The sequence below is a fragment of the Pseudomonas sp. NFPP24 genome (genome assembly GCF_900112095.1).
GTDB classification, from domain to species: domain Bacteria; phylum Pseudomonadota; class Gammaproteobacteria; order Pseudomonadales; family Pseudomonadaceae; genus Aquipseudomonas; species Aquipseudomonas extremorientalis.
The window spans coordinates 1-227,244 of sequence record NZ_FOKD01000002.1; the positions used below are offsets into that span (position 1 = coordinate 1).

At 58.6% G+C, this 227,244-nt stretch carries 226 protein-coding genes and 2 pseudogenes (1 of these 228 only partly in view); 81 read left to right on the top strand and 147 right to left on the bottom strand.

Going from position 1 to position 227,244, the window contains the following annotated elements; genetic code table 11:
• Nucleotides 1-283: IS256 family transposase (locus BM026_RS03610; protein WP_031595967.1), on the bottom strand; the 283-nt coding region annotated here is incomplete at its 3' end.
• Nucleotides 284-516: 233 nt separating this feature from the next.
• Between BM026_RS03610 and eat the strand changes: the two genes are divergently transcribed.
• Both eat and BM026_RS03620 read left to right on the top strand, forming a co-directional pair.
• The gene (gene eat / locus BM026_RS03615; protein WP_058424481.1) at nt 517-1,881 is read left to right on the top strand and encodes an ethanolamine permease; all 1,365 of its coding nucleotides are present in this window, start codon (nt 517-519) and stop codon (nt 1,879-1,881) included.
• 112 nt (nt 1,882-1,993) lie between these two features.
• Nucleotides 1,994-2,161 (top strand): DUF2897 family protein, encoded by a 168-nt coding sequence (locus tag BM026_RS03620; RefSeq protein ID WP_003172675.1) that lies wholly within the window; start codon nt 1,994-1,996, stop codon nt 2,159-2,161.
• 8 nt (nt 2,162-2,169) lie between these two features.
• Here the strand turns inward: BM026_RS03620 and BM026_RS03625 are convergent, their stop codons facing one another.
• Both BM026_RS03625 and BM026_RS03630 read right to left on the bottom strand, forming a co-directional pair.
• On the bottom strand, nt 2,170-3,018 hold the full coding sequence (locus BM026_RS03625; RefSeq protein WP_093126549.1) for an urea carboxylase-associated family protein: 849 nt from the start codon (nt 3,016-3,018) through the stop codon (nt 2,170-2,172).
• 15 nt (nt 3,019-3,033) lie between these two features.
• Nucleotides 3,034-3,678, bottom strand: coding sequence for a GntR family transcriptional regulator (locus tag BM026_RS03630; protein WP_093527368.1), 645 nt, complete (start codon nt 3,676-3,678; stop codon nt 3,034-3,036).
• A 121-nt stretch (nt 3,679-3,799) separates the two neighbouring features.
• Here BM026_RS03630 and BM026_RS03635 point away from each other — a divergent pair, with 121 nt between their 5' ends.
• A complete protein-coding gene (locus BM026_RS03635; protein WP_093527370.1) occupies nt 3,800-4,378 on the top strand; it encodes a TetR/AcrR family transcriptional regulator in 579 nt (192 codons plus the stop codon).
• Nucleotides 4,379-4,397: 19 nt separating this feature from the next.
• Here the strand turns inward: BM026_RS03635 and BM026_RS03640 are convergent, their stop codons facing one another.
• Entirely contained in the window at nt 4,398-4,730 is a 333-nt protein-coding gene (locus BM026_RS03640) for a ComEA family DNA-binding protein (protein WP_092247604.1), read from the bottom strand.
• 725 nt (nt 4,731-5,455) lie between these two features.
• Between BM026_RS03640 and gmd the strand changes: the two genes are divergently transcribed.
• Genes gmd through BM026_RS03655 form a run of 3 tightly spaced genes read left to right on the top strand, consistent with a single transcriptional unit; the run spans nt 5,456 to nt 8,661 of the window.
• Nucleotides 5,456-6,541 (top strand): GDP-mannose 4,6-dehydratase, encoded by a 1,086-nt coding sequence (gene gmd / locus BM026_RS03645; RefSeq protein WP_092247601.1) that lies wholly within the window; start codon nt 5,456-5,458, stop codon nt 6,539-6,541.
• Between the two features lie 21 nt (nt 6,542-6,562).
• Nucleotides 6,563-7,492, top strand: coding sequence for a GDP-L-fucose synthase family protein (locus tag BM026_RS03650; protein ID WP_093527736.1), 930 nt, complete (start codon nt 6,563-6,565; stop codon nt 7,490-7,492).
• Nucleotides 7,489-8,661 carry a DegT/DnrJ/EryC1/StrS family aminotransferase gene (locus BM026_RS03655; RefSeq protein WP_092247598.1) on the top strand — a complete coding sequence of 391 codons (1,173 nt, stop codon included), beginning with the start codon at nt 7,489-7,491 and terminating at the stop codon, nt 8,659-8,661. The genes BM026_RS03650 and BM026_RS03655 overlap by 4 nt, the downstream gene beginning before the upstream one ends.
• 113 nt (nt 8,662-8,774) lie before the next feature.
• Here BM026_RS03655 and BM026_RS03660 read toward each other — a convergent pair whose 3' ends face one another.
• From BM026_RS03660 to mtnA, 26 genes are all read right to left on the bottom strand, one after another.
• Nucleotides 8,775-10,769: a polysaccharide biosynthesis protein gene (locus BM026_RS03660; protein WP_093527372.1), complete on the bottom strand. Its 1,995-nt coding sequence runs from the start codon at nt 10,767-10,769 to the stop codon at nt 8,775-8,777.
• A gap of 109 nt (nt 10,770-10,878) precedes the next feature.
• A complete protein-coding gene (locus tag BM026_RS03665; RefSeq protein WP_092247592.1) occupies nt 10,879-11,889 on the bottom strand; it encodes an MraY family glycosyltransferase in 1,011 nt (336 codons plus the stop codon).
• Nucleotides 11,890-11,930: 41 nt separating this feature from the next.
• Nucleotides 11,931-12,887 carry an NAD-dependent epimerase/dehydratase family protein gene (locus BM026_RS03670; RefSeq protein ID WP_092247589.1) on the bottom strand — a complete coding sequence of 319 codons (957 nt, stop codon included), beginning with the start codon at nt 12,885-12,887 and terminating at the stop codon, nt 11,931-11,933.
• Nucleotide 12,888: 1 nt separating this feature from the next.
• Nucleotides 12,889-13,974 (bottom strand): glycosyltransferase family 4 protein, encoded by a 1,086-nt coding sequence (locus BM026_RS03675; protein WP_256575323.1) that lies wholly within the window; start codon nt 13,972-13,974, stop codon nt 12,889-12,891.
• An 11-nt stretch (nt 13,975-13,985) separates the two neighbouring features.
• Complete coding sequence (gene galE, locus BM026_RS03680; protein WP_093527374.1) at nt 13,986-15,020, bottom strand: UDP-glucose 4-epimerase GalE; 1,035 nt, start codon at nt 15,018-15,020, stop codon at nt 13,986-13,988.
• An 18-nt stretch (nt 15,021-15,038) separates the two neighbouring features.
• Nucleotides 15,039-15,824 carry a glycosyltransferase gene (locus tag BM026_RS03685; protein ID WP_175507928.1) on the bottom strand — a complete coding sequence of 262 codons (786 nt, stop codon included), beginning with the start codon at nt 15,822-15,824 and terminating at the stop codon, nt 15,039-15,041.
• Nucleotides 15,811-17,220, bottom strand: a complete 1,410-nt coding sequence (locus tag BM026_RS03690; protein WP_092247578.1) for a mannose-1-phosphate guanylyltransferase/mannose-6-phosphate isomerase — start codon at nt 17,218-17,220, stop codon at nt 15,811-15,813. Before BM026_RS03690 ends, BM026_RS03685 begins: the two co-directional genes overlap by 14 nt.
• A gap of 244 nt (nt 17,221-17,464) precedes the next feature.
• Nucleotides 17,465-18,328, bottom strand: a complete 864-nt coding sequence (locus BM026_RS03695; RefSeq protein ID WP_093527378.1) for an alpha-1,2-fucosyltransferase — start codon at nt 18,326-18,328, stop codon at nt 17,465-17,467.
• Complete coding sequence (locus tag BM026_RS03700; RefSeq protein ID WP_093527380.1) at nt 18,325-19,662, bottom strand: hypothetical protein; 1,338 nt, start codon at nt 19,660-19,662, stop codon at nt 18,325-18,327. The genes BM026_RS03695 and BM026_RS03700 overlap by 4 nt, the downstream gene beginning before the upstream one ends.
• The gene (locus BM026_RS03705) at nt 19,662-20,852 is read right to left on the bottom strand and encodes a hypothetical protein (RefSeq protein ID WP_139217535.1); all 1,191 of its coding nucleotides are present in this window, start codon (nt 20,850-20,852) and stop codon (nt 19,662-19,664) included. The genes BM026_RS03700 and BM026_RS03705 overlap by 1 nt, the downstream gene beginning before the upstream one ends.
• Before the next feature lie 51 nt (nt 20,853-20,903).
• Nucleotides 20,904-22,178, bottom strand: coding sequence for an O-antigen translocase (locus BM026_RS03710; RefSeq protein WP_092247566.1), 1,275 nt, complete (start codon nt 22,176-22,178; stop codon nt 20,904-20,906).
• Complete coding sequence (locus BM026_RS03715) at nt 22,178-23,305, bottom strand: DegT/DnrJ/EryC1/StrS family aminotransferase (RefSeq protein ID WP_093527384.1); 1,128 nt, start codon at nt 23,303-23,305, stop codon at nt 22,178-22,180. The genes BM026_RS03710 and BM026_RS03715 overlap by 1 nt, the downstream gene beginning before the upstream one ends.
• Nucleotides 23,302-23,766 (bottom strand): acyltransferase, encoded by a 465-nt coding sequence (locus BM026_RS03720; protein WP_093527386.1) that lies wholly within the window; start codon nt 23,764-23,766, stop codon nt 23,302-23,304. Before BM026_RS03720 ends, BM026_RS03715 begins: the two co-directional genes overlap by 4 nt.
• Nucleotides 23,759-24,163 (bottom strand): sugar 3,4-ketoisomerase, encoded by a 405-nt coding sequence (locus BM026_RS03725; protein ID WP_093527388.1) that lies wholly within the window; start codon nt 24,161-24,163, stop codon nt 23,759-23,761. Before BM026_RS03725 ends, BM026_RS03720 begins: the two co-directional genes overlap by 8 nt.
• A 572-nt stretch (nt 24,164-24,735) precedes the next feature.
• The gene (locus BM026_RS03730; protein WP_093527390.1) at nt 24,736-26,085 is read right to left on the bottom strand and encodes a Wzz/FepE/Etk N-terminal domain-containing protein; all 1,350 of its coding nucleotides are present in this window, start codon (nt 26,083-26,085) and stop codon (nt 24,736-24,738) included.
• Nucleotides 26,086-26,514: 429 nt separating this feature from the next.
• The gene (locus BM026_RS03735) at nt 26,515-26,757 is read right to left on the bottom strand and encodes a lipopolysaccharide assembly protein LapA domain-containing protein (protein WP_092247552.1); all 243 of its coding nucleotides are present in this window, start codon (nt 26,755-26,757) and stop codon (nt 26,515-26,517) included.
• Between the two features lie 24 nt (nt 26,758-26,781).
• On the bottom strand, nt 26,782-27,078 hold the full coding sequence (gene ihfB, locus BM026_RS03740) for an integration host factor subunit beta (RefSeq protein WP_003189779.1): 297 nt from the start codon (nt 27,076-27,078) through the stop codon (nt 26,782-26,784).
• A 132-nt stretch (nt 27,079-27,210) separates the two neighbouring features.
• Nucleotides 27,211-27,495, bottom strand: coding sequence for a hypothetical protein (locus BM026_RS03745; protein WP_071489068.1), 285 nt, complete (start codon nt 27,493-27,495; stop codon nt 27,211-27,213).
• Between the two features lie 162 nt (nt 27,496-27,657).
• Nucleotides 27,658-29,349: a 30S ribosomal protein S1 gene (gene rpsA / locus BM026_RS03750; RefSeq protein WP_071489067.1), complete on the bottom strand. Its 1,692-nt coding sequence runs from the start codon at nt 29,347-29,349 to the stop codon at nt 27,658-27,660.
• 119 nt (nt 29,350-29,468) lie between these two features.
• Nucleotides 29,469-30,158, bottom strand: a complete 690-nt coding sequence (gene cmk, locus BM026_RS03755; protein ID WP_003172653.1) for a (d)CMP kinase — start codon at nt 30,156-30,158, stop codon at nt 29,469-29,471.
• On the bottom strand, nt 30,155-32,365 hold the full coding sequence (locus BM026_RS03760) for a bifunctional prephenate dehydrogenase/3-phosphoshikimate 1-carboxyvinyltransferase (protein WP_256575498.1): 2,211 nt from the start codon (nt 32,363-32,365) through the stop codon (nt 30,155-30,157). The genes cmk and BM026_RS03760 overlap by 4 nt, the downstream gene beginning before the upstream one ends.
• A 28-nt stretch (nt 32,366-32,393) precedes the next feature.
• Entirely contained in the window at nt 32,394-33,506 is a 1,113-nt protein-coding gene (gene hisC / locus BM026_RS03765; protein WP_093527394.1) for a histidinol-phosphate transaminase, read from the bottom strand.
• A 9-nt stretch (nt 33,507-33,515) separates the two neighbouring features.
• A complete protein-coding gene (gene pheA / locus BM026_RS03770) occupies nt 33,516-34,610 on the bottom strand; it encodes a prephenate dehydratase (RefSeq protein WP_003172650.1) in 1,095 nt (364 codons plus the stop codon).
• The gene (gene serC / locus BM026_RS03775; protein WP_093527396.1) at nt 34,610-35,695 is read right to left on the bottom strand and encodes a 3-phosphoserine/phosphohydroxythreonine transaminase; all 1,086 of its coding nucleotides are present in this window, start codon (nt 35,693-35,695) and stop codon (nt 34,610-34,612) included. The genes pheA and serC overlap by 1 nt, the downstream gene beginning before the upstream one ends.
• Nucleotides 35,696-35,911: 216 nt before the next feature.
• Nucleotides 35,912-38,566 (bottom strand): DNA gyrase subunit A, encoded by a 2,655-nt coding sequence (gyrA, locus tag BM026_RS03780; protein ID WP_010211963.1) that lies wholly within the window; start codon nt 38,564-38,566, stop codon nt 35,912-35,914.
• Nucleotides 38,567-38,869: 303 nt separating this feature from the next.
• The gene (gene mtnA, locus BM026_RS03785; RefSeq protein WP_093527398.1) at nt 38,870-39,946 is read right to left on the bottom strand and encodes an S-methyl-5-thioribose-1-phosphate isomerase; all 1,077 of its coding nucleotides are present in this window, start codon (nt 39,944-39,946) and stop codon (nt 38,870-38,872) included.
• 108 nt (nt 39,947-40,054) lie between these two features.
• On the opposite strand from mtnA, the gene BM026_RS03790 reads away from it, so the two are divergent.
• The 4 genes from BM026_RS03790 to BM026_RS03805 all read left to right on the top strand — a co-directional run bounded on the left by BM026_RS03790 (nt 40,055) and on the right by BM026_RS03805 (nt 43,751).
• On the top strand, nt 40,055-41,386 hold the full coding sequence (locus BM026_RS03790; protein ID WP_093126483.1) for a TRZ/ATZ family hydrolase: 1,332 nt from the start codon (nt 40,055-40,057) through the stop codon (nt 41,384-41,386).
• Between the two features lie 64 nt (nt 41,387-41,450).
• Nucleotides 41,451-42,149, top strand: a complete 699-nt coding sequence (gene ubiG, locus BM026_RS03795; RefSeq protein ID WP_071489061.1) for a bifunctional 2-polyprenyl-6-hydroxyphenol methylase/3-demethylubiquinol 3-O-methyltransferase UbiG — start codon at nt 41,451-41,453, stop codon at nt 42,147-42,149.
• A 4-nt stretch (nt 42,150-42,153) separates the two neighbouring features.
• Complete coding sequence (mupP, locus tag BM026_RS03800) at nt 42,154-42,825, top strand: N-acetylmuramic acid 6-phosphate phosphatase MupP (RefSeq protein ID WP_058424511.1); 672 nt, start codon at nt 42,154-42,156, stop codon at nt 42,823-42,825.
• Nucleotides 42,826-43,010: 185 nt separating this feature from the next.
• Nucleotides 43,011-43,751, top strand: coding sequence for a YciK family oxidoreductase (locus tag BM026_RS03805; protein WP_071496681.1), 741 nt, complete (start codon nt 43,011-43,013; stop codon nt 43,749-43,751).
• 128 nt (nt 43,752-43,879) lie between these two features.
• Here the strand turns inward: BM026_RS03805 and BM026_RS03810 are convergent, their stop codons facing one another.
• The 6 genes from BM026_RS03810 to BM026_RS03835 are packed head-to-tail and all read right to left on the bottom strand — an operon-like array spanning nt 43,880 to nt 50,043.
• Nucleotides 43,880-45,394, bottom strand: a complete 1,515-nt coding sequence (locus tag BM026_RS03810; RefSeq protein ID WP_092247541.1) for an ABC transporter substrate-binding protein — start codon at nt 45,392-45,394, stop codon at nt 43,880-43,882.
• A 35-nt stretch (nt 45,395-45,429) separates the two neighbouring features.
• Entirely contained in the window at nt 45,430-46,401 is a 972-nt protein-coding gene (locus tag BM026_RS03815; RefSeq protein WP_071489057.1) for an ABC transporter ATP-binding protein, read from the bottom strand.
• Nucleotides 46,398-47,354 carry an ABC transporter ATP-binding protein gene (locus BM026_RS03820; protein WP_093527400.1) on the bottom strand — a complete coding sequence of 319 codons (957 nt, stop codon included), beginning with the start codon at nt 47,352-47,354 and terminating at the stop codon, nt 46,398-46,400. The genes BM026_RS03815 and BM026_RS03820 overlap by 4 nt, the downstream gene beginning before the upstream one ends.
• Nucleotides 47,351-48,208 (bottom strand): ABC transporter permease, encoded by an 858-nt coding sequence (locus tag BM026_RS03825; RefSeq protein ID WP_092247535.1) that lies wholly within the window; start codon nt 48,206-48,208, stop codon nt 47,351-47,353. The genes BM026_RS03820 and BM026_RS03825 overlap by 4 nt, the downstream gene beginning before the upstream one ends.
• Nucleotides 48,205-49,152: an ABC transporter permease gene (locus BM026_RS03830; RefSeq protein ID WP_093126469.1), complete on the bottom strand. Its 948-nt coding sequence runs from the start codon at nt 49,150-49,152 to the stop codon at nt 48,205-48,207. The genes BM026_RS03825 and BM026_RS03830 overlap by 4 nt, the downstream gene beginning before the upstream one ends.
• A 3-nt stretch (nt 49,153-49,155) precedes the next feature.
• A complete protein-coding gene (locus BM026_RS03835; RefSeq protein ID WP_093527402.1) occupies nt 49,156-50,043 on the bottom strand; it encodes a proline iminopeptidase-family hydrolase in 888 nt (295 codons plus the stop codon).
• A gap of 182 nt (nt 50,044-50,225) precedes the next feature.
• Between BM026_RS03835 and BM026_RS03840 the strand changes: the two genes are divergently transcribed.
• Nucleotides 50,226-50,990: a LuxR family transcriptional regulator gene (locus BM026_RS03840; RefSeq protein WP_071489052.1), complete on the top strand. Its 765-nt coding sequence runs from the start codon at nt 50,226-50,228 to the stop codon at nt 50,988-50,990.
• A 92-nt stretch (nt 50,991-51,082) separates the two neighbouring features.
• Complete coding sequence (locus tag BM026_RS03845) at nt 51,083-52,015, top strand: proline iminopeptidase-family hydrolase (protein WP_092247523.1); 933 nt, start codon at nt 51,083-51,085, stop codon at nt 52,013-52,015.
• A gap of 115 nt (nt 52,016-52,130) precedes the next feature.
• Here BM026_RS03845 and BM026_RS03850 read toward each other — a convergent pair whose 3' ends face one another.
• Nucleotides 52,131-53,633 (bottom strand): nucleobase:cation symporter-2 family protein, encoded by a 1,503-nt coding sequence (locus tag BM026_RS03850; protein ID WP_092247648.1) that lies wholly within the window; start codon nt 53,631-53,633, stop codon nt 52,131-52,133.
• Nucleotides 53,634-53,791: 158 nt separating this feature from the next.
• Between BM026_RS03850 and BM026_RS03855 the strand changes: the two genes are divergently transcribed.
• Nucleotides 53,792-54,625 carry a nucleoside-binding protein gene (locus tag BM026_RS03855; protein ID WP_092247520.1) on the top strand — a complete coding sequence of 278 codons (834 nt, stop codon included), beginning with the start codon at nt 53,792-53,794 and terminating at the stop codon, nt 54,623-54,625.
• On the opposite strand, the gene punC is transcribed toward BM026_RS03855, so the two are convergent.
• Nucleotides 54,622-55,806, bottom strand: a complete 1,185-nt coding sequence (gene punC, locus BM026_RS03860; RefSeq protein ID WP_071489049.1) for a purine nucleoside transporter PunC — start codon at nt 55,804-55,806, stop codon at nt 54,622-54,624. The genes BM026_RS03855 and punC overlap by 4 nt on opposite strands.
• Nucleotides 55,807-55,928: 122 nt before the next feature.
• On the opposite strand from punC, the gene punR reads away from it, so the two are divergent.
• Nucleotides 55,929-56,852, top strand: a complete 924-nt coding sequence (gene punR, locus BM026_RS03865) for a DNA-binding transcriptional activator PunR (RefSeq protein WP_093511874.1) — start codon at nt 55,929-55,931, stop codon at nt 56,850-56,852.
• Here the strand turns inward: punR and BM026_RS03870 are convergent.
• Entirely contained in the window at nt 56,824-58,002 is a 1,179-nt protein-coding gene (locus tag BM026_RS03870) for an aspartate aminotransferase family protein (RefSeq protein ID WP_093527404.1), read from the bottom strand. The genes punR and BM026_RS03870 overlap by 29 nt on opposite strands.
• A gap of 101 nt (nt 58,003-58,103) precedes the next feature.
• On the opposite strand from BM026_RS03870, the gene BM026_RS03875 reads away from it, so the two are divergent.
• Nucleotides 58,104-59,009 (top strand): LysR family transcriptional regulator, encoded by a 906-nt coding sequence (locus tag BM026_RS03875; RefSeq protein ID WP_071489046.1) that lies wholly within the window; start codon nt 58,104-58,106, stop codon nt 59,007-59,009.
• On the opposite strand, the pseudogene BM026_RS29290 reads toward BM026_RS03875, so the two are convergent.
• A pseudogene (locus BM026_RS29290) lies at nt 59,006-59,376 on the bottom strand (hypothetical protein). The gene BM026_RS03875 and the pseudogene BM026_RS29290 overlap by 4 nt on opposite strands.
• Before the next feature lie 296 nt (nt 59,377-59,672).
• Between BM026_RS29290 and BM026_RS03885 the strand changes: the two are divergent.
• Nucleotides 59,673-60,896, top strand: a complete 1,224-nt coding sequence (locus BM026_RS03885) for an anthrax toxin-like adenylyl cyclase domain-containing protein (RefSeq protein ID WP_093527406.1) — start codon at nt 59,673-59,675, stop codon at nt 60,894-60,896.
• A 69-nt stretch (nt 60,897-60,965) separates the two neighbouring features.
• On the opposite strand, the gene fabV is transcribed toward BM026_RS03885, so the two are convergent.
• Nucleotides 60,966-62,159, bottom strand: coding sequence for an enoyl-ACP reductase FabV (gene fabV / locus BM026_RS03890; protein ID WP_092247508.1), 1,194 nt, complete (start codon nt 62,157-62,159; stop codon nt 60,966-60,968).
• A gap of 311 nt (nt 62,160-62,470) precedes the next feature.
• Between fabV and BM026_RS03895 the strand changes: the two genes are divergently transcribed.
• Complete coding sequence (locus BM026_RS03895; protein ID WP_093527408.1) at nt 62,471-63,295, top strand: aspartyl/asparaginyl beta-hydroxylase domain-containing protein; 825 nt, start codon at nt 62,471-62,473, stop codon at nt 63,293-63,295.
• A gap of 150 nt (nt 63,296-63,445) precedes the next feature.
• Nucleotides 63,446-64,819 (top strand): nucleotide 5'-monophosphate nucleosidase PpnN, encoded by a 1,374-nt coding sequence (ppnN, locus tag BM026_RS03900; protein ID WP_025856956.1) that lies wholly within the window; start codon nt 63,446-63,448, stop codon nt 64,817-64,819.
• A gap of 1 nt (nt 64,820) precedes the next feature.
• Here ppnN and BM026_RS03905 read toward each other — a convergent pair whose 3' ends face one another.
• Nucleotides 64,821-65,213 (bottom strand): RidA family protein, encoded by a 393-nt coding sequence (locus BM026_RS03905; protein ID WP_093126445.1) that lies wholly within the window; start codon nt 65,211-65,213, stop codon nt 64,821-64,823.
• Nucleotides 65,214-65,358: 145 nt separating this feature from the next.
• Here BM026_RS03905 and BM026_RS03910 point away from each other — a divergent pair, with 145 nt between their 5' ends.
• The 3 genes from BM026_RS03910 (at nt 65,359) to BM026_RS03920 (ending at nt 66,454) form a co-directional block, all read left to right on the top strand.
• Entirely contained in the window at nt 65,359-65,616 is a 258-nt protein-coding gene (locus BM026_RS03910) for an AbrB/MazE/SpoVT family DNA-binding domain-containing protein (RefSeq protein WP_093126441.1), read from the top strand.
• The gene (locus BM026_RS03915; RefSeq protein WP_092247496.1) at nt 65,613-66,008 is read left to right on the top strand and encodes a PIN domain-containing protein; all 396 of its coding nucleotides are present in this window, start codon (nt 65,613-65,615) and stop codon (nt 66,006-66,008) included. The genes BM026_RS03910 and BM026_RS03915 overlap by 4 nt, the downstream gene beginning before the upstream one ends.
• A gap of 101 nt (nt 66,009-66,109) precedes the next feature.
• Nucleotides 66,110-66,454, top strand: coding sequence for a hypothetical protein (locus BM026_RS03920; protein ID WP_071489039.1), 345 nt, complete (start codon nt 66,110-66,112; stop codon nt 66,452-66,454).
• A gap of 25 nt (nt 66,455-66,479) precedes the next feature.
• On the opposite strand, the gene BM026_RS03925 is transcribed toward BM026_RS03920, so the two are convergent.
• Both BM026_RS03925 and BM026_RS03930 read right to left on the bottom strand, forming a co-directional pair.
• On the bottom strand, nt 66,480-66,809 hold the full coding sequence (locus BM026_RS03925) for a YXWGXW repeat-containing protein (protein ID WP_071489038.1): 330 nt from the start codon (nt 66,807-66,809) through the stop codon (nt 66,480-66,482).
• 177 nt (nt 66,810-66,986) lie between these two features.
• Nucleotides 66,987-67,883: a LysR family transcriptional regulator gene (locus BM026_RS03930; RefSeq protein WP_093527410.1), complete on the bottom strand. Its 897-nt coding sequence runs from the start codon at nt 67,881-67,883 to the stop codon at nt 66,987-66,989.
• A 99-nt stretch (nt 67,884-67,982) separates the two neighbouring features.
• On the opposite strand from BM026_RS03930, the gene BM026_RS03935 reads away from it, so the two are divergent.
• Entirely contained in the window at nt 67,983-68,654 is a 672-nt protein-coding gene (locus tag BM026_RS03935) for an NADPH-dependent F420 reductase (RefSeq protein WP_028619443.1), read from the top strand.
• A gap of 65 nt (nt 68,655-68,719) precedes the next feature.
• Here the strand turns inward: BM026_RS03935 and mqo are convergent, their stop codons facing one another.
• Nucleotides 68,720-70,366, bottom strand: coding sequence for a malate dehydrogenase (quinone) (mqo, locus tag BM026_RS03940; protein ID WP_071496702.1), 1,647 nt, complete (start codon nt 70,364-70,366; stop codon nt 68,720-68,722).
• A gap of 483 nt (nt 70,367-70,849) precedes the next feature.
• Here mqo and BM026_RS03945 point away from each other — a divergent pair, with 483 nt between their 5' ends.
• Complete coding sequence (locus tag BM026_RS03945; RefSeq protein WP_071489035.1) at nt 70,850-72,037, top strand: MFS transporter; 1,188 nt, start codon at nt 70,850-70,852, stop codon at nt 72,035-72,037.
• Nucleotides 72,038-72,136: 99 nt separating this feature from the next.
• Here BM026_RS03945 and BM026_RS29295 read toward each other — a convergent pair whose 3' ends face one another.
• Nucleotides 72,137-72,358, bottom strand: coding sequence for a hypothetical protein (locus BM026_RS29295; protein WP_093511886.1), 222 nt, complete (start codon nt 72,356-72,358; stop codon nt 72,137-72,139).
• 370 nt (nt 72,359-72,728) lie between these two features.
• Between BM026_RS29295 and BM026_RS03955 the strand changes: the two genes are divergently transcribed.
• Both BM026_RS03955 and BM026_RS03960 read left to right on the top strand, forming a co-directional pair.
• The gene (locus BM026_RS03955; protein WP_093126416.1) at nt 72,729-72,971 is read left to right on the top strand and encodes a CopG family ribbon-helix-helix protein; all 243 of its coding nucleotides are present in this window, start codon (nt 72,729-72,731) and stop codon (nt 72,969-72,971) included.
• A complete protein-coding gene (locus BM026_RS03960; RefSeq protein ID WP_093511890.1) occupies nt 72,922-73,245 on the top strand; it encodes a type II toxin-antitoxin system RelE/ParE family toxin in 324 nt (107 codons plus the stop codon). The genes BM026_RS03955 and BM026_RS03960 overlap by 50 nt, the downstream gene beginning before the upstream one ends.
• Before the next feature lie 467 nt (nt 73,246-73,712).
• Here BM026_RS03960 and BM026_RS03965 read toward each other — a convergent pair whose 3' ends face one another.
• Together BM026_RS03965 and BM026_RS03970 are read right to left on the bottom strand one after the other, a co-directional pair.
• Entirely contained in the window at nt 73,713-73,988 is a 276-nt protein-coding gene (locus BM026_RS03965; protein WP_053255066.1) for a hypothetical protein, read from the bottom strand.
• Between the two features lies 1 nt (nt 73,989).
• Nucleotides 73,990-75,534 carry an S-type pyocin domain-containing protein gene (locus tag BM026_RS03970; RefSeq protein ID WP_093527738.1) on the bottom strand — a complete coding sequence of 515 codons (1,545 nt, stop codon included), beginning with the start codon at nt 75,532-75,534 and terminating at the stop codon, nt 73,990-73,992.
• A gap of 1,258 nt (nt 75,535-76,792) precedes the next feature.
• Here BM026_RS03970 and BM026_RS03975 point away from each other — a divergent pair.
• A complete protein-coding gene (locus BM026_RS03975) occupies nt 76,793-77,113 on the top strand; it encodes a hypothetical protein (protein WP_093527412.1) in 321 nt (106 codons plus the stop codon).
• A gap of 284 nt (nt 77,114-77,397) precedes the next feature.
• Here the strand turns inward: BM026_RS03975 and BM026_RS28830 are convergent, their stop codons facing one another.
• The 4 genes from BM026_RS28830 to BM026_RS03995 form a co-directional block, all read right to left on the bottom strand.
• A complete protein-coding gene (locus BM026_RS28830; RefSeq protein ID WP_139217537.1) occupies nt 77,398-78,750 on the bottom strand; it encodes a hypothetical protein in 1,353 nt (450 codons plus the stop codon).
• A gap of 97 nt (nt 78,751-78,847) precedes the next feature.
• Complete coding sequence (locus BM026_RS03985) at nt 78,848-79,909, bottom strand: hypothetical protein (protein WP_139217538.1); 1,062 nt, start codon at nt 79,907-79,909, stop codon at nt 78,848-78,850.
• 129 nt (nt 79,910-80,038) lie between these two features.
• Nucleotides 80,039-81,316 (bottom strand): translesion error-prone DNA polymerase V subunit UmuC, encoded by a 1,278-nt coding sequence (umuC, locus tag BM026_RS03990; RefSeq protein WP_093527418.1) that lies wholly within the window; start codon nt 81,314-81,316, stop codon nt 80,039-80,041.
• A complete protein-coding gene (locus BM026_RS03995; RefSeq protein WP_044286813.1) occupies nt 81,309-81,734 on the bottom strand; it encodes a LexA family protein in 426 nt (141 codons plus the stop codon). Before BM026_RS03995 ends, umuC begins: the two co-directional genes overlap by 8 nt.
• A 101-nt stretch (nt 81,735-81,835) precedes the next feature.
• On the opposite strand from BM026_RS03995, the gene BM026_RS04000 reads away from it, so the two are divergent.
• On the top strand, nt 81,836-82,585 hold the full coding sequence (locus tag BM026_RS04000; RefSeq protein ID WP_093527420.1) for an SOS response-associated peptidase family protein: 750 nt from the start codon (nt 81,836-81,838) through the stop codon (nt 82,583-82,585).
• Between the two features lie 124 nt (nt 82,586-82,709).
• Here the strand turns inward: BM026_RS04000 and BM026_RS04005 are convergent, their stop codons facing one another.
• The 26 genes from BM026_RS04005 to BM026_RS04130 form a co-directional block, all read right to left on the bottom strand.
• Nucleotides 82,710-83,504: a DNA adenine methylase gene (locus tag BM026_RS04005; RefSeq protein WP_093527422.1), complete on the bottom strand. Its 795-nt coding sequence runs from the start codon at nt 83,502-83,504 to the stop codon at nt 82,710-82,712.
• Between the two features lie 462 nt (nt 83,505-83,966).
• On the bottom strand, nt 83,967-84,512 hold the full coding sequence (locus tag BM026_RS04010; protein WP_093527424.1) for a lysis system spanin subunit: 546 nt from the start codon (nt 84,510-84,512) through the stop codon (nt 83,967-83,969).
• Nucleotides 84,494-85,057 (bottom strand): glycoside hydrolase family 19 protein, encoded by a 564-nt coding sequence (locus BM026_RS04015; RefSeq protein ID WP_093527426.1) that lies wholly within the window; start codon nt 85,055-85,057, stop codon nt 84,494-84,496. The genes BM026_RS04010 and BM026_RS04015 overlap by 19 nt, the downstream gene beginning before the upstream one ends.
• A 56-nt stretch (nt 85,058-85,113) precedes the next feature.
• The gene (locus BM026_RS04020) at nt 85,114-87,009 is read right to left on the bottom strand and encodes an acyltransferase family protein (RefSeq protein WP_093527428.1); all 1,896 of its coding nucleotides are present in this window, start codon (nt 87,007-87,009) and stop codon (nt 85,114-85,116) included.
• 127 nt (nt 87,010-87,136) lie between these two features.
• The gene (locus BM026_RS04025) at nt 87,137-88,180 is read right to left on the bottom strand and encodes a phage late control D family protein (protein WP_093527430.1); all 1,044 of its coding nucleotides are present in this window, start codon (nt 88,178-88,180) and stop codon (nt 87,137-87,139) included.
• A gap of 16 nt (nt 88,181-88,196) precedes the next feature.
• Nucleotides 88,197-88,403 carry a tail protein X gene (locus tag BM026_RS04030; RefSeq protein WP_093527432.1) on the bottom strand — a complete coding sequence of 69 codons (207 nt, stop codon included), beginning with the start codon at nt 88,401-88,403 and terminating at the stop codon, nt 88,197-88,199.
• Nucleotides 88,378-89,223, bottom strand: a complete 846-nt coding sequence (locus BM026_RS04035) for a phage tail protein (RefSeq protein ID WP_093527434.1) — start codon at nt 89,221-89,223, stop codon at nt 88,378-88,380. Before BM026_RS04035 ends, BM026_RS04030 begins: the two co-directional genes overlap by 26 nt.
• A gap of 9 nt (nt 89,224-89,232) precedes the next feature.
• The gene (locus BM026_RS04040) at nt 89,233-91,713 is read right to left on the bottom strand and encodes a phage tail tape measure protein (RefSeq protein ID WP_093527436.1); all 2,481 of its coding nucleotides are present in this window, start codon (nt 91,711-91,713) and stop codon (nt 89,233-89,235) included.
• A 140-nt stretch (nt 91,714-91,853) separates the two neighbouring features.
• On the bottom strand, nt 91,854-92,156 hold the full coding sequence (locus tag BM026_RS04045) for a phage tail assembly protein (protein ID WP_093126356.1): 303 nt from the start codon (nt 92,154-92,156) through the stop codon (nt 91,854-91,856).
• A gap of 14 nt (nt 92,157-92,170) precedes the next feature.
• Nucleotides 92,171-92,674 carry a phage major tail tube protein gene (locus BM026_RS04050; protein WP_093126353.1) on the bottom strand — a complete coding sequence of 168 codons (504 nt, stop codon included), beginning with the start codon at nt 92,672-92,674 and terminating at the stop codon, nt 92,171-92,173.
• Nucleotides 92,675-92,686: 12 nt separating this feature from the next.
• Nucleotides 92,687-93,862 (bottom strand): phage tail sheath subtilisin-like domain-containing protein, encoded by a 1,176-nt coding sequence (locus BM026_RS04055; RefSeq protein WP_093527438.1) that lies wholly within the window; start codon nt 93,860-93,862, stop codon nt 92,687-92,689.
• Nucleotides 93,863-93,985: 123 nt separating this feature from the next.
• Nucleotides 93,986-94,498 (bottom strand): DUF4376 domain-containing protein, encoded by a 513-nt coding sequence (locus BM026_RS04060; protein WP_093527440.1) that lies wholly within the window; start codon nt 94,496-94,498, stop codon nt 93,986-93,988.
• A 1-nt stretch (nt 94,499) separates the two neighbouring features.
• Nucleotides 94,500-96,044: a phage tail protein gene (locus BM026_RS04065; RefSeq protein ID WP_093527442.1), complete on the bottom strand. Its 1,545-nt coding sequence runs from the start codon at nt 96,042-96,044 to the stop codon at nt 94,500-94,502.
• Entirely contained in the window at nt 96,041-96,646 is a 606-nt protein-coding gene (locus BM026_RS04070; protein WP_093527444.1) for a phage tail protein I, read from the bottom strand. Before BM026_RS04070 ends, BM026_RS04065 begins: the two co-directional genes overlap by 4 nt.
• Nucleotides 96,643-97,530 (bottom strand): baseplate assembly protein, encoded by an 888-nt coding sequence (locus BM026_RS04075; protein ID WP_093527446.1) that lies wholly within the window; start codon nt 97,528-97,530, stop codon nt 96,643-96,645. The genes BM026_RS04070 and BM026_RS04075 overlap by 4 nt, the downstream gene beginning before the upstream one ends.
• Complete coding sequence (locus BM026_RS04080; protein ID WP_093527448.1) at nt 97,527-97,853, bottom strand: GPW/gp25 family protein; 327 nt, start codon at nt 97,851-97,853, stop codon at nt 97,527-97,529. Before BM026_RS04080 ends, BM026_RS04075 begins: the two co-directional genes overlap by 4 nt.
• Before the next feature lie 5 nt (nt 97,854-97,858).
• Nucleotides 97,859-98,050, bottom strand: a complete 192-nt coding sequence (locus tag BM026_RS04085) for a hypothetical protein (protein ID WP_093527450.1) — start codon at nt 98,048-98,050, stop codon at nt 97,859-97,861.
• A 46-nt stretch (nt 98,051-98,096) separates the two neighbouring features.
• The gene (locus BM026_RS04090; RefSeq protein ID WP_093527452.1) at nt 98,097-98,654 is read right to left on the bottom strand and encodes a phage baseplate assembly protein V; all 558 of its coding nucleotides are present in this window, start codon (nt 98,652-98,654) and stop codon (nt 98,097-98,099) included.
• Entirely contained in the window at nt 98,651-99,169 is a 519-nt protein-coding gene (locus BM026_RS04095) for a hypothetical protein (RefSeq protein WP_093527454.1), read from the bottom strand. The genes BM026_RS04090 and BM026_RS04095 overlap by 4 nt, the downstream gene beginning before the upstream one ends.
• The gene (locus BM026_RS04100; protein WP_093527456.1) at nt 99,162-99,818 is read right to left on the bottom strand and encodes a hypothetical protein; all 657 of its coding nucleotides are present in this window, start codon (nt 99,816-99,818) and stop codon (nt 99,162-99,164) included. The genes BM026_RS04095 and BM026_RS04100 overlap by 8 nt, the downstream gene beginning before the upstream one ends.
• On the bottom strand, nt 99,815-100,135 hold the full coding sequence (locus tag BM026_RS04105; protein ID WP_093527458.1) for a head-tail joining protein: 321 nt from the start codon (nt 100,133-100,135) through the stop codon (nt 99,815-99,817). Before BM026_RS04105 ends, BM026_RS04100 begins: the two co-directional genes overlap by 4 nt.
• Before the next feature lie 2 nt (nt 100,136-100,137).
• Nucleotides 100,138-101,133: a major capsid protein gene (locus BM026_RS04110; RefSeq protein ID WP_093527460.1), complete on the bottom strand. Its 996-nt coding sequence runs from the start codon at nt 101,131-101,133 to the stop codon at nt 100,138-100,140.
• A 62-nt stretch (nt 101,134-101,195) separates the two neighbouring features.
• The gene (locus tag BM026_RS04115) at nt 101,196-101,534 is read right to left on the bottom strand and encodes a head decoration protein (protein ID WP_093527462.1); all 339 of its coding nucleotides are present in this window, start codon (nt 101,532-101,534) and stop codon (nt 101,196-101,198) included.
• The gene (locus BM026_RS04120) at nt 101,531-102,673 is read right to left on the bottom strand and encodes a head maturation protease, ClpP-related (protein WP_093527464.1); all 1,143 of its coding nucleotides are present in this window, start codon (nt 102,671-102,673) and stop codon (nt 101,531-101,533) included. Before BM026_RS04120 ends, BM026_RS04115 begins: the two co-directional genes overlap by 4 nt.
• Nucleotides 102,670-104,151, bottom strand: a complete 1,482-nt coding sequence (locus BM026_RS04125) for a phage portal protein (protein ID WP_093527466.1) — start codon at nt 104,149-104,151, stop codon at nt 102,670-102,672. Before BM026_RS04125 ends, BM026_RS04120 begins: the two co-directional genes overlap by 4 nt.
• Complete coding sequence (locus BM026_RS04130) at nt 104,151-104,357, bottom strand: phage head-tail joining protein (protein ID WP_069023714.1); 207 nt, start codon at nt 104,355-104,357, stop codon at nt 104,151-104,153. The genes BM026_RS04125 and BM026_RS04130 overlap by 1 nt, the downstream gene beginning before the upstream one ends.
• A 97-nt stretch (nt 104,358-104,454) precedes the next feature.
• Between BM026_RS04130 and BM026_RS04135 the strand changes: the two genes are divergently transcribed.
• Nucleotides 104,455-104,895 carry a hypothetical protein gene (locus tag BM026_RS04135; RefSeq protein WP_093527468.1) on the top strand — a complete coding sequence of 147 codons (441 nt, stop codon included), beginning with the start codon at nt 104,455-104,457 and terminating at the stop codon, nt 104,893-104,895.
• Between the two features lies 1 nt (nt 104,896).
• On the opposite strand, the gene BM026_RS04140 is transcribed toward BM026_RS04135, so the two are convergent.
• The 3 genes from BM026_RS04140 to BM026_RS04150 form a co-directional block, all read right to left on the bottom strand.
• A complete protein-coding gene (locus BM026_RS04140) occupies nt 104,897-106,897 on the bottom strand; it encodes a phage terminase large subunit family protein (RefSeq protein WP_093527470.1) in 2,001 nt (666 codons plus the stop codon).
• A gap of 3 nt (nt 106,898-106,900) precedes the next feature.
• Nucleotides 106,901-107,506 carry a terminase small subunit gene (locus BM026_RS04145; protein ID WP_093527472.1) on the bottom strand — a complete coding sequence of 202 codons (606 nt, stop codon included), beginning with the start codon at nt 107,504-107,506 and terminating at the stop codon, nt 106,901-106,903.
• Between the two features lie 206 nt (nt 107,507-107,712).
• A complete protein-coding gene (locus BM026_RS04150; RefSeq protein ID WP_093527474.1) occupies nt 107,713-108,057 on the bottom strand; it encodes a phage holin family protein in 345 nt (114 codons plus the stop codon).
• A 92-nt stretch (nt 108,058-108,149) separates the two neighbouring features.
• Here BM026_RS04150 and BM026_RS04155 point away from each other — a divergent pair, with 92 nt between their 5' ends.
• A complete protein-coding gene (locus tag BM026_RS04155; RefSeq protein ID WP_093527476.1) occupies nt 108,150-108,512 on the top strand; it encodes a hypothetical protein in 363 nt (120 codons plus the stop codon).
• A gap of 538 nt (nt 108,513-109,050) precedes the next feature.
• On the opposite strand, the gene BM026_RS04160 is transcribed toward BM026_RS04155, so the two are convergent.
• The 5 genes from BM026_RS04160 to BM026_RS04180 form a co-directional block, all read right to left on the bottom strand.
• Nucleotides 109,051-109,416: a PA0613 family protein gene (locus BM026_RS04160; protein ID WP_093527478.1), complete on the bottom strand. Its 366-nt coding sequence runs from the start codon at nt 109,414-109,416 to the stop codon at nt 109,051-109,053.
• Nucleotides 109,409-111,625, bottom strand: a complete 2,217-nt coding sequence (locus BM026_RS04165) for a VapE domain-containing protein (RefSeq protein WP_093527480.1) — start codon at nt 111,623-111,625, stop codon at nt 109,409-109,411. The genes BM026_RS04160 and BM026_RS04165 overlap by 8 nt, the downstream gene beginning before the upstream one ends.
• Nucleotides 111,615-111,842 (bottom strand): TraR/DksA family transcriptional regulator, encoded by a 228-nt coding sequence (locus BM026_RS04170; protein ID WP_093126267.1) that lies wholly within the window; start codon nt 111,840-111,842, stop codon nt 111,615-111,617. Before BM026_RS04170 ends, BM026_RS04165 begins: the two co-directional genes overlap by 11 nt.
• Entirely contained in the window at nt 111,835-112,353 is a 519-nt protein-coding gene (locus BM026_RS04175; protein WP_164487864.1) for a phage regulatory CII family protein, read from the bottom strand. The genes BM026_RS04170 and BM026_RS04175 overlap by 8 nt, the downstream gene beginning before the upstream one ends.
• A 328-nt stretch (nt 112,354-112,681) precedes the next feature.
• Entirely contained in the window at nt 112,682-112,942 is a 261-nt protein-coding gene (locus BM026_RS04180) for a hypothetical protein (RefSeq protein ID WP_093527484.1), read from the bottom strand.
• 78 nt (nt 112,943-113,020) lie between these two features.
• Here BM026_RS04180 and BM026_RS04185 point away from each other — a divergent pair, with 78 nt between their 5' ends.
• Nucleotides 113,021-113,746 (top strand): LexA family protein, encoded by a 726-nt coding sequence (locus tag BM026_RS04185; protein ID WP_093527486.1) that lies wholly within the window; start codon nt 113,021-113,023, stop codon nt 113,744-113,746.
• Between the two features lie 11 nt (nt 113,747-113,757).
• Here the strand turns inward: BM026_RS04185 and BM026_RS04190 are convergent, their stop codons facing one another.
• Both BM026_RS04190 and BM026_RS04195 read right to left on the bottom strand, forming a co-directional pair.
• Nucleotides 113,758-114,123, bottom strand: coding sequence for a hypothetical protein (locus BM026_RS04190; RefSeq protein ID WP_093527488.1), 366 nt, complete (start codon nt 114,121-114,123; stop codon nt 113,758-113,760).
• Nucleotides 114,120-114,563 carry a hypothetical protein gene (locus BM026_RS04195; protein ID WP_227432292.1) on the bottom strand — a complete coding sequence of 148 codons (444 nt, stop codon included), beginning with the start codon at nt 114,561-114,563 and terminating at the stop codon, nt 114,120-114,122. Before BM026_RS04195 ends, BM026_RS04190 begins: the two co-directional genes overlap by 4 nt.
• Nucleotides 114,564-114,922: 359 nt before the next feature.
• On the opposite strand from BM026_RS04195, the gene BM026_RS04200 reads away from it, so the two are divergent.
• From BM026_RS04200 to BM026_RS04245, 9 genes are all read left to right on the top strand, one after another.
• The gene (locus BM026_RS04200; RefSeq protein ID WP_093527492.1) at nt 114,923-115,504 is read left to right on the top strand and encodes a hypothetical protein; all 582 of its coding nucleotides are present in this window, start codon (nt 114,923-114,925) and stop codon (nt 115,502-115,504) included.
• Between the two features lie 9 nt (nt 115,505-115,513).
• Nucleotides 115,514-115,798 carry a phage antirepressor KilAC domain-containing protein gene (locus BM026_RS04205; RefSeq protein WP_093527494.1) on the top strand — a complete coding sequence of 95 codons (285 nt, stop codon included), beginning with the start codon at nt 115,514-115,516 and terminating at the stop codon, nt 115,796-115,798.
• A gap of 155 nt (nt 115,799-115,953) precedes the next feature.
• Nucleotides 115,954-116,280: a pyocin activator PrtN family protein gene (locus BM026_RS04215; protein WP_093527498.1), complete on the top strand. Its 327-nt coding sequence runs from the start codon at nt 115,954-115,956 to the stop codon at nt 116,278-116,280.
• A 49-nt stretch (nt 116,281-116,329) separates the two neighbouring features.
• Nucleotides 116,330-116,731: a hypothetical protein gene (locus tag BM026_RS04220; RefSeq protein ID WP_093527500.1), complete on the top strand. Its 402-nt coding sequence runs from the start codon at nt 116,330-116,332 to the stop codon at nt 116,729-116,731.
• Entirely contained in the window at nt 116,728-116,949 is a 222-nt protein-coding gene (locus BM026_RS04225) for a hypothetical protein (protein ID WP_093527502.1), read from the top strand. The genes BM026_RS04220 and BM026_RS04225 overlap by 4 nt, the downstream gene beginning before the upstream one ends.
• A complete protein-coding gene (locus BM026_RS04230; RefSeq protein ID WP_093527504.1) occupies nt 116,946-117,488 on the top strand; it encodes a phosphohydrolase in 543 nt (180 codons plus the stop codon). The genes BM026_RS04225 and BM026_RS04230 overlap by 4 nt, the downstream gene beginning before the upstream one ends.
• The gene (locus BM026_RS29300; protein ID WP_256575490.1) at nt 117,485-118,162 is read left to right on the top strand and encodes a hypothetical protein; all 678 of its coding nucleotides are present in this window, start codon (nt 117,485-117,487) and stop codon (nt 118,160-118,162) included. Before BM026_RS04230 ends, BM026_RS29300 begins: the two co-directional genes overlap by 4 nt.
• Entirely contained in the window at nt 118,159-119,904 is a 1,746-nt protein-coding gene (locus BM026_RS04240) for a DNA cytosine methyltransferase (RefSeq protein ID WP_093527506.1), read from the top strand. The genes BM026_RS29300 and BM026_RS04240 overlap by 4 nt, the downstream gene beginning before the upstream one ends.
• Nucleotides 119,901-120,170: a pyocin activator PrtN family protein gene (locus BM026_RS04245; protein ID WP_093527508.1), complete on the top strand. Its 270-nt coding sequence runs from the start codon at nt 119,901-119,903 to the stop codon at nt 120,168-120,170. Before BM026_RS04240 ends, BM026_RS04245 begins: the two co-directional genes overlap by 4 nt.
• Nucleotides 120,171-120,215: 45 nt before the next feature.
• Here the strand turns inward: BM026_RS04245 and BM026_RS04250 are convergent, their stop codons facing one another.
• From BM026_RS04250 to BM026_RS04265, 3 genes are all read right to left on the bottom strand, one after another.
• Entirely contained in the window at nt 120,216-120,710 is a 495-nt protein-coding gene (locus BM026_RS04250) for a hypothetical protein (protein WP_093527510.1), read from the bottom strand.
• Nucleotide 120,711: 1 nt separating this feature from the next.
• A complete protein-coding gene (locus BM026_RS28835; protein WP_139217539.1) occupies nt 120,712-121,641 on the bottom strand; it encodes a hypothetical protein in 930 nt (309 codons plus the stop codon).
• An 80-nt stretch (nt 121,642-121,721) separates the two neighbouring features.
• On the bottom strand, nt 121,722-122,852 hold the full coding sequence (locus tag BM026_RS04265; RefSeq protein ID WP_093527516.1) for a site-specific integrase: 1,131 nt from the start codon (nt 122,850-122,852) through the stop codon (nt 121,722-121,724).
• Nucleotides 122,853-122,954: 102 nt separating this feature from the next.
• On the opposite strand from BM026_RS04265, the gene dusA reads away from it, so the two are divergent.
• Both dusA and tal read left to right on the top strand, forming a co-directional pair.
• Nucleotides 122,955-123,974, top strand: coding sequence for a tRNA dihydrouridine(20/20a) synthase DusA (gene dusA, locus BM026_RS04270; protein ID WP_093126230.1), 1,020 nt, complete (start codon nt 122,955-122,957; stop codon nt 123,972-123,974).
• Between the two features lie 252 nt (nt 123,975-124,226).
• On the top strand, nt 124,227-125,153 hold the full coding sequence (tal, locus tag BM026_RS04275; protein ID WP_058424539.1) for a transaldolase: 927 nt from the start codon (nt 124,227-124,229) through the stop codon (nt 125,151-125,153).
• Between the two features lie 137 nt (nt 125,154-125,290).
• On the opposite strand, the gene rssC is transcribed toward tal, so the two are convergent.
• Both rssC and rssB read right to left on the bottom strand, forming a co-directional pair.
• Nucleotides 125,291-125,773: an anti-sigma factor antagonist RssC gene (rssC, locus tag BM026_RS04280; protein WP_003218919.1), complete on the bottom strand. Its 483-nt coding sequence runs from the start codon at nt 125,771-125,773 to the stop codon at nt 125,291-125,293.
• Entirely contained in the window at nt 125,773-126,954 is a 1,182-nt protein-coding gene (gene rssB, locus BM026_RS04285; protein WP_027604216.1) for a two-component system response regulator RssB, read from the bottom strand. Before rssB ends, rssC begins: the two co-directional genes overlap by 1 nt.
• Before the next feature lie 276 nt (nt 126,955-127,230).
• Between rssB and BM026_RS04295 the strand changes: the two genes are divergently transcribed.
• Entirely contained in the window at nt 127,231-127,527 is a 297-nt protein-coding gene (locus tag BM026_RS04295) for a PilZ domain-containing protein (protein ID WP_092247417.1), read from the top strand.
• A 60-nt stretch (nt 127,528-127,587) separates the two neighbouring features.
• Here the strand turns inward: BM026_RS04295 and BM026_RS04300 are convergent, their stop codons facing one another.
• A complete protein-coding gene (locus tag BM026_RS04300; RefSeq protein WP_092247414.1) occupies nt 127,588-128,277 on the bottom strand; it encodes an MlaA family lipoprotein in 690 nt (229 codons plus the stop codon).
• Between the two features lie 195 nt (nt 128,278-128,472).
• Here BM026_RS04300 and BM026_RS04305 point away from each other — a divergent pair, with 195 nt between their 5' ends.
• Together BM026_RS04305 and BM026_RS04310 are read left to right on the top strand one after the other, a co-directional pair.
• Nucleotides 128,473-129,081, top strand: coding sequence for an HAD superfamily inactivated hydrolase PcrP (locus BM026_RS04305; RefSeq protein WP_093511985.1), 609 nt, complete (start codon nt 128,473-128,475; stop codon nt 129,079-129,081).
• Nucleotides 129,082-129,191: 110 nt separating this feature from the next.
• The gene (locus tag BM026_RS04310) at nt 129,192-129,458 is read left to right on the top strand and encodes a DUF4404 family protein (RefSeq protein WP_071489024.1); all 267 of its coding nucleotides are present in this window, start codon (nt 129,192-129,194) and stop codon (nt 129,456-129,458) included.
• A 117-nt stretch (nt 129,459-129,575) separates the two neighbouring features.
• Here BM026_RS04310 and queF read toward each other — a convergent pair whose 3' ends face one another.
• Together queF and BM026_RS04320 are read right to left on the bottom strand one after the other, a co-directional pair.
• Nucleotides 129,576-130,406: an NADPH-dependent 7-cyano-7-deazaguanine reductase QueF gene (gene queF / locus BM026_RS04315; protein ID WP_093511987.1), complete on the bottom strand. Its 831-nt coding sequence runs from the start codon at nt 130,404-130,406 to the stop codon at nt 129,576-129,578.
• A 69-nt stretch (nt 130,407-130,475) separates the two neighbouring features.
• Entirely contained in the window at nt 130,476-130,988 is a 513-nt protein-coding gene (locus BM026_RS04320; RefSeq protein ID WP_093511989.1) for a copper-resistant cuproprotein CopI, read from the bottom strand.
• A 154-nt stretch (nt 130,989-131,142) separates the two neighbouring features.
• Here BM026_RS04320 and BM026_RS04325 point away from each other — a divergent pair, with 154 nt between their 5' ends.
• Both BM026_RS04325 and BM026_RS04330 read left to right on the top strand, forming a co-directional pair.
• A complete protein-coding gene (locus BM026_RS04325) occupies nt 131,143-131,823 on the top strand; it encodes a heavy metal response regulator transcription factor (RefSeq protein WP_093126217.1) in 681 nt (226 codons plus the stop codon).
• Complete coding sequence (locus BM026_RS04330; RefSeq protein WP_093527518.1) at nt 131,820-133,166, top strand: heavy metal sensor histidine kinase; 1,347 nt, start codon at nt 131,820-131,822, stop codon at nt 133,164-133,166. Before BM026_RS04325 ends, BM026_RS04330 begins: the two co-directional genes overlap by 4 nt.
• 105 nt (nt 133,167-133,271) lie before the next feature.
• Here BM026_RS04330 and BM026_RS04335 read toward each other — a convergent pair whose 3' ends face one another.
• The 3 genes from BM026_RS04335 to BM026_RS04345 all read right to left on the bottom strand — a co-directional run bounded on the left by BM026_RS04335 (nt 133,272) and on the right by BM026_RS04345 (nt 136,520).
• A complete protein-coding gene (locus BM026_RS04335; protein WP_093527520.1) occupies nt 133,272-134,516 on the bottom strand; it encodes a lipoprotein-releasing ABC transporter permease subunit in 1,245 nt (414 codons plus the stop codon).
• Nucleotides 134,517-134,578: 62 nt separating this feature from the next.
• Complete coding sequence (lolD, locus tag BM026_RS04340) at nt 134,579-135,262, bottom strand: lipoprotein-releasing ABC transporter ATP-binding protein LolD (RefSeq protein WP_017477213.1); 684 nt, start codon at nt 135,260-135,262, stop codon at nt 134,579-134,581.
• A 7-nt stretch (nt 135,263-135,269) separates the two neighbouring features.
• Nucleotides 135,270-136,520 carry a lipoprotein-releasing ABC transporter permease subunit gene (locus BM026_RS04345; RefSeq protein WP_071489019.1) on the bottom strand — a complete coding sequence of 417 codons (1,251 nt, stop codon included), beginning with the start codon at nt 136,518-136,520 and terminating at the stop codon, nt 135,270-135,272.
• A gap of 94 nt (nt 136,521-136,614) precedes the next feature.
• Between BM026_RS04345 and BM026_RS04350 the strand changes: the two genes are divergently transcribed.
• Both BM026_RS04350 and BM026_RS04355 read left to right on the top strand, forming a co-directional pair.
• The gene (locus BM026_RS04350) at nt 136,615-137,199 is read left to right on the top strand and encodes a PilZ domain-containing protein (RefSeq protein WP_071489018.1); all 585 of its coding nucleotides are present in this window, start codon (nt 136,615-136,617) and stop codon (nt 137,197-137,199) included.
• A gap of 43 nt (nt 137,200-137,242) precedes the next feature.
• A complete protein-coding gene (locus BM026_RS04355) occupies nt 137,243-137,965 on the top strand; it encodes a glycerophosphodiester phosphodiesterase (RefSeq protein ID WP_016975274.1) in 723 nt (240 codons plus the stop codon).
• A 42-nt stretch (nt 137,966-138,007) separates the two neighbouring features.
• On the opposite strand, the gene sthA is transcribed toward BM026_RS04355, so the two are convergent.
• A complete protein-coding gene (gene sthA, locus BM026_RS04360) occupies nt 138,008-139,402 on the bottom strand; it encodes a Si-specific NAD(P)(+) transhydrogenase (RefSeq protein WP_016975273.1) in 1,395 nt (464 codons plus the stop codon).
• A gap of 260 nt (nt 139,403-139,662) precedes the next feature.
• On the opposite strand from sthA, the gene BM026_RS04365 reads away from it, so the two are divergent.
• On the top strand, nt 139,663-140,184 hold the full coding sequence (locus BM026_RS04365) for a chalcone isomerase family protein (protein WP_093126203.1): 522 nt from the start codon (nt 139,663-139,665) through the stop codon (nt 140,182-140,184).
• A gap of 171 nt (nt 140,185-140,355) precedes the next feature.
• Here the strand turns inward: BM026_RS04365 and BM026_RS04370 are convergent, their stop codons facing one another.
• Nucleotides 140,356-141,819: a glyceraldehyde-3-phosphate dehydrogenase gene (locus BM026_RS04370; protein ID WP_092247393.1), complete on the bottom strand. Its 1,464-nt coding sequence runs from the start codon at nt 141,817-141,819 to the stop codon at nt 140,356-140,358.
• Nucleotides 141,820-142,159: 340 nt separating this feature from the next.
• Between BM026_RS04370 and mfd the strand changes: the two genes are divergently transcribed.
• From mfd to BM026_RS04385, 3 genes are read left to right on the top strand one after another with little or no spacing between them, the layout of a single operon-like run.
• Entirely contained in the window at nt 142,160-145,609 is a 3,450-nt protein-coding gene (gene mfd / locus BM026_RS04375; RefSeq protein WP_071489015.1) for a transcription-repair coupling factor, read from the top strand.
• A gap of 11 nt (nt 145,610-145,620) precedes the next feature.
• Nucleotides 145,621-146,187 carry a CsiV family protein gene (locus BM026_RS04380; protein WP_093512002.1) on the top strand — a complete coding sequence of 189 codons (567 nt, stop codon included), beginning with the start codon at nt 145,621-145,623 and terminating at the stop codon, nt 146,185-146,187.
• A gap of 9 nt (nt 146,188-146,196) precedes the next feature.
• A complete protein-coding gene (locus BM026_RS04385; RefSeq protein ID WP_093527522.1) occupies nt 146,197-148,887 on the top strand; it encodes a DEAD/DEAH box helicase in 2,691 nt (896 codons plus the stop codon).
• A gap of 94 nt (nt 148,888-148,981) precedes the next feature.
• Here the strand turns inward: BM026_RS04385 and nagZ are convergent, their stop codons facing one another.
• Both nagZ and BM026_RS04395 read right to left on the bottom strand, forming a co-directional pair.
• The gene (gene nagZ, locus BM026_RS04390) at nt 148,982-149,992 is read right to left on the bottom strand and encodes a beta-N-acetylhexosaminidase (RefSeq protein ID WP_093527524.1); all 1,011 of its coding nucleotides are present in this window, start codon (nt 149,990-149,992) and stop codon (nt 148,982-148,984) included.
• Between the two features lie 136 nt (nt 149,993-150,128).
• A complete protein-coding gene (locus BM026_RS04395) occupies nt 150,129-150,836 on the bottom strand; it encodes a TetR/AcrR family transcriptional regulator (RefSeq protein ID WP_071489011.1) in 708 nt (235 codons plus the stop codon).
• A 263-nt stretch (nt 150,837-151,099) separates the two neighbouring features.
• On the opposite strand from BM026_RS04395, the gene lexA reads away from it, so the two are divergent.
• Nucleotides 151,100-151,708 carry a transcriptional repressor LexA gene (lexA, locus tag BM026_RS04400; RefSeq protein ID WP_003172575.1) on the top strand — a complete coding sequence of 203 codons (609 nt, stop codon included), beginning with the start codon at nt 151,100-151,102 and terminating at the stop codon, nt 151,706-151,708.
• Nucleotides 151,709-151,718: 10 nt separating this feature from the next.
• The gene (sulA, locus tag BM026_RS04405) at nt 151,719-152,192 is read left to right on the top strand and encodes an SOS-induced cell division inhibitor SulA (protein ID WP_071489010.1); all 474 of its coding nucleotides are present in this window, start codon (nt 151,719-151,721) and stop codon (nt 152,190-152,192) included.
• Nucleotides 152,193-152,469: 277 nt separating this feature from the next.
• Here sulA and BM026_RS04410 read toward each other — a convergent pair whose 3' ends face one another.
• From BM026_RS04410 to BM026_RS04440, 7 genes are all read right to left on the bottom strand, one after another.
• The gene (locus tag BM026_RS04410) at nt 152,470-152,703 is read right to left on the bottom strand and encodes a hypothetical protein (RefSeq protein ID WP_010212068.1); all 234 of its coding nucleotides are present in this window, start codon (nt 152,701-152,703) and stop codon (nt 152,470-152,472) included.
• A gap of 120 nt (nt 152,704-152,823) precedes the next feature.
• The gene (locus tag BM026_RS04415; RefSeq protein ID WP_093527525.1) at nt 152,824-153,345 is read right to left on the bottom strand and encodes a DUF6586 family protein; all 522 of its coding nucleotides are present in this window, start codon (nt 153,343-153,345) and stop codon (nt 152,824-152,826) included.
• Between the two features lie 187 nt (nt 153,346-153,532).
• The gene (gene topA / locus BM026_RS04420; RefSeq protein WP_092247375.1) at nt 153,533-156,154 is read right to left on the bottom strand and encodes a type I DNA topoisomerase; all 2,622 of its coding nucleotides are present in this window, start codon (nt 156,152-156,154) and stop codon (nt 153,533-153,535) included.
• A 114-nt stretch (nt 156,155-156,268) separates the two neighbouring features.
• Entirely contained in the window at nt 156,269-156,505 is a 237-nt protein-coding gene (locus BM026_RS04425; protein ID WP_092247372.1) for a DUF1653 domain-containing protein, read from the bottom strand.
• Between the two features lie 97 nt (nt 156,506-156,602).
• Nucleotides 156,603-157,778 (bottom strand): acetyl-CoA C-acyltransferase FadA, encoded by a 1,176-nt coding sequence (fadA, locus tag BM026_RS04430; protein ID WP_016975260.1) that lies wholly within the window; start codon nt 157,776-157,778, stop codon nt 156,603-156,605.
• 29 nt (nt 157,779-157,807) lie between these two features.
• Nucleotides 157,808-159,955, bottom strand: coding sequence for a fatty acid oxidation complex subunit alpha FadB (fadB, locus tag BM026_RS04435; RefSeq protein ID WP_034102543.1), 2,148 nt, complete (start codon nt 159,953-159,955; stop codon nt 157,808-157,810).
• 448 nt (nt 159,956-160,403) lie between these two features.
• Nucleotides 160,404-160,841 (bottom strand): hypothetical protein, encoded by a 438-nt coding sequence (locus BM026_RS04440; RefSeq protein WP_071489006.1) that lies wholly within the window; start codon nt 160,839-160,841, stop codon nt 160,404-160,406.
• A gap of 106 nt (nt 160,842-160,947) precedes the next feature.
• Between BM026_RS04440 and BM026_RS04445 the strand changes: the two genes are divergently transcribed.
• Entirely contained in the window at nt 160,948-161,388 is a 441-nt protein-coding gene (locus BM026_RS04445; RefSeq protein WP_092247369.1) for a universal stress protein, read from the top strand.
• A gap of 105 nt (nt 161,389-161,493) precedes the next feature.
• Here BM026_RS04445 and BM026_RS04450 read toward each other — a convergent pair whose 3' ends face one another.
• Nucleotides 161,494-163,416 (bottom strand): ATP-binding cassette domain-containing protein, encoded by a 1,923-nt coding sequence (locus tag BM026_RS04450; protein ID WP_093527527.1) that lies wholly within the window; start codon nt 163,414-163,416, stop codon nt 161,494-161,496.
• A 212-nt stretch (nt 163,417-163,628) separates the two neighbouring features.
• Here BM026_RS04450 and BM026_RS04455 point away from each other — a divergent pair, with 212 nt between their 5' ends.
• A complete protein-coding gene (locus BM026_RS04455; protein WP_093527529.1) occupies nt 163,629-165,557 on the top strand; it encodes a transglycosylase SLT domain-containing protein in 1,929 nt (642 codons plus the stop codon).
• A gap of 88 nt (nt 165,558-165,645) precedes the next feature.
• Here BM026_RS04455 and BM026_RS04460 read toward each other — a convergent pair.
• Nucleotides 165,646-166,410: pseudogene (locus tag BM026_RS04460) on the bottom strand (Fic family protein); the annotation flags it as partial.
• Between the two features lie 63 nt (nt 166,411-166,473).
• Complete coding sequence (locus BM026_RS04465; RefSeq protein ID WP_175486702.1) at nt 166,474-168,249, bottom strand: ABC transporter transmembrane domain-containing protein; 1,776 nt, start codon at nt 168,247-168,249, stop codon at nt 166,474-166,476.
• A gap of 236 nt (nt 168,250-168,485) precedes the next feature.
• On the opposite strand from BM026_RS04465, the gene BM026_RS29135 reads away from it, so the two are divergent.
• Nucleotides 168,486-168,659 carry a PA1571 family protein gene (locus BM026_RS29135; protein WP_170856100.1) on the top strand — a complete coding sequence of 58 codons (174 nt, stop codon included), beginning with the start codon at nt 168,486-168,488 and terminating at the stop codon, nt 168,657-168,659.
• 54 nt (nt 168,660-168,713) lie between these two features.
• Here the strand turns inward: BM026_RS29135 and pdxB are convergent, their stop codons facing one another.
• Entirely contained in the window at nt 168,714-169,856 is a 1,143-nt protein-coding gene (gene pdxB / locus BM026_RS04470) for a 4-phosphoerythronate dehydrogenase PdxB (RefSeq protein ID WP_093527531.1), read from the bottom strand.
• Nucleotides 169,857-169,995: 139 nt separating this feature from the next.
• Here pdxB and BM026_RS04475 point away from each other — a divergent pair, with 139 nt between their 5' ends.
• Complete coding sequence (locus tag BM026_RS04475; RefSeq protein WP_093126168.1) at nt 169,996-171,390, top strand: MATE family efflux transporter; 1,395 nt, start codon at nt 169,996-169,998, stop codon at nt 171,388-171,390.
• On the opposite strand, the gene tusA is transcribed toward BM026_RS04475, so the two are convergent.
• Nucleotides 171,387-171,632, bottom strand: coding sequence for a sulfurtransferase TusA (gene tusA / locus BM026_RS04480; RefSeq protein ID WP_058425075.1), 246 nt, complete (start codon nt 171,630-171,632; stop codon nt 171,387-171,389). The two genes, BM026_RS04475 and tusA, sit on opposite strands and share 4 nt — an antisense overlap.
• Nucleotides 171,633-171,778: 146 nt before the next feature.
• Nucleotides 171,779-172,855 carry a 23S rRNA (cytidine(2498)-2'-O)-methyltransferase RlmM gene (gene rlmM, locus BM026_RS04485; RefSeq protein WP_071488999.1) on the bottom strand — a complete coding sequence of 359 codons (1,077 nt, stop codon included), beginning with the start codon at nt 172,853-172,855 and terminating at the stop codon, nt 171,779-171,781.
• Between the two features lie 190 nt (nt 172,856-173,045).
• On the opposite strand from rlmM, the gene acnA reads away from it, so the two are divergent.
• Complete coding sequence (gene acnA, locus BM026_RS04490; RefSeq protein WP_093512012.1) at nt 173,046-175,787, top strand: aconitate hydratase AcnA; 2,742 nt, start codon at nt 173,046-173,048, stop codon at nt 175,785-175,787.
• A gap of 132 nt (nt 175,788-175,919) precedes the next feature.
• Here the strand turns inward: acnA and BM026_RS04495 are convergent, their stop codons facing one another.
• Complete coding sequence (locus tag BM026_RS04495) at nt 175,920-176,858, bottom strand: aspartyl/asparaginyl beta-hydroxylase domain-containing protein (RefSeq protein ID WP_071488997.1); 939 nt, start codon at nt 176,856-176,858, stop codon at nt 175,920-175,922.
• A 109-nt stretch (nt 176,859-176,967) separates the two neighbouring features.
• A complete protein-coding gene (gene cysK, locus BM026_RS04500) occupies nt 176,968-177,942 on the bottom strand; it encodes a cysteine synthase A (RefSeq protein WP_071488996.1) in 975 nt (324 codons plus the stop codon).
• A 126-nt stretch (nt 177,943-178,068) separates the two neighbouring features.
• Here cysK and BM026_RS04505 point away from each other — a divergent pair, with 126 nt between their 5' ends.
• The 3 genes from BM026_RS04505 (at nt 178,069) to BM026_RS04515 (ending at nt 181,268) form a co-directional block, all read left to right on the top strand.
• Nucleotides 178,069-179,145 (top strand): DUF748 domain-containing protein, encoded by a 1,077-nt coding sequence (locus tag BM026_RS04505; protein WP_093126164.1) that lies wholly within the window; start codon nt 178,069-178,071, stop codon nt 179,143-179,145.
• Between the two features lie 99 nt (nt 179,146-179,244).
• Nucleotides 179,245-180,090, top strand: coding sequence for an AAA family ATPase (locus tag BM026_RS04510; protein WP_003189627.1), 846 nt, complete (start codon nt 179,245-179,247; stop codon nt 180,088-180,090).
• The gene (locus BM026_RS04515; protein WP_071488994.1) at nt 180,090-181,268 is read left to right on the top strand and encodes a vWA domain-containing protein; all 1,179 of its coding nucleotides are present in this window, start codon (nt 180,090-180,092) and stop codon (nt 181,266-181,268) included. Before BM026_RS04510 ends, BM026_RS04515 begins: the two co-directional genes overlap by 1 nt.
• A gap of 137 nt (nt 181,269-181,405) precedes the next feature.
• Here BM026_RS04515 and BM026_RS04520 read toward each other — a convergent pair whose 3' ends face one another.
• From BM026_RS04520 to BM026_RS04530, 3 genes are read right to left on the bottom strand one after another with little or no spacing between them, the layout of a single operon-like run.
• The gene (locus BM026_RS04520) at nt 181,406-182,320 is read right to left on the bottom strand and encodes a 5-oxoprolinase subunit C family protein (RefSeq protein WP_093512015.1); all 915 of its coding nucleotides are present in this window, start codon (nt 182,318-182,320) and stop codon (nt 181,406-181,408) included.
• The gene (locus BM026_RS04525) at nt 182,317-183,021 is read right to left on the bottom strand and encodes a 5-oxoprolinase subunit B family protein (RefSeq protein ID WP_092247342.1); all 705 of its coding nucleotides are present in this window, start codon (nt 183,019-183,021) and stop codon (nt 182,317-182,319) included. The genes BM026_RS04520 and BM026_RS04525 overlap by 4 nt, the downstream gene beginning before the upstream one ends.
• Nucleotides 183,018-183,758, bottom strand: coding sequence for a 5-oxoprolinase subunit PxpA (locus BM026_RS04530; protein WP_093126152.1), 741 nt, complete (start codon nt 183,756-183,758; stop codon nt 183,018-183,020). The genes BM026_RS04525 and BM026_RS04530 overlap by 4 nt, the downstream gene beginning before the upstream one ends.
• Before the next feature lie 176 nt (nt 183,759-183,934).
• Here BM026_RS04530 and BM026_RS04535 point away from each other — a divergent pair, with 176 nt between their 5' ends.
• Nucleotides 183,935-184,858, top strand: coding sequence for a LysR family transcriptional regulator (locus BM026_RS04535; protein ID WP_092247336.1), 924 nt, complete (start codon nt 183,935-183,937; stop codon nt 184,856-184,858).
• Nucleotides 184,859-184,907: 49 nt separating this feature from the next.
• On the opposite strand, the gene BM026_RS04540 is transcribed toward BM026_RS04535, so the two are convergent.
• From BM026_RS04540 to BM026_RS04550, 3 genes are read right to left on the bottom strand one after another with little or no spacing between them, the layout of a single operon-like run.
• Complete coding sequence (locus BM026_RS04540) at nt 184,908-185,450, bottom strand: DUF2937 family protein (protein ID WP_071488989.1); 543 nt, start codon at nt 185,448-185,450, stop codon at nt 184,908-184,910.
• Nucleotides 185,451-185,461: 11 nt separating this feature from the next.
• Nucleotides 185,462-186,238 (bottom strand): class II glutamine amidotransferase, encoded by a 777-nt coding sequence (locus tag BM026_RS04545; protein WP_071488988.1) that lies wholly within the window; start codon nt 186,236-186,238, stop codon nt 185,462-185,464.
• 30 nt (nt 186,239-186,268) lie between these two features.
• The gene (locus tag BM026_RS04550; RefSeq protein WP_058425328.1) at nt 186,269-186,805 is read right to left on the bottom strand and encodes a hypothetical protein; all 537 of its coding nucleotides are present in this window, start codon (nt 186,803-186,805) and stop codon (nt 186,269-186,271) included.
• Between the two features lie 25 nt (nt 186,806-186,830).
• On the opposite strand from BM026_RS04550, the gene BM026_RS04555 reads away from it, so the two are divergent.
• Both BM026_RS04555 and BM026_RS04560 read left to right on the top strand, forming a co-directional pair.
• Nucleotides 186,831-188,873, top strand: coding sequence for a S9 family peptidase (locus tag BM026_RS04555; RefSeq protein WP_093512021.1), 2,043 nt, complete (start codon nt 186,831-186,833; stop codon nt 188,871-188,873).
• A 68-nt stretch (nt 188,874-188,941) separates the two neighbouring features.
• On the top strand, nt 188,942-189,415 hold the full coding sequence (locus tag BM026_RS04560; RefSeq protein WP_093527534.1) for a cyclic nucleotide-binding domain-containing protein: 474 nt from the start codon (nt 188,942-188,944) through the stop codon (nt 189,413-189,415).
• Here the strand turns inward: BM026_RS04560 and BM026_RS04565 are convergent.
• The gene (locus BM026_RS04565; protein ID WP_071488985.1) at nt 189,412-189,690 is read right to left on the bottom strand and encodes a hypothetical protein; all 279 of its coding nucleotides are present in this window, start codon (nt 189,688-189,690) and stop codon (nt 189,412-189,414) included. The two genes, BM026_RS04560 and BM026_RS04565, sit on opposite strands and share 4 nt — an antisense overlap.
• A gap of 78 nt (nt 189,691-189,768) precedes the next feature.
• Between BM026_RS04565 and BM026_RS04570 the strand changes: the two genes are divergently transcribed.
• Nucleotides 189,769-190,449, top strand: coding sequence for a spermidine synthase (locus BM026_RS04570; RefSeq protein WP_071488984.1), 681 nt, complete (start codon nt 189,769-189,771; stop codon nt 190,447-190,449).
• A 4-nt stretch (nt 190,450-190,453) separates the two neighbouring features.
• Here BM026_RS04570 and BM026_RS04575 read toward each other — a convergent pair whose 3' ends face one another.
• Nucleotides 190,454-191,374, bottom strand: a complete 921-nt coding sequence (locus BM026_RS04575; protein ID WP_093527536.1) for a ParB/Srx family N-terminal domain-containing protein — start codon at nt 191,372-191,374, stop codon at nt 190,454-190,456.
• A gap of 98 nt (nt 191,375-191,472) precedes the next feature.
• Between BM026_RS04575 and BM026_RS04580 the strand changes: the two genes are divergently transcribed.
• From BM026_RS04580 to BM026_RS04590, 3 genes are all read left to right on the top strand, one after another.
• A complete protein-coding gene (locus BM026_RS04580) occupies nt 191,473-191,847 on the top strand; it encodes a YajD family HNH nuclease (RefSeq protein WP_025858458.1) in 375 nt (124 codons plus the stop codon).
• A 172-nt stretch (nt 191,848-192,019) separates the two neighbouring features.
• Entirely contained in the window at nt 192,020-192,487 is a 468-nt protein-coding gene (locus BM026_RS04585) for an RNA methyltransferase (protein ID WP_003189607.1), read from the top strand.
• 68 nt (nt 192,488-192,555) lie between these two features.
• The gene (locus BM026_RS04590) at nt 192,556-192,906 is read left to right on the top strand and encodes a YgaP family membrane protein (RefSeq protein ID WP_092247328.1); all 351 of its coding nucleotides are present in this window, start codon (nt 192,556-192,558) and stop codon (nt 192,904-192,906) included.
• Here the strand turns inward: BM026_RS04590 and BM026_RS04595 are convergent.
• Together BM026_RS04595 and BM026_RS04600 are read right to left on the bottom strand one after the other, a co-directional pair.
• Nucleotides 192,903-194,123: a hypothetical protein gene (locus BM026_RS04595; RefSeq protein ID WP_093527538.1), complete on the bottom strand. Its 1,221-nt coding sequence runs from the start codon at nt 194,121-194,123 to the stop codon at nt 192,903-192,905. The genes BM026_RS04590 and BM026_RS04595 overlap by 4 nt on opposite strands.
• Nucleotides 194,124-194,136: 13 nt before the next feature.
• Nucleotides 194,137-194,586 (bottom strand): YcgN family cysteine cluster protein, encoded by a 450-nt coding sequence (locus BM026_RS04600; protein WP_003172524.1) that lies wholly within the window; start codon nt 194,584-194,586, stop codon nt 194,137-194,139.
• Nucleotides 194,587-194,740: 154 nt separating this feature from the next.
• On the opposite strand from BM026_RS04600, the gene BM026_RS04605 reads away from it, so the two are divergent.
• The gene (locus tag BM026_RS04605; protein WP_058425096.1) at nt 194,741-195,325 is read left to right on the top strand and encodes a nitroreductase family protein; all 585 of its coding nucleotides are present in this window, start codon (nt 194,741-194,743) and stop codon (nt 195,323-195,325) included.
• 40 nt (nt 195,326-195,365) lie between these two features.
• Here the strand turns inward: BM026_RS04605 and BM026_RS04610 are convergent, their stop codons facing one another.
• From BM026_RS04610 to BM026_RS04635, 6 genes are all read right to left on the bottom strand, one after another.
• Nucleotides 195,366-198,386: an OspG family effector kinase gene (locus BM026_RS04610; protein ID WP_139217540.1), complete on the bottom strand. Its 3,021-nt coding sequence runs from the start codon at nt 198,384-198,386 to the stop codon at nt 195,366-195,368.
• Between the two features lie 138 nt (nt 198,387-198,524).
• Nucleotides 198,525-199,457, bottom strand: coding sequence for a D-2-hydroxyacid dehydrogenase (locus tag BM026_RS04615; protein WP_093512035.1), 933 nt, complete (start codon nt 199,455-199,457; stop codon nt 198,525-198,527).
• Between the two features lie 107 nt (nt 199,458-199,564).
• On the bottom strand, nt 199,565-199,858 hold the full coding sequence (locus tag BM026_RS04620) for a YcgL domain-containing protein (RefSeq protein WP_071488977.1): 294 nt from the start codon (nt 199,856-199,858) through the stop codon (nt 199,565-199,567).
• Entirely contained in the window at nt 199,855-200,988 is a 1,134-nt protein-coding gene (rnd, locus tag BM026_RS04625) for a ribonuclease D (RefSeq protein ID WP_093527542.1), read from the bottom strand. The genes BM026_RS04620 and rnd overlap by 4 nt, the downstream gene beginning before the upstream one ends.
• 122 nt (nt 200,989-201,110) lie before the next feature.
• Complete coding sequence (locus BM026_RS04630) at nt 201,111-201,710, bottom strand: class I SAM-dependent methyltransferase (RefSeq protein ID WP_092247311.1); 600 nt, start codon at nt 201,708-201,710, stop codon at nt 201,111-201,113.
• A gap of 101 nt (nt 201,711-201,811) precedes the next feature.
• Entirely contained in the window at nt 201,812-203,182 is a 1,371-nt protein-coding gene (locus BM026_RS04635; protein ID WP_092247308.1) for a glutamine synthetase family protein, read from the bottom strand.
• Nucleotides 203,183-203,527: 345 nt separating this feature from the next.
• Here BM026_RS04635 and BM026_RS04640 point away from each other — a divergent pair, with 345 nt between their 5' ends.
• Nucleotides 203,528-204,298: a transporter substrate-binding domain-containing protein gene (locus BM026_RS04640; protein ID WP_093126116.1), complete on the top strand. Its 771-nt coding sequence runs from the start codon at nt 203,528-203,530 to the stop codon at nt 204,296-204,298.
• Here the strand turns inward: BM026_RS04640 and cynR are convergent.
• Entirely contained in the window at nt 204,273-205,139 is an 867-nt protein-coding gene (gene cynR / locus BM026_RS04645) for a transcriptional regulator CynR (RefSeq protein WP_093512039.1), read from the bottom strand. The two genes, BM026_RS04640 and cynR, sit on opposite strands and share 26 nt — an antisense overlap.
• A gap of 111 nt (nt 205,140-205,250) precedes the next feature.
• On the opposite strand from cynR, the gene BM026_RS04650 reads away from it, so the two are divergent.
• The 3 genes from BM026_RS04650 to BM026_RS04660 are packed head-to-tail and all read left to right on the top strand — an operon-like array spanning nt 205,251 to nt 207,272.
• A complete protein-coding gene (locus BM026_RS04650; protein WP_093512041.1) occupies nt 205,251-205,880 on the top strand; it encodes a carbonic anhydrase in 630 nt (209 codons plus the stop codon).
• Between the two features lie 27 nt (nt 205,881-205,907).
• Complete coding sequence (gene cynS / locus BM026_RS04655; RefSeq protein ID WP_093527544.1) at nt 205,908-206,378, top strand: cyanase; 471 nt, start codon at nt 205,908-205,910, stop codon at nt 206,376-206,378.
• 54 nt (nt 206,379-206,432) lie between these two features.
• Entirely contained in the window at nt 206,433-207,272 is an 840-nt protein-coding gene (locus BM026_RS04660) for a cache domain-containing protein (RefSeq protein ID WP_093527546.1), read from the top strand.
• A 15-nt stretch (nt 207,273-207,287) separates the two neighbouring features.
• Here the strand turns inward: BM026_RS04660 and BM026_RS04665 are convergent, their stop codons facing one another.
• Together BM026_RS04665 and pobA are read right to left on the bottom strand one after the other, a co-directional pair.
• Nucleotides 207,288-208,805: an MDR family MFS transporter gene (locus BM026_RS04665; RefSeq protein ID WP_092247642.1), complete on the bottom strand. Its 1,518-nt coding sequence runs from the start codon at nt 208,803-208,805 to the stop codon at nt 207,288-207,290.
• Between the two features lie 66 nt (nt 208,806-208,871).
• Entirely contained in the window at nt 208,872-210,056 is a 1,185-nt protein-coding gene (gene pobA, locus BM026_RS04670; RefSeq protein ID WP_175507934.1) for a 4-hydroxybenzoate 3-monooxygenase, read from the bottom strand.
• Nucleotides 210,057-210,245: 189 nt separating this feature from the next.
• Between pobA and BM026_RS04675 the strand changes: the two genes are divergently transcribed.
• Nucleotides 210,246-211,124: a helix-turn-helix domain-containing protein gene (locus BM026_RS04675; protein ID WP_093512050.1), complete on the top strand. Its 879-nt coding sequence runs from the start codon at nt 210,246-210,248 to the stop codon at nt 211,122-211,124.
• Here the strand turns inward: BM026_RS04675 and BM026_RS29140 are convergent.
• Together BM026_RS29140 and BM026_RS04680 are read right to left on the bottom strand one after the other, a co-directional pair.
• Entirely contained in the window at nt 211,117-211,293 is a 177-nt protein-coding gene (locus BM026_RS29140) for a hypothetical protein (protein WP_165447907.1), read from the bottom strand. The genes BM026_RS04675 and BM026_RS29140 overlap by 8 nt on opposite strands.
• A gap of 98 nt (nt 211,294-211,391) precedes the next feature.
• The gene (locus BM026_RS04680) at nt 211,392-212,297 is read right to left on the bottom strand and encodes a LysR family transcriptional regulator (protein WP_093126098.1); all 906 of its coding nucleotides are present in this window, start codon (nt 212,295-212,297) and stop codon (nt 211,392-211,394) included.
• A 104-nt stretch (nt 212,298-212,401) separates the two neighbouring features.
• On the opposite strand from BM026_RS04680, the gene BM026_RS04685 reads away from it, so the two are divergent.
• Both BM026_RS04685 and BM026_RS04690 read left to right on the top strand, forming a co-directional pair.
• Complete coding sequence (locus tag BM026_RS04685) at nt 212,402-213,268, top strand: MBL fold metallo-hydrolase (protein ID WP_093126095.1); 867 nt, start codon at nt 212,402-212,404, stop codon at nt 213,266-213,268.
• A gap of 34 nt (nt 213,269-213,302) precedes the next feature.
• A complete protein-coding gene (locus tag BM026_RS04690; RefSeq protein ID WP_093527550.1) occupies nt 213,303-213,917 on the top strand; it encodes an NAD(P)-dependent oxidoreductase in 615 nt (204 codons plus the stop codon).
• 106 nt (nt 213,918-214,023) lie between these two features.
• Here BM026_RS04690 and BM026_RS04695 read toward each other — a convergent pair whose 3' ends face one another.
• Nucleotides 214,024-214,896 carry a LysR substrate-binding domain-containing protein gene (locus BM026_RS04695; protein ID WP_092247273.1) on the bottom strand — a complete coding sequence of 291 codons (873 nt, stop codon included), beginning with the start codon at nt 214,894-214,896 and terminating at the stop codon, nt 214,024-214,026.
• 111 nt (nt 214,897-215,007) lie between these two features.
• Between BM026_RS04695 and BM026_RS04700 the strand changes: the two genes are divergently transcribed.
• From BM026_RS04700 to BM026_RS04715, 4 genes are all read left to right on the top strand, one after another.
• Entirely contained in the window at nt 215,008-216,633 is a 1,626-nt protein-coding gene (locus BM026_RS04700; protein WP_093126091.1) for a 5-guanidino-2-oxopentanoate decarboxylase, read from the top strand.
• Entirely contained in the window at nt 216,630-218,072 is a 1,443-nt protein-coding gene (locus BM026_RS04705) for an aldehyde dehydrogenase family protein (protein WP_093527552.1), read from the top strand. Before BM026_RS04700 ends, BM026_RS04705 begins: the two co-directional genes overlap by 4 nt.
• A 127-nt stretch (nt 218,073-218,199) precedes the next feature.
• Entirely contained in the window at nt 218,200-219,387 is a 1,188-nt protein-coding gene (locus BM026_RS04710; protein WP_093527554.1) for a cyanate transporter, read from the top strand.
• Nucleotides 219,388-219,524: 137 nt separating this feature from the next.
• Nucleotides 219,525-220,460, top strand: coding sequence for a LysR family transcriptional regulator (locus BM026_RS04715; RefSeq protein WP_093527556.1), 936 nt, complete (start codon nt 219,525-219,527; stop codon nt 220,458-220,460).
• Nucleotides 220,461-220,463: 3 nt separating this feature from the next.
• On the opposite strand, the gene BM026_RS04720 is transcribed toward BM026_RS04715, so the two are convergent.
• The 7 genes from BM026_RS04720 to BM026_RS04750 form a co-directional block, all read right to left on the bottom strand.
• Nucleotides 220,464-220,826 carry a 5-carboxymethyl-2-hydroxymuconate Delta-isomerase gene (locus BM026_RS04720; RefSeq protein ID WP_092247261.1) on the bottom strand — a complete coding sequence of 121 codons (363 nt, stop codon included), beginning with the start codon at nt 220,824-220,826 and terminating at the stop codon, nt 220,464-220,466.
• 55 nt (nt 220,827-220,881) lie between these two features.
• Nucleotides 220,882-221,805, bottom strand: coding sequence for a LysR substrate-binding domain-containing protein (locus tag BM026_RS04725; RefSeq protein WP_071488956.1), 924 nt, complete (start codon nt 221,803-221,805; stop codon nt 220,882-220,884).
• A gap of 57 nt (nt 221,806-221,862) precedes the next feature.
• Entirely contained in the window at nt 221,863-223,179 is a 1,317-nt protein-coding gene (locus BM026_RS04730) for an MFS transporter (RefSeq protein ID WP_092247639.1), read from the bottom strand.
• 55 nt (nt 223,180-223,234) lie between these two features.
• Entirely contained in the window at nt 223,235-224,557 is a 1,323-nt protein-coding gene (locus BM026_RS04735; RefSeq protein ID WP_093527558.1) for an MFS transporter, read from the bottom strand.
• 73 nt (nt 224,558-224,630) lie between these two features.
• The gene (locus BM026_RS04740) at nt 224,631-225,509 is read right to left on the bottom strand and encodes an SMP-30/gluconolactonase/LRE family protein (protein WP_092247255.1); all 879 of its coding nucleotides are present in this window, start codon (nt 225,507-225,509) and stop codon (nt 224,631-224,633) included.
• A gap of 65 nt (nt 225,510-225,574) precedes the next feature.
• Nucleotides 225,575-226,507, bottom strand: a complete 933-nt coding sequence (locus BM026_RS04745; protein ID WP_071488953.1) for a 3,5-dioxohexanoate:acetyl-CoA acetone transferase — start codon at nt 226,505-226,507, stop codon at nt 225,575-225,577.
• Nucleotides 226,508-226,574: 67 nt separating this feature from the next.
• Nucleotides 226,575-227,244 carry the 3' portion of an SDR family oxidoreductase gene (locus tag BM026_RS04750; RefSeq protein ID WP_071488952.1) on the bottom strand. 119 nt of this gene lie beyond the right edge of the window, so the window shows 670 of its 789 coding nt (coding positions 120-789); its start codon lies beyond the right edge, outside the window — the gene reads right to left on this strand; its stop codon occupies nt 226,575-226,577.

Genomic DNA, 227,244 nt, shown 5'->3' on the forward strand with positions numbered 1-227,244 from the left:
TATCCAGGCGAAGCGGCCCGTCGTCGGTCAGAACCGTCTTGCTGCTTTTGCCATTGCGCTGATTGGTCGACTCCTCAGGGCGCTCCGCGCCCTGAGGGTAACCAAGGTGGTGACCCAGCTCGGCGCCTAGCGCACGCTCGATCAGAGCCTTCTTGAACGCCATGGACGCGTCTTGAATGGCTTCGGCGCTCATCGGGCCTTTAACAAACTGCTCGATCAGCTCTTGGGGAATCGAGGGCAACTCCCTCGCTGTTGCATTGGCGGACTTCTTTTTGGTCGGCATACATGCACCTCTAGCTACATGTTATGCCCGAACACAAAATTTCTGACAGTCTCCTTGCCCCCGATGAGGCCCTGCCAGCCACCCCCGCACTTATCTGGTGCGACACCGGAAAATTTCAAACGCCAAACCATCCCCCAGACGACAGTTGCGCCGCTTTACGACACGGTTGTAAGGCATGGCATGTCCGCTGCAACACCTTGAATCATTCCAAACCGTTCAGGGAGCGCGTCACGATGAACACACAACTCAAACCCACCCTAGGCACTCTGCACTTATGGGGCATCGCCGTCGGGCTGGTGATATCCGGGGAGTACTTCGGCTGGAGCTATGGCTGGGGCGTCGCCGGGACCCTGGGCTTCCTGGTGACCTCATTGATGGTCGCCGCGATGTACACCTGTTTCATCTTCAGCTTCACCGAACTGACCACTGCGATTCCCCATGCGGGTGGTCCGTTTGCCTACAGCCGTCGCGCCTTTGGTGAGAAAGGCGGCTTGATCGCGGGGCTCGCGACCTTGATCGAATTCGTTTTCGCACCGCCCGCCATCGCCTTGGCCATCGGCGCCTACCTGAATGTGCAGTTCCCGGCGCTGGACCCCAAACACGCCGCCGTTGGTGCCTACATCGTGTTCATGGGCCTGAACATCCTCGGCGTCAAGCTCGCTGCCACCTTCGAACTGGTGGTGTGCGTGCTCGCCGTCGCTGAGTTGCTGGTGTTCATGGGCGTAGTGGCGCCCGCCTTCAGCTTCAGTAACTTTGCCCTCAATGGCTGGGCCGGTTCCGACACGTTCGGCGCACCGGCGATTGCCGGCATGTTTGCCGCAATTCCCTTCGCCATCTGGTTCTTCCTTGCCATCGAAGGCGCCGCCATGGCCGCCGAAGAAGCCAAAGATCCGAAGCGCACCATTCCAAAGGCCTACATCAGCGGCATCCTGACCCTGGTGATCCTGGCCATGGGCGTGATGTTCTTTGCCGGCGGCGTGGGTGACTGGCGCACCCTGTCCAACATCAACGACCCACTGCCACAAGCCATGAAAACCGTGGTCGGCGACAGCTCCGGCTGGTTGCACATGCTGGTGTGGATTGGCTTGTTCGGCCTGGTGGCCAGCTTCCACGGCATCATCCTCGGCTACTCGCGCCAGTTCTTCGCCCTGGCCCGCGCCGGTTACCTGCCGTCTTTCCTCGCCAAACTGTCGCGTTTTCAGACACCCCATCGCGCAATCATCGCTGGCGGCGTGGTCGGCATCGCGGCGATCTACAGCGACGGCCTGATCAACCTCGGCGGTATGACACTGACCGCAGCGATGATCACCATGGCGGTATTCGGCGCCATCGTGATGTACATCATGAGCATGCTCAGCCTGTTCAAACTGCGCAGGACCGAACCGCTGCTGGAACGCACCTTCCGCGCGCCGGGTTACCCCATCGTGCCGGGCATTGCCCTGGTGCTGGCGGTGGTGTGCCTGGTGGCCATGGCTTGGTTCAACGCGCTGATCGGGCTTATCTTCCTGGGCTTTATGGTGGTGGGGTTCGCCTACTTCCAGATGACTGCGCAAGACCGTGCCGATGCACCGGCGGATGCGATGTTGACCGGGCTCTGATCTACTGCGAGGCAGAACGGGCCTACACTGAACTAGTAAGAAAGCCCGTCACTCAAAGCAGTCATTACCGTGGGAAAACTCTCCCGCGGCAATCTGCCTCAAGGAGAGCCTTATGCCGTGGTATGCGTGGTTGATTATGGTAGTTGCGATCGGGTCGATCGTCGGTGGACTGATGATGCTGCGTGACAGCGCCAACAAAGTGGAACTCACCGACGAACAACGCAAGCGCGTGGCCGAGCGCAACGCCCAGGCGGATGCCAAGGATGCGCAGGATCGCTGAGCCTTGGGCTACTCCCAATCCGCCTTGGCAATATGCAACCCGTGCTGCCCCTTGTAGGCAGCACGCTCCGGCTGGCTCCAGCCATTGAGCAACGCATCCTCCAACGTGTAGATCTCAACCCCCAACGGACGGCATACCGTCAGCGGGTCCTGCGCCTGCGGCCCCCACATCGGCAGCGACAAATCCCCACCGGGGCACGTCGACAGCGCGCATAGCAAATCAATCTCGGCAAAGAACTCCAGGTAGTCGCCCTTCTGCGCAGGGCAGGCCTTCATGAAGTACATGTCGTCGTGATTTAGACCGGTGCACTGGAAAATATTCAGCACGTCATGCACGTCGAATTCCGTCAGACCGTGAGGCAAAACCGCGCGTGTCAGGTTGGAGTGGCAATGGTGATGGAAATCCTCACCGGTGAGCATCCGATTCACATAGGGATCACAACGTGTGCCAAGCAAATCATGCAGCCGCCCGCCGTGCTCATCAATGCCGTAGCTGGCCAGGCTGTCATCGGTGATCGTCACCAAAGGCCGCAGGAATGGCAGGTTCGACCACAAGCGGTCATGGGTGCTGACATGGGCGCCCTGCAACTGCCGGGTGCGAGCCGCCCACAGGCGCTCACGGGGGTCATTGGCATTCCATACGTTGAAATCACCCACCTGCGGGCCGACCGGCGTGGTCACACGGAACACATGTCCGGCTGGCACCTTCCACGCCCTGCCCGTACGAATCGGCACCTCAAACTGCTCGATCAGCGTGCGCTGGTCTTTTCGATCACGGATGCGCTCGTAAAACGCTGTGTCGACCTGCAACGCCGAACCTTTACTGACCTGATAAGCGGCCGGATAGTCTTTGTACATGGTGCGGATCCTCGATCAGGGGTGGTTAAACAAAGCCAGGGACAAGCGTTCCGAATCATCCAGGTAGAGGCTCATCGCCTCCCCCGCCGCCGATTTATCCTGCCGGACCAATAACGTGTAGATCTCACGATCACGCTCCAGCCACGGCGACTGGAAGCGCTGCTCATCGGGCGCGGCGCAGAACATCAGCCGCAGTTGGGCGATGACCTGGGCAAAAAACTCATCGAACAACGGGCTGCGCATCAACCCGACGATGTGCTGGTGAAACACCAGGCTATGGGTGGCGACCGCACGCCAGTCTTCGCGCTCGCGGGCGAGGGTGGTGGCGTCGATGGCGTTCTGCATGCGCCTGGATTGATCTTCTGTCAGAGGGCCGCTCTGGGCGATGGCCTGCAACTCCAGGGTGCGGCGCACGACAAACAAATCCCGCACTTCCTCGCGCGCAACCCGCCGGACCATCACGCCTTTATTGCGCACATAACGGGTCAACCCTTCTTGCCCAAGGCGGTGCAACGCTTCACGGATCGTATTGCGCGATGCGTTGTAGGCTTTGACCAGTTCCCCTTCGACTAATGGCATGCCTGGCAGCAATCGCCCGCCGATGATGTCGGCGCGGAGCTCCAGGGCGATCTGGTCGGCGAGAGACAAACTGAGTGTCATGGTTACCTTCACGATTGTTGAACAATCCTTAGTGGGCAGGTAATCACTTTTCATGCCAACGTGTCAGCGTGTAAAAAGATTCAAGTCGGTTAAAATGCCAGCCTGTCACTGAGGCCCACCTATGCGTTACTCATCCGACCACAAAGCCAAGACCCACCAACGCATCATCAAGGAAGCCTCGGTACGCTTTCGTCGCGACGGGATCGGCGCGACCGGTCTGCAGCCGTTGATGAAAGCCCTGGACTTGACCCATGGCGGTTTCTACGCGCACTTCAAATCCAAGGACGAACTGGTGGAAAAGGCACTGCAAGCCGCGGCTGCCGAGCTGGATGCGCATTGCGAGATACTGTTCAGCCAGGAACGGCCGCTGGAAGCATTCATTGATAGTTACCTGTCTGAATGGCACCTGATCTCGCCGGCTGAAGGCTGCCCATTGCCAACCATGTCTTCCGAGTTGGGGCTGAGAGGCCAACACAGCGCGACTACAGATGCTGTGCTCGGCGCAAGGCTTCAGCAGATTGAGACAGCGCTGGGGGATGGACAACGTGATGCACAAAGCCTGGTGATGATGTCGACACTGGTGGGTGCCCTTGTGCTGGCTCGAAGTGTCCAAGACTCGGCAATGGCGATGCGCATCATGGGTGTGGTGCGGGGAAGCTTGAAAATCCAGGTTTCACAAGATGAAAAAGCCGGCCAATGACCGGCCTCCCCTCATTGGATTAGTTGATGACAAGCCTATCGCGATTCTTTTCCAGCAGAGCCTTGCCGATCCCCTTAACTTCCAGCAACTCATCCACCGCAGTGAATGGACCATTGCTTTCACGATAGGCAACGATTGCTTTGGCTTTGGAGACGCCAATACCGAAGAGGTCGCGGCGCAGGGTTTCGGCGTCGGCAGCGTTGAGGTTGACCTTGGCGGCCTGATCTACCTTGTTCATCTGTGCAGAGATCGGCGTTTGCGCCTCGGGTCTACTGGCAGGTGCTGCTGCGCTGGCGACGGAGAGGCTTGTGAGAAAGGCAAATATAAGGGACGAGATGTAAGTGATTTGCATCGGTGACGCTCCATGACATAGTTGAGAGAGCAGCTTTTCCGAAGCTGCTTTTCTAGGGTAGGCGATGGAGGAAAGCTGTCAAAAATAACGCAGTTACAGAGTATGTGGAAGCTAAAAACAGATGACTAATGAGCAAGAAAAATGCATGCCCGTGCGCCAATGCTCATTGAGACCATGAGCACATCTACAACACTTGAAAAAATAACCTCCCAGTCCTCGCATCAGGTAAAATTGGTCAGAAGCGCGAAGTCAGGTGTAAAGTACTATGTTGACTTTGACTGCAGCGAAGCGGTGCGCCGCGAAAGCTCGCGAGACCACTATCAACAGCCTAATGCATAAGGTTTTGCTATGCGGTATGAAAATAGAGGGTCCCTTTTGCAAGGCCGTACATTTAATGACAATTCAGGTAAACATCTTGATTTGAACATACTCTCAGTCTTTTATTTTCCCGGAGGCTAATTAGGTCATGCGAATATCAGCTCTCCAAGCTTTTAGCCAAGCAGATCAATGATTATGACTGCGCACAATCTTAGATTAGAAATGGGATGAAACGCCGCGTAATGGAGGGACTATTACGAAGTAAATTTACATCGACCAAATATAGACTTACGTACCCCCTCTGTAAGATCTTCGAGTTTAAAAAACGGACCGTCTGAACTAGAAACCATCGAGTAAGTTCAGACAAATCCAGCCACTAAATCCAAAATACAATTATGGAAGAGAACATGACTAAAAAAGCACTTATTACTGGCATCACAGGACAAGATGGTGCTTACCTTGCTGAACTTTTGCTGAGCAAAGGTTATGAGGTACACGGGATAAAGCGACGCAGTTCGTTATTTAATACTGCCCGAATTGATCACCTGTTCCACGACGTACACGACAAAGGTCACCCTTTTTTCCTCCATCATGGAGACATGACTGACTCATCCAGCTTGACTCGTATCATTCAAAAAGTTCAACCAGATGAAATTTACAACCTTGCAGCACAAAGCCATGTTGCCGTTTCGTTTGAAGAACCAGAATACACCGCAAACTCTGACGCACTCGGCTCCCTGAGAATTCTGGAAGCCATTCGAATTCTTGGCCTCGAGAAAAAAACTCGCTTCTATCAAGCCTCCACCTCAGAACTTTATGGCCTGGTTCAAGAAACTCCCCAGAAAGAAACCACCCCGTTTTATCCGCGTAGCCCTTACGCGGTCGCCAAGCTCTATGCGTACTGGATTACCGTCAATTACCGTGAAGCCTATGGAATCTACGCTTGCAACGGTATTCTCTTTAACCACGAAAGCCCGATTCGCGGTGAGACTTTTGTTACTCGCAAAATCACCCGCGCACTCTCCCGCATCAAGCTTGGCCTGCAAGAGTGCCTCTATCTGGGCAATATGGACTCACTTCGAGACTGGGGACACGCCAAAGACTATGTCGAGATGCAGTGGCTGATGCTTCAACAGGAAAAACCTGAAGATTTCGTAATCGCAACCGGTGTGCAATACAGCGTACGAGACTTTGTAAACGCTGCAGCCAAAGAACTAGGTATCACCATCACTTGGAAAGGTGAAGGTGAGGATGAAAAAGGCTACAACGAAGTCGGTAAATGCATTGTAGCAGTGGATCCCCGCTACTTCCGCCCAACCGAAGTTGAAACTCTATTGGGGGATGCATCCAAAGCTAAAGAGAAACTTGGATGGACTCCGAAAATCACGTTTGAAGAGCTTGTCAAGGAAATGGTACGTGAGGATCTGAAAAGTGCTGAACGGGATGAGCTGATCAAAAAGCATGGATACACAACCTTCAGCTACAACGAATAACTCTATTTGGCAATCTACCAGATGAATAAGATGCGAATATTGTTGACGGGCGGCGGCGGGATGGTCGGGCGCAATCTCCTCGAGCACCCCTGCATTGAAGACTTTGAAGTTCTTGCTCCGCGTAGTAGCGAACTGGACTTACGTGATTTCAACGCAATTCAAAAGTATCTATCTGAGTCCAAGCCCGACTTGATCATTCATGCGGCCGGAAAAGTGGGTGGTATCCAAGTGAACATCAGAGAGCCTGTGGGGTTTCTGCTGGACAACCTTGATATGGGCAGAAACATTGTATGGGCTAGCCGTCAAGCAGGCGTAAAGCGCCTAATAAACCTAGGTAGTTCCTGCATGTACCCGCGCAATCATTCCGAGCCTCTCAGCGAAGAAATGATTTTAAAGGGCGAACTGGAACCGACTAATGAAGGCTATGCATTAGCAAAAGTTACTACAGCACGCCTTTGCGATTACATCACACGCGAAGACTCGACCTTTCAATACAAGACTCTGATTCCTTGCAATATTTATGGTCGTTTTGACAAGTTCGACCCTGCGCACTCACACCTGCTACCCGCGATTATACATAAGATTCACACAGCGAAGATAAACAATGATTCAAATGTCGAAATATGGGGTGACGGGACTGCCCGACGTGAGTTCATGTATAGTGGAGACTTGAGCGACGCCATTATGCAGGCATTACGGAAATTCGATTCCCTGCCCCTGAACATGAACGTGGGTCTTGGGCAGGATCAATCAATCAATGAGTACTATCACGCTGTAGCTGCAGTAATGGGATACAGCGGTCAATTCGTACATGATACTACCAAGCCGGTGGGGATGGCGCGCAAACTCGTGAATATCGAGCGTCAGACACTGTGGGGTTGGAAGCCGCACCATACCCTGCAAGAGGGTATTGAAAAGACCTACAGCTATTATATGGAGCATCAACAATGAGTATTAATTTTCCGCTAGCCGCTTCTTCTTGGGAAAAAGAAGAACTCGACGCAATGCAACGCGTTATAGCCACCGGCATGTTTACAATGGGCGAAAATGTAAAAGCATTTGAACAAGACTTTGCGCAGTTTGTAGGCAGTAAACATTGTGTAATGGTTAATTCTGGCTCGTCCGCAAACCTCTTGATTATTGCCGCTCTTTTTTACACTAAAAACGCCGACTTAAAACTGCAACGCGGCGATGAAATCATTGTACCGGCCGTTTCGTGGAGTACCACTTACTACCCGCTTTACCAGTACGGCTTGAAGATTAAGTTCGTTGACATTGATCTCCAAACCTTAAACTACGACCTTGAACAACTTAAACTCGCTGTCACCGATAAGACCCGCGCCATTATGGCCGTAAACCTTCTTGGCAATCCGAATGATTTCGCACGCATTCAAGAGATCATCGGTAAGCAGAAGATTGTCCTGATTGAAGATAACTGCGAGTCGATGGGAGCATCTTACAACGGAAAACAAGCTGGCACCTTCGGTATTATGGGTAGCTTCAGTTCCTTCTTCAGCCACCACATTTCGACGATGGAGGGAGGTCTGATCGTAACCGATGACGAAGAGCTGTATCAGATCCTGCTCTCCCTGCGAGCCCATGGCTGGACTCGAAACCTGCCTAAGCAAAACTTAGTATGCAGCGATAAGAGTGATGATTCGTTCGAAGAGTCATTTCGCTTCGTTTTACCCGGTTACAATGTTCGGCCGCTTGAACTCGAGGGCGCACTAGGTGTGGAGCAGGTAAAACGCCTGCCCACTCTAATTCAGGAGCGACGTAAGAATGGTGCTCTTCTACAAGCAGCAATGAAAGACCACCCGGAAATCATCATTCAACGAGAGATTGGCGAATCCAGTTGGTTTGGTTTCAGCTTGGTGATACGCCCGGGAAGCAAGTTGACACGCAAGTCACTTGTTGAAAAACTGAACGAACTCGGTTTTGAGTGTCGCCCTATCGTAGCTGGAAATTTCGCAAAAAATGAAGTTGTAAAGTATTTCGACTGCGAAGTTCATGGAGAACTGAAGAACGCCGAGCATATCGATAAATTTGGCCTATTCGTTGGCAATCATCATTATTCGATCTCGGAAGCTTTTCCACTGCTTAACAGTATTAAAGCCTGATTCAGCTGCAAAGCTTAAAAGCACAAAGTGCGGAAAACTTACAATGATGGCAATAACAGCAACTAATTGTAAGATTTTCCGCACCGGCTATCTGGAATCCAACTCTCCGAGCTTCAGGGCTCAAAGCGGCGTTGCTGATAGATCCAATCAACGATTTCCCCATCAGGACTATAACCACTGACTGTTTCACGTAGTAGTTGGCGGACACGAGCGTAATCGTCTTTATCTACTGCCACAAGCAGCTCGGCGAGTTTAATTTTGAGAGACTCCCAGGATAGATAATCTTCGTTGGCACTCATAATCATCGGGTGTGGCGTTGCGACGACATTGTCACCAATGAGCAGTTCTTCGTAGAGTTTTTCACCCGGCCGCAAACCCGAAAACTCAACTGAAATATCTCCATGAGGGTTTTTCTCTGAGCGAACACTCAAGCCAGAAAGGTGAATCATTTTCTCCGCCAGTTCGATAATTTTTACCGGTTCCCCCATATCCAAGACAAAAACGTCGCCCCCTTGCCCCATGGAGCCAGCCTGAATCACCAGCTGCGCTGCTTCAGGAATGGTCATAAAATAGCGCGTGATTTTAGGGTGAGTAACAGTGAGCGGGCCACCCGACTTAATTTGCTTATAAAATAATGGGATAACCGAACCTGAAGAACCGAGAACATTCCCAAAACGAACCATCGTAAAGCGAGTCTTGTTAACTCGCGAAACATTAGACTTTTCCCCGAACAAAACAGGAGCCACCTCCTGACTGAGAGCCTGCAGCGTCAACTCTGCTAATCGTTTCGTGCTGCCCATAATATTAGTTGGTCGAACAGCTTTGTCAGTAGAAATCAGGACGAAGTTCGCGACTCCCACCTGCAACGCTGCTTGAGCGGTGTTAAGCGTTCCCATTACATTATTTAATACGCCTTCTGCAATATTATGCTCAACCATGGGTACATGTTTGTACGCCGCAGCATGATAAACTGTATCAACGCGCCAAGCCCTCATGACGTCGATTAGCTTTTTCTCATTACGCACTGAACCCAAAATCGGAAGCAACCTGACGGGCAAAGAATCCCTAGCAATTCGCAACTCTAACTCTGATAAAATACTATAAAGATTGAATTCGCTATGCTCGAACAGCAATAACGTTGTTGGATTTGAATTTAGTATTTGCCGACAGAGTTCAGAGCCGATCGAACCGCCTGCACCAGTGACTAGAACAGATTTCCCTTTTATACAGTGCTCCAACAACTCGTTTTGAGCAGGCACTGCATCTCGTCCGAGTAAATCCGCAATATCAACCTCTTGAATGTCATCTACTTTTACGCGCCCACTCGCGAGATCCATAAATCCAGGAACACTGCGGACATGCAAAGGAAAGCCTTCAAGAAAGCCCAGAATCTCTCGACGGCGAGCGCGATTTGAAGACGGAATTGCAAGCAAGATTTCTTGAGCGCCAGTGACATCAATCATGCGCTGAATATGTTTTGGCTTATATACCTGCAGTCCAGAAATCACTCGATCGGAAATACTGGAGTCGTCGTCAATGAAAGCAACCGGACGCATGACACGTCCCATACGCAACGCTGCAACTAATTGGTTACCCGCAGCGCCCGCACCATATATAGCAACCCTGGGCAAACCATCCTCACGGCTGGTAAAGGGTACATGTTGTGCCGCAGCAAACCAATCACCAAGAAAGTATTGACGCATTGCCAGTCGCAGTCCACCAACCAGGATCAAACTGAGCCACCAATAGTTAAAAATGATTGAACGAGGAACTACATTTTGGTGATTACTATACCAGTAGACAACAACCCCCAGAATTAACGACGACAAACTGACAGCTTTAATAATCGCAATAAGTGCATCATTGCCAAAATAGCGCATTACTGCACGGTACATTCCAAAGCGTATAAAAAGCGGAATTGCCACGATAGGTGCGGTCAGAAACAACCAAAAATGCGTGGTAAACGGGTTAACCAGCTCGTCCAACCCCAAACGCACCAGAAAAGCCATCCATAGCGCGAACCAAACCAGCAAAATATCAGCAGCGACTTGGAGGATGCGCTTTTGCCTACGCGGTAAACTCAGCAAAAATGCTCTCATTTTGTCCATAATTTACAGCACCTTACGAAGCTCCTGTCGCTAATGCCACAGGTCATTAATTGCATTTTAACCGACCTAATGACGGTTATTTTAAAGTAATATATCTCGACCACAAAACTTAACCATCTTTACCTGCACGACATTTATAGACCAGGATGACCAAAGGCACATAAGCAATAATCACGCCCAGAAGACTATTTAGTTCAAAAACAGCAATGCAGATAGCTATCGGAAACAACCAAAGCGTGTTGATAGCAGCAACAGCCCCTGTCACCGAAAGATGGTTACCAAGTTTACGTGCCGCATGCTGATAAGCATGACTTCGATGAGCCTCATACACCCGGCGCCCTTGCAAAAATCGAGAACATAGAGTGAACGTCGCATCGACTATAAAAACACCTAAAAGAACCAACCATACCCAAAGAAAAGTCGGACTTTTCCAAGCAGCATAAAGCGAGAGAACCCCCATCATTAGACCGAGAAACCCACTACCCGCATCACCCATAAAAATGCGCGCCGGTGGGAAATTCCATATGAGGAATCCAGCGACAGCCATTGCCAAGAGCAAGGGTGGCCCAATTAAACCGGGAAAGCCTGTTAGCCAGTAGATAACGCAAACCCCAACACAAGTACAGATAGCCTCAACGCTCGCGAGTCCGTCTATACCATCCATAAAGTTATATAGATTCAACAACCATACAAGATAGAAGGCAGCCACAATTACGCCGAACCACTGAAGATCAATAACTCCTCCCCAGTACCCAATCGGTGGGAGGCCCCCCAGCCAACACAATGCCCAGGCGGCGCACAGAAAATGACCGAGCAAGCGCCACCGAGCAGCGATATGACCATGATCGTCAAGAAAACCGAGTACAGCGACGCCTGTACCAGCCCCGATTATCGACCAAATCAAGGACCATTCCGATTCCCCGGTAACACCAAAGAATGGTAAGAACAGCAAAAAAATCAGGACGATCGCAACACCGCCGCCTCTAGCCGTAGGAACCGAGTGAGAACTGCGCGCGTTAGGCACATCGATGAGGCTACGACTAATCGCGTATCGACGAATACCCCCCGTCAGCAAAGCGGACAAAATGACAATAGCAGGATATAAAAGCCACATACTCATAAAAAAGACACGTCCTTGAGGCTACGGATTAATAGTTGGCATCATGATCTTAATGTTAGGAACTCGCGACCACATTTTTGCAATGCAAGCTCGGGAGACAGCGGTGGTGTCCATTCAAGGAGCGATCTGGCTTTGCTCGAGTCAATCGTGAGAGACTCACATAACTGTGTATACATACCCTGTCTGCCTATCAAACTCGCCCCCCATCGCATCAGGGCTGGCGGACAGGGTAGCAAACGGGTTTTCACTCCCATCCCGAGGGCTAGGTGGACAATTATCTCCGGAGTAGACAGAAAAATACCGTCAGAAACCAGAAATAGCTGATTAGCGGCGGATGGATGAGTGATGCATTGACGCAAAAAATGCACCAAATTTTCTAACGCTATCATGCTTCTGGAGTTTTCCACCCAAGCAAAAGGCAAAGGAAAACCGGATGATACCAATTTGAGCAGCCGCCCAAAGTTCCCAGGAGCCTCAGCCCCGTAGACGAGTGGCGGACGAACGATGACCCACTCCATTGTCGAGCCTTCGGCAACCTGACGTAATGCCTCCTCGGCCTCGAGCTTGGAAACGGCATAGTCTGCATGCGGTAAGGGAATAGAACTTTCGACAAAAGGCGTATTCATCGTTCGCGCGCCATTGACCCCAATTGAACTAATAAGGATGAAGCGCTTCACCCCCGCTTCAAGTGCCTGTCTAGCAATCGCGCTGGTTCCTGCAACATTGACTGCTCTGAACTTATCCAGTGCGTTTGCGGGTAACTCGCCCATGACATGAGCACGGCCAGCCAGATGGACAACCACATCCACCCCCTCAAGCGCAGGTGCCCAATTAACCTGTCCGGAGATATCGCCAACAACTACTACGTCAACGTTTCGCTCAGTGGCCCCCTGAGGATGACGCACTGCCGCCAATACATCAATGTCATCAGAATCTGTACATGCATGAATCAAAGCACGGCCGACGAATCCGGTAGCTCCCGTTACAAGAACACGCATATCACACCTTTACCACTTCTGAATAAACGGTAATTGTTCGCTGCAACATTAGCTCAAAAGTGAAGTCACTAGAAAACCTTGATTTACCCAAAATTCCCATCTTTGAGCGCAACTCCCGCGAGCCAATTAACGCATCTAACGCGTATACCAATCCCTCATGATCGTGCTTAGCGACCAAAATCCCTGTCTCCTGCTGCTTTACTGCCTCTGGAACACCGCCAACCCCCGATGCGATGACCGGTAGTCCAGAACGCATAGCTTCCAGTACAGTCAACGGTAGTCCTTCCCAATTTGATATAAGGCAAAAGACGTCAGATCTGGACAGCCGTTCGGATACATCAGAACAAGCGCCCGGGAAGAAAATTTTATCTGCCAAGTCGAGTTCGGCAACGAGCTGCTTTACTTTTGACATAGTGGGCCCGTCCCCGACAAACTCCATAGCCCAATCATTACGAGTCAATGAGGCCAGGGCACGAACCAGAAAAGCATGATCTTTGGGCGCATCGAACCTTGCAACCATTATAAGCCGAGTTATTTCGGATGCGACTTTTGTAGCAGAACTGTCCTCTACGGAAGGCATTCCATTATGAATGGTGACAATGAGATCCGCACTTCCCACGCCCGACCTCAGCGCCAACAAGCGATCATAATCAGAGACAGTAATAATTTTATTCGCAAGATTGGCGACAGCGCGTTCAATCCAGCGGTATAAAAACCGCCGAGACGCTGATACGCCTTCGGTAAAAGCCCAACCATGCGCGGTGAATAAACATGGAACGGACAACTTTTTTGCAACCAATCGCCCTATTATTCCGGCTTTCGATGAGTGCGCGTGAATCAAATCCGGTTTCCAGGCCGACACGATGCGCTTTAGTTCCAAATAGCAGCGAAAATCGTTGATAACGCTCAAGGGACGGACCAAATGATTCGCGGAAACACATGCAAGCCCCCGATCTTTAGCGCGCTCGATAAAGACACCCTCGCCGCCTACAACTATAATCACTTCATGCCCTGCCTCTTGGACTCCGCTGGCGAGATCAAGAAGATGAACGCTCGCCCCTCCGATAACGTCGGAACGGGTAATCACATATAAGATTCTCACCCTTCTTCCTCCACATCATAACCATGAGGATTTCGGGATTGCCAACGCCAGGAATCTTCAACCATCGCCTTCAAATCCAGAGTTGCGGCCCAACCCAGGTCCCTCTTTGCTTTAGAGGGATCAGACCAACAAGCGGACAAATCACCAGGCCTACGTCCGAGGTACTCAAACGGTATGTTCACTTGGCTAACCGTGGAAAAAGCCTTGATTACTTCAAGAACCGAATAACCTCTCCCTGTACCCAAGTTCCATAAAAAGCAACCGTTGTGTGAATCAAGATAGCTCAATGCAGCCAAGTGCCCCTTGGCTAAGTCCACTACATGGATGTAGTCCCTAATACCAGTGCCATCAGAAGTAGGATAATCATTGCCAAACACACTCACAGAGGGCCTTAGCCCCACAGCCACCTGGCTAATGTAAGGAAACAAATTGTTAGGGGCCCCCTTGGGATGCTCCCCTATCAGGCCACTTGTATGAGCACCAACGGGATTAAAGTAACGCAAAACAGCAATAGACCATCGGGAATCAGAATGAGCTAAATCAAACAAAATTTGCTCAACCATCAATTTGGAATGCCCATACGGGTTGGTGGGGGACGCAGTACGTGAATCTTCGCGAAGCGGCATCTCAAGAGAATTACCATACACTGTAGCAGAAGAGCTGAACACCAACTTATAAACACTCATTCTGGCCATAATCTGAAATAGAACAATGGACCCGAGCACATTATTATTATAGTACTTTAAAGGCTTTTCAACACTTTCACCGACCGCTTTGACGCCTGCAAAATGAATTACAAAATCAATTAAATAGGTGTTAAATATTATTGTGAGCAATTGAGCATCACAAACACTTCCATTAAAAAATACAGGACTAACACCGGTGATATTTTTAATTCGAACCAGTACTTCGCTGGAGCTATTACTGAGGTCATCTAGGACCACCACTCTATAGCCCGCCTGAAGACATTCCACAAGTGCATGAGAACCGATATAACCTGCCCCTCCAGTAACCAAAACCGTTTTCAAAATTTCACCTCACACCAAAAACTATTTTTTTGACTTAAAAAAAACTTTAAACACGGAAAAAAACACACTCACGAGCTTTTTAAAACCAGGCTCAATCAGGAATTCTCTAAAAAAATATGAAGCAACCTCCGCATAGGCTTGACGGCTTCCTTTTGATTGGAAATCTGAAATTCTGTAATCAATCATTGGAAACGATGTAAATACACACTTTACATCTGCACGCTTGGCCAACCTGATCCAAAGATCATAGTCCTCGCTCTGAAAACCACCCAGATATCCTCTTGCAGATAGGATCAGATCTCTCCTAATTACCATTGCTGGATGGATAAAAGGGTTCGAGTACGTGATTTTAGAACGCCAATCCTCCTCCCTTAGAACTCGAACACCGACCACATTACCCAAAGCATCAATGACCCGACAAGATCCAGCAACGATGTCCGTATCCAAGTCTTTTTGAATAATCTTGTAAGATTCCGCAAGCCTATCAACATGACAAATGTCATCACTGTCAAATCTGACGATATAAGTTCCAATCGCACTGTTGACGCCAAAGTTAAGATTGAAGGATAACTGGCCTATTTCTGTTCGAAACAACACAATTCTCGGGTCTTTTATTGCGGCTACCGAATCATATAACTCATCAGTACAACGATTCAAAACGATTATAAACTCAAACGAACTGAAATTTTGTGCTAGAACACTTTCAATGGCCTGATTAAGATAACCATCATCACGATTACAACACATGAGTACACTGAAAAACGGCGTCTGAGCATCCTCTACCTCAACCATTTCAGCTACGCCCATAATTATCTGAAAATCGGATAATATCATCCTCCCCCAGGTAAGAGCCTGACTGCACTTCAATAAGCTCTAGCGGTATTACACCTGGATTTTCGAGCGCGTGGACCCCGCCTATTGGGATATAGGTAGATTGGTTTTCAGTGACAAGATAGGTTTTTTCCCCGTTAGTAACTTTTGCAGTGCCACTAACGACAATCCAATGTTCAGCGCGATGGTGGTGCATTTGTACAGACAGCTTATGTCCTGGCTTCACTGTAATTCTTTTAACTTGGTAGCGCTGCCCACTATCAATAGCATCGTACATACCCCAAGGCCTGTAAACCTCACGATGTGATATATGCTCTCTCCTTGCATCTGCCTTTAGCTTCTCAACTACTCTTTTTACGTCCTGAACATGATCCTTGTGAGCTACAAGTACAGCGTCCTTGGTTTCAACGACAATCAGATCATTGACGCCAACCGTAGAAACCAGACGACTCTCTGAATAGACGTAACTATTTGACGTATCTATCGAAATCACATCACCTTCTAGCAAGTTTCCATCTTCGGAACGGCTACCCGCCTCCCACAACGCGGTCCACGAACCAATATCACTCCAATTGGCATCAAGTGGCACCATGACAGCTTGAAGGGTTTTCTCCATCACAGCGTAGTCGATCGAGTTATCAGGGCACCGCAAAAATGCATCCCGGTCGACCCGAGTGAAATGCATGTCCTGTTGCCCTTTGGCCAACGCCTCGCGACAACAGGAGACAATTTCGGGCTCAAAGGTCTGTAGCTCCTCCAAGTAACGACTTGCCCTAAACATGAACATTCCGCTATTCCAGAAATAATCGCCGCCAGCAAGGTAAAGCTGCGCAGTCTCGGTATCTGGCTTCTCAACAAAGCGTGTAACTTCAAACCCTCCTTTTCCGACTGAAGCACCCTGCCGCAGATAACCGTAACCTGTTTCTGGCCTTGTGGGCGTGATACCAAAGGAAACGAGTTTACCCGCCCCTGCAAGTTCCGCCGCAATACGTATTGCGTCTTGGAAGGCTTCGGTATCCTGAATCAGATGATCCGCAGCCAACACCAACAACAGAGGGTCATCGCCTCCGGCGGTCGCTTGAAGAGCCGCCAAGGCAATGGCGGGAGCCGTATTACGGCCCATTGGTTCCAACAGAATATTGATATCTTCAAGACCAAGCTGGCGTAACTGCTCCGCAGCTAAAAACCGATGCTCCTCATTGCAAATCAACTGCGGTGAGGCATGAGTCAAACCTTCCAAGCGATGAATTGTGGCTTGCAGCATCGAAAATTGGGTGTCTACCAGCGGAAGAAACTGTTTTGGGTGAAGCTGACGAGACAATGGCCACAAGCGAGTCCCCGAACCACCTGCCATAATAATTGGAACAAACATTGATATCGTCCTTTGATTGCCTACCAGAAGGCGTAATGACACCACATACGAACCCGAACGGCATGGCGAGTTGGGAAGCAATAGGGCAAATGCCCATTGTCACTCATCAGCACATTTTTTTGAACGTACAAAATTGAGGCAGAGACTACGAGTTACCCATTATGCGAGTATACCGGCGATTTTCAAGCCAGAGTTCTGACTCTCATGACTTGGCAATCACTCAGTAAAGCATACCTTACGGGCGTTACTCACTCAAAATATAACTCCAGCCAATCAGCTGATTACTCATTTCGCTCTGGAATGGGAGATTCACGCGAGGCAAGTAAACAACCGGGTTGTTGCTGAGACTTAAAAATGCAGCCCACCAAGCGAACGTGCTAGTGCCTACTATATAATCTTTACAACAAATCAAGCTCAAAAAATCCGCGATCGCAGGCTTCACTTCATTTCCAAGAAGCCCACAGATTTCAAAATCTTGTCCCTTGAAGACCTCTTTACACCACTCCCTATCATCCGTGAATATCACGAAACGACGACCTTTGAAACTCTTGATTGCTTTTAAATAATAATCCTCGCCCATGACTTTATGACGAGGATCTGTTGATAGTAAAAAATCGCCTCGACGAACATGAACACCAACGCTGCCGGAGTAGAGCTCTCTGCCCTTTGCCAACAATACAGAATTTTTCTGAAGAATCAGCGACTTCAGCTCATCCCTGAAATAAAGAGCGCTTTGGACATACTGAAAGTAACCAAAATGAAATTTCGAATTTATCGCCTGGCAGGCTTGATCAAAGTTGGTATCCGCATCGTAATCATAAAAAAGATGATTACCTAATCGTCTAATATTCAACTTTCTAATTATGAGTCGAATAACCTTTGCAAAAATATTATCCTCAAAAAAAATACAACTTTCCGATGACTGATCATGATCATAATCAATCAGATCCGACAGACGGATACCTCCATGAATCCCCTTACTGAGCAGTCTCTTACTATTACACGCAACCTTAGAACTAGACACAGACTCGATGTACCTGGCCCACGCCAGCTGAAACAGTTGATTTCCCAATCCGCCTTGGAGCATAACGCTAACATGCATATTCATTTGAAAACCCTACGATATCTTTTTATATAAGTCATTACTATAGCCATGACCATCAGCACCATTGAAACTTGCAAGAACTTAAATAAAAACTCATACATGCTTGAGCGCGAAAAATACACGAGATTTGGTAAGACCGAGAGAATCAAAAAAATAACGCCGCCATGGTTCCCACAGGCAGATCTATTGTCTTTATAAAAAGCAACCGCTCCATCTAACGCACGCACCAAACATCCAAAAAGAAGACACCAAAATATATAAAAAACCCATCCCTGATAGTAGGCTTCAGCAAAGAAACTTGTAGAAAAACCACCACTGACAAAGTTTATATGACGAGCCTGATCAACACAGATACCAAAAGCTTCATTCGTCGAGTTCAAACATTCACGCACCGCGTTACCAAAATTAACAGCGCCATATAAAACCTCGAAAGAAGCACCTTGCCCATGCAATGTTTGAGATATCTTATCTACCACTCCAGTAGCGACCTCAAAACCCAATCTATACTCGAGCAATATATTTGCAAAAATCAATGAGCCCAGCCCTAACGCCACTAGAAATATGTAATTGATCCGCCGCTCCAACCCGTATACAAAAACAAACAAAAATAAATAGACAAAAAAATAGCCGCGAAGGCCGATCATTAAAAAGCCTACTGCAAAAAATACCCATATGAACGAAATAATTAAAAGTCGATTAGAGTTTTTTCCAAAAATACCCCACAACAACAAAATATTTTTCGCAATAAAAAATGTTAATATGTGCGCATGAAACTCAGGATTTTCCAATGCTGCGAAATAATCGCCGACCATATACTTGCTAGCTAAAACATAAGACTTGCCCAAAAAGTACATACCACTGCACGACGCAAGAAAAATTATAAAACCACTTGTGAGGCGAGACAAAGTAAACACCGGAAATTCTACCAATGCCCTGGATAGCCTTGAAGTAAGCCTTGAGCTAAAGAAGTGGCCTGAAAATATAAATATACATCCCATCGCCAGGATAACGACAGATTTTCGAACTGAGCTTTCGCCCAGCACTATTCCCGCTTCAACAATGTCTTTATCAAAAATTAATGTCAAAAACGGACGTGCCCACATGAAAAAAAATATCGAAATCGATACCAGCGATGTAATATTTAAAGGGTTCTTGTAAGCCCCCTGAAAACAGAAAAAAACCAAAAGAGCAGTAGTAGAAACCAAAAATATATTAAATAGGAAAGCCTCGACACCACCAGTCTCCTCACTTATCGACAGAGCCACCAAGACAGTCAGTACAAAATTGAACAGCAAAAGAAAACCAAATGCGAGTTCATTCCGCTTGACAATAATCATTAAGCCCGCCTCAAAATAATCTTGGTGGCCGCCTTGATTTTTTTAAGCATAAAAAGCTCAAAAGACTTTACATATAACATATACGAGGGCAGACTTTTTCTCGCCACGACATCTAGTTTTTCAAATACTAGTTCAGCATCAAAAAACTTCGAATATTCGTAGGCAGCATCTGAAAGCTCACTGGCGCTGTTAATAAATTTATCGAGTAAAATATTCATCTGACTTGATGGTTGTACCGGCCTGATGCCTGCGTAACTAAGTTCTCCCAGAGAGTAACCTTTAGACTCTGAAACCCACCTATATGCAGGCGTCTCTAAATCATCTCTGCGAGCTCTAGGAGGAACTACTATAGTGGGAATTTTATTTTTGGCCGATTCTAATGACGACGTTCCCATCGCAAACATCAAGTCGATATTTTCTCTAATAAATCCACTGAGCTTTGCTTTATCAATGAAGGGAATAAGGTGATATTCAATACTTAAATCAGTAGAAACGAGCTCCTTCAAAGCCTCAATAGCATCACCATTTCCGACGATATAAAAAACAATTTTTCCGTAGCGCTTTAATATCTCTTCTTGAAGCGCACGAATATCAAGTATGACTCGCTCCAAAGCATAGAATTTGAAATCCATATCAACGCGACCAACCCACCCTAGCCGAAGAATATTCGTTGGAGCGCTATATTCAAAATATTCAGAAGGACTTTTATCTATGACAATCGGGCAAATCAAATCTTCTAACTTCTGATCAAAACTCAAGCCACCAATATCAGCAAACGCCCCAACCTCGTCAGTAAAAGCTATAGATTTGCTATTAAGAAACGTAGCTAACCCGCGCTGGGATCTTGCCTTCAGCGCCCTTATGACTTTGGCTTTGAGGTTGTTGGAGGTAACGTGCTGGGAGTACTCCTCATCAGCAATGGACACGTATGCGCCGCGAAATGCTGCATACCCCATACACCATATGCAGACATGCTTAAACTTTACAGATGATACTGAAAAAAGCCAAAGCCGGCTGACCTCGGAGGTTGGAAGAAATACAATATCGTATTCCTTCAGACCCGGCCTTTCAGCCGGTGTGATGATATCAACGTAGCAATGGTTTAATTTCAACCAACTACTGAGGCGCGCAAGAAGAAAATCCGTCCCACCAAAACGCCCCTGAGTTAAAATCAATACTGTCGTCTTCACCACAACGCTTTACTCCGACGCTTTTTAAAATAGTTTGAACTAGACTAGTAGCTAATTTTTATTTTCCGTAAAACCCTGTCGATCAACTAATTTACGCCATATAAAAAAAGCCATAACCAGCCAATAAAGAAAGTAGTTCACAGCATGTGCTATTGCGACCCCTTGAAATCCATATATCTTGGTAAAGCCCCATGTAAATGCTACAAAACCAGCTGCAAAAATCACTTCCGAGCAAATAAATAGTTTCATCATGGCTTTACCCAACATAAGATAAGCCAAAACCCACCCCCCTATCTTCAAGGTATCGCCAAGCATTTGCCAGGCAAACAGTTCACGCATAGGTGAAAAATCCCCGGTGAACAATGTAACAATGATAAAGTCTCTCATCAGGTAAATAATCAATGCACTAACAATAGCAATTGGCAAAATGACTCGATACCCTTGTACTATTTCACTCCTGATTTCATTTGCGCCTTTAAGCTCAGACAACCGGGGCAGGTAATACACACTCAATGTGGTTGTCACGAGCATTAAGTACGCAGCACTTAAACGCCACATTGCCTCCCAATAACCAGCCGCCTGCAAACCAAACGTTTCGCCAAGGTAATCACGAACCAGTATATGGCTTACGGGAACACAGGCCGCCGACGTAAACGCCATCAACGCATATTTACTCAAGTTTAGGGCAACGGCAGCGTCAATACCGGAGAAGAAATATGAAACTCTAAACCAAGGAGCTCTATAGCACAGCGCCAGCGTAACAACGAAAGCAAAAGATTGATAAACTGCAAGGGCAATCAAAGCTCCATATAGGCCAAAGTTCATAGCCATGAATGCGGTGATTACAAGTGAAAAAATACTTCCAGCTATATTAGCGAGCACATAGGTTGCTATTTCTTTCCGCCCATTTAGGACAGCCAACAATAGTGCGTTAAACGAAAAAAACACAAGCGAGACCGCAAAGCATATGAATACTCCGCCATACCCCTCGCTGCTCAAAAACCAACTCGACAGTGTTTTGTTACAAAAAATGATGATAAACGCGCTCAGCAAAGACCCTATTAGCGCTATTGTCCCTGCGGTCCCCCATACTTTGCGCTGCGATATGTGATCCCCGACATACTCCGCAGTATATTTTGTGACGCCAGTATTAACTGCACCACTTGCAAATGTCGTGATCATTTGGATAGCGTTCTGAAATTGCCCAAGCGCTGCATATCCACCTGGGCCAACATAGATAGCAAGAACCTTGTTGACCCCCAAAAGTGTCAGCATTTTTATAGCAACGGCAATGCTATTCAACAAGCCTGTGCGTATTAATGTCATTAGATGCTGCCGACCCGAAAGCTGTTACAGGCCGACACAACTTTCCACGCCTCTTCCAAGGTTAAAGTAGGGCCAAGTGGGAGGCTCAAAACTTCATCATGGATCAACTCTGTAATGGGCAATGATAATCCTGACATATGGGTATATGCTTTTTGCTTATGAATCGGAACTGGGTAATGAATGAGTGTTTGAACTCCGTTATCTTGAAGATGTTTTTGTAGTTCATCGCGATGGGCGGTTCGAATGACGAATAAATGCCAGACGTGCTCTGCAAATTCCTGCACGCATTTATCTACTGGCAATGGTAAAATTAGGTTTGGGTTTTTGATACCTTGTAAATATACGTCTACAATCTCACGTCTCCGTGCTGTCTGCGCATCCAGATATTTTAGCTTCACAGACAGCACCGCTGCCTGTAGTTCATCTAAACGACTATTTACCCCTCGATATATATTCTGATATTTTTCATGAGATCCGTAATTACGAAGAGCACGCAACACTTGAACCAGTTCTTCATCGTTCGTTGTAATGGCCCCTGCATCTCCAAGGGCTCCTAAGTTTTTTCCTGGGTAAAAACTAAAACCTGAAGCATCCCCCCAAGCCCCCGCCTTCTTCCCCTGGTGAGTTGCCCCGTGAGATTGCGCGGAATCCTCAAGCACCAATAACCCATGTTTCTTTGCGACTGTAAGCAAAGCTGGCATATCTGTAAGTAACCCATAAAGATGTACAGGTAGCAAAACCTTTGTTCTCAGGGTAATCGCGCTCTCAATATTGCTTACATTTAAATTGTATGTCGCAGGGTCTGGTTCAACCAAAACTGGGACGAGACCGTTTTCAGTAATAGCGAGAACACTTGCTATGTAAGTGTTTGCCGGAACAATTACTTCATCACCATCCCTAAGGCGACCCAGTTCTTTCCAGGCCCGTAACGTCAGGCTTAATGCGTCTAAACCGTTAGCTACTCCAACACAAAATTTAACGCCGCAATATACCGCGAACTCTTGCTCAAAGCGTTGCAACTCAACCCCACCGATATACCAGCCAGAGTCAATTACGCGGGCGCATGCCTCCAGTAACTCACTCCGCATATCGTGATTAATTGTTTTCAGATCTAGAAACTTGATCATACCGTTAGATACCGAATTATTTTAGCTGGATTACCGACTACCACGGAGAAATCAGGCACGTCTTTCGTCACAACGGCGCCTGCACCGACCATAGCGGAACGCCCAATAGTAACGCCAGGCAAGATAGTTGCATTAGCACCGATGCTTGCACCAACCTTCACCGTAATACCTACAAATTTCCCCGGGTAAACTTTCGAACGAGGCATCGAATCATTAGTAAAAGTTGCGTTAGGTCCGATAAACACATTATCTTCAATGCGAGTGCCATCCCACAAAAAGACACCAGACTTCAGAGTCACGTTATCACCAATGACTACATCTCCTTCAACTAGCGTATGCGCGCAAAGGTTGCAACCTTTACCAATCTTCGCGCCCTCAAGCACAACACAAAACTGCCAAACACGTGTACCCACGCCTATATCACTACTTTTTACATCTGCAAGCTCATGTATTTTAGGCATAACTTACAAGACCTATAAACTCTGAATAATCTCGAATATAGTCCTGCTCATTATAATAATCACTGGCCAGGACTAAAAGAACGCAATCTGATGAGAAATCATGCATTTCATGCCATATCATTTTATCGATAAATATTGCCTTACTTGAGCTATTTAATAGAACTTGCTCGCTGGTTATGCCATTATTCATCAACATACGACACTGACCCGAAACACAGATTGCTGCTTGCTGTAACTCTCGATGAGCGTGAAAACCGCGAGATACCCCTGGGCGTGTTCCCATCAGAAAATAAACGCGTTTAATGTCAAACGGCACATTTTTTTGCGCTTCTAAAACTACCAGCTGCCCACGCTCATCGCCTAGAACTTGTAAGTCGACCAAGTCTACCAAACTCATTTAGATCCCTCTCAAAGCAGCTTTCATGTCAATTCGCCAGCACGATGCCAGATCGTAGGGAAATATTTATTATTAGACCACGAAAAACCCCACATGCCAAAAAACCAATGTTCTTTTGCAGCGATGAGTGGGTCGGCTCAAAACAAAATTCCTTGCCGCTGCCCTCTGTCGATTTACCAGTAGTCGCGTCGCTGAGGACACGTGGCGAGTACCGCAGCTCTTGGTGCTGGGGAGCCAGCCCTTCCAGTAGAGAGGTTCCGCTCAGTTTGTATCGACCTCTGTGAAGGGCATCATCGCTTAACTAGCTAAAGGTAGTCACCTAGTCCATACGATGACTTCGGCTATTCAAAGCCGTGGACAAAGCATTTGCTTGAGTCCCGATCATCAAACGACAGCTGCTGCAAGCTCTACTTAGGGCGGGGGAACGCCCCCCCCCCTTCGCCCAACCGGAGATGAATGTAAAACTGGCTGACTTTCGGAATCGCTGACACTGACCACTGGATCTGCTCTTGACCAAAACGATCAGGAGGCAATCTCAGCCACAATACCCTTGAAGTCCTGTACCAAGCTCATCATTGTACCTTTTCGTAGTTTTGGCTGAACGCCCGCGGAACGGCAACTGCTGCGCCAGGCAAAATTTGTAATTCTTTTTCGACAAGACGCCTCGAAATTAGAGTGTAAATAAAAGCAGCGATTACTCCAAGGATCACTCCGAGAAGAAGTCCTGAAGCAACGATGATGGTTTTATCTGGAGAAACTGGACCTAAAGGCTCCAACGCCTCTTTATCTAAAACCACCAATTTCAAAAAGTCCATATTGACATTCAGATTCCGCAGTCGCGCAGCTTCTGCTCTAAGTGGCTCAACACCATCGAGAAAAAGATCTTCATTCTGACGGCTGTTTAGCATTTCAATTTGACGATTGAACTGAAGCAATTGAAGCTCTCTGGCAATCTGAGCAACACGCCCTTCGCTAAAGTCATCGGACTTGCGTCGCAACAGCACTTGCCGTTCTGCCTCCAGAGCCTCAACCCCCATAAAGTATAGCGGGGTTTGCTGACTATTAATTTCTGTTCGCATGACACTCGATGCCGTATTACGCCGAGACTCCTCCATAGAGGAAGGTGTCGTAGGCCTTAGGATGTTCAAAGACTTGGCGATACCAATCGCCTCAGCAAGCTGTTCTATGCGATCATTCCGACGGGTCTTGAGTTCAGCCCTAAGCGCCTTCAGCTCATCTTGAAGCTGAGCTTTTTTCAGGAAGTCCGACTCCGATAACGAAGCAATTTCTGCCTCCTTTCTCCCTGCATAACTGGATCGTGCGGCAGCCAATCTTCCATCCAATTCGCCTAGACGGTTCCTTACAATCACACCCAGATCTGCGGCTACCTGACCACGCGCACTTGATATAGCATAATTAACAAAGCCATTGAGAATAGCCACTCCATCAACCCCCTCGGGGTAACTCATTTCAACTTTTATATAAGAACTTATAATATCTTTCTTACTTGAATCCGGAAAAACAATCACGAATGAATTTCGATTAAACTCTTCAAAACTTTGCTCCAACGTCCGCCCTGGTTTTTCGAATGATTGAAATATGTTTTGATTGGCACGAAAGAAGCTGAGCCGGGTGTCATAAGATTCCAGAGCAGCACCAACTTTAGTCAGAGCGTCCTTTGGCGAAAGCTCATAAATTTTTGATCGATTTAAAGCATCAAGTTCATTAATGGCAGCAGGGCGCAGGATACTAGATACCTTATATTCAGGAGTGATCGTGAAGGCATAGACACCCGAAAGCAATGTCACGATCAACGCTACTGTGCAGACTATAAACTTCTGCCGCCATACAGACAGGAAAATGGCGTATAGGTCAATTTCATCCGCAGGGGGAGTTGGGGGGGTACGAAAATTACTACTCACAACAAAAACCTGCCTTCAAAGAGAAACTGCGGGCTCGTTATGCAGACTATTTCATGTGTTTTTTATCTTAGTTATATGACCGCCAAAACCCAGCGTCTCTGCCAAATTTTGAGCGCACAAAATGCCCGTTATCGAGAACAGATTTCATTTTGCCATCTCTCTGACATATTACAAGTCTTGACAGAGCCGTCAGATTTTTCCCAAACAGGCACATCAACCCGCCAGAGGCCATGTCTGAAAAAGCTGAAAGCGCAAAGGAAATTCCGAATTGTCGAGTTAAACTCAATGAATCCGGGGATGGGAACTACTCGAGGATGACCGCATCATTACAGGAAAGAGGCGAAACCGATGAGCCATATCAAGGCAGTTTTCTGACGAACGGCTGCTAAACGTGCGCTCACGCGGTTTACTAAAGAGAGAGAGCCCCCCCTAGGCGCGCCCTGCTGGGACCGACCCATGACGCCTAGTGCGCACCAGCACACCTAACAACGGCCCTATCAGCATACCGAGAATCAACGCCACGATCACAAATACCGACACCGGCAGCGGCCCAGTCGCCATCCCTAGGAACGAGAGAGACACGCCCTGCTGATTCTCCAGCACAAACGCCAACACCACTAGCGAAACCACCAGCACCGCCAGCACCACAACAACGCGTTTAACTCCGCGCATAACCTTCTCCTACCCCAAAAACACTCAGACGCCTTCTTCCTCTTCTTCGTTCACCCGATCGCGCAATTCCTTGCCCGGCTTGAAGTGAGGTACGAACTTACCGTCGAGGCTGACGGACTGGCCGGTTTTTGGATTACGGCCCACACGCGGTGCGCGATAGTGAAGCGAAAAGCTCCCAAACCCACGGATCTCAATCCGATCCCCGGTCGCCAGGCACTGGGACATTTGCTCAAGCATGGTCTTGATAGCCAGCTCGACATCCTTGGATGAGAGCAGCCCTTGATGGGTGACAATTCGTTCGATCAACTCCGACTTCGTCATATTTTTCCCTTCTTTTTCAAGCAGCTAGGAAAAGCGCTTCGAAGGTTTTAGCATGACTTGATGAATTTGAACAGCCCACCGAACAACTTATCCGCAGGATAGGTGGCAACCGGCTATAGGCGTATTCCGACCTCAATTACAGATGACCAGCATAGTGCGGGTTACAGCGCCGGCAGGGTTCCAACCGAACAGATAGTCACCCTCTTCGTCCTTGGCGTCGCTGGACCTGGTGATCACCTTATAGCCCTGCATCTTACACTCACGGGCAGCGCGCCTCTCGCACTTCTCCCAGCGATTGCCAAGGCCCGAGCAATCGATCTCAATGCCGCTGACGCCGCGCTTGGCGTGGGTTTTAGCGCTGGTGGAGGAGCAACCGGCGAGCACTATCATTGCAAGTATTACGATAAGCCTGTTCATTCAAATCCTTACTGAAACAACAACACAAGAACCGCATTTTTCTTAAGACTATAGTGAGTTCTGACACTGAGCTGTATGCCTTGGTTCTAGGTTGTTGATTCAACGAATTTCAGGCACAAAAAAGGGCGACCGAAGTCGCCCTTTTTTATGGTCTGACAGAACTTAGTTCTGTTTTTCCATTTGTGCACGCAACAGGTCGCCCAGAGTGGTAGGACCAGCAGCGATGCTATCCGAAGGCTTGTCTTTCAAGCTCTGGATGGCTTCTTTCTCTTCAGCATCGTCTTTCGACTTGATGGAGAGCTGGATTACACGGCTCTTGCGGTCAACGCTGATGATCTTGGCTTCTACTTCCTGGCCTTCTTTCAGAACGTTACGCGCGTCTTCAACGCGGTCACGGCTGATTTCGGAGGCTTTCAGAGTCGCTTCGATATCGTCGGCCAGAGTGATGATGGCGCCTTTAGCGTCAACTTCCTTCACGATGCCTTTAACGATTGCGCCTTTGTCGTTGTCCTGAACGTACTCAGAGAACGGGTCGCTTTCCAGTTGCTTGATACCCAGGGAGATACGCTCGCGCTCTGGGTCAACCGACAGGATAACGGTGTCCAGCTCGTCGCCCTTCTTGAAACGACGAACAGCTTCTTCGCCCACTTCGTTCCAGGAGATGTCGGACAGGTGAACCAGGCCGTCGATGCCGCCGTCCAGACCAATGAAGATACCGAAATCGGTGATCGACTTGATGGTGCCGGAGATTTTATCGCCCTTGTTGAACTGGCCAGAGAAATCTTCCCATGGGTTAGATTTGCACTGCTTGATGCCCAGGGAGATACGACGACGCTCTTCGTCGATGTCCAGAACCATAACTTCCACTTCGTCGCCGACTTGTACGACTTTCGAAGGATGAATGTTCTTGTTGGTCCAGTCCATTTCGGAAACGTGTACCAGGCCTTCCACGCCTTCTTCCAGCTCAGCGAAGCAGCCGTAGTCGGTCAGGTTGGTAACACGCGCGGTTACGCGAGTGCCTTCTGGGTAACGGGCTTTGATAGCAACCCATGGATCTTCACCCAGTTGCTTCAGGCCCAGGGAAACACGGTTGCGCTCGCGATCGTATTTCAGAACCTTGACATCGATCTCGTCGCCAACATTGACGATTTCGGAAGGATGCTTGATACGCTTCCAAGCCATGTCGGTAATGTGCAGCAGGCCATCCACGCCACCCAGGTCGACGAATGCGCCGTAGTCGGTGAGGTTTTTGACGATACCTTTGACTTGTTGGCCTTCCTGCAGGGATTCCAGCAGAGCTTCACGCTCGGCGGAGTTCTCTGCTTCCAGGACGCTGCGACGGGAAACGACAACGTTGTTGCGCTTCTGGTCGAGCTTGATGACCTTGAATTCGAGTTCTTTGCCTTCCAGGTGCGTGGTGTCGCGCACTGGACGAACGTCGACCAAAGAACCTGGCAGGAACGCACGGATGCCGTTAACGTCGACAGTGAAGCCGCCTTTAACCTTACCGTTGATAACGCCCTTGACCACTTCTTCAGCTGCGAAGGCTGCTTCGAGAACAATCCAGCATTCAGCGCGCTTGGCTTTTTCACGGGACAGCTTGGTTTCACCGAAACCGTCTTCAACCGAGTCCAGAGCAACGTGAACTTCGTCACCGACATTGATTGTCAGATCACCAGCATCGTTGTAGAACTGTTCCAGCGGGATCAGAGCTTCAGACTTCAGACCAGCGTGAACGGTTACCCAGCGAGCTTGGTAATCGATATCAACGATAACACCGGTGATGATGGAGCCTGCCTGAAGGTTCAGGGTTTTTAGGCTTTCTTCAAAGAGTTCCGCAAAGCTTTCGCTCATTTTAATTCCTGTTGATAAGGGCGAAGAATACGCCCATCTCCACACCCCAGACGGTGTGGGTCAGTTTCAATTAAAAGAAGCACCACAGGACTATGACTGGTCCCCTGCGGCCTTCTTGGTCACCCTGCGATATCGCGAATGGCGATCTCGCTCAAGATGCGTTCCAGCACCTGCTCGATGGACAGCTCCGTGGAATCCAGCTGTATGGCATCAGCCGCCGGCTTGAGCGGGGCTACTGCGCGCTGGGTATCACGCTCATCGCGTGCACGGATCTCATCTAGCAGACTCGACAGACTAACACCATCGACTTTGCCCTTCAACTGCAAGTAGCGGCGGCGAGCCCGCTCCTCGGCGCTGGCGGTCAGGAAAATCTTCAATGGCGCCTCGGGAAACACCACGGTTCCCATATCGCGGCCATCGGCCACCAGGCCCGGCGGCTCCTGGAAAGCCCGCTGGCGCTGCAACAATGCGTCCCGCACCGCTGGCAGCGCGGCAACCTGGGAGGCCCAGGAGCCAACTTGCTCATTGCGCAGGTCATCGGTCACATCGTCCCCTTCAAGGATGATGCGCTGGGGATGCCCTTCCGTCGCGCCGACGAACTGTACATCGAGGTGCGCCGCCAGCAACTTCAGGGATTCCTCGTTGGTCAGGTCGACGCCATGGTTGCGTGCGGCGAATGCCAGCAGGCGGTACAGCGCGCCGGAATCCAGCAGGCACCAGCCCAGGCGCTTGGCCAGGATGCCGGCGATCGTGCCTTTGCCCGAGCCGCTTGGCCCGTCGATGGTAATCACCGGTGCTTTGATATTCACAATTGAGCCTCTTGGGCAACACGGATGCCGACTTGGGCACACAGTGTAAGAAAGTTCGGAAAAGACGTAGCAACATTGGCGCAGTCACGGATACGAATCGGCGCCGCCGCCCGTAGGGAAGCCACGCTGAATGCCATGGCAATCCGGTGATCGCCATGGGCATGTACGTCACCGCCACCCATCGGGCCACCGTCAATGATAATCCCATCAGGCGTCGGTTCACACGTCACGCCCAGTGCCAGCAGACCATCGGCCATGACCTGAATACGGTCGGACTCCTTCACGCGCAGCTCTTCAGCGCCGCGCAACACGGTCCGCCCTTCGGCACAGGCCGCCGCAACGAACAGCACCGGGAACTCGTCGATCGCCAAAGGCACCAGTGCCTCGGGAATTTCAATACCTTTCAACGCCGCGGCACGTACACGCAGGTCAGCCACCGGCTCGCCACCCACTTCACGCGGATTTTCCAAGGTAATGTCCGCCCCCATCAGCCGCAGAATGTCGATCACGCCGGTGCGGGTCGGGTTGACACCCACGTGCTCCAGCAACAACTCGGAGCCTTCGGCAATCGAAGCCGCCACCAGGAAAAACGCCGAAGAGGAAATATCCCCCGGCACTTCAATATGCGCCGCAGCCAGCGCATGGCCCGACTCAACCGACGCTTTAGCCCCCACCACATCAACCGGATAACCAAAACCGCGCAACATGCGCTCGGTATGATCACGGGTCGGCGCAGGCTCGGTCACCGAGGTCTTGCCCTCGGCGTAAAGCCCGGCCAGCAACAGGCAGGATTTAACCTGCGCACTGGCCATCGGCATCGAATAATCGAAACCTTTGAGCACCTGCCCCCCCCGGATAGTCAGGGGCGGACGCCCTTCCGGGCCGGTCTCGATCACCGCACCCATTTCCCGCAACGGCTTGGCCACGCGGTTCATCGGACGCTTGGACAGGGAAGCGTCGCCCGTCAGCACGCTGTCGAAGCTCTGCGCAGCCAGCAAACCGGACAGCAGGCGCATGGAGGTGCCCGAGTTTCCGAGATAGATCGGCCCCGGTGCGGGCTTCAAACCATGCAGCCCCACGCCGTGGATGGTCACGCGCCCATGGTGCGGCCCTTCAATCACCACGCCCATGTCGCGAAACGCCTGCAAAGTCGCCAGGGCGTCCTCGCCTTCAAGGAAACCTTCGACTTCCGTCACACCCTCAGCCAACGAACCGAGCATGATCGACCGATGGGAAATCGACTTGTCGCCCGGCACCCGAATGCTTCCGCTCAAGCGGCCGCCCGGGCTGGCGAGGAAGGTCAGGTCATCAGCGTTCACAGCGGTTTCCATATACGCCCGGCGCGCCAGGATCTTGCTGAAATGCTCACGCGCCACCCGCGCACGGGTGAACACGCCCAATAATTGATGGCCATCCCCGGCGTCGACCGCATCGCGCAAGGCGTCGAGGTCGCTGCGGAAGGTGTCCAGGGTGCGCAACACCGCTTCGCGATTGGCGAGGAAGATGTCGTGCCACATCACCGGGTCGCTGCCGGCAATCCGCGTGAAGTCGCGGAAGCCACCGGCGGCGTAACGGAAAATCTCGAGGTTCTCGTTGCGCTTGGCCAAAGAATCCACCAGGCCAAACGCCAGCAAATGCGGCAGATGGCTGGTCGCGGCCAGCACTTCGTCGTGACGCTCGACCTGCATGTGCTCGACATCCGCACCCAACTCGCGCCACAGGCGATCGACCACCGCCAGCGCCGCCGGATCGGTTTGCGCAAGCGGCGTCAGGATCACTTTGTGTCGACGGAACAGCTGCGCATTCGACGCCTCCACCCCGCTTTGCTCCGAACCGGCAATCGGATGACCCGGCACGAAGCGCGTCGGCATGCCACCAAACGCCTGCTGCGCCGCGCGCACCACATTACCCTTGGCACTGCCGACGTCCGTCAGAATCGCCTGGCCCAGGTCCATACCCGCCAACACGGCGAGCAATTTCTCCATGGCCAGGATCGGCACGGCCAGCTGGATCACATCCGCGCCCCGGCAGGCGAGCGCCAGGTCCGCTTCACAGCGATCCACCACGCCCAACTCGACCGCCAACTGGCGCGATTGCGGGTCCAGGTCCACACCGACCACTTCGCCACACAGCCCGCTTTCACGCAGGCCTTTGGCGAAGGAGCCGCCGATCAACCCCAGGCCGACCACCACCAGGCGACCGATCATAGGCACAGCAGGTTGCAATGCAGTGACATCAACCACGAGCCAGAACCTTGGCCAGCGCCTCCAGGAAGCGACTGTTTTCAGCCGGCAGACCGATGGTGATGCGCAGGTGATTCGGCATGCCGTAGTTGGCCACCGGACGCACGATCACACCTTCACGCAACAAGCCCTGGAATACCGGAGCGGCCACCTGACCGAGGTCGACGCAGATGAAATTACCCTTGGACGGAACCCAGCCCAGGCCCAGCTCGCGGAAGCCTTCCTGCAACTGCAGCATGCCGCTTTCGTTGATACGACGACCTTGCTCCAGGTACTCGGTATCCTTCACCGCCGCACAGGCCGCGGCCAGGGCCAGGCTGTTGACGTTGAACGGCTGGCGCACGCGGTTCAGCACATCGGCAACCACCGCAGTGGACAGGGCGTAGCCCACGCGCAGCGATGCCAGGCCGTAAGCCTTGGAGAAGGTGCGCGACACCAGCAGGTTCGGGTACGCGGCCAGGAAATCGAGGCCGTTCGGCAGGTCGCTGCCTTCGGCGTACTCGATGTAGGCCTCGTCCAGCACCACCAGCACGTGCTCGGGCACGTCTTGCAGGAAGTCGTTCAGCGCCTGGGCGTCGAACCAGGTGCCGGTCGGGTTGTTCGGGTTGGCGATGAACACCACGCGGGTCCGGGCATCGATGGCTGCCAGCATGGCCGGCAGGTCATGGCCCCAATCCTTCGCCGGAATGATGCGCGCATCGGCACCGACGGCCTGGGTCACGATCGGATAGACCGCGAAGGCGTGCTCACTGAACACAGCGTTCAAGCCCGGCGCCAGGTAGGCACGGCCGACCAGCTCGAGAATGTCGTTGGAACCGTTGCCCAGGGTCACCTGGTTCAGCTCGACGCGGCATTTTTCCGCCAGCAACGACTTGAGCGCGAAGCCGTTGCCGTCCGGATACCGGGTCAGCTCAGCCAGCTCTTCACGGATCGCCGCCAGGACTTTGGGGCTAGGGCCCAGCGGGTTCTCGTTGCTCGCCAGCTTGACGATTTTCGAAGGATCCAGGTTCAACTCACGCGCCAGCTCGTCCACAGGCTTGCCCGGAACGTAAGGCGACAGTTGTTGCACGCCCGGCTGCGCCAGGGCGAGGAAGTTGCCACTCATGTTAAAGCCTCACAAAACCGCTTTCGGGTAAGAGCCCAGCACCTTGAGTGCCACGGCTTCCTGACTGATTTTCTCGAGCACGCCCTTGACCAGTGGGTCGCGGTGATGGCCGATGAAGTCGATAAAGAACACATAAGTCCATTTACCGCTGCGCGAAGGACGAGTCTCGATGCGCGTCAGGTCAATCCCGTTGTCGTGGAACGGCACCAGCAGCTCATGCAGTGCGCCGGGCTTGTTGCTCATGGACACGATGATGGAGGTCTTGTCGTCACCGGTCGGCGGTACTTCCTGGCTGCCGATCATCAGGAAGCGCGTGGAGTTGTCCGGGCGGTCCTCGATTTTCTCGGCCAGGCGCGTCAGGCCGTACAGACCCGCCGCCATATCGCCAGCGATGGCTGCCGAATTCCACTCACCCTTGACCCGCTTGGCGGCTTCGGCGTTGCTGGAGACCGCCACGCGCTCGACATTCGGGTAATGCGCATCCAGCCACTTGCGGCACTGGGCCAGCGACTGGGCGTGGGAGTAGATGCGACTGATGCTGTCGGTCTTGGTGTTCTCACCCACCAGCAGGTGGTGGTGGATGCGCAGCTCGACTTCGCCACAGATCACCATGTCGTGCTCGAGGAAGCTGTCCAGCGTGTGGTTGACCGCGCCTTCGGTGGAGTTTTCCACCGGCACCACGCCAAAGTTCACCGCACCGGCCGCCACTTCACGGAACACTTCGTCGATCGCCGCCATTGGCTTGCTGATCACCGCGTGGCCGAAGTGCTTCATGGCCGCCGCCTGGGTAAAGGTGCCTTCCGGGCCGAGGTAGGCCACTTTCAGCGGCTGCTCCAGCGCCAGGCACGAGGACATGATTTCACGGAACAACCGCGCCATCTCTTCGTTGCCCAGCGGGCCCTTGTTGCGCTCCATCACACGCTTGAGCACCTGGGCTTCACGCTCGGGCCGATAGAACACCGGCACTTCGCCTTCGGCCAGGGACGCCATCTTCACCCTTGCCACTTCCTGGGCGCACCGCGCGCGCTCACTGATCAGCTCCAGAACTTTCTCGTCCAGGCTGTCGATGCGTACACGCAGGGCCTTGAGTTCTTGCTCAGACATTAGCCGTGTTCCTTTTCGAACTCTGCCATGTAGGCAACCAGCGCGTTGATCGCGTGGATGTCGACGGCGTTGTAGATGGAGGCGCGCATGCCACCCACCGAGCGGTGACCCTTGAGGTTCAGCAGGCCACGCGCGTCGGCACCGGCCAGGAACGGCTTGTCCAGGCGGTCGTCAGCCAGGCGGAACGGCACGTTCATCCACGAGCGGTCGGTCAGGTTGATCGGGTTGCTGTACAGGCCGCTGGCGTCGATGAAGTCGTACAAGACGCGCTTCTTCTCTTCGTTGAGCTTGCCCATCGCAGCGACACCGCCCTGCTCTTTCAGCCACTCGAAGACCAGGCCGGACAGGTACCAGGCGAACGCCGGCGGGGTGTTGTACATCGAGCCGTTATCCGCCGCGACCTTATAGTTGAGCATGGTCGGGCACAGCGAACGGGCACGGCCCAGCAGGTCTTCGCGGATGATGTTGACCAGGATGCCGCTCGGGCCGATGTTCTTCTGCGCGCCAGCGTAGATCATGCCGTACTTCGACACATCGATCGGGCGCGAGAGGATGTCCGAGGACATGTCGCACACCAGCGGCACGTCGCCCACTTCCGGCACCCAATCGAACTCCAGGCCGCCAATGGTTTCGTTGGCCACGTAGTGCACGTAGGCAGCGTCCTTCGACAACTTCCACTCGTTCTGACCCGGAATGGCGAAATAGTCGTAAGGCTTGGCGGTGCCCGCCACATTGACGTGACCGTAACGGGAAGCCTCTTCAATGGCCTTCTGGCCCCAGATACCAGTGTCGATATAGTCGGCAGTGCCGTCTTCCGGCAGCAGGTTCAGCGGGATCTGGGCGAATTGCTGGCTGGCGCCGCCCTGCAGGAATAGCACTTTGTAGTTGGAAGGGATGTCCAGCAAGTCGCGCAGATCCTGCTCGGCCTTGGTGGCGATGGACACGAACTCATCGCTGCGATGGCTCATTTCCATCACGGAGAGGCCTTTTCCATGCCAGTCGAGGAGTTCACCCTGCGCACGCTGCAGGACTGCTTCAGGAAGCGCCGCGGGACCGGCACAGAAGTTATAGGCTCTCTTGCTCACATCCAATCTCACTCTGATCTGGTGGGGCTGCAATCATGTTCGGCAACGCTCCGCTTCCGGAGCGGACCGTTGTGGAAGCTGGCTTGCCTGCGATACAGGCGCCTCGGTAAGTCAGTGATACCGTGGTGATGCCATCGCAGGCAAGCCAGCTCCCACATGTTTCAAAGGGGACAAACAACAAGGGGGCGAATCTTCATCCGCCCCCTGTGTGTCCGCTTATTCCTGCGGTTCTTCTTCGTCTGCGGCAGCGTCGAGGGTTGGCTCGTCGACGTTGTCATCGCCTGCTGCGATCACCTCGCCTTCAAACTCCTCGCCTTCCAGCTCTTCGCCTTCGACTTCCGATGGCTCCTGGACACGCTCCAGGCCGACCAGTTTTTCGTCCTTGGCCAGCTTGATCAGGGTCACGCCCTGGGTGTTACGGCCCAGGCTCGACACTTCAGCCACACGGGTACGTACCAGGGTGCCCTGGTCGGAGATCAGCATGATTTCCTCGCCGTCGAGCACCTGCACCGCACCGACCAGACGGCCGTTGCGGTCGTTGCTGACCATGGCGATCACGCCTTGGCCGCCACGCTTGTACTCCGGGAACTCGCTGATGGCGGTGCGCTTGCCATAACCACGCTCGGAAGCGGTGAGGATCTGGCTGCCTTCTTCCGGGATCAGCATCGAAATCAGCTTCTGCCCTTCCGGCAGGCGCATGCCGCGCACACCGCGGGCAGTACGGCCCATGGCACGAACGTCGGATTCCTTGAAGCGCGTTACTTTACCGCCGTCGGAGAACAGCATGACTTCACGCTCGCCGTCGGTGATGGCAGCGGAGATCAGCACGTCGCCTTCGTCCAGCTCCAGGGCGATCAGGCCCACGCTGCGCTGGCGGCTGAAGGATTCCAGCGGGGTCTTCTTCACGGTGCCTTTGGCGGTGGCCATGAAGATGAAGTGACCTTCGGTGTATTCCTCGACCGGCAGCATGGTGGTGATGTATTCATCACTGTCCAGCGGCAGCAGGTTGACCAGTGGGCGACCACGGGCGGCACGGGACGCTTCCGGGATTTCGTAGGTCTTGAGCCAGTACACCTTGCCCTTGCTGGAGAACAGCAGCAGCGTGGTGTGGCTGTTGGCAACCAGCAGGTGAGCGATGTAGTCCTCATCCTTCACGCCGGTAGCCGATTTACCTTTACCACCACGACGCTGGGCCTGGTACGCAGCCAGCGGCTGGGTCTTGGCGTAGCCACCGTGGGAGATGGTTACCACGCGCTCCTCTTCCGGGATCATGTCACCCAGGGTCAGGTCGAGGCGTGCATCGAGAATCTCGGTGCGACGCACATCGCCGTATTCGGCGCGGATCACTTCCAGTTCTTCGCGGATCACTTCCATCAGGCGCACGGCGCTGCTGAGGATGCGGATCAACTCGCCGATCTGATTGAGGATCTCCTGGTACTCGGCCAGCAGCTTCTCGTGCTCCAGGCCAGTCAGGCGGTGCAGGCGCAGTTCCAGGATGGCCTGGGCCTGTTCCGGCGACAGGAAGTACTTGCCTTCACGCAGACCGTATTGCGGGTCCAGGGTCTCCGGACGGCACGAGTCGGCGCCGGCACGTTCAACCATCGCCACCACGGCGCTGGATTCCCAAGGGGTGCTGATCAACGCTTCCTTGGCTTCCGACGGGGTTGGCGAGGCCTTGATCAGAGCGATCACCGGGTCGATGTTCGACAGCGCAACTGCCTGGCCTTCCAGGATGTGGCCGCGCTCGCGGGCCTTGCGCAGTTCGAACACGGTACGGCGGGTGACCACTTCGCGACGGTGACGCACGAAGGCTTCCAGCAGGTCCTTGAGGTTCAGGATGCGCGGGCGGCCATCGATCAGTGCAACCACGTTGATACCAAACACGCTTTGCAGCTGGGTCTGGGCGTAGAGGTTGTTGAGGATCACCTCAGGCACTTCGCCACGACGCAGCTCGATCACCACGCGCATACCGTCTTTGTCGGACTCGTCGCGCAGCTCGGTGATGCCTTCGAGCTTCTTCTCTTTGACCAGCTCGGCGATCTTCTCGATCAGACGTGCCTTGTTCAGTTGGTACGGCAGCTCGGTGATGACGATCTGCTGGCGGCCACCGACCTTGTCGATGTCTTCGATGATCGAGCGGGCACGCATGTAAATGCGGCCGCGACCGGTGCGATAGGCTTCGATGATGCCGGCGCGACCGTTGATGATCGCGGCGGTCGGGAAGTCCGGGCCGGGGATGTATTGCATCAGCTCATCGACGGTCAGCTCGGGGTTGTCGATGAGGGCCAGGCAACCGTCGATGACTTCACCGAGGTTGTGCGGCGGGATGTTGGTCGCCATGCCCACGGCGATACCGCTGGAACCGTTGACCAGCAGGTTGGGGATCTTGGTCGGCATGACGGCCGGGATCATTTCGGTGCCGTCGTAGTTCGGCACCCAGTCCACGGTTTCTTTATGCAGGTCGGCCAGCAGTTCGTGCGCCAGCTTGGTCATGCGCACTTCGGTGTATCGCATGGCCGCGGCGTTGTCGCCGTCGACCGAACCGAAGTTGCCCTGGCCGTCTACCAGCAGGTAGCGCAGGGAAAACGGCTGGGCCATCCGAACGATGGTGTCGTACACCGCAGTGTCGCCGTGAGGGTGATACTTACCGATCACGTCACCGACAACACGGGCAGATTTCTTGTACGGCTTGTTCCAGTCGTTACCCAGCTCGCTCATCGCGAACAGCACACGCCGGTGCACGGGCTTCAAGCCATCGCGCGCATCAGGCAGTGCCCGACCGACAATTACGCTCATCGCGTAGTCGAGGTAGGACTGTTTCAGCTCGTCTTCGATATTGACCGGGAGGATTTCTTTGGCCAGTTCGCCCATGAGAAGCCTGATTCCTTTTTCGGGTGAAACCTCGTCACATCCATATGGGACGAACGAAGCTCGCCGCTGCCGGCAGAGTGCCTGACAACGACTTACGACAAATCAACGAGTTATGACACGGATCTGCACGTTATAGGCCACCCCTCGGGGCAGCCCTGGAAACCGCCGGATGTTATCACAATCGCCGCCACGCACCTATCCCCCTGATGCGCATGGAGCATAGTAAGTTGACGGATGACAGGCTTGAGGGCGACGAGAGGGGCTCAGAGCTGGAACCAAGCCCGATTTCGGGGGGAAATTGGCTTAGTGCAAGCGCTTACGACACATCAACCTGGCCAGCTTGGCGGTGTCCGGCCGTTCGACCACGCCTTTTTCGGTCACGATCACATCGATCAGGTCGGCCGGGGTCACGTCGAACACCGGATTGAAGGCCGCCACATCGGCCGCGAAGCGCTGGCCGGCGACTTCCAGCAACTCACCGGCCTCGCGTTCTTCCAGCGCTACCTCATCGCCAGTGGCCATCATCAGGTCCAGGGTGGAACTCGGCGCCACCACCATGAAACGCACGCCGTGGTGCATCGCACACACGGCCAACTGGTAAGTGCCGATCTTGCTGATCACATCGCCGTTGGCGGCAATGCAGTCGGCGCCGACAATCACCCAGGTCACGCCTTTGGTCTTGAGGATATGCGCACCGGCCGAGTCGGCATTCACCGTCACCGGGATGCCCTCGCCCGCCAGCTCCCAGGCGGTCAGCCGCGAGCCTTGCAGCCAGGGCCGGGTTTCATTGGCGTAGACCTGCTCGACCATGCCTTCGAGGTAGGCCGCGCGAATCACCCCGAGCGCCGTACCGACACCGCCGGTCGCCAGGGCGCCAGCGTTGCCGTGGGTGAGGATGGCCTGGGCGTTGCCCTGGTGCTTGCGGATCAGCTCGACGCCCAGCTGGGCCATGGTCAGGTTGGCTTCGCGGTCACTCTCATGGATGGCGATGGCTTCCGCTTCCAGCACCGCCACAGGGTCGGCGTGCTTTTTGACGCGGTCGAGCCGGTCACGCATGCGCTTCAAGGCCCAGAACAGGTTCGACGCGGTGGGGCGGGCATCGGCTAACAATGCGTAGTCTTCTTCCCACGCTGCCTGCCAGTCACCGCCCTCGGCGATCCGCTCGCGGGCGGCCAGCACCAGGCCATATGCGGCGCTGATGCCGATGGCCGGCGCACCGCGCACTACCATCGAGCGAATGGCTGCAGCCACTGCATCGACCGTCACGCAGGCCACCCAGCTTTCCCGGGACGGCAAGGCACGCTGATCAAGCAGGTACAGTGCGCCATCACGCCAATCGATGGCCTTCACTTTCTCCGCTGCCAACAGTCGATCGCGCATCCCTTACTCCGCACTCATAAACAAAGCCGCCGATTATAGCGATCCGCCAGCCAGGACGCTCGGGTATACTTCGCCCTTCTTTTATAGCTGCCTGGGAAGAAGCCTGCGATGACTGCCACTGCCGCCCCGCTCGACTTACTGTTGCTGCCGACCTGGCTGGTACCTGTCGAACCCGCCGGCGTGGTGCTCAAGGAACACGGCCTGGGCATCCGCGATGGGCGCATTGCGTTTATCGGGCCTCGCCAGGCGGCGTTGAAGCTGACCGCCAAGGAGACCCGCGAACTGCCGGGCATGTTGCTCAGCCCCGGCCTGGTCAACGCCCACGGGCACGCGGCGATGAGCCTGTTTCGCGGCCTGGCCGATGACCTGCCGCTGATGACCTGGCTGGAAAAACACATCTGGCCCGCCGAAGCCAAGTGGGTCGATGAAGCGTTCGTGCGTGACGGCACCGACCTGGCCATCGCCGAACAGCTCAAGGGCGGCATCACCTGCTTCTCCGACATGTACTTCTACCCCAAGGTCGCCAGCGACTGCGTGCACAACAGCGGCATGCGCGCACAGATCGCGATTCCGATCCTCGACTTCCCGATCCCCGGCGCCGGCAGTGCCGACGAGGCGATTCGCCAGGGTGTCGAGCTGTTCGGCGACCTCAAGCACCACCCGCGCATCAAGATCACCTTTGGCCCCCACGCGCCCTACACCGTGTGCGATGACAACCTGGAAAAAATCCGGGTGATCGCCGAAGAGCTGGACGCCGCGATCCATATGCATGTTCACGAAACCGCCTTCGAAGTGCAGCAAGCGGTCGAGCAGACCGGCGAGCGCCCGCTGGCGCGCCTGGGGCGCCTGGGGCTGCTGGGCCCGCGCTTCCAGGCCGTTCATATGACCCAAATCAGCGAGGACGACCTGGCTTTGCTGGTAGAAAGCAACACCAGCGTCATCCATTGCCCGGAATCCAATCTGAAACTGGCCAGCGGCTTTTGCCCGGTGGAGCGTCTGTGGCAGGCTGGCGTGAATGTGGCCATCGGCACCGATGGCGCCGCCAGCAACAATGACCTTGACCTGTTGGGCGAAACGCGTACGGCGGCGATGCTGGCAAAGGCCGTCGCCGGTTCGGCCACCGCACTCGATGCCCATCGCGCCCTGCGCATGGCCACCCTCAATGGCGCGCGAGCCATGGGCCTGGAAAGCGAGATTGGCTCGCTGGAAGTCGGCAAGGCGGCGGATATCGTTGCTTTCGATCTGTCGGGGCTGGCGCAACAACCGATCTATGATCCGGTCTCACAGCTTATATATGCCACCGGACGCGATTGCGTGAAACACCTTTGGGTCGCTGGCAAGCAATTGCTCGACGACCGGCAATTGACCCGCATGGATGAACAACAGTTGACCGCCACGGCCATCGCCTGGGGCCAACGCATCAGCGGGCATAGCGAATAACGACGGCCTTGAGCCCTGGCGTTCAAGACCGACAAACCGATTTATCAGATTCAGAGGATTCACCATGAGCAACGTCGACCACGCCGAAATCGCCAAATTCGAAGCCCTGGCTCACCGCTGGTGGGACCGCGAAAGCGAGTTCAAGCCTTTGCACGACATCAACCCGCTGCGGGTCAACTGGATTGACGAACGCGTCAACCTGGCCGGCAAAAAGGTACTGGACGTCGGTTGCGGCGGCGGCATCCTCAGCGAAGCCATGGCCCAACGCGGCGCGACTGTGATGGGCATCGACATGGGCGAAGCGCCCTTGGCCGTGGCCCAATTGCATCAACTGGAGTCCGGGGTGAGCGTGGAATACCGCCAGATCACCGCCGAAGCCCTGGCCGAAGAGATGCCCGAGCAGTTCGACGTGGTCACCTGCCTGGAAATGCTGGAACACGTGCCCGACCCGTCCTCGGTGATCAGCGCCTGCTTCCGCATGGTCAAGCCCGGCGGCCAGGTGTTCTTCTCCACCATCAACCGCAACCCCAAGGCTTACCTGTTCGCGATCATCGGCGCCGAATACATCATGAAGCTGCTGCCGCGCGGCACCCATGACTTCAAGAAATTCATCCGTCCGTCCGAGCTGGGTGCGTGGAGCCGCCAGGCCGGGCTGACCGTCAAGGACATCATCGGCCTGACCTACAACCCGCTGACCAAGCACTACAAGCTGGCCAACGATGTAGACGTCAACTACATGATCCAGACCCTGCGCGAGGAGTGAGCCTGTGAAGTTGCGAGCGGTTCTCTTCGATATGGACGGTACCCTGCTGGATACCGCGCCGGACTTCATCGCGATCTGCCAGGCGATGCGCGCCGATCGCGACCTGCCGCCGATCAACCCCCAGCACATCCGCGATGAAATCTCCGGCGGTGCGCGGGCAATGGTTGCGGTGACCTTCTCGATGGACCCGGAATCCCCAGGCTTCGAAGAACTGCGCCAGGAATTCCTCGAGCGCTACCTCAAGGGCTGCGCGGTCCACAGCAAGTTGTTCGACGGCATGGCGCAGCTGCTCGAAGACATCGAGAAGGCCAAGCTGATCTGGGGCGTGGTCACCAACAAGCCCCTGCGTTTTGCCGAGCCGATCATGCAGCAACTCGGCCTGGCCGAACGCTCGGCACTGCTGATCTGCCCGGACCACGTGAAAAACAGCAAGCCGGACCCGGAGCCGATGATCCTGGCCTGCAAGATGCTCGGCCTGGACCCGGCCAGCGTGCTGTTCGTGGGCGATGACCTGCGCGACATCGAGTCCGGCCGCGACGCCGGCACCCGCACGGCGGCGGTCACTTACGGCTACATCCACCCGGACGACAACCCACGCCATTGGGGGGCCGATGTGGTGGTGGATCACCCGCTGGAACTGCGCAAGGTGCTGGATAACGCACTGTGCAGTTGCTGATTACTCAACGCCCCCACCCTCTATGAAGATCCAATGTGGGAGGGGGCCCGCCCCCGATAGCGGTGTGCCAGCCCGCACCTCTAGGACTGATAGGCCCTCATCGGGGGCAAGCCCCCTCCCACTGGGGATCTTCAGTGTTTTCGGAGTTGGGGTTCAAAAGCTGCTGAATTCTGTCGAGGCTATTTATGTTTGATTACTCTGCACGTCCAGAACTGCTCAAGGGCCGGGTGATCCTGGTCACCGGCGCCGGTCGCGGGATTGGCGCGGCGGCGGCGAAAACCTACGCCGCCCACGGCGCTACCGTGCTGTTGCTGGGCAAGACCGAAGCCAACCTTGCCCAGGTATATGACGAGATCGAAGCCGCAGGCCAACCACAGCCGGTGGTGATCCCCTTCAACCTGGAGACCGCCCTGCCCCATCAATACGATGAGCTGGCGGCAATGATCGAAAAAGAATTCGGCCACCTCGACGGCCTGCTGCACAACGCCTCGATCATCGGCCCGCGTACGCCGCTCGAACAGTTGTCCGGCGAGAACTTCATGCGGGTGATGCACGTGAACGTCAACGCGATGTTCATGCTGACCAGTACCTTGTTGCCGCTGCTCAAGCTGTCGAAGGATGCCTCGGTGGTGTTCACCTCCAGCAGCGTCGGCCGCAAGGGCCGGGCCTATTGGGGAGCTTATGGCGTGTCGAAGTTTGCGACTGAGGGCCTGATGCAAACCCTGGCGGACGAACTCGAAGATGTAGCGGCGGTTCGCTCGAACAGCATCAACCCCGGCGGCACCCGCACCAGCATGCGCGCCCAGGCGTATCCGGGGGAAAACCCGATGGAACGGCCGGCGCCGGAAGAGATCATGCCGGTTTACCTCTACCTGATGGGGCCGGACAGTGCCGGCATCAACGGCCAGGCGTTCGACGCGCAATAACCGGCACATTGTAAAACCAAATGTGGGAGGGGGCTTGCCCCCGATAGCGGTGGGACAGTCACTGTATCTGTTGACTGATCCACTGTAATCGGGGGCAAGCCCCCTCCCACATTTTTCAGCAGTGTGCTTTAGTTTTTCACCACTTCTTCAAGGGTGAAGCGGCCTAACGGGTTCTGCAGGAAGTTGCTCACATTCTTACGTGAGATGTTGATGTACGGGCTGTAGTACAAGTCGATCCAGTTCACATCCTGTTTCGCCAGTTTCTGCAATTCCACATACATCTGCTCACGCTTGACCGGGTCGGCCTCGATCCGTGCCTGGGCCACCAGGTCCTTGACCTTGTCGTTCCTGTAGCGGGTCATGTAGTTCTGGTTGGTGTCGTGGCCCAGCACGAAGGTGGTCTTCTGGTCCGGGTCGAGGATGTCGTTGGTCCAGTACATCACCGAAATATCGTACTCACCGTCCACCAGCATCTGCCAGCTCTGGGTCGGATCGACCTTTTGCAGGTTGGCGGTTACGCCGACCTTGGCTAGCTGGTCCTTGATGATCACCGCAATCTGCTCGTCGGCTTCGTTGCCGGCGTTGACCACGTAGTTGAGCTTCAAGTCCTTCGCACCGGCCTGCTCCAGCAGCTTCCTGGCGGCGGTGGGGTCATACGGGCGCTGCAGGTTGTTGGCGTAGTGGTACAGCGAGCCCTTTGGAATGTAGGAATAGGCCACAGTGCCCTGACCGTAGGTGGCGGTCTTCACCAGCGATTGTTTGTCGATGGCCATGTCCAGCGCCTGGCGCACTTCCGGCTTGGCCAGCAACCCGTGGGCGTGGTTGATCAGCAGGTGATCTTCACGTGTGGACGGGTCGGCGTGGATCACCACGTTCTTGTCTTTCTTCAGCTCTTCAACCCGCGAGAACGGTACGAAGATCGCCGTGTCCAGCTCATTGTTCTGCACCATGCGCATGCGCGTGTTGTCGTCGGTAACGGAGACCCACTCCACGCCATCCAGGCTCACGTTCCTGGCCTGCCAGAAGTTCGGGTTCTTCTTCAGGATCACCCGATCGCCCTTGCGCCACTCGTCTACGGTAAACGCGCCGGACGTCACCGGGTTTTCCGAGTAGGCGTCTTCGCCCATCTTGGTCATGGCTTTTTCCGACAGGATCGACACCGTCGGCGACGCCAGTTGCGAGAGGAAGGCGACAGCCGGGGTTTTCAGCGTGACCACCAGGGTTTTCGGGTCCGATGCCTTGGCCGTGTTGATCAAGTTGAACGGATCAGCCCACAGCGAAGCCTTGTTGTCGCGGATACGCAGCAGGCTGAACGCCGCATCGTCGGCGGTAATGGCCGAGCCATCGGAGAACTTCGCGTCACGCAGTTTGAAGGTGTAAGTCAGGCCGTCCTTGGAGATATCCCAGCTTTCAGCCAGGCCCGGCTCCATCTTGGTGCCCAGGTTGTCCACGCGTACCAGGGTGTCGTAGACGTTGGCGAAGACCCAGGTGTCGCGGTTTTGCGCGCTTTTGATCGGGTCGAACGTGGTGCTGTCTTCACGGCAGCCGATGGTCAGGACACCGGCGGCCTGGGCGAAACCGGCGGTCAGCGACCAGGCGGTCAGTGTGGCGGCGGCGAGCAACTTCAAGTGGCGCGATTGCATGTCATAACTCCTTGTTCATGAATGGCAGGGATGGGTCAAAGCAAAGGTTCTTCAAGCACGCAACTGTACCGATGCTCGTGCAGGAAATGGGTCGGCGGCAACACCACGGAACACAGGGTGCGGGCATGCCGGCAACGCGGGTGAAAGGCGCAGCCTGTGGGCAGATTCAGTGGGCTCGGTGGTTCACCCGGCAAGGGTTCTGTCGGCAATGGCCGATGCGGATCGATCTCGGGAATCGCCTGGATCAACGCCGCCGTGTACGGATGACGTGGCGCCGTGAAGACCGCCTCCACCGGTCCTTCCTCGACGATCTTGCCCAGGTACATCACCGCCACGCGGTCACACAGTCGGCGCACGATGGCCAGGTCATGGGCGATAAACAGGATCGCCAGGTTCATGCGCTGTTGCAGTTCCAGCAGCAGGTTGATGATCTGGCCCTGGATCGACACATCCAGCGCCGCCACGCACTCGTCGGCGATGATCAGGCGTGGCTCAACCGCCAGCGCCCGGGCAATGCCGACGCGCTGGCACTGGCCACCGCTGAGGGCGGCGGGTTTGCGACTGGCGAGTTCGGGGCGCAGGCCGACCAGGTCGAGCAGTTCATTCACACGAGCTGCAACCTGCTCTGGCGCGACTTTGCGCTGCACGCGCAGCACCTCGGCAATGGTTTCGCCGATGGTGTGGCGCGGGTTCAACGCAGCGTACGGGTCCTGGAAGATCATTGCGGTTTCATGCCGCAGACGAGTGATGTCGATGGCGCTGCCATGGGCCATGTCGATGCCGTCAAACAACACCTGGCCGGCGCTGATCGGGTTGAGGTGCAGGATGGCGCGGCCCAGGGTACTTTTGCCGCTGCCCGACTCACCCACCAGCCCCAGGGTTTCACCCGCCGCCAGGTTCAGCGACACGCCGTTCACCGCCCTCACCCACTGCTTGTTCAACCCGAACACGCCGGTGCCGGACGCGGCAAACTTCACCTCAAGGTCCTTGATCTGCAACAGGCTCATGGCTGCGCTCCCAACGGGTAATGACAGGCGACCCGAGCACCGTCCGGCAACACCTCGGTGCACAACGCGCCAACCTGCGGGCAACGCGGGTTGAACCGGCAACCGGCGGGTAATGCATCCAGCAACGGCGGTTGCCCGGGGATCGTGCGCAGCAAGGCGTGACCGCTGCTGTGGGCGGGCTGGCAATCGATCAGGCCGGCGGTGTAGGGATGCTGCGGTCGAGCCAGCAAGTCGTATTTGCTGCCGTGCTCGCACAGCCGCCCGGCGTACATCACGGCGATGGAATCACAGGTTTGCGCCACCACGCCGAGATCATGGGTAATCATGATGATCGACAGACCGCGCTGGTCGCGCAATTCCAGCAACAACCGCAGGATCTGCGCCTGTACCGTCACATCCAGCGCCGTGGTCGGCTCGTCGGCGATCAGCACTTTAGGGTTGCAGCCCAGCGCCACGGCGATCATCGCGCGCTGGCGCATGCCGCCGGAAAACTCGTGGGGGTAGTTGTCGACCCGCGCCTGGGGATCGGGGATGCCAACCTGGCGCAACACGTCGATGGCCTGCAATCGCGCGTCTTTTTTCGACGCGCCTTGATGCAGGCGGATGCCCTCGGCAATCTGCTCGCCGATACGCATCAGCGGATCAAGGTGGCTGCTGGGGTTCTGGAAAATCATGCCCAGTTGGCCGCCACGCACGGCGCGCATGCCAGCGTCATCCAATGCCAACAGGTCCTGGCCGGCCAGCCGCACCGAGCCGCCTTGCACGCGCAGGCTGGGCGATGGCAGCAGGCGCATCAGGCCACGGCAGGCCATGGTCTTGCCCGAGCCGCTTTCCCCTACCAGGCCGAGGATTTCGCCTTCGGCCAGATCGAACGACACTCGCTCGACCAGGGTTACATCGCGCCCCGCATTGTTGGCGATGACACTGAGGTCGCGCACTTGCAGCAGGCTCATGAGCGGTCCCCCAATACTTGCGCCACGCCATCGGCCAGCAGGCTGAAGCCCATGGCCAGGGTCACGATGGCCAGCCCCGGAAAGGTGCAGATCCACCAGGCCGTGGTGATAAAGGCCTGCCCCTCGGCCACCATGGTGCCCCACTCGGCGGTCGGCGGTTGCACGCCCAGGCCCAGGTAGCTCACGGCGGCGCCATTGAGCAGCACCAGCACCGCGTCAGACATGGAAAACACAATCGAGCCGAACATCGCATTGGGCAGCAGATGCCGGAACAGAATGCGCCCGTGGCCAAAGCCCAGGCTCTTGGCGGCCAGGGCAAACTCGCTTTCCTTGAGCACCAGGATCTGCGAGCGGATCAGCCGCGCATACGACACCCAGCCCACCAGCGCCATGGCGATGTAGAAACTCTTCAAGCCCGGCCCGAGGATGGCCATGATCGCGAGCATCAGCACCAGGAAGGGAAACGCCAGGATCACGTCGATCACGCGCATGCAAACGCTGTCGAAGCGCCCGCCGATATAGCCCGAGACCGCACCGATGAAGGTGCCGATCATGAAAGGGAAGATCACCCCGACAATGGCCAGTTGCAGGTCGATGCGCGCGCCCCAGATCACCCTCGAAAGGATGTCTCTTCCGTAGTTATCAGTGCCAAACGGATGCATAAGGCTTGGAGCGAGCAAACTGAAATCAGGGTTCTGCGCAATCGGGTCATACGGTGCAATCCACGGCGCAAACAGCGCAAGCGCCAGCCACACCAGCAGGATCAACAGGCCCCACGCTGCCGTCAGCCGACCATTGCGCAAACCGAAACGCAGGCGCAAGCGCCACGGGGCAATCAACGGGCGGCTGCTCATTGCATCTTCACCCGTGGATCGAGGGCCACCGTCACCACGTCAGCGATGAAGTTGACCACCACCGTCGCACAGGCCAGCACCATGGCCACGCCCTGCACCACCATGTAATCGCGGGTGAAAATGCCGCGCACCAGCAATTGGCCGATACCGGGAATGGCGAACAGGCTTTCGATCACCACCGTGCCGCTGATCAGCCAGCCGATGTTCACCGCCAGCAGGTTGACCGCCGGCACCAGGGAATTTGGCAACACATGCCGACGAAAAACGGCGGTTTCCGACAGCCCACGGGCGCGGGCCGCGGTCACGTGATCGGCCTGCAACTCCATCAGCATGCTCGCCCGCAGGTTGCGCACCAGCACCGCCGATAACGCCAGGGCAATCGTCAGGCACGGCAGCACCATGTGATGCGCCTTGTCCAGCCAGGTGCGGCCGTAGCCGGACACCGGAAACAAGCCCCACTGCACACTCAGCAACAGGATCAGCATCAAGCCCAGCCAGAACGCCGGCATGCCCAGGCCAACCGTGGTGAACACGCGGATCAGGTTGTCCGCCCAGCCGCCCTTGTTGCGTGCGGCCCAGGTCGCCAGCGGCACCGCGATCAGCAGCGCCAGCACCACGCTGCCTATTACCAGCACCAGGGTGGGCTCGATGCGCGTGACAATCAGCTTGAGGGCGTCGACCTTGTACAGCAGCGATTGGCCGAGGTCGCCCTTGAGCAGGTTTTTCAGGAAGTAGAAGTATTGCTGCCACAACGGCTGGTCGAGGCCGTACTGGGCGCGGATCTTCAGCAAGGCATCCGGCGTGCTGCGCGAGCCCAGCAAGGCGCGCGCCGGGTCGCCAGGGATCGAGCGCACCAGCACAAAGGTGATCAGGCTGATGCCAAACAGCACCGGCAGCAACTGCAGCGGCCGGGACAGCACAAAACGGTAGCGCGCCAGGTTCATCCGTCAGCCTCGGTGACGCGAGAGGAAGTCCAGCAGCACCGGGAAATATGCCTGGGGCTCTTCATAAAACGGCATATGGCTGCTGTTGGGGAACACATGCAATTCGGCGTGCCGGGCCGCCATTTTCATGCGCATGGCGCAGGCCGGGGTGAGTTCGTCGTGCTGGCCGGTGGTGATCAGGATCGGCATCTTGAACGCGCCCATCTCGGGGAGGCGGTTCCAGTCCTTGAGGTTGCCGATGTAGAGAAATTCGTTGGGACCCTGCATGGTTTCGTAAGGGCCCATGTTCCAGTCGTCGAGAGAGCGTCTGACCGGTGCAGGCCACTCGTCCAGCCGGCACACGTGGCGATAGTTGAGCAAGGTAATCGCGGCCTGGTACTGCGGGTGGTCGAGGGTACCCATGGCTTCGTGACGTTGCATCATCGCCACGGTTTCGCTGCCGAGGGCGCCGCGCAGGCGCTCCAGTTCCTGGGACAGGTGCGGAATGTCGCCCACGGTGTTTTCGAGAATCAGGCTTTTCAGCGCGTCGGGGTAATGGATCGCGTATTCGATGCCGAGCCAGCCGCCCCAGGAATGCCCGAGCAAATGCACGCGGCCCAGGCCCAAGGCCTGGCGCACGGTTTCGACTTCTTCGACATAACGGCGGATTTCCCACAGCGAAACATCGGTGGGTCTGGCTGATGCGCCCGTGCCAAGCTGGTCGAATGCAACCACTCGCAGGTTATGCTCCTTGAGCCAGCCATGGGCGTCGCGCAAGTAGTCACACGGCAGGCCCGGCCCGCCGTTGAGGCACAGCAGCACCTCATCGCCTTCGCCGAAGCTGTAGACCACGAGGTTATGGCCATCGACTTGCACGTTGTACTGCTGGTCGGGGGCAATTTCACGCCACATGCATACATTCCTTGTGTTGTATCGGCCTGGCAGGTAGCGGCCGTTGATCGGCCAACACTACCGAGGATGCCGCGCGTCCATAACCTAGTATTTCTTATAGGTTTGGCCTGGCAGTCCTTCGCCGGGGCGTGGCATTCTACTTGCCGCAAGTCGAGATTCAAATGAAATCGGGAGCAGAACGGATGCTGGCCAAGCTGACTGCCTTAAATCACCGTCTGATGCCGGGCAGGAGCCTGGACGAGCAGATGGACAACACCTTTATCCTTGCCCAACAGTTGGGCTTCGACGCCTTGGTGTACGACTACACCCCGGTGCCGATCGACCAGGATGGCGCATTGATCACCCCCTCGGTGCTGCAACTGCGCAACACCCCGGCCGACTGGCATGCCTTGTGGTGCAGCGAAGGGTTCTACCAGATCGATCCGGTGCAACACCTGGCTCTGAGCCGGGTGTCGCCGTTCGTGTGGTCCTACGACGTCAAGGCCGACACCCCCCTGCAAAAGATCATCGATCCCTGCCACGCGCCGGTTTCATCCTACCTGCATGACCAGCAATTGACCTGCGGCGTCAGCGTGCCGATCCACCTGCCCCGTGGCGGCTTCGCCTCGCTGACCGGCCTGCGCACCGGCAACGCCCGCAGCGTGTTGAAGGATGCGCAGCAGACCTTGTCGGACTTCAGCCTGATTTCCCATGCCTTGCAGGAAGCGGCCTACCCACTGTTCAGCAAAGAGCTGCGCACTTACCCGCATATCCACCTGACCAAACGCGAACGTGAGTGCCTCAAATGGGCCGCCGAAGGCCTGACTGCGGCCGAAATTGCCACGCAATTGAGCCGTTCGCTGGCGGTGGTCACCCTGCACCTGGCTTCGGCCATGCACAAGCTGGGGGCCAAGAACCGCGTGCAGGCGGTAGTGCGCGCCACCCATTACCGGTTGCTGGAAGACTGACTCCCCGGCAAAACCTAGCTGTTTTGCTAGTTACCTAAATTTCTGCCACGCATTATCGTGTCCCTGATCCTTTTTTCAGAGCAGGGTACGAAATGGAATTCATCGAAAAAATCCGCGAAGGGTATGCGGCGTTTGGCGCCTACCAAACCTGGTACCGCGTCACCGGTGACTTGTCGAGCGGTCGCACGCCCCTGGTGGTTATCCACGGCGGCCCCGGATGCACCCATGATTATGTTGACGCGTTCAAGGACGTCGCCGCCAGCGGTCACGCGGTGATCCACTACGACCAGTTGGGCAACGGCCGCTCCACCCATCTGCCCGACAAAGACCCGTCCTTCTGGACGGTGGGCCTGTTCCTCGAAGAACTCGACAACCTGCTGGACCACCTGCAGATCAGCGATAACTACGCGATCCTCGGCCAGTCCTGGGGCGGCATGCTCGGCAGTGAACACGCGATCCTGCAACCCAAGGGCCTGCGCGCGTTCATCCCGGCCAACTCGCCGACCTGCATGCGCACCTGGGTCAGCGAAGCCAACCGCCTGCGCAAATTGTTGCCTGAAGGCGTGCATGAAACCCTGCTCAAGCACGAAGCCGTCGGCAACTACCAGGATCCGGAATACCTCGCCGCGTCGCGGGTGTTCTATGACCATCACGTATGCCGGGTCATCCCTTGGCCCGAGGAAGTGGCGCGCACCTTCGCCGCGGTCGATGCAGACCCGACGGTGTACCACGCCATGAGCGGCCCGACCGAATTCCATGTGATCGGCAGCTTGAAAGACTGGAAGTCCACTGGCCGCCTGTCGGCGATCAACGTACCGACGCTGGTGATCTCAGGTCGCCACGACGAGGCCACGCCGCTGGTGGTCAAGCCGTTCCTGGACGAAATTGCGGATGTGCGCTGGGCGCTGTTTGAAGACTCCAGCCACATGCCCCATGTGGAAGAACGCCAGGCGTGCATGGGGACTGTGGTGAAGTTTCTGGATGAGGTGTGTTCAGCACAATACAAAGTGCTCAAGGCCGGCTGAATGCTCAAGCTGGATGCATTCCAATTGTGGGAGGGGGCTTGCCCCCGATAGCGGTGTGTCAGGCGCCAATCACTCAGTTGATACACCGTCATCGGGGGCAAGCCCCCTCCCACATTCAGGCCTCGCTAGCCTCGGGTTTGGTGACCTTCCTAGGCACTTCCGCCACCAACGGGATCTCCCTGCCCTCGGCATCAAACAACTTGCCGCCCTTGAAGTAATCCCCATCACGCAGTTCCGACACATCGCGAAAGCACAGGCTGCGTTCGGTCCCCGCCACGAAAACCGACTGCTGGTCCGAATTGCCGGCGGTGAAATGGTTGAACGCCAGGTTCAGCAGGATCGCCATGATTGCCGACGAGCTGATCCCCGAGTGGAAAATGGTCGCGAACCAGCTCGGGAAGTGGTCGTAGAAGCTCGGTGCCGCAATCGGGATCATGCCAAAACCGATGGACGTGGCCACGATGATCAGGTTCATGTTGTTGCGGTAATCCACCTTGGACAAGGTGCGGATACCACTGGCCGCCACGGTGCCGAACAGCACAATCCCGGCCCCGCCCAGCACTGAAGTGGGCACCGCCGCGATGACCCGGCCCATGAAGGGCAACAAGCCGAGGATCACCAGGAACAGCCCGCCCGTGGCCACCACGAAGCGGCTCTTGACCCCGGTCACCGCCACCAGCCCGACGTTCTGGGCGAAGGCGCTCTGGGTGAACGAACCGAAGATCGGCGCGAACATACTCGACAGCATATCGGCACGCAGGCCGTTGCCCAGACGCTTGGAATCGACTTTGGTGTCGATGATTTCACCCACCGCCAGAATATCCGCCGAGGTCTCGACCAGGGTCACCATCACCACGATGCACATGGAAATGATCGCGGCCACATGGAAGGTGGGCATGCCGAAATGGAAGGGTGTGGGGAAACCGAACATCGGCCCCTGGGTCACGCCGGAGAAGTCGGCCATGCCAAGGAACACCGCAATCACGGTGCCGATCACCATCGCCAGCAGGATCGACAAGCGCGAGATGGTCGCGCTGCCTATCTTGCTCAGCAGCAACACCAGCACCAGGGTCAACGCCGCCAGGCCGATATTGGACATGCTGCCGAAATCGGCGGCGCGGCTGTTGCCGCCCATGGCCCAGCGCGCGGCAACGGGCATCAGGGTCAGGCCGATGGTGGTGATCACAATGCCCGTTACCAACGGCGGGAAAAACTTGGTGATCCGCGAGAACACCGGGGTTATCAATAATCCGATAAACGACGCGGCCATTACCGCGCCAAGAATCGCCGGCACACCACCGGCGCCATCACTGCCGACAATCGCCACCATGGTTGCCACACCGGCGAACGACACGCCCTGCACCAGCGGCAACTGACAACCAAAAAACGGCAGGCCCAGGGTCTGCAACAGCGTGGCCAGGCCACCGGCGAACAACGACGCGGCGATCAGCAGGCCGATATCCGCCGGCGACAAACCCGCCGCCTGGCCGACGATCAACGGTACCGCGACGATGCCGCCGTACATGGTGAGCACATGTTGCAGGCCGTAAGCCATGTTGGCGGCGACGCCGAGATTCTCATCTTCTGGCCGCTGCGGTGACGCCTTCGGGATAGTCATGGTGAGGGGTTCTCTGTTTTTGTTGTGCGGCCACTGTATGCAATGTTTGGACTGGATGTCCATAGAGTTGTATACAATCAATCGAACAAGTTACCCTCCGTCGGCGTTACAAAAACAATCCGGCCGTGATGAGCCAGAACGCCAAAGGACCCATAACAATGAAAAAGGCACTACAGGGCGCAACCGTCGCACTCACCCTCCTCGGCGGCGGGGAGGCCGTCGCGGTGGAATGGATGAACAACAGCGTAGGGTTTCGCTACGGCCAGCAGTTCACCAACCCGAACAACCCCGACGAATTCAGCAAGCGCATCTACAGTTTTACCCACGCCAGCGGCTACCGGTACGGCAGCAATTTCCTCAACCTCGATGTGTTCCTGTCCGACAGCCGCGACCCGCGCAAGGGTACGGATCATGGCGGGAGCGAGGTGTATGCGGTGTACCGTCATCAGTTGTATGCATCGCGGGTGTTCGATGTGCCGCTGGGCACTGGCCTGGTCAAGGATTACGCGCTGACGTTGGGGTTCGATGCCAACCGCAACAACAACTTCGCCTCAGCCAGGAAGCGCGCCCTGGTGATCGGCCCGACCTTGAAGTTCAACACCGTCGGCGTGCTGGACCTGAGCCTGCTGTACTACAAGGAAAAGAACCACACCGGCATCCCCGGCGCGCAGGAGTCGAACCACACGTTCGACGATACCTACATGCTCAACCTGACGTGGATGCGCCCGTTCGAGATTGCCAATCATGCGGCGAAATTCCAGGGTTTCATGAATTATGTCGGAGAAAAAGGCGAGGACTATCACGGTCGCGACACCGCGCCGGAAGCCCTGGTGCGCACCGCGCTGATGGTGGCGGTGCGACCGGGCAAAAGCGTCAAGCCGAACCTGTACCTGGGGGTGGGTTACGAGTATTGGCATAACAAATTCGGCGTGGATGGCGGCCGGGGTAGCCGCACATCGACGCCGACAGTGAACCTGGAAGTGACGTTCTAGGCGGCTGCCAGCTCCGAATCCTTGGCCTTGGGCCGCGCCAGCCAGTACCCCAGCACGGCCAACGGCGCGGTCGCCAGCATCACAATCACGGTAATCAGCAGTGGCTGGTCAATCATTGACGACACCAGCAGGCTGCTGAGAAAGCACAGGCCCAATTGCAGCGTATTTTGCAGCGCCGCCGCCTTGCCGGAGTTTTGCGCAAACGGCATCAGCGCGTTCGCCACGACGATGGGGTAACTGGCACCGTTGCACAGCGCCATCAGGCAGAACGGAATCAGCAAGGTGGTAAGGCTCGGCACGGTCAAGGTCGCGACCAGGTACAACGCCACCATGCTGATGCAATACGCCAGCAGCAGCCACGGCAACAGCGTCTTGCCCTGGAAGTGTTGCAAGGCGCTGCGACAGCTGTAGCCACCGACCAGGAACGCCAAGGTCGGCAGCACGTAGCTCAGGCCGATGTCATTCGGACTGTAGCCCATGCCGCCCAGGATGAAGGGCGACGCCGTCAGCCAGGCGAAGAAACTGGCCGAGCACGCGGCAAAAATCATGACATTGCCGGTAAACACGCGAGACGTCAGTAACTGTCCATAACCCAGGCGCGAAGGTTCGCCCTTCGCGGCCTGACGTTTCTGCGCAGTACGCAGGAACAACGTCGGCAACAACAGCAACAACGACACACCCAACAATACGCCGAAGATCGCCTGCCAGCCGAAGTGACTCAGCACCATCGCGCCCAACAGCGGCGCTAAAGCCGGTGACAACGACATCAGCGGCATGATGCTGGCAAACACGCGATGGGCCTTGTCGGCCGGGTAGCGGTCGATCACCAGGGCTTGCCAACTGACGGCGGCGGCGCATACGCCAATGGCTTGGATAAAACGCAATGCCAGCAACTGAGGCGCCGTTTCGACCCAGAACATGCCCGCACAACCGAGCACAAACAGGCTCAGCCCGGCGAGCAGGATCGGCTTGCGCCCCAGGCGGTCCGACAACGGCCCCCATAACAACTGCCCGACCGCAAAGCCGGCGAGGAAGATGCTCAAGCTGGCGCCTACTGCACCGGCGCCAATCTGCAAGTGCTCGCCCATGGCGCCGAACGCCGGTAAATACATGTCCATGGCGAGGTAACCGAGCATGCTCAGCCCCGCCAGATACCCAGTGAAACCAAAAGAATTTTTCATTGAAGCCTTGTTGATCCTGCCATCAAACTATTTGCTGACTGCCGCCCATTATGAAGCTGACAGTTTTGCTGTGAAGCGATAATAATTGGATACTCTTATCAATAAATTTGAAGGCAACCGCCATGTGGTCCGAATATTCGCTGGACGTTGTCGATGCAGTCGCGCGTCATGGCAGCTTCAGCGCAGCTGCCCAGGAACTGCACCGGGTGCCGTCGGCCATCAGCTATACGGTGCGTCAGATCGAGGAATGGCTGGCAGTGCCGTTGTTTGTGCGGCGCCACCGGGACGTCGAGCTGACGCCGGCCGGCCGGCTGTTTATCGACGAAGCCCGTGGCGTGATGAAAAAAATGCTCGGCACCCGACGCCTTTGCCAGCAAGTGGCCAACGGCTGGAGTGGCCAGTTGAAGGTGGCGGTGGATTCCATCGTCAAACCCCAGCGCTGCCGACAGTTGGTCATTGATTTCTACCGGCAGTTTCCCGAGGTCGAGCTGTTGCTGGAATACGAGGTGTACAACGGCGTGTGGGATGCCCTGGCGGATGAGCGCACCGACATTGTGATCGGCGCCACCAGCGCGGTGCCGGTGGCCAGCCGCTTCACCTTTCGCGACATGGGGTTGTTGAATTGGCTGTGTGTGGTCAGTGCGCGCCACCCGTTGGCCCGCGTCGAAGGCTTGCTGAGTGACGATCAACTGAGGCCCTTCGCTTCGTTGTGCATGACCGATACATCGCGCAACCTGCCCAAACGCGACACCTGGACCCTGGATAACCAGCGTCGGCTGGTGGTGCCGAACTGGTCATCGGCCCTCGATTGCTTGCGTGACGGCCTGTGCGTCGGCATGGCGCCGGCGCATCAGGTGCTGCCGTGGATCGAGCGCGGGGAATTAGTGGCGCTGCAATTGAGCCGGCCGTTTCCTGCCAGCCCGTCGTGTGTGGCCTGGGCACAGGACAGGCTGTCCCCGGCCATGGCCTGGCTGCTGGAGTATCTGGGCGATACCGAAACCCTGAACCAGGAATGGCTCAACGGGCCTGATCCAGTAGCCGGGTAATGGCCCGCACGATCATCTCGACCTCCTTGGCAGCCAGGGTCAGCGGCGGCAGCAGCCGAATGACCTTGCCCCGCGTCACGTTGATCAGCAGGCCGTGTTCCTGGGCCGCGCGCTGGGCCAGGTCACGATAAGGGCTCGCCAGTTCGATCCCGATCATCAACCCCTGCCCACGAATCGCAAGAACGTGCGGGTGCTCACCCAGTTCCACCCGCAACCGCGCCAGCAAGCGCTCGCCCTGTAGCGCCGCGTTCTGCAGCAAACCCTGTTCTTCGATGATGTCCAGCACGGTGCACCCCACGCGACACGCCAACGGGTTGCCGCCGAAGGTGCTGCCATGGCTGCCCGGCGTAAACAACTGGGCCACACCGGCCCGCGCCAGGCAGGCGCCGATGGGTACGCCGTTGCCGAGGCCCTTGGCCAGGGTCATCACGTCCGGGACGATGCCTTCATGCTGGAAGGCAAACCAGGCGCCGGTGCGCCCAATGCCGGTCTGGATTTCATCGAGCATCATCAACCAGCCATGGCGGGTGCAGTGATCACGCAGGGCTTTCAGGTAGCCCGGTGGTGCCGGCAGTACGCCGCTTTCACCCTGGATCGGTTCCAGCAGGACCGCTGCGATCCGCGCGCCAAACGTCTGGGTGATTGCCTCAAGCGCAGCCAGATCGCCAAAGCCTACCTTGAGAAAGTCCCCCGGCAAGCGCTGGAAACCCAGGCGTACCGACGGCCCGTCACTGGCAGCCATGGTGCCGAGCGTACGGCCGTGAAAACCATTTTCCATCACCACCACCAACGGTTCTTCAATGCCTTTTTTCCAGCCATGCAGCCGCGCCAGTTTCAGCGCTGTTTCGTTGGCCTCGGCACCGGAGTTGTTGAAGAAGGCCCGGTCGAGGCCAGACAGTTGAGTCAGGCGCTGGGCCAGCCGTTGCTGCCAGTCGATGCTGTAGAGGTTGGAGGTATGCAACAACAAGCCAGCCTGCTCGCTGATGGCCGTCACCAACCTGGGGTGCGAATGGCCGACATTGGTCACCGCCACACCGGCCACCGCATCCAGGTATTCACGGCCCTGCTGGTCCCACAGGCGCGTGCCCAGGCCGCGGGTAAAACTCAGCGCCAGGGGTTGGTAAGTGGTCATCAAGCAGTCGGCGGTCATGGTGCGGCTCCAGTGCATCGTTGTGATGGCTTCAGTATCGTTAGCCACCTGAGCTGGATAAACTGCACATTCCTGCAATGACTTTAAACCAGGGCTTGATAATGGATCTGTTCCAGGCAATGTCGGTGTACGTGAAGGTGGTCGAGACTGGCAGCATGACCGCCGCAGCCCAAGCCTGCGGGATGTCGACCACCATGGTCGGCAACCACTTGCGCGCGCTGGAACAACGCCTTGGCGTCAGCCTGCTCAAGCGCACCACGCGCAAACAGAGCCTCACGGAATTCGGCGGGCAGTATTACCAGCGCTGCCTGGAAGTATTGGGGCTGGTGGCCGACTCCGAGCAACTGGCCGAACAAGCCCATAGCGATGTCCCCAAGGGCACCCTGCGCATCACCGCGCCCCCCGTATTCGGCACCGAACGCCTTACACCGGCCTTGAGCGAATTTTCCCGGCGCTACCCGCTGATCAACCTGTACGTGGTGTTGAGCAATGAGCGGATGGACTTGGTCGACAGCGGCTTCGACGTGGCGATACGTCTTGGCGAACTGGAAACATCGAGCCTGATCGCACGGCCCATGCAGGACTACACCCTCACCCTCTGCGCGTCACCTGCTTACCTGGCGCGACGCGGCACGCCTTCGACACCCGAGGACCTCAGGCAGCATGACTGCCTGGCGTTCGCCTACCCGGCAAATGACAATTGGCGCGACACCGAAAAACTCTGGCGCATGACCGACGATAGCGGCGAGGTGGAAGTGCCGGTGTCCGGCTCATTGACCATCAACAGCTCGCAAGGGTTGCGCCAGGCAGCCGTCAACGGCATGGGCATCATCATGCTGGCCGATGCCCTGGTACAACCGGACCTGGAGAGCGGCAAACTGGTGGCCTTGTTGACCACCTATCGACTGCCCAGCCGCCCCATGCATCTGCTCTACGGCCAGGACCGTTATCGCCTGCCCAAGCTGCGCGCCTTCGTGGATTTCGCCATGGAAAAGTGGGCGCGCTAGAAGCCCACGCCCAACTCACGCAACTGCGCCGCCGTGCGCGCGGCAGACACATGGTGAGTCCGCTGCCAGCCCAGAGCGATGGCCGCTTCGATATTGCCGGCAACGTCATCGATAAACACCACTTCAGAGGGCTGGATATCCGGCAACTGGGCCCGTACCTGGCTGAGGCGGGCGTGGTAGATCAGGCTGCGGGTGCCTTCGGCCAGGGAGCGACCGGCGTCCTGCTCGGTGTTCCAGGCCTGGGTGCAGATGTGGTCGAGAAACCATTGTCGCTCGTGATCATCGGCAATCCGCTTGCGGTACAGGTGCTGCGGGCTCCAATCAAACAGGACACCGCCGAATCAAAGACCACTGCACGAATTGTCATACGCACCTCCCAATTAATGTGCTGCATCTGTCTCACACCGGTGACCTGCGTCGGCAAGTAAGCAGGCGTAGGACCGCTCCGATAATTTTCCGGCTCACGCACAACAGATATCGCTGCAACTCCCATGCATTCAGGCCTGAACCTTCCGTTGCAGATCGGCTTCATACAGCCTGTAGTACTTCTCCCCCCCCCCCGCGCACAAAATGTCTCTAGTGTCGCTCTGTGTAATCGAGGGAATGCGCTGTTCCGAAAGGAATCATCCAACATGCCGATATAACATGACTTGGAGCAACTCAATGAGCGACATCATCTCCCCTGTCATTTCACCTTCCGCGCTAAGCCTGCACACACTGCTGGGCGCTCAAGCCACTCAGTCGAGCGGCACCGTCCACGCGGCGAACAGCTCGGTCATCGACGCATTTGAACGCGTCAAGGAGCAGACGGGAATAGTACCGAGCCACCTTGTTCCCCTGCAGAACATCGCAGCGGCCACCAATTCCATCATTGGCGTACGCCCTGTAGAAACCGTGGCTACCGGGTTGATAGCGGCCGGTCATCCCACCAAGGACTTTCATATCAAAGGAAAAAGTGCCAACTGGGGACCGCAAGCTGGCCTGATCTGTACAAACCAGGCGTTCAGCAAGCTTGAAAAATTCAAGGAGGACGCCCCAGCAAAAGTGACCAGCGCCAATGAGCAAATCCAGGCATGCATTCGCGACGGGCACGCCGTTGCGGTCCCCTTGGAAATCTCGGGCGAGCGTATCGGCGAACTGATAAAACTCGGGCACATTGCCCAGTTGGCAACAAGGCCCCACGAAGAAGCACTGCGTTTCAGTGCCCAAGGGCCCAGTCAACAGCAGTATGCATTTGAAGGTAGACGCACATCTGCGTCAGAAGACAGCTACCTCATCACCCATAAGGGAGTACCGGTTGAAGTTCTGGCGAAACACGTCGGTGGCAAGGCGCTGACCGCCGATTATGACCTGCACATGGTGGCGCCTCACATCAGCGATTTTGGCCCCCAGGATACAATCCCGGTGCCCGATGTAGCGCACAGTGTTTTCACACAACGGATCGACAGCTACAGGCATCGACACCCAGTCGATGGCTGTTTTCAGTTGCCCGAAGCGCTGCGTGCAGACTATGAAAGCGCCGCCCGTTTCTATCAAAAGGAAGACCCCGACTTGGGTAACGCCACGCCACGGATAAAGCAGATGATAGCGTTGATCAATCATCAATTGGTCGGTAACGGAGAGCGGGTGGTACACCACAATGCGGACTCCGGCAGCCCGGCGACGGACGTCGAGGCCAACTACCCGGCAACTTTCTTTCTGCCAGTCAGACTGGGACGGTTCGATGAAATCTGCATGATCAACGACAGCCGAGACATGGCGGAGCTGGTCAAAACAGCCAAGGACAGCGGCTATCACGCTCCGGTGAATCCGCTTTGGGAAAAAGAAATAGTGAGCATCAGGCGTTCTGACTTCGTCAAAGCCCAAAGGCGGTTCAACCAAGGCTGAACACGCCGGGGCGCCAACAAAACAGCAGCCTCATAATAGGGTTATGGAGACTGCTGTCGGCCCAGATCGTTACGCCGAGATCAGACCGTTAATCTTCACGGTAGGATTCACGTCAGCCTCGTAGTCCACGCCGTCGATTTCAAAGCCGAACAAACGCAGAAACTCAGCCTTATAGCCGGCGAAATCGCTGATCTCGTTGACGTTTTCGTCGGTGACCTGGTTCCACAGGGCCGCCACGGCGTCCTGGACTTTCGGTTCCAGTTCGGCCAGGTCGGCACGCAGGCGGCCGTCGGCGTCGAGCTTCGGCTCCTTGCCGTACAGGCTGTCCTTGAACAGGCCATAGACCTGCTCGATGCAACCTTCGTGGGTGCCCTGTTCTTTCATCACTTTGAACAGCAGCGACAGGTACAGCGGCATGATCGGGATAGCGGAGCTGGCCTGGGTGACCACGGCCTTGAGCACCGACACGCGGGCGTCGCCCTTGAGCGCGGCGAGGTTGTCGCGCAGGGTCAGGACTTTCTTGTCGAGGTCTTTCTTGGCTTCGCCGATGGAGCCGTTCCAGTAGATGTCCTGGGTCAGCTTCTCGCCAAGGTAGGTGAACGCAGTGGTCTTGGCGCCTTCGGCCAGGACGTCGGCGTCACGCAGGGCGTCGATCCACAGCTGCCAGTCTTCGCCACCCATGACTTTGACGGTGCCGTCGATTTCTTCCCGGGTCGCTGGCTCCAGGGTGGTGTCGACCACAACGCCTTTGTCGGTGTTGATGCCACGCAGGGTCACGGCCTTGCCGATCGGCTTAAGGGTGGAGTTGTGCACCACGCCTTGCGGGTCGGTACGGCGAGGCGCGGCCAGGCTGTAGACGACCAGGTCGATTTTGCCGAGGTCTTTCTTGATGGTTTCGATGGTCAGGCGCTTGATCTCGTCGGAAAACGCGTCGCCGTTGATGCTCTTGGCGTACAGGCCTTTTTCGACGGCAAACTTCTCGAACGCGGCGCTGTTGTACCAGCCGGCGGAGCTCAACTTGCCTTCTTCGCCTTCTTTCTCAAAAAACACGCCCAGGGTGTCGGCGCCACAACCAAACGCGGCACTGATGCGCGCGGCCAGGCCGTAGCCGGTGGAAGCACCGAGGACCAGCACCTTTTTCGGGCCGCCTTCGATGACGCCGTGTTGGGTCACGTAGTCGATCTGTTCCTTGACGTTCGCTTCACAGCCAACAGGGTGAGCGGTCACACAGATGAAGCCACGAACCCGCGGTTTGATGATCATAAAATTTCTGCCTCTTCCAAGGTGCCGAAGGCCAGTGGTGGCCATTCAACTTCAATCGTACCGGTCTATGACGTCCAAAAAACCGAAGCGTCACGATAGTCGCAAATCTTCTGTTTACAAAATCCACTCCACACAGCGCTGCCGGGGTTAAAAACTGTGTAAAGCCTTCACAATTTCGCAATATTTAAAACGCCTGGCGGCCGGAGAAAGCCCTATCATAAGGACATTGTTTCATAATGTTTCATACCTCCGCATCTCGCGATGTCCAGAGGACTGGAACTCGTGCACCTTCCCCGCTGGAGTTGAGCTTCATGAGTGCGAGTGTCAACCGCAAGAAAATAGTCTCGACCGCCTGGATCTTCGGCGTGCTGCTGGTTATTTATTGCTTCCCGGTCACCACCCTGGTGTTCCTGGGCCTGGTGCTGGTGTGTGGCGTCTACGACTTTTTGCGCAATGGGTTGTACGACCGCACGACGATCAAGAAATACTTTATCGGCAGTGGCCGCAACACCTGGCTGCTGGCCCCGTTCAACACCCTGTTCGACCTGTTGAGTTCGCCTAACCGCCACGTCTACAAGATGGCCGACCTGCCACCCGCCTGGCGTGAAGACCTGCAACAGGTGATCAACGATGCCATGGCCCACAAGGACGAAATCATCGGCTACCTGGATGAGCGCATGGCCGAAAAGAAACGCGGCATGTTGTTCTTCCAGTGGTATGGCCAGCCCATCGAGACCACCCTGGACATTCCGAAACTGCGCGAAAAACTGCCGTTCGTGAAGACCATCGGCGTGTCAGTGTTCAACGAAAACCGCTCGACCTCCTTCCACTTCGGCCCGCTGCGCATGATGTTCCGCGTGCTGTACAACATGGCCCCGGCACCGCATCACGAGGGCGTCTACATCCAGGTGGGCCAGCACAAACACTACTGGCATGACGACCCGCTGTTTATTTTCGATGACACGCTGATGCACGCGTCTTTCAACAAAAACGATGCCAAGCGTTACTGCCTGTTTATCGATATCGTGCGGCCGACCCCGGTGCCCCGGGTGCTCAACGCCGTGATCGCTGGGTTCGCCGGGATGGCCTTTACCCTGCGTCGGGTTTTCTACAAAAACTGGAAGCTGATTCAGTGAGTTCTGCGGCATGATGGTGCTGGACGGTATTTGCGCTGGGCCTTGCGCCTGAGGTAAATAACCGTCTCGTGCGACCGAATTCGGCGCCCATCATTCTCAAGCCATCGCGGCCCCTTGCGGGTGCGGTGGCTGCGCTTTCAAGGAATCAGAATGCCCCAACGTCAAGTCATCAATGCCTCCGTCAGCCCCAAGGGCAGCCTCGAAACCCTGTCTCAACGTGAAGTCCAGCAACTGAGCGAAGCCGGTACCGGCAGCATCTACACCCTGTTCCGCCAATGCGCCCTGGCGATCCTCAACACCGGCGCGCACATCGACAACGCCAAGACCATCCTCGACGCCTACAAAGATTTTGAAGTGCGCATCCACCAACAGGACCGCGGCGTGCGCCTTGAACTGCTGAACGCTCCGGCAGACGCCTTCGTCGATGGCGAAATGATCGCCAGCACCCGCGAGATGCTGTTCAGCGCCCTGCGCGATATCGTCTACACCGAGAACGAGTTGGACAGCCAGCGCATCGACCTGAGCAACTCCCAGGGCATCACCGACTACGTGTTCCACCTGCTGCGCAACGCCCGTACGCTGCGCCCGGGTGTCGAACCGAAGATCGTGGTGTGCTGGGGCGGGCACTCGATCAATACCGAAGAATACAAATACACCAAGAAAGTCGGCCATGAACTGGGGCTGCGCAGCCTTGACGTGTGCACCGGTTGCGGCCCTGGCGTGATGAAAGGTCCGATGAAAGGCGCGACCATTTCCCACGCCAAGCAGCGGATTACCGGCGGGCGCTACTTGGGCCTGACCGAACCGGGCATCATCGCTGCCGAAGCGCCGAACCCGATCGTCAATGAGCTGGTGATCCTGCCGGACATCGAAAAACGCCTGGAAGCCTTCGTGCGTGTAGGCCATGGCATCATCATCTTCCCTGGCGGCGCCGGCACGGCCGAAGAGTTCCTGTACCTGCTGGGCATCCTGATGCACCCGGACAACCGCGACCTGCCGTTCCCGGTCATCCTCACCGGGCCGAAACACGCCGCGCCGTACCTGCAGCAGTTGCACGCATTCGTCGGCGCCACCCTGGGCGAAGCGGCGCAGGCACACTACCAGATCATCATCGACGACCCCGCCGAAGTGGCGCGCCAGATGACCGCTGGCCTCAAGGCGGTGAAGCAGTTCCGTCGCGAGCGCAACGACGCCTTCCACTTCAACTGGCTGCTGAAGATCGACGAAGGCTTCCAGCGCCCGTTCGACCCCACCCACGAAAACATGGCCAGCCTGCAATTGAGCCACGCCCTGCCGCCCCACGAACTCGCCGCCAACCTGCGCCGCGCGTTCTCGGGGATCGTGGCGGGTAACGTGAAGGACAAGGGCATCCGCCTGATCGAGCAGAACGGCCCGTATGAGATCCACGGCGACCCGGCCATCATGAAACCGCTGGATGAGTTGCTACAGGCCTTCGTCGCCCAGCACCGCATGAAGTTGCCGGGCGGCGCGGCGTATGTGCCCTGCTACCGCGTGGTGCAATAAGCTAGCGCTGTACCGCCACACATTTGATTTCCACCAGCAGGCCGGGGTGCGCCAGTTCGGACACCCCGATTGTGGTCCAGGCGCAATGCCCACGTGGAAACAGGCGGTTTTTCACTTCACGGAAAACCGCCATGTGCTGGCTCATATCGACGTGATAAGTGGTCATGTCCACCACATCGTCGAAGGTGCAACCGGCCTCTTCCAGCACCTGCCGCAGATTCTCCCAGGCCGCGACGAATTGCGCCTCGGGGTCCTCGATCACCGCCAATGCAGCCGTACGCCCGACCTGACCGGCGCAGTACAACGTCTTGCCCACCTTGACCGCGGGCACGTAGCCGGCGCGCTCGACGATTGAGTGCATGGAGGGAGGGATGATGAGCTGGCGGTCGGTCATGGCTTGTATCTCTTTAAGCCCGGCAGGCGGGCACAGTTGGGACTAGTGTTTTACCTGTTCCGACTAACCCACACCAGATGAGCACCCTATGGACCAACGGATATTGTCCTCTGTCATTCCTTACCCTAAGGTAAGGAATATCACGATGGAGATCTTCAACATGGCTATCGCTACACTCACCTCAAAAGGTCAAATCACCATTCCTGTCCAGGTCAGGACTGCCCTCGGCCTGGAAACAGGGGATCGGGTTGAATTCGTAGAAATGGAAGATGGGCAGTTTTCCATCATTGCCGCGAGCAAAACGGTGCATGACCTCAAAGGGTTGATCCGCAGCTCCGCCAGGGCCGTCTCCATCGAAGAGATGAACCAGGCCATCGCAGCGCAGGGGGCAAAAGCCGGATGATCGGGCTGGATACCAATGTGCTGGTGCGCTACATCACCCAGGATGATCCCGTTCAATCCGCCAAGGCATCCGATCTGATCGAATCATTGACCACTGCCTCGCCGGGCTTTATCAGCCTGGTTTCCATTGTGGAGTTGGTGTGGGTACTGCAAAGCTGCTACCAGTCGGCCAAAAGTGATGTGGTGATGGTACTGGAGACCCTGCTGCGCACCCGCGAATTGACCGTAGAGCATGCCGAGATCATCTGGCAGGCGCTGCGCAAGTTTGTGGCGAACAAGGCTGACTTTGCAGACTGCCTGATCGAGCGCTGCGCCCATGCCGCTGGTTGCGAGTACACGGCAACCTTCGACCTCAATGCGATCAAGACCACAGGCATGAAGCGACTGGCCTGAACCGCAGCATTGCGGCAGCGGGCGGGCTTTGATACAAACCGTTTTTTACCTTGATCGAGAGAAAGACCGACGTGCGCACGTTTCTACTCGCAGCCCTGGCTATGGCTCCCACTCTCGCCCTGGCCGATGCCATCACCTGGCCCGATCTGCCAAAAACCTGCTTCGTCAGCGGCCGCTCCGCCACCAGTGCGGATGTCGACAGCGGTTGCGCCGCCTTCCTGATCAATGTGAAAGGCCAGGCGGCGGGGACGCCGATCAAGCTGGATATTCCCCAATACGCGATGCATATCGACGAAACCACCGGCAAGGAAACCCCGGTGATCCTCATCCAGGCGGAGGAAAACGGCGAGGTCAAGGCCGTGGGCTATCGGGAACTGGGCACCGACCAACTCGGTGCCGCATTGTTGCGAGAGGTTCGGCTGCTGGGTACCCACAAGCCGATCTAACGCTACTGGCCAATGAAACCTGGGCTCAGCGAACCCAGCCACCACCCTGCCAGTGATACCCGTCATTACGCTGCACCCAATGCGGATGCACGTAGCGATAGCCTTCGCGTACCGGCTCCCAGTGACCATGTACAGCCACATATCGCCCGCCGTCCCAGCGCCAATAACCACGCGACCATATATAGCCGTAGCGTACGGGTGGCTCGACTTCGATCACCTGCACCGGCGGCGGTTGCGGCGCGATGACTTCCACATACTCATGTTGCACCGGCCTGCGCTCATGCACGACGCGCTCTTGAACACACCCGGATGCCGCGACGACCATGGCCGCCAATGCCCCATAACGTAGCCACATAGAAAAACCCTCGGACGCTGACGCCCAGTACCTGCACCGCTAGAAAATGCCCCCTTGTTGCAGCCTCGCTCCTGCTTGGCTCTGGAGTATTTTTAACAGGTGGCGTCTGTCAGGTTGCTGAACCTGAGGGCGTTGCGTTCATGAGGTAGACGAAAGGCCCGTCGGGTACATGAATGCTCAAACCGGACCGAAACGCGCCAGCACTGCCTCGACAAATCGCCGCAACTTGGCGGTGCGCTGCCGATTTGCGGTGTAGACCAGATGCATTGGCCGGCTCGGGGCCTCGAAGTCCGGCAGCACCTGTACCAACTCACCGCGGGCCATTGCCGTATGCAAAAAATCCTGGGGGCCGAGAACCACGCCAAAACCGTCCAGCGCCGCCGACATCAATGCCCGGCTTTCGTTGATCTGCAGACGACTGGTCACCTGTACGCTGTACAGCGTCGAGCCTTGATGAAATATCCACTCGCGGTCCGCCGGGCGTGACCAGAAGGCATAGCCCAGGCATTCGTGACGTTCCAGGTCTGCCGGCACCTGCGGCGTACCCCGCGCAGCCAGGTACGCAGGCGAAGCACAGACCACCAGGCGATAAGGCGCCAGTGGCCGGGCTGTCAGGCCGGTGGTCGCCAATGGACCGATGCGGAAGGCTGCTTCATAGCCCTCTTCCACCAGGTCGACGAAGCGATCCGTCAGGTGCAGGTCGATTTCCACGTCCGGGTTATCGCGCAGGAATGCAGTAATCAGCGGCATCAGGCTGTAGGAACCGAAGGTCACAGGTGCGGTGATCTTCAGCTTGCCACGCGGCGTGTCATTCATGATTTGCGCCAGCGAGTCCACAGCTTCGGCCTCCGTAAGGATATGTTTGCAACGTTCGTAGTACGCGCTCCCCAACTCCGTGAGGCTCTGCCTGCGCGTGGTGCGATTGAGTAACCGCGCACCGAGGCGCTGCTCCAGCGCGGCAACGTGTTTGGCCACCATTTGCGCCGACATGTGCAAACGCTCGGCGGCGCGGGCGTAGGAGCCCAATTCGGCGGCGATCACAAAGGCATTCATGCTCGATAGACGGTCCATCATTCCCTACTCTCAGTAACAACACTCACGCCATAGTGCTTATTTATCGCCATTTGGTTGCCAATCATCATAGCGGCTTCCCCCTTTATCAGGAGCAAGACCATGAAGATTGGCGTGATTGGAGCCGGTTTTATCGGGCGCGCCGTGGCACAGCGGGCACTGGCGGCCGGGCATGAAGTGATGTTGAGCAACTCTCGCGGCCCGCAGACCATGAGCAGCGTGGTAAGCGGCATACGCGGCGTCAAAGTGGGCAGCGCAGAAGACGCCGCACAGTTTGGTGACGTGGTGCTGGTGGCGATTCCGTTTGAACACTACCGAAAAGTCCCGGCGCAGTGGCTGGCAGGCAAGACCTTGCTCGACGCCAACAACTACTACCCGGAGCGCGACGGTCATTTCCCCGCGCTGGATCGATTTGAAACCACCACCAGCCGACTGCTCGCCGAACACTTCACCCACTCAAAGGTGATCAAAGTGTTCAACGCGATTTTCGCCGCGGACATTACCGATCATGCTCGCCCCCACGGCGCACCTGACCGTCGCGCATTGCCGGTGGCCGGCGACGATGCTGTCGCCAAAGCGCAGGTGATCACCCTGCTCGACGAGCTGGGCTTTGACGCCGTCGATGCCGGCAGCCTGGATGAAAGCTGGCGGTTCGAGCGGGCCAAGCCCGCGTACTGCGTGCCGCTGGACCAGCCCGGGCTGAAGGCGGCCCTGGCCGCGGCCGAGCGTACGGTCGAACTGCCGCCGGTCGACCGCGAGCACACCCGCGCTTAAACACCGCCCCACAAAAAAGCCCGCTGACCGTTACCGGTTCAGCGGGCTTTGTGCATCAGCCTGGCTTACAGCGCCAGATCAGACGCCGGCTTGCTCGGCTCAGCCGCGGGCTTGGCAGCCTCGGTGGCCTTGGGTGCAGCCATTTGCGGAATCACAGGCGGCGTAGGCAGTTGCAGGACTTCGGCGGTGTAGGCCCATTCCTTGGCAACCGCTTCCGGACTGTCGTTCAGCTTGGTACCGTAGCTCGGTACGATCTGGTGCAGCTTGGCCTGCCACTCAGGGGTCGCGACCTTGTCCTTGAACACTTTCTGCAGCACGGTCAGCATGATCGGGGCCGCAGTGGACGCGCCTGGCGATGCACCCAACAGGCCCGCGATGGTGTTGTCGGCGGAGCTGACCACTTCAGTGCCGAGTTTCAGGACGCCGCCCTGCTCCTCGTCACGCTTGATGATCTGCACGCGCTGACCGGCTTGCCACAGGCGCCAGTCGGATTGCTTGGCGTTCGGGAAGTACTCTTGCAGCGCCTTGAAGCGGTCGTCGTCCGACAGCATCAGTTGGCCGGCGAGGTACTCGACCAGTGGGTATTCACGAATACCGACTTTGGTCATTGGCCAGATGTTGTGGGTGGTGGTGCTGGTCAGCAGGTCCAGGTACGAGCCTTCTTTCAGGAACTTGGTCGAGAAGGTCGCGAATGGGCCAAACAGGATCACGCGCTTGCCATCCAGCACGCGGGTGTCCAGGTGCGGAACCGACATCGGTGGCGCGCCAACCGAAGCCTTGCCGTAGGCCTTGGCCAGGTGTTGCTCGGCAACGGTTGGGTTATCGGTCACCAGGAACGAACCACCTACCGGGAAGCCAGCGTATTCCTTGGCTTCAGGAATGCCCGACTTCTGCAGCAGGTGCAGTGCACCGCCGCCGGCGCCGATGAACACGAACTTGGCGTCGGTTTCGGTCTTGGTGCCGTCTTTCAGGTTTTTGTAGCTCACACGCCACGAACCGTCGGCGTTCTTGGTGATGTCCTGCACTTCGCTCGACAGTTTCAGGTCGAACTTAGGCGTGGTCTGCAGGTGAGCGACGAACTGGCGGGTGATCTCGCCGAAGTTCATGTCGGTACCCAGCGGGCTCCAGGTGGCCGCGATTTTCTGGTTCGGGTCACGCCCTTCCATCATCAGCGGAACCCACTTGGCGATCTGCGCCGGGTCTTCGGAGTACTGCATGCCAGCGAACAGCGGGCTGGCCTTCAGGGCTTCGTAGCGTTTTTTCAGGAACTTGATGTTGTCATCGCCCCACACAAAGCTCATGTGCGGTGTGGTGTTGATGAACGAACGCGGGTCCTTCAGCACGCCTTGGCGGACCTGCCAGGACCAGAACTGACGGGAAATCTGGAACGCTTCGTTGATCTCGACCGCTTTCGGGATCTCAACGTTGCCGTTCTTGTCTTCCGGGGTGTAGTTCAGCTCGGCCAGGGCCGAGTGACCAGTACCGGCATTGTTCCAGCCGTTGGAGCTTTCTTCGGCCACGCCATCGAGGCGCTCGACCATCTCCATCGACCAGCCCGGCTCCAGCTCGTTGAGCCAGACGCCCAGGGTCGCACTCATGATGCCGCCGCCAATCAGCAGCACATCGACTTTCTTTGCCTCTTCCGCCTGAGCGGAGCTGATCCCCAGCGACAAAGCCAGCCCCAGCAGGGCAGTGTTTACTTTTTTAAACATCAGTAGCACCTATGATAAAACGCCATCCGCCCTACCGCCCCTGATCATGGGCAACCCTCCATCACGATGCGCCAGGCAACGCACCGCGGGGTTTGCACATTCACGAGAGGGCCGCAGGGTGGGCACACAAGGCCGACGTATCGACCTCACTGTTTATGTCCCTTCTGCGCTGACTTTTTATCATTATTGGCTTCAGCTACCTGGGCGACAGCCAACCGCCGGGACGTATACGGATGTACGTACCCAGGAGAGACTAGACCAGGACGGCGCGCAGAATATCACGGCAAACGGCGTTTATGCGCCGTTTGGCCAATTGACAGCTCTAAATCGCGGCTTTTAACCCGTCGATGTCAAGCGTGGCAGGCGCGACCAGGGGTCACAGGCCTGGAACTCTGACGCAAACGGCTGTTCTAGACACCTTTGCCGCCGCTTGCGTAGCATCAGCGGCTCTCCTTCGTGCGCTACATCCAACCAGAGTTACCCATGACTATCCAGCAAACACCCGGGCATGTGCTGCCCGCGCGCAGCGCCGCCAAAATGGAAGCGGCCATGGCCGTGGGCGCCTTCGCGATCGGCACCGGCGAATTCGCCATCATGGGCTTGATGCCCGACATCGCCCACAATCTGAATTTGAGTGAACCGCAAGTCGGCCACGCCATCAGCGCCTACGCCCTGGGCGTGATGGTCGGCGCCCCACTGCTGGCCATCCTCGGCGCCAAGTTGCTGCGCAAACATATGCTGCTGTTACTGATGGGCCTGTATGCGCTGGGCAACCTGGCCACCGCCTTCACCCCGACCTTCGGCTCGCTGGTGGCCTTCCGTTTTATCAGCGGCCTGCCCCACGGCGCCTACTTCGGCATCGCCGCCGTGGTCGCCTCGAGCATGGTGCCCAACGACAAACGCGCCGGCGCCGTGGCCCGCGTGATGATGGGCCTGACCCTGGCCATGCTGCTCGGCAACCCCATCGCCACCTTCCTCGGCCAACACCTGGGCTGGCGCTCGGCGTTTGCACTGGTCAGCGTGATTGCCCTGTGCACCCTCTTACTGGTCTGGCAATTCGTGCCCCATCGTCACGACGAACAACGCAGCGACCCGCGCAAGGAACTGCGCGCCTTCACCAAGCCGCAGGTGTGGATGGCGTTGTCGATTGGCGCGATCGGGTTTGCCGGGATGTTCTGCGTGTTCAGCTATTTGGCGCCGACCATGTTGGAAGTGACCAAAGTCTCGCCGCAGTGGATTCCCTTCGGCCTCGCCGCGTTTGGCGTCGGCGGCATCATCGGCAACATCGCCGGCGGCAAGCTGTTCGACCGCCTGCAATTTCGAGCCGTGGGTTGGATCATGGTGTGGTCGATGGCCGTGCTGATCTTCTTCACCTTCGCCGCCAGTTCGCTATGGAGCGTGCTGCTGGGCATTGGCCTGGTCGGCACCATGATCGCCATGGCAGCTCCCCTGCAAATCCGCTTGATGGACATCGCCCACGAAGCCCCGAGCCTGGCGGCGGCGTCGAACCACGCGGCGTTCAACCTGGCGAATGCGCTGGGACCGTGGTTGGGCGGGATGGCGATTACAGCCGGGTATGGCTGGACCAGCACCGGCTACATCGGCGCCGCTACAGCGTTGATCGGCCTGGGCATCTACCTCATCGCCCGCCGCATGAAGGGCGGCCACTGACGCCACACTTCCCGATCCAATGAAGATCCAACTGTGAGAGGGGGCTTGCCCCCGATGGCAGTGGGTCAGTCAACACACTCACGACTACCCACCACCCCATCAATCATCATGCAACAACCCCGCCCCATACTCCCCATAACTACTCCCCAACCCACCGCCGCTAAAATTCATCTTGGCGGCTTTGCTGGGGCTATGGTCCCCAAACGCCTGGCACCCGCCTGAAAAACAAGGGTCGCTGCTCACGCCGGAAGAACCCGACGAACAGGCACTCAACAGCAACGTACCCGCAACCATCACGACTTTGACGAGGTTCGAAATCATGGTTTCAGTTCCCTGTGGAATGGAGGCGCCGAGGTCCTCTCTTGAAGAGGATCGTAGCCCTCAAAAACGCCGGGAATGATGAAACTTTGCTGGGTGACAGGAGGGGTTCAGGTTGCCGGTTGGGTGTTCGGAGGGAGCACTGATTTGATCGATATAGGGATTGCGTGATTTGTTAGGCAATGGGTGGTCTGAGGGGCAAGCCGAAAGAAGAGTAGGAAGGTTTCCGCGAATGCCCTTAGACCAAATCGATAAAACCATGATGCTCTGAATTAAGGTTAGTAGCTTCTGGATACACCTCGCGACGACCTGCTGATTCAAGCCAACGATCCACAGTGTAGGATGCCCACAACCATCCACCTTCGAGGTCGCCATGACTGGAATCTCCCTAACCCTGCCGGAAGACCTGTCCAACTCTCTTGCCGACTTGGCCAAAAGCAACGGCCAGACTGCGACCTACCTGGCGATGGACGTTCTTCGCGACTACATCGAGCATGAAAAAACGCTGACCGCCCAGATCGAGTTGGCCGTGAAAGAAGCCGACCAAGGCAAATTCGCCACCGACGATCAAGTGGCGGCCATGCGCGCTAGGCGCTGGAGTCGGAAGGCGGGTTGAGTGGCTTGAAAAAACGCTCAAAAATCTAGAAGACGAAGCAAACTATATCGCCCTCGAAAATCCAACGGCTGCTGACGACTTCTCCGATGCCATTTTCGCCAGCATCGACAAACTGGCTCAATTTCCCTCTATGGGTCGTGAAGGCAGGGTCAAAAACACCCGTGAATGGGCAGTCCCCAATTGGTCATATCTGATTCCGTATCGGGTACGCGGTGATCGCCTGCAAATCCTCGGTGTATTCCATACACGGCAGCGTCCCCGTTCGAAATGGTAGTGGACGCAAATCTCGGCTCCCCGACACCCAACACCCATCCCTGATAAACTGCGCCCCATTCGCCTCGCTAACTCAGACGCCCCAATGCCCCTACAAATCGCCCCACTCTCCCGCCGCTTCTCCGTCGCCCCGATGATGGATTGGAACTGCTAATTCTACAGACATTGTAATACGTGCCCTGTAGCGCACGATAAAAACCCCGTACCACTTTCGTACCACTCCCCTCCTGAAATAGCCCTCGCCTGGCCGACAAAACCACATCCGTAAGGCACGGTGCTTATCGCCAATGCCTGTCGCTCGAATCCCAACATCCCCTTCAAACGTCAACATCTGACGCTGTGTGGGTATCCATGACCCATTCGGGTATACCTAAAAGCACAAGCATCAAGAGTATCCAGAATACGGAGAGGAATAACTTTTCAAAGTCCAAGCAAAAAAACCCAGCTTGAGCTGGGTTTTTTGCAGACCTAAATATCACTCAACGTATACTTATTCTCAACCATGAATGCTGGCGCATTCCAGTTTGGGCCTTTTCTTATTCCTCCATCAACATGTTCAACCACCCCTTCGAGCTCCATATTTTCAATAAGCTTCAAAAGCTCTAAGTTATTTGAAATATTGGCCCACCCATTCCTGCTGTAGAGTCGATCCAGCATTGGGTACGAAATTGGTTTGTTTCTTACAATAAAAAGAACTACATCCCTTGGTGCTTCAGCGACTACCACGTCATTAATGTTACTCATTTTACTCTCCATATACTTGTTTAATTTCTGCAGCAATGGCTTCAGGCGTATAGAATAAATCGTCAGCATCCCTCAGCTTATAGTCTTCTAAGGTTGCAGCATGAGCATTATTCCAAACATTTCCTTCTACCCCATCAGCTACCCCGAGCGCCCTGTAACGTTCTAACTCTCGCATTTCATGGGTGTAAAATCGTTTATCAACATCCGTAACAGGGATCTGACCACTTAGTATCTTTTCTAGCCGTTCAATCATAATCTTATTAGCATCAGAAGGTACGAATCGTGAAGTATGCAATTTAACCAGATCAATACCTTCCTGAGTCACCGTTGCCGTTGCCCAATCAAGATCTTGGGTTGGACCTCCGGCTTTATCAGGATTGTACATCCGTCCGCTGTGTACACCTTTAGTGGTAGCACCTTCGTACGGACTACTAAATACCGCATAAATCGGCGGCAAACCCGAATCCGCGGGGTAAACGTAAATAGCGTCTCGGATGCTCAATTGGCTGGCAATCGGAAACGGCTCAGCTTTGACGTCAATTGGGGTCAGAGTGATGCCTGTGTATACCTGAGTCTCCACGGGCTGTGCCGGAGTTGCCGTTGAGCTATTTCCTGGTACTGCAATAGGGAATGCCAGGGTAATCGGCGGTGTATCGGTTGTAGTAAACGTATAGGCGTTGGCCACAGGATCAAGCACCAATGCCCTTACCGGAACAGTGGGGGCTAGTCCACCAGTGACCTGGGTGGCCACTACCGAATACTTCGATTGATCACCATAAAGCCGATATAGCACATCAACCGTCCCACCAGCCGCCGCTACCTCGAGAAGATTATCAGGCAGGCTAGGCGCCAGTTCCTTAGCGGGCAGATCCAGCATTGTCGCGGGCAGCTCCCCGTTGCCAAGGGACTCTGAATACGTCAAAGCTCCAATACCGACTGCCGTGGCCGCACTCACAACTGTACTCAGCGCTACCTTAGCCGCTTGAATCGCCGCCTCCAACGTAACGCCTGAACCTGCCGTGACGGCAATAGAGCCTGCAGCCGTACTCAGCTGCATAGCACCGGCTGCGGGAAGCCTGAACGTGTGAGCTGCTTTAAGTGCTGCGGCTTCAGCAGCTACCCTAGCAGCCTCAGCTGCTGCCGCCTCATCGGCAATACGTTTGGCCTCAGCGTCTGCACGTGCTTGGTTAGCCTGTGCTTGAAGATTCTGCTTCAGGACATTTAAATAATCGATCTCCCGATTGATATATTTTGCAGCATACGCCGCCTCAAGTGAAGTGTACCATTCTTTATAATTTTTATCTGGAGGGTAGTTTGTCTTGCTCCCGCTGATTGCATCTTTAATAAATTGCATAGTCGGGAAACGAAAGAAGTCTCCATAATAGTACTTATCAGCAATCGCCTTTTGAGCAGCAGCAGCCTGTGATTTTTGAGTGATTAGCGTATCTACCGAACGAATATGCTGTTCGATTTTCTCGACTTCGCTCGCGGGACTGTCTTCATTTTGTTCTATTGCAGTAACGCTTTTTGCAATAGATTCAGGCATCGACTGAAGATTCGTTGCAAAGCTCGCCTCTTGATTCTTAACATTTTGGGAAATAATGGGGGGGTATGTGCTAAGTACATAAGTACGCGTTGCAACGTTAATTAGCTGTCCAGTGTGACTATGTGAGAAATCACTGTCACCACCTCCGCCTCCGAATGTCTGTGGCTCATATTTATTAATAGCGTTGATTTCAATTTCTGGAAGATAAAGCGTGTCGCCAATCATAGGCATAGTGAATTTCCTTTTCGCTATATTCAGTACGATAGCTCTCATATTTCAGTAAAGTGAACGGCTGATTACCCCATCACCTTACTACCCTCTGACGAACGGCTTCGGCTCTGAAGCTCTCTGTTTCTGAGAAGCTCAACGAACAAAAATCCCCGCCTGCTGCACTCTTCATCATGCCGCACATATACTGTATGCATACACAGCAAACACCGCAACAAAAAAATGCATTTATGCATATCCAGACTGGCAAACGGGGGATATCGGGGTCAGACCACGATATCTAACGTACTGGCCTCCCTCCGATCCCGACACATTCCACACGAAGCAATGTGCAACGCGAGGTGGTGAGAAGCGCACAAGCCCCTCCCACACCCTAGACACATCCCTGATAAACTGCGCCCCATTCGCCTCGCTGACTCAGACACCCCCATACCCCTACAAACCGCTCCCCTCTCCCGCAGCTTCTCCGTCGCGCCGATGAAAATATCGGGGTCAGACCACGATATACGGGGTATTGATCACTTCAAGATCTGCGACGTTATTCAAACGACAGGGAGTCGTGAATGACGCGGAAATTACCTCCCCGACACCCAACACCCATCCCTGATAAACTGCGCCCCATTCGCCTCGCTAACTCAGATCCCCCCAATGCCCCTACAAACCGCCCCCCTCTCCCACCGCTTCTCCGTCGCCCCGATGATGGATTGGACGTAGGGATTCTCCTCCATCCTGATTTGATTGGCCTATCGAAACCTCCTCATTGCTCTTGTAGCAATTTATAAGCAATCAGCCTTCTATAAGCTTGCTGTGAAAATGCCGGGGGCACAGTCGCAGGAGGTGCTTCTGACGTTGAGCAATTTGAAAGCTATGGCAGGCCCCACGTTAGGTATGCCCGGACGCACTTTATTTTCTGCGCGTCTCCTTAGGAGCCTCAACCTATAACCTGCCATAGCCATTTGACTATTACCTATAACCACGCTTTCTTTGCTACGCTAACTCCACTCGCATCCCAATAACCATGGAGTGAAAAATGCACGTCGAATACACAAGGGAAAATGGACCAATTTGGTCACCAGAAAATATCCTCGGGCCTGAAGACGGCGATATCGGACGAATCATAAAAAATCTGGGATACGTGGACGGCTTCCATATCGGCAATTCGGATGTGGCGAGCATCGAGTTTTTTAACCGATCTAAAAACAATACAAAATTCGCAGCTATCGCTGTGGTCATTCTCGCTGAGGCTGTAGATATCTACGCCTTTCCTACGAATGAGGATGCGTGGGACTACCTCCAGAAATTCGTACCTACAGTGAAAGCAATGAGTGAACTGTCTCAGATGACGTTCTGACTAACATCTACTTATTAGTAGGGCGATCATGATCGCTCAGTTGATGGAAACCACGAACTATCTGGCCTAATGCAGTTGTGGCGAGCGGAGCGCATCTCCGCTAGCCAGAACATTGGCACCGTCGCAGACTTTGAAGCCAGATGTTAAGCAAAGAGGACTTTCGGCATGCGGATGGCCCATACGACGCACCCAAACAACACTCACAAACCGCATACAACTGTTACAAAATTTATAAGGAAGCTCCGATAGTAGCCCGCTTTCGAAACCTTCGAACCATTAGATACCTAACGCCCAGATCCCCCCCCCTCTTCTTCCACTACTATTTCAGCAGGCTTTAGACTTTCAACACCCTCAACCAATGAAGCGTCATAACCAACACTCAAACCAATTAATCTATAGAACAAATCCAGGCAGTTTTCTATATCTAAAAAAAATTTACTAGTAGTTACCGGGTCCGACTCTGAGTTCCCAGCATGAGCGAGCGAGTGGCGTAAATCGTTCCAGCTTTTCACATGAACAGACTCTATAACACCTTCCGCCTCTAAAACTCTCAATATATTAGGAGCACTTAGTTTTTTCATCGCCCCTAACACATTTTTTATGCGAGAGTTAGTACTACTAGGAAGTCTCAAAGACCTTATTAGCTTTTTACTATAATTTACCTCCCCTAAAACACGTTCAGAAGGCGCCCTCCCCGCAGAAAAATAATTATTAACAAGCCCTTCAATATTCACAGTCAACACCAGTGCAGCCACATCTCCTATCCTACTAGAAACATGATATAACCGCCGCCAGTAATATACTAAATAGCGATGCTCCTCATCACGATTATTAACATAATGATTCACAAAGGAAATCAAACTAGCTGTTTTATATGGAAACACATCCACAAGAGGCTTAATCATACCAAGCCCCTTCACATCAGGGCGGCCATTAATGAACGATCTAGTTACACCATCATTATACAACCTATAATACGTAGGCCACGCATCCCGCCCAATTGCAATACTGATCGATTCAGATATTGTCATGAGCAGTTCGTGATCTATTTCCCTCACGTCGCTTTCGACATCAAGCTCCAGATGCTGAACCTTCTGAGATAGCTTTAATCTCGCACCATCGATCTCGAAATCAAGTGCGGAAACTGAACTGGAACCGTCAGGTTGGTCTTGCCACTTATTAAACGGCAGGCGAAATTTTCCAGCAATAACCGCATTAGCTATGCTAACCCCATTTAAATCTGAACGAGGATGAATACGCTCGGTACGAATATCGGGAATTTGGAATTCGACTATCGTTCCATGAGGGGTCATCCTTAGCCCGTCATATATATAAAGACGCGGAGCAACCCAAACATTTCCTGAAGAATCTATAGCACGCAGTGAAAAATAATCTGATTCCGGCACAATTCCAGTCTGATTATACAACCCATAACGCATCATCTGACTTATAGAACTTTTCTTTGCAGCATCGTACATCTTTAATGAAAGCTGCCCATCTGACTGAGTTTTAATACTTCCGGGACCACAGAATGTAAATGGAGACTCATCGACATTCTGCGTTAGTGTAATTTCAAAACACTCAATAACCAGAGCTCTACTTACAAGACTTTCAATATCAGCACTATTGAACATCATACAGCCACCCCCTATACATTTCACCTTCGAGGCTTATAGATTCAACAAGACGCTTCTGCCATCATTGATTACCAGCACGCATCTGCTAGACGCCAGCCTATTCACTTTTTGTAGAGATTTTTTTCACTTTGTCCAATATCTCAGACAACGAGTGGAACATTTGAACCATATGATTCATATCTCCTGATTTAGAATTCAAAGCTTCTGGCCACTTAACTTCCTCAGCAAGAACCTTTAAAATTTGAGCTTTAGATTCGACATTACCTTCTGGCTCATCAATAGAAAATTCTTTTATCGCATAATACGATAGAAGGTAACGATCAAAGACAGACCTTACCTTCATGAACTGAATCGAAGAGTCAATAAAACTTCTATACTGTTTCAAAAACCAGGCCGCTAAAAACTCAACCACAAGAAACGTTAAAGAACAAGAGATCACACCATAAATCAAAGGCTTATCAACCCCCCAAACATGAGCAATTATCTGCCATAAAAAAATTGATGCTACGTAGAAATATATACCACGCCTAAGATACAAGGTCCCTGTATCCAAAAGCTTAGAAGCCTTCTTTTCAGAAGTTTCAATATGTTTATCAAGCGACTTTATCAATCGATGAATGTAATACTCAATCGCGCTAAACTCATGAAGCTCAGCCTTACTCTCAACATCGTCTCGCTTACTGACAACACTATTATCTTGACCAGCTTTGATTTTCTGGACCTCATACCTTAACTCTGAAATTTGGGCTTCGACCCTATTAGAACTAGCCCGTTCATCTATATCAACAAAACTGGACGATAACGGACGATCGCTAAAATACTCTTGAAACTGTAGCACAACGAACAAAATAAATCCTACAGCAAGAATACTTGCAACCCCAAATACCTTATAATCAATATTCGACAGAAGCCTTATTAAAATATCAGATTCAATATCACTAGGAAAAAGCAGCAAAAATAGAGTCAAGCATCCCGCTACCATAGCAACAACTACGAGCTGCATCTTTCTAACAAACTCTGCCTTACTAACATTTATTCCTGTTGTTGCTTCAACATTTAGGTTATCTGGATCACTCAAAGAAAGACGATCAAGGTCTGCCCCTCCATCAGGAATATTACCGAAGCGTTGAGGTCCATCATTATTGTTCCTGCTACTCATCTGATCGATTCTCCTGACCCGCAAAAATACAAATAATTATTATCCCTTTTAAGATTTTTTAATACCGTCAAAATCGCTGGCCTCGAAATTTACTCAGGGTGAGGTGCAGCAAAGAACACAAAAAATTTTCTACTTGCAAGAAATCAACCAAAGCTGGTCAAGCTGAGTTGTAAAGCTTTGACTCATCAACTCACGTCGCATGCCCCATTCAGGATGCAGGGGGACACTAGCCGAGCGCAGCGTGCCCCTGCCCCATCGCTCATTGATCTGGTCCAACACCGTCATGACCCGTGTTGCTTCAGCCGGCTGCGACTTATGAAACAGATCATCTGTGTACTCACCTGACTGGTAGAGGTTAAGCAACATTACCTCAGCCTTGCTGTACTTAAAGCCCGGTCTAAATATCCGATCAACCGCCCCCACCGCCGTTTGAGTAAGCAGCCGCACGTCATCAGTGGGGTACGGCATATCCACCACCACCCCATTGGCATACTTCGCTTCCTCCGGATTGAACATGCCAGTGCGGATGCACACGCGCACCTTCTTGCACAGCGAGTTCTGAGCGCGGAGTTTCTCCGAGGCACGCATCATGTATGTGGCCACCGCCTCCTTGATGGGAGGCAGCTCCGTCAGTCTCTTACCAAACATGCGACTGCAGCAGATCTCCTGCCTTGGCGGGTCGGGTTCATCCAACTCCAGACACGGCGCGCCAGACAACTCCCTGGCCGTCTTCTCAATCACAACGCTGAACTTCTTACGGAGCGTCCACAGGTCGGCCTTAGCCAGGTCCATAGCCGACTTTATACCCATGGCATCAAGATGGAGTTTCATCTTGCGACCGACACCCCACACCTCCGCCACGTCCGTATTACGTAGCACCCAGTCACGCTTAACCGGATCGGTGATGTTGACCACCCCACCGGTTTGGGACTGCAGGCGCTTCGCGGTGTAGTTTGCCAGCTTCGCCAGAGTCTTTGTGTGAGCGATACCAACGCCAACTGGGATACCCGTACAGCGAAGTACCTGGGCGCGAATCTGCCGGCCTAAGGCATCCAGCTCACCGATACCAGTCAGATCGGCGAACGCCTCGTCGATGCTGTATACCTCAACCGCCGGCACCATCGACTCGATCAGGCTCATCACGCGCTCGCTCATGTCGCCGTACAGTGCATAGTTGGATGAGAACGGGACGATGCCGTACTGCTTGAGCTTGTGCTTGATCTGGAAATACGGCTCGCCCATTTTGACGAAGGGTTTGGCGTCGTAGCTCCGGGCGATGACACAGCCGTCGTTATTGCTCAGCACCACGATGGGCACCTTCGCCAGGTCGGGCCGGAATACACGCTCGCAACTGGCATAGAAGCTGTTGCAGTCGATCAGTGCAAAGGTTGGCTGCTGCTTAGACATGGCTGCGCACTGTGCTGGTGATCACGCCCCAGATCGACAGCTCGTCGCCTTCGAGAACGTAGCGCGCCGGAAACTTGGGGTTTTCGGAAAGCAGAACCACCTCCCGGCCACGCTTACATAAGCGCTTGCAGACGGGCTCATTATTCAGCAGTGCCACCACCACATGCCCGTGGATCGGCTCGATAGCACGGTCAACCACGGCTAGGTCACCATCGAAGATCCCGACGCCCTGCATACTCTCCCCGGTGATTGCTACCAGATACACGTGGGGCGCACGGATATTCAAGACCTCATCCAATGAGATGTGCTGCTCGATGTGGTCCGCTGCCGGCGACGGAAAACCGGCCGGAACCTGGAACGAGCACAACGGCAACTTCGCGCCGACCTCAGCGATGGGACCTAGAATGGTGAAGCTCATGATGCGGCCTTTTACATTTACTGTATGAATGTACAGTTAACTTTGTAGGACTCTTGCGGTCAATTTTTCTGTAGGGGATTTCGACAAGCGGAGAGGTGCGTATGTGTGGGCGATTCGTGCAATACGAAGGGATGGCGATCTTCATTGAAGAGCTGAACCCGCAGATAGAGCTGTTCAGCGGGTATGACGCTCAGCCTATTGATCGCTACAACGTGGCACCGTCAACGCGGGTGCAGGTTCTACACACAGCTGAGGATGGGCTGCATATCGATGCAGTAAAATGGGGATGGGCACCGTTCTGGGCGAAGGGAAAACGTCCGGATCCGATTAACGCTAGGGTCGAGACGGTCACCACCGGGAAGTTCTTCAAAGAGCTCTGGCCGAATGGCCGGGCCATTGTGCCCAGTGAAGGCTGGTATGAATGGGTAAAAGACCCAGACGACCCGAAGAAGAAGCAGCCCTACTTCATCCGTCTGAAGAGCCGGCGTCCGATGCTCTTTGGGGCGCTTGCCCAGGTCAATCCAGGGTTAGAGCCTCATGAGGGCGATGGTTTTCTCATTATCACCGCCGCAAGCGATCAGGGCATGGTCGATATCCACGACCGGCGCCCTTTGGTGCTGACGCCAGAGCACGCCAACGAGTGGCTTGATCCCGGCATAACTCCATCGCGAGCGGAGGAGATTGCAAAGGAACTGTGCCAACCCACGGAAGAGTTTGAGTGGTTTCCCGTAGGCAAGGCCGTAGGGAATGTTAGAAATCAGGGACCGGAACTGATCGAGCCAGACAGATCAGCTCAGGTACCAGATCACGAAGGCGACTGCAGAGATCCACACCAGGGTAAGCAGAAATGAAAGACCCGCGAGTTGCTTATCCATCTGCTACCCAGTGTGAAGTTAAAAGACTGCAATACGAGCTACAGGGGCAACTTTAGTTCAGTGAGGGCAACGCGCCACCGGTTCAAAACGGCGGCGCCTATCAGAACAGTCCACCCAACGCTGCCGGCTCCCAATTCATGATTACCAACTCACCGCTCATCTCGGCTTTACTTTGGCGCTGGTTAGCTGTGCTGTACCGGATATCCAACGTCTCGAAATGAAAGCCTTCAAACACCCGCCGGATATCGGGATGGTCATTGATGCTGACCATAACCTTGCCCTTGCAGCGCCGCATGAAGTCGGCCATTCGCTCGTAGTTTTCAAAAGGAAAGTCGACGCCATAGCCTGCGGTTTGCCAGTAAGGCGGGTCCATATAATGGAAAGTGTGCGGTCGGTCATAACGTTCGGCGCAATCAATCCAAGGGAGACTCTCAACATAAGTGCCGGACAGGCGCTGCCATGCGGCAGAGAGGTTCTCCTCGATCCGAAGCAGGTTGATAGCAGGGCCAGTGGTCGCGGTGCCAAAGGTCTGCCCCGTCACCTTGCCGGCAAAGGCGTGATGCTGCAGGTAAAAGAATCGGGCAGCGCGCTGGATGTCTGTGAGGGTTTCAGGGCGAGTCATCTTCTGCCACTCGAAAACCTGGCGGGAGCTGAGCGCCCATTTGAACTGGCGCACAAATTCTTCCAGGTGGTTCTGCACCACGCGGTACAGCGTCACCAGGTCGCCGTTGATGTCGTTGAGAACTTCAACCGGGGCGGCCTGGGGACGCATGAAGTAGAGCGCGGCGCCGCCGGCAAAGACTTCGACGTAGCATTCGTGGGGTGGGAAGAGCGGGATAAGGCGGTCGGCCAGGCGGCGCTTGCCGCCCATCCAAGGAACGATGGGTGTAGACATAAAAGCAAGACCTTTGCTGTATGGATAAACAGTGCTAGGCTCGCTCCGCTTTGTGCACGAAGCGGGAGCCTTGGCTGGACTTGCAGGGATCATCTGCGGGAACGGCGGTGAGATGGGTGTTGACGCATCCAGACTCACCGCTCTTTTTTGCTCATTGCATATGGAAAGGGATGGAACGTAATATCAATACGACATCTTTTTTATGCAAGGAATGCCGACAATGATCGTTTACTCACTCAAAAAGCGAAAAGGGACAGGCGAATTTCATCTCTTTGAAGCGCTACAGAACGCGACTAAGGATGCTTGCACACCGAACTCACAATCCGTGTGTAAAAAGATGAACAACTCAGATTCGGTAGAAACCGCGTTCGCCTGCCAATCAGAAGAATACGCTCGCTCAAGTGCCGCCACATATGGACGCAGCGCATGTGGTACATGCATAAGCCACCTCTACGCTGACTTTTAATCCTTTTCACCCGAAACCTGATTGGCATATGCCTGACAGGCCCGCAGGGCGATCAATCCTTGATCGCCTGCATCGGTGATTCCGATAATTCGTTGAGCATGCGCAGGGTCAAGTTGGGCTCTTGTGGGGCCATGAACCACGCGGCCGGTGGTGGTGGTGGCTGGCACTGACCATCCGCTGGTGGTTTCGTTGGCGGCGAGAATGACTGACAGCCGCAGATCAGCAGTAGCCAGGCGGTCACGAAGACGAGCTTGCTTGGTTTTCTCATCGGTCAATTCCTTGTAGTGGGTTTCATCGTTGTTCTGCAGGCGCTGTTCAAGGGCGAGACGTTTGTCCTGCTCTTTACGCTGCTGGGCAGCAGCAGCTCGGGATAGCTCGCCGAGGGTGTCGGCGTGTAGCCTGGCCTGGCGCTCCAACTGCTGGCCGTAGCGCCAATCTTGAGCGGTCCAGGCGAAGGCAGCAGATCCGGCCGCGAACGTCACCATCAACGCACCGACTGCGGCGAGCCGGTATGGCATGGGGATCAGGTCGAAGAGACGCATAACACCGCCCTCGCCCTGGCCCACAGCTGCAGCCGATCCTCCAGGCCATTGAGGCCCCCATTGATCCGCCGGGTGATGGTGGTGAACTGCTCCTGATCCGCGAGCACATTCAATCCATTCACCGACCAAAACCACGCGGCCGACTCAGCGGCCCATTGCGGCAATTCAAGCAGCTCCGGCGTGCGCAGCAATCGCTCATCACCAAACAACGCCAGGCTGCAGCGCAGGTAGTTGTCGTGCCCGGTGACCTGGATAAGCCCACGACCGCGATAGCGTTGGCCGTCACCGTCGGCGGTCGGAGTGTTGCCAAGCCTGGTTGCCAGCGAACCGGTGTCGTACTTGCTGAGGTATTGATCGCTCCCCAGTTCACGCACGTACTGCAGCTGGCCGGACTCGTGCCCAACCTGGGCAAGGAAGGCCGCCTGGCGCTTCGGTGTATCGATCTTGCGGTTGGTCATGGCCGCGTTTAGGGCGGATACAAAAACGCCCGCTTGGCGGCGGGCGTTGGGCATGATGCGTTGGAGCTGTGCTTCGGTTAGTCCCATGATTTTCTCCAGACGAAAAAAACCCGGCAAGTGCCGGGTTTGGTTACAGATGTTTGTCAGCCGTTAGAGGGGTGCAGTAATTGCTTCAGCCTCGGGGCAAGAATCGTTCGTCCTACGTACAAGGAAGCCGAAGGGGTCAGGTGACCGTAATCCACCGCCATTAGCGACTTTCCATCATCGACCTTGGCCAAACAGGCCAAGCCTTTACATACACCGCCGATAACAGAAATATAGTCGATCACACTCGAATCGAGTTTTTCCTTGAGCAATGCGTCAGTTTTGAGGATCCGTTGATCCAGCCCCTGATCGACGATCTGACTGTCAGCAGAATTCCAATGACGCTTGGTGATCACCAGTGGCAAGGACGGTTGCCATTGCGGTACAGGCCCGACTAGCACGACCTCTTTGACTCCCAGCGTCTTTAGATGCCGAGCAATTTCATTCCAATCCGTAAGCTCGTGAGAATTCTGTTGAGCCATCACGACCATCTCAGGTTGGATCCGAGCAATTTCCTGCAATGCAAAGGCATTGGATGCATTACAGGTAGCTTGGAACGCCACAGGAGACTTGTTCTGGCCTAGGGTTGCTCCACAAGCAGATGAGGTGACTTGATAGAAAGGAACACCGGCAGGCAAATTGCTCCGAATTCCGAATGAAAGCGCTTCAGCGTGCGAGTCTCCCCAAAGAAAAACACCCCCCACCCCCTTCTTTTCAGTGCAAGAAGCGTCAATATTTTTTGCACCGGTAGCGGCAAAAACCTCATAAGAATTACATTTAAGCCAGTATGCTTCACCAAGATTTTTATGCAGCGCTGCATAACTATCCACGAATCTTGTTTTCTCAGTGATGCTCTCACCTCTTATATCCGAGTTGAGGCCATTGGATTTAAAAACTAAAACACTGAGTAACACGAGACTTACGAAACCGCCACACCAAGCCAAAGAACGAGCGCCACTCTTAGGCTTACCCCTCTTACGCTCAATCAATGCATAGGATGCATAACCGAACACCAGTGAAATAACAATACCTATCAAGGCGCTGAAAAAGCCATCGAGCTGCCCCGAATAAGTCATGTAGACCATGACAGGCCAGTGCCAAATGTAAATCGAGTACGAGTACAAGCCTACACGCTGAAACACCCAATTGCCGGTCAACCGAGAATTCTGTCTATTGGCGAGGATTACCATCAGCGTTCCCATGACCGGCATGAGCGCGTAATAACCGGGCCACACCACAATTTTCGATATCACGATATAGCCAGACAGGATTAGCACTAACCCTGCCCATTCGAGGATACGGCTTTTCGCTTTGTTCAATGCGAGAGGGAAAAGGAAGGCAAGGCCACCGGCGCAAAGCTCCCAGGCGCGGGCTTTCAGCAGATAAAACGCTTGTTCTGGGTACTGTGGAGAAAGTATGAGCGAGTAAATAAAACCAATCAAAACCGCCGCCAGCACAAACCAACGGATAGCCCTAAGTCCAAATACTTTCCTCAGGACCAGTAGCACAATTGGATAGATAATATAGAACTGCCACTCAACAGAAAGCGACCAGGTGTGAAGCAGCCAATTCTCGTTAGTGCTTGCGGCAAAATACCCTACCTCCTTCAGATAAACAGTATTCGAGTAAAACCCAAGACTACTATAAACATGCTGCGCCATTTGCTTGTATTCGGTCGCTAACAAGTTAAACCAACCAAACACCATTAACGCAAAACACATAACAGCTAGGACAGGAATGATCCGCTTAGCCCGCGCAATATAGAAACGAATCAAACTGAAATCATCGCCACTCAACCCACGGCAAATAATCGCCGTCATCAAATAGCCGGAGATAACAAAGAACACATCTACCCCAGCAAACCCGCCCGGCAGCCATAACGCATTGAAGTGGTAAATAACAACAGCCAGTACAGCTAGCGCTCTTAAACCATTTATATCTTTTCTAAAATCCATTATTCGCTATCCGATGACTGTCTTTTCACGAGGCATATGACTTGATATTTTGGGGGTGACAGCTGACTCCCAAACTCGTCGCGGGCGAGATATTACAGGATTTCTCTCTAATTGAGCCTCGCACTCATCAAAGCTCCATCACTTTGACTTCTTTTGGCTTTTTCTTTTTCTTGCTCGCAGCCTTAGCCTTGCCCTTCTTACCTGCGTTGCACTCCACTGTGGTGCTCCAGCCAGACTGGGTGAACACTTGCTCTACCGAGTCCACTAGGAACTCCCCGTCCAGCCCTTTCTTGAAGCCCTGCGCATTGACCTGTCGTTCAGCATAGAGATCTGTACGCCCTAGCATCTCCAAACGTACCTCAGCGGTCGAGCGATTGAATGCGGCGAGCCGGGCTTTGGCTGCCTGCTCAGCGGCGGATTTGTTGGGATGGATATGTCGGTCGGTATGCACCGGGGGCAACCCTACAGGTGCGTCATCGTTGTCCAGAGTCAGGTTCACCAGCTCTCCGGTTTTCTTGTCCTGATACCTGGCTTTGACTGCCTTTTGAGTGGTGCGATCGGTAAAGCGGAATTGCCAGCGGCTGACGTCACTGCGTCGGATGGCGATCGCTGGCAAATTCTTGCCACTGGCGGTCTGCCCACTCTGACGTGGCAGTACCAGCAGCTTGCTGTCGGCCACCTTGGCGGTACAGTCGTGATCCTTGGCGAGCCGGGTGATGAAGTTATAGTCAGACTCGTTCATCTGATCGGCCCGAGGAACTACAGTTGCTACTGGGCATTCAGGCTTCCATCCATTACGTGCGGCAATATCACTGACGATCTTGGACAGCGGCACATTTTCCCAACTGCTGCTGCGGGTGGTCTTGCCACTGCCGCGCATGTCGCTGGCCTTACCGCGAATGACCAGGGTATCCGGCGGACCGGAGACCTCGATGTCATCCACGGTGTAACGCCCAAGACGTGCCAGCGCTTTGCTGTCGTAGCCAAGATAGATCTCGATCCCGGCGCCCTTCTTGGGGAGCGCGACGGCGCCGTCACGGTCATCAATACGTAATTCGAACTCGTCCGACTCCATACCAGGTTTGTCGAGCGTGCGCAGTAACAGCAGACGGTCGTTGATTAAGGCTGTGATGTCGTTGCCATCAGCGACAATTCGAAAGATTGGCTTCATGATTGGTCCTCGAAATTCAATCCCACAGCTGCACCTGTTCGACCGCCTTTTGTTCAATGTCAGGGAAGGTTATTAGCAGCCCGGTGCGCAACGGTTGTGGTTCATCCGCTAACAACCGATTGGCCGCCAGCACCGCCTCGACCGTGCCATTGAGGTGGCCGTAATGCTGGTAACACAAGGTATCGAGCAGGTCGCCGTCAGACGTTCTGCATATCATCGCCATAGCGCGTGAACTCCAAACTAAAGGTTTGCTTGCGCGGGATCCCGCCGGCCAGCAGCGCGCCCTGCTCTTCCTCTACGCTGCCCAGGCACCAAGTGCCGAGGACAACGCCGTACCCCGTAGTGAGGTTCAACGGCAACAGTTGCCCGCCGATGGAGCGCAGAGTGTCGAGCTGCTTGAGGCCTCCCTTGAAGGCGGGGAAAATTGCGCCCTTGAGGCTGAGCTTATCCTCGCCGATACCCACAGCCTGCTGTGCTGGCCGACGACTGAGGCGCTCTTGTGAGGCCCAGCGGAATTGTGTTTGCCGGCGTAGTTCGTCGAAGGCCGCCGTGTCCAAGTTGAAGTAGAAAGGCTGGGCATTGGCTTGCAGCGGCTGCAGGATCAGCAAGTGGGGAAACGGTTTGACCGCTTCCGCCATGGGCGTTGCACTCGGTGCCAAGGCGCTGGTGGGCAAGATATTCGCCAGGCGCGGGCTGACCTTGCCCGCGATCTGGTTGATTGCCGTGCTGGCCCGAGCGGCTTGTTCCTTCAAAGTGCCCACACGTTCATCAATCGCCGACATCGCGCGCGTTGCTTTGCTGTAGGTCGACAAAACAGTGCCAACCTTGTATTGCGCCGCATTGATACCACGCATCACCCGTTGCAGCTTTTCCCCTACAGCGGGTGGTACGCCTGGAATGCTCGACAGCTCATCAGCTGCCCCTGTGATTTCACCAATGGCACCGTTCACCGGGCCGATCATATCGTCGATGCTATGCCGCCCGGCCTCTCCTGCCTGGACCAGGGATGTGAAGCCGGATTGCAGCTGCTCCATGTAAGCCATGACAACTCCTTAAACGTGGGGGGCATCGAACAGGTTGCGCCTCGCCTGCTCCCGGCTGAACTCCTCAAACAGCTGACGCATGTACGGCATCATTTCCTGAGCCAATTGCCGTGGGTCCTTGACGTCACCCTGCACCGTCACCGGCATGGTTGGGGCGAACGTCCAGGCCTGCTCAACGCGAGCGGGTTCCGGCTTCGCGGCGGCGCTGGCGCTGAGCAGTGCAGGCACTGCTGCGGCTGATGGAGCAGTCGCCAACGAACGGGCAACGTCCCCCATCAATGGGCCTGTAGCCGGGGTCGGGGCCAACTGAGTAAACCGTGAAATACCTGGCCCGGCGGGCTTCGGCAGCAGCAACGGCGAGGGCTGGGCCAGGCGTTCTATCGGCTTGTCCGGCTCACCGAATGCAGCCTTGCCCACTGCACTGCCCAGCTCGCCGCCGCCCCAGCTACCGAGAAACCCGCCAATCAGCCCGCCGACGACGGTGCCGATCACCGGTACCACAGAACCAATCGCGGCACCCGCTGCAGCACCGGCCAGCGTGCCGGCCAAAGTACCGGCGGCGTTGCCATAGCCTTCGGCTTTTTCGTCGCGAGTCTCCGCGTTTTGATAGGTATCGGCCGCAATCAACCCTGCCTCAATCAGCGCCATGGGAGCGCCAACCTTGGCGAACCCGAGGCCCTTGCCCATCATGGCCTTAGGTGCAAATCGACTGGCAGCAGCTGCGGCCGGGGGTGCTGAAGCCAGACTAGGGATAGATCCTCGACCACCGCGACAACGTTTGCCCTTGCCACGGCGACGCTTTCCATCGCCGACATCCACCCCACCCGCACCGCTGGAAGGGTTGGTGACGAACACCCGCTGGATCACGTTCGGGTTGCCCATCAAAGAGCCACGCCCAACATTGAGCAAACCTTTGCCAATCTTGATCGCGTTGATCGCAGCACCCAGGCCGACAACACCGGCCGCCAATACCGTCGCCCCGCTGATGACAGTTGGAAACTTCCCAGCCAACTCCCCCAGCCCGTACGCCACCTTCGCCAATCCATCCGCAGCCAGGTCAGTCAGCGGCCGCACCGCATCGCCAATACGCGTCATCGACGATTCAATGCCAGCCGTCGCGCTTGCCCACTTCCGGTTGGACGTCTCACGCGCCTTCGCCGCATCCGCCTCAATCTTGGCCTTGCCATCCGTATCCTTGATCGTCGCCATATCAGCCTTGATCTTGTCGCCGTATTTGATCTGCGCGAGCAAACCCGCACTGGCGCTCTGATCGCTGACGATGTTCGCCAGCCCGGCAGCCTCAGTCAGGGCGATCATGGCCTGCTCTTCCTCGGCACTGCCATCCGCCGACGCCTTGATCTTGGCCTTGAGCGCCTCGATTTTCTTGGCTTTAGCGGGGTCCTGCTTTCTGATCAACTGCTCGCTGAGCATGATGAACGCATCGACCGGGTTCGCCGCCTTGCCGCTTTTGGTCGCGGCGAGGATTGAGCCGGCCAGGTCGTAGCCTTCCTTGGCAAACCGTTCCTGGCTGGTGCTGCTGATCACGGCGTTGAGCAAGTTGTTCATGTTGGTCGCCGCTGCCGCCGCGTCCTGGGTTTGCGAGAACTGCGACTGCAGGCTTGCTCCCAGGAAACGCACGGCCTCAGGCCCTTCCATGCCGAGGCGCTTGATGTTGCCGAGCATCGCCGGCAGGTACCGCGCCATTTCCTTCGGCCCAAATGCGCCGATATCTCCAGCCGCTGCAACCTGGCCCAGCATCGCTGCCATGTCGCCTTGCTTGACCCCGGCCTCTTTGAAGGAGTTGATCAGGGTCGCGATGGTTTCAGGCTCCATACCCTGGCCGTCGATCAGGTCGGCGATCTGCCCGGCATAGGCGGTGGCCACGTCCCAATCAACACCTTTTTCGATCAACGCACCGACCGACTTCGCCAGCAGTTGCTGGCTCATGCCCTTCTCTGCCGCGACTTTGCTGATGCTCGCCGCCAGCTCGGCCTCATCGCCGGTACCGGCAGTGTGGGCCCATAACGACATCTGGCGGACCTGCGCCTGGTAATCGCCGGAGACCTTGGTCGGAATCGCTAACGATGCGGTAAGCGCCGCCGCTTTGCCGAGGGAACTCTTCATCCCCTCTTTACCCTGCTGGATCTGCGCATGACCCAGCGCCTTGAGTTCGGCGCCCCGCGCTACCTGGCCGAGGGCTTGGTATTCCTTGCGCAGTTTGCCGACTTCAATGCCCTGCTCTCTCAAGGTTTTGAGGTTACCCTCCAGCTTTTTCAGCAGGTCACCAGCCGAGGCGGCACCGGTATCGTGGGCCTTTTTCCATTCGTCCCGCAGGCGGATGGTGTCGCCGATGGTGCTTTGCAGTACGCGGGCTTTGGTGCCAGTTTCGCCAAGCTTTTTGATGCGGCCTTCAACATCCTTGAAGGCCGCGCCTACCGTGGAGCTGACGACGCCGCCGATAACCAGGCCGAGCGACAGGTTATTTGCCATGGGATTACTCCGGGCCGGGATGCGGGGCTCAGTCCGTGAGCCACCAGATCATCGTGGAAAAGGGCATGGTCTCGACTTCGCTAGCTGAAAAAGAGAATTCCACAGCCAAGCGTTTCGCGACCTTCTTCTGCAGTTCGGCGCTAAATCCCGTCGTCCTGCACCAGGCGAAAATAGGCGGCCTGCAACCGCTGGTAATCCGTCAGTTTGAGCCCCTCCAGATCCTTGGTGCCGGCTTCGGAGAGCGAGGCGAACAGGTGCATCTCGCGCAGTTCGTCATCGCCGCCACTGGTGGCATTGGCGGCGCGCACTTCGCGCACGGTAGGAGAGCGCAGGGTCAGGCGGTCGACCATCACGCCGTTAATCTCGCTCGACCGAGACAGCGTAATGGCGGCGCTCTCGGCGGTGACGGTCAGCCAGGTAGGCAGTTTTTTCAGTGTGCTCATGATGAAAGGCTTCCTTACATACCCAGGTCGCGGCGGACGCTGGCGAGTTGATCGACACCGTTGATAACCCGGACGCAGTTGATTGGATCGATTTCGAACATTACCCGGCCCGCGACCTCCAGCTTGTAGTAGCTGCAGGCCACGGCGTACTTGAACTCGGCAGCTTCACCGGCCTTCCAATCGCCAGGATCTACCTCTTTGAGCATGCCTCTGACAGTGGCGACAACACCCGTGGTCGCGCCTTTCTGGCCCTTGAAGGAACCACGGAACACTGCGTTGAATGCAGTCTGATCGGCCAGGCCGTAAAACTTCATGGCCTCAGGGCGCACGCCTTTACCGGCGAAACTGGCCTCAAGTTTTTCCATGCCCTGATCCATCTCCACCGGGGCATCCATGCCCCCTGCGCGATGCTCCTCGGTTTTCAGGGTCATCTTGGGTAGCGTGAAGCTGGTGATATCCCCGGCAAAGCTGACGCCATCGATATGGGCGTTCATGTTGTAGAGAGTTTGCGGAACCATCGGGCGTTCTCCTTAAGTGTTGGTGTCGAGGACTTCGGTCAGCCACTGGTTGGTGACCTCGACCCGGAAGTTAGGGTTTTCTGCCGGTGGCACGTCGGTGAAGCGGATGTTCCAGTACACCTTGCCCTGCTCCAGCTGGCTGGCCGTGTTCAGCACCGGATCGGCGAACACCTCGAAGTTGATCACCGCGCCCTGGTTCTTCAGATCACGCATGAAGTTCGCGAGGCCCTCGGTCACGTCGCTGACATAGGTCTTGGTGATTGAGCGGTCCACCGCCCATTTGTGGCCGTAGAGGATCGCGTCCATGACGATGTCCATGGTCCGCACACGGGTGACAAACGCCCACTTCGGATCGCTGGAACAGGTGCGATTGCCCCACAGGCGGTAGCCGTCATCGCGGATGATCGTGGTGATCTGCGCGTTGTTGAGCAGGTTGGCGCGGCAGGTTTCGTCGCCATCCAAGAACTCTATGGGACGGCAGGTGCCGGTGACGCCGACAAACTCTTTGTTCGACGGCGAGGCCCAGAAGCCGTATTCCGAATCGGTCCAGGCGAAGAGCCCGGCGACCCAGGCGGAACTCGGTGCATCGACAGTGGCACTGAGTGCGGTGTCCCAATACTGCACACCAGGGTCGACCAGGAATACGCGCTTACTGCCGAAGTTTTCGCGGTATTCCATCGCGGCTTCGTCGGTGGTGTTGGGCCCGTCGATGATGGCGAGGGCACGTAGTTTTTCGCTCAAAGCCACCAGCGCCGTAGCGGCGGGCAAGGTCGCGGTGTGCTTGGGCGCGGCCAGCAAACGCGGCTGAGCGTTGAAGCGGCTCTTGCCATCCAGCAGCGCCTGCATGCCGGTACGGGTGCCGTTTGCCAACACGCCGCCGATGATGGCCGAGGTTTGCGCTGCAGCGTCTGCCAGCTTCTCCACACCACAGGCAACGATCACCGCCTTGGAGCGAACGTAGATAGCCTTGATCGCCTTGGTGATCGCAGCATCTGCGCCCCAGGCGGCGATGGCTTCGCTTTCGCGGGTGATCAGCAGCAGTTGATTGGGCAAGGCACTGGCAGCGGGGCCAGGGGTGAAGGTGTCGCAAAGCCCGATGATGGAAGACGACGGCACAGCGATAGGCCGCGTGCCGGTGTCGACGTTGGTCACCGTGACGCCGTGAAAAAATCCACCTGCATTACTCATAGTTGAACTCCAGAAACAACAAAACCCCGCCAGGGCGAGGTTTGTGTTGGGGGGGGGGGCGGAAAATGCTTTAAAGAGCCTTTTGGCCGAGGGTGAATGTCAGTGCAATCTGTGAAATCGCTTTCAGGTAGGCCAGCCCTGGGTCAGCATGTCTTCCGCATAGCTACCTTCGGCTAAAGCCTCCAATAGCTGATTCTCTCGGTCAAAACACGCTTGGACGTGGGTTCGAACCGCTGCTGCGATATCTATGAGTTGCTGAGCATTTAGCTCAACAGGACCATTCAACGCCTTCCAGGTGCAGCGATAGGTAGGGTCAACGACTGCAGATAGAGCGGCACCAGTAATCAGAATTTGACCGTCACGTCCGGTGTCGATGGCTATATCTCCAAATCGAATACCGGCCGTTTCGTAACGAAAACGTGCAGCTGAAATACGCTGAGAGTGATTCACCTCTCTATCCGATTTCTGAAGACCGTCCTTGGGCGTCCATGTCCAGATGGAGTCAACGAAAGCATTAACTTGCTGCCATTGTTCTTCATTGATCTCTATTGCACGTTTGGGGATGTCATGAACGCCATGAATCAACAGGCTTTTGAGGACACCAGCATCAGAGAAAACTGCGTATTTTTTAGCCATGTCAACGCCCCAGCGCAATCCAGAAAAAGTTGTACGGACCGTTCGTTGCCGTATAGCTAATGATCATCGACTCTCGCCCTAGCGACTGGACGTTAGCGGCGGCAGAGCTGACATTGCCGCCAACAATCGAGTTAGGCCAAGCTCCTGCGATATAAGCCTCAGTGGGAAAAGGTACGGTAAAAGCAGAGGCCGCTCCCGAGGAAAACAGCCTACTCCCCCACATCAAAACCCACCCACCTAACCAAGAAGGGAAGAAAACGTAACCGTTCGGTGCAATAAGAAGCTGGCACCCCGCTCGCATTTTTTTTGGAGTAACAAAGCTTTCGTCATCCAAACCCGCGTTCACCTGTAGCTGCGTTGCGACTCTGGCTAAACCCAGCGCTGCCTCAGTTGCTTGAACTAACAACTTCTTCAAGCGACGGGCAAGCTTCAACGGTGTAACTGTCCTTGCGTCAGTTGTTCCTTGCGCCACATCTTCGTCCGTTGCGTTAGCTTGGATGCCGGAGGTGGACTCTGTGGCTTCAACAATGTGTTTCTTAAAGAACTGAAAAATCCGAAGGATCGTCGCTGGCTTGGAATTATCAAAATCCGCATCTGCTTCCGCGTCCTTTTGACTGGCAGGCACAATTTCGTATTCAGCCAGCGTGGTTGGAGAAGTGCCCGCCAGCACGCGGCCAAATTTATCAACCGTAACACTTCGATAGGTACCAACCCCTTCTTTTGCTGTTGCGGAAAGCAACTCGAAATTCAGAGCGGTGACGCCCAGCACGATGGCTGTGTCGTTGGTCAGCGTCCACACCGTATCCGCATAAACGTTTCCACGCTCCACAGCGACGGTCAGTGCCGAGGTTACCTTCGCACTGCTATCCGCGTCAGGCGCACGCGACCAGGCACCGCTAGCCACAATGTAGATACCGTTAAGGTTCGCTTGTGCCTGCTTCCTGACCAACACACGCCAGCCCGGCTCAACAGGAACACCGTCAAGCACCTGCGTGCCGCTGAGAGCGATATCGGCAATGCTAGCCGCGACCACGGACTGTTTGTTATCCAACTTGCCAAGCTCGTCAATCACCTTGAGGTCAACGTACTCGCGAGTAGCGAGGACTACGGCAGGGTCTATCTTCAGCACGATATTGTTGGTGCTGGAAACAATGAAGTTCATCCGCACGATCTGCGTGCGGCCTGACCCCTGGTCCAGCGCCGGCTTAAAGCTGGGCGCGCAGTTCGATACCGCGACCAGGTCGCCGTCCGAATCGTATAAACCGATCTCGCGAATCCACCATCCCCCGACATCGGCCGGAATCACTTGCTCGGCAATGATCACCGCCGAATTCACCGGGTCAACGCGCAGCTGATTCAGCGGTGCCCGACGTTGTTCGTTGATCAGCTTGGTCTGGGTCGCGCTGGGGATCGGGTCAGTGCCATTCGCATCCCCAACCCCAAGCGCAGTGAGGTTCCAGGAAATGCCCAGTGCATTGGCATTCGCCAGCTTCGCGGCCCCCACGTTGGTGAGGATCGCCATAAATTGCGAGTTGCGATCAATCATGGGTAAACGTCCAGAGTGTCTATGCTGTGTTCGCGCCCAACCACGCCGATGTAGCTCGTGACTTCGATGTCACGCTGCACAGGTGGGTAGACGTCGATTACGTCGCCTTCGTAGAGGGCGACACCGATGTGTATGGCGCCTTGGGTTTCCAGGCTGATCGCCAGGCCGGTCAGCGGCCTGCTGACGGGCTTGGCGTCGTCAATCAGGCGCTCCAGCTCCAGGTACATCTCTTCGGTTATGCCGGTATCCAGCACGCCGACCTTCAACGCGAAGGTGCCGGGTATGCCCTTGGGCGTGGTCTGCCACCACTCCAGCACCTCGATCAGGTAACCGAGGGGCTCGACTACACGTCGCAGGGCGCCGATGGTGCCCTTGTGCGCATGCACGTAGAACGCGGAGCGGATGGCTGAACGCTTGACGGCTTCCGACCATTTGTTGTCCCAGCGGTCGACCGACCAGGTCCAGGCCAGCCATGGCAGCAAATGCGCCGGGCAGGTGTCAGGGTTGTAGAGGTCGCGCAATGGGATCTTGGTTTTCTCGGCTAGGGCGGCCTCAATGGCGCGCTCCAGTTGCGTGCTGTTCAGGGGAAGCAAGCTGGTCATTTCGACCCCCCAAGGACGACGCTAAAACCCGTGCAATACGCCGCTTGGGCTTTGGTGGGTTTCAGGTCGACCCAGTCACGCAGCTCGACCCGGCCGACGCCGCTGATGTGCAGTTGGGCATCGACACCGGACTGAGCTACCTCCAGCGCCAGGCGCTTGCGTGGATTGATCCAGGACGCGAGGCGCTTGGTGGCTTCGGCCAGGATCGCGTCGTTTTCCGGGCCGGCGCCTTGCATGTGCAACACGGCATCAATCCGGTAGTTGAGGATCTCGGCACTCTGCACGATGAGGCGGTCGCCCACCGGGCGGACGTCATCGTCGCTGAGTTTGGCGTGTACCGCGTCAAGCAAAGGCTGATCGGCCAGGCCGCTACCGGTAAGGCTCAGCACGGTTACTACCACAACGGCCGGCGACGGGCTTTCTGCCGAGGCGTCCGCTACCAGCGCCGAGGCGTTGCGCGCATGGAAGATGTAGCTGTTGCGCGGGCCAGCAGTGGTCAGCCCTTCGTAGACCATCTGGATACGTTCACGCAGGGCGTCGTCCGACTCCTTGACCTCCTCTACCGGCGGCACCGCCAGCAGGTTGGCCGGTTGAATCACCAGGCGCTGGAGTTTGACGTTGGCCGCGAGCTGATCAAGATCTTCCTTTTCGGCGTAGGCCAACATCAGCGCCTTGGCCGCATCGTTGACACGTGCCCGATTCTGCATCTTGCCGTACGCCGCCAGCTCTACCAGCTTGACCACCGGGTCGCTCTCCAGCGCTGCCGACCAGTTGTCTCCCATGTACCCGCGAAACGCCGCAAGCCCCTCTTCGTACAGCGCTTCGTAGTCCAGGGCCTCCAGCACCTGCGGCGCTGGCAGTGCCGATAAATCCACTGTGCTCATGCCGACACCTCCAGCAGCAGGCGTTCGCCCTGGTATTCACCGGTTAATTTGAAGTCGATGCGCCCGCTGACCATGGCAACGACCTGCACCTGTTCGAGCTTTAGCCGCGGCTCCCAGCGCCCCAGCGAACGAGCCACCTCGGCCTGTACCGCACTCTTCCAACCAGCGTTAACCGGCAGATCGACGAAGCGGCGGACCTGGCTGCCGTACTCTGGTCGCATCCGCCGACTGCCAATCGGCGTGGAGAGAATGTCCCCGATGGACTGCCGGAGATGGTCGAGCCCGGACAACGGTTGGCCGGTGCGGCGATCCATTCCGATCATCGGGACTACTCCTGCACCAGTTCCGGATGGGTCTTGAGGAAGGCGAATTGCTCCTCGGTAGTGGCTGTCACGCTTGCCTTGGTCACGGCCAGGGCGCTGCCATCGGGAAGGATCAGCGTGCGTGAGGTGTAGAGCGTGTCGCGAAACACGCGACGAGGCCCAATATCGTCCTGGCTGTCGGATTTGTTCTTGCTCATCAGTGGATGCTCCTAAAACGAAAAACCCGCACTAGGCGGGCCGGAATCAGTGTTTGTGGTTGGGCGTGTTGCCGCCGACATCGATGACCTTGCCGGCACTGTTGATGTCGCCAGTCGTACTCAGCGGGCCGTCAATGGTGACCGTGCCTACCAGGTCAATCGCGCCCGACACCAACCGAATGCTTTCCGACGTCATTTCCCAGACCGACGCACCGACCTTGATCGTGACGTTGCCCGCTGGCAGATCGATGGTGTAGCTGCTGGCTTCCCAGTCGTAGACCAGCGAACCGCCATCATCGAAACGCCAAACTTCGACGTGGTCGCGATTGTCCGGTTGCGCACCGGCATTGCCGTACAGACCGGGGATAAACGTGCCCATCGCCGGCTCGCCGCTGGGACTGATCAATGCGCCCTGCTCGCCCAGGCTCGGCACCCGCCAGTGGCGCGCCTTGCCAGCCGCCTGGCTATGCCAACGCACCCACGCGCTGGTCCAGTCACCCGACTGCACGCGCACCATGGCGGTGGTCAGATCCACCGCCACCACGACGCAGGGCATCACCGTCGAGGCGATCATCCGGTCATGCTGGGCAACGGCGTAACTCATTGCAGCTCTCCCGGATTAATCGGGCCAACGTCTGGCCCCAGATCGATGACCAGCGAACCTGGTGGTTCATCCGGCCACGGCCATTCTTCGGCGCCCAGGTAAACCGTCTGATCCCACTCCACCAGCCAGACGAAATAGCCGTCCAGTTCGGGCTTGGTCCAGTCCTGGGTGGAGCGCACGAATTCGGCGCAGTCGACCGCCAAGCCCCAGCTTTGCCCGCGCAGCAGTACCGCCAATTGAGACGCCAGCTGCACAGCCTGCCGTTGCGGGTCCGTGCTGATCGAGTCGACGATGATGCGCGCCTCGAACTTGCAGGTGAGCGAAGTTTCACCGGTGCCGATATCCGGTGCCGGTTCCATCTCTGCCATTTCCAGCAGCACCACGGGCGTGGGAATGCTGGTCGCTGTCGACAGATCCGGCCAGAATGACACACCCTGAATTCCCGGCAGATGCTCCTGCAGGTGTTTCTCGACGGCCGTATACAACTGATCGAGGCTGAAAGGTTGATCAGACACGGGCGCTCCCCTTGAGGTACTTCTGCAGTTCAAAGTTGAGTTCTTGCTTGAGGATCTCCAGCAAACGTTCATCGGCGCGTTTGACCCAGCTGTCGAAGTGCGGTCGCACCTGGTCCAGCGAGACCTTGGCTTTCGCCAGCGGGAAACGGTTGTCGCTTTCCGCGATGAAGCCAGAGCTGCGTCGGCCCTGAGTGCTACCGGGATAATCCGTGGCGTTGAAGTGCTTGCTCGACGTGCGGATCCAGATGTCTGGACCGCTGCCGTAAACCTGCTTGAAGAACGCACCCTGGTACCGCCGCCCCGCCACCGAAACACCGGCGCGGGTTTGCCGAGACTTCCCGATCCGACTGGCCTCAATGGCGTTGACCCCGAACCACAACTTGCCGCGCATCGCCCCGCCGCTGACCGGATAAGCCCGAAGGCGTTGCCGGACGGCGCCGATGGCGATGCGCTCCTGCTTGCCCACGGACCGGGCGATGTGAGTGCGCAGCCAGCCCAACGTCTTGTTGATCGCACGGCGTTGAGCTGCTGCGGCTGCCTTGGGGACCAACTGGCCGAACTCACGCAGGGCCTGGGAATGCACCGCCGATGGCTGGATGTTGATCATGCCGCTGTCGCGGGTTTGCTGTACGTGGCTGCCGACGCTCATGGACGCTTCCTCAAGATCAGGGCCACCAGGCCATTACCGTTGGGCTCCAACTGCAGCAGGTCGTACTCGCCACCACCATCCAAAACCGGTACGTCGACCGTGACCCGCAGTCCTTTGCTGAGGCCTTCCGAATCCTTCACGCGGATTTCAAAGCGAGGCTCGCGTATGGCGGAGTGGACCTTGCCGAACGCGGGTTGCTTCCAGGGTGCCGAGAACATGCCCAACACCGGTTCGGCGCGGCCTTCGATCTGGGCACTGTCGCCCAAGGTCTCGAAGACCACGTCGTCGATGTCATCGATCAGGTCGCGGAAGGCCACGGTCACATCTCCAGCAGGATCTGCGCCCGAGGCCGTGTGCACAGGTGCAGTGGGTTTGACTGCGCTTCGCCGGCCACCCCCTTGTTGAACGGCAGCGGTTCGATCTTGCTGTAGTACGGGATGCCCTGGGTATTGACCGTTTCCATGTAGTCAGCCGGTGCGAAGGACGAGATGTACAGATCCGGTACGCCCTCGGGGATCAGCAGCGCCTTGTCGTCGTGGACGAACGCAACGCCGGCCACCTTGCCGCGATAACGCTCCCAAACGATCCCGCCGAACTCGAAGCTTTCACGGGCATCGCCACGCAGAGACGCGGCCTGCATCGTGTTGAGGTAGGTCTCTTTCACCGACTTATGAACAATGAGCTTGTTCCAGAAGTTCTTGCCGCACAAACCGCGAGAACCGCTGCTGGTGACACTGCCGAGGGCTTCCTCCTGCATATCCAGCGCTTCACCGCATTTGACCCGCAGTTCGGTATCTGGGCTGTTCAAACCCATCTGCAGCTTCTGGCGATTCACGCCGAAGGACTTGTAGATATCCAGCAGGACAGTCTTGCCATCGGCGTCCAGCACCTGGCCGTTCAACGCGCCCATGCGCTGGAATTCGTGGGTGGCATCCAACTGTCGCCGCGCCTTCGCCAGGCGCTTGTTGACCACGTCCTGCACAGCCTGCAATTCGCTGCGGGTGCCGAAGGCGCGAATACCCTGGATTTCATCGGCCTTGATAGTGAAGCGCTCCGGCAGGTGTACGGTGTTGAATGGGATCAGCGTACGTTTGGTCCCACCAACCACCAGACCCGAAGTGCCGCGCTCACCAGATGGCACCAGGGCCAGAGTGTCGCCGTCCTTCTCGATCTGCACAGTCAGGGTACTGATGCCCTCTTCGCGAAACAGACCCAGGCTGCTGATGCGGCCCGGCAGGTATTCTTGTTCGTTGATCGCAGCGGTCAGCGAGGAGACGCTGAACGCATCGTCTTCAAAAATGGCGATATCGGCCATGGGGTACTCTCCAGAAACGAAAAATCCCGCACGCGGCGGGATGGATAAGTGGGGTGAACGTCTTAGCGGACGATCACGAAATGGGACGCCAGGGCCTTTTCGGCGGCCGGGTCGAGGCCGGTCAGATGGGCTTCGCTGACCTCCGCCAATCGCACGACAGCGCGACCGCGACGAGGAACATCGGACTCGCCCAGCGGGCCGTAGAGGATCGCGACGGCGTTTTCGGTACCGTCCTCAGCGGTTGGCTGATACGGCGCAAATTCGCTGGTGGCGGTGATCAGGCCCAGAATCTGGCCCGGCTCCAGCGCTGCACCAGCCGCGACGTTGATCGCTTCGCGAGAAATGTTGCCAGCGCCTTCGGACAGCAGGAACTCGCCCGCGTGCATCGATTCGGTTTTCATGCTCTTGCTCCTTTCGAGGTTCCGTTCTGAGCTGCCTGACGACTGCTCCAGATTGCTTGGGTGTCGACCTGCTTGGCCTTGACCGTGGGTTCGGGGTCATTGTCCAGCGGCAGGCTGTTGTTGATTTCAAAGCCGCCGCCACTGCTCACCAGCTTGTCGAACAGGCGCGCCCTGACCGCAGCTTCATCCAGGCCAGCTGCGATGAACTCGCCAGTCAGCTCGGGTAGCCGTGCAGCAACGCAAAGGCCGTGAAGCGTTTTAGCCCTGGTCAGCGCCGCCGTGACTACCGCTTCGCTCTCCAGCTTGGTGGTAGCAAGAAGCGGCTCTATCAGGTTGCTGATGCCTGCCGCCGCACAACTCTTGGTGACCAGCAGTGCCAATCCGGCGGCGTCCAGTACAGGAGCCGGATCAGGGTGAATATCTGGCTCTTTCGGTTCGACATCAGGCTCTTCATCCAGCTGGGCGAGCAACTCAGGCGGGGCATGTTGGAAACGCTGCAGCACGCTGCCTTGGCCGAGGCAGGCGCTAACCTTGAGGCCGTCACCCACTTCATCAGCCAGTCCCAACGCCACCGCTTCATTGGCGGTGAGCCAGGTTTCCGCGTTGACCATGCGCCGTAGCTCGGCTTCGTCGATGTCCGGCGCCTTGGCTTTGTAGGCTGCGATGATCGCTTCCAAGGTCTGGTCCAGCACATCCGCGACGCGGCGGAAATCCTCGGCGTCGCCGCCAGTGAAGGTGTAGGGGTTGTGGATCATCAACATGGCGTTGGCCGCGATCACCACCCGGTGAGCGCCGCACACCGCGACACTGGCCGCGCTGGCTGCCAGCGCATCAATGCGCCCGGTACAGCGCTCGCCCAAGCGCGACAGCGCGTTGTGGATCGCTAGGCCATCGAACAGGTCACCGCCGATACTGTTGAACGCGACGATCACTGGTGACGCACCATCATCCATGGCGCGCAGATCCTGCACGAACTGATTGGCGGTGACGCCCCAGGCGCCGATCTCGCCATAGACGAAGATCTCGATGCTGCGCTGTTCGGCTTCGCCGCTGGCCTGGAAGGTGTACCAGCTTTTATCGGCGACCTTTACCTGTTTGCCCGCCTTGTCATAAACGCGGGGCTTGGTTTTTTTGCTCATGGTTGTTCCTTGTCATCGATCACCTCGATGGCTTCAAGAGTCGTGTAGTTGAGGCCAAGGCCCGTAGCCCTGACGAGATCGGCAGCGTTTTCCGTATCGACCGTTTCCGCGTCGTAGCCGGTGCGCAGCACCATCTCGCTGCGCGAGGCAAAGCCCGCCTGCACTTCCATCCGCCGCGCCTGTACGTCCTGCACCGGCTGAATGTAGGCCCAGCCTTGCGGCACCCAACGCGTGCGCAGGTATTCGCGACGGCGTTGCGCGTAGTCCTCCAGCACCAGCGCGCCGGACAACACCGCCATGTCCATCCAGGCCGCCCGCACCGGGCGGCACAGCTGGTGCACATACACACTGAACTGCAGCTGCTCCAGGCGCCGCCGGAACTCGTTGAGCACGACCCGCAGCGCCCGGTCGTTGACCTCCCGCATGTCGCCAGTGAGGATCTCGTACGGCGTGCCCGAACCCGCCGCCGCAGCCATCAGCTGCTGACGCATAAAGTCGGGGTAGTTGTTGCCGGCGTCCGGTGGCTTGGAGAACTCCACCTCTTCACCTGGCCCCAGCTCCTGCATGGTGCCGGGCTCCAGGGCGACCATCGGCGTGAAGCCGTCGCGGTCGGTGGTCAGGAGTTGCCCCGTGACAGGGTCACGCGGTTGTTGCCCCATCTCCGGTGATGGCCGCTTGATGAAACCGGCAAACAAGTTCGCTACTTCCTGACGGAACAGCACCGCGTCATCGTAGTTATCCAGGCTGCGCAGACGCTTCAACACCGGTGCCAGACGCGGCACCCCGCGCAACTGCCCCGGCTCCATCGGTTCAAAGATATGCAGCACCTGCGCCGCCGGCACACGCACCAGTTGGTTGTAGCCTGCGTTCAACGACGACGAATCCCGTGGGTGTGACAGGTACATCCAATACGCCACACGCTTACCGGCCGGGTTGAATTCGATCCCGGCGCGGATCACGTTGCCGTTTTTGGCGGTCTCGAACTTGTCGTGGGGGACAAACTCAGGGGCCAGCGCCTGCAGCTGCAGCGGCACCGCCAAACCTTCATTCGGGCTGCGCGGCCTGAGCCGTACAAAGCACTCACCGGCCGTTTCAACAGTGCGCGCCACCAGGGCCTGCATGCCGTAGAAGTCAGTCAGCTCGTCGGCGTCGGCCTCGTCCACCCAGTCATCCCACAGCTGCTGTTTGAGTTTGCGCAGCGCCGCATCGTCCGTGGTCGGCCTGGGCGTGATGCCGGTACCGATCAGGTTGCTGACACGCTTGTCGATGACATTGAACGCGTAAGGGTCATTGCGTACCGCCGCCCGTGAACGCGCCCGCAGGTTGCGCAAGGCCGGGGTGTTGATGCTGTTGATGCCGTTGTCGGTGGCTTCCCAACTGGCCGAGCGACGGCCCTCCCCGGCGCCTTCGTAACTGGCCTTGATGTTCGACGGCAGCAAGAATCCATTACGGGTGAGCGTCGGATAATGTCGGGCCATTAGAGTCCCTTGCCTCCGTGGGTGAGCCGGATCACGCGAGAGCGTGGCCCGGCAGCGTTGGTCAGCGACGTGCGGATCTCGTCGCGGGCCTTGAGCAGTTCGTCGATAGAGCGGTATTCCACCGTGCGGTCGCTGTAGCGCACGGTCTTTTCACCGCGTGCGATGGCGCGCTCGATGGCTTCGAGGTGCTTTGGGGTAAACGACACTCACAGAACTCCAAGCCAAAATTCTTTACACACAAAGAACTGGGCCGTCGTAGGTTATGGTTAGCAATCGCCTTGCATTACTTCAGGAGAAATTAACTTGGCACTTTCGAACATTGAGCAGTTTGATGAGTACACAGGGCAGATCCTTGGCCGTTTGTATGAGAAGTTTCCGTTGCCTGTCAGGGTCATGGCCTCTGACTACTTTGAGTGCGGACCAATTTCTATTGCGAATAACGAATACAAATTCACCGGACATGACGCAGAGATCTTCCAAGCAACTGCAAATTGGCTGGTCCTAGCCGGATACATACATACCCCAGGTAAACAAAATAGCTTCCTGGACAGCGCGGTCCTCACAGCTAAAGGATTGGAACTTCTGAAGCTCACGCCCTCAAGCGTCGAAGGAGGCCTATCACTTGGTGAAAAACTGACCCAAGCAGCAAAAGATGAAAGCCGCGAAGCGTTCAGAACCGTTGCATCAGAAATTCTCGGCATGGGCGTGCGCTTTGTAAGTCCCCTGATTGGTCTACCTTCGTAAATCATCGGCGTTTGAGATAGCCACTCGTTGAGCTACGACGTTGAGTCGGTGCAGTCGGTCGCGATTGTGTGGCTGGGACGACGGCTTGCGGCGCCACTTGCGGTGTCGCGGGAGCCTGCTCGGCGACCGTGACTCGTTCGGCCGTGACCACCTTTTCATCGAACAAACCGGCCTGTGCCAGCGAGTTCCGTACCCGGTCCCAGTCGTGTTCCTGATACCGGTTGATGCCGAGGTAATGCGCCATCGCCAGGCAATACACCATCAGGTCGAGCGCTTCGTTGCGCTCGGCCTTGCCCTTGATCCACTCGATCCGCTTGTGGCCCCGCACGTACTTGGCGACCTTGCGCTCGGCCACGCACTGGGCGAAGAACTCGTCCGGCAGGTCGTTGGCAAAGTGCAGCGCGCCTGGCCCGGATTCGAACGGGTAGCGGTTGTAGATCCAGTCCTTCGCGGTGTCGGTGCCGACAAACCACAACTCGGCGCCGCCGCGTTCGGTCTGGCCCTTCCAGGTCACATCGACCATCGAGGGCCGCTGAGCAATCACCGGCTTACCGGGCTTGCTCGCGCCCTTGATCGCGAAGATGTTGCGCCAGCGCCGCACGCGGCAGAACTGGTAGACCTCGTCGGTGTGGTGACCACCGGAGTCAACGGCGACTGCGAGAATGCCAAGGCCGACGCCGCACGGATGTCGGTAGCGCTCCTTGAGCAGCTCATCCAGAACCGCCCAAGTGCGTTCGTCCGAGGGGTCGCCCGCGATCACCCGATGATCGATGACCCAGCGTTCCATGCCCACGCCCCAGCCCATTGCCATGAACTCCAGGCGGTCGGCTTGTACGTCGACTGAGCCGGTAATCATCATCACGGCGGCAGGCATCGCGCCGAGGGAGAACCCTTCCCGGCGTGCCCGTTCGATCAGCACCGAGGCCTTGGTTTGCTCCTGCGCGCTGTCCCATACCTTCGCCAGGCGGGTGTTGTAGAACACCTGCATGGGCTCAAGGTCGCCCTTGGCCTGGGCCTTTTTCGCCTTCTCGAATTGCTTCGCCAGCGACTTCCAACCCGTCCAACCCAACGGCGAATACAGCGCGTTGAGGTGGAAACCGACCGTCTCACCGTCGCCCTTGGCATGGGCGCGCCACTCGCCACGGGCAAGCATGTCGCCCTTGTGGTGTTCCTCGATCAGTACATCGCAGTCAGGCCCGGCGCACTCGTAGTGCACCACGCTGAAGTCCTGGGAGTAATGCAGTCGTTCCCACTCCAGGGTCTGCATGTGCCCGCAGGTCGGACACGGCACGTAGTAGTAACGCTGGTCGCTGCCCTCGAACAGATCGTCGATGCGCGAGGCGCCCTTGATCGTCGGCGAGCTGGAGAAATAGAACTTGGCGTTGCGACCGAAAGTACTGCCCCGCGTTTCCGCCAGCTCGATGGGGTCACCCTCCTCGCCTACGTCAACCTCCCAGCGGTCGATCTCATCGCCGTACACATAGCGTGCCGATAGCTCGGCCAAGTTGGCTGCAGAGCCAGCGGTGGTGACGTACAGCGAACCGCCTTCGAACTCCTTGGTGTCCATCGTGTTACGCGAGTCCCGCGAGCGGCTGGCAGCCACACGTTCACGCAGCACCGGGGTGGCCTTGATGGTCTTGCCGATCCGCGACGACACCCGCTTTGCCAGGCCCAGGCTTGGCAGCAGCGTGAGGATGTTCGACGGCACCATGTGGATCAGCGCGCCGATCCAGTTCAAGGCGATCTGGGTTTTCATCAGCTGCGAGGCAACCATAGTGACCACGCGCTTGCACGGGTGCGCTGGTGACAGGCACCGCATTGGCTCGCGAGCGTACGGCGTTCGCACAGTGCGATATTTCCCTGGCTCGGCGGCGCCGGTATCACGCGGGATGCGCATGTACTCGTCGGCCCACTCGTCCACCCACAGACTGGGGTCTGGACGCAGCCCACGGAAATACGCCTCACGGTACACCTCGGCGCCGTCAGGTTTTTCCGTTTGCATGGGTTAACTCGTAGTGGTCAGATCGCGTTCAAGGTCGGCCGAGGACATGCGCTCGGCCTCTTCCAGGGATAACCGCAACGCCTTCGTGAGATGCTGTTCGATCTCCCAAGGGTCGGTCATGGCCGCCAGTTCAGGGGCCAGTTGCGGGGGCATGCTGAGCAGTTGGTCGCGCAGCATGCGCCCGGCGTTGTAGGCCCCGGTGGTGACCGCCTTCATGTCCACCAGCGAGCCCTGCACCTTGTGGAACTCAGCCTCGGCCAACTGGGCCAGGTAGTACTCGCGGTGTGCGCGGGCCTTTTGGAAGTCAGGTTGCCCGCTCTTCGCGGCAGCAGGCTGCGGCGGCGCAGCCGTGTTAGTCGGCTCGACCATGGGGGACAGTTGACTGTAAACGTCACGCTGGATCCGGTCCTGCTGGTGTCGAGCCGCGACGGCGGCCTTGCTGGGGTCGGCGGTTTCGAGGATCAGTGCTTCGGTTGCCAGCACGTCGACCTTCTTGCCATCCGGCGAAAGCACCAGGCGGTTGTTGTCTTTCAGCCAGGTGATGTAGCTCGGCGTCCTGCCGATGCGAACCGCGAAAGCGCTTTTAGACAGGAACAGTGGATCCGTCATAAGCCCTCCTTTTCAACGGCTTTTCAATGGAAACCTTTCAATTTCAATAGATTGAATTTCAGTAAGCTGGCAGCCCTGCCGCTAACGCTTTCCCGCGGGTTTCATGCCCCGTGTCCCTCGAATGCCCCCAGGGTCCCCGGCGGCCTTTCTGCGCTTCATTTTGGTGCGATCCCCTACAGGCCACGTATTCCGTGGCCTCCAGCGCATCACGCCTGACCGCCGCCCGTGGGCGGCACATCGCACACACCCAACCGCTTGGCGGCCCAGCGTTCGTACAGGCCGATGGCGACATCGGCGCCGGCCATCGCGGTGAGGCATCCGATACTTCCCGCTGCCAGGACCGACATGCCTGACGCGTGCAGCAACATCATGGTGGAAAGCCCGCAGACCACGCAGGCCCCGGACCGAAGCAGCAAGCGGCGGACCAGGGACCAGCCGCTTACCCCCGCCTTGTCGGCCCGCCATGCCTCGCCGGAAATCCCGCCGACCAGGGACAGTAGGATCACCATCCAGACCGGCATCTCAATAAGCGCTTGCTGCTCGTTCGTCATACACAACTCCAGAAATGCAGAAGCCGGCTTTCAAACCGGGTTCTTTGATAAAGTTTACTCATTCGCCCCAACTGCGATTCAAGGAGAATCAGGTGGATACATCGCTTTTCGTTCAAACAGTCATCGCGTCTGTAATCTCAGGCGGTATCGTTGCTTGGCTGTTTGCCAGCCCAGCGAGCAGAGAGAGTGCGGCAATGCAAATACGGAAGATTCGGTCATTCGGCTTCAAAGTAGCCGTATTGGTCATGGCGGCATTCGTAATGGCTAGGAGTGCATATGGCTTTGCAACCTTTGCAACATCGAATGGGCCAGTGAGCAGAATTGAAGTGATCGAGCTCTTTGTGTATTTCATGAATTTCTTCGCGTTCCTTTGCGCCGGAACTCTATTCGCCGCTCTTTGGCGAGCAACCGTGCTCAAGGAAAGAGCTGAAAAAGCGAAGCCCTCTGAGAGTTGAGTAAATCACCTCTGTTACCCCCATAAACGCAAAAACCCGACGCAATGGCCGGGTTCAGTGTGGTGGTGTGTCCCGCTGCTCGCAGTCGCACCTATCGAAGATGGGTACTTTTTACAGGTGGATTCCGGTGGCAGCAAGAGAGTTTTAATGCCATGGCGCAATACGGGTGCAATACAGGTATGACGCAGGTGCAACGCAGGGACAACGCATTCAATCGGCTATCGCTTCTGGTGCCCCGTCTGACCTGTCTCACTACTCCTGATCGAAGTAGGACAGCTACAGGCGCCTAAATACGGGGCACTGCCCTACTGTCCTACCTTTATTCCTTTTCTCTTGTGTATAGAGAGAAAGCTAAAAGCACGCATGCGCGCCATTGGCGCGATTACGTACCCGCTATGCTCATGTGTGCGTGGGGCGGTTGAAGGTTGGACGGTAGGACAGGCCAACAATGGCGCGGCCTGCGCCTGTCCAACTGCGCTAAATGGCAGTCGGACAAGGGCAGACAGTAGGACAAAGGCACACGGAGTAACGCCGGGGGTCATGCAGCCTTCCCCATCAGCATGCCGGCAATGTGCAGGTGGGCTTCGTGCAGACGCTGGTAGTAGGTATCCCGACCGCATCCGCAATGGGTGTACTTCTGCGAGAGGAAGCTTTCGTGGTTGCAGTAATGCTCACGCACGACGACCGACAACTGCGGCGGCAAGTGCTTGTTGACGATCAGCTCAATGTCCGCCGATTCATCCAACAGCACCCGACTGCCGCGTGTGCCGCGTATCAGCTCGCCCTTGCACTCCATGAGCATGGCGATCATGTTGCCGCCACTCGAACCTCCCATGTTTTCCGGCATAGGCGAGTGCAGATCCTGCGCCCATAGTTTGAGCATCTCGTCGATTCGCTTAATCAAAGCAAGGCTCCTCGATCACGGCCTGCTGCAACGCAGACGCACGCCCCCAACCCGCAGGCTTTTCATAGGCCCATGGCCGCACGCCGCTTTTCGGCAGTGCCGGCATACGCCGCTTGCGCCATCCCAGCCGATGCATGATTGCCCCGACCCGCATCTGCTCAGGCTTGCCCCAATGGCCGAAGTCCAGCTTGAGCGCCTGGGTGAGGATCTCGTTGCCGGTGGCTGTTTCGCCGATTTGCGACTCTTCCATCCAGGCCAGAATTGGCCCTTCCCATTCGTCCACTACGAAGCGCTCGTCCTGGGCCTCGGCGAACATCTTCGATTCGTCCTTGTTCACCCACCAAATATCGCCGGCCTCGAAGCAAAACAACGCCTCAGCCCATAGCTGGTCGCGGATCTCGCGCAATTGTTCCAGATCCACCTTGTTGCAAAACACCGGCCAGTAGCGGCGGTTGCCCGTGGCGTCCTTGAGGTACTCCTCTTGGTTGGTGGTGCCCACGAAAACACACTGGCGTGGCACGTCATTCGTTCTGCGTCCGTAGCTCTCGCGGTAGGTGTCGGTGGACGCGGAGAAAAACTGTTTGGCCTTGGTGCTTTCGGCTTTGTTAAAGCTGTCCAGCTCGCCCAGCTCGACGATCCACTTCCCGCGAATCGCCTGGAAGCTGTCCTTGTCGCCGAGGGCAAAGGGCGTATCCATGAACCATTCGCCACCGAGGACACCCATGGCTGTGGACTTACCAGCACCCTGCCCGCCTTCGAGGATCATCACAGAGTCTGCCTTACAGCCTGGGCGCATCACCCGAGCGACCGCCGAGATCAGCCAGCGCTTGCCGACCTTGGCCGAGTACTCGCTGGCCTGGACGCCCAACACATCAGTGAGCCAGGTTTCGATGCGAGGCACGCGGTCCCACTCCAGCTTCTCCAAGTACTCGCGCACCGGGTGGAAGGCATGGTCGTGAGCAACAACGCTGACCGCCTCGATCACATGGGAGGCTTTGACCCGTAGGTTGTACTGCTGCGCGAGCCACTTCATCACTCGCATGTCGTCAATATCCGCCCAATCGCCGGCACCACCACCGAATGGCGCAGAACGCAGTTTGACGATCTTGGAGCTGAACACGCTGTAACCGATGACACCGGCCCAGCGTTCGTCGTTGCCCAGGATCAGCTCGACGTTTTGCATGTGCGCGATCAGGGAGCCGTTCTCGGTGCGGGCGAGCTGGTCTTTCCAACCACCCGCTGCAGGCGGCTTGACCACCGCCAGCACCTGGCGGCGGACGGCCTCCAAACCCTCGGCGACGTGCAGGTCGTTGAAGTCAGTCCACTTGATCTCGCGCTCACCGGAGAACACCGGGGCAACCACCTGGCCGCCGACAACCAGCGCGGCGTTGTTGGCCTTCTCTTCGCCAGGGTTCCAGGGGTCGCCGTTGGGGCGTTTGGTCTTCCAGTCATCATCGCGACAGATGATCAGCGGGCAGCCGGGGAAGCGCTCGCGCATCGCCTTGGAGACCGGCAGCAGGTTGCCCGCGTCGAAGGCGATCGCAACGGTGAGCGAAGTCGCCATATGCAGGCTTGCACCCGTGGCGTAGCCCTCACACACCAGCACCGGCTCGCCGGGTTCAGGGTGTGGGCCGATCAGGTGGAAAGCGCCTTCCTTCGACATGCCGTAGGGCCAATACGCTTTGTCCCGACCGGTGTCCTCTTGCTTCGCGGGGAAGATCACCTGCAGGCCGACGATCTGGTCGCGCACGTTGCACATGGGCACTAAAAAAGCGCCGGTCCGGGGTGCATAGCGAACCTTGAAGCCGACGATCTGCTTTCGATCCAAGTAGGCGCTCTTGCCCTTTTCCGGCATGCGCTTGAACAGTCCGGCAGCGCGGTTGGCCGCTCGACGTGACGCGTTGGCCGCGATCTCAGCGGCCTTGCGCTTGGCATCCTCCTGGCGAGCGCGCATGACGTCGCGCTCTTCTGGGCTCATACGACCCGCCTTGACCTTGATCTTCTGGGTGTCGCCGGAGCGCCAGTCACCGAAGCTGCCGAAGATCAGCGTCTCGTTCTTTTCGGTGCGGTGTTCGTGGATGACGTACCAGCCGTTCTTTTCCTTGCCCTTATCCTGGGCGGTTTTGCAGCGGGTGAGCTTTCCGAATACGAGGGGCTGCGCGGGTTCGAGACCGTAGTCCGCGAACTGATTGAGCACGTCATCGAGCATAACGGGCAGCCCTCTGGTCATCGACGGTCTTGCACTCAATGCAGAGCGTGCAACCGGGTTGTGCCAAACGACGGGCTTCGGGGATGGGGCCATCGCATTCGTCACAGAACATCAGCGAATGCTGAGCCGTGTTGGACATCAGCGCCAAGCGTGCAGCAACGGCCTGATCGATGCGCTCTTGCACCAGGTCATTTGCGAAATCAGCGATATCAGCCACGTTCCACCCCACAAGTCGTCTGGTTGACGTAGCGGGCGCGGTTGTACATGCCCAACAATCCCTGAATGCCGCGAAACACCAACTGGCGGATCTCAGCCAGTTCACCGTCGTCGACCTTGCCGTCGCCAATGTGCTTGGCCCAGGTTTCGGACAAATCAGCGACCTGCCGGAAAAACATGGCGATACCCGTGGTCAGGGTCTCAGGCATGTCGTTGGTGTACGCCTCAGCCAGTTCCTGCCAGATCGTGTCGCCGACAAGGGCGTGCACCGCATCGAGAATGCGGCGGTCCTTAGTCAGTTCGAGGATCTCGCCGAACTCCTGGATGTTGACGGTGTGCGAGGGATGGGTGGGAGACAACTTGTGCTGCAACGTGGTGGCATTGCGGCCGGTGGTGGCGGCGATTGCGGCGGCACCGCCGGGATAGTCCCGTGCGGCGTGGTACAAGGCTAATTCGAGCGTCAGTACTTCCTTTTGCGCTCGATCAACACAGCTTAAAGCTACTCGGCTCATGGCATTAATCCTACTAAGTTGCCAGTGCCCCGCGACGTGTAGGGGTGATACATTTGCCGCGTGGCTTGAAAGGGCCCAAACGCCGGCAAGATCTAGGGATCGAAACCGGCACCGTGCCGAGGCGAACAATCCGTTGCTCACCTATGGCGCAACAGCTGCCTAATCTGTGGTGGAAAAGGCAGCAACCCAAGACATCCGTGTCTTGGCAGCGCGATAAAGGGAGGTGGTTTGCATGTGGTGTGCCCTCCTACCTTCGTCGCGACCCGACAGCACTGTGGTGGTGTGTGCCGGGAGGAACTGGGCGGCCTTTGGGTCGCCTTTTTTCTATCTACGCTGCAGCTTTCTGAGGGGCCGATGCATTAAGCAACCAGGCAGCGTCAAACGCGTTGCCCTTCTTCTCTGCTGCGGTCGCTAAGAGTTTTGCGTAGTGGGTTTCACCTGTGTAATCGGTGCGGGGAAGGCTGGCAGCCAAGCGCCATTTATTGAGCGCCTGATAGCTCCTTTCACACACCTTGGCGGCGGCTCCAATGCCGCCTACTGCTTCAAATGCGAACGCGATGGCGTTCGGAAAATCTGCGGGGTCCAACATGGCAACCTCCATTTATCAACTCACGGTTGATATTAACATCAACTGACTATTGCGCAACCCCTGTGAGACTATCAACTCATGGTTGATAAGAACGAGTTACGGGCAGCTTTCACGGCGCGCCTTCACGAAGCACTCGACGATGCCGGTATACGCACCCGGGGACGTGGAGTGGATATTCATAAGCACTTGAAAAGTCTTGGGGTTAGCAAGAGCCCACAGGCGGTCAGCAAGTGGTTGAATGGTGACGCTATACCTGAGGCTGACAGCATGGCTGTGCTGTGCTCCTGGCTGAAGGTGCGGAGGGAGTGGCTGGAATACGGTGTACTACCCAAAGATCAAACGGGGAGCAGTAATGTTCACCAACTCGGTACACGTAGCGACAGCAATATTCGAGAAGTAACTCGACCTTTTGAAAAGGTCCCGCTGATTTCGTGGGTACAGGCTGGCGCGTGGTGCGAATCAAATTTTGAGCAGCATGACGGAGAGTCTTGGCTATCCTGCCCAGTACCAATCAGTAAGAGCGGTTATGCGCTTAAAGTGCTCGGCGACTCCATGACGAATCCTAGTCCAGGTCGTAGCTATCCAACTGGATGTATCATATTTGTGGACCCAGACGTAGAGAGTAAAACCGGAGATAGAGTAATAGCTCGGGTTCCCCGCACTAACGAGGCTACTTTTAAAGTATTAGTAGAAGACGCCGGGCGGCAATTTTTGAAACCTATCAACCCTCAGTATCCGATAATTGAAATCACTGAAGAAACTCATATATGCGGAAAAGTGGTGGGATCCTTCATACCTGAATAATCCCACAATAATTAGAAAGGTCCGGAAGCGATAATTTCGTCAAGGACGCTATCCATATTCCACTTCTTTTCTTTTAAAACCGCATATAGCTCAGCAAAGCTTTCTTTAGCTTCTTTAGTTCCAATATCTTTCACTCGATATGTAACCATATCTATATCCTCAGGCCACTCTTCCGGTGGTATAGAGGCCAACGTATTTAGATTGGATCGCCCGGGATAATAGAAGAGCACGTATCCCTGACCGCCATCCATCATCGACCATTTATGCTTTTCGTCATACAAAAAGAACATTTCACCATCACCCCCACCATCAACGACGTCGGAGATTTTTTCTTTTTCCATGATCATTACATTTACTGCAATTACAATTTTGCTCATTTTCGCCCCCCTACAATTTCATCAATAACTTGAATATTCAGATGTCTTATTTTCTCCCTAACCTCACTAACCAAAGATCTTTTAATTTGCTCTGTAATTTTTTTCCCCTTATCACTTTTAGTAATGACACCTTCAATCAGAACTATTTGCTCAGCCATGATCAATTTAAGTTTGTCATTACCTCTAACCTGCCCTAAAAACTCATGCAATATATTCATTATCACAACATTTTCATCATCATCAGCCGCTGAGTACTCATTAATACGATCTAACTTTTCCTTCAACTCTGTCAAAGACAACTGATATGAGTAATTTAGCAACAAAGAAAATACCGATGCGATAGCGTTGCGTTTAAATGCAAAAAGATATATTGCGATTCCGGAAGCGCCAATCGTGAAAATATCAGCGAACAAGCCAGTGATATCTATTAGTAGCTTCAAGCACTCCCCCTCCATAGCAGCGATATCCGCTTTTTAGATCCTCTAGGCGCAGTGGACGCATGACTTGATAGCAGATTGATCGCACATGAGCAAGTTCTCGGCTGTCACAAATCAACCACCAGTTGACAATGATCAACCGCTGGTTGATATTCGCCTTACTCTTCCACCACAGAGCGAGGCAACATCATGCACACCACAGCTACCCTGCACGTCCACCCGGCCGCTGCTAACCCCTCCCGCATCTTTGAAATCCGCCGACTGGCACAAGACTGCGGCTGCGCCTACATCGCGTCCAAACCCAAACTGAAACAGCGCTCCGCACCTGCCCCATTTGACCCAAACGGCGGAGGGCACGCGGCATGAAAAAGTACAAACTCGATAACCGCACCCTAACCCTGCTCAAGGCCCAGGTCTGCCTCACCGAAACCTTCAACCACCTTCTGCGCGCCGAAACGCAGCATGAGGCCCAGGCCTTCCGGCTGACGGTCGAGCGCCGCAAAGTCGACACGCACTTTACCGTTGAGCTGGGCAGCGAACGCCACACGCTGACCCTGGCCAATACCAAGAAGATGCACCTTAGGCTTGCGGACTTCATTGAGGAAATCGTCAACGGGCCAACCACCCCAAACGAACAATCGTCCCTGCCGCACGCAGACCGACGCTACGGCGTGTTCGAGACTGAACACAAGCAGCAGGTATTCGACCTGGTACAAACCGGCGGAGCACTCAGTCTCGATATGGGCTTCGAGCAACCGATCAACTTGGCAATCCACCGCAGCAAAACCCGCCCCGGCATCACTACCATCATGAGTATCGGCGTCAGAAAGCCGCGCACCAAGTGTTTTACGGTGTACGGCAGCGACGTGGAGATCTACTCCATGGTGGCCGAGTCCATCACCCATCTGGCTGCCGTGGCGACACCCGCCGCGCATGCAGCCTAGGAGGCCGAGATGGAACGTAGTCTGGCAGAAGCCGCCAAGTACTTCGGCCTCACCCGCCCAAAGCTGATCGCTCTGATGCGTGAAAAGGGCCTGATCAACGACCGCAACCTACCTGCCTTCCCTGTGCGGGACCGCGAGTACCTGCGAGTCAAGGACAGCAACTGGTACCACGAGACCGCTGGCATGCAGTACAGCCAGTCGACCAAAGTCCGCCAAGCCGGCATCCGCTGGCTCGCCGAGCAGTTGGGCCTCGAACTGCCAGCCATCCCGGCAGACAACCGTGACGTGGCCTAGGGAGTACGCCCGCCAGATCGTCGCCATGCGCACACGCGAGGAGCGCAACGCCGCGCTCCTCGAAGTGCCGGAACATCTGCGGGAGCTGACCAAACGCCATTGCCTGAATGCCTGGAACCACCCTTCACGACTCAGACGCAAGGAGGCCGCTGCTCATGAGCAACACCAGTCAAACACCGCTACGACTGCAACCCGCGCCGGATAGTGCGACCGTCGAGATGCTGCACCAACTCTTCGGTGACGTGCTTATCCCGCTGGAAAAGCTGCGCGTGCATTACTTCAAGAACCTCAACGAAAAGACCTTCACCGAGGCGATCAACAGCGGCCGGATTCAGCTGCCGGTGACCACGTTGGATCACAGTGTGAAGGCGTTGCGGTACGCGCACATCAAGCACGTCGCGGCACTGATCGACATCCGCGCCTACAAGGCAGACGAGGACATGCCACGACCGCAAAACGACTCAACCGAGCTAAACCAGTAACCCCAACGGCTGCCACCACCAGCCAACGCAACTACCAGGAGCACACCACATGACTGCAATTCAAATCTGCGCATTGATCAGCATCGTAACCGCCGCCGGGATCCTCTATTGGGTCGGCTATCGAGGCGGCCTCACAGACGGCAAAAATGATGGCTACGACGAAGGCTATTCCCATGGGTACGTCTCGGGCCGGGACGAATCTTCAGCCGCATACGCTGCCTCTCTCAAAGAGATCTCAGATCAGTGCATGCGCACCGAACTCCTATTAAGCCGGGAGCCGCAAGACCGTTACACCCTTTTGGCCATTGCCGAAAAGCTGAAGCTCGCCGCAGAAACCTTCCGCGCTGTCAGATCCGAAAGCCAAGCAACTCAGGCGCTCGCCCTACGTGACAAGGCACTGAATATGGCTGCGCTGATGGATCGCTTCGAGTTGAAGGGGGATGCAGCATGAGCCGAGCCACCCCTATGCTGCGCCTGACACCACAAGCCGCCGGCACACTGCAGCAGCAGCACGCCAAGGCCAATAAGGAACTGCGCGCTCTGACTCGCTACAGCAAAGAGTTCGACCGTCAGTTGAAAGCCCTGATCGGCTATGAAGCTCTGCGCCAGTTGCACAAGGCGACCGACAACGCCTTGCTGCTGGCCGACCTGGTGAGGGAAGCCGCATGAACTGGATCCTCACCTCCACCGGCAAGCGCTTCGACTTGTTCGAGCCTGACGCTGACATGATCGACCCACGGGACATCTCGCACGCGCTGGCCCACCTGTGCCGATTTAACGGCCACACCCGCGAGTTCTACAGCGTGGCCCAGCACAGTTGCATCGTCGCCGAGCTGGTGCCGGACGAGCACAAGCTTGCGGCATTGCTCCACGACGCGACCGAGGCGTACCTGGGTGACATGACCCGCCCGCTCAAGCAGTGGATCTCTGCCTACCGGCACTTCGAGGATGTTATCTGGGAGCGTGTTTGCGAACGCTTTGACCTGGCTCTTGATCTTCCCGCCTGCGTACACCAGGCCGATTTGATTGCGCTGGCAACCGAACGCCGCGACCTCATGCCAACCGATCCGGCTATCTGGGATTGCTTGGTCGGCATCGAACCCATGGTTGAAACCATCCGCCCATGGTCTGCCGCAGAAGCCCGGCTCACCTACCACCAGCGGCTGATGGACCAACTCGCAATTGAACATCGGAGGAAAGCGGCATGAAGAACCAACAGGATGACTTCCCTTCCCTGTCCGCTTTGCTCCGCGCTGCAGACAGCGTCGACACGCTAGAAACAAACAGCCTCTGCTGCGCAGCAGCAGGCATTATTGCTCCTTCCAGCGCCACCGCCGAGGCACTTATACCCCACGAAAAGCTGCGCGGGGCAGCGCTCGCTGATGCAACGCTTAACGCTCAGGAACGCCCGCTCGCGCAGCCTGCCGTGGGGTATAGAGCCGAACTCAAAGCGCTGATGAGCATCCACGGAGTGGGCCGTCAGACAGCTGGGCGAATCCATGCAGCTGGATTCCGTCTGACCGATTCAAATGGAGTCCACAACGAGACTCAGGTCGATGCACAACCAATATGCCATATCGGTCTGAAGGATCTTGAGTACATACAAGGCGGTACAGATCGACACGCCGTGGTCCGCTCTGGAGCAGTATCAAAATACAAAGTCCCGCTCTACACACGCACGCCTTGTGGCACAGCCAGTCATTCAGACAACGACGCATCGATAGCAGCAATCCAGTTCGCCCTCTCTGCAGAAGAGGGCATGACATTCCTTCGAATCTGGAACGAAGGCGAGTTCGACACTATCCGCGAGGAGTGGCCGGAGGCACCGGAAGAAGTGTTCATCGGCGCGGATCCGCTGTATGTCAGGGAGCAACGGGTATGACTGCCTTCAATCCAGCCCCAATCACATCAGCCGTCAAAACCCAATTCGGTCTCGACTTTGCCGGCGAGATCCGCGTTGACCTCTTCGCCGGTGGTGGCGGCGCAACCATGGGCCAGGAGATGGGCACCGGCATGCCGGTCGACATCGCCATCAACCACAACCCCGACGCGATCAGCATGCACAAGCGCAACCACCCAAGCGCCGAACACTACATCACCGATGTCTACGACGTGTGCCCGCGTGTGGCAACTCGAGGCCGCCCTGTTGCGCACCTGCACGCCAGCCCTGAATGCACCCACCACAGCCTCGCTGCCGGCGGTCAGGCGCGCAGCACCACCAGCCGCTCCCAATCGTGGGTCATCCTTAAATGGGGAGGCCAAGCAAGACCCCGCATGATCACCATGGAAAACGTCGTGCAGATCCTCCAATGGGGTCCACTGATCGCAAAGCGCTGCACCAAGACTGGCCGAGTGATCCGCCGGGATCTGACCGTTGCCGCTGCCGGCGAGCGTGTGCCGGTGCAGGATCAGTACCTGGTGCCAGATCCAAAGCGCAAGGGACAGACCTGGCGTCGTTTCGAAAGCATCCTGCGGTCCATGGGTTACGACCTGATGTACGGCAAGCTCAAGGCTTGCGACTTCGGCGCCGCTACTACCCGTGAGCGCTTGTTCCTGATCGCACGTCGTGACGGACAGCCACTGCGTTGGCCGGAACCGACGCACTTCAAGAACCCGGGTAAGGGGCAGTCTGCATATCGCACTGCCGCCAGTTGCATCGACTGGTCGATCCCGTGCCCGAGCATTTTCCTTACCAAGGAAGAAGGCCGTGCTGCAGGCGTCAAGCGACCACTGGTGACCAACACGATGGAGCGCCTGCGCAAAGGCGCCAAGCGCTACGTCATCGAGCACAAGAACCCGTTCATAATCAGCGTGAACCACACAGGCAACGACCTGGCACGATGCCAATCTGTGGACGACCCGGCAAAGACCATCACAGGCGCTCAGGGCTTTGCACTTGTCACTCCCCAGCTCGCGCCCTTCATCACCGAACACGCCAATGGCAGCAGCCAACGCAACATGCCAGGTGATGATCCCCTGCGCACAATTTGCAGCGGCGTGAAGGGGGGACACTTTGCGCTGGCCGTAGCCTATGTTGCACAACACAACGGCGGGTACAACGAAACGCCAGGGCATCACCCTGTAAAACCCCTGACAGCCATCACAACTACAGGCAGTCAGCAGCAAGTCGTCACCGCGCACCTATCAACACTTCGCAGGAACTGCGTTGGCCGGGCCATGGACGAGCTGGTGCCGACCATTACGGCCGGTGCCGAACATCACGCGCTGGTTGAGTATAAGCTCGCTCCAGGGGTCGAGGCCGGTGCTATGCGTGTCGCCGCCTTCCTTATGGGCTACTACGGCAGCGACAACACCTACGACCTGCGCAACCCGGCCGCGACCATCACCACGCGGGATCGCTTGGCGCTTGTGACGGTGACGATCAAGGGCACGCCGTATGTGATCGTGGACATCGGCATGCGCATGCTCATCCCGCGTGAGCTTTACCGTGCGCAGGGTTTCCCCGACAACTACGTGATTGATCGAGGGCACGACGGACGGAAATTCAGCAACAAGACTCAGGTGTTGATGGTAGGGAACTCTGTGTCGCCGTGGCCGATGATGGCACTTGTTAGGGTGAACAGCGGCCAAGATGAAAGCGAACTGTTCAAGGAGGTCGCATGAATACCCTTTTCTTATTAATGGCCCAGTATGAGGGGCAAGCAGTCATCTCATTGGATCGAGTCTGCGCCGACTACATGCACTTAACCGTAGAAAAATTTAAGCGCAAGCGTCTAGATGGGGAAATAGACATTCCCGTAGTGAGGCTGGGTGCAGACACCCAAAAGGCAGCACTAGGGATTCACCTCAAAGACTTAGCAGACTATATTGATCGACAACGAGAAAAAGCAGCAAAGGAACAAAATCAACTGATGGGCAGAGCGGCTTAACAATGAAAGCGAGGCTAATTTAGCCTTGCTTTTCCTACGCCCCCATTACTCAACATACATTGATACTTCTGCACGCAGCTTATTAGCAGTCACAAACCCTGCAGCCTGAACAAACATCACAACAAGAACAGTTAACAAGCAAGCACCACGAACAGATAACGCACCCCACGCCCAGAACTCAGCACAAACCAGCCGCTGCATAAATGCCATTTCAGTCAATGCACCTAAGACATAGGCCAAAACGAGCAACATCACAACCACAACAACATTAAGGATCACCTCGCGTTTTAATTCTGTCAAAGCGTCTACAACAACCAAGTAAACTTTCGAGCTTTTCAATTTCAATTTCTTCGGAACGTCTTTCATGACTCCTTCGACATAATTGAAAAATGCCAGCGACAGAGCCCCAAAAAGTGTACACAGTACAAACAATACAGCATTAATGTTACTAAACAGTGGGCTCACCTCTCCCGCCGTCCCCCACAACGACAGGAAAGAAAGACCGAACGACGTAACAAAAACTAAGAGCAGGCGGAGCATACTAACGCCTCAACAACTCACCTATAGCAGAATAAACATCAGCCACCATCCGAGCATCATTATCCAAACGACCCGGTGCAGGCTGTCCAGTTTCCAGTTCTAGCTGACCCTCATTTATTAACACATCATCCGAGGGAACATTCAAATCAATCTTAACTATAGCAGATATACTTTTATGGACTTTTTTTCCATGATGATCATCCTCTGTCGTTACACTCCACTTACCCTCTCCCTCTTCAATATAATCCACATAATCTTCGATTGGCGATGGTGGGACCTTCAGATCACCGTACTCATTGATCAGAGCAATTTTTACTTCATCCTGACCAAAAAGCTCTTTCATTGCCTTCAAAGCATCACGAGCCTTAATATTGGTTTCGAGAATATTTGGAGATATAAGTTCTAATTCAATCTCATAAACTTTTTTATGAGAATTGATTACATTCCAAAACTCACCCTTAATGGTTTTTGGCTCAATAAAAATTGAATAATTAAATTCGTCAAGCACAGGATCCTTGAGCCCTGTATGTATAGCGTTCGCAATCTGCTCCTCCGTACCAAATCGCCAGTCATGTTGCACAAAAATATATTGATCAACAATATCGACTACGGTAATTACGGGAACCCAATCATCTGCATCATGAGGAACTATGTCGCCGGGAATTTTATCTCCCACTTTCGTAATCTTATGCTTGGCAGTTTTCCCCACCAAAAACCTGCCTCGGGGAAACTCATCAGCCATAGGTTCGACATAAGAAAACCCAACAAAGCTATAACGAACTTTGTTTTTTACAAACTCTCGACCATCATCCTGAAGAGCTGACACAACAACCGCACCCTTGGGTACCGGTAAAGGCTGGGGCACAAGGGCGCCTTGTTTATTTTCGATCAATGAATATCGCAACACTAAAAACGGCTTGATTCCTTTCACAACCCAATCCTTCAACGTCTATTAGATGATCAGCATTGACCGGCAACCTACCCTTTTTAGGGCGTGATCTCAATATGCAATCACACCTCGTCATTGGGGCCGAGGTCGCCTAGCCTAGTCACCTGAATCAATTTGTCTTTCCACTCCCATTTCTCATAAGCATCTCCTCTTCCTCGCAGGTGGGTATACCGGCGCAACGAATTCCAATCTCGGTGGCCCGAAACACTCGACACTCTCGGAATGTCCCAATCCATTTCAAACAATCGACTGACCCCTTCATGGCGCAAATCATGAAAATGGAGATCACCGATCCCGAGCATCGGACACGCTCGAGTGAAAGACGCTGACACCGACTTGGCGTTATATGGAAAGATCTCCATTTCGACCTTCGGCATAGTGTGCAATATCGCCCAGGCTTCGTCCGGCAGGTGACACCACACGTCATTACCGATTTTCTGCCCCGGATTTTTCATATCGCGAACCAGAACAGACTGCCGAGCACAGTCGAGATCAGCCCAGCGAATTCGTGTGATCTCTTCCTGCCGCCGCGTTGAGAAGAGCGCGAAAGCGATCATTTTCGGCATGTGGATTGAGTCAGGACGGCGCTCCAGAATCTCGAAAAAATGACTCATGAGCTTATCCAGCTCATCGAGGGTGGGCCGGCGATTGCGCTCCTTGCTCTTGCTGACCATGCCCAACTTGCGTAACACCTTCCGAGCGTCAGGCATTGCATGAGGATCGACTTCATAACCCCATGCTGGCCGTGCCACAGACAACACTGCCCCCAGGTGTGACAGATCGTTCCCGACCGTCTGTGCCTGAACACCTCCGCCCTCTTTGCCCATACGCCACTGGGCGAACTCGACCAACTTCTGGCTGCTCAACGCTGAATCGTCCAACTCACCCAGCCAAGTCTCTTTGATCGCACTCAACGTCGCGCTCTTGGTCTTCCCCAGCGGCCGAATCTTCTCGTACTCATCCAGATACTGCTCGATCATCTTCTTGACCGTCACTCCTTTCCGATTCGCCCGCTCAATAGCACCTGGCTGGGCCAGCTCGGTCTCCCGTCGCTTGATCCAGGCCTGAGCAACCTGCTTACGGTCGAAGGTTTGGCTTTCCTGATAAACTGTCTTGCCATCCCGATTGATCCGTATCTGCGCCGTGTAGGCTGTCGAGTTGTCCTTGCGCTTACGTGCTGTGATCGTGCCCATTTCCAGTTGCTACATTGCCGAATTCGATCGCTACAATGTAGCAACCGACTCTAGAAAACAAGGGAAAACGGGTAAAAACCGCTGTATAAAAGATCAGTATTAATGAATTCCGAAAAAGCCGTATCTCCAGTAAACGCTAGCCCTTCCCGCTCAGAGCCGTCCCGCCGCTTCTCCGTCGCGCCGATGATGGACTGGACCGACCGCCACTGCCGGTTCTTCCTGCGCCTGCTCTCCAAGCACGCGCTGCTCTACACCGAGATGGTCACCACTGGTGCGATCCTCCACGGCGACCACGACCGTTTCCTGCGTCACAACGAAGCCGAGCACCCGCTGGCCCTTCAGTTGGGCGGTAGTGTTCCGGCTGATCTGGCGGCTTGCGCGCGTATGGCCGAGGCCGCTGGCTACGACGAGGTGAACCTGAACGTCGGTTGCCCCAGCGACCGGGTGCAAAACAACATGATCGGCGCGATTCTGATGGCTCATCCTGCCCTGGTTGCCGATTGTGTGAAGGCGATGCGTGACGCGGTGTCGATTCCGGTGACGGTGAAGCACCGCATCGGCATCAATGGCCGGGACAGCTACGCCGAGCTGTGTGATTTCGTCGGGACGGTGAAGGACGCGGGCTGCACCAGTTTTACCGTGCATGCGCGGATTGCGATTCTGGAAGGGCTGTCGCCGAAGGAGAACCGTGACATTCCGCCGTTGCGTTATGACGTGGCGGCGCAGTTGAAGCGGGATTTCCCTGAGTTGGAGTTTATTCTCAACGGCGGGATCAAGACGCTGGAGCAGTGCCATGAGCATTTGCAGACGTTTGATGGGGTGATGCTGGGGCGGGAGGCTTATCACAATCCGTATTTGCTGGCGCAGGTGGATCAGCAGTTGTTTGGCAGTGAGGCGCCGGTGATCAGTCGGGCTGAGGCGCTGGTTCAGTTGCGGCCGTATATTGCGCAGCATTTGGCGAGCGGTGGTTCGATGCACCATATCACTCGGCATATTCTGGGGTTGGGTACCGGTTTTCCGGGGGCGCGCAAGTTCAGGCAGTTGTTGTCGGTGGATATTCACAAGGCGAGTGATCCGTTGGCGTTGCTGGATCAGGCTGGGGCTTTGCTGGAAGGGCGGTAAGTCCATTCAAGTTCGGGGGCACTGGTCTGCCGCTATCGGGGGTAAGCCCCCTTCCACCTTTGAATTGTGGTGATCATGCGGGAATTGGGTTGAACCTGTCGGCAGTTTTGGCCTCCTATTTAGCACCAAGACAAGGCATTCAAACGGCCGTTTTCAGGTTGTTGCCCTCGCAAACGATCGAACGCATTTGCGCCCTTGAGCGCCTGCCGGTGCTCGGGTAATGTCATCAGACCCACAGGACAGAGCACGCCCATGACTTCCAAGCTGGAACAACTCAAGCAATTCACCACTGTCGTAGCCGATACCGGCGATTTCTCCACCCTCGCCAAGCTCAAGCCGCAAGACGCCACCACCAACCCTTCCCTGCTGCTCAAGGCCGCTTCGATCCCAGGCTACGCCAAGCTGCTGGATGAGTGCGTGCAGGACTGCAACGGCGATGTGGGCCTGGCCAGCGACCGGTTTGCGGTGGCGGTGGGTCAAGAAATTCTCAAAGTGGTGCCAGGCCGTATTTCCACTGAAGTGGACGCCCGACTGTCGTTCGACGAAGACGCGATTCTCAAGCGTGCGCATCGCCTGATCGACCTGTATGACAAAGCCGGCGTTGGCCGTGACCGCGTGCTGATCAAGATCGCCTCCACCTGGGAAGGCATCCGCGCGGCGGAGAAGCTGGAAAAAGAAGGCATCCAGACCAACCTGACGCTGCTGTTCTCCTTCGCCCAGGCCGTGGCCTGTGCCGAAGCCGGTGTGTTCCTGATCTCGCCGTTCGTGGGCCGTATCTATGATTGGTACAAGAAGGCCAACGGCAACGACTACACCGGTGCCGAAGACCCGGGCGTGCAGTCGGTGACGCGCATTTACAACTACTACAAGGCCAATGGCTACAAAACCGTGGTGATGGGCGCGAGCTTCCGTAATCTGAGCCAGATCGAGGAGTTGGCCGGTTGTGATCGCCTGACCATCAGCCCGGACCTGCTGGAGAAACTGGCGGCGGATGAGGGCAAGCTGGAGCGTAAGCTGTCGCCGGGGCATGCCGGTGAAGCGCGCGTGCATCTGACTGAAGCGCAGTTCCGTTGGGAGTCCAACGAGGATGCGATGGCGACTGAGAAGCTGGCGGAAGGGATTCGTCAGTTTGCTCGGGACCAGGAGAAGCTGGAGGCGTTGCTGACTGCCAAGTTGTAAGGCAGGCAGCGGCAAAAAGGGCGGTTCCCTCGCGGGTACCGCCCTTTTTTGTGCTCAGCCGATCTGAAGCCTGTCTTACTTCAATGTGGGAGGGGGCTTGCCGCCTCCCACATTTGGAATGCATTCAACCCAGGAGGTCAGTGGCGCTCAAGGGCGTTGACGAGGTCGTGGAAGGCTTCGCGGTTGGAATCATTCAAGCCCATCAGGATCTTGTGCGCTTCCAGCACCTTGACCCGCACCACTTCCTCGGACTGGTCCTGGGACGGCAGGTCGGTGAGGCATTCCGGGCATGGGATCGGGCGGTCAACGATGTTGAACACCTGGTCGAAGCCCATGGACTGCAACAGGCGGGTGATGTCTTCGTGGGTGGTGACGACGGTCGGCAACAGGCCGACCTTCTGCCGAGACAGAATGGACAACTTGGCCAACAGGCCCAAGGTGGTGCTATCGATGCTGCGGGTTTCGGTCAGATCGATCACGATCGCCGAGAAGTTCAGCGCTGTGAAGATCCGCTCAATCGTCGCATCCAGCGCCGAACACAAGGTCAGGCGCACTTCACCGACAAACTTCAGGACGAAGGTCCCGTCTTGCTCGGCGAATTGGATTCTTCCGGTACTCATCAAAGATTCCTGCTCAACACCAATAGGGCGATATCATCCGGCATCTCCCCCAGCGTGGCCAATCCAAAAACCTGCCGCAGGCCATCCAGGCTGCCGCCCGCCGACTTGACCTTTTGGGGCAAGGCGGCTTCTTTCTCTTTGAGTGTAGGCTCTGGAAGCAGGTCCAGGATGCCATCAGACATCAGCGTCAGGCTGAACGTCGGCGGCAGCTCCAGGATGTGGTCTTCGTAGGTCGCTTCATTGAACAAGCCTACGGGCAGGCCACGCCCTTCCAGGTAACGCACACTGTCAGGAGTGTATAAAACAGGCATCGGCAGGTGACCGCCGATGCTGTAGGTCAAAAGACCGGTTTCTTCATCGATCACGCCGCCGACCATCGTCACGTGCTTGCCCAGCTTGCAACTGATCAGGCCTCGGTTGATGTGACCCAGCACCTCGGAGGGGGTGAACTCCGGCAAGGTGCCGTTGCGCTTGGATTCGAACAGCAACCGTGTGGTCATGAACTTCAGCAACACGGTGACAAAAGCCGAGGAAGCACCGTGGCCGGACACATCGGCCAGGTAGAACGCGACACGCCGCTCGTCGACGCGAAAGTAGTCGACAAAATCACCCGACAGGTACAGCGACGGGATGATCTGGTGGGCGAACTGGAATTCGTCGATGGTCCACGGGCTGACCGGCAGCATGTTCATCTGCACCTGGCGCCCGGCATTCTGGTCTTCCTGGAGCAGGTTGAGGCTGGCTTCGAGTTCGCGGTTGGCGGTTTCGAGCTTTTCGCGGTAGCGCTGGTTTTCAACCAACAGGCGCGCCCGGTCCAGCGCACGGCGCACTGAGTGCTCCAGCACTGCCAGGTCTTCCAGGGGCTTGATCAGGTAATCGGCAGCGCCCAGGCGTAACGCTTCGACGGCATCGTTCATCACGCCGGCACCGGACACGACAATCACTGGCGTCTGCGGGGCGAGCTCGGTCACTTGGCGAATCAGCTCGAGGCCGCCCATCTGGGGCATACGCAAGTCGCAGATCACGAGGTCGGGCTGGTCGCGCTCGAACACCTGGAGACCCTGTTGGCCATTGCTGGCCTGCAGGACGCTGAAGCCACTGTCTTCCAAATAGGCCGCGAGGCTCGCGCGCACTACTTCGTCGTCATCGATTATCAGCAGCGTGGCACTGGTTTTTTGCATGTGGGCAAACGGCGCCAGAATTAGGTTGGCGTAGGTGGCGCGACAATGGCCGGGCTCACGTACTGGATTCGCTTTCTAGCCTCTCTGTCCTACAAAGCATTGGGATTTTTCCCATGCACAATGGTAAAGCAGAGGTGCCCTTCTAAGGCGCAGACGGTACTCCCATCCGTCAGGGGTTTCAAGCTCATGCCGATGGTCGCCGAGCGTCTTTACACCGCAAATCACCGGGAGTTATAAGAACAGGCACGACCACAACACAAAGAAAGGATGGAACCCATGAGCGAACACGAGCGCGACTACGCCGAAAAACGCGATTTCATCCGCATGCGTGTGGATGCCGATGTGTCTCTGATCCACGCAGGGCAAGAGATTGCCGGGGTTTGCGTGGACCTTTCCAGCTCCGGCATGCAGGTGCAGGCGCCGCGCCAGTTCAACACGGGCGACCTGTTGACCGTGCGCATCGACTCGGAGCACGCCGCGCTGAAGGGCCTGGAGGCGGACACCGAGGTGGTGTGGACCAAAACCACCGGCGAAGACCAGCACCTGGGCCTCAGGATCCTGAAAATGCGCTGAAAACCGCGCACAAAAAAGGCGACCGCCGGGGTCGCCTTTTTCATGTCAAAACATAACGGCTTAGAAGTCGTCGACGACCTTGCCGTCCTTGACCTTGAACTCGCGGTTCTGCAGGTACGCGTTACGGATAAAGGTGTATTTGTCACCGGTGATCAGCTTCTCGCTGTCAAGCAGGCTGGCACGGGTATCGACGATGTTCAGGCCGAAGGTGCTGTTGCGCCAGCCGATATCGTTCATGTAGCGATACGGCTGGGTGTAGCTGTCCACATACTTGGACGGCGCGTCACGCAAGGTGCTTGGGCCCAGCAGCGGCAGCATTACGTAAGGGCCGCTGCCGACACCCCAGTAGCCGAGGGTCTGGCCGAAGTCTTCATCACTGCGTTGCAGCCCCATTTTGGTGCCTACATCGATGAAGCCCAACACGCCGAAGGTGGTGTTTACCAGCAAACGGGCCGTATCTACACCAGCTTTATGGGGCTTGAGCTGCAGCACGTTATTGGCCAGGTTGCCGACATCGCCGATGTTGCGGAAAAAGTTGTGAACGCCATCCTGGACGAATTGCGGGGTCACGAACTGGTAACCCTGGGCCAATGGCTTCAGTGCGTAGGTATCAACGGTGTCGTTGAAGGTGAAGATCGGGCGGTTGACGCTTTCCCATGGATCGTCTTCCGAAGCTGCCTGTGCGGCGAACGGCGCCAGAAAGATAGTGGCACACACCGACAGCTGAGCGAAATAGTGGCTCCAGCGCATAGCTTTTGCTCCTTGAATGGTCTGTCATGGGCGCTATGCCCTGAATAAGGCGGTCAGTATATGCCGGAAGTCGCCAATTAGGCAGCTGCTAGGAAACGTCTGATTCAAAATGCACAAAATTCCTACAATCAACCCGACTGTCATCGGCCTGTCATGGTGCCTGGATAGCGTTAGCGCTATTTCAGGGATGTCGACATGCCCCACGCCGAGATAGCCATCGCCAGCGCCCCCGCCTTGACCGCCGTTCTGTTTGGCCTGAGTGGCTGTCTGGTGGACTTCGGTTCCCGGGCCCGTACCGACTCCCAGGCCCCCGACTCCCAAGCCACACCGGGTGCGCTGAAAATCTTGCGCAGCCTCAAGGAACAAGGCGTGCCCTGCGCCTGGCTGGATGAACTCCCCCCCGCCGTCACCATGCCGTTGGCCGCCACGCTACCCAACTGGGTCAAGGCGGCATCGCCCTCCTCCATTCGCTGGCCGGCACCCCATGCCTGCTGGCAAGCCTTGATGGAGCTGAACATCGAACGCCTGGAAGGCTGCGTACTGGTCAGCGGCGAACCGCGCCTGCTGCAATCGGGCCTTAACGCCGGGTTGTGGACCATCGGCCTGGCCTCCTGCGGCTCGCTGTGCGGCATGGCACCCGAGCAATGGCAGGCCCTGAGCGAGCCGGAACGCGAGCTCAAGCGCGGCAAGGCCACCCTCGCGCTGTACGGGCTGGGCGTACACTCGGTGATCGATCACCTGGGCGAGCTCGGCACCTGCCTGGCGGACATCAGCCTGCGCCAGCTCAAAGGCGAGAAGCCCTGACACGGATCATGCACAGTCGACGCCAGTGGATTAATCTACAGGCTAGCCCGTAGACCTTTCTCGGCGTGCCGCGGTCTATGCCAGTGCCTATCGATAAAAGGAAACACATCATGCCTGATCGCAAAAAACTGGAAGACCAGGTCGAAATCCTGCGCGGGCAGTTGGAACAGCAACCGCCGCTGTCGGAAGAAAAACGTGAAGCACTGGAGGCCTTGATTGCCAAGTTCGAGTTGCAACTTGAGCTGGAACCGGCCACCCAGACACCCAGTATTTCCGACGATGTGAATAAAGCGGCCATAGAGTTCGATGCTGAACACCCGGCCATTTCCGGGGCACTGCGCAATATCATGAACACGCTGGGCAGCATGGGAATCTAATCTGCCCGACATGTGGGAGGGGGCTTGCCCCCGATAGCAGAGGTTCAGACACAGGTTCTGTGACTGACACTCCGCCATCGGGGGCAAGCCCCCTCCCACATTTATCTTGCAATAAGCCTACTGACGGGCCAGGCGCACGTTGTGGAACGCCACATCCTCAGTACTGCGATACGGGTTGATATCCAACCCACCCCGCCGCACATAGCGCGCATACACCGTCAATCTTTCCGGCTTCAGCAAGCGCTGCAGGTCCAGGAAGATGCGCTCTACGCACTGTTCATGGAAGTCCGAGTGCTGGCGAAAGCTCACGATGTACTCCAGCAGGCTGGCGTGTTCCAACGCGTGACCACGGTACTCCACCACCACGCTGCCCCAGTCGGGTTGACTGGTGACCGGGCAGTTGGATTTGAGCAGGTGACTGTGCACGCTTTCTTCGACGATGCGCGAGTCATCGCAACGCAGCAGCTCCGGGCGCGGGTGCTCGTAGTTGCTGACGCTGATATCCAAATCATCGATGCAAACACCCGGCAGCGCCATCACGCCTTCGGCCTCGATCTCGGCCAGGCTGCGGATGCGCACGCTCACCGGTTTACCGGCTGCGGTGCTGAGGTCTGTGCGCAGAGTGGCTTCCAGGCTGGCCGTATCGGCAAACGCGGTCTGGTTCAGCGAGTTGAGGTACAGCTTGAACGACTTGGACTCGATGATGTTCGGCGAGTCGGCCGGGATGCTGAATTCGCCGATGGCCACCACCGGCTTGCCCGACGGCAGCAGCCAGGACAGTTCGAAGCAGTTCCAGAAATCCACGCCCTTGTACGGCAGGGTCTCGGCGCTCAGGCCCAGTTCGGCCCATTTGGCGGCGCGTGGAATCGGGAACAGCAACGACGGGGTGTAGGTGGAGATGTATTCACTGGACTTGCCCAGCGGCGAATGTTCGGCTGCGGGATGCATGGCGGAAACCTAGCTAAATAAACCGCGCCAGTCTACCAGCCTTTGCCCCCGCGCCTAAGCGCCAGCGGATCAATCGATGTTGAGTTTGCCGACCATGCCCGCCTGGTAATGCCCCGGCAGGTTGCAGGCAAACTCAAGGCCCGTGGCCTGGGTGAACGTCCAGGTCAGCTCGGCGGTTTTACCGGGCTCGACCAATACGCTATTGGGATCGTCATGCTTCATCGCACCATGGCCCATGGCGCCGTGGTCCATGTTGCCCATGCCGGTGGACGTGAGCATACCGCTAGCCTGCATCTGTAACATTTCCTTCTGGTGCTCGGCATGCATCGCCGCGTCACCCAGGTTGAATTCGTGGAGCAACTGCCCTTTGTTGACCAGTACAAAGCGCACCGTCTCACCGGCTTTGACATCCAGGGACTTGGGCGAAAAGGAAATGTCCTGCAGGGTCACTTCCACGGTACGCGTGGCCTTACTCGCCGGTGCAGCTTCACCGAACGCATAGGTATGGGCGCCATCGGCCATCGCCTCAACACTCAACGCCAACAGGCAACCCGCCAACAACAAGGGTGTACGCAACGCCATCTGTTTTCTCCAAAATGTGTGACCAGGCAGGGGAACACTCTAAGAATGCGCCGCTGCCAGCCAGCTGACTGCTAGATTACAACTTTGTCAGGTTGCCCTCCTGCCCTGGCCCCCAAGGTATAAAGCCGTCGTCCATCGTTGCCAAGAGCCGCCCATGAAACTGCTGATCGTCGAAGACCAACCCAAAACCGGCCACTACCTGCGCCAGGGCCTGGCCGAGGCAGGGTTTACCACCGAATTGGTGGCTGACGGCACCGGCGGCCAGCACCTGGCATTGACCGGTGACTACGACCTGTTGATCCTCGATGTGATGCTGCCGGGCCGGGATGGCTGGCAGATCCTCCAAGCCGTGCGCAGCGCCGGCCTGGATATCCCGGTGCTGTTCCTCACCGCCCGCGATGCCGTGGAAGACCGCGTGCACGGCCTGGAACTGGGCGCCGACGACTATCTGGTCAAGCCGTTCGCCTTTTCCGAGCTGCTGGCCCGCGTGCGCAGCCTGTTGCGCCGGGGCGGCAGCACACCGCAGGAAACTGCGCTGCAACTGGCCGACCTGCGCCTGGACCTGATCCGCCGCCGCGTCGAGCGGGACGGCCAGCGCATCGACTTGACCGCCAAGGAATTCTCACTGCTGGAACTGCTGCTGCGGCGCCAGGGCGAAGTGCTGCCTAAATCGCTGATCGCCTCCCAAGTGTGGGATATGAACTTCGACAGCGACACCAACATCATCGAAGTCGCCATCCGCCGCCTGCGCCTGAAAGTCGACGATAACTTCCCCAACAAACTGATCCACACCGTACGCGGCATGGGTTATGTGCTGGAGGAGCGGGTCAATTGATCAAGCGCCTGTCCCTGGCCAGCCGCCTGGCGTTGCTGTTTGCCGCCTGCACAGCGGTGGTGTCGTTGATTGCCGGCGTGCTGTTCAACCGTGCCAGCGAAGCGCACTTCATTGAGCTGGACCAGCAACAGCTCGACAGCAAGCTGGTCGCGCTGCGCAGTACGTTGCAGGGGGTCGACTCACGGGAAGCGCTGGCCCAGCGTGAAACGCAATTGCGCGCCGAACTCAATCGCCAGCCCGACCTGACCCTGCGTATCACCGCGGCCGGCCAACGCTGGCTGGACGATGCACCCAGCATCGACTTGCCCGCAGCGCCCGGCCTGCACAGCCTGCAAAACGCCGACACCGACTACCGTGTCTACAACGCGCCGCTGAGGGCCGACCAACCGGATTCGCCGCAGCTGACGCTGATGCTCGATATCACCCACCATCAACATTTCCTGCAACGCATGCAGCATCTGATCTGGCTCACCGTCGGCCTGTCAGCCCTGGCCACCGCCCTGCTCGGCGCATGGGCCGCTCGCAGTGGGTTGCGGCCATTGCGACGCATGGGCGAAGTGGCCGCCAGTGTGTCGGCCCATTCCCTGACCCAGCGCCTGCCCCAGCAACATATGCCGGTGGAACTGGCCGAGTTGGCACAGGCCTTCAATGCCATGCTCGGCCGCCTGGACGATGCGTTCCAGCGCCTCTCGGCGTTCTCCGCCGACATCGCCCACGAACTGCGCACGCCGCTGTCAAACCTGCTGACCCAGACCCAGGTCATCCTCACCCAGCCGCGGCCGCTGGAGGATTACCGCGAGGCGCTGCACAGCAACCTGGAAGAGCTGCAATGGATGGCGCAACTGGTCAACGACATGTTGTACCTGGCCAAGGCGGATCATGGCTTGCTGATGCCCAAGCGCGAGCCGTTGGCGCTGGCTGATGAAGTGGATGCGTTACTGGAGTTTTTCACGCTGCTGGCGGAGGACAGGCAAATCAGCCTGGTTCGCGAGGGCACGGCCCATACGACGGGCGACCGTGGGATGTTGCGGCGGGCACTGTCGAATCTGCTGGATAATGCGCTGCGGTTCACCCCGCAAAGTGGCCAAGTGCGTGTGCGTATGGAAGATGGGGTGAGGCTTTCAGTCGAAAACACCGGGGGCGGTATTCCAACCGAGTTGCTGCCAAGATTGTTTGACCGATTCTATCGGGCCGACCCGGCGCGGCATGAAGGCAGTAGCGAGCATGCGGGGCTGGGGTTGGCGATTACCCAATCGATTGTGCGGGCGCATGGGGGGAGGATTTATTGTGAATCCGGGGCGGGATGGACACGGTTTGTGATCGAGTTGCCTGCTGGAGATTGATGCAAGCTGTACCGGCCCTATCGGGGGCAAGCCCCCTCCCATATTTGAATGTATTCACAGATCAAAGTGTGGGAGGGGGCTTGCCCCCGATGGCGGTCTTGAATATTACGAATATCTCAGCGCATGCGCCGGCTCAATCTTCGCCGCCCGATACGCCGGGTACAGCGTCGCCAAAAAGCTCAGCACAAACCCCGCCGTGCAAATCAGCACCACATCCCCACCCTGCAGTTCCGAAGGCAGGTTGCTGACGAAATACACGTCCGAACTGAAGATATGCTGCCCGGTGACCCGCTCCATCCAGCCCACCAGTTCACTCACATTCAACGCCGCAATCACGCCCAATACGCCACCGATCAAGGTGCCCACGATGCCGATCACCGTGCCCTGCACCATGAAGATCGCCATGATCTGCCGTGGCGTGGCGCCAATGGTGCGCAGGATCGCAATGTCCGCGCCCTTGTCGTTCACCACCATGATCAAGGTGGCGATGATGTTGAATGCCGCCACGGCGACGATCATCAGCAACAGCAGACCGATCATGGTCTTTTCCATCTTCATCGCGCTGAACAGACTGCCCTGGGTGTGAGTCCAGTCATCGGGCTTGTAGCCGTTGCCCAGGCTGGCGGCGATATCCGCCGAGACCTTGGGTGCCGCGTACAGGTCTTTCACCGCCAGGCGCACGCTTTGCACCTGGTTTGGCTGCCAGTGCTGGATCTCGGCAGCGTCGGCCATGTGGATCATGGCCATGGAGCCATCCAGTTCGGCACCGACCTTGAAGATCCCCACCACGTTCAAGCGCTGCATGCGTGGGGTGATGCCACCCGGCGCAGTGCTGATTTCCGGCACGATCAGGGTCAGCTTGTCGCCCACATTCAGGCGGAAACGCCGGGCAGTGATTTCGCCGACCACGACGCCGAATTCGCCGGGTTTGAGGTCATCCAGTTTGCCCTGCACGATATGCTGGGCCACGATCGACACCTTGCCTTCCTGCGCCGGGTCGATGCCGCTGATCTCGATCGGCTGCATCGCGCCTTTGTAGGAGAACATGCCGTCCATCTGTGTGAATGGTACCGCTGCGGTGACTTCCGGGTTCTTCATCGCGGCGGCGGCCACGGGCTGCCAATTATCGATCGGGTTCACACCGACGATGGTGGCATGGGGCACCATGCCGAGGATGCGTGAGCTCATTTCGCGTTGGAAGCCGTTCATCACCGACAACACCACGATCATCGCCAACACGCCCAGGGCGAGGCCGATCATCGAGGTCATCGAGATAAACGAGACAAAACGGTTGCGGCGCTTGGCGCGGGTATAGCGCGTGCCGATGAAAATCGATAACGGTCTGAACATTCGCTTGCACCGCCTGAAAAAATGAAAAAGCCCGGCGCATGAAGCACCGGGCTTGAAACGGGTCAGATGGCGACCAGGTGACCTTCCTGCAGGTGCAGCACGCGGTCCATCTGGCGGGCCATGCTCATGTCATGGGTCACCACCAGGAACGCAGTGCGCATCTGGGTGCTCAGTTCCAGCATCAAGTCCTTGATGCCCTGGGCCGTGTGGGAGTCAAGGTTGCCGGTAGGCTCGTCGAGCATCACCAGGCCCGGGTTGTTCACCAGGGCACGGGCGATTGCCACACGCTGGCGCTCGCCGCCGGACAGTTCGGCCGGCTTGTGCTCCAGGCGATGACCGAGGCCGACGCGCTCCAGCAGAGCCTTGGCGCGCTGGCGGGCTTCCGGGATCGCGGTCTTGCCGATCAGCAGCGGCATGCACACGTTTTCCAGGGCGGTGAATTCCGGCAACAGGTGGTGGAACTGGTACACAAAACCGAGCGAACGGTTGCGCAGTTGGCCACGGGCCTTTTCGCCGAGGGCCGAGAGTTCTTCACCGGCCAGCCATACGCTGCCCTGGGACGGCGTATCCAGGCCGCCCAGCAGGTTCAGCAAGGTACTTTTGCCGGAACCGGAACTGCCGACGATCGCCACGCGCTCGCCCGGGTGCAGCTCAAGTTGCAGGTTGGACAACACCACCACCGACTCCGGACCTTCCTCATAGGATTTGCCCAGGTTGCGGCAGCTCAGGATTGCTTTTTCACTCATGCCCGATTCACTCATAACGTAAGGCCTGTGCTGGCTGGGTACGCGCCGCGCGCCAGGCTGGATACAGGGTGGCAAGGAAACTCAGGACCAACGCCGCGCCGCCTACCATCAACACGTCCTGGGCCTGCACCTGGGACGGCAAGTAGTCGATGAAGTAGACGTCGGCATTGAGAAACTTGTGGCCGATCAGGGTTTCGAGGCCGGCGATGGCGGCACTCACGTTCAGCGCGGCCAGAATGCCGACCGCCGTGCCGATCAAGGTCCCGACCACGCCGATCACGGTGCCCTGCACCATGAAGATCGCCATGATCTGTCCCGGCGTGGCACCGAGTGTGCGCAGGATGGCGATATCGCCCTTCTTGTCGTTCACCACCATCACCAGCGTGGAGATGATGTTGAAGGCGGCCACGGCGACGATCAGCAGCAACAGCAGGCCGATCATGGCTTTTTCCATGCGGATGGCCTGGTAGAGGTTGCCGTGGGTACGCGTCCAGTCGCGGGCGTAGTACTGGCTGTCGCCCAAATGCTGGGCGATTTCCCACGAGGTGCGCGGTGCGTCGAACAGGTCGTTGAACTTCAGGCGCAGGCCCTGCACCTGGTCCGGCTGCCAGCGGTGCAGGCGGGCCAGGTCGGTAAGGTTGGTCAGGCCGAGGTAGCCGTCGATCTCGCCGGCGCCGACGTGGAAGGTGCCCACCACGGTAAAGCGCTTCATGCGCGGGAACATGCCGGCCGGGGTCACGGTGACTTCCGGCGCGACGAAGGTCAATTTGTCGCCCAGGCCCACGCCCAGCTTGGCCGCCGCCTTGTCGCCGATCACGATGCCGAACTCGCCGGGCGCCAGGTCATCGAGTTTGCCCGACAACATGAACTTGTCGATGATCGACACATTACGTTCCTGGGCCGGGTCGATGCCATTGAGCAGGATCTTCTGCACCTTGCCGTCGTTGGTCAGCAACCCTTGCATCTGGGTAAACGGCGCAACGGCCAGTACCTTGGGGTTCTGCTTGACCTTGGCGGCCAGGCTTTGCCAGTCGCTGATGGGCGCATCGCCCTCGATGGTGGCGTGGGGCACCATGCCCAGCACGCGGGTGCGCATCTCATGATCGAAGCCATTCATCACCGACAGCACCACGATCATCACGACCACGCCCAAGGCGAGCCCGATCATCGAGGTCAAGGAAATGAACGACACAAAATGATTGCGACGCTTTGCACGGGTATAACGCGTGCCGATAAATACGAAGAGAGGTCTGAACATGTCGGGGCTTGTTCGGAGGAAAAGAAGACGTCCCGGTGGCGGGGTCTGGTAAGCAGCTTTACACTCAGACCATTAACGCTACTTGGGGTTCGCCATGTCGACATTAGATGAAGAAGAGCGCCGCGAATACTACCGTATCGCCGACATGATCGCACTCCAAATCAAAAGCCTGTCTGCCCCCGAGGCGGCGAGCAAGGAAGTGTTGCTGGATGATTCGCCGCTGTTCAATCTGCTCAGCGAACTGCACCTGAGCGAATTCGAGGCCCAGCACCTGTTGCGCCAGATCAATGAGAAAGATCGCAGCCTGGCCGCCTTCCTCAAAGTACAGAACAAACGCCTGGACCTGCTCAGCCAGATCATGGCGCGCGGCCTGCTGGATGAAGTCGGCGCGCCGCAGCCGGTGATCATTTCCGAAGGCGGTATCGACTTCCAACACCCCACGCCCCTGTCGCCCGGTGCGCACCTGGCGGTCAAGCTGGTGCTGATGCCCCAGGCACTTGGCCTGCTGCTGCGCGCCCGCGTCACCCATTGCGATCCCAAGGGCACAGGTTTTGACGTGGGCACGGAATTCGAAGCCATGACCGACGCCCAACGCCAATTGCTGGCGCGCTATATCCTGCAGAAACAGGCGCAGGAACGGCGCCTGGCGCGGGAACAGAGCGACGCCCAGGACACCTGAATTCGTATTACCCCGCCAGCAGACCTGGCGCATAGGAGCAACTGTGACCCTGATTTACGGCCACCGCGGTGCCAAAGGCGAAGCACCGGAAAACACCCTGACCAGCTTCCAGGAATGCCTCAAGCACGGCGTACGCCGCTGCGAACTGGACTTGCACCTGTCCATGGACGGCGAGTTGATGGTCATCCACGACCCGACCCTCAAGCGCACCGCCGACCGGCGCGGCAAAGTCGTCGAGTATTCGGCGGCCGACCTGGTGAAGATGGATGCGCGCAAAGGCGGCCCGGGCTGGGTCAAGCCCTGCCCGATCCCACGCCTGGAAGAACTGTTCGAGAAATGCGACTTCGATCACTGGCAACTGGAAGTCAAAAGCGCCTCGCGTACCCGCGCCGCCACCACCGTGCTGGCGATTCGGGAGATGGCCGTGCGCTTTGGCCTGATGGACAAAGTCACCGTCACCTCAAGTTCGCGGGAAGTGCTGAAAGCTGCGGTTGAGCTCACCCCGGACCTGTCACGCGGCCTGGTTGCCGAATACGCCTGGCTCGACCCGCTGAAGGTCGCGCAGAACTATGGCTGTGAGATCCTGGCGTTGAACTGGACGCTGTGCACCCCTGAGCGACTGGAAAAAGCCCAGCGCCAGGGCTTGCACGTGTCCGTGTGGACGGTCAACGAACCCGCGCTGATGCGCAGGCTCGCCGACTTCGGCGTAGATAGCCTGATTACAGACTTTCCCGGTTTGGCCACTGCCACCCTCGGGAATTACTGAAATCGGTCTCCCCGGCCGGCTCAGGCCACCGGCCGGAGCCGCTCAAAAAAGCCGGTTGAGGCCGTCGTAGGCCGCTACCCGATAGGCTTCGGCCATGGTCGGGTAGTTGAACGTGGTGTTGACGAAGTACTTGAGGGTATTGAGCTCGCCCGGCTGGTTCATGATCGCCTGGCCGATGTGCACGATCTCCGACGCCTGGTAGCCGAAGCAATGCACGCCGAGTACCTCAAGGGTTTCACGGTGAAACAGAATCTTCAGCATGCCTTGCGGCTCGCCGGCGATCTGCGCACGCGCCATGCTCTTGAAGAACGCCTTGCCCACTTCGTAAGGCACCTTGGCCTTGGTCAGTTCGTGTTCGTTCTTGCCGATCGAGCTGATCTCGGGAATGGTGTAGATCCCGGTCGGCACGTCGTTCACGTAGCGCCAACTGCCATTGTCGACAATGCTGCCTGCCGCCGAACGGCCCTGGTCATGGGCGGCACTGGCCAGGCTCGGCCAGCCGATCACGTCACCGGCACCGTAGATGTTCGCCACGCAGGTGCGGTAGTTCTCGTCCACTTCGATCTGGCCACGGCTGTTGACCTTGACCCCGATGTTTTCCATGCCCAGCTTGTCGGTGTTGCCGGTACGGCCGTTGCACCACAGCAAGGCATCGGCCTTGATCTTCTTGCCGGACTTGAGGTGCAGGATCACGCCGTTGTCCAGGCCTTCGACGCGCTCGTACTCTTCGTTGTGGCGTACAGTGATGTTGTTGTTGCTGAAGTGGTAGCTCAACGCCTGGGAGATTTCCGAGTCGAGGAAGCTCAGCAACTGGTCGCGGTTGTCCACCAACTCCACCAGTACGCCCAGGCCGCTGAAGATCGACGCGTATTCACAGCCGATCACGCCGGCGCCGTAGATGATCAGTTTGCGCGGGGTGTGGCCCAGGCTCAGGATGGTGTCGCTATCGTAGATACGCGGGTGGTGGAAATCGATGTCCGCCGGGCGATACGGGCGCGAACCGGTGGCGATGATGATGTGCTTGGCCACCAGCTTTTCGACCACGCCGTTGGGGCAGACCACTTCGATGGTTTGCTCGTCGGCAAAGCTGCCGGTGCCGAAGAACAGGTCGACGCGGTTACGGGCGTAGTAGCCGGTACGCGACGCGACTTGCTTGGAGATGACTTTCTCGGCGCTTTTCAGCACGTCCGGGAACGAGAACCAGCGTGGTTCACCAATGGCCCGGAACATCGGGTTGGTGTTGAATTGCATGATCTGGCGCACGGAGTGACGCAACGCCTTGGACGGGATGGTACCCAGGTGGGTGCAGTTACCGCCGACCTGGCGACGGCTATCGACCATCGCCACCTTGCGCCCAGCTTTGGCAGCGTTCATCGCCGCACCTTCTCCAGCCGGGCCGGAACCCAGTACCACCACGTCGTAGTTGTAGACAGCCATGCGTACTCCTCAGAACAGGCCAGGCGTACGGTTGGACGCCTGGCTAAATCATGCCGCGGCCAGCGGTCATGAAGGACAATTTGGCTCAAGTGTGTGAACCGGGGCACAGTCTATATAAGGCTCAACGCCGCGAACATTAACCCTTGGTCGCGTCGTAGGCCAGCAATGCCTTTACTACACAGCGCAGATTATCCCTGAACCCTGTCGCTGCCGGAAAATGAATTAACCTGTAGCCACGGATCTTTTCGGGACGCGCCATTATGCGGCATCTGGTTTTCGGTTTAATGCTGATGTTGTCGATCGCCGCACAGGCCAATGAGCCGAATCGACTCAGGCAAGCCGACTTTCCGACACACTCCCAGGCATTGGTGCTGAAAAACCAGACGGTGCTCACGTACCTCTGGGCGGATGTGTATGCGGCCGCGCTGTACGCCCCGCCGGATTTGAACGCCAAGCAGGCCTGGGACCAACAGGCAGCGCTGCGCCTGACGCTGTATTACTTTCGCGACATCGACCGCAACGACGTGATCAAGGCCGCCAACACCACACTGGCGCGCCAGCACATCAGCGACCGCTTGAAATCCGAAGTGGACAAACTGCATGCCGTCTTTCGCAACATCCATAGCGGTGATCGCTACGCACTGGATTTTCGACCCGGACGCGGCTTGGACCTGGAAATCAATGGCGAAGTGTTGTTCAGCAGCAGCGACAATGAGCTGGCGAAGGCTTACCTGGGGATCTGGTTAGCGCCCAAGGGCTTGTCGGAGAGGTTGCTGGAATGAAGGCGTGTATTGTCTGGACTGACGTCATCGGGGCAAGCCCCCTCCCACACTGGACCGCATTCACCCTGCAGGAATGCGGTTTAAATGTGGGAGGGGGCTTGCCCCCGATGAGGCCCTTCCAGCCACAAAAAAGCCCCGAACCAGTCGGGGCTTTTCATTCAACGCAAATGCTTAACGCGGGAACGCCGGCGGGTTGACCCCAGCCATGTCTTCCATCACGCGAACCACCTGGCAGCTGTAGCCGAACTCGTTGTCGTACCACACGTACAGGACAACGCGGTTGTCCTGGGTAATGGTCGCTTCGGCGTCCACCACACCGGCGTGGCGCGAGCCTACGAAGTCGGTGGAGACCACTTCCTGCGAGTTGACGAAGTCGATCTGCTTGTGCAGGTCCGAGTGCAGCGCCATGTAGCGCAGGTACTCGTTCATCTCTTCACGGGTGGCGGCTTTCTCAAGGTTCAGGTTGAGGATGGCCATGGACACGTTCGGCGTCGGCACGCGGATCGCGTTACCGGTCAGCTTGCCGGCCAGCTCAGGCAGGGCCTTGGCTGCAGCGGTGGCAGCACCTGTCTCGGTGATCACCATGTTCAACGCGGCGCTACGGCCACGGCGATCGCCCTTGTGGAAGTTGTCGATCAGGTTCTGGTCGTTGGTGTACGAGTGAACCGTCTCGACGTGGCCGTTGACGATGCCGAACTTGTCATTCACCGCCTTCAGCACCGGCACGATGGCGTTGGTGGTGCAGGACGCGGCGGACACGATCTTGTCGTCAGCGGTGATTTCAGCGTGGTTGATGCCGTGAACGATGTTCTTCAGCTTGCCCTTGCCAGGCGCGGTCAGCACAACGCGGTCGATACCCGGGCAGGCCAGGTGCTGGCCCAGGCCCTCGGCGTCACGCCATACACCGGTGTTGTCCACCAGCAGGGCGTCCTTGATGCCGTACTGGGTGTAATCCACCTCGGACGGGTTCTTCGCGTAGATCACCTGGATCAGGTTACCGTTGGCGGTGATGGTGTTGTTTTCTTCATCGATGACGATGGTGCCGTTGAACGGACCGTGTACCGAATCGCGACGCAGCAGGCTTGCACGCTTGGTCAGGTCGTTCTCGGCGCCCTTGCGCACCACGATGGCACGCAGGCGCAGGCCGTCGCCGCCACCGGTTTTTTCGATCAGGATGCGTGCCAGCAGGCGGCCGATACGACCGAAGCCGTACAGCACCACGTCGGTGCCTTTGCGGGCCGCGGCATTTTGCTGGCCAACCACATCGGCCATTTCTTCACGCACGAACTGCTCGGCGGTACGGCCGGCGCCTTCCTTGCGGAATTTGTAGGCCAGCTTGCCCAGGTCTACCGAGGCCGCGCCGAGCTTGAGCTCGCTCATGGCTTTAAGCAGTGGGAATGTTTCGTGGACGGAGAGTTCGCTGTCGTCCGCAGAGCGATGGCGTGCAAAGCGGTGCGCTTTGAGAATCGCGATGACGGACTGGTTGATCAGGCTGCGGCCATAGATCGAGCTCACCACATTGTTATTGCGGTACAGCTGACCGATAAGCGGGATCATCGCTTCTGCGAGTGCTTCACGGTCGATCCATTCACCAAGACACTGGTCGGGCTTCTGAGTCACGGGAACCTTCCACATGTAGGGGCTGAAAAAAGGGGCTACATTATGCCGCCCGACCGCCCTCGGAGCAATGCGCGCGCCACAACAAAAACCCCTTGCCAAAAAATACCGCCCCGCTACAGCCCAGTAAATACGCGGGTTCCAGAAGGCCACCAGTTGGGAGAGCAGGCCAACTTGTCCGTAACCCTCCTAAACAATCGCGTATTTCGGCACTACATATTGAGTCAAAACGCGCCATTGTTTGTCTTAGCCACTACATTTCCCGCAAACCGTAATAGGCTCAGTCAGAAACTGACAGGCGGCACCTTGGGCCGTTACAATTACCGACTTTGTCGCAACGCTTGGAGCTCAACCTTCCGTGCCCGTTCTGCGTCTACCGCTACTCCCTGCCGAGGCAGGTAAACAGCATTGGGGCAACCTGCCCGGTGCCGCCCTGAGCCTGGCCATCGCCGAGGCTGCCAGCGCAGCCAAGCGCTTTACCCTGCTGCTCACCGCCGACAGCCAAAGCGCCGAAAGGTTGGAGCAGGAGCTGAGCTTCTTCGCCCCCGATTTGCCGGTGCTGCATTTCCCCGACTGGGAAACCTTGCCCTACGACCTGTTCTCGCCGCACCAGGACATCATCTCCCAGCGCATCGCCAGCCTGTACCGCCTGCCGGAACTGGCCCACGGCGTGCTGGTGGTGCCGATCACCACGGCACTGCATCGCCTGGCGCCGACCAAGTTCCTGCTGGGCAGCAGCCTGGTGCTGGATGTCGGCCAGAAGCTCGATGTGGAGCAGATGCGCACGCGCCTGGAAGCCAGCGGCTATCGTTGCGTCGATACGGTATACGAGCACGGTGAGTTCGCGGTGCGCGGTGCGTTGATCGACCTGTTCCCGATGGGCAGCAAACTGCCCTATCGCATCGACCTGTTCGATGACGAAATCGAAACCCTGCGCACCTTCGACCCGGAGAACCAGCGCTCCATCGACAAAGTAGACTCGATCAAGCTGCTGCCGGCACGGGAATTCCCGCTGCAAAAAGACGCGGTCACCCGCTTCAAGGCGCGCTTTCGTGAACGCTTCGACGTGGACTTCCGCCGCTGCCCGATCTTCCAGGACCTGAGCAGCGGGATTACCCCGGCCGGTATCGAGTACTACCTGCCGCTGTTCTTCGACGAAACCTCCACCCTGTTCGACTACCTGCCACAAGACACCCAGGTGTTCTCGCTGCCCGGTATCGAACAAGCGGCGGAAAACTTCTGGAACGATGTGCGCAACCGCTATGAAGAGCGCCGCGTCGATCCATCGCGTCCTTTATTGCCGCCCGCCGAGCTGTTCCTGCCGGTAGAAGACTGCTTCGCCCGCCTGAAAAACTGGCCACGCGTGGTCGCCAGCCAGCAGGATGTGGAAAAAGGCGCCGGCCGCGAGCGCTTCCCGGCAGGAATGCTGCCGGACCTGGCGATCCAGGCCAAAGCCACGCAACCGTTGGAAGCGCTGTCCAACTTCCTCGGTGACTTCCCGGGCCGTGTGCTGTTCACCGCCGAATCCGCGGGTCGCCGAGAGGTGCTGCTGGAGCTGCTGGAACGCCTGAAGCTGCGCCCGAAAACCGTCGACAGCTGGCCGGATTTTGTGGCGAGCAAAGACCGCCTGGCGATTACCATCGCGCCACTGGACGAAGGCCTGCTGCTGGACGATCCAGCCTTGGCATTGATTGCCGAAAGCCCGCTGTTCGGCCAACGCGTGATGCAGCGCCGCCGCCGTGAAAAACGCGCCGACGCCAACAACGACGCGGTGATCAAGAACCTGACCGAGCTGCGCGAAGGCGCGCCGGTGGTGCATATCGACCATGGCGTCGGCCGTTACCTGGGCCTGCAGACCCTGGAGATCGACAACCAGGCCGCCGAATTCCTCACCATGGAGTATGCCGAGGGCGCCAAGCTCTACGTGCCGGTGGCCAACCTGCACCTGATCGCCCGCTACACCGGCAGCGACGACGCCCTGGCGCCGTTGCACCGCCTGGGCTCCGAGACCTGGCAGAAAGCCAAGCGCAAGGCCGCCGAACAGGTGCGCGACGTCGCCGCCGAGTTGCTCGACATCTACGCCCGCCGCGCTGCCCGCGAGGGTTATGCGTTCGCCGACCCGAAAGCTGACTACGCCACCTTCAGCGCCGGCTTCGCCTTTGAAGAAACCCCAGACCAGCAAACCACCATCGAAGCGGTGCGCGCCGACATGCTCGCGCCCAAGCCGATGGACCGCCTGGTCTGCGGCGACGTGGGCTTCGGCAAGACCGAAGTGGCGATGCGCGCCGCCTTCATCGCAGTGCATGGCGGCAAACAGGTGGCGATCCTGGTGCCCACCACCCTGCTCGCCCAACAGCACTACAACAGCTTCCGCGACCGCTTTGCCGATTGGCCGGTGACGGTCGAAGTGATGAGCCGCTTCAAATCAGCCAAGGAAGTGAATGCTGCCGTCGCCGACCTGGCCGAAGGCAAGATCGACATCGTTATCGGCACGCACAAGCTGCTGTCGGATGACGTGAAGATCAAGAACCTGGGGCTGGTGATCATCGACGAAGAACACCGCTTTGGTGTGCGCCAGAAAGAACAGCTCAAGGCCCTGCGCAGCGAAGTCGACATCCTCACCCTCACCGCCACGCCGATTCCGCGTACGCTGAACATGGCGGTGTCTGGCATGCGCGACCTGTCGATCATCGCCACGCCGCCGGCACGTCGCCTGTCGGTGCGCACCTTCGTGATGGAGCAGAACAAAAGCACGGTCAAGGAAGCGCTGCTGCGCGAACTGCTGCGCGGCGGGCAGGTTTATTACCTGCACAACGATGTGAAAACCATCGAGAAATGCGCCGCCGACCTGGCCGAGCTGGTGCCGGAGGCGCGTATCGCCATCGGCCATGGGCAGATGCGCGAGCGCGAACTCGAGCAAGTGATGAGCGACTTCTACCACAAGCGCTTCAACGTGCTGATCGCCTCGACCATCATCGAGACCGGGATCGACGTGCCGAGCGCCAACACCATCATCATCGAGCGCGCCGACAAGTTCGGCCTGGCACAGCTTCACCAGTTACGCGGCCGCGTCGGACGCAGCCACCACCAGGCCTATGCCTATCTGCTGACGCCACCGCGCCAGCAAATCACCGGCGATGCGGAAAAACGCCTGGAAGCGATCGCCAACACCCAGGACCTGGGCGCCGGTTTTGTGCTGGCCACCAACGACCTGGAAATCCGTGGCGCCGGCGAACTGCTGGGCGATGGCCAGAGCGGGCAGATCCAGGCGGTGGGTTTCACCCTGTATATGGAAATGCTTGAGCGTGCGGTGAAAGCCATCCGCAAGGGTGAGCAACCGAATCTCGATCAACCTTTGGGCGGCGGCCCGGAGATCAACCTGCGCTTGCCTGCGTTGATTCCCGAGGACTACCTGCCGGATGTGCACGCACGGCTGATCCTGTACAAACGCATCGCTTCGGCCACCGACGAAGAAGGCCTCAAGGACCTGCAGGTGGAGATGATCGACCGCTTCGGCCTGTTGCCCGAGCCGACCAAGAACCTGGTGCGCCTGACCCTGCTCAAATTGCAGGCCGAGCAACTGGGGATCAAGAAGGTCGACGCCGGACCGCAGGGCGGGCGCATCGAATTCGAGGCGCAGACCCCCGTGGACCCATTGGTGCTGATCAAGCTGATCCAGGGCCAGCCCAACCGCTACAAGTTCGAAGGGGCTACGCTGTTCAAGTTCATGGTGCCGATGGAACGCGCCGAAGAACGCTTTAACACCTTGGAGGCGCTGTTCGAGCGCCTCATCCCGAAACCTGCTTGAAGGACGCCCGAATGCGCCTGTTCCGCATGTTGAGCCTGTTGTTGGTGGTCGCGGCACCTGCGGCGTTCGCCGACAGCCCGTACCAGGTGGAAATGATCCTGGTGCGCCAGAACGCCGAACCGGTGATCAACAGCCGCGCCGCCCCGGAAAACTGGGATGCTGGCGCCGCGCGCCTGGGCGACCGGCTGAGCCCGCCGCGCCTGTCCAACATTGTCGATAAGCTGCGCGCCGACTCCACCTACACGGTGCTGCTGCATAAGGCCTGGGAACAGAACCTGGGCGAGCAGCCGGTCAAGGTCGCCATCACGGACGGCCAGGAGCAGTTCGGCCAGTTCCCCATCGAGGGCGTGCTGAGCCTGCAACTGGGGCGTTTTACCGATATCGATGCGAACTTCTGGATCAACCAGTTCGACGCCAACGGCAGCGTGATCGCCAGCGAACACCTGAGCCAGACCGACGTGCGCACCAAGAACAACCAGCTCAACTACCTGGACGGCGGCCACCTGGCGTTGCTGATCAAGATCACCTCGCTGACCGCCAAGCCCCCCAGCGCACCACCGCCCGACCTGCAGGACTGATCCATCGCCATGCCCCTGACGTCGTCGCTGACCAAACCCCTGGCCCCTTCGTGGGCCAATCGCTTTAAAGAGCAGAGCCTTGAGCGCGGGCGGCGTTATGCCCTGGAGAACCGGGTGCGCATCGTCGAATCCGGCGACAGCACCATCATCGCCAGTTGCGAAGGCTCAGGCGGCAACGTCTACCGGCAGACCATTTCGCTGCGCGAATCGGCCAAAGGCACGTTGATCCTGGTGGACAGCCGCTGCACTTGCCCGGTGCGCACCAACTGCAAACACATCGCGGCGGTATTGCTCAAGATCCAGGAAACCCTGGCCTTCCCCGCTGCCGCCCAGGACGCAGAACTGCTGGAAAAACTCCAGGCAGTCCTGGAAAACCGCGCGGTGTTGCCGCAGGTGGTCATGGAGGATGTGGTGCCGGTGCCGCGCCTGTGGATGGCCAGCGTGGAGTTCAGCGCGTTCGAACCACGCAACGGCAAGATGCAGCGCTATATCCAGCACAGGGCGGCGCTGTCGTTCAACTATTTGGGCAACTATGTCAGCGGGCAGAAAAACACTGACATCATCGTGCGCCAGGACACCCAGAGCCTGCGCATCAAGCGCCATCCCGAGCTGGAACAGCCGTACCGCGAGCAAATGCGCCTGCTGGGCTTCAAGATCGCTACGCGCCAGAGCAAGGCCCTGCCTGAGAGCGCCGGGGAACTGTTCGAGATGGTCAATGACAGTGCCTGGCTGACCTTCACCCTCAATGCCACGCCGACCTTGCGGGCCGAAGGCTGGGAGCTGCTGATCGATGATGATTTCGGCTTCGACCTGAGCGCCGTCGATGACTGGTACGCCACGGTAGATGAAGGTCCGGAGCGTGATTGGTTCGATCTGGAGCTGGGGATCATCGTCAACGGCGAGCGACTGAGCCTGTTGCCGATCCTGCTGAACCTGATGCGCTCCCACACCGAGATACTCAACCCGGAGAAGCTGGCGCGGCGTCGCGATGATGAGCTGATCCTGGTGAATATCCCTGGCCTGCCCAATGGCCACGGCCCCATACAAGTGGCGTTGCCCTATGGCCGACTGAAACCGGTGCTGGCCACCCTCGGTGAGTTTTATCTACAGGAAGCCGGCACCACCACGCTGCGCCTGGCCAAGGCTGATGCAATCCGCCTTAACCCGCTGGAAGACCTGCCGCTGCAGTGGGAAGGCGGCGAAAAGATCCGCAACTTCGCCCAACGCCTGCGGGACATCAAGGATTTCACCTGCGTGGCGCCCGAAGGGCTGAACGCGACCCTGCGTCCATATCAACTGGAAGGCTTGAGCTGGATGCAGTCGCTGCGCCAGCTTGATGTGGGCGGGATACTTGCGGATGACATGGGCCTGGGCAAGACCCTGCAGACCCTGGCGCATATTCTCACTGAAAAGAACGCCGGGCGCCTGGATCGCCCCTGCATGGTGGTGATGCCCACCAGCCTGATTCCCAACTGGCTGGACGAAGCGGCGCACTTCACGCCGCAACTCAAAGTGGTGGCGTTGTATGGCGCAGCCCGCAAGAAACATTTCGCGAACCTGCAGGACTATGACCTGCTGCTGACCACCTATGCACTGCTACCCAAGGACATCGACCAGCTCAAGGTCCTGCCCCTGCATGTACTGATCCTCGATGAAGCCCAGTACATCAAGAACCCGTCCAGCAAGGCGGCCCAGGCGGCACGCGAACTGAATGCGCGGCAGCGCCTGTGCCTGAGCGGTACGCCACTGGAAAACCACCTGGGTGAGCTGTGGTCGTTGTTCCACTTCCTGCTGCCGGGCTGGCTGGGTGATGTAAAAAGCTTCAACCGCGATTACCGCGTGCCCATCGAAAAGCGCGCCAGCGACGTACGACTGCAGCACCTCAACGGTCGGATCAAACCCTTCCTGTTGCGCCGCACCAAGGAACAGGTGGCCACTGAGCTGCCGCCCAAGACCGAGATCATCCATTGGGTCGACCTCAACGAGGCCCAGCGTGACGTGTACGAAACCATGCGCCTGGCCATGGACAAGAAGGTCCGCGACGAGATCACCCGCAAGGGCGTGGCACGCAGCCAGATCATCATTCTTGAGGCGCTGCTCAAGCTGCGCCAGGTGTGCTGCGACCTGCGCCTGGTCAACGACGCCACCCTGCCCGCCCGTGGCAGCAGCTCGGGCAAGCTCGATAGCTTGATGGAAATGCTTGAGGAGTTGTTTGAGGAAGGTCGGCGGATCCTGCTGTTTTCCCAGTTCACCTCAATGTTGAGCCTGATCGAAGTCGAGCTGAAAAAGCGCGGTGTTGCCTACGCCTTGTTGACCGGCCAGACGCGGGACCGGCGCACGCCGGTGAAGGATTTCCAGAGCGGCAAACTGCAGATTTTCCTGATCAGCCTGAAGGCCGGCGGTGTGGGCTTGAACCTGACCGAAGCCGACACGGTGATCCACTACGACCCCTGGTGGAACCCGGCGACGGAGAACCAGGCGACTGACCGTGCGTATCGCATCGGCCAGGAAAAGCCGGTGTTCGTCTACAAGATGATTGCCCGGGGCACGGTGGAGGAAAAAATCCAGCACCTGCAAAAGGAAAAGTCCGACCTGGCGGCAGGTGTGCTGGATGGCCGTACGACCGGGGATTGGCAGTTGGGCAACGAGGATATAGAAGCGCTGTTTGCGCCGTTGCCCAACAAACAGGAAAAGCGCTGACAGCTCGATCGCCATCGGGGGCAAGCCCCCTCCCACATTCGATCGCAGTCGTCATGTGGGAGGGGGCTTGCCCCCGATGGGCTCGACGCAATGTTCAGCCGATCAGCTGAGCATCCCGCAACGCAGTCAGCGCCGCCAACCAACGCGGATCCTGCTTGTACTCGGTCGAAGCAACCGCCTGCCCACGCATGCGCGCAATGCGCACCGATGGCGTGACCTTCATGCGCTGCGCCGCACTCAGTGCCAACTCAGCCGCCGCGCGATCGTTGCACACCAATCCCATGTCGCAACCGGCCGTCAACGCGGCCTCGATGCGGCTGGCAGCATCACCGACAACATGCGCCCCCGCCATGGACAGGTCATCGCTGAAAATCACCCCATCGAACTGCAACTCGCCGCGCAGGATGTCCTGCAACCAGCGGCGCGAGAAGCCGGCTGGCTGGGTGTCGACTTGCGGGTAGATGACGTGCGCAGGCATAACAGCCGCCAGTTGCTTACTCAGGCGTGCGAAAGGCACCAGGTCATTGGCGCGAATCTGTTCCAGGCTACGCTCATCATTGGGAATGGCGACGTGGGAATCGGCCTCGGCCCAGCCGTGACCGGGGAAGTGCTTACCGGTGGCGGCCATGCCGGCGCTGTTCATCCCACGGATGAATGCACCCGCCAGCACGGCGGCCCGCTCGGGGTCGCCCTCGAAGGAACGGGTGCCGACCACGGCGCTGCGCTGATAATCCAGGTCCAGCACCGGGGCGAAGCTCAGGTCCAGGCCCACGGCCAGCACTTCGGTGGCCATGATCCAGCCGCACTGCTCGGCCAGGTACTCTGCATTCGGGTTATCCGCCAAGGCACGCATGGCCGGCAGGCGCACAAAGCCCTGACGCAGGCGCTGTACGCGACCGCCTTCCTGGTCGACCGCCAGTAGCAGGTCTGGGCGCACGGCACGAATCGCCGCACTCAACTCGCGTACCTGGCGTGGGTGCTCGATATTGCGCGCAAAAATGATCAGGCCACCCACCTCAGGCTGGCGCAGCAGGTGGCGATCCTCGGCCGTGAGCCAAGTGCCGGCAACGTCGACCATCAAAGAACCTTGCAGGGCAGCAGTCATAAACCTTCCTTATAAAACGCACACAACCCGTTGCCCCCACCAGGCACAGTGAGCACAACAGGTTGCGAGTAAATAGCTGAATTCGGCATGGGCCGCTAGCTTAGCGGATGCAGGCGGCTGCGCACACCCGGGTGGCTCAAACCTTGGCGGGGCTTGGCGCGGATTTGCTGCGCGGACGTAATTGGGCGGCAGCCATCGTCGGGTCGGTCACACCGGTTTCAGCACGCATACCGGCGGCCAGGAACGGCACCATCAGGCGCATGACCTGTTCAATAGAGGTGTTGACGCCGAAATCAGTCTCGGCAATCGCCCGCAGCGCCTTGATCCCCGACATGCTGAACGCCGCAGCTCCGAGCATGAAATGCACGCGCCAGAACAGTTCAATCGGTGGAATACGCGGAGCGGCCTCGTTGACCAGCAACATATAGCGACGAAATACCTTGCCGTACATGTCCTCCAGATAGCGCCGCAAGTGACCCTGGCTCTGGCTGAACGCCAGGCCGAGCAGGCGCATGAAGATCGACAGGTCGTTGCCGCTGCGCGGTTGAACCACCAATGCTTGTTCAACGAGGATTTCCAACAGCTCTTCGAGTGTCGGCTTGTGGTCGGTCTTGCCCTGGCGACGCTCGAGTTCACGGTCGAGACTGGCGCAGAACGGCCCCAGGAAGCGCGAGAACACCGCCTGGATCAGGGCTTTTTTTGAGCCGAAATGATAGTTCACTGCTGCGAGGTTGACGCCAGCCTTGCTGGTGATCAGCCGCAATGAAGTTTCAGCAAATCCTTTTTCCGCGAACAATTGCTCGGCAGCATCGAGAATGCGTTCAACGGTTTCCGACTGGGCCATGGCTACTCCGCCTGACAAACACTTGTTTGAAACATACGTTTCAGGGTGTGTCTTGTCAAGCCTGCGAGTTCGCTTTCCGGCCGGGCAGTCATGTATTTCATCGCTATTTAATCACATCTCTATTGATCTGTAGGCAGCGCTATCTCGGGCCTGTGGGAAGCATCAGGGATGACCGTCCAGCGGAGGGCTGGAAAAGGATGATTGCCAAGCGCAGTTCACTGTATATAATCCCAGTCACTGTATAAAAAGACAGAGCGATCAACATGCTAAAACTGACGCCACGCCAAGCTGAGATTCTGGCTTTTATCAAGCGCTGCCTCGATGACAACGGCTACCCGCCGACACGAGCAGAGATTGCGCTGGAACTGGGTTTCAAGTCCCCCAACGCCGCCGAGGAACACCTCAAGGCCCTCGCTCGCAAAGGCGCGATCGAGATGACCCCCGGTGCCTCACGCGGTATTCGCATCCCTGGCTTCGAGGCCAAGGCCGACGAATCGACCCTGCCGATCATCGGCCGCGTCGCCGCCGGTGCGCCTATCCTGGCGCAGCAGCACGTCGAGGAGTCCTGCAACATCAACCCTACCTTCTTCCATCCGCGCGCCGACTACCTGTTGCGGGTCCATGGCATGAGCATGAAGGACGTGGGCATCTTCGACGGCGACCTGTTGGCCGTCCACACCACCCGCGAAGCCCGTAATGGCCAGATCGTCGTTGCCCGTATCGGCGACGAAGTCACCGTCAAACGCTTCAAGCGCGAAGGCAGCAAGGTCTGGCTCCTGGCCGAGAACCCTGAGTTCGCCCCGATTGAAGTGAACCTGAAAGATCAGGACCTGGTGATCGAAGGCTTGAGCGTCGGCGTCATTCGCCGCTAAAGGAGGCATCATGCAGCTCGTCCACACCCCACAACACACACAACTGTCGCTGTTCGAGGCCTTCATGGCCCAACCCCTTGCGCCCATCCTCAAGGAAACGATCGAAGCGCCCTGGAGCGCGGAGCCTGAGGCGTTCAGTGAATTGTCGTTGCGCGGTGCAGCGGGGAGCTGCCTGAGCCTGCTGGCGCCGATCCTTCGCGAATTGAGCGAAGAGCAGGACGCCCGCTGGCTGACGCTGATCGCCCCGCCCGCCAGCCTGACCCAGGCCTGGCTACGGGACGCTGGCCTCAACCGCGAGCGCATCCTGCTGCTTCAACCACGCGGTACGCAAAGTGCCCAGCAGTTGACCTGCGAAGCCTTGCGCCTGGGTCGTAGCCATACGGTAGTGAGCTGGTTGAACCCGCTGAATGCCAGCGCCAAGCAGCAACTGATCAGCGCTGCACGTACGGGCGATGCCCAGAGTTTGAATATTCGATTGGGCTGAAATCACAGGCCTTGCCTGTGATATGCGAGCGTCTGCTGTGAGCGGGCTTCTGTGGCGAGCGGGCTTGCCCCGCGCTGGGCTGCGAAGCGGCCCCAAAACCAGGCACCGTGGAATACCTGATATACCGCATTAAATCCATCTAGGACTGCTTCGCAGTCCAACGCGGGGCAAGCCCGCTCACCACAGCAAGCCCGCCCGCCACAGAAGCCCGTTCAACGCAGAAGCCAACTCACCACAACAAACCCGGTCATTGTAAAAACCGACCTGTCATCTGGGCTCAATGAAGAACCCGCGGCCCGTCTTCTTTCTCCGGTTCGCCTTCTGCCAGGCGACCTGCCATCTGCACACCCACGCTCAACATGGCTTTAGCCACTTCCACATGCTGGCCCTGCAAGAACACCTTGGCATCCTCGGAAAAATCCAGAATGACCAGAGAACCTTCGTCCTCTGCCCGGCGCAGCTCGATTCGGCCGTCAGGCAACTCAACAATTTCCAGAAAGGACGTCGGCATAAAAGTCTGTTCTCCACGAAAGGCCGGGATTATATCAGTCATCCACCCAGCCTCGCAGAGGATCTGAACAGGTTTCTTGACAGCTTGATGAATGGTCGCCGCCCAATTCCTACAGGATGATCAACATTCATTAAGGCCTTCACGAAAGCGCAGCGCCATCTTTTTCAATTCCTGGCGCCAGCCTCCCAGCTCTTCCCGGCTCAACGGCTTGGGCTCTTCCTCTTCCACTGCAACCGCCACGATCAGCGGCTGGGTCACATCCCCCTTGGGCACATGGGGAATGCGCGGCGGCTGGAACATATCGGCATGCGCCTTGAGCAAGCGTGCGATCCAACTGTCGGGGCTTTGCGCCATTTCCACCAGCTCAGCCAGCTCAGGAATCGCCATGGTGTCCAGCACTTCGCGATTCATGATTATTTCCGCACGGGGCGAACCGGCCTGGGGCAGGCGGTAAAACCCGGCGATTTCATGACACAGGCCCAGCAAGGCGCCATACAGGTGGAACAACGCCGCTTCACGCCCCGCCTGGACCAGCGCAATGGCATTCATCTCTTTCCCTTCCTCGGCACGGCCAAGGGCTTCCAGGGACAAACCCGCGAAGTAAATTTTCTGATTGGTACGGGTATAGAGTTCGTAGGCCATGACGGCAATCTCCACAACGAATAAACGTGATGCTGGCTGAACAGTGTCACGGATCAGCCGAGCCTACTGCAAGTGCAATAAACCGCCGCTTATGCGGGTCAAAAGTCGACTTTCAGAACCAAACAGACCCAAATGAGGAAGGGGGCAAGCCCCCACCCTCATTTGGGTCTTCAGCGCATCCGCCGGATCAAGCGCCCTGGCGTTTATCCTCGACCTTCCACTTGCCGCCGTCATAGAACGCTTTCCAGCCAGTCGGCTTGCCGTCCACTTCGGACTGCACGTACTGCTCCTTGGTCTTGCGGCTGTAGCGGATCACGGCTGGGCGACCATCCGGGTCCTTCTTCGGCGCTTCGCACAGGAAGTGGTACTTCGGATCGATCTCGTCCTTGTGCGGCACGATTTCCAGCACCAGCGGCGCACGGGTCTCGCGGTTCTTAGGGAACTGACTGGCGGCCAGGAACAACCCCGAAGCACCGTCACGCAGGATGTAGGTGTCGTTGACCTTCTCGCACTTGAGCTCCGGCATCTTCACCGGGTCCATCTTCGGCGGCGCCGCATCACCGCTTTTCAGCAGCTTGCGGGTGTTCTTGCAGGTCGGATTGGTACAGCCGAAGAACTTGCCGAAACGGCCGGTCTTGAGCTGCATCTCGCTGCCGCACTTGTCACATTCCAGGCTCGGACCTTCATAGCCCTTGATGCGATAGGTGCCCTCTTCGATCTCGTAGCCGTTGCAATCCGGGTTGTTACCGCAGATGTGCAGCTTGTGTTTCTCGTCAAGCAGGTAGGCGTCCATCGCCGTACTGCAGATCGGGCAGCGGTGCTTGCCACGCAGTACCAACGACTCGGACTCGCCCTCGTCATCGGCCGCGATTTCGTCGCCCGGCACCAGGTTGACGGTGGCCTTGCAGCGCTCTTTCGGCGGCAGGCTGTAGCCCGAGCAACCGAGGAAAACGCCAGTGGACGCAGTACGAATCTGCATCGGCCGACCACAGGTCTGGCACGGAATGTCGGTCATCACCGGCTGGTTGGCACGCATACCACTCTCAGGGCTTTCGGCCACTTCGAGTTTCTTCTTGAAGTCGCCGTAGAACTCGTCCAGCACGTTTTTCCAGTCACGCTCGCCCTGGGCCACGTCATCGAGGTTCTCTTCCATCCCGGCGGTGAAGCCGTAGTCCATCAGGTTGGAGAAGCTCTCGGACAGACGCTCGGTGACGATGTCGCCCATCTTTTCCGAATAGAAACGACGGTTGTGCAGCGCCACGTAGCCGCGGTCCTGGATGGTGGAGATGATCGCCGCGTAGGTCGAAGGACGACCGATGCCGCGTTTTTCCATCTCTTTGACCAGGCTGGCCTCGGAGTAGCGCGCCGGCGGCTTGGTAAAGTGCTGGGACGGGTCGAGCTTGATCAGCTTCAGCGTATCGCCCTGGGCCATGTCCGGCAGCACGTCATCATCGCCCGGCTTGGCGATCTGCGGCATCACACGGGTATAGCCGTCGAACTTGAGGATACGGCCCTTGGCACGCAGCTCGAAGTCGCCAGCGCCCACACTCACGGTGGTGGACAGGTATTGCGCCGGCAGCATCTGGCAGGCCAGGAACTGGCGCCAGATCAGCTCGTAGAGGCGCTCGGCGTCGCGCTCCATGCCGCTCAGCTTGGCGGGCGTGGTGTTGGCGTCGGAAGGACGAATCGCTTCGTGAGCCTCCTGTGCGCCTTCCTTGCTGCTGTAGACGTTCGGCTTCTCCGGCAGGTACTTCTTGCCGAATTCGCTTTCAATATAGGTACGCGCCATGGCGACCGCGTCCACCGACAGGTTGGTGGAGTCGGTACGCATATACGTGATGTAGCCGGCTTCGTACAAGCGCTGGGCCATCATCATGGTCTTCTTCACACCGAAGCCCAGGCGGTTGCTCGCAGCCTGTTGCAGGGTGGAGGTGATAAACGGCGCCGACGGCTTGCTGCTGGTCGGTTTGTCTTCACGCTTGACGATGCTGTAGCTGGACGCCTTGAGCTTTTCCAGCGCGGCCATGGCCTGGGCTTCGTTCAGCGGCTTGAAAGCCTCGCCTTTCTCACGGGCCACTTCAAAGCGCACGTTGGCGCCCTTGGCGGTGCCGAGGTCTGCGTGGACTTCCCAATATTCTTCGGGGATGAACGCACGGATCTCGCGCTCACGCTCCACCACCAGCTTCACCGCAACCGATTGCACTCGGCCGGCAGACAGGCCACGAGCAATCTTCGCCCACAGCAGCGGCGAGACCATGTAACCCACCACGCGATCGAGGAAGCGACGCGCCTGCTGGGCGTTGACCCGGTCGATGTCCAGCTCGCCCGGCTTGGAGAAGGCTTCCTGGATAGCTTTCTTGGTGATTTCGTTGAACACCACGCGCTTGTAGCGGCTGTCATCACCTCCGATGGCTTCCCGCAGGTGCCAGGCAATGGCTTCCCCTTCGCGGTCCAAGTCCGTCGCGAGATAGATGGTGTCAGCATCCTTGGCGAGCCGGCGCAGCTCTTCGATGACCTTTTCCTTGCCGGGAAGGATTTCGTACTTGGCCTTCCAGCCATGTTCCGGGTCCACCCCCATACGCGAGACCAGCTGCTTGCGCGCTTTCTCTTTAGGGGTGAGCACCGGACCTTCGCCCGCAGCCGCCTTGCCGCGCTTGGCGGCTGGCTCCTTGCTGGCGCTAGCCGAACCGCTGGTGGGCAGGTCTCGGATATGGCCGATACTCGACTTCACCACGTACTCGTTGCCCAAGTACTTGTTGATGGTCTTGGCCTTAGCCGGGGATTCCACAATGACCAGCGATTTGCCCATGGATCGGAAAATTCCTGAATTCGAGAAGTGAAAGGCAGTTGGCGCCTGTCGCGGCAACGCTATATATAGTGGCAACAAGGTGAGGTCAAGCGCAGCAGTCTGCGCGACCTGCCGTTATTGCCCTGAAAAAAGACTGGGTTCGGCCTGGACCAAAGCAAAGCGCGGGACCTGCTCGCCGTCAACTTCGACGGTCTCCAGGAACATGCTCAACGGGCGTACCCAAAAGCCGTAATCGCCATACAGAGCTTGATAGAACACCACTTCTTCTGCGGTCTCGGAGTGGCGCGCCACACTGAAAACACGGTACTGCGGACCTTTATAATGTTGATAGAGCCCTGGTTCGACTTTCATGCTCTGGCCCTCTTACAAAATTTGTTGAAAAAAAATATTAAAAATTCCAAAAAACAAAAACCGGGGCACTGGGCCCCGGCTTCCGTCACGCCAACGCTTAGACGCGTTCGAAGACGGTGGAAATGCCTTGGCCGAGACCAATGCACATGGTTGCAACCCCGAGGTTGCCGCCATTTTGCTTCATCACGTTAAGCAAAGTGCCAGAAATCCGCGCACCGGAGCAACCGAATGGGTGGCCCAGGGCAATCGCGCCGCCGTGCAGGTTAACCTTCTCATTCATCTTGTCGAGTACTTTCAAATCTTTCAGCACTGGCAGGGCCTGTGCGGCGAAAGCTTCGTTGAGCTCGAAGAAGTCGATGTCGTTGATGGTCAGGCCCGCGCGCTTCAAGGCTTTTTGTGTGGCCGGTACTGGACCATAGCCCATGATTGCCGGGTCCACACCCGCCACCGCCATCGAACGGATCACGGCCAGCGGCTGGATACCCAGGTCCTGGGCACGCTGCGCCGACATCACGATCATGCATGAGGCACCGTCCGTGATTTGCGACGAGGTACCGGCTGTCACGGTGCCGCCCTTTGGATTGAAGGCCGGCTTGAGCGCCGCCAGGCTTTCCAGGGTGGTGTCCGGACGAATGGTTTCGTCGTAGTCGAACAGTTTGAGGAAACCGTTCTCGTCGTAGCCGTTCATCGGGATGATTTCATCCTTGAACTTGCCTTCCACGGTCGCCTTGTGGGCCAACTGGTGGGAGCGCAGGCCGAACGCGTCCTGGGCTTCGCGGGTAATGCCGTGCATTTTGCCGAGCATTTCCGCGGTCAGGCCCATCATGCCCGAGGCTTTTGCCGCGTACAGCGACATGTGCGGGTTAGGGTCGACGCCGTGCATCATGCTGACGTGGCCCATGTGCTCCACGCCACCGACTACGAACACATCACCGTTGCCGGTCATGATCGCCTGGGCGGCGGTGTGCAGCGCGCTCATCGACGAACCGCACAGGCGGCTGACGGTCTGGCCGGCAGCAGTATGCGGGATCTGGGTCATCAACGACGCCATGCGCGCGATGTTCCAGCCCTGCTCCAGGGTCTGGTTGACGCAGCCCCAGATCACGTCCTCGACTTCGTTCGGGTCGACCTTGACGTTGCGTTCCAGCAATTTGCTGATCAGGTGCGCCGACATGTCTTCGGCACGGGTGTTGCGGTGCATGCCGCCCTTGGAGCGGCCCATCGGTGTGCGACCGAAGTCGACAATCACCACGTCTCTTGGATTCAAGCTCATAAATATTCTCGCTCTAGTCGTCTGGGCGCTTAACCGAAGAAGCTCTGGCCGTTCTTGGCCATTTCACGCAGCTTCGCGGTCGGGTGGTACAGCGGGCCCAGATCAGCGTATTTGTCAGCCAGGGCAACGAACTCGGCCACACCGATGGAATCGATGTAGCGCAGTGCACCACCACGGAATGGAGGGAAACCAATACCGTACACCAGGCCCATATCGGCTTCGGCGGCGGTTTCTACGATACCGTCTTCCAGGCAACGCACGGTTTCCAGGCACAGGGCGATCATCATCCAGTTGATGATGTCTTCGTCGGACACCTCACGCTGCTCGTAGATGACCGGTGCCAGCACTTCGTGCACGGACGGGTCGGCCACTTTCTTCTGCTTGCCCTTCTTGTCCGCCTCGTAGGCGTAGAAGCCCTTGCCGTTCTTCTGGCCCAGGCGCTTGGCCTCGTATAGCGCGTCGATCGCCGAGCGGCGGTCGTCTTTCATGCGGTCCGGGAAGCCTTCAGCCATCACGTCGCGGCCGTGGTGGCCAGTGTCGATGCCGACCACGTCCATCAGGTACGCCGGGCCCATCGGCCAGCCGAATTTTTCCATGACCTTGTCGATGCGCACGAAGTCCACGCCAGCGCTGACCAACTTGGCGAAACCACCGAAGTACGGGAACAGCACGCGGTTGACCAGGAAGCCCGGGCAGTCATTGACTACGATCGGGTTCTTGCCCATTTTCTTGGCGTAGGCAACGGTAGTGGCCACGGCCAGCTCGCTGGACTTCTCGCCACGGATCACTTCCACCAACGGCATCATGTGCACCGGGTTGAAGAAGTGCATGCCGACGAAGTTTTCCGGACGCTTGAGGGCCTTGGCCAGCAGCGAGATGGAAATGGTCGAAGTGTTGGACGCCAGGATAGTGTCGTCTTTGACCTGGGCTTCCACTTCAGCCAGTACGGCTTGCTTGACCTTCGGGTTCTCGACAACCGCTTCGACCACCAGGTCGACATGGCCGAAATCACCGTAGGACAGCGTAGGACGAATGCCGTTGAGCACTTCAGCCATCTTCGCTGCGGTCATACGACCTTTGTCCACACGACCGACCAGCAGCTTGGCGGCTTCCGCCAGACCTTGTTCGATGCCGTGCTCGTTGATGTCTTTCATCAGGATCGGCGTGCCTTTGGACGCCGACTGATAGGCGATACCGCCGCCCATGATACCGGCGCCGAGTACGGCAGCCTGTTTCACGTCGCGGGCGATTTCGTCGTAGGCCTTGGCCTTCTTCTTCAGTTCCTGATCGTTCAGGAACAGGCCGATCAGGCTCTGGGCCGCCGAGGTCTTCGCCAGTTTGACGAAGCCCGCCGCTTCCACTTCCAGGGCCTTGTCGCGCCCGAAGTTCGCGGCTTTCTGGATGGTCTTGATCGCTTCAACCGGCGCTGGGTAGTTCGGGCCGGCCTGGCCAGCCACGAAACCCTTGGCGGTTTCGAACGACATCATCTGTTCGATGGCGTTGAGCTTGAGTTTTTCCAGTTTCGGCTGACGTTTGGCCTTGTAGTCAAACTCGCCGCTGATGGCGCCCTTGATCAGGTTCAGTGCGGCTTCGGCCAGCTTGTCCGGAGCGACAACTGCGTCGACGGCACCGACTTTCAGGGCGTCTTCAGCCTTGTTTTCCTTACCGGCGGCGATCCACTCGATGGCATTGTCGGCACCGATCAGGCGCGGCAAACGTACGGTGCCGCCAAAACCTGGGTAGATGCCCAGCTTGACTTCGGGCAGGCCGATCTTGGCAGTGGCGGACATGACGCGGAAGTCTGCCGCCAGGCACATTTCCAGGCCGCCGCCCAACGCGATGCCGTTGATGGCAGCGACGGTCGGTACGTTGAGGTCTTCGAAATCGCTGAAAATCTTGTTGGCTTCGAGGTTGCCAGCCACCAGCTCGGCATCGGGCAGCTTGAAGTTGTCGACGAATTCGGTGATGTCAGCGCCGACGATGAACACGTCCTTGCCGCTGGAAACGATCACGCCCTTGACCGAAGCATCTGCTTTGATGGTGTCTACGGCCTGACGCAATTCATTCAGGGTTAGACGGTTGAACTTGTTGACGGACTCACCCTTGAGGTCGAATTTCAGTTCGACGATGCCACTTTCAAGAGCCTTAACCGTGATGGCTTTACCTTCGTAAATCATCAACTGATCTCCACGATATGGAAGCTGAACAGTACACATTGGACGCTGGCCTATGGGTTGGACATTGATGAAATCGTCAATGTTCACGCCAATCCGCCAGGCACACCCGCCAATGCGATAGTCGGGATTCTGTATGAGTCGTCTGACAGACAAACGCTCAATTCATACGCCCGTTTGATTTGGGTACGCCACCTTCATCCAATTCCGGGCAATTGTCAATCGCTCCAAAGGCTAGGAAAAACGCGACTTTCCAGTCAGTTCAGAACCTCACGCCCACGCCCGCGCATTATCAATATTTGAATATTCACGAAATCAATAATAGAAAAGATGTGGGAAAAGGCTGTACAGAATGAGATATGCGGCTAGGCTAGCCGCAACCAACGATTTACCGGCCTGCCTGGCCAACTCCAGCCCGATGATGACTGTCGGGCTTTTTATTGCCTGCGATTCAGGCCAACGCCTTGAGCAGCGCATCGATATCCTTCAACACGCTCGCCTCGCCCTTCTCGCCCCAGTACAAGGCGATCATCTGCTTGTCTGCCTCGACCTTGTAGACGTTGGCCGGCAGCGTCGCAAAATGCGGCAACAACTTTTCATCGACGCACACTTCGCGCCATTGATTGACCCACACACCTGGATCCAACTGCCAATAACACCATATCGCCGGCGTGCTGCCGCGTCGTGGCCGACAGTACTGCGCGCAAGGGCTCGGCGGCTCCTGCTTGAGCCAGTGCGGCCACTCCTGGGGCGCCAGTTGCATGGCCAGGCCGATACGGCGCGCCTCCATGCGCAGGGCCATGCGCCCGCTCTGGTGGCGCGACGGGCGCAACCATGCCAGGGGGCTCAGCAGCACCACAAGGATTGACACCACTATCCAGACCGTCATATGTGTACTCCCGAATTTACAGATGAGCGGATTTGATCTGACGCAACCCCATCCGCTTGAAAGCAGCCATACTGAATCTATTGCAGTCCCCCTGGAGGAACGCCTCATGCCCTACCAACATATTCTGGTCGCTGTCGATCTGACCGAAGAGTGCGATCCAGTGATCAAGCGCGCGCAGGAATCTGCATTGGCCAATGGTGCGGTGCTGTCGCTGGTGCATATCGTCGAGCCCATGGCCATGGCCTTTGGCGGTGACGTTCCGATGGACCTTTCCCAGTTGCAGCAACAACAATTCGACCAGGCCAAGGAGCGTCTGGACCGCTTGATTCTCAAGTACCCGCACCTGAAAAAGGAAGACTGCCACCTGACATACGGCCAACCGCGCCAGGAAATCCACCACCTGGCCAAGGAAAAAGGTTGTGATCTGATCGTGGTCGGCAGCCATGGCCGTCATGGGCTCGCATTGCTGCTAGGCTCCACGGCCAACGATGTACTGCATGGTGCGCCATGCGATGTGCTGGCGGTGAAGCTGCTCAAAAGCTCGTAAGACCAGGAGGGGGCTTGCCCCCTCCCACATTTTGAATCGCATTTCATATGAAAAACCCGGTGTTCATCCAAATGAACACCGGGTTTTTCAATGCATTTGGATCAATCAGGCATCCAACTCAGCCCAACGCTCGACCAACACTTCCAGCTCCTGGTTCAGTTTCTCCAGGGAAGCGATGACCTCGGCGGTTTCCGCCGCCGGACGCAGGTAGAACCCCGCGTCAGCCATTTGCGCTTCTACCGCGGCAATCTGCTGTTCCTTGGCGTCGATATCACCCGGCAAGGCTTCCAGCTCACGCTGCAGCTTGTAGCTGAGTTTCTTCCTGGTCGCCGGCGCAGCGTCCTGGGCCGGTGCAGCAGCAGCGACCACCGGGGTCACGACGGCGGAGGTCAAGTCGGCTTTGCCGGACTTGCTCTCGGTCACGCCCAGCAATCGCGGGGAACCGCCCTGGCGCAGCCAGTCCTGGTAACCACCGACGTATTCACGCACCTTGCCCTCACCTTCGAAGACCAGGGTGCTGGTGACCACGTTGTCGAGGAATGCCCGGTCGTGGCTCACCATCAGCACGGTGCCGTTGAAGGTCAGCAGCACTTCTTCCAACAGCTCGAGGGTTTCCACGTCGAGGTCGTTGGTCGGTTCGTCGAGGACCAGCAGGTTGGCCGGCTTGCTGAACAGCTTGGCCAGCAGCAGGCGCGCACGCTCACCACCGGACAAGGCTTTCACCGGGGTACGCGCACGCTGCGGGCTGAACAGGAAGTCGCCCAGGTAGCTGAGCACGTGACGGCTTTGGCCGTCGATATCGATAAAGTCGCGGCCTTCGGCGACGTTGTCGATCACGGTTTTTTCCAGGTCCAACTGATGGCGCAACTGGTCGAAGTAGGCCACGTCGATCCGCGTGCCCTCCTCCACTTTACCGCTGGTCGGCTGCAGGCCGTTGAGCATCAGCTTGAGCAAGGTGGTCTTGCCGGTGCCGTTGGCACCCAGCAGGCCGATACGGTCACCGCGCTGCAGGACCATGGAGAAGTCCTTGATCAGGAACGGGCCGTCCGGGTGATGGAAGCTGACGTTCTCCAGCACCATCACCTGCTTGCCCGACTTGTCGGCGGTGTCCAGCTGGATATTGGCCTTGCCGGTACGCTCGCGACGCTCGCTGCGCTCGACACGCAGGGCTTTAAGGGCGCGTACGCGGCCTTCGTTACGGGTGCGGCGGGCCTTGATGCCCTGGCGGATCCAGACTTCTTCCTGGGCCAGTTTCTTGTCGAACAGCGCGTTGGCGGTTTCTTCGGCGGCCAGCGCGGCTTCCTTGTGCACCAGGAAGCTGGCGTAGTCGCCGTTCCAGTCGATCAGGCCGCCACGGTCCAGTTCCAGGATGCGCGTTGCCAGGTTCTGCAGGAAGGAACGGTCGTGCGTGATGAACAGCACGGCGCCCTGGAATTCCTTGAGGGCTTCTTCCAGCCAGGCAATCGCGCCGATGTCCAAGTGGTTGGTCGGTTCGTCGAGCAGCAGCAGGTCCGGCTCGGACACCAACGCCTGGGCCAGCAATACGCGACGACGCCAGCCGCCGGACAACTCGGCGAGGGTCTTGTCCGCCGGCAGTTGCAGGCGACTCAGGGTACTGTCGACCAACTGCTGCAAGCGCCAGCCATCACGAGCTTCCAGGTCTTGCTGGACGTGCATCAGCTTGTTCAGGTCATCTTCGGTGACACAGTTCTGTGCCAGGTGATGGTATTCGGCGAGCAGTGCGCCAACGCCGTCGAGGCCTTCGGCAACCACGTCGAACACTGTCCGTCCGTCGGCCACCGGCAATTCTTGCGGCAATTCGCCGATCTTGAGGCCCGGCGCGCGCCATACGGAGCCGTCATCGGGCTTCTGATCGCCCTTGACCAGCTTCATCATGCTGGATTTGCCGGTGCCGTTGCGGCCGATGATGCACACCCGCTCACCACGGGCGATCTGCCAGGACACCTTGTCCAACAACGGCATGGCGCCGAAAGCAAGGGACACATCGCTGAATTTGAGCAGGGTCATACGCTTCTCCAAAAACTGGGCGCGCATTCTACCTGAGTTAGGGGCTGAGGCGGCCGGGATTTTCTCAGTCGACATACTCTGAGAGACATTTCCGAGTAACTTGAACGAAGCGGCGGTCAAAGCTTTCATCGGCGTCAGGCAAAAGGCTAAGCTAGGGGCAATCAGTGTCGGCAGCGCCGGCACTTGTCCAGATTCCTCTGCACGGACGTCTCATGCGCAGTCGCCTTTTCAACTTTTTATCTTGTCTGCTTCTTTCCGCCACCGCCGTCCAATCCGCCCAGGCCATGGACCTCACCACCCAACGTCAATATTACGATGAAGCCAAACGCGCCCTGGCCAAGGGCGATACCGGCCCGTACATGCAATACAGCCAGGCCTTGGCCGACTACCCGCTGACGCCCTACCTGGCCTACGACGAACTGACCGCTCGCCTGAAAACCGCGAGCAACCAGGAAATCGAGCAATTCCTCGCCAAAAACGGCGACCTGCCCCAGGCCAACTGGATGAAACTGCGCTGGTTGCGCTGGTTGGCCGAGCGCGGCGACTGGCAGACCTTTGAAAAGTACTACGACTCCAAGCTCAATTTCGTCGAACTGGACTGCCTGCACGGCCAGTACCAGCTCACCCATAATCTGAAGGCCGAAGGCTACAAGACCGCCGAAAAACTCTGGATGACCGGCAAGTCCCAACCGGCTGCCTGCGATGTCACCTTTGGCCAATGGGCGGCTGACGGCCAACTCACCGAACAGAAGATCTGGGACCGCGCCAAGCTCGCCGCCGAAGCACGCAACTACGCGCTGGCCAACAGCCTGGTAAAAACCCTGCGCACGCTGGGCCCTCAAGGCCGCCTGATGGTGGACGTGGCGCAAAAGCCCGACATGCTCAGTGACCCATCGCGCTTCCTGCCGGCCACCGAGGCCATGTCTGACGCCGTGGGCCTGGGCCTGCGTCGCCTGGCACGCCAGGATCCGGACAAGGCCATGGCCCTGCTCGATGGCTACGCCAGCAGCATGCACTTCTCCCGTGACGAAAAAGTGTCGATCGCCCGGGAAATCGGTCTCACCCTGGCCAAGCGCTATGACCCGCGCGCCCTGGAGGTGATGACCAAGTACGATCCCGAGTTGCGCGACAACACTGTGTCCGAGTGGCGCCTGCGCCTGCTGCTGCGCCTGGCCCGCTGGGAAGACGCCTACCAGTTGACCCGCAAACTGCCACAAGACCTGGCCACCACCAATCGCTGGCGCTACTGGCAGGCCCGCAGCCTGGAACTGGCCGAGCCGAAGAACCCGCAAGCGCTGGTCCTGTACAAGCACCTGGCGCAGGAGCGTGACTTCTATGGGTTCCTGGCCGCTGATCGCTCCAAGGCGCCGTACCAGTTGAAGAACAAACCGTTGCTGATGAGCCAGGCGCTGGTCAACAAGGTACGCAATACCCCGGGCGTGCGTCGTGCACTGGAGTTCTACGCACGTGGCCAGGTGGTGGATGGCCGCCGTGAGTGGTACCACGTCAGCCGTCACTTCAACCGTGACGAAATGGTCGCCCAGGCCAAGCTGGCCTACGACATGAAGTGGTACTTCCCGGCCATCCGCACCATCAGCCAGGCGCAGTACTGGGACGACCTGGACATCCGCTTCCCGATGGCCCACCGCGATACCCTGGTGCGTGAAGCCAAGGTGCGCGGCCTGCATTCCAGCTGGGTGTTCGCAATCACTCGCCAGGAAAGCGCCTTCATGGACGACGCCCGCTCCGGCGTCGGCGCCAGCGGCCTGATGCAACTGATGCCCGGCACCGCCAAGGAAACCGCACGCAAGTTCAGCATCCCCCTGGCCTCCCCGGCCCAGGTGCTGGACCCGGATAAAAACATCCAGCTCGGCGCCGCCTACCTGAGCCAGGTGCACAGCCAGTTCAACGGCAACCGCGTGCTCGCCTCCGCCGCCTACAACGCCGGACCGGGTCGCGTACGCCAGTGGCTGCGCGGCGCCGATCACCTGAGTTTCGATGTGTGGGTGGAGAGCATCCCGTTCGACGAAACCCGTCAGTATGTGCAGAACGTGCTGTCTTATTCGGTGATCTACGGGCAGAAGCTCAACTCACCGCAACCGCTGGTGGATTGGCATGAGCGGTACTTTGATGATCAGTAACAGGAGAAGCTTCAAGCGGTAAGATTGAAGTTTCGATAGAAATGCCCGCATTGAGAGATGCGGGCATTTTTTATGGGGCGCCAGGACGTTCACTTTGCACAGCTTCGGCTAAAGCCAGGTTCAACGCCTGCAGCATGAACTCAACGAACGGGGTCGCTTCCGCTTGCTGGTCGGCTGCCGACAGCGCGGCGTAGTAAGCATCCTGTTGTTCCCGAATCACAGCTTCCACCGGCAGGTAAGCCAATACAGGACGCCACTGGCTAAGAATCAACGTTTGCCAGAGTCGTCCCATCCGCCCATTTCCGTCGGCAAATGGATGGATAAACTCGAATTCATAATGAAATACGCAACTGGCGATCAACGGGTGCCAATTGGAAACAGCCAGCCATTGCAGCAAATCGTCCACAAGATGTGTGACACGGCTGGCGGGCGGTGCCATATGAACCAATTGCTCACCACGATAGATGCCGACTCCTGACTGCCGGAATCGACCCGCATCATCGATCAATCCAAACATCAGCAATTCATGCGCCTTGAGCAAGTCAACTCGATCGCTCGGACTCCACTGCGTCATAGCCTCGTAAGTGGCAAATGCATTACGCACTTCCTGGATTTCCCGAGGCAGGCCCAACACTCGTTTACCTTCCAGAACGGCAGTCACTTGCTCGACGCTGAGAGTATTGTTCTCGATAGCCAATGAGGCCTGGATGGTGCGAATGCGATTGCCACGCCTGAGCTGAGGCGTTTGGCGATTATCATCACCGACTGAAAGTTGACCTATCTGCTCACTGATATCGGCTACCAGGGTGAGCATCTTTGTAGTCAGGGTCAACGGAGGTTGATAACGGCTCATGTCCTCATCCAGCTCAATCACGAAAAAACACATGATGCCTCAAGGGCGCCGCATTGCGCAGCTTCAATCAATTTCCACCCCATCATTGAACTGCAACGCCGCCAACCTTGCATACAACGCATTGCTCGCAATCAACTGCTGATGCGTCCCCACTGCCACCAGCTTGCCCTGGTCCATCACGGCAATGCGGTCGGCGTTCTTCACCGTGGCCAGTCGATGGGCGATCACGAGGGTGGTGCGCCCTTGCATCAGTTGCGGCAGCGCTTGCTGGATCAGGTGTTCACTCTGGGCATCGAGGGCGCTGGTGGCTTCGTCCAGCAGCAGGATCGGTGCGTCCACCAGCAAGGCGCGGGCGATGGCCAGGCGCTGGCGTTGACCGCCGGAGAGGCCCATGCCGCCGTCGCCCAGGTGGGTCTGGTAGCCGTCGGGCATTTGCAGGATGAAATCGTGGGCGTGGGCAATGCGCGCCGCCGCTTCGACCTGTTCCTGGGTGGCCGTCGGGTGGCCGTAGCGGATGTTCTCTTCGACGCTGCCAAAGAACAGCGCCGGGCTCTGGGACACCAGGGCGAAGTGGCGGCGCAGGTCCATGGGGTCGAGTTCGGTCAGCGGGTGGCCTTCAATCAGGATGCGGCCTTGCTGGGGGTCGTAGAAGCGCAACAGCAGGTCGAAGATCGTCGATTTGCCCGCACCGGATGGGCCGACCAATGCCAGGGTTTCACCAGGATTGATGGTCAGGTTCAGGCCGTCGATGGCGTAGCTGTCCGGCCGTGAAGGGTAGGAAAAGCGCAGGTCCTGCAGTTCCATGCGCCCGCTGACCCGGGCCGGCAGTCGGACAGTACCGGCGACCGGCGCCTGGATGTCGTTGCTCGACTGCAGCAACTCGCCAATGCGCTCGGCGGCACCGGCGGCACGTTGCAGCTCGCCGAGCACCTCGCTGAGGGTGCCGACCGCGCTGCCGACGATCAGGCTGTAGAACACAAACGCCGCCAGTTCACCGCCGGAAATGCGCCCGCTGATCACGTCCATGCCGCCGACCCACAACATCACGCCCACGGCACCGAGTACCAGCATGATCACCAGGGTAATCAGCCAGGCCCGCTGGGTGATGCGCTTGCGCGCGGTGGTGAAGGCGTCTTCCACGGTCACGGCGAAGCGCTGTTCGTCCTGCACCTGGTGGTTGTACGCCTGCACGGTCTTGATCTGGCCGAGGGTCTCGGACACATAGCTGCCCACATCGGCGATGCGGTCCTGGCTCTGACGCGACAGACTGCGCACCCGGCGGCCGAAGATCAGGATCGGCGCCAGCACCAGCGGCAGCGCCACCACCACGATGCTGGTGAGCTTGGGATTGGTGACAAACAGCAGCACGATACCGCCGATGACCATCAAGGCATTGCGCAGGAACAACGACAGCGAGGAACCGATCACCGATTGCAGCAGCGTGGTATCAGTGGTCAGCCGCGACTGGATTTCCGAACTGCGGTTGTTCTCATAGAAGCCCGGATGCAGGTAGATCAGGTGGTTGAACACCTGCCGGCGAATATCCGCGACCACCCGTTCGCCGATCCACGACACCAGGTAGAACCGCGCAAAGGTGCCGACCGCCAGGCCCAGCACCAGGATCATGAACAGCCCGATGGACTGATTGAGCAGGTGCGGTGACTGCGTCATGAACCCCTGGTCCACCAGCAGGCGGATGCCCTGCCCCATGGACAAGGTGATGCCAGCCGTGACGATCAGCGCCAACAGGGCGCCAAGCGCCTGCCAGCGGTAGGGCGCGATGAAGCGACTGGCCAGGCGAATGGCACGGCGTTGGCGGACTGAGAACATGGAGGGCATCACCGATAAGGAGTCTGTATACCTACATGGGGGGAACTTGGGCGAATAGCAATGAGTCAGGTTAATTATGCCCGCCGATGCTGATCCCTAGAGGCTATCGGTCTAACCCCCGGCTGGAAATATGTATCGGTTTCTGGTGGACTGGGTGTTCGAACCGCTGACCTGGCAGGGAGTTGTAACAGCCTGGTCACGCGCGGGTTTTAGAATAGGTACACAACCTGATGAGGAGACAGGCCATGACCTTGCAGAACAGCAGCGATGCCAAGATTGAAGTGATCCGCCAGCAGCAGCAGTTGCCTTGCTCGTACATCGATGCCCAGGGCCGCGAAGTGCAGATCACCGAAAAGATGATCCAGCAAGCGTGCAGCGAACTGGAACAGCGACTGGTCAAGCCTGCACAGCAAGGCTGAAGCGCCCACGCTCGTTCAAACCCGGCCCTGGTGGCCGGGTTTTTTATCGGGTATCTAAACCGCTACTGCGCCCAACGCGGACACGATGCTGGACAACACCGCCGACTCACCCTGGATGCGCACCTTCAAACCATCGATCTCGCGGCGCTCGGGGTAGTGCTTGCGCAGCAGGTCAAACGCCTTGCGCTGCTCGTCCACCGTTCCTACGAGGCTGCGGCGGAAATCCGCATCATCCCGGCGTGGGTCGTACACGCTGCGGCACAGGGTCGCCAGTGCCCACGCGGGGTCGGTGGAAGCATTCAACTGCACCTCGGCCAACCACGGTGGCGGCAGCAGGTCACTCAAGTGAATGCTCGGTTCCTGGCCCAGGTGCGCGCAGAACGCCTGATAGATCTGCGCCGTGCCGCGCTGCTTGCCGTCCAGGCTGTAGCCGGCGATATGCGGCGTGGCCAATACACACAGGTCAGCCAGGTCGACGTCCACCTGCGGCTCGCCCTCCCACACATCCAGCACCGCTTGCAGGTCTTCGCGGTCCAGCAGCACTTCGCGCAGGGCGGCATTGTCGACCACCGGGCCACGGCTGGCGTTGATCAGCCAGGTGCCAGGCTTGAGCTGCTCAAGACGCTGGCGGTCGAACAGGTGCCAGGTGGAGCCGTTGCCGGACTTGGTCAGCGGGGTGTGCAGGCTGATCACGTCGCATTGCTCGATGATCTGCGCCAGGCTGACGTAATCGCCGTCTTCGGCGATTTGCCGGGGCGGGTCGCAGACCAGCACGTTCCAGCCCAGGGCCTTGAGTACCTTGACCAGTCGCCCGCCGACTTCACCGGCACCCACTACGCCATAGGTGCGCTGGTTGAGGTCAGCGCCCTCGATCTCGGCCAGGGTCTGCAGGCTGCCCAGCACATAGTCCACCACACCGCGGGCGTTACAGCCGGGGGCGCTGGACCATTGGATGCCGGCCTGCTGGAAGTAGTCGAGGTCCAGATGATCGGTGCCGATGGTGCAAGTGCCGACAAAGCGCACGTTGGTGCCATCGAGCAAGGCACGGTTGACGTTGGTCACCGAGCGCACCAACAACACGTCGGCCTGCTCTACCGTCGCACGGTCGATGGAACGGCCAGGCACACGGCGAATCTCGCCGAAACCCTGGAAGAAGGCATCGAGCAGCGGAATATTTTCGTCGGCAACAATCAGCATGGCAGGCTCCTTAGGCGGACCCGCAGTGTACAGGGATCGCAGCCCTCGCTTACAAATCGCTAACACAGGTTTTTTCCTGACCGATGCGTCAGCGCGTAGAATCCGCCGTCCTGCGCTTGCTTCGACTGGACACCTGCACGTGAACACTGCCGCCGCCCCCCTTACCCGCCCCGCCCGCATCCGCCGGGAAGTGCGCGGCCTGCTGACGCTCGCCCTGCCGATCATGATCGGCCAACTGGCCACCACGGCGATGAGCTTTGTCGATGCGGTGATGGCCGGACGCGTCAGCCCCCAAGACCTGGCGGCGGTGGGCCTGGGCAACTCGATCTGGATTCCGGTGTACCTCTTGATGACCGGCACGCTGCTGGCCACCACGCCCAAAGTCGCCCAGCGCTACGGTGCCGGGCAGTTCAGCGAGATCGGCCCGCTGGTGCGCCAATCACTGTGGCTGGCGCTGGTGGTGGGTATCACGGCAGCGCTGTTGCTGCTCTGCGCCGAGCCCATCCTGCATGCCATGAAAGTCGAACCCGACCTGATCAAACCGTCCATGGGCTACCTGCACGGCATCGCCGCGGGCATGCCGGCCATCGCGTTCTACTACGTATTGCGCTGCTTCAGTGATGGCCTGGGCCGCACCCGGCCCAGCATGGTCATGGGCCTGTGTGGTTTGGCGCTGAACATTCCACTGAACTACATCTTCATCTACGGCCACCTGGGCATACCGGCCATGGGCGGCGTGGGCTGCGGCTGGGCCACGGCCATTGCGATGTGGGTGATGATGCTCGGCCTGGCCGGATGGACCCGCTGGGGACCGGCCTACCAGAGCAGCGAACTGTTCAAGCGTTTCGACTGGCCGCAGTGGGCGGTGATCAAGCGCGTGCTTGGGATTGGCTTGCCGATTGGCATCGCGATCTTTGCCGAATCGAGCATTTTTGCGGTCATCGCCCTGCTGATCGGCAGCCTCGGCGCCACGGTGGTCTCGGGCCATCAGATCGCGCTGAACGTCAGCTCGCTGGTGTTCATGATTCCCTACTCCCTGAGCATGGCCGTGACAGTGCGTGTCGGCCAGGCCCTGGGCCGTGGGGAACCGCGTGAAGCGCGTTTTGCCGCAGGGGTCGGCATGGGCACGGCGCTGGCCTACGCCTGCCTGTCCTGCAGCCTGATGTTGCTGCTTCGCGAACAGATTGCCGCGATCTACACCCCGGACCCGATCGTCATCCACCTGGCCTCCACGCTGATCGTGTTTTCAGCGCTGTTCCAATTCAGTGATTCGATCCAGGTCACTGCTGCCGGTGCCTTGCGTGGCTACCAGGACACCCGTGTCACCATGGTGCTGACCTTGTTCGCCTACTGGGGGGTGGGCCTGCCGGTGGGTTACGCCCTGGGCCTGACCGACTGGCTCGGCGAACCGAGTGGCCCGAGCGGCTTGTGGCAGGGGCTGATCGTGGGCCTGAGCTGCGCGGCGGGGATGCTGCTGGTGCGCCTGGCGCGCAGTGCACGCCGGCGCATCCGCGCAGAAAAAGCGCAGGGTTAAGCAGACTTCTTGCGGATCCAGTACAGGTACGTACCCGCCTGTTCCTGCTGATCCACCAGTTCGTGGTCCAGGAACACGCAGAACTTGGGGATATCGCGACGCGTGGACGGGTCGGTCGCGATCACCTTGAGCAGGCCGCCGGGCGGCAGGTCGCGGATATGCTGGTGCAGCATCATCACCGGCTCCGGGCAGTTGAGGCCGGTGGCGTCGAGGGTGGCATCGACGGGCAAATCGAGGTTCATACATCACTCCTGAAACGGATGCCGCTCCAAAGGTGGGAGCGGGCTTGCCCGCGAAGACACGGGCACATTCAACATTAGTTTCGACTGTTATACCGCTTTCGCGGGCAAGCCCGCTCCCACAGGGGTCCTGTGGTGATTTCAACTGTTCAGCGAGCCTTGGGTTTCTTCGCTGTTTCCAATCGACGCAAATGGCAGGTCACTTCCTCACGGTCGTGGTACAGCTGCTTGCAGCCGATCTCCACACGAATGCCACGCGCCTTGAAGCCGTCCTCGATGCGCTCCAGCAAACGCTTCACTTCGGCGTAGCGCTGCTTCATCGGCAACTTCAAGTTGACCACCGCCTCGCGGCAATGCCCTTCGCCGATCCAGGTTTCCAGCAGCGCGGCGTTACGCGCCGGCTTCTCGACGATGTCGCAGACCATCCAGTCCACCGGCTGTTTGGGCACGAAGGTGAAGCCGTCGGCCATCAGGTGCTGGACCAGGCCGGTGTCCATCAGGCTTTCGGCCATGGGTCCGTTGTCGATGGCGGTCACCAGCATGCCGCGGTTGACCAGTTGCCAGGTCCAGCCGCCTGGCGCCGCGCCGAGGTCGACACCGGTCATGTCGCCGTGCAGGCGCTCGTCCCACTGGTCGCGGGGGATGAAATGGTGCCAGGCTTCTTCCAGCTTCAGGGTCGAGCGGCTGGGCGCCTCGCGGGGGAACTTGAGGCGCGGGATGCCCATCGGCCACATCGCCGAGTTATTCGACTCGGCCAGGCCCATGAACACTTCGCGGCCGCTCTTGAAGGTCAGTAGCAGGCGCGGTTTGCTCGGGTCGTCCACCAGCTTGCCAGCGTTGAGCAACGCCTTGCGCAAGTGCACTTCGAATTTCTTGCAGAAGTTCGACAGCTCCTTGCCGTCGTTGGTATCGACCATCTCCAGCCACAGGCTGCCGCACACCGGGAAGTCGCGCAGGTGGGCGAGGATCACGCTGATGCGGTCGGTTTCCGGCAGGTCGATGAATACCCCGCGCGCCCACTGCCTGGGGAAGATCAGCTCGGCAAAGCGCTGGCCGTGCATCAAGCGCTGGGCGCCGTCTTCTTCGGTGCAGACGAATTCGGCGCAGGCGCTGCCGGTCTTGGCCTTGGCGTAGCCGGAAACGTTCAGGCGCGCGGCGTGTTCCGCGATCTCGGAACAGACTTCGCCTTCAAAACCCGGGCGGCAGTGCATAAAAAGGGTGTTCATTGAATCTCCTGGCAACTGGCTTGCGCTATCGCAATACCTGTCATGAAAACCCGCGCATGATAACGGAGTTCGGAACCTTGGACTTAACGATAGAGTCCAGTTATTAGCCTGCTAATGAAAACAGGGCTAAGTTGATAGCTCTGTTCGTCCCGTCGGGTCCGTAGCCGTGCGGACCATAAGGAGTTGTGTCATGTCATCGCTTGATAGCCTGAGAACCCTTAAAACACTGCAAATCGACAACAAGACCTATCACTACTTCAGTTTGCCTGAGGCCGCCAAGAGCCTGGGTGACCTCGACAAGCTGCCGATGTCGCTCAAGGTGCTGCTGGAAAACCTACTGCGCTGGGAAGACGACAAGACCGTCACCGGCGCCGACCTCAAGGCCATTGCCGCGTGGCTCAAGGAACGCCAGTCCGACCGCGAGATCCAGTACCGCCCGGCCCGGGTATTGATGCAAGACTTCACCGGCGTACCCGCCGTGGTCGACCTGGCCGCCATGCGCGCCGCCGTGGCCAAGGCCGGGGGCGACCCGCAGCGCATCAACCCGCTGTCCCCGGTGGACCTGGTGATCGACCACTCGGTGATGGTCGACAAGTTCGGCAGCACCAGTGCCTTTGAGCAGAACGTCGACATCGAGATGCAGCGCAACGGCGAACGCTACGCCTTCCTGCGCTGGGGCCAGAGCGCCTTCGACAACTTCAGCGTGGTGCCGCCCGGTACCGGCATCTGCCACCAGGTCAACCTCGAATACCTGGGCCGCACGGTGTGGACCAAAGACGAAGACGGCCGCACCTATGCCTTCCCGGACACCCTGGTCGGCACCGACTCCCACACCACCATGATCAACGGCCTTGGCGTACTCGGCTGGGGCGTGGGCGGGATCGAGGCGGAAGCGGCGATGCTCGGCCAACCGGTGTCGATGCTGATCCCGGAAGTGATCGGCTTCAAGCTCACCGGCAAATTGAAGGAAGGCATCACCGCCACCGACCTGGTGCTGACCGTGACCCAGATGCTGCGCAAAAAGGGCGTGGTGGGCAAGTTCGTCGAGTTCTACGGCGACGGCCTGGCCGACCTGCCGTTGGCCGACCGCGCCACCATCGCCAACATGGCCCCGGAATACGGCGCCACCTGCGGCTTTTTCCCGGTGGATGAGGTGACACTGGACTACCTGCGCCTGTCCGGGCGCCCGACAGAAACCGTGAAGTTGGTCGAGGCGTACACCAAAGCCCAGGGCCTGTGGCGCAACGCCGGCCAGGAACCGGTATTCACCGACAGCCTGGCCCTCGACATGGGCAGCGTCGAAGCCAGCCTGGCCGGGCCGAAGCGCCCACAGGACCGGGTAGCCCTGCCGAATGTGGGCCAGGCCTTCAGCGACTTCCTCGACCTGCAATTCAAACCCACTACCAAGGAAGAAGGTCGCCTGGAAAGCGAAGGCGGCGGCGGCGTGGCCGTGGGTAATGCCGACCTGGTGGGCGAAGCCGACTACGAATACGAGGGCCAGACCTATCGCCTGAAAAACGGCGCGGTGGTGATCGCCGCGATCACCTCCTGCACCAACACCTCCAACCCCAGCGTGATGATGGCCGCCGGGCTGGTGGCGAAAAAGGCCGTGGAAAAGGGCCTGACCCGCAAGCCGTGGGTGAAAACCTCGCTGGCCCCCGGCTCCAAGGTGGTCACCGACTACTACAAGGCCGCCGGCCTGACCCAGTACCTGGACAAGCTCGGCTTCGACCTGGTCGGCTATGGCTGCACCACCTGCATCGGCAACTCCGGACCATTACCGGAGCCAATTGAAAAAGCCATCCAGAAGGCGGACCTCGCGGTGGCATCGGTGCTGTCCGGCAACCGCAACTTCGAGGGCCGGGTGCACCCACTGGTGAAAACCAACTGGTTGGCGTCGCCACCACTGGTCGTCGCTTATGCCCTGGCCGGCACCGTGCGCATCGATATCAGCAGCGAACCGCTGGGTAACGACCAACAAGGCAACCCGGTGTACCTCAAGGACATCTGGCCAAGCAGCAAAGAAATCGCCGACGCCGTGGCCCAGGTCAGCACCGGCATGTTCCACAAGGAATACGCCGAGGTGTTTGCCGGTGACGCGCAATGGCAAGCGATTGAAGTGCCACAGGCCGCCACCTACGTGTGGCAGAAGGACTCCACCTACATCCAGCATCCGCCGTTCTTCGATGATATTGCCGGCCCCCTGCCGGTGATCAAAGACGTCAAGGGCGCCAACGTGCTGGCCCTGTTGGGCGATTCGGTGACCACCGACCACATCTCCCCCGCCGGCAATATCAAGACCGACAGCCCCGCCGGCCGTTACCTGCGCGAACAAGGCGTTGAGCCTCGCGACTTCAACTCCTACGGCTCACGCCGTGGCAACCATGAAGTGATGATGCGCGGCACCTTTGCCAACATCCGTATCCGCAATGAAATGCTCGGCGGTGAGGAAGGCGGCAATACGCTGTACATCCCAACCGGCGAGAAAATGCCGATCTACGACGCCTCGATGAAATACCAGGCGTCGGGCACGCCGCTGGTGGTGATCGCCGGCCAGGAATACGGCACCGGCTCCAGCCGCGACTGGGCGGCCAAGGGCACCAACCTGCTGGGGGTGAAGGCGGTGATCGCCGAGAGTTTCGAGCGTATCCACCGCTCCAACCTGGTGGGCATGGGCGTGCTGCCATTGCAGTTCAAGCTGGACCAGAACCGCAAGTCGCTCAAGCTGACCGGCAAGGAGAAAATCGACATTCTCGGGCTGAGCGATGTGGAGATCGTTCCGCGCATGAACCTGACGCTGGTGATTACGCGGGAGGATGGCAGTACGGAGAAGGTTGAAGTGTTGTGCCGGATCGATACGTTGAATGAAGTGGAGTACTTCAAGTCGGGTGGCATCCTGCACTATGTGCTGCGCCAGTTGATCGCCAGCTAAAGATCAAAGGTGATCAAATGTGGGAGGGGGCTTGCCCCCGATGGCAGTGTGTCAGGCTAAGCATTTTTGCCTGATCCACCGCTATCGGGGGCAAGCCCCCTCCCACATTTCGACCACGTTTAACGTTTCAAATCAGCCGAACAACCACTTCCACAGCAGCACCAGCACGACTACAGCCAACACCGGCCGCGCAATGCGGTAAGCCTTCGGATGCTTGCGCTTCCACTGCTTGACCACGCCACTGAACTTGTCGCTGAAGGTCTTGCTCCAGGCATACGCCTGGTTGATCCCGCCCACGCGCTCGTCATCCAGGTTCTGCGGCGCAGTCGCGCGGCCCAACTGCTTGCTGACCCAGCGATTGACCCGGGTCATCAGGCGGTTACTCAGCGGTCGCTCGATGTCGCAGAACAGGATCACGCGGGTCTGTTCGGTTTCGTTCTTGACCCAGTGCACGTAGGTCTCGTCGAACATCACGTCTTCACCGTCGCGCCAGGCATAGACCTGGCCGTCGACGAAGATGCGGCAGTCGTCGGAGTTCGGCGTGGACAGGCCCAGGTGGTAACGCAGGGAACCGGCAAACGGGTCGCGGTGCGGGTTGAGGTGGCTGCCGCCCGGCAACAGCGCGAACATCGCGCCTTTCACATTGGGAATGCTGCTCACCAAGGCCACGGTTCTGGGGCACAGCGCCTCGGCCGATGGCAGGGGTTTGTCGTACCACTTGAGGTAGAAACGCTTCCAGCCCTTCTTGAAAAACGAGCCAAAACCGGCGTCGTTGTTCTTTTCGGCGGCGCGGATGTAGCCCTCGTCGAACAGGTGCATGGCCTCTTCGCGAATCACTTCCCAGTTGTCCTTGAGCACATCCAGTTCCGGGAACTTGCTGCGGTCCAGGTACGGCTTGGACGGCACGGCCGAGAACAGGTACATCAAGGCGTTATACGGGGCGAACAGCGCCGAATGGTTGACGAACTGGCGCAACATCGGCAAACGCGCCTTGCCGCGCAGGTGCACATACAGCGTGCTGCCGATAAACAACGCCAGCACCGACAGCTTGGCGGCCAAAGAAAAGGTCATGCAGCAACTCCTGGAAATAAGCGCCTGGCCAACAGCAGACGTAGCAGCCGGCCATGATAAACAGTTGGGCCAGTATGCAGAAGGCCTAAGGTATTGGCGCTGACATACATCAAGCCTGGTTTTCCTGCTCGGTAAACAAATCGCTGAACAGCATGCTCGACAGGTAACGCTCACCGGAGTCCGGCAGGATCACCACGATGGTCTTGCCCTGCATTTCCGGCTTCTCGGCCAGGCGCACGGCCACGGCCATCGCCGCGCCGCAGGAGATACCGCACAGAATCCCCTCCTCCTGCATCAGGCGCAGGGCCATGGCCTTGGATTCGTCGTCGGTCACCAGCTCCACACGGTCAACCATCGACAGGTCGAGGTTCTTCGGCACAAACCCGGCGCCGATGCCCTGGATCTTGTGCGGGCTGGGCTTGATCTCTTCACCGGCCAGGGCCTGGGTGATCACCGGGGAGACCATCGGCTCGACCGCTACCGACAGGATCGGCTTGCCCGCGATGTTCTTGATATAGCGCGACACCCCGGTGATGGTGCCACCGGTGCCCACGCCCGCCACCAGCACGTCCACGGCGCCATCGGTGTCATTCCAGATTTCCGGACCGGTGGTTTTCTCGTGGATCGCCGGATTCGCCGGGTTTTCGAACTGAGCCGGCATAAAGTAGGTGGCCGGATCGCTGGCGACGATTTCGCCGGCCTTTTCGATTGCACCCTTCATGCCCTTGGCCGGCTCGGTCAGCACCAATTCAGCGCCGAGGGCCTTGAGTACCTTGCGACGCTCGATGCTCATGGATGCCGGCATGGTCAGCAGCAACTTGTAGCCACGGGCAGCGGCGACAAATGCCAGGCCGATGCCGGTGTTGCCGGAGGTGGGTTCGACGATGGTCATGCCCGGCTTGAGTTTGCCGGTGCTTTCGGCGTCCCAGATCATGTTGGCGCCAATGCGGCACTTCACCGAGTAGCCCGGGTTACGTCCTTCGATCTTGGCCAGGATGGTCACGCCACGCGGTGCGATCCGGTTGATCTGCACCAGGGGCGTATTACCGATGGAGTGCGCGTTGTCTGCAAAGATGCGGCTCATGACGGGTCCTATTGGCGGTATTCAGGAAGGCAACAAGGGTATGCCTCGTGCTGCAAAGCGTCCAGTCGGAGGAACGTTGCGCCCATCGCAAGAGTCCATCCCCTATACGGACAGAGGACCCCTCTCATGAAACGTCGCTACAGCTGGCCACTATGGACCGTTGCCGGAGTACTGGTGGTACTGGTCGCCTTGAGCATTGCCCTGCCCTATCTGGTGCGCAACTACCTGAATGACAAGCTCGCTGACATGGGCGACTATCGCGGCCACGTCACCGACGTCGACCTGGCCCTGTGGCGTGGCGCCTACAAGATCAACGGTTTGGAGATCATCAAGGTCGACGGCAAGGTGCCAGTACCGTTCGTCAAGGCGCCGCTGATCGACCTGGCAGTGAGCTGGCACTCGTTGTGGTACGACCATGCGGTAGTGGCCAAGGTGCTGTTCATCAACCCTGAGGTGAACTTCGTCGACGGCGGCGCCAACCAGCAGGCCTCCCAGACCGGTAAAGGCACTGACTGGCGCGAGCAGTTGAGCAAGCTGGCGCCCATCACCCTCGATGAAGTGCGCATCGAAGAGGGCAAGATTGCCTTCCACAACTTCAGCTCCAAACCACCGGTCAATCTCAATGCAACGTCGGTCAACGCCAGCTTCTATAACCTGACCAATGTGGTCGACGTCAAGGGCAAGCGCGATGCCCGCTTCGACGGCAAGGCCCTGCTCCAGGGCCAGGCGCCGCTGGAAGCCAGCGCCACCTTCGACCCGCTGAGCAACTTTGAAAACTTCGAATTCCGCTTCCGCGCCAAGGACCTGCAGCTCAAGCGCATGAATGACTTCGCCTCGGCCTATGGCAAGTTCGACTTCAAGGCCGGCACCGGTGATGTGGTGATCGAAGCCCAGGCGGATAACGGCCAGTTGACCGGCTATATCAAGCCGCTGCTGCGCGATGTCGAAGTGTTCGACTGGCAGCAGGACGTGGAAAACAAAGACAAGAACATCTTCCGCTCGATCTGGGAAGCCGTGGTCGGCGCCAGCGAAACCGTGCTGAAAAACCAGCACAAAAACCAGTTTGCTACCCGTGTCGAACTCAGTGGCAGCGTGCACCAGCAGAATGTCAGCGCGTTCTCGGCGTTTTTGGCGATTTTGCGCAATGGGTTTATCCAGGCGTTCAATGCGCGGTATGAACAGCCCAAACCTTCGGCGGATTGAATGTGACCGGTCATTCAAAGACTGAATATTCCACCTGCGTTCACAGTCGCTGGGGCTGCGCGGTATAGTCCCGGCATTGATGAATGCGAGGAAGCACCGATGAAGTTCGAAGGCACCCAGGCCTATGTGGCTACCGATGACCTGAAACTGGCCGTCAACGCCGCCATCACCCTGGAACGGCCGCTGCTGGTCAAGGGCGAACCGGGCACCGGCAAGACCATGCTCGCCGAGCAACTGGCCGAGTCCTTCGGTGCCAGGCTGATTACCTGGCACATCAAGTCCACCACCAAGGCCCACCAGGGCCTGTACGAGTACGACGCGGTGAGCCGCCTGCGCGACTCGCAACTGGGCGTGGACAAGGTGCACGACGTGCGCAACTACCTGAAGAAGGGCAAGCTCTGGGAGGCCTTCGAGTCCGAAGAACGAGTGATCCTGCTGATCGACGAAATCGACAAGGCCGACATCGAGTTCCCCAACGACCTGCTGCAAGAACTCGACAAGATGGAGTTCTACGTCTACGAAATCGACGAGACCATCAAGGCCAAGAAACGCCCGATCATCATCATTACCTCCAACAACGAAAAAGAACTGCCGGACGCGTTCCTGCGCCGCTGCTTCTTCCACTACATCGCCTTCCCCGACCGCACTACCCTGCAGAAGATCGTGGATGTGCACTACCCGGACATCAAGAAAGACCTGGTCAGCGAAGCGCTCGACGTGTTCTTCGACGTGCGCAAAGTGCCCGGCCTGAAGAAAAAGCCCTCCACCTCCGAACTGGTCGACTGGCTCAAGCTGCTGATGGCCGACAACATCGGCGAAGCGGTGCTGCGCGAGCGCGACCCGACCAAGGCCATCCCGCCGCTGGCCGGTGCGTTGGTGAAGAACGAGCAAGACGTGCAGTTGCTGGAACGTCTGGCGTTCATGAGCCGTCGCGGTAATCGCTGATGTTGCTCAACCTGTTCAACGAGATGCGCGCCGCCAAGGTGCCGGTGTCGGTGCGCGAGCTGCTTGACCTTATCAATGCGCTGAAGCAGCGCGTGACCTTTGCCGACATGGACGAGTTCTACTACCTGGCCCGGGCGATCCTGGTCAAGGATGAACGGCATTTCGACAAGTTCGACCGGGCCTTCGGTGCCTATTTCAACGGCCTGGAAAAGCTCGACGACCACCTGCAGGCGCTGATCCCCGAAGAGTGGCTGCGCAAGGAGTTCGAACGCTCGCTGACCGATGAGGAACGGGCGCAGATCCAGTCCCTCGGCGGCCTCGACAAGCTGATCGAGGAATTCAAGAAGCGGCTGGAAGAACAGAAAGAACGCCATGCCGGCGGCAACAAGTGGATCGGCACCGGTGGCACCAGCCCGTTTGGCTCCGGCGGCTACAACCCGGAAGGCATTCGCGTCGGCGATGCCGGCAAGCGCCAGGGCAAGGCCGTCAAGGTGTGGGACCAGCGCGAGTACAAGAACCTCGATGACCAAGTGGAACTGGGCACGCGCAACATCAAGGTCGCCCTGCGCCGCCTGCGCAAGTTTGCGCGCCAGGGCGCGGCGGAAGAGCTGGATATCGACGGCACCATCGACCACACCGCCCGCGACGCCGGCTTGCTGAATATCCAGATGCGCCCGGAGCGGCGCAACACCATCAAGCTGCTGTTGCTGTTCGATATCGGCGGTTCGATGGACGCCCATGTGAAGATCTGCGAAGAGCTGTTCTCTGCGTGCAAGACCGAGTTCAAGCACCTGGAGTACTTCTACTTCCACAACTTCGTGTACGAATCAGTGTGGAAGAACAACCAACGCCGCACCTCGGAACGCACCTCGACCCAGGACCTGCTGCACAAATACGGCGCGGATTACAAAGTGATCTTTATCGGCGATGCCTCGATGGCACCGTATGAGATCACCCAGGCCGGCGGCAGCGTCGAGCATTGGAACGAGGAGCCTGGGTATGTGTGGATGCAGCGCTTCATGGCCAAGTACAAGAAGCTGATCTGGATCAACCCGTATCCCAAGGACACTTGGGGGTATACGGCGTCAACGGGGATTGTGCGGGAGTTGGTGGAGGATCAGATGTATCCGCTGACCTTGCGCGGGCTTGAAGAAGGGATGCGTTTCCTCTCCAAATAAACGCCCCCCCTAATACTGTAGGAGATCCAATGTGGGAGGGGGCTTGCCCCCGATAGCAGAGGCCCAGTCACTGATGTGTTGACTGAGACACTGCCATCGGGGGTAAGCCCCCTCCCACATTTTGACCTCAGTGTTTTTCAGGTCGTGGTGAACCGCTTCAGAAAGTCGATGTGCTGCTGGTGCGCCGTCTCCTGCACCACCGGCGCCAACCGCACCGTCTCCCCCGGCAAGCATTGCGCCAGCCGCGCCAGCGACAACGGCGTCAATGCACCCAGGCGCGGATAGCCACCGATGGTCTGTCGATCATTGAGCAACACGATCGGCTGCCCATCCGGCGGAACCTGGATCGCGCCCAGCGGAATGCCTTCGGAAATCAGCGACGGTCCCTGGTATTGCAACGGCGCGCCCAGCAGGCGCATCCCCATGCGGTCGGCGCGGCTGTCGAGGGCCCACGCGGTGTTGAAGGCGTCGAATAGGCTCTGGCCGCTGAATTGGCCAATCTGTGCGCCAACGATCACATCCAACGGTTTACCGGATTGCAAATCCGGTGCACTCAGCACCTTCATTGCACCACCTGTACCGGAGTAGACCAAGCGCCCTCCCTCGGCCAACGCCTTGCCGAAACCGTCCACCCCGCCCAACTCTTCACGCACAACCGTGGCGCAACTGCCAAGCACAGCCGGCGCATCAAAGCCGCCCGGTGCCGCAAGATAGGCCCGCGCACCGCTGAACGGCTGGGTGAAGCGCAAACGCTGGCCCTTTTGCAGGATAAAACTGCGGCCCGGGCTGATGGCGCGTTCATCGATGTACGCGCCCAGGTCTGCACCGGCCAGGGCCAGCAGGCAATAATCCTCGGCCTGCACGGTGAAACCGCCCAGGGTGATTTCCACCACCGGCGCGTCCAGTGCATTGCCCAGCAGCCAGTTGGCCCAGGACATCGACACCCAGTCCAGCGCCCCGCCCTGGGTCACGCCCAGGTGGCGTACGCCAAAGCGACCGGCGTCCTGCAACAGGCACAACGGCGTGCTGGCCTCGATCAGTAAGCGACTCATGCCTGCGCCTCCAACGGCGTGTCATCGCCACCCAACTTGATGAATTCAGCACGCTCGACCGCTTCGAAGCGCACCGTGTCGCCGGGCTGCATCAGGCTGTAGCCGTCGCGCCCGCGGTCGAAGAGCCTGGCCGGCGTGCGGCCGATCAGGTTCCAGCCGCCCGGCGACACCACCGGGTAGGCGGCGGTTTGTCGTTCGGCGATGCCGACGCTACCGGCCGCTACGCGTTTGCGTGGGGTATTCAGACGCGGCGTGGCAAGAACTTCATCCACCAGCCCCATAAAGGCGAAGCCGGGCGCGAAACCGAGGGCAAACACCTGGTATTCGTGGGCACTGTGGCGGCGGATCACTTCGTCTATAGCCAAACCGCTGCGCTGGCTGAGCAAGGTCAATTCCGGGCCGACGCTCAAGTCGTACCACACCGGCAGCACATGGCACTGGCCGCCGCCCTGGGCTTGCGGCTGCAGGTCGGCAAGGGCCCGCTCGATCAGTGCCCGCGCCTGGGCCGGGTTCACGGCGCCGAGGTCGTAGTGCACCATCAAAGTGGTATAGGACGGCACCAGGTCCACCAACGCCGCGCCGAAGCCACTGCGCAGGCGCTGGGTAGCGGCGAGCATCCACGGCATGTTGGTTTCGGCGATAGCATCAAACAGGCGCACCATCAGGCAGTCGATGGCGACCACTTCAATCCGTGGCTTCATGCTGGCTTCAATGCCTCGCGGATACGCTGTACCGCCGCGACCGAGCTTGCATTGTCGCCGTGCACGCACAGGGTATTGGCTTGCAGGAGCAGCGGGCTGCCGTCGCTGGCAATCAGCGCCTCACCACGGGCAAGGGTCAGGGCTTGCTGCACGATGGTGTCGGAATCATGGTGCACGGCGCCCGGCAACTGCCGCGACACCAGGTGCCCTTTGTTGTCATAGGCGCGGTCGGCGAAGGCTTCGAACCACAGGGTGACACCGTATTCGGCGCCCAAGGCCTGGGCCGCGCTGTTGTCACGGGTGGCGAGCAGCATCAGCGGCAGTTCGCCGTACGCCGCCACGGCCTGGATCACTGCGCGCAATTGCACGGGGTTGACCATCATGTCGTTGTACATCGCGCCATGGGGCTTGACGTAGCTGACCCGCCCGCCCTGGGCACGGCAGAGACCATCGAGCGCACCGATCTGGTAGTGCAACAGGTCCTGGATTTCCTGCGGGGTATAAGCCATGGAGCGACGGCCAAAGCCTTGCAGGTCCTGGTACGCCGGGTGTGCACCGATTTGCACGCCATGCTTGAGCGCCAGGCTGACGGTCTTGCGCATGATGCTCGGGTCACCGGCATGGAAACCGCAGGCCACGTTGGCGCAATCGATGAACGGCATGACCTCGGCGTCCAGACCCATGGTCCAGTTGCCAAAGCTTTCGCCGATGTCGCAATTGAGTAAAAGACGGCTCACGGACTGTCGCTCCTGTAGGCTTTGTTTGCTTGTAGTGTGGGATTTTTTACGCAGAACTCGCAACTTGTCCTGACACCCCAACGGCGCTTATCGTGCAATGGCTCGATTTTTGGCGCTGGCCCGGTACGGCGTCCAACTAATAAAAACCGATCCATGCATAAGAAAAAGTTGATCCCATGAATTTGAAGTTCCTCGAAACCTTCGTCTGGGTGGCCAAGCTCAAGAGTTTCCGCCTGACCGCCGAGAAGCTGTTCACCACCCAGGCCTCGATCTCCAGCCGCATCGCGGTGCTGGAAAGCGAGTTGGGGGTGAAGTTGTTTCTGCGTGACTCACGGGGCGTGAGCCTGACCCCGGAAGGCTTGAAGGTGCTGGATTACGCCGAGCAGATGATGGTGACCATGCAGGGCCTGAAGCAGTCCCTGGAGACCACCAGCAGCAAGGTCGGGCGCATCCGCATCGGTGCGATGGACACGGTGATCCATACCTGGCTCAGCCCCTTGGTGGCGGAATTGATGGACCACTTCCCCCTCGTGGAAATCGAATTGGTCGCCGATACTGCACTGAACCTCAGCGATCAGCTGCAAAAAGGCTTCCTCGACCTGATCCTGCAAACCGACCTGCTGCGCCTGGAAACCGTGCGCAGCCTGGAACTGGCCAGCCACCCCATGGCCTGGATCGTCGCCAGCCAGTCGATCTACAACCGCGACTACGCTTCCCTCGCCGAACTGGCCCAGGAGCGCATCATCACCTACTCGAAAAACTCCCACCCGCACCAGGACGTGATCAGCCTGATGCAAGCCAACGGCGTGGCCGCGCCACGCATGAACTGTGTGAACTCGGTGTCGGCCATCACCCGCCTGCTGCGCGATGGCTTCGGCATCGGCGCACTGCCGCCGGTGCTGGTCAGCGAGGAACTGGCGCGTGGGGAGTTGGTGATGTTGCCGATGGCGCAGAAGCTGCCGAACTTGCAGGTGGTGGTGTCGTGGCGCGTGGGGGTGGAGTTGGTGGAAGAGATTGTGGGGCTGTGCCAGAAGGTGGTTGCACGGTATGCCGAAGAGGTTGGCCTAGAGCGGATGCTACTGAGCACACAACCTCACTGAAGACACAGGATTAAAACTGTGGGAGGGGGCAAGCCCCCCACATTTTGTCTCAGAGGCCCTTGAGGTCGCGCTCTTCGATCGGCCGGCTCTGGCGCAGGCGCTTGCCGCCCAGCACCACCCAGTCGATCAGGCGGAACAGGCATTCCAGACCAAACGACAGCAGCATCGCCCCGCCCAGCCCCCAACCCATGGCCTCGGGCGTCAGCAGGATCTGGTAGCTGTAGCCGTTCCAGGTTTCCAGGCGGATATCCGGGTCAGCCGCCACCGCCACCTGCAGGGCGCGGATGTACCACGGGCCTTGCATGGCCTGAAATTGCTTGTCCAACGCCACCTGGCGGTCAAGCATGGCGCCCAGGCTGTTGGCATCGCTCTGGAACACCGGGTCATCACTGGCGCGGTAATGCGCCACCAACGCTTTCAAATCGCCGTTGAAGAACTGGCGTGCGGTGTTCTCAAACCCGCTGAGGCCGGTCTGGGCCTCGATCAGGTGCGCTTCGACGCGCTTGGCATAGTCGTTGATAAACCCCGGGACTTGCACGCCGATCAGCAGGCCAATCGCAAACAGCACCAACCGCAGATAACTGAGCAACATGGGCGATATCCTTACTCGGTAATGCCCTGGCTGACGCATTCACCGCGTCGCCACAGGCTCCATTGGCCCGGTTCGTAGCGGGTCCAGTTTTCGTTGTCGGTCAAAGGTTCAGTGGCAATCACCGTCACCACATCGTTAGGTGTGGTTTCGGCCTGAAAGTCGACGATCACGTCGACATCTTTCAGGCGCGCCGGGCCGAACGGCGCACGCCGGGTAATCTGTGCCAATTTGGTCGAACAGTAGCAGAACAGCCAGTCACCATCGCTGAGCAGGCAGTTGAACACGCCCTTGCTGCGGTATTCGGCACAGGCGGCGATCAGGTCCGGCAGCACTTTTTCGATGTCCACCGGCTCGGGGAAGGCTTCACGCACGCGGTTGAGCAGGTCGCAGAAGGCCGCTTCACTGTCGGTGTCGCCCACCGGGCGGTAGAACGTGGCGCGGGGATTGAAGTCCGCCAACTGGCCGTTATGGGCGAAGCACCAGTTGCGGCCCCACAGTTCGCGCACGAACGGGTGGGTATTGGCCAGGCTGACCTTGCCGACATTGGCCTGGCGGATATGGCCGATGACCACTTCGCTTTTGATGGGATAACGCTGCACCAGCAGCGCGACTTCCGACTCACTGCTGGCGGCCGGGTCCTGGAACAGACGCAGGCCACGGCCTTCGTAGAACGCGATGCCCCAACCGTCACGGTGGGGGCCGGTGCGCCCACCGCGCTGCATCAGCCCGGTGAAGCTGAACACGATGTCGGTGGGGACGTTGGCACTCATGCCCAATAATTCACACATGCCAGGGCTCTCGCTGCAGGGCGGACGACGTTAAAGGCGCGGTTCGACGCGCATACCGCTCACGGGTGCAGGACGGCGGAAGGGCACGTCGTCTTCATCTTGATCCGGCTCGGCGGCCAGGGCCGCATCGGCGGCGGCCTTGCGCTCGCGACGGGCCTTGGCGGCACGCTCGATGGGCCAGCGGATCAACACGAACACGAGGTACACGCCAAAGGCGATCATGGTGTACATGAACAGATCGGAGATGGCCCGCCAGGCGTTATTGCCGACCTTGAGCACCAGATCGAGGGCGGTGATGGCCACCGCCGGCGCGAACTGGGTCTTGACCGGGTCGACGATGGTCGGGCTCAACAGCAGCACCGCCATCAGCAATTGCAGCGGCTCGCGCAACCAGCGCCAGATCCAGCGGGTCATGCGCCACCACACCAACAGGCAGCCCAAAGCGGCGAAGGCGTAAAGGCCCCAAGCGGTCAGATAGTCGTTCTCGGTCATGGTGTCCATGGCAAGGTTGGCAAACAGGCGGCTATGATAACGGCTTTTGCGTGTCGCGGCTGCAATGCCTGCCACCGTCTGCCAGATAGAGATCAATCCTATGCCTGTATCGACTGCTCCGATTGCCCGCAAGGCCCAAGGCCCCGATCCGTACGCCTGGCTGCAAGAGCGCGACAGCGCCGAAGTGCTCGATTACCTCAAGGCCGAGAATGCCTGGCAGGAAGCGCAACTCGCCGACCAGAAGGCGCTGCGCGACAGCCTGTTCGAAGAGATCAAGGGCCGCATCCTCGAAACCGACCTGTCCCTGCCCTCGCCGTGGGGGCCGTACTTGTATTACACCCGCACCACCGCCGGTGACGAGTACGCCCGCCACTACCGCTGCCGCCGCCCGGCGGATGACAGCAACCAGGTGGATGACAGCAGCGAAGAGCTGTTGCTGGACCCGAACGTACTGGCCAATGGCGGTTTCTTCTCCCTCGGCGCGTTCAGCATCAGCCCCGACCACCAGCGCCTGGCCTACAGCCTCGATACCAGTGGCGAAGAGATCTACACCCTGTACGTGAAGGAACTGGCCACCGGCAAGGTCAGCGAGCTGGAGTTTGAAGACTGCGACGGCAGCATGACCTGGGCCAATGACAGCCTGACGCTGTTCTTCGGCGAACTGGACGACACGCACCGCCCGCACAAACTCTATCGCTATCGCCTGGATGGCACGGCGGCGCAGGAAGTGTTCCACGAGCCCGACGGGCGTTTCTTCCTGCATTGCTACCGTTCCAGCTCCGAACGCCAGTTGCTGCTGTCGCTGGGCAGCAAGACCACCAGCGAAGTCTGGGCGCTGGATGCCGACCAACCGCAGCTGGCGTTCACCTGCCTGGCACCACGGGTCGAGGACCATGAGTACGATGTCGATCACGGTCAGCTGAATGGCGCGTGGACCTGGTTTATCCGCAGCAACCGGGATGGCATCAACTACGCGCTGTTCGTGGCCACTGACATTGGCGACGTGCCGACCGAAGGCGAATGGCAGAACCTGATCCCTCATCGTGAGGACGTGATGCTCGACGGCGTCAGTCTCAACACCAGCGCCATGACCCTGAGCCTGCGCATCGGCGGCCTGCCGGTGATCGAGGTGCACCCGGAAGGTTTGCCGGTGTATCGCGTGGAATTGCCCGACGCAGCCTATAGCCTCTACGTACAGAACAGCCTGGAGTTTGTCAGCGACAAAATCCGCCTGCGCTACGAAGCCCTGAACCGCCCGGCCCAGGTCCGCCAGTTGGAACTGGCCAACGGTGCACAACAGGTGCTCAAGGAGACCCCGGTACTGGGCGTGTTCAACGCCGACGACTACGTGAGCCAGCGCCTGTGGGCCACCTCCGCGGACGGCACCCGGGTGCCGATCAGCCTGGTGGTCAAGCGCGACCAGCTCGGCAAGCCCACACCGCTGTACCTGTACGGCTACGGCGCCTACGGTTCGAGCCTCGACCCTTGGTTCTCCCACGCCCGCCTGAGCCTGCTGGACCGGGGCGTAGCGTTTGCCATCGCCCACGTGCGCGGTGGTGGCGAGCTGGGCGAGGCCTGGTATCGCAACGGCAAGCAGGAACACAAGCAAAACACCTTCAGCGACTTTATCGCCTGTGCCGAACACTTGATCGCCGAGGGCCTGACAACATCCAGGCAACTGGTGATCAGCGGCGGCAGCGCCGGCGGCCTGTTGATCGGCGCCGTGCTCAACCAGCGCCCGGCGCTGTTCCAAGCGGCGATTGCCGAAGTGCCGTTCGTCGACGTGCTCAACACCATGCTCGACCCCGAGCTGCCGCTGACCATCACCGAGTACGACGAGTGGGGCAATCCGCAAGAGCCCGAAGTATATGAGCGCATCAAGGCCTACGCGCCTTACGAAAACGTCAGCGCCCAGGCCTACCCGCACCTGCTGGTGATCGCCGGCTACAACGACAGCCGCGTGCAATACTGGGAGGCCGCCAAATGGGTCGCCAAGTTGCGCGACACCAAGACCGACGACAACCTGCTGCTGCTCAAGACCGAACTGGGCGCCGGCCACGGTGGCATGAGCGGTCGTTACCAGGGATTACGTGACGTAGCGCTCGAATATGGATTTGTGTTCAAGGCGCTGGGGCTGGTTTAAGGAACTTAGCCGGGCGGTCCTGTCTGACCACAGGACCGCCTACTGATTGATGGATCAAGATTGCAGCCATGGCACTACCGACATTAATGAATACCGAAATCCGCGACATGCTCATGGATTGCGGCCTGTTCGACCCGCTGTTGCCGGAAGACTTTCACGTCGCCGCCGGCTACTTCAACATCAGCAGCATCGCCCGTGACGAAGCGATCTTCCTCGAAGGGGACGCCGGCACCTTCATGTGCATCATCCACAGTGGCCAGGTGGCGGTGCAGAAAACCAATCATGACGGCCAGCGCCTGACCATCGCTACCCTGTGCAGCGGTCGGGCCTTTGGTGAAATGGCGGTACTTGACGGCGAGCGGCGTTCCGCCAGTTGCGTGGCGGCCAGTGACTGCGTGCTGCTGAACCTGGGCCGGGATTCCCTGGAAAAGATGCTCAACGAAGCGCCCAGGATCGCCGCCAAGATCATCCGCGCGATAGCCATCGCCTTGTCCAAGCGCCTGCGCATGGCCGACGGGCAGTTACTGTCGCAACAGTTTTAACCGCCCGGCGACTTCGGCTTGCTGTCGTTTTGCAGCAGGCCGGGCACCGTCTGGTCCTTCGGCGGCGTGGGCAGCACGATAGGCACCAGTGGTGGCGAACCGTTGGTCTTGGGCACGGCAGGCGGGGTGACCTGCGGGTACAACGTCGGCGTCGGGGTGCCCGGCGCGCCTGGCGTCGGGGCGGGCGCGACCGGTACGGTTTGCAACTCCTGAGCCTGCGTCGCACCACAGGCGAGCGCGCTCAACACAATGACCGTTAGAATGCTGCACTTCATCGATGGCTCCATGGCCTGACCGGAATGTCACAAGGCTACTCCCAACCGCGCAAGAATGCCCTTCCCAATGAGATTTCCATGAAACGTTTCGTTCTGCTCGACACCACCCCGATCCCCGACAACGGCGGTGCCTTGTGCCTGTTCGAATACGGTGAAGATTTTGTCATCAAGATCCAGGGCGGTGACGGCGGCCAATTGATGAACACGCGCATGCATGGCTCCGAAGATGCGCTGGCGGAAATTCCCTGCCGCAAAGTTGCCGGGCGTCCGGATTCGCGGGTGCTGATCGGTGGCCTGGGCATGGGGTTCACCCTGGCTTCGGCGCTCAAACACCTGGGCAAGACCGCCGAGGTGGTCGTGGCAGAACTGGTGCCGGGGGTCGTGGAATGGAACCGTGGGCCGCTGGGAGAAAAATCCGGCCGGCCGCTGCTGGACCCACGCACGGTGATCCGCCTGGAGGATGTCGCCAAGGTGCTGCAGGCCGAACCCCAGGGTTTTGACGCGATCATGCTGGACGTGGACAACGGCCCCGAAGGCCTTACGCAAAAGGCCAACAGCTGGCTTTACTCCGCCGGTGGCCTGGCCGCCTGCGCCAAGGCCCTGCGCCCCAAGGGCGTGCTGGCCGTGTGGTCGGCCAGCGCCGACAAGCTGTTCAGCGACAAACTGCGCAAGGCCGGTTTCAAGGCCGAGGAAGTCCAGGTGTTTGCCCATGGCAACAAGGGCACGCGGCACACCATCTGGATTGCACAGAAGGTGTGATCGGTTAGCGCAGGGAATTGCGGTAATCGATCACGTACGGCACTTTTTTGTCGAAGGTCTTTTCCAGTTCGTTACGGTCGAGCCTGGTCATGCCGCCCAGTTGATGGGCGGTAAAGCCGCTGTCGCCGACCTGTGAGCCGGGCGCCAGGCTGACCATGCGCTTGGCGACGGCTTCGATGGCGTCCTTGTAACCACCCTTCTTGTTCAGGTTGTACTTGCCCAAGTCAATTTGAGTGCGCAGCCAATTGCCCCAGTAGAACTCCAGGAACTCCGGTGCGACCTCGCCAGCCTCAGGTTTGCCATAGGCGGCCTTGCGGGTGAAATACACCAGGCTGCGGAACGTGTCGTCCTGCAGGTTCTTGAAACCCAGGTGTGCCGGCAACTGCTCGGGCGGCAGGGTCTGGCCCTGGCTGTCCTTGAGCCAGACCTTGCGCGCCGCTTGCATGCGCAGCCAGAAGCTCTTCATATCCGGGCTGCTGCTGAAGTCATCCGTGACCTTGACCCACATGTTCAAGCGAGGGCCGCCACCAGGGACTTCCCACAAGGTGGTGAAGCTATGGTGACCATCGGTCAGGTACAACTGGCCGCCGGGGCCGACTACCACGGTTTTCATGTCGTCGGGATGGGTGCCGACCGGGTCCTGGCAGGTAAAACTCGACGGCTGGTGCAAGTCCGCGCCCTTGGGCACCTTGTCGGCTTCGCCCTGGCCGTTGGTCTCGCAGTATTCATCGAAGACCTTGGCGGGTTTGTCCGCGAACAGCCCCAGGCTGTAGTAAATCTGGTCGAAGCCCACCACGGCCTGGGTCGGGTGCAGTTGTTCGAGGGCCACCTCGATCACTTGTCCGGGTTTTGGCGTGGAGAACGCTTCGGCGTGGGCAACTACCCCACACAACAACAGTGCAACAGTCCATGGATGCAGACGCATGAGTTTCAGATCCTTATGAGTAAAGTGAAGCGGTTATTTACGTCGCGAGCGGCTAGAATCAACCCTATCCGTGAACCACAAAATAGCCAGGAGCCATGATGAGCTCGACCAACCCGCCCTCCCACACCGCCAAGCTGGATCGCATCCTTGCCGATGCCCAGCGCGACCGGGAAATGGGCTACCGCGACAAAGCCTTGAAGATGTACCCCCACGTGTGCGGCCGCTGCGCCCGTGAATTCTCGGGCAAACGCCTGAGCGAACTGACGGTACACCACCGCAACCACAATCATGATGACAATCCCCAGGACGGTTCCAACTGGGAATTGCTGTGCCTGTACTGCCACGACAACGAACACTCGCGCTACACCGACCAGCAGTACTTTGGCGAAGGCTCCACCAGCAGCCCGACGATTGCCAAAGCCACGCATAACCCGTTTGCGGCGTTGGCGGGGTTGATGAAGAAAGACGACTGATAGTCCATTGTTGTTAGCACCGGCCTCATCGGGGGCAGGCCCCCCTCCCACATTCTGACCGGCGTACGCAGGCCTAGTGTGGGAGGGGGCTTGCCCCCCGATGGCGATCGTCCAAGCAACACATCCCCCCAAGGCCGTATAATCGCCGTTTTTCTCCAAGGCACCCTTCCCCGTGGGCAATAAACGCTACAGCTGCATCGGTCTGTACAACCCCAAATCCCCCGAAAACGTCGGCTCGGTCATGCGCGCCGCCGGTTGCTACGGCGTGGCCTCGGTGTTCTACACCGGCGTGCGCTACGAGCGCGCCCGGGATTTCATCACCGACACCAAGAAGGTCCATCACGACATTCCGCTGATCGGCATCGATGACCTGAAAAAGATTCTGCCCCTGGGTTGCATCCCCGTCGCCGTGGAGCTGGTGGAAGGCGCCCGCCCGCTGCCTGAGTACACCCACCCCGACCGTGCGCTGTACATTTTCGGCCCCGAAGACGGCTCGCTGGATAAAGAGATCCGCGACTGGTGCGAAGACGTGGTCTACATCCCGACCACCGGTTGCATGAACCTCGCCGCCACGGTCAACGTGGTCCTTTACGACCGCCTGGCCAAGGGCAACAACACCCGTTCAGGCCCCAAGTACTGATATTTCGGGAACATCCAGCGTCTGCGGGCAGTCAGCTAATTATCAATAGCCCTTGTTGGAGACAGATCATGAGCGACAGCAAAACCTTGCGACCTATCATCGAACACACCCCCTTCGAGACTCAGCCAAGGCAGAACGTGCACGGTTGGGAACGCATCGGCTCGGTGGCCGGTGGTGTGATGATGGTGGGCAAAGGCCTGCGCCGGGGTGGGATTTTCGGCCTGATCCAGGTGGCGATCGGCGGCGTGGCGCTGGCCCGTGGCTTTACCGGGCACAGTTCGCTCAAGGACAAGCTGGAGCAGGGCCGCCAGGAAATGAACAGCGTGCGTACGAAGATCGAGCGTGCCGGCGCAGAGTTGAAGAACTTGAAGACCAAGGCCGAAGTGGCGGCCGAGAAGGCCACCAAAACCAGCGTCTAACGCAGCAGCTTGCTGTCCAGCACCACCGACGACTCGCCGATGATGCTTTCAGCCAACTGCACAAACTCCGCCGTGGTGATGCGGCTGGCCCGCATCACCGCTTGCGTCAGGTCATCCAGCGACCGCTTGTTATGAGTCTTCACGCGGATCTCGCGATCCAGCTCCTGCAGCAGCACCACCGCCCGTGACACTGTCGCGCCGCTGACGTGCTCGCCACGCAGGCTGGTCACGTCCTTGCCTTCCTTCGCCAAGCGCGCCTGTATCGCCTGGTAACGCTCATCGGTGATGCCGCCGGCGCGGCGCAGCAACTCGATTGCGTAATATTCGCCCAAGCCCTCGCTGATCCAATCACTGGTGTCGTGATCGTTGAAACGCCCTACCGCCTGTACCACTTCACGAATCAGCGGGCTGCCGCCGTTTTCGCTGACCAGCGGCGTGCGGCTGTTGAGGTAGATCGAGTCATGCGCCGAAAACGCACCACGGCGCATCGGGTCGCTGGCACCCACCACCAGCAGCTTGGCCGGGTGACGCGGGAACGCCGTTTCCACCTGCGGCCAGACGAAGGTCAGCAACGTCAGCACATCCATACGGCGCATGGCCTGGCCCTTGGGCGAAGCCACGGTGACGTCGGTTTCGCCCAGGCGTACGCGACGACTGCCAAGGTTGCCGGCAAGCATCCAGCCGGTGGGCCGGTCGAACAGGCGCGACACGTTGTCGATGCGGAACTTGTTCTTGCCGATTCGGGGCCAGGCAGTTTCGACGCTTTTCCAGCCGTCCGGCAGTTCAAACACCAGGCGCGAGACCAACTCGACGCCGTCCTGCTGGTCGAGCCGCGCCGTCGGCACCAGGTCATCGCCGCGAAACAGCGCCCAGCTTGGTGTCATCCGCGCTTCATAGATACCCGGCTTGCGCGCGTGGGTGAGGCGCACGCGGTAGGTCAGGCTGGCCTTGTCGGCGCTGGGTTGCCACAGGCCACGGTGTTCCTTGACGCTCCACTGGCCGTCGGCCTTGAAGTCGCTGTAGTCGCCGTCGCGACCCAGGTCGAAGTTCAGGCTGCGCACCGCCGAGCCCTGGGACAGGCTCAGGCGTACCTCGGCCTGATCGCTCTGGGGCAGCAGTTTGACGTGATAATCCAGGTCGACTTTCTTCGCGCACCATCCAGGCTGACTCAGTAGCAACAACACCAGGCTCGCCGCCAGCTTGGTTCCCACCCTCATACATACTCCCCTCTCAGCCCGCGCGGAAAATCAGGTAATCCTCCCAGTCGTCCTCGGGCACGCTGCCTTCGCTGAGCATGCGCCCGGACTGGGAAATGCGTTCATGGTGCACGGCATCACGGTCGCCGCACACCAGGTGGTGCCACAACGGTAAGTCCTTGCGCTCGCTGACCAGGCGGTAACCGCAGGTGGGTGGCAGCCATTTGAACTGGTCGGCCTGGCCCGGGGTGAGCTGGATGCAATCGGGCACCGATGCACGACGGTTGGGGTAGTCGGTGCACTGGCAGGTCTTGAGATCGAGCAGTTTGCAGGCGATACGCGTGTAATAGACGCTGTTGTCGTCTTCATCTTCAAGCTTTTGCAGGCAGCACAGGCCACAGCCGTCGCACAACGACTCCCACTCCTCCTGGTCGAGGTGTTCGAGGGTTTTGCGTATCCAGAAAGGTTCGACTTTGGCGGCCATGGCTCTACATCAGTATCGGTAGGTGAAAAGGCCGCCAGTCTAGTGCCCACGGCTGCGGGATCCAAGCGCTTACGACTGGCGGCGTTACAACACTTGTCAGTCTAGTGGCTGCGCAGTAGCTTTGAGGGCCGAATTGACGATCAGGAACTGCTCCATGACACGTGTTGCCGACTATCCGATCCACACCCAGTTCACCGACCGCTGGTCGCCTCGCGCCTTCACCGGCGAGAGCATCTCCAAGGAAACCCTGCTGAGCTTCTTCGAAGCCGCACGCTGGGCCCCTTCCGCCTACAACTCGCAACCCTGGCGTTTTCTCTATGCGCGCCGCGACACGCCGGACTGGGAGCGCTTCCTGGGTTTGCTGAATGAATTCAACCGTGGCTGGGCGCAACATGCGTCGGCCCTGGTGATCATCGCCTCGAAAACCGACTTCACCGCCCCCGGCGCCACGGAGGAAACCCCGGCGCTGTGGCACACCTTCGACACCGGTTCCGCCTGGGGCCACCTGGCGCTGCAGGCCAGCCTCAGCGGTTGGCACACCCACGGCATGGCCGGCTTCGATCAGGAACTGACCCGCAAAGAGCTGAAGATCCCGGAGGGCTATGCGCTGCATGCTGCCGTGGCGGTTGGCAAGCTGGGGGACAAATCGAGCCTGCCGGAGTACCTGCAAGGCCGTGAAGCACCGAGCCCACGCAAGCCACTGAGCGAGTTGGTGTCCGAAGGTGACTTCAGCCTGTAGCGCCCGGTGAACACTGCCCCCGAGGGGGCAGTTGTGCGATCTACGCGATCAGCTGACGGAACTGCGCCCTGAGCTTGTCGGCGTCACGCAGGAAGTCATCCCGGTGTATCGCAAACGTCGACTCATCAAAGTGCAGGACATCCTTGGGCGGAAAGTCGAAATCCACGGGGTAGACTTTGTTTTCCTTCGCCGAATACATGAAGTTGGACAACTGCACATCGTTGGGAAACATCTCTTTCTTCTGCAGGTCCGCCAACATCTCATCGAGTGCCTGCTGTGCTTTTTTCGGCAAACTGCGCGGCGCAATGGCATCCAGCGCGACTCCGTCGATCTTTTTCATTTTTATATAGCCGCGGCCGTTTTCGAACAGCGTCATGGCAAACCCTTCGCCGTGATACTCATTCAGGCAAGCCGCTTGCCGCTTGAAGTAATCAGGCACTTTTACATGACCCGGCTCCCGGTTTTCCTTATAGACATGAATGCCGTCGAGACTTTCATAAAGACGGCTCTCGGAGCCCCCGCCCATCATCCGCCCCAGGTCCGATGCAACGCTGGGCGGGTTCCCACCCCTTGCCCCCAAGCGCATCCACTGGTCGCCCTGCACATGCTGCACCAGCAGCGGGGTCTGCCGATTGGCACTGTAGATCCGCGCCTGGACCACGCCTTCAGGCGTGCGGGTGACTTCACGCACTTCATAGACCGCCGCCTGGCCACTGCTGTCGATATGCCGGATATGCGCGGTGTGCCCATCCGCCGCCCTATACACGCCCTGGCTGTTGCGCGTGCGCCCGGCAAGGTTGGATTCAGACACCCTGTACTCGCGAAACAGCGTGTTGCTCAGCTCACGGCCAGGCGCAACTTCAACGGTGACAATAGCACCGTCCACAGCGCGCGCTTTGGCGGCGAAGTCTTCCAGCGGGCTGCCATAGGCCTGCATCCGGTCCGCATCAAAGCTATACCACTTGCCGTCCTTGAGCACCGCGCCGCCTTCCACTGTCTGGCCGGCCACCTTGAATGTCCCGGTGGCGGCCACGCCATGCTGTTGGCTCGCGGCCTTCAGCACGTCATAGCTTGCGCTGCGCCCCGTAAGCTTATTGAGGCCCCGTAATCCCACGCGGCCGCCTTTGTACAACAGCCAGCCGCTTCCCACCACCAGATCCCCTAGCCCCGCCACCGGGTTGAAGGCTTCAATGGCTGTCAGGCCAACAAAACGCAGCGCTTTCGATAGTCCGCGAATGCTGGTCACCCCCTTGGAAAAAGCTTTGCCGGCCTGGGCGGCCTTGCCGGCCCCCAAGGTCAACAGACCGACCACATCCAGCGCCAGGTCAACGGCTCCCTCACCATAGTTACCCTTGATGAAGTTGGCGATGGCCGACCTGAACGGGATCAGGTTCAAGAAGAACTCCCCGACAGCCTGGTTGGTGACGCGGTTTTCATCGTAGGAGGTGACACCTCTGGCATACGCCAACACGTCTTCGTTTTTCAAGTCCAGGGACCTGGCGAACACTTCGCCGATGGCATCGAATCGGTTGCCACTGGTCCCTTGTCCCGGACTCAAGGTGTCAAAGAGCACGGTTTTACTGACGACGTTCGCGGTCCTGGACTCCATGTTCCTGGCGGTGTAGGGCTCCGTATAGCGCCCCCTCAAGTGGTTCTGTTTTTGTATCGTGCCGCTGCGCGTATCAATCTCATAGACGTTGACCTCCCCACCCCGCGTTGTCTTGACATGCAGGGTATGCCCGCGCGTCTTGAGGGCCAGCGGGGTAAGGAAATCCGTGGCCATGGTGTATTCGTTGGTATGGAAGAACTCGAGCTTGCCGTGCTTGAAGTTGTTCCTGTCTTCCTGCGCCAAGGTGGAAACGAGGTAACTGGCCAGGCCCTTGTGCCCGTCTTCATGGGCTTGGATAGCCAGGTCATACTGGCGCTTGAAATCCTCGGCCACCTTGAAGGTACCGCCTTCATACAGGTGGCAGAACCGTTTGACCGGGATGCGGGCATCCTTGGAAATCCAATGCTCTTCGTGACCCAGCGGCGCACCCTCCATCACGATATCGAGCATGGAATGCATGCCCGGAAAGAGCCCAGGACGTCCCGGCCTCAGCCAGGCTTTCTGGATATCACGGATCTCGAACACACTCGGGTCCACACCGGGGAAGCATTCCTGGAGTCGAGCCAGGGCCATCGCCCGGCGACTGGGAATCTCGATCTGCACGGCGGCGCTGGCTTTCATCAGCGTGCTCAATTGGCTGTTGTAGGCGTTGCGCGCGCGTTCCAGGTCACTGTCGGTCAACGTCGATGAGGCATCGAGCACGCCGTTGGCCAGTGCCCAGTCGGTCAACGCCTTACGCTGCACATGCTGGCTATCCAAGCGGTCAGAACCGGTCTGGCCGGCCTTCGCCAGGACTTCGGTATAACTCATAGCGGGCGTGGCCCCAGGCGAATCGGCTTCGACCCTGTCGACCGCCATCGCCAGTTGCGCCCAGATGAGGCTGCCGTAAGTCACATTGGCGGGGATGTCCTTGACCAGAAACTCGGGAGCCCTCAAGGCAAGGAGCAAGCGCGCCGCAAATGTCGCGGTTTGAGGCGTGGCCCGCCCTTGTTCGACCAGATGGGCACCCACGCCTTCGATCACCACTGAAGCTGGCTGCCCCCGGTAGCCGCTTTGCCCCCGGATAAATCCGTGGATCGAGTTCAGTGGATCCAGCCCTAGCTGGAGTGCGGCGATCACGTAATCCTGGTTGCTCGCGTCTGTCGGCAAACCACCGAGTTCACTCTGGATGACCTGCTTCAGTGCCTGAGCTTTGGGTGAAGCCAGCAGTTTTTGCAGGGCAAGTGCCAGGGTTTTCAAGTCGGCGTCGGTCACCGCGCTACCGCTGAGCAAATCCCCCAGCACGCCTTTGCGACTGTCCGGCATCAGGTCGAGGATGGCTTGCCGCTGCGATTCAGTCAGCGGAACCGGCCAGGACAGCGCCCCGCCGAAATTACCCAGTACGGGAGCAGGTGCCGGTGCGGCCGTGGCTGTTTCACTTGGACCGGTGACGGCCGGGAGGGGAGTATTCACATTGCCCGCTTGAACAAGCGGGGCGGAAACGCGGTGAGCAGCGTCGATAGCGGTCATGGTGTTCAGCGTCCGTGGCCAAGGAGTCACTCTTGGTGCTGGAACCTGGCAAAACGGTTCCAGCGGGACGGTGAGGCGTGATCAGTAACCGCGGTCGAAATCCACTTCCCCGCGCAATGCGTTCTTGGCCTGGTACGCCCGCAGGTTTTGCACAAACAGTTCCACCATCAATTCCGGCGAGGTCGGCGCGGAACTGTGCCCGGTCAGCAACAGCCCCCAGGCGGTCCAGAACGGATGCCGTTGCGGCAATGGCTCCTGGCGGCAAACATCGATCACTGCACCGGCCAGGTGTCCTTCCTTCAAGGCTTCGACCAGGTCGGCATCCACCACCGCCACCCCGCGTCCGACGTTGATAAACAGCCCGGTCGGCTTGAATTGCTTGAACAGCGACGCGTCGTACAGGTCGTGGGTGCTCGGCGTGTTGGGCAGCAGGTTGATCACGTAGTCCACCTCGCCCACCAGACGGCCCAACTGGTCGAGCCCGGCCACCTCGATAAACGGCGCCTGCTCACGTGCAGTACTGGCGATACCGTACAGTTTCACGCCAAACGGCACGAGAAACTCGGCAACACGCTGGCCGATATCGCCGGTGCCGACAATCAACGCCTTGCGCCCGGCCAGGCTCTGGCCCATGCGGTTGTCCCATTTGCGCTCGACCTGACTCACCAGGCGCGCCAGTACTTCGCGCTCATGGCCGAGCATGTAGGTGAGCACGAATTCAGCCATGACCTGGCCAAAGATACCCACGGCACGGGTCAGTCGATAATCCCGCGGCAGGCCCTCGGCCAGCAGCGGGGTGATACCGGCCCAGGTCGATTGCAGCCATTGCGGGTGATGGCCCTGGCGCAGCAGCGTCGCCAACAGGTCCGGCTGGCCCAGCCATACCGGGCAATCGGCGGCCAGGCGCGACAACTCGGCCGAGTCGCCGCTGGTCAGCACTTCAAGGTCCGGTGCCGCTTCGCCGAGCAATTGGGCGTAGAGCGGGTGATCCTGTTCAGCAATCAGAACACGCATGCATAAAACCTTTCAAAAACAGTACGGACGGCCGCCCGCATCCTTACGGCCACCGCCCACTTATACGATTCCATTGAAGCGAGTGCCCCGGATGGGGCACCGGTCGATCACATCGGGTCGTTGCGGCGCAGCAGCTCTTCGGGCAAGTGTTCGATGTACTCGTCCTCGGCCGGCGGCATTTGCAGGTGGTAGCCCTGTTTGTCGAGGTTTTCCAGGACTTGCACGATGTCTTCCTGTTGCAGCTTGCGCTCGGGCGTCAGCACCAGGTCAAACGCGTGGGCCGGCTTGCCGAAGATCGTGATCAGCGCTTCAGGCACACGTTCAAGGGCATCGCTCTTGAGTACATAGAGGTACATACCGGTGCGTTTGGAGCTGCGGTAGATGGAGCAAATACGTTTCAAGGCTGTTCTCCGGCGGTGGCCAGGCTGTCGAGCAGCGCCTGGCCCATCAACTCGCGGCGCCAGCCACGCAGCGAGTCTGGCAATTGGTAAGGCCCATCGGGGTAGCCACTCTTGACCAGGGCTTCGAGGGTTTTCTTGCGCAGCATCAGTTCCGGCGCCATGTCCAGGCGTTCGGCCTCAGCCTGGCCAAGGGCGCGCAGTTGCTTGATCAGTGCGGCGGCATCCACCGGCAAAGGCTCGGCAACGGCGGGCGGCCATTGGTCCATGGGCACGCTGGCGGCACGCTTGATCAGGTCCAGCAGGAACTGACCGTCCTGACGCACAGTACGCGGGTGCATGTCTTCGATCTTGCCCAGGGCGGCGAGGTTATCCGGCTGGGATTTGGCCAGGGGCCAAAGCGAGTGTTCGCGAATGATGCGGTTGCGCGGCAAGTCACGCGCGCGGGCTTGCTGCTCGCGCCAGGCGCACAGTTCACGCAGCACGGCGAGCTGGGCGCGGGACAGTTTCCACGCCAGCTTGGCGTCGCGGTACACCTCGTACGGGTCGACTTCGCGGCGCAGGTTGGCGACCAGCTCGGCACCGTCTTCCAGGACCCAGGCGTACTTGTCGTCGGACAGTTGCGGACGCAGCCGCGTATAGACCTCGGCCAAATGCACCGCGTCTTCGGCGGCGTAGCTGACCTGGGTCTCGGACAACGGCCGCTGCAGCCAGTCCGAACGGGTCTCGCCCTTGGGCAGCTCAATGTCCAGCACGGCTTGCACCAGGCGCGAGTAGCCCATGGAGAAACCGAGGTTCAGGTAAGCCGCCGCCAATTGGGTGTCGAACAACGGCGCGGGCAGGCTGCCGGTCAGGCGCAGCAACACTTCGAGGTCTTCGCTGCAGGCATGCAGCACCTTGATCACCGCCGGGTTCTCCAGCAGCGCAGCCAGGGGTTGCCAGTTGTCGATGGTCAGGGGATCGATCAGGTAAGCGCGCACGCCATCACCGATCTGGATCAGCCCGGCAATGGGGTAAAAGGTGTCGACCCGCATGAATTCGGTGTCGAGGGCGACGAATGGCAACTGCTGCCATTCGGCGCAACGCTGGCCGAGGCTATCGTTGTCGCAGATCCAGTGAATATCGATGGCCACACGGCTCTCCCTTGAAGAATGGCGCGCAGTATATATCGCGAAAGGGGCTAGCGAGCATCCGCAGTGCACAGCCGACCATGAAAACTCAGACAGGAGATGAAGAATAGTCCGACAGGCGGGAGTTATCCTCTCTTACGAAGAACGTAGACCCGCCACAGGTTGGAGCCCGGCATGAACTCGTGATGGCTCAGGACCTTGAAACCGGCCTGGCGGAACTCGTCCTCAACGCTTGTACGAGAAGGCACAGAGACAATCACCGAGTCGCGGCTGACCCGATGAAACTCGCGCAGCAACGCCTGGCGCTCTTCACTGCCGGGCACATGGCGAAACAATTCCAGGCAGAAAATGCAGTCCACCGCATTCGCCGACAAGCCGATGGAAAACGCCGACCCCTGGAATGTCTTGACCCGCTTGAGCAACGCCGCCGCGTGGTGGGTAAGCGCGTGGTCGAGCATGTCCTGGGAGTTGTCCGACGCCAGGATAACCCGGTTGACGTGTTCGGCCAGCACCGGCCAGAAGCGCCCCGACCCGCAGGCCAGGTCGAGGATAAGGCCCGGCTCACCCGCAACCTTCAAGGCCTGACGCACCAACCACTCGCTGCGCCAGGCCGCCAGGCGCTGCGTCAGCCCGGGCGGGCGCGTGTCGCCGCAGACCCTGGCGTGCTCACGACCACAGCGCTCGGCGTATTCAATCTCGATGGAGGAAGGCGTGTGTGGCGACATCGCGGGCTCATATGGGTGAAACGGCTGTGAACGACCTTGATTCGCAGCTTAACCAGCGCAACGTGAAAAAAAGGTCGAAACCGTGATTGCCACCCGATCGATCACGCCTGATGCAAATACCACCGCCAGTCTTGCTCCCCGACCTCGCCCATGAACTGGCGGTATTCGGCGCGTTTTACCGCCAGGTACACGCCAAGGAACTCACTGCCAAACGCTTCCCGTGCCCAACTGGAAGCCTCCAGTGCGCGCAGGGTGGTCAGCCAGTCGGTGGGCAGCAGCGTCTTGGCCTGGGCATAGCCGTTGCCTTCCACCGGGGCGCCGGGGTCACGTTGCTCGCGGATGCCGCGATGGATCCCGGCCAGGATCGCGGCAGCCGCCAGGTAGGGATTGGCGTCGGCACCGCAGATACGGTGTTCGATATGCCGCGAATTGGCCGGCCCGCCCGGCACCCGCAGGCTGACGGTGCGGTTGTCCACTCCCCAGGTGGCGGCCAGCGGCGCGTAGCTGTTGGTCTGGAAACGCCGGTAGGAGTTGGCGTTGGGACAGAACATCAGCAATGAGTCGAGCAAGGTACTGAGCATGCCACCCACTGCCTGGCGCAACAGCGGCGTGCCATCAGCGGCCTCGCTGGCGAACAGGTTATGGCCCTCGGCGTCCGCCAGGCTCACGTGCATGTGCATACCGGTGCCAGCCAGGTCGTCGAACGGCTTGGCCATGAAGCAAGCGGTCATCCCGTGTCTATGCGCCACGCCCTTGACCAGGCGTTTGTAGCGCACCGCTTCGTCCATGGCTTGCAGGGCATCGGTGCGATGTTCCAGGGTGATCTCCACCTGGCCCGGCGCGTATTCGGAAATGGCGGTGCGCGCCGGAATACCTTGCAGCTTGCAGGCGCTGTAGAGGTCGGCCAGGAATGGCTCGATCTGCTCCAGTTCGCGCAGGCCATAGACCTGGGTCGAGCGCGGTCGCCCGCCGTCCACATCGCGTGCCGGTTGCGGATGGCCATTGGCGTCAGGCTTCTGGTCAAGCAGGTAGAACTCCAACTCGGCCGCCATCACCGGGTAGTAACCGTCGGCCTTGAGCCCGTCGATCACCTTGGCCAGCAGGTGCCGTGGGTCGGCCACGGTGGCAGGCAGGCCTTCGGTGGGGTGCATGCTGACTTGCACCGCCGCAGTGGGGATCAGCCGCCACGGCATGCGCTGCAGACTGCCACCGATCGGGTAGGCGCGGCAGTCGATATCGCCCACCTCCCAGACCAGGCCGGAGTTTTCCACATCGTCGCCGTTGATGGTCAGGCCGAGGATGGTGCTGGGCAAAGGCCGTCCGCTCTCGTACACCGCCAGCAGTTCGTCGCGGTGCAGCCACTTGCCGCGTGGCACGCCATTGTTGTCGAGGATAAACAGCTCGAACATCTCGATGTCCGGGTGTTGTTCAAGGAAAGACTGGGCTTCCTGCAGGCAGGCAAAGACACTCATGGGCATTCTCATACGTAGGGGTCGGGCAGGCGCGCAGGTGCACGCCATCGAACAGGATGGATCAACGTAGGAACGCGGTATCTGGTGGGCGGGCGTGCCGGCAGTGGAACAGGGCCCAGAACGCGAGGGCAGACGGCAGTATCGCGGAGTGAGTGTCGGAGGAGCCGTCCATGCGGGGGTCACAGTGCAAGAGATAACTACCAGCGTCACACGCCGGCGCAGGGCAATTAAATTCAGGGTTGACGGAGTTTGGTTGCAACTTGGCTAAACATTCAGCGTGCCTTGCCACCCTGCCCCACGCTGGAAATAATGGCCGCCCCGACCATGCCCCAAGGACTCGACCGCATGAAAGCTCTTTTCGCCCTGTGTGTACTCGGCCTGGCCACCAGCGCCGTGGCCGACACCGCGCCCTCGCGCCTTGACCAGGTGCTCGAGCGCGGCACACTCACCGTCTGCACCACCGGTGACTACAAGCCCTACACCTCGCTACGCGCCGACGGCACCTATGAAGGCATCGACATTGCCATGGCCGAATCCCTGGCCAAGAGCCTCAACGCCAAGATCCACTGGGTGCCCACCACCTGGAAAAGCCTGATGCCGGACTTCCTCGCCCAGCGCTGCGACATCGCCGTGGGCGGCATTTCGGTGTCCCTGGAGCGCCAGAAAAAAGCCTTCTTCAGCCAGGCCCTCGGCGTCGACGGCAAGATCCCCCTGGTGCGCTGTGCCGACGTGCAGCGTTACCAGCGTGTCGAGCAGATCAACCAGCCGAATGTGCGCGTGATCGAACCGGCGGGCGGCACCAACGAAGTGTTTGCCCGTGCCCATCTGGGCCAGGCGCAAATCCGTTTGCACGACAACGTGACCATCTTTGACGAACTGCTGGCCGGCAAGGCCGACGTGATGATCACCGACGCCAGCGAAGCGCGTTACCAGCAAAAGCTCAAGCCCGGGCTATGCGCGGTCAACCCGGAACGGCAGATGCAATACAGCGAGAAAGCCTTCCTGCTGCCCCGCGATGACGTGGCGTGGAAGAGCTATGTCGACCAATGGCTGCACCTGAGCGTCGCCACCGGCGTGTACGACGGCATCGTCAATCAGTGGCTGGCGGCGCCTTGATCAACGCGACAAAGGTCCGGCACGCGGCGCTGCGATAGGCGCCCCGGCGACTGAGCAGTGCCACGTTGCGTTGCGGTAACGCAGGTTCAAGGGCGACCGCGCGCAACTCCGGCTGGGCCTGGGCAATCGCACTGGGCAGGATGGTTACCAGGTGGGTGTTGCGCACGATTTCAATGATCGCACTGATGGAGTTGGCCTCCATCGCAATCAACGGCTTTACCCCTTGCTCGCGGCAATAGCCATCGATGTAGCGCCGCGTCGCAAAGCCTGAGTTGAGCAATACCATCGGCTGCTCCAGCCACTGCCGGTCTTCCACCCCTGGATGGCCAGCCCCCACCACCACGCTCAACGCTTCGGCAAACAGCCCTTCGCACTCGATGTCCGGCAGATGCTCGCCGGTAAAACCGATGCCGATATCCAGCAGGTCCTCGGTGAGCGCGGTTTCCATGCGATCCTGGGTCAATTCTTCGATGCTCAGGGTGATTCCCGGATACAGGGCGTTGAACCGCGCCAACAAAGGGCCGATCAGGTACGCGGTGAAGGTCGGCGTCATCGCCAGGCGCAGGCTGCCCCGGCTCAAGTCCTGTACGTCATGCATGGCCCGCGTGCCGGCCTGCAGGTCCTGCAAGGCCAGGCGCGCAAAGCGCACATAGGCGGCGCCGGCATCGGTGAGGCTGACACTGCGCCCGGAGCGGTCCAGCAACGGCGCGCCGAGGGTGTCTTCCAGCTGTTTGATCTGTTGCGACAAGGTCGGCTGCGACACGTGCAGCGCCTCGGCAGCGCGGGTGAAATTACGGTGCTCGGCAACGGCCAGCAGGTAACGGATATGGCGCAACAGCATCGGCGGCCCTCCAGCTATAGGCATGACTTATAGAAACCATAATAAGCCGGTCTTGGACGCTATAGCTGAAAACTTCCATCCTTGCCCCATCAGCGACGCAAGGAGAACCCCATGCAAGACCTCATCAACGGCTTTCGCAAGTTCCAGTCAGAAGTCTTTGGCCAACGCAGCGACCTGTTCAAACACCTGGCCACCACCCAGAACCCCGGCACGTTGTTCGTGTCCTGTTCCGACAGCCGGGTGGTCCCGGAACTGCTGACCCAGCAGGAACCCGGCGATCTATTCGTGATCCGCAACGCCGGCAACATCGTGCCGTCCTACGGCCCGGAGCCGGGCGGTGTGTCGGCCACGGTCGAATACGCAGTGGCGGTGCTGGGGGTGCGCGACATCGTGATCTGCGGCCATTCCGACTGCGGCGCCATGACCGCGATCTCCACCTGCAAATGCCTGGACCACCTGCCGGCCGTGGCCAACTGGTTGCGCCACGCCGAGTCGGCCAGGCTGGTCAACGCCGCCCGCGAGCATGCCTCGGACGCCGCCCGCCTGAGTTCATTGGTGCGCGAAAACGTGATCGCGCAACTGGCCAACCTCAAGACCCACCCTTCGGTCGCCCTGGCGCTCGGGCAAGGCCGGCTGACCCTGCATGGCTGGGTGTACGACATCGAGAGCGGTGCCATCGACGCCCTGGACGAACGCAGCGGTGGCTTTGTGTCGCTGCTGGATCAGATTCACGCTGCCTGACCTATTCCAACCAAAGAGGACACCACCATGTTGCAATCCCACTTCGCCCAAACCCCACGCCTGGCCCTGGCCGATACCGTGATCGAACTCAAGGCGCGCAAGAACCTGTCCTGGCAGGACCTCACCGACGGCACCGGGCTGAGCCTGGCATTTGTCACCGCCGCCCTGCTCGGCCAGCACCCGTTGCCCAAGGAGGCGGCTGATGTAGTGTGCGACAAACTCGGCCTGGACCAGGACGCCAGCCGCCTGCTGCAAAGCGTGCCCATGCGCGGCAGCTTCCCCGGCGGTGTGCCGACGGACCCGACAATGTATCGCTTCTACGAAATGCTCCAGGTCTACGGCTCGACCCTCAAGGCGCTGGTCCACGAGCAATTCGGTGACGGCATCATCAGTGCGATCAATTTCAAGCTGGACATCAAGAAGGTCGAGGACCCGGACGGCGGCTCGCGCGCTGTGATCACCCTGGATGGCAAGTACCTGCCGACCAAACCCTTCTGAGTGGCCCGCGACCGTCTACGCTCTTGTCACACCAACAAGATCGAGGGACGGGTAATGAAGGCACTGCTTCGAACCACCTGGCTGCTGCTGTTGTGTTTCAGCCAGGTGCACGCCGCAACGGCTCAGGATGAGGACGCCCAGGCCGCCAAGGCGCTGCTGGAAAAAGCCTTGGCTTACTACCAGGGCAATGGCGACAAGGCGTTTGCCGCCTTCAGTCGCCAGGGCGAGTTTGTCGACCATGACCGCTATGTGTTCGTGGTCGACACCCGGGGCGTGCTGCTGGCCAGTGGCGGGCCCTCTTCCGCCTTGATCGGCCGCGACGTGTCCGAGGTGCTCGGGCCGGAGTTGCGCCAGTCATTCAAGGACGCGCTCAAGGTGCCGGACGGCCAGGGCATCCAACAGGCCGATTACCGCTGGCAGAACTGGAACGACGGCAAGGTCGAGCACAAGCACGTGTTTTATCAACGCGTGGGCGATCGCATCCTGGCGGTGGGTTACTACCTGCCCCGAGCCACTCCGGAACAGGCCCGGGCCCTGCGCAACAAGGCGGTGAACGCACTGCTCAAGGATGAAGCCGGCACGCTCAAGGCCATCAATTCCTTGCAGGGCGGTTTCCTGCAGGATGACCTCTACGTGTTCGTGGTCGACCTAGATACCCAGCGCTATGTGGCCCATGGCACCAACCTGCGCCTGATCAACACCGACTTCAGCAAGATCAAGGACCCCGATGGCAGGCCGGTGGGCGAGCCGATCCTGAAGCTGATGGCCGAGCAGGACCAGGGCGAATACAAGTACCGCTGGAAAAACCCGGTGACCGACAAGGTCGAGAACAAGCATGCGTATGTGCGCAAGGCCGGGCATTTCATGGTGGCGGTGGGTTACTACAGCCCGTGAATGGTGTCCTGCCGGCTACTTAGCTTTGTCTTCACGGCCGCGCAGTACCCGGTTGGGCATTGCGACAGCGGCCGCGAGCCCCAGCAGCGACACCGCTGCGCTCACCATCAACAAATGCCGGAAGGTCACCGCCAGTTCCCCGCGCAGGGCGTCCTGCGCCGGGCCGGGGGCTGCGTTGAGGCCGTCGAGCAGCACGTTGCCGGAACTGCCCTCGGCCACCAGCGCACCGCTGGCCAGGTGGGCGAAGCTGGAGTCCTGCAACAGCGCCAGCAACAGCGCCGACATGCACGCCACCCCTACCGCCCCGCCCAGGGAACGGAACAGGTTGGTGGTGCTGGTGGCGACGCCGATGTCGCGTTGTTCCACCGAGTTCTGCGTGCCCACCAGCGAAGTGGGGAATTGCATGCCGGCCGCAATCCCGCACAGCAACATGAACATCGCCGTCAGCCCCACCGCCTGGGGCGCGCTCAAGGCCATGCCAAGAATCGCAAAGGGGCTCAGCAAGGCGCCACTGAGGATCATCGGTTTATAGCGGCCGGTCACCGAGGTCATGCGCCCGGCAAAATAGGCGCCCATCGGCAAGCCCATCGCCAGGGGCAGCAGGTGCAGGGCCGCGCTGTCAGCGCCTGAGCCGGTCACCGTCTGATAGCGCAGCGGCATCAGCACCGTCAGGGAAATCGCCTGGAAGCTGGTGAAGAAAATCGTGCACCAGCACAACACCGCGCTGCGGTTGGCGAACAGATGCATCGGCAACAACGGCTCCCGGGCGCGCCGTTCATGCCAGACAAACACCGTTAACGCCACTAGCGCACACGCCAGCAAGCCGAGCACCTGATCGTCGCGCCAATGATGGCCCTGACCGATTTCGGTAATGCCCAGCAACAACGCGGTCAGGCCGATGATCATCAGCAACGTGCCGAGGTAATCGATGATCGGCTTGCGCTGCGGCACCGGCAGCCCCACCAGCGTGCGATGGGCCACGTACCAGGCGCCGGCGCCCAATGGCAGGTTGATCAGGAATACCCAGCGCCACGACAGGTACTCGGTCATGTAGCCGCCGAGCACCGGCCCGGCCACGCTGGCCACCGCGTACATGCTGCTGAAATAGCCCTGGTAGCGCCCGCGTTCGCGGGGCGGGATGATGTCGCCGATGATCGCCTGGCTCACCGAGATCATGCCGCCCGCGCCGATGCCCTGGAGGATCCGCGCCAGCACCAGTTGCTCCATGCTTTGCGCCATGCCGCAGAACAGCGAGGCCAGGGTAAACAGGCCCATGCCGATCAGCATCATCGGCCGCCGCCCGTACAGGTCGCCCAGCTTGCCGTAGATCGGCACCGCCACGGTCATCGCCACCATGTAGCCGGAGATGACCCAGGCCAGCAGGTTGACGTCATGGAATCGGGCGGAGATCGCGGGCATGGACACGGCGACAATCGTCTGGTCCAAGGCCCCCAGGAAGATCGCCATCATCAGTGAGGCGAGGATGCTGCGCACGGCGGGCAGCGGCGGAACGGGCTGATTGAGGTGCGTCACGGCAAGACCTTCGAGCAGGGCCCGCGGGAAAAGGCGGCCCACGGGAATGCTCGATACGATAGCAGGCTATTCGATAGCTTCGTAAGGAAGCCCGACGTAATTTTCGGCGATGGTCTTGCGCCCGGCCTCGGAGTGGATGAAGTAATCGAGTTCACTCTCGGCGATGCGCTGGCTGAAGCCATCCGCCTCGGGAAACTGATGCAGCATCGAGGTCATCCACCAGGAAAACCGCTCGGCCTTCCACACCCGCCGCAGGCAGATGGCGGAATAACGCTCCAGCAAATCCACCCGTCCTTCACCGTAGACCTTCAGCAGAATCCGATAGAGGGTGCTCACGTCACTGGCCGCCAGGTTCAAGCCCTTGGCCCCGGTGGGCGGCACGATATGCGCGGCATCGCCGAGCAGGAACAGACGCCCGTACTGCATCGGCTCCACCACAAAGCTGCGCAGCGGCGCGATGCTCTTCTCGATCGACGGACCGCTCACCAGGTCGGCTGCGAGGTGGCTGGGCAGACGGGTTTTCAGTTCGTCCCAGAAGCGCGCATCGGACCATTCATCAAGCGGCTCTTGCACCGGCACTTGCAGGTAATAACGGCTGCGCGTCGGCGATCGCATGCTGCACAAGGCGAAGCCACGCGGATGTTTGGCGTACACCAGTTCAGGGTGAACCGGCGGCGTATCGGCGAGGATACCGAGCCAGCCGAAAGGGTAGACCCGCTCGAAGACGTTCAGTGATTCAGCCGGGATCGATTGGCGCGCAACACCGTGGTAACCATCGCAACCGGCGATATAGCCGCACTCCAGGCGAAAGGCTTCGCCCTGATGTTCGAAAGTCAGCCAGGGTCGATCACTTTTGAGGTCGTGCGGTTGCACGTCATGGGCTTCATACAGGGTGATGGCGCCCGCGGCAGCACGGGCGGCCATCAGGTCGCGGGTGACTTCGGTCTGGCCGTAGATCATGACCGTCTGGCCGCCGGTCAGCGCCTTGAGGTCGATGTGGGTCAGCTGGCCATTGAGCGCCAGCTCGAAGCCCTCATGCACCAGGCCTTCGTTGTCCATGCGCTGGCTGACGCCCGCCTGCCGCAGCAGGTCGACCATGCCTTGTTCCAGCACCCCGGCACGGATGCGGCCTTGTACGTAATCGGCGCTCTGGCGCTCCAGGATCAGACTCTGGATACCGGCGTTGTGCAGCAGTTGGCCGAGCAACAGTCCGGAGGGACCGGCGCCAATAATGGCGACTTGGGTTTTCAGCGTTTTCATTATTTTTATGGTCCGCAAGTTCCACTCGAACGGATTGAGTGAAAGAGTTGTCATTGGTCTTGTTGCTGACATTTTTCACTTGAGTGGCCGGCATAAGAAGGTGAAAACTGAGCCAAAGCCTGCGCTTTTTGCCAATTGGGGCGATTACCGCACCACTCTCCTGAGTATCGGATTGAAACCATGATCAAAACCGCGATTCCGGTCTTCAAGCTTTACGGGGAAAACCAGCAATGGCCAACCCCCGATTTGTTGCACTGCGAAACCATTTCCCGGCGCAGTCGGGAATACCAGTGGGAAATCCAGCCCCACCGGCACGCGGATCTGTGCCAGTTGCTGTATGTGCACAAAGGTCAGGCACAATTGGAAATCGAAGGGCAGCGCACCACGCTGAACGAAGCGACGCTGCAAGTCCTGCCGCCGCTGTGTGTGCACGGTTTTCGGTTTCCCGAGGATGTCGAAGGCTACGTGGTGACACTCGCGGCGCCGCTGGTCAGCCACCTGCAGACACAACTGGGGGCGACGGTGGATGGTTTGCAGTCCCTGGGCAGTTACCCGGCGGGCAAGGACAGTGATTACCTGAACAGCCAGTTCGCCCGCTTGCAGGATGAATACGCCGACGCACAACCGGCCAGGGACATGATGATGCACGCGCTGGTCAGCGTGCTGCTGGTGTGGATCAGCCGCCAGGCCATCCAGAAGCGCCACCCACGGGCGCCGAGGGGGCGTGAATACTTCCGCCGCTTCACCCAACTGGTCGAGCAGCATTACCGCGAACACCCGAAGATCGAGGATCTGGCCCACAAGCTGGGCATCTCGGTGTCACACCTCAACGGCACATGCCGGGAACTGGGTGGGCAGCCTGCGCTGCAGATCATGCACGACCGCCAATTGCTGGAAGCCAAGCGCCTGCTGACCTACACCAGCATGACCATCAATGAAATGTCGGAAGTGCTGGGTTTTTCCGACCCGACCAACTTCTCGCGGCTGTTCCGCCGACGGGTCGGGTTCTCACCCAAGGCGTTTCGCGAGCAACTCAAGGCTCAACAGCCGATTACCTGAGCGCACTGAAACTGCCGGTATGCGGCACGCATTGATCCTGATGGCAGCTGATCGCAAAAGTCGGCTGCATGCGGGTCAGTTCAACACGGTAGGCAGCGGTCCCGTAAAGCGCGCTGGCGATGGCGCACAGGGTGACAATCATCAGGTACTTTCTGGTTTTAATGCTCATGGCACAGACCTCTGCGGATCTAAACGGTGCTGTTTAAAGCATAGGTCAACCAGGGCGAGTTGCCATTATCGGGCGACATTCAACAGGTTTATGTCGCCCTACAGACCGACGTCCCACGCAGGCTCCTCCGGGAACCTCAGCACCAGAAAATCCAACAGGCTGCGCAGCGCCGATGGCATGTGCTTGCGCGAGGCGTACACCGCGTAGATGTTCATCTGCCGGGGCTCGGCGTCGGGCAGCAGGCGCACCAGTTCGCCACGGCGGATGTAATCGCCGGCCTGGTAAGTAGGCAGCATCGACACGCCGGCCCCGGCCAGCGTCACGCGCAACAAGGTGCTGGCCTCGTTGGACGTGATGTTGCCGGTGATGGGCACCGAGACGTGCTCGCCCCGCTCTTCGAAATGCCACAGGCTCTTGCCGAAATAGGAATGGGTGAGGCAGTTGTGCCCGGCCAGGTCTTCGACTTTCTGCGGGGCTGGATGCTCCAGCAGATACGCCGGCGAGGCGCACACCACCGAGCGACACAGGGTCAGGCGGCGCGCAATGAGATTGGGGTCCAGGTCGTTACTGGTGCGGATGGCCAGGTCGATGCGCTCATCCACCAGGTTCACCGTGCGGTCGAGCATTTGCAGATCGACGGTTACCAACGGGTAACGCTTGACGTACTCGGCGATGGCTGCGGCCAATTGCGCCTGGCCGAACGAGGTGCTGACGCTCAGGCGCAGCAGGCCACGGGGCGCGTCATCCGGCTCGCTGACGGCGGCTTGCATATCGCAGCACAGGTCCAGCAATTGTCGGCAGCGCGGCAAGGTTTCGCCGCCGGCCGCCGTAAGGCTGAGCTTGCGCGTGGTGCGGTGCAGCAGGCGTGCGCCGACCCAGTCTTCCAGCTCGGCCAGGTAGCGCGACACCACCGGGCGCGACAGGTCCAGATGATCGGCGGCGGCGGACTGGCTGCCCAGGTCCACCACGGTGACAAACACGCGCATTGCTTGGAGACGGTCCATGATTTGCCCGATTTCAGAAACAAACTATGTCCCAGCATCGCATTTTTAGTCTGGTTTTGTGCAACTAAGCTCTGTGCATCCTTTACCGATGCTGGAGCTGCCCGATGTTCTCCCCCCTCAAGCGCCTGACCCTGGCCACCGCCGCCCTGGCCTTCGCCGCCCACGCGGCCGCCGCCGAGCTGAAGCTGGACGTGTACAACCCTGGCGACGCCGCGATCTTCCCGGTCACCTCGGTGCTGGTGAGCGGCGCCAAGGATGCGATCCTGGTCGACGCCCAGTTCGGCAAAGGCCAGGCCGAACAACTGGTGCAGAAGATCCGCGCCAGCGGCAAACACCTGACCACCATCTACATCAGCCACGGCGACCCGGACTACTACTTCGGCCTCGACACCCTCACCACCGCCTTCCCCGACGCCAAGGTGCTGGCGCCGCAACCGGTGGTCGATCACATCAAGGCCACCGTCGCCGGCAAGCTTGAGTTCTGGGGCCCGAAAATGGGTGCGGACAAGCCGGCCAAAACTATCGTGCCGCAGGTCCTCGAAGGCCACAGCTTGAGCCTGGAAGGCCAGCAACTGGAGGTAATCGGCCTGGACGGCCCACAGCCGGATCGCAGTTTTGTGTGGATCCCTTCGATCAAGGCCGTGGTCGGTGGCGTGGTCGTCGCCGAAAACATTCATGTGTGGATGGCCGACACCCAGAGCGCGCAGTCCCACAAAGACTGGCTGGCCACCCTACAACGCATTGAAGACCTGCAACCGCGCACCGTGATCCCGGGCCATTACCTGGGTACGCCATCTGTTCAATCCGTGAAATTTACCGCCGACTACATCAAGGCCTTCGACGCCGAAACCGCCAAGGCCAAGGATTCCGCGGCCCTGATCGCGGCCATGAAACAGCGTTACCCGACCCTCGCCGACGAAAGCTCGCTGGAACTCAGCGCCAAAGTCGCCAAGGGCGAAATGAAGTGGTGAACCGTTTCAAACCTTAACCGTACTGGAGAACGTCATGAGCAAGATCGCAATCATTGGGGCCACCGGCCGTGCCGGTAGCCAACTGCTGGAAGAAGCCCTGCGTCGCGGGCATAGCATTGTGGCCATTGCACGTAACACCGACACGCTGGCGGCGCGCCCTGGCGTCACCGTCAAGCAGGTTGATGCCCTGGACGCAGAGGCCCTGCAACAGGCCATCAGCGGCAGTGACGTGGTGATCAGCGCCGCGCACTTCGCCACTCTACCGGCCAGCGCCGTGATCGGGCCGGTAAAGAAAGCCGGGGTGAAACGCCTGCTGGTGGTGGGCGGTGCCGGTTCGCTGTTGTTGCCGGGTGGCGGTCGGGTGATCGACAGCGCAGGTTTCCCGGCTGAGTACAAAGCCGAAGCCAGTGCAGGTGCCGCGTTTCTCGACACGCTGCGTCAGGAAAAGGAACTGGACTGGACGTTCCTGTCGCCTTCGGCGGAGTTCGTCGAGACCGAGCGCACCGGTCAATTCCGCGTGGGCCAGGACGATCTGCTGGTGAGCAGTGAAGGTCGCAGCTGGATCAGCTTTGCCGACTACGCCATCGCCTTGATCGACGAAGTCGAAACACCCAAGCACCCGCGCCAGCGTTTCACTGTCGGCTACTAGCATGTGGGAGGGGGCTTGCCCCCGATACCGGTCGATCAGTCACACCTGTATTGACTGGCACACTGCAATCGGGGGCAAGCCCCCTCCCACATTTGATAGATGAATGTCAGGAGATTTTGGCTTGGGTGACCAACCAATCCATCAACGCTTCAAGCCCCGCCGAAGGCTCGGTGCCCGGTGGATACACCAGGTAATAGCCCATCCCCGTCGGCACCCGCAGCTCAAACGGCGTCGCCAACCGCCCGGCCTTCAAATCGTCGCCAATCAACGCGCGGTCGCCTATCGCCACACCGGAGCCTTGCGACGCCACCGTCATCGCCAAATCCAGCGTCTCAAAATGATGCCCCTGGCTCAGGTTACTCAGTCGCGTCTTCGCCGCTTTCAGCCACAACGCCCAGTCCCGTTCATCCCGCGTGGGGTGCAGCAGCACCTGTTGCTGCAAGTCTGCCGGGCTGTGCAGCACACCGAGCAGCGCGGGCGTGCAGACCGGGGTGAGTTGTTCATCGAACAGATGCCGCGCCTCGGCCGACTGCTCGGCGATGGGCGCATAGATCACCGCCGCATCGAATTGCTCGCGGCGAAAGTCCACGGTGTAGGCCACGGTGGTAGTGAGCGCTACCGGCACATCCGGACGCTCCTTCTGCCACTGCATCAGGCGTGGCAACAACCAGCGCATCACACAGGTGGAGGCCTTGAGTTGCAGGACCTGGCGGCGACTGCCGATCTGCTCCACCGCCTCGCCGATCAGACCGAAGACCTGCTGGGCGCGCAACGACCACTCACGCCCCTCCTCGGTCAGGCTCAAACCCCGCGCCTGGCGTTGGAACAGCGCGTAGCCCAGGTGGCTTTCCAGCCCGGCAACCTGCCGGCTCACGGCACCCTGGGTGATGTGCAGTTGCTCGGCGGCGCGGGTGAAGTTGCAGCATTGGGCCGTGACCCAGAAGGTGTGCAACGCGGACAGCGGCGGGAGGCGTTTCATCGGGGCGCAGCCATGACGTGAGGACATGGCTAGTATGACTTTTTATCGATTGTTGCCGCTACCGGCCAGCCGGTCCAATAACGCCTTATCTCAACAACAAGAGCGACGTTTATGGCGACCTGCGGCGAAGTATTGGTCAACCTCCTGGAAGGCTATGGCGTGGACCAGGTGTTTGGCATCCCCGGCGTGCATACCGTGGAGTTGTATCGCGGCCTGGCCCGTTCCAGCATCCGTCACGTCACCCCGCGCCACGAACAGGGCGCCGGCTTCATGGCCGACGGTTATGCGCGCACCAGCGGCAAGCCCGGCGTGTGCTTCATCATCACCGGCCCCGGCATGACCAATATCACCACCGCCATGGGCCAGGCCTACGCTGACTCGATCCCGATGCTGGTGATCTCCAGCGTACAGTCGCGCAGCCAATTGGGCGGCGGGCGCGGCAAGCTGCATGAGCTGCCGAACCAGGGCGCGATGATCGCCGGCGTGGCGGCGTTCTCCCATACGCTGATGTCGGCGGCCGAGTTGCCCGGCGTGTTGGCGCGTGCCTTTGCGTTGTTCCAGGCCGGACGACCACGCCCGGTGCATATCGAAATCCCGTTGGATGTACTGGTAGAAAACGCCGACGCACTGCTGGGCAGTGAACCGGTCAGCGTGGCGCGCGCCGGTGCCGCGCCATCGGCGATCAAGCAGATGAGCCAGTTGCTCGCAGCGGCCAGGCAGCCCTTGATCCTGGCCGGTGGCGGCGCCATCGATGCAGCCGCAGAACTCACGCAACTGGCCGAAGCCCTCGGCGCGCCGGTGGCCCTGACGATCAATGCCAAGGGCATGCTGCCTGCCAACCATCCGCTGTTGATCGGCTCGACCCAGACCTTGGTCGCCACCCGCGCCTTGGTCGCCGAAGCGGACGTGGTGTTGGCCATCGGCACCGAGCTGGCGGAAACCGACTACGACGTCACCTTCGCCGGCGGCTTCGGGATTCCCGGTGCGTTGCTGCGCATCGACATCGACCCGGACCAGACCGTGCGCAACTATCCGCCGCAGGTTGCCTTGGTGGCCGATGCACAAATCGCCGCCGAAGCGCTGCTGGTCGAGTTGAACAGCAAACCCTTGCCGCCCCGCAATCGCGCGTGGGGCGCTGCGCGTGTGGCACGCTTGTGGGCCGAACTGAACCCCGGCTGGGACGCCGCCACCCGCGCACAAACCCGGTTCCTCGACACCGTCCTGGAGGAGTTGCCCAACGCCGTGCTGGTCGGCGACTCGACCCAACCGGTGTACAGCGGCAACCTCACCCTGAACCTCGACCACCCGCGCCGCTGGTTCAACTCATCCACTGGCTACGGCACCCTGGGCTACGCCCTGCCCGCCGCTATCGGCGCCTGGCTGGGACGCGGCGACGGGCAACCGGTGGTGTGCCTGATCGGCGACGGCGGCCTGCAATTCAGCCTGCCGGAACTGGCCAGCGCTGTGGAGGCGCGCACGCCGATCATCGTGCTGCTGTGGAATAACCAGGGCTATGAAGAGATCAAGAAATACATGGTCAACCGCGCCATCGAGCCGGTGGGTGTGGACATCTATACGCCGGACTTTATCGGCGTAGCCAAGGCGTTGGGCTGTGCCGCTGAAAGCATCCAGGGCATCGCGCATCTGCGGACGGCACTGCGCAGCGCCGCTGATCGCCAAGGGCCGACGCTGATCGAAATCGACCAAGGCCTGTGGATGAAAGAGGTGGCGGTATGAGCGCGGTGTCGAACGGGATCTACATCGACGGCGCGTGGCAAGCCGGCCAAGCCGTACTCGAGGTGATCAACCCGGCCACCGAGGCGGTATTGGCCCGGGTCAGCGTCGGCGATGCGACGGCGGTGACCCGGGCGGTCGACGCCGCCAGCGCGGCATTCAGCGAATGGTCGAAAAGCACCGGCCGTGATCGCGCCGCCCTGCTGCGCAAGATCGCCCAGGGCGTGAGCGAGCAGCGCGAACAGCTGATGCACCTGCAATCGAGCAACAACGGCAAGCCACTGTTTGAAGCCGCAATTGATGTGGACGATGTGATCGCCACGTTCGAGTACTACGCCAGCGTTGCCGAAGAAATGGACGCCGCTCAGGACCAGCCGGTGGCGTTGCCCGGCGATGACTTCAGCGCACGTATGCGCCGCGAGCCCTGCGGCGTGGTGGGGCTGATCGTGCCGTGGAATTTCCCGATGGTGACCACCGCCTGGAAACTCGCCCCGGCCCTGGCCGCCGGTTGCTGCGTGGTGCTCAAGCCCTCGGAAGTCACGCCGTTGGCCGAGTTGCAGTTGGCGCGGATCATCGCCGAGGCAGGCTTGCCCGCTGGCGTGTTCAACCTGGTGTGCGGCACAGGCCTGGATGTCGGCGCGCCGTTGGCGGCGGACCGTCGAGTAGCGAAGATTTCCTTTACCGGCAGTAACGCCGTTGGCGTGCAGGTGATGCAGCGCGCGGCCGAAACCATCAAGGGCGTGAGCCTGGAACTGGGCGGCAAGTCTTCGCTGCTGGTAATGGCGGATGCCGACCTGGACCTGGCGGTGGAACTGGCCTGTGGTGGCGGTTTTTTCAACGCCGGGCAGATGTGTTCAGCCACCAGTCGCGTGTTGGTGGCTGACACGCTTGCCGATGAATTCCTGGTGCGTGTGCAGGCGCGGGCCGAAGCGATTCGCGTGGCGGACCCGTTTGCCGATGACGTGGAAATGGGTGCGCTGATCAACCGTACCCAGTATCAGCGGGTGCTGGGACATATCCAGCGCGCAATCGCGGACGGCGCCCGCTTGCTGTGCGGCGGTGAACGCCCGGCGGACTTGCCCAAGGGCTTTTTCATTCGCCCCACAGTGTTCACCGACGTGCCGCTGGACAGTGCGTTGTGGAACGCAGAGATCTTTGGTCCGGTGCTCTGTGTCCGGCGTTTTACCTGCGAGGCAGAAGCGATCGCCCTGGCCAACGACAGCGACTTCGGCCTGGTGGCGAGTGTGGTCAGCGGCCATGCCGAAACCGCCGAGCGTGTGGCGAATGCCTTGCAGGCCGGGCTGGTGTGGATCAACGCGCCGCAAGTGATCTTCCCGCAGACCGCGTGGGGCGGTTACAAGCAGAGCAGCATCGGCCGCGAGCTGGGACCGTGGGGGCTGGCGGCTTTCCAGGAGATCAAGCATGTGATCCGGTCTATCTAATGTGGGAGGCGCCTGCCCCCTCTCACATTTTGACCAGCGCAATTTTTAGATAGACCTAGCGACTTTCTCATTTGCCCCCTGCTCCCACCCATGGCCTGATTCGCCCTTGATCACTCAAGGGCCTCCCATGGAAACCGTTCACGCAAAACCCACCACCGCCCTCTGGCTGATGACCAGCGTCGTGCTGGTCGCCCTCAACCTGCGTCCGTCGATGGCGGCGGTCGGCCCGTTGTTGTCATCGATTCGCGGCGATGTGTCGCTGAGTTTCAGCAGCGCCGCGTTGCTGACCATGTTGCCGGTGATGGCCATGGGCTTGGCGATGTTCTTCGGCATGGGCCTGGCCAAACGCTTTGGCGAGCACCGCAGCATCGTGGTGTCCCTGCTGGTGATCGGCGTGGCCACGCTGTCGCGGTTGTTCCTCGATTCGGCGCTGGAGTTGATCGTCAGCGCCATCGCGGCCGGGGTGGGGATCGCGATGATCCAGGCGTTGATGCCGGCGCTGATCAAGTCGCGGTTCAGTGACAATGTTGCGCTGTTCATGGGTGTTTACGTCACCGCGATCATGGGCGGCGCAGCACTGGCGGCGTCGTTCTCGCCGTTCGTGCAAGTGCAGACCGGCAGTTGGCGCATCGGCCTGTCAATCTGGGCGGTGTTGGCAGTGCTGGCGTTGGTGTTCTGGTACGCGCAACGCTCGGTACTGCCACCGTTGCCGCAAGCCGGCACAGCTCAACAGGCGTCATTTTTCGGCAATGGCCGGGCCTGGTTGCTGGCGGTGTTTTTCGGCCTGGGTACCGCGTCCTACACCTGCGTACTGGCGTGGCTCGCGCCGTACTACGTGGAGCAAGGCTGGAGCGAGCTGAATGCCGGCCTGCTGCTGGGCTTCTTGACGGCCATGGAAGTGGTGTCCGGCCTGGTCACTCCCGCCATCGCTAACCGCCTCCAGGATAAACGCGGTGTGGTGGCGGTGCTGCTGGTGCTGATCATCCTCGGTTTCTGCGGCCTGATTCTCAGCCCGCACCACCTGAGCCTGTTGTGGCCGTGCCTGCTGGGCCTGGGCATTGGCGGTCTGTTCCCGATGAGCCTGATCCTGTCCCTTGACCATTTGGACAACCCGCGCCGCGCCGGTGGTCTCACCGCCTTTGTGCAGGGTATCGGCTACCTGATCGCCGGGCTGTCGCCGCTGATCGCCGGGATGATCCGCGATCAACTGGGCAGCTTCGAATGGGCCTGGTGGTCGCTGACAGCGGTGATTGGGGTAATGCTGCTGATCGTCACGCGCTTCAACCCCAGGCATTACGCACGACATATCCGCTGACGTCGTATTGCAAACAGTATTTGTCTCAAGCCAAACATAGAAACGCCCTGCAGAGCTTTCTAATGGCACGTTCGTTCCGTTAAGCTTTTGTGCTGTCTTGTACTGAGTTCGGTACAAAGGGTTTACGGACGAAACCGATGCTAAACAGTAACTTGCTCAGAAAGCTCGATATGCAGGACTTGATGGTGTTTATCGCCGTCTACGACCAGAGCAGTGTTACCGAGGTGTCCGAAACGCTGTTTGTCAGCCAGTCCACCGTGAGCTACAGCCTGAAGAAGCTGCGCACCAGCTTTGAAGACGAGTTGTTCATCAACACCCGGGCGGGCATGCGCCCAACGTACAAGGCCACCACCATGTACGGGCATGTGCAGAAGATCCTCGAATGCATCAACCTGTGCCACGCCGGTGGCCAGGCCTTCGACCCGACCCAGAAGGCCGTGACCTTCAACGTGTGCGCGCCGGAATACTTCGAACAGTTGATCCTGCCGCGCCTGTTGAAGCACTTCGACCGTGCCGACCTGCCGGTGATCATCAACGTGCAAAAGCTGGAAACCGACATCCCCGCGGACGACCTGCGCGAAGGCCGCCTCGACCTGGTGATCTGTTTCGGCCCCAACTTCCACCGCGCCCACAAGGACTTGCGTACCCAGATGCTGCTCGAAGACGACCTGGTGTGCGTGTTCGATAAACGCTCGGCGCCACGGGAACCGGCGTTCAGCCTGCAGTCCTTCGTCGAACGGCGCCACGTGTTCCCCACGCCGTGGACCTCCGACACCAACATGATCGACGGCTGGCTGGCGCGCCAGGCCCACAAGCGCCAGGTGATCGCCCGCGCCAACAGCTACAGCGCAGCGTTGAAGATGATCACCGGCACCGACTTCATCGTCACCCTGCCGCGTCGCGTACAAAAGTTGCTGGCGCCCACCACGACGTTCGGCCACTGCGAAGTGCCCAACGGGTTGCCGGGATTCACCCTGGAGATGCAGTGGAACGAAACCAGCGAACAGGACAGTGCCAATACCTGGTTTCGTGAGCAGGTGGTGAAGGTGTGCGCGGATCAGGGTTTGTTGTAAACCTCAGCCGATGGCGACTTTGCTGTAGCAGTCGCGATCCATGTCGACCAGTTGGACGCTGAGTTGAACCTGGATACCCTCCGGCCAATCGCCCATGTCCTGCAGGGCTGCCAGCAGGCTGTCCGACAGCTGTTTCTTGACCTGGGGTGGGCGCCCGCTGAGCAGCGACAGCTTCACCGCGATAAACCCGCGTGCTTCGAGGGAGGTGCCCACCTGGAACGTCTCGACCTTGACCACACGACTTTTGATGTCCAACTCGGAACTGAACTGCCCGGACGCCATCAGCACGTTGTTGAGCCGCAACAGGGTCTTCTCGACAGCAAGGCCCGTCAGGTTGGCGGTGTATTCCAGGTGCAGGTGCGGCATGGATGGCTCCGAGTCTTTGGTAGGAAGATTCCTAGATATACCACGGATAAAAGCATCAGGCTTTGCTGGCCAGCCCTCTGTCGCTCATAAATGCTTCGAGCCGCGAACGTACCCAGCGCTCAGCCGGGTCGGTGTCCACGTGGCTGAGCCAGACCATCGACAAATCCAGGGTTGGCGTTTCGAACGGGAACGGCTCACAGAACAGGTGGCCCGACACTGCCATGGCCTCGGCGGTGTAGTCCGGCAGGCTGGCGATCAGGTCAGTGCCGGCGAGCAAGGCCGGCAGCGCGCTGTATTGCGGCACCGACAGCACCACATGGCGTTTGCGGCCGATCTCCGCCAGCCACTCATCGGCAAACCCCGACACGTTGGCGGTATGGGAAACCAGCACGTGGGGCCGTGAGCAATATTCATCAAGGGTCAGCGGCGTTTCAGACGCATCGGCGCGCAGGATACGCGGACGGATATGGCGCAGCAGCTTACGCTTGGCATTCGCCGGCAGGCCACGGGTCTGGGTGATGCCGACGGTGATATCGCCGGAGGCCAGCAGGTCGGGAATGCGCCAGTAGTCCACATGCTGCACCACGAATACCACTTGCGGCGCTTCCTGGCGCAAGGCGCGCAGCAAGGGCGGCAACAGGCCGAACTCCACGTCATCGGAGAGGCCGATGCGAAAGGTCATGGTGCTGATCGAGGGGTCGAAATCGTGGGTCAGGCTCAAGGCCGATGACAACGAATCCAGGGCCGGCGACAGGTGCTGAATGATCTCCTCGGCCCGCGCGGTGGGCTCCATGCGATGGCCGACGCGAATGAACAGCGGGTCGTTGAACAAGGTACGCAAGCGGTTGAGGGCCGAGCTGATGGTCGGCTGGCCGAGAAACAGCTTCTCCGCCACCCGCGTCACGTTGCGCTCCAGCATCAACGCTTCGAACACCACCATCAGGTTGATGTCGGCTTTGCGTAGTTCATTGCGATTCATCGGCGCCTGCCCTTTTCCCAAGACAAGCCGCAGTTTAGAAAGCCCCGTAGCCGGCGTCTACGTGTAGGACGCTTCGCTGGCCTGCGCACCACGCTCAGGTTCGTGCCCCATGCGCAAGCGCAGGGCCGCCACGGCCGCCACCACCAGCACCAGCGCAATGACTTTCAAGCCGTTCATTGCATTGCCGGTGCTCATCTCGATCGCGCCCATCACCGACGGCCCGACAAAGCCGCCCAACAGCCCGCAGGCGTTGACAAATCCCAGCCCGCCGGCCAGCGCAACGCCCTTGAGGCGCGAAGCCGGGTACAGGAAGATGATCGACTGCACCACAAAGAACATCACCGCCGACAGGCAAAAACCCAGCAGGCTGAACACCGGCCCCGACACCGAGGCAATGCCCAGGCCCAACGCCATGGTCAGCAGGCCGGTGACCAGCAAGCGACGGCAGCGCCCGGGTGTGGTGGCAAAACGCGGAATAAACAATGCCCCGAGTGCCGCCGCGATCCACGGTAATGAAGTCAGCAGGCCGACGTTCATGGTGCTCAGTTCGCCATACTTGCTGATGATGCTCGGCAGGAAAAAGATCACGGTGTAGAGGGTGATCTGGTGACAGAAGTACACGAAAATCGCCAGCAGGATCTGCGGGGTCAGCCAGTTTTTCAACGAGTGACCGTCCTCGCCCGCGCCCTCCTCGACTTCCCGGGCAATGCGCTGCTCGATACCGCGCGCTTCCTCGGCCGACAGCCACGGCGCCTTGCTCGGACGATCCGGCAGTTTGCGCCAGACCACCCAGGCAAACGCCACGGCTGGCAAGCCTTCGAGCAGGAACATCCACTGCCAGCCGTGCCAGCCGAGCAGGCCGTCCATGCGCATCAGGGCCGCACCCACCGGGCCACCGATGATGTTGGCAAAGCACACGCCGAGCAGGAAATACCCGGTGGCCCGCGCCCGTTGCTCACGGTTGAACCAGTAGGTCAGGTACAGCATGACCCCAGGAAACAGCCCCGCTTCGGCGATGCCCAGCAACAGGCGCAACACGTAGAACGAGGTTTCGCCCTGCACAAAGGCCATGGCCGCCGAGATCAGGCCCCAGGTCACCATGATCCGCGCGATCCAGAATCGCGCGCCGACCTTGTGCATTATCAGGTTGCTGGGGATTTCCGACAGCGCATACGTCAGGAAAAACAACCCCGCGCCCAAGCCATAGGCGGCGGCTGAAATGCCCAGATCGACGTCCAGGTGATGCTTGGCCAGGGCGATGTTGGTGCGGTCCAGGAAGCTCAGGATGTAGGCGATGATCAGCAAGGGCATCAGCTTGACGAACATCAGTTTGTTCAACGCCTGCGGTGTGCGGGCGGCGGTGGCGGTAGTCATCGGCAGTTCCTCTTGGCGCCCCGCCAGGCGGGCTGGGGGGCGCATCGGTGTTGTTCTAGGAGTCGAGTTGCAGCGCCAACGCCTGGGGGCGATGGGAAAACAGTTGCAGCAGCGCGCCGCCGAGGGCACAGCCGGCCATCACGAAGAAACACACGGTGTAGCCGTGCAGCGTGGTCCAGCCGCCGCCCATGGCGATCAGGCTGCCCATCAGCACCGGCGCCAGGCCGCCGCCGATAAACATCGCGGTGGTGATGATGCCGTTGGCGGTGGACGTCGCCGACGGCTCGGCCGAGTCGCAGGCCACCGCGTAGTAGATCGGCCACACCGCGTTGGCCACCAGGCCGAACAGCAGTTGCACGACGATGATCAGGGTCAGGGTGTTGGCGAAGTAGAACGCGCCGACACTCGCCGCCATCCACACCCCGCAGATGATCAGGGTGGTGCGTCGGCCGATGATGTCCGACAGCGACGGCCACACCAGTTGCCCGAGGATGCCGGTGAGGGTGAACACCACGCTCATCCCCGCCGACTCGGCCAGTGACAGTCCGGCGATGTTGTAGAGGTAGGCCGGTAACACGATGTTGACGCCCATGTACACCACCTGGGTGAGCATCGTATTGCCCGCCGTGAGGGCGATATTGCGGTTGCGCAAGGTGGCGATGAAAGTGCGCCAGGCCTCGCCCTTCACCGAACTGGCCGGCGCGTTGTCCGGTGGCGTCATGCCCTTGGCGGCGATGTCGACGTACAACGCGGTGATGCGTTCGGCGGTGGAATAACGCGCCCAGAAAATCATCAGCGGCAACGCCACCACGAAGGCGAAGAAGAACACGTAGCGCCAGTTGTCCTCGCCAAACACGGTGATGACGAAACTGGCGACGATACCGCTGAGCATCGCACCAATCGGATAGCCCGTATGGTGCGCACCCAGGGCGAAGCCGCGCCGCTCCACCGGCCACCATTCGGCGGTGTTGCTCACCCCCACCGGCTCACCCCAGCCGGCGCCGAGGTTGACCCCGACGCGCAGGGCAATGAAAGTGGCGAGGTTGCCGCTCAGGGCCTTGAAGCCGGACAGAAACGAGATCGCTGTGTAGCCCAGCACCAGCGGCACCTGGAAACGTGCACGTTTCCAGCCGCCGCCGTAGCGGTCGCTCCACATGGAGCCGGGTATATCCAGCAACGCCAGGGCCAGCATGACCACCGTGGCCACGGTGCCCCATTGGTCGGCGGATAAATCGAAGTGCTTGGAGATGGTCGGCCCCAGGCGCAACACGATCTCACGGTCGTAGGCGTTGAGAATCCAGATCATCCAACAGACCAGCAGCGACACCCAGGAATGCCGGTGAATGCTGCGCAGCGACGCTTTTTTGATAGTTGCCATGGGCCTCTCCAGGCGCGCGAGGGCGCGCACTGACACAAGGTTGCGAAGGAATATGCCTTGTCACACACACGCGCTAGCTGGCGAACCGTCGCTCGGCTATTCCTTGCACGCCCAACCCGGTAATGGCGAACAGCGCTCCGCGCTGCTGGCCGTCCGCCGGAAAACGCGGCAGCGGCGGCTTGGCCATGGAAGTCACAAACAGGGTGTCCAGGTTCGGCCCGCCAAAGGTCAGGCTGGTGACCTTTTTCACCGGCATCTGGATGATGCGGTCGACGTGACCGTCGGGGGTGTAGCGCACCAGTTTCCCGGCGTAGACCAAGGCTTGCCACAGGCAGCCCTCGGCATCCACCGTGCAGCCGTCGGCAGCGCCGCCGCCCGAGGTGTCGACCCTGGCGAAGGTGCGGCGGTTGCTCACATTGCCGGTGGCCAGGTCATAGTCGTAGGCCCAGATCTCGCCGGACCAGGTGTCGCAGAAATAGAAGGTGTCACCGGACGGGCTCCAGCACGGGCCGTTGGACACGATGATGCCTTCGTCCAGGGTGTGCAGGCTCAGGTCGGCGTCCAGGCGGTAAAGCCTGGCGCTGGCGTTGTCCTCCAAGGTGTCCATGGAGCCGAAGATGAAGCGGCCCTGGCGGTCGACCTTGCCGTCGTTGAGGCGGTTATCCGGCAGGTGCGGTTCCGGGTCGATGACCAGGTTGAGCTCACCGCTGTTGAGGTCGAGGGTGTGTACGCCGTTTTGCAGGGCGACAATCGCCGACTCACCGTTATGGCGCAGGGCCATGGAGCCGATTTTCTGGCCGACCTCCCAGGCACGCAGTTCGCGGCCGTCGTCGGTGCAGCGCAGGATGCGGCCGTCGGCGCTGTCGATCCAATACAGGCGTTGTTGTTCGACGTCCCACACCGGGCCTTCGCCCAGGGTGGTCTTGACGTCGACGAGCACTTCGATACGCATGGTGTGATCCCCTTATTGTTGTTGTGCGGGATGCAGGCCGCGCCGTGACGCGGCAGTTGGTCGGGTTAGAAATTGACCTGATCGCGCCCCTTGAGCCCGAGGATTTCCCGCGCTTCATCCGGCGTGGCGACGCGATGGCCGAGCGCCTCGATCACCGTACGGATACGTCGCACCTGGTCGGCGTTGGACGCGGCCAATTTGCCCGGGCCGTCCCACAGCGAATCCTCCAGACCGACACGCGCATTGCTGCCCATGGACAGGCCCATGGTCGCCAGCGGAATCTGCCCACGCCCGGCGCCGAGGATCGACCACACATAGTCGTCGCCAAACAGGCGGTCGGCAGTACGCCGCATATGCGCCAGGTCTTCGGGGTGCCCGCCGATGCCACCACGCAAGCCGAACACTGACTGGATAAACAACGGCGGCTTGAGCAGGCCGCGTTCCAGGAAATGCGCGGCGGTGTACAGGTGGCCGATGTCGTAGCACTCGATCTCGAACCGCGTGCGGTTCTCGGCACAGGAATTGAGGATATGGGTGATGTCACGGAAGGTGTTGCGGAAGATCCGGTCGTCACTTTCTTCCAGGTACGGCCGCTCCCAGTCGTGCTTGAAGTCGGTGAAGCGGTTGAGCATTTCATACAGGCCGAAGTTCATCGAGCCCATGTTCAGCGAGGCCAGTTCCGGCTTGAACTGCATCACCGGTTGCAGGCGTTCTTCCACGCCCATGGTCGGCGCGCCGCCGGTGGTGATGTTGATTACCACGTCGCTGGCGGCCTTGATCTGCGGCAGGAATTCGGCGAACAGCGCCGGGTCCTGGCTTGGGCGGCCATCGTTGGGATCGCGGGCATGCAGGTGGACAATCGCGGCGCCGGCTTCGGCGGCACCGATGGCGGCATCGGCGATTTCCTGCGCAGTGATCGGCAAATGCGGCGACATCGACGGCGTATGAATCGCACCGGTAACGGCGCAGGTGATGATGACAGGACGATTTTTGGGCATGACGACTCTCCGACTTTTATTCTTATGAAAAAAATCCTGGGTGCAGCGCGCTGTGTTCTTGCGTGGCTTACAGGTACTCGACGTTACCGTCGACGCTGATCGCCTGGCCGGTCACGTTGCGTGCGGCGGGCGAACAGAGGAACAACGCCATGGCAGCCACGTCTTCGGCGGTGACCATGCGTTTGAGGGAAATTTTGTTGAGGTATTCCTGGCGCATCTCGGCTTCGGGCACGCCGACCTGCTCGGCACGGGCACGAATCACGCCGTCCATGCGTGGGCCTTCGACAATGCCGGGCAGCAAGGCGTTGACGCGGATATCGCTCTCGCCCAGCTCCGAGGCCAGGGATTTCATCAGGCCGACAATCGCCCATTTGGTCGCCGCGTACGGCGTGCGCCACGCGTAGCCCAGGCGCCCCGCCACCGAGGCGATATGCAGCAGGTGGCCGTGGGACGACGCCTTGAGCATCGGCACCGCATGGTGGGCAAAGCGGTATTGCGCGGTGAGATTGATGTTGATGGTGGCCTGCCACTCGGCGTCGCTGATCGCATCGATGCCGCCGGTAGGCCCGGCGATCCCGGCGTTGTTGACCAGCACATCGAGACCGCCGAAGTGCTCGCGCTGCACCTTGAATACCGCCTCGATCTGCACGGCATCGCTGACGTCGGCGCGGGTGGCGACGGTGCCCGGGTACTTGTCGCGAAACGCGGCCAGGGCCGGCTCGCTGACGTCACACACA

Excerpts from the sequence above, each read along its gene's own strand:
- BM026_RS04630 (WP_092247311.1), bottom strand. The coding sequence starts at position 201,710 with ATGTCGCCACACACGCCTTCCTCCATCGAGATTGAATACGCCGAGCGC.
- BM026_RS04495 (WP_071488997.1), bottom strand. The coding sequence starts at position 176,858 with ATGACCTTTTCTTTGGCCGCCAAGCTGTCGGTGCTGGCGTTGTTTATC.
- BM026_RS04650 (WP_093512041.1), top strand. The coding sequence starts at position 205,251 with ATGCAAGACCTCATCAACGGCTTTCGCAAGTTCCAGTCAGAAGTCTTT.
- gmd (WP_092247601.1), top strand. The coding sequence starts at position 5,456 with ATGACTAAAAAAGCACTTATTACTGGCATCACAGGACAAGATGGTGCT.
- BM026_RS04445 (WP_092247369.1), top strand. The coding sequence starts at position 160,948 with ATGCCCTACCAACATATTCTGGTCGCTGTCGATCTGACCGAAGAGTGC.
- rpsA (WP_071489067.1), bottom strand. The coding sequence starts at position 29,349 with ATGAGCGAAAGCTTTGCGGAACTCTTTGAAGAAAGCCTAAAAACCCTG.
- BM026_RS28830 (WP_139217537.1), bottom strand. The coding sequence starts at position 78,750 with ATGATGTTCAATAGTGCTGATATTGAAAGTCTTGTAAGTAGAGCTCTG.
- BM026_RS04660 (WP_093527546.1), top strand. The coding sequence starts at position 206,433 with ATGAAGGCACTGCTTCGAACCACCTGGCTGCTGCTGTTGTGTTTCAGC.
- BM026_RS04025 (WP_093527430.1), bottom strand. The coding sequence starts at position 88,180 with ATGAAGCCAATCTTTCGAATTGTCGCTGATGGCAACGACATCACAGCC.
- BM026_RS03690 (WP_092247578.1), bottom strand. The coding sequence starts at position 17,220 with ATGTTTGTTCCAATTATTATGGCAGGTGGTTCGGGGACTCGCTTGTGG.
- BM026_RS03745 (WP_071489068.1), bottom strand. The coding sequence starts at position 27,495 with ATGAACAGGCTTATCGTAATACTTGCAATGATAGTGCTCGCCGGTTGC.
- BM026_RS04635 (WP_092247308.1), bottom strand. The coding sequence starts at position 203,182 with ATGAGTGTCTTTGCCTGCCTGCAGGAAGCCCAGTCTTTCCTTGAACAA.
- BM026_RS04215 (WP_093527498.1), top strand. The coding sequence starts at position 115,954 with ATGAGCAACACCAGTCAAACACCGCTACGACTGCAACCCGCGCCGGAT.
- BM026_RS04385 (WP_093527522.1), top strand. The coding sequence starts at position 146,197 with ATGCCCCTGACGTCGTCGCTGACCAAACCCCTGGCCCCTTCGTGGGCC.
- rlmM (WP_071488999.1), bottom strand. The coding sequence starts at position 172,855 with ATGAACACCCTTTTTATGCACTGCCGCCCGGGTTTTGAAGGCGAAGTC.
- BM026_RS04465 (WP_175486702.1), bottom strand. The coding sequence starts at position 168,249 with ATGCCCTCCATGTTCTCAGTCCGCCAACGCCGTGCCATTCGCCTGGCC.
- BM026_RS04320 (WP_093511989.1), bottom strand. The coding sequence starts at position 130,988 with ATGGCGTTGCGTACACCCTTGTTGTTGGCGGGTTGCCTGTTGGCGTTG.
- BM026_RS03625 (WP_093126549.1), bottom strand. The coding sequence starts at position 3,018 with ATGTACAAAGACTATCCGGCCGCTTATCAGGTCAGTAAAGGTTCGGCG.
- BM026_RS29300 (WP_256575490.1), top strand. The coding sequence starts at position 117,485 with ATGAAGAACCAACAGGATGACTTCCCTTCCCTGTCCGCTTTGCTCCGC.
- BM026_RS04705 (WP_093527552.1), top strand. The coding sequence starts at position 216,630 with ATGAGCGCGGTGTCGAACGGGATCTACATCGACGGCGCGTGGCAAGCC.
- BM026_RS04020 (WP_093527428.1), bottom strand. The coding sequence starts at position 87,009 with ATGGATTTTAGAAAAGATATAAATGGTTTAAGAGCGCTAGCTGTACTG.
- mtnA (WP_093527398.1), bottom strand. The coding sequence starts at position 39,946 with ATGCGCGATCGACTGTTGGCAGCGGAGAAAGTGAAGGCCATCGATTGG.
- BM026_RS04425 (WP_092247372.1), bottom strand. The coding sequence starts at position 156,505 with ATGAAAGTCGAACCAGGGCTCTATCAACATTATAAAGGTCCGCAGTAC.
- BM026_RS03805 (WP_071496681.1), top strand. The coding sequence starts at position 43,011 with ATGTTTGATTACTCTGCACGTCCAGAACTGCTCAAGGGCCGGGTGATC.
- BM026_RS04440 (WP_071489006.1), bottom strand. The coding sequence starts at position 160,841 with ATGACGGTCTGGATAGTGGTGTCAATCCTTGTGGTGCTGCTGAGCCCC.
- gyrA (WP_010211963.1), bottom strand. The coding sequence starts at position 38,566 with ATGGGCGAACTGGCCAAAGAAATCCTCCCGGTCAATATCGAAGACGAG.
- BM026_RS04230 (WP_093527504.1), top strand. The coding sequence starts at position 116,946 with ATGAACTGGATCCTCACCTCCACCGGCAAGCGCTTCGACTTGTTCGAG.
- BM026_RS04070 (WP_093527444.1), bottom strand. The coding sequence starts at position 96,646 with ATGACCAGCTTGCTTCCCCTGAACAGCACGCAACTGGAGCGCGCCATT.
- BM026_RS03655 (WP_092247598.1), top strand. The coding sequence starts at position 7,489 with ATGAGTATTAATTTTCCGCTAGCCGCTTCTTCTTGGGAAAAAGAAGAA.
- BM026_RS04590 (WP_092247328.1), top strand. The coding sequence starts at position 192,556 with ATGAGCGACAGCAAAACCTTGCGACCTATCATCGAACACACCCCCTTC.
- BM026_RS03760 (WP_256575498.1), bottom strand. The coding sequence starts at position 32,365 with ATGATCGGTCGCCTGGTGGTGGTCGGCCTGGGGTTGATCGGCGGCTCC.
- BM026_RS04345 (WP_071489019.1), bottom strand. The coding sequence starts at position 136,520 with ATGTTCAGACCTCTCTTCGTATTTATCGGCACGCGTTATACCCGTGCA.
- BM026_RS04515 (WP_071488994.1), top strand. The coding sequence starts at position 180,090 with ATGTTGCTCAACCTGTTCAACGAGATGCGCGCCGCCAAGGTGCCGGTG.
- BM026_RS04050 (WP_093126353.1), bottom strand. The coding sequence starts at position 92,674 with ATGGTTCCGCAAACTCTCTACAACATGAACGCCCATATCGATGGCGTC.
- BM026_RS04570 (WP_071488984.1), top strand. The coding sequence starts at position 189,769 with ATGAAACGTTTCGTTCTGCTCGACACCACCCCGATCCCCGACAACGGC.
- BM026_RS04010 (WP_093527424.1), bottom strand. The coding sequence starts at position 84,512 with ATGCGTCTCTTCGACCTGATCCCCATGCCATACCGGCTCGCCGCAGTC.
- BM026_RS03905 (WP_093126445.1), bottom strand. The coding sequence starts at position 65,213 with ATGACCGACCGCCAGCTCATCATCCCTCCCTCCATGCACTCAATCGTC.
- dusA (WP_093126230.1), top strand. The coding sequence starts at position 122,955 with ATGAATTCCGAAAAAGCCGTATCTCCAGTAAACGCTAGCCCTTCCCGC.
- BM026_RS04060 (WP_093527440.1), bottom strand. The coding sequence starts at position 94,498 with ATGGCTAAAAAATACGCAGTTTTCTCTGATGCTGGTGTCCTCAAAAGC.
- BM026_RS03995 (WP_044286813.1), bottom strand. The coding sequence starts at position 81,734 with ATGAGCTTCACCATTCTAGGTCCCATCGCTGAGGTCGGCGCGAAGTTG.
- BM026_RS04680 (WP_093126098.1), bottom strand. The coding sequence starts at position 212,297 with ATGGACCGTCTCCAAGCAATGCGCGTGTTTGTCACCGTGGTGGACCTG.
- BM026_RS04580 (WP_025858458.1), top strand. The coding sequence starts at position 191,473 with ATGAGCTCGACCAACCCGCCCTCCCACACCGCCAAGCTGGATCGCATC.
- BM026_RS04410 (WP_010212068.1), bottom strand. The coding sequence starts at position 152,703 with ATGCCGACGTCCTTTCTGGAAATTGTTGAGTTGCCTGACGGCCGAATC.
- BM026_RS04175 (WP_164487864.1), bottom strand. The coding sequence starts at position 112,353 with ATGAGCCGAGTAGCTTTAAGCTGTGTTGATCGAGCGCAAAAGGAAGTA.
- BM026_RS04380 (WP_093512002.1), top strand. The coding sequence starts at position 145,621 with ATGCGCCTGTTCCGCATGTTGAGCCTGTTGTTGGTGGTCGCGGCACCT.
- BM026_RS03825 (WP_092247535.1), bottom strand. The coding sequence starts at position 48,208 with ATGAGCAGCCGCCCGTTGATTGCCCCGTGGCGCTTGCGCCTGCGTTTC.
- BM026_RS03870 (WP_093527404.1), bottom strand. The coding sequence starts at position 58,002 with ATGACCGCCGACTGCTTGATGACCACTTACCAACCCCTGGCGCTGAGT.
- lolD (WP_017477213.1), bottom strand. The coding sequence starts at position 135,262 with ATGAGTGAAAAAGCAATCCTGAGCTGCCGCAACCTGGGCAAATCCTAT.
- BM026_RS29135 (WP_170856100.1), top strand. The coding sequence starts at position 168,486 with ATGACCTTGCAGAACAGCAGCGATGCCAAGATTGAAGTGATCCGCCAG.
- BM026_RS04075 (WP_093527446.1), bottom strand. The coding sequence starts at position 97,530 with ATGAGCACAGTGGATTTATCGGCACTGCCAGCGCCGCAGGTGCTGGAG.
- BM026_RS04595 (WP_093527538.1), bottom strand. The coding sequence starts at position 194,123 with ATGAGGGTGGGAACCAAGCTGGCGGCGAGCCTGGTGTTGTTGCTACTG.
- BM026_RS04085 (WP_093527450.1), bottom strand. The coding sequence starts at position 98,050 with ATGAGCAAGAACAAATCCGACAGCCAGGACGATATTGGGCCTCGTCGC.
- ubiG (WP_071489061.1), top strand. The coding sequence starts at position 41,451 with ATGAGCAACGTCGACCACGCCGAAATCGCCAAATTCGAAGCCCTGGCT.
- fadA (WP_016975260.1), bottom strand. The coding sequence starts at position 157,778 with ATGAGCTTGAATCCAAGAGACGTGGTGATTGTCGACTTCGGTCGCACA.
- fabV (WP_092247508.1), bottom strand. The coding sequence starts at position 62,159 with ATGATCATCAAACCGCGGGTTCGTGGCTTCATCTGTGTGACCGCTCAC.
- lexA (WP_003172575.1), top strand. The coding sequence starts at position 151,100 with ATGCTAAAACTGACGCCACGCCAAGCTGAGATTCTGGCTTTTATCAAG.
- BM026_RS04415 (WP_093527525.1), bottom strand. The coding sequence starts at position 153,345 with ATGGCCTACGAACTCTATACCCGTACCAATCAGAAAATTTACTTCGCG.
- BM026_RS04565 (WP_071488985.1), bottom strand. The coding sequence starts at position 189,690 with ATGAAGTGCAGCATTCTAACGGTCATTGTGTTGAGCGCGCTCGCCTGT.
- BM026_RS04535 (WP_092247336.1), top strand. The coding sequence starts at position 183,935 with ATGAATTTGAAGTTCCTCGAAACCTTCGTCTGGGTGGCCAAGCTCAAG.
- BM026_RS04055 (WP_093527438.1), bottom strand. The coding sequence starts at position 93,862 with ATGAGTAATGCAGGTGGATTTTTTCACGGCGTCACGGTGACCAACGTC.
- BM026_RS04145 (WP_093527472.1), bottom strand. The coding sequence starts at position 107,506 with ATGACGGATCCACTGTTCCTGTCTAAAAGCGCTTTCGCGGTTCGCATC.
- BM026_RS03665 (WP_092247592.1), bottom strand. The coding sequence starts at position 11,889 with ATGAGTATGTGGCTTTTATATCCTGCTATTGTCATTTTGTCCGCTTTG.
- eat (WP_058424481.1), top strand. The coding sequence starts at position 517 with ATGAACACACAACTCAAACCCACCCTAGGCACTCTGCACTTATGGGGC.
- BM026_RS03845 (WP_092247523.1), top strand. The coding sequence starts at position 51,083 with ATGGAATTCATCGAAAAAATCCGCGAAGGGTATGCGGCGTTTGGCGCC.
- punC (WP_071489049.1), bottom strand. The coding sequence starts at position 55,806 with ATGAAAAATTCTTTTGGTTTCACTGGGTATCTGGCGGGGCTGAGCATG.
- BM026_RS04700 (WP_093126091.1), top strand. The coding sequence starts at position 215,008 with ATGGCGACCTGCGGCGAAGTATTGGTCAACCTCCTGGAAGGCTATGGC.
- fadB (WP_034102543.1), bottom strand. The coding sequence starts at position 159,955 with ATGATTTACGAAGGTAAAGCCATCACGGTTAAGGCTCTTGAAAGTGGC.
- BM026_RS03670 (WP_092247589.1), bottom strand. The coding sequence starts at position 12,887 with ATGCGTGTTCTTGTAACGGGAGCTACCGGATTCGTCGGCCGTGCTTTG.
- BM026_RS04030 (WP_093527432.1), bottom strand. The coding sequence starts at position 88,403 with ATGGCGATGATATGCAGAACGTCTGACGGCGACCTGCTCGATACCTTG.
- pheA (WP_003172650.1), bottom strand. The coding sequence starts at position 34,610 with ATGTCTGAGCAAGAACTCAAGGCCCTGCGTGTACGCATCGACAGCCTG.
- BM026_RS03850 (WP_092247648.1), bottom strand. The coding sequence starts at position 53,633 with ATGACTATCCCGAAGGCGTCACCGCAGCGGCCAGAAGATGAGAATCTC.
- BM026_RS04305 (WP_093511985.1), top strand. The coding sequence starts at position 128,473 with ATGCCCCACGCCGAGATAGCCATCGCCAGCGCCCCCGCCTTGACCGCC.
- BM026_RS04325 (WP_093126217.1), top strand. The coding sequence starts at position 131,143 with ATGAAACTGCTGATCGTCGAAGACCAACCCAAAACCGGCCACTACCTG.
- BM026_RS04035 (WP_093527434.1), bottom strand. The coding sequence starts at position 89,223 with ATGGCTTACATGGAGCAGCTGCAATCCGGCTTCACATCCCTGGTCCAG.
- BM026_RS04695 (WP_092247273.1), bottom strand. The coding sequence starts at position 214,896 with ATGAAACGCCTCCCGCCGCTGTCCGCGTTGCACACCTTCTGGGTCACG.
- BM026_RS04110 (WP_093527460.1), bottom strand. The coding sequence starts at position 101,133 with ATGGCCGATATCGCCATTTTTGAAGACGATGCGTTCAGCGTCTCCTCG.
- queF (WP_093511987.1), bottom strand. The coding sequence starts at position 130,406 with ATGCATCCCGCAGCCGAACATTCGCCGCTGGGCAAGTCCAGTGAATAC.
- BM026_RS03635 (WP_093527370.1), top strand. The coding sequence starts at position 3,800 with ATGCGTTACTCATCCGACCACAAAGCCAAGACCCACCAACGCATCATC.
- BM026_RS03710 (WP_092247566.1), bottom strand. The coding sequence starts at position 22,178 with ATGACATTAATACGCACAGGCTTGTTGAATAGCATTGCCGTTGCTATA.
- BM026_RS04040 (WP_093527436.1), bottom strand. The coding sequence starts at position 91,713 with ATGGCAAATAACCTGTCGCTCGGCCTGGTTATCGGCGGCGTCGTCAGC.
- BM026_RS03855 (WP_092247520.1), top strand. The coding sequence starts at position 53,792 with ATGAAAAAGGCACTACAGGGCGCAACCGTCGCACTCACCCTCCTCGGC.
- BM026_RS04615 (WP_093512035.1), bottom strand. The coding sequence starts at position 199,457 with ATGCGTGTTCTGATTGCTGAACAGGATCACCCGCTCTACGCCCAATTG.
- BM026_RS04520 (WP_093512015.1), bottom strand. The coding sequence starts at position 182,320 with ATGAGTCGCTTACTGATCGAGGCCAGCACGCCGTTGTGCCTGTTGCAG.
- umuC (WP_093527418.1), bottom strand. The coding sequence starts at position 81,316 with ATGTCTAAGCAGCAGCCAACCTTTGCACTGATCGACTGCAACAGCTTC.
- acnA (WP_093512012.1), top strand. The coding sequence starts at position 173,046 with ATGTCATCGCTTGATAGCCTGAGAACCCTTAAAACACTGCAAATCGAC.
- BM026_RS04605 (WP_058425096.1), top strand. The coding sequence starts at position 194,741 with ATGACACGTGTTGCCGACTATCCGATCCACACCCAGTTCACCGACCGC.
- BM026_RS04640 (WP_093126116.1), top strand. The coding sequence starts at position 203,528 with ATGAAAGCTCTTTTCGCCCTGTGTGTACTCGGCCTGGCCACCAGCGCC.
- ihfB (WP_003189779.1), bottom strand. The coding sequence starts at position 27,078 with ATGACGAAGTCGGAGTTGATCGAACGAATTGTCACCCATCAAGGGCTG.
- BM026_RS04140 (WP_093527470.1), bottom strand. The coding sequence starts at position 106,897 with ATGCAAACGGAAAAACCTGACGGCGCCGAGGTGTACCGTGAGGCGTAT.
- BM026_RS04115 (WP_093527462.1), bottom strand. The coding sequence starts at position 101,534 with ATGAAAACCGAATCGATGCACGCGGGCGAGTTCCTGCTGTCCGAAGGC.
- BM026_RS04365 (WP_093126203.1), top strand. The coding sequence starts at position 139,663 with ATGCGGCATCTGGTTTTCGGTTTAATGCTGATGTTGTCGATCGCCGCA.
- BM026_RS04250 (WP_093527510.1), bottom strand. The coding sequence starts at position 120,710 with ATGCTCCGCCTGCTCTTAGTTTTTGTTACGTCGTTCGGTCTTTCTTTC.
- BM026_RS04545 (WP_071488988.1), bottom strand. The coding sequence starts at position 186,238 with ATGTGTGAATTATTGGGCATGAGTGCCAACGTCCCCACCGACATCGTG.
- ppnN (WP_025856956.1), top strand. The coding sequence starts at position 63,446 with ATGCCCCAACGTCAAGTCATCAATGCCTCCGTCAGCCCCAAGGGCAGC.
- BM026_RS03720 (WP_093527386.1), bottom strand. The coding sequence starts at position 23,766 with ATGCCTAAAATACATGAGCTTGCAGATGTAAAAAGTAGTGATATAGGC.
- BM026_RS04000 (WP_093527420.1), top strand. The coding sequence starts at position 81,836 with ATGTGTGGGCGATTCGTGCAATACGAAGGGATGGCGATCTTCATTGAA.
- topA (WP_092247375.1), bottom strand. The coding sequence starts at position 156,154 with ATGGGCAAATCGCTGGTCATTGTGGAATCCCCGGCTAAGGCCAAGACC.
- BM026_RS03735 (WP_092247552.1), bottom strand. The coding sequence starts at position 26,757 with ATGCGCGGAGTTAAACGCGTTGTTGTGGTGCTGGCGGTGCTGGTGGTT.
- BM026_RS04450 (WP_093527527.1), bottom strand. The coding sequence starts at position 163,416 with ATGACCCTGCTCAAATTCAGCGATGTGTCCCTTGCTTTCGGCGCCATG.
- BM026_RS04125 (WP_093527466.1), bottom strand. The coding sequence starts at position 104,151 with ATGGCCCGACATTATCCGACGCTCACCCGTAATGGATTCTTGCTGCCG.
- BM026_RS03810 (WP_092247541.1), bottom strand. The coding sequence starts at position 45,394 with ATGCAATCGCGCCACTTGAAGTTGCTCGCCGCCGCCACACTGACCGCC.
- nagZ (WP_093527524.1), bottom strand. The coding sequence starts at position 149,992 with ATGACTGCTGCCCTGCAAGGTTCTTTGATGGTCGACGTTGCCGGCACT.
- BM026_RS29140 (WP_165447907.1), bottom strand. The coding sequence starts at position 211,293 with ATGAGCATTAAAACCAGAAAGTACCTGATGATTGTCACCCTGTGCGCC.
- BM026_RS04525 (WP_092247342.1), bottom strand. The coding sequence starts at position 183,021 with ATGAAGCCACGGATTGAAGTGGTCGCCATCGACTGCCTGATGGTGCGC.
- BM026_RS04395 (WP_071489011.1), bottom strand. The coding sequence starts at position 150,836 with ATGGCCCAGTCGGAAACCGTTGAACGCATTCTCGATGCTGCCGAGCAA.
- BM026_RS04080 (WP_093527448.1), bottom strand. The coding sequence starts at position 97,853 with ATGATCGGAATGGATCGCCGCACCGGCCAACCGTTGTCCGGGCTCGAC.
- BM026_RS03840 (WP_071489052.1), top strand. The coding sequence starts at position 50,226 with ATGCTGGCCAAGCTGACTGCCTTAAATCACCGTCTGATGCCGGGCAGG.
- hisC (WP_093527394.1), bottom strand. The coding sequence starts at position 33,506 with ATGAGTGGCAACTTCCTCGCCCTGGCGCAGCCGGGCGTGCAACAACTG.
- BM026_RS04295 (WP_092247417.1), top strand. The coding sequence starts at position 127,231 with ATGAGCGAACACGAGCGCGACTACGCCGAAAAACGCGATTTCATCCGC.
- BM026_RS04600 (WP_003172524.1), bottom strand. The coding sequence starts at position 194,586 with ATGGCCGCCAAAGTCGAACCTTTCTGGATACGCAAAACCCTCGAACAC.
- BM026_RS04045 (WP_093126356.1), bottom strand. The coding sequence starts at position 92,156 with ATGAGCACACTGAAAAAACTGCCTACCTGGCTGACCGTCACCGCCGAG.
- cynR (WP_093512039.1), bottom strand. The coding sequence starts at position 205,139 with ATGCTGTTGCGCCATATCCGTTACCTGCTGGCCGTTGCCGAGCACCGT.
- tusA (WP_058425075.1), bottom strand. The coding sequence starts at position 171,632 with ATGAACCTCGATTTGCCCGTCGATGCCACCCTCGACGCCACCGGCCTC.
- BM026_RS04540 (WP_071488989.1), bottom strand. The coding sequence starts at position 185,450 with ATGTTGCTCAGTTATCTGCGGTTGGTGCTGTTTGCGATTGGCCTGCTG.
- BM026_RS04510 (WP_003189627.1), top strand. The coding sequence starts at position 179,245 with ATGAAGTTCGAAGGCACCCAGGCCTATGTGGCTACCGATGACCTGAAA.
- BM026_RS04200 (WP_093527492.1), top strand. The coding sequence starts at position 114,923 with ATGAAAAAGTACAAACTCGATAACCGCACCCTAACCCTGCTCAAGGCC.
- BM026_RS04555 (WP_093512021.1), top strand. The coding sequence starts at position 186,831 with ATGCCTGTATCGACTGCTCCGATTGCCCGCAAGGCCCAAGGCCCCGAT.
- BM026_RS03975 (WP_093527412.1), top strand. The coding sequence starts at position 76,793 with ATGCACGTCGAATACACAAGGGAAAATGGACCAATTTGGTCACCAGAA.
- BM026_RS03790 (WP_093126483.1), top strand. The coding sequence starts at position 40,055 with ATGACTGCCACTGCCGCCCCGCTCGACTTACTGTTGCTGCCGACCTGG.
- tal (WP_058424539.1), top strand. The coding sequence starts at position 124,227 with ATGACTTCCAAGCTGGAACAACTCAAGCAATTCACCACTGTCGTAGCC.
- BM026_RS03620 (WP_003172675.1), top strand. The coding sequence starts at position 1,994 with ATGCCGTGGTATGCGTGGTTGATTATGGTAGTTGCGATCGGGTCGATC.
- BM026_RS03955 (WP_093126416.1), top strand. The coding sequence starts at position 72,729 with ATGACTGGAATCTCCCTAACCCTGCCGGAAGACCTGTCCAACTCTCTT.
- BM026_RS03925 (WP_071489038.1), bottom strand. The coding sequence starts at position 66,809 with ATGTGGCTACGTTATGGGGCATTGGCGGCCATGGTCGTCGCGGCATCC.
- BM026_RS04745 (WP_071488953.1), bottom strand. The coding sequence starts at position 226,507 with ATGCCCAAAAATCGTCCTGTCATCATCACCTGCGCCGTTACCGGTGCG.
- BM026_RS04190 (WP_093527488.1), bottom strand. The coding sequence starts at position 114,123 with ATGAGCAAAATTGTAATTGCAGTAAATGTAATGATCATGGAAAAAGAA.
- BM026_RS04350 (WP_071489018.1), top strand. The coding sequence starts at position 136,615 with ATGTCGACATTAGATGAAGAAGAGCGCCGCGAATACTACCGTATCGCC.
- BM026_RS03725 (WP_093527388.1), bottom strand. The coding sequence starts at position 24,163 with ATGAGTTTGGTAGACTTGGTCGACTTACAAGTTCTAGGCGATGAGCGT.
- BM026_RS03830 (WP_093126469.1), bottom strand. The coding sequence starts at position 49,152 with ATGAACCTGGCGCGCTACCGTTTTGTGCTGTCCCGGCCGCTGCAGTTG.
- BM026_RS04685 (WP_093126095.1), top strand. The coding sequence starts at position 212,402 with ATGTTCTCCCCCCTCAAGCGCCTGACCCTGGCCACCGCCGCCCTGGCC.
- BM026_RS03695 (WP_093527378.1), bottom strand. The coding sequence starts at position 18,328 with ATGAATATGCATGTTAGCGTTATGCTCCAAGGCGGATTGGGAAATCAA.
- BM026_RS03910 (WP_093126441.1), top strand. The coding sequence starts at position 65,359 with ATGGAGATCTTCAACATGGCTATCGCTACACTCACCTCAAAAGGTCAA.
- BM026_RS04225 (WP_093527502.1), top strand. The coding sequence starts at position 116,728 with ATGAGCCGAGCCACCCCTATGCTGCGCCTGACACCACAAGCCGCCGGC.
- BM026_RS03915 (WP_092247496.1), top strand. The coding sequence starts at position 65,613 with ATGATCGGGCTGGATACCAATGTGCTGGTGCGCTACATCACCCAGGAT.
- BM026_RS04740 (WP_092247255.1), bottom strand. The coding sequence starts at position 225,509 with ATGCGTATCGAAGTGCTCGTCGACGTCAAGACCACCCTGGGCGAAGGC.
- BM026_RS04735 (WP_093527558.1), bottom strand. The coding sequence starts at position 224,557 with ATGGCAACTATCAAAAAAGCGTCGCTGCGCAGCATTCACCGGCATTCC.
- rssB (WP_027604216.1), bottom strand. The coding sequence starts at position 126,954 with ATGCAAAAAACCAGTGCCACGCTGCTGATAATCGATGACGACGAAGTA.
- rssC (WP_003218919.1), bottom strand. The coding sequence starts at position 125,773 with ATGAGTACCGGAAGAATCCAATTCGCCGAGCAAGACGGGACCTTCGTC.
- punR (WP_093511874.1), top strand. The coding sequence starts at position 55,929 with ATGTGGTCCGAATATTCGCTGGACGTTGTCGATGCAGTCGCGCGTCAT.
- cysK (WP_071488996.1), bottom strand. The coding sequence starts at position 177,942 with ATGAGCCGCATCTTTGCAGACAACGCGCACTCCATCGGTAATACGCCC.
- BM026_RS04065 (WP_093527442.1), bottom strand. The coding sequence starts at position 96,044 with ATGATTGATCGCAACTCGCAATTTATGGCGATCCTCACCAACGTGGGG.
- BM026_RS04005 (WP_093527422.1), bottom strand. The coding sequence starts at position 83,504 with ATGTCTACACCCATCGTTCCTTGGATGGGCGGCAAGCGCCGCCTGGCC.
- BM026_RS04015 (WP_093527426.1), bottom strand. The coding sequence starts at position 85,057 with ATGGGACTAACCGAAGCACAGCTCCAACGCATCATGCCCAACGCCCGC.
- BM026_RS03715 (WP_093527384.1), bottom strand. The coding sequence starts at position 23,305 with ATGATCAAGTTTCTAGATCTGAAAACAATTAATCACGATATGCGGAGT.
- BM026_RS03685 (WP_175507928.1), bottom strand. The coding sequence starts at position 15,824 with ATGGGCGTAGCTGAAATGGTTGAGGTAGAGGATGCTCAGACGCCGTTT.
- BM026_RS03700 (WP_093527380.1), bottom strand. The coding sequence starts at position 19,662 with ATGATTATTGTCAAGCGGAATGAACTCGCATTTGGTTTTCTTTTGCTG.
- mqo (WP_071496702.1), bottom strand. The coding sequence starts at position 70,366 with ATGTTTAAAAAAGTAAACACTGCCCTGCTGGGGCTGGCTTTGTCGCTG.
- BM026_RS03945 (WP_071489035.1), top strand. The coding sequence starts at position 70,850 with ATGACTATCCAGCAAACACCCGGGCATGTGCTGCCCGCGCGCAGCGCC.
- BM026_RS04205 (WP_093527494.1), top strand. The coding sequence starts at position 115,514 with ATGGAACGTAGTCTGGCAGAAGCCGCCAAGTACTTCGGCCTCACCCGC.
- BM026_RS03885 (WP_093527406.1), top strand. The coding sequence starts at position 59,673 with ATGAGCGACATCATCTCCCCTGTCATTTCACCTTCCGCGCTAAGCCTG.
- BM026_RS04335 (WP_093527520.1), bottom strand. The coding sequence starts at position 134,516 with ATGTTCAGACCGTTATCGATTTTCATCGGCACGCGCTATACCCGCGCC.
- BM026_RS04675 (WP_093512050.1), top strand. The coding sequence starts at position 210,246 with ATGATCAAAACCGCGATTCCGGTCTTCAAGCTTTACGGGGAAAACCAG.
- BM026_RS03895 (WP_093527408.1), top strand. The coding sequence starts at position 62,471 with ATGAGTGCGAGTGTCAACCGCAAGAAAATAGTCTCGACCGCCTGGATC.
- BM026_RS03630 (WP_093527368.1), bottom strand. The coding sequence starts at position 3,678 with ATGACACTCAGTTTGTCTCTCGCCGACCAGATCGCCCTGGAGCTCCGC.
- BM026_RS04730 (WP_092247639.1), bottom strand. The coding sequence starts at position 223,179 with ATGACTACCGCCACCGCCGCCCGCACACCGCAGGCGTTGAACAAACTG.
- BM026_RS04180 (WP_093527484.1), bottom strand. The coding sequence starts at position 112,942 with ATGTTGGACCCCGCAGATTTTCCGAACGCCATCGCGTTCGCATTTGAA.
- cynS (WP_093527544.1), top strand. The coding sequence starts at position 205,908 with ATGTTGCAATCCCACTTCGCCCAAACCCCACGCCTGGCCCTGGCCGAT.
- BM026_RS04720 (WP_092247261.1), bottom strand. The coding sequence starts at position 220,826 with ATGCCGCACCTGCACCTGGAATACACCGCCAACCTGACGGGCCTTGCT.
- BM026_RS03640 (WP_092247604.1), bottom strand. The coding sequence starts at position 4,730 with ATGCAAATCACTTACATCTCGTCCCTTATATTTGCCTTTCTCACAAGC.
- BM026_RS04690 (WP_093527550.1), top strand. The coding sequence starts at position 213,303 with ATGAGCAAGATCGCAATCATTGGGGCCACCGGCCGTGCCGGTAGCCAA.
- BM026_RS04725 (WP_071488956.1), bottom strand. The coding sequence starts at position 221,805 with ATGAATCGCAATGAACTACGCAAAGCCGACATCAACCTGATGGTGGTG.
- BM026_RS04090 (WP_093527452.1), bottom strand. The coding sequence starts at position 98,654 with ATGAGTTACGCCGTTGCCCAGCATGACCGGATGATCGCCTCGACGGTG.
- BM026_RS04165 (WP_093527480.1), bottom strand. The coding sequence starts at position 111,625 with ATGCTCGATGACGTGCTCAATCAGTTCGCGGACTACGGTCTCGAACCC.
- BM026_RS03965 (WP_053255066.1), bottom strand. The coding sequence starts at position 73,988 with ATGAGTAACATTAATGACGTGGTAGTCGCTGAAGCACCAAGGGATGTA.
- BM026_RS03875 (WP_071489046.1), top strand. The coding sequence starts at position 58,104 with ATGGATCTGTTCCAGGCAATGTCGGTGTACGTGAAGGTGGTCGAGACT.
- BM026_RS04310 (WP_071489024.1), top strand. The coding sequence starts at position 129,192 with ATGCCTGATCGCAAAAAACTGGAAGACCAGGTCGAAATCCTGCGCGGG.
- BM026_RS03985 (WP_139217538.1), bottom strand. The coding sequence starts at position 79,909 with ATGAGTAGCAGGAACAATAATGATGGACCTCAACGCTTCGGTAATATT.
- BM026_RS04185 (WP_093527486.1), top strand. The coding sequence starts at position 113,021 with ATGGTTGATAAGAACGAGTTACGGGCAGCTTTCACGGCGCGCCTTCAC.
- BM026_RS04265 (WP_093527516.1), bottom strand. The coding sequence starts at position 122,852 with ATGGGCACGATCACAGCACGTAAGCGCAAGGACAACTCGACAGCCTAC.
- BM026_RS04240 (WP_093527506.1), top strand. The coding sequence starts at position 118,159 with ATGACTGCCTTCAATCCAGCCCCAATCACATCAGCCGTCAAAACCCAA.
- BM026_RS04575 (WP_093527536.1), bottom strand. The coding sequence starts at position 191,374 with ATGCGTCTGCATCCATGGACTGTTGCACTGTTGTTGTGTGGGGTAGTT.
- BM026_RS04560 (WP_093527534.1), top strand. The coding sequence starts at position 188,942 with ATGGCACTACCGACATTAATGAATACCGAAATCCGCGACATGCTCATG.
- BM026_RS04245 (WP_093527508.1), top strand. The coding sequence starts at position 119,901 with ATGAATACCCTTTTCTTATTAATGGCCCAGTATGAGGGGCAAGCAGTC.
- BM026_RS04300 (WP_092247414.1), bottom strand. The coding sequence starts at position 128,277 with ATGCGCTGGAGCCACTATTTCGCTCAGCTGTCGGTGTGTGCCACTATC.
- BM026_RS04455 (WP_093527529.1), top strand. The coding sequence starts at position 163,629 with ATGCGCAGTCGCCTTTTCAACTTTTTATCTTGTCTGCTTCTTTCCGCC.
- BM026_RS04370 (WP_092247393.1), bottom strand. The coding sequence starts at position 141,819 with ATGTGGAAGGTTCCCGTGACTCAGAAGCCCGACCAGTGTCTTGGTGAA.
- BM026_RS03660 (WP_093527372.1), bottom strand. The coding sequence starts at position 10,769 with ATGGACAAAATGAGAGCATTTTTGCTGAGTTTACCGCGTAGGCAAAAG.
- BM026_RS03815 (WP_071489057.1), bottom strand. The coding sequence starts at position 46,401 with ATGAGCCTGTTGCAGATCAAGGACCTTGAGGTGAAGTTTGCCGCGTCC.
- sthA (WP_016975273.1), bottom strand. The coding sequence starts at position 139,402 with ATGGCTGTCTACAACTACGACGTGGTGGTACTGGGTTCCGGCCCGGCT.
- BM026_RS04120 (WP_093527464.1), bottom strand. The coding sequence starts at position 102,673 with ATGAGCAAAAAAACCAAGCCCCGCGTTTATGACAAGGCGGGCAAACAG.
- sulA (WP_071489010.1), top strand. The coding sequence starts at position 151,719 with ATGCAGCTCGTCCACACCCCACAACACACACAACTGTCGCTGTTCGAG.
- BM026_RS03820 (WP_093527400.1), bottom strand. The coding sequence starts at position 47,354 with ATGAGCCTGCTGCAAGTGCGCGACCTCAGTGTCATCGCCAACAATGCG.
- BM026_RS03935 (WP_028619443.1), top strand. The coding sequence starts at position 67,983 with ATGAAGATTGGCGTGATTGGAGCCGGTTTTATCGGGCGCGCCGTGGCA.
- BM026_RS03930 (WP_093527410.1), bottom strand. The coding sequence starts at position 67,883 with ATGATGGACCGTCTATCGAGCATGAATGCCTTTGTGATCGCCGCCGAA.
- BM026_RS03970 (WP_093527738.1), bottom strand. The coding sequence starts at position 75,534 with ATGCCTGAATCTATTGCAAAAAGCGTTACTGCAATAGAACAAAATGAA.
- BM026_RS03920 (WP_071489039.1), top strand. The coding sequence starts at position 66,110 with ATGGCTCCCACTCTCGCCCTGGCCGATGCCATCACCTGGCCCGATCTG.
- BM026_RS04715 (WP_093527556.1), top strand. The coding sequence starts at position 219,525 with ATGCTAAACAGTAACTTGCTCAGAAAGCTCGATATGCAGGACTTGATG.
- pdxB (WP_093527531.1), bottom strand. The coding sequence starts at position 169,856 with ATGCTGATTGTTGCCGACGAAAATATTCCGCTGCTCGATGCCTTCTTC.
- BM026_RS04150 (WP_093527474.1), bottom strand. The coding sequence starts at position 108,057 with ATGACGAACGAGCAGCAAGCGCTTATTGAGATGCCGGTCTGGATGGTG.
- BM026_RS03650 (WP_093527736.1), top strand. The coding sequence starts at position 6,563 with ATGAATAAGATGCGAATATTGTTGACGGGCGGCGGCGGGATGGTCGGG.
- BM026_RS04505 (WP_093126164.1), top strand. The coding sequence starts at position 178,069 with ATGAAACGTCGCTACAGCTGGCCACTATGGACCGTTGCCGGAGTACTG.
- BM026_RS03835 (WP_093527402.1), bottom strand. The coding sequence starts at position 50,043 with ATGTGGCGTGAAATTGCCCCCGACCAGCAGTACAACGTGCAAGTCGAT.
- BM026_RS29295 (WP_093511886.1), bottom strand. The coding sequence starts at position 72,358 with ATGATTTCGAACCTCGTCAAAGTCGTGATGGTTGCGGGTACGTTGCTG.
- BM026_RS04100 (WP_093527456.1), bottom strand. The coding sequence starts at position 99,818 with ATGAGCGTCGGCAGCCACGTACAGCAAACCCGCGACAGCGGCATGATC.
- BM026_RS04710 (WP_093527554.1), top strand. The coding sequence starts at position 218,200 with ATGGAAACCGTTCACGCAAAACCCACCACCGCCCTCTGGCTGATGACC.
- BM026_RS04220 (WP_093527500.1), top strand. The coding sequence starts at position 116,330 with ATGACTGCAATTCAAATCTGCGCATTGATCAGCATCGTAACCGCCGCC.